Here is a 227,558-nt window from a genome sequence, read left to right on the forward strand (position 1 = left end):
CACAGGATGGCCGCGTCGGCCTGCTGCCAGTCCAGCCGCACGGGGCCAGCGGGCGAGCCCGCCGGGGCAAGGCGAATGTGGCTCACGACGGTGCCGCCTTTCTGCGCCAGCCCGGTCAGGTCAAGCACCGCGGCCGACAGGCCTTCCAGGTGCGCGGCCATCGACACGATGGCGCCGATGGTGATGACGCCGGTGCCGCCCATGCCGGCGACCAGCAGACGATAGGGGTGGTCCAAGGCTGGAAGGGCGGGCTGCGGCAGGCCGGCGATCATGCCCTGCAGGCGTTCCTGGTCGGCCTTGGGCGCCGCGCTCTTTCTAGGCTTGCCGCCCATGACGGACACGAAGCTCGGGCAGAAGCCTTCCGCGCACGAGTAGTCCTTGTTGCAGCTGGACTGGTCGATCGCGCGCTTGCGGCCGTACGGCGTTTCCAGCGGAACGACTGACAGGCAATTCGACTTCACGCCGCAGTCGCCGCAGCCTTCGCACACGGCGCTGTTGATCAGCATGCGGCGCGCCGGGTCCGGGAACTGGTTCTTCTTGCGGCGGCGGCGCTTTTCGGCCGCGCAGGTCTGGTCATGGATCAGGACCGTCACGCCGGGGATCTCGCGCAGCTCGCGCTGCAGCGCGTCCAGCTCGCGGCGGTGGTGGACCTTGATGCCGGGGCCCAGGTCCACGCCCTGGTATTTCTCGGGCTCGTCGGTGGTGACGACGATGCGCGCCACGTTTTCGCCGCGCAGCTGCTGGCAGATCTGGGGCACCGAGATCGGGCCGTCCACCGGTTGCCCGCCGGTCATGGCGACGGCGTCGTTGAACAGGATCTTGTAGGTGATGTTGGCGCGGGCCGCGACGGCCTGGCGGATGGCCAGGTAGCCCGAGTGGTAATACGTGCCTTCGCCCATGTTCTGGAAGATATGCGGCATCTTCGTATAGCGGGACAGGCCGATCCAGTCGACGCCTTCGCCGCCCATCTGCGTGAGGCCGCCGGTGTCGCGGTCCATCCACGCGGCCATGTAGTGGCAGCCCACGCCGGACAGCGCCTGGCTGCCCTCGGGCACCTTGGTCGATGTGCTATGCGGACAGCCCGAACAGAAGTAAGGGCGGCGGCGCATGCCGTCCGCGTCGTTGGATAGCGGCGCCTGGCATTCGAAGGCCGACAGGTCGCGGTTCACGGGCAGCCCCGCGGCGCGCGACAGCCAACCGGCCAGCGGCGCGGCCAGCAGCGACGGGCGCAGCTGGCCGGCGGACGTCACCATCGGCTCGCCGTCCAGCCCCTTCTTGCCCACGACCGTCGGCCGCTCGGGCAGGTTGAACAGCATGTCCTTGATCTGGCTTTCGACCACCGCGCCTTTTTCCTCGATGACGAGGATGTGCGACAGGCCGCGCGCGAAGTCGAGCAACCGGCCTTCGTCCATCGGCCAGGTCAGGCCGGGCTTGTAGATCCGCACCGGCGCATTCGCCGTCACCGTGTCCACGCCCAGCCGCGCCAACGCTTCCATGGTGTCCAGGTGCGCCTTGCCGACCGTGACGATGCCCACCGTCGCCTTGGGCGCCGGACAGGTCAGCTTGTCGATGCTGTGCCGGCGCGCGAAGGCGGCGACGGCCTTCATGCGCTGGTTCATGCGCGTTTCGACCGCCAGCGACAGGAAGTCGCGCGCGGAGTATTCCAGCGATCCGGCCGGCATGTCCGGATCATCGGGCATGTCGTAGGTCTGGATGGCGGCTGGCGTGAACGAGTGGCCGCTTTCGATGGTTTCGGACACGGCCTTGAAGGCGACCCACGTGCCCGCATAACGCGAGAGCGCCCAGCCCCAGAGCGCGAAGGTCTCGTATTCGTCGATGGACGTCGGATGCACGATGGGCATCTGCCAGCCGATCAGCGACGCTTCGCTGGCGTGCGGGATCGAGGACGACACGGCGGTGTGGTCGTCGCCCACCACCACCAGCACACCGCCGTGGCGCGAGGCGCCCGCGGCATTGCCGTGATGCAGCGCGTCGCCGGCGCGGTCCACGCCGGGACCCTTGCCGTACCACATGGCGAACACGCCATCGACATTGCGGTCAGCGCGCACGCCGGCCTGCTGCGTGCCCATGACCGCCGTGGCGGCCATGTCTTCGTTGATGCCCGGCAGGAAGGTGATCTGGTTGGCGTCCAGCGCCTTCTGCGCCTTCCACATTGCCATGTCCACGCCGCCCAGCGGCGATCCGCGGTACCCCGATACGAAGCCGGCGGTGTTCAGGCCGCGTTCGCGGTCCACCCGGCGCTGCGTGAGCATCAGGCGCACCAGGGCCTGCGTCCCGGTCAGGAAGATGCGTCCGGACTCGCGGGTCAGGTTGTCGGCAAGCTGGTAATCAAGGTCCAGCTCGGGTGCGGCGGCGGGGGTACCGTCCATAGTCAATGCTCCTCGTCTTTGGCACCATGATAGGTTCGCGAGGGATCAGGTTTATTGCGTTTTTGGATCGTGCTATCCCTATAATTCGCAATGAACATTTCGTATTTCAAGAAAACCAGGAGACAAACGAATGGACAAGACCGATATCGGCATCCTCAAGGCGCTGCAGGAAGATGGCCGGGCCTCTGCGCAGCAGCTTTCCGAGAAGGTGGGGCTGTCCGCCGCGCCTGTATGGCGGCGCGTGAAGGCGATGGAGGCGAGCGGGGTGATCCAGGGCTACAGCGCCCAGGTCGACCGCAGCAAGGTGGGGCTGGGCTGCATGTTTGCGCAGATCAGCCTGGAGCGGCATTCGGCAAACACGGTCGAGAACTTCGAGCGGTCGGTGCGCGACGCCCCGGAAATCCTGGAGTGTTATGCCGTGACCGGCGATTCGGACTTCCTGTTGAAGATCCTGGTGGAAAGTCCGGAAGCCTACGATCGCTTCCTGCACCGGTTCCTGTTCAACATGCCGGGCATCCGGCAGACGCGCACCATTGTGGCGCTGCGTGAAATCAAGCACGAGCAGCGGCTGCCGCTGTAGAAAGGCGCGCCTTCTCTATATAGATAGAGAGAAAGGGCGCGCCGCAGTGCAAAGGGACAGGTTTATTGGGGCTGGATGCCGGCGATCCGGATCCATTCCTTCCAGCGAGCCGTGTCTTCCTTCACGAACGCGTCAAAGCGCGCCACGTCCATCGCTTCCGGCGTCAATCCCAAGGCGCGCAGCTTGCGCGCCGTGGCGTCGTCCTGCACCGCGGCCTGCAGGTAGGCGTTCATTTTGGCGACGATCTCCGGTGGCGTGCGGGCGGGCGCCGACAGGCCCAGCCAACCCGCCACGACGAAGTCAGGGTAGTAGGTGGCCATGGTCGGCACGCTGGGCCAGGCATCATGCTGCCGGGCGCCGGTCACGGCGATGGGGACGAGGCCCTTGCCGTCGATTTGGCCCATGGCGGTCAGGTAATCCACGAACGCGAAGCCGATCTGCTTGCCGCGCAGGTCGGTGATGATCTGCGTGATGTTCTTGTACGCCGCCCCGGTGATGTTGATGCCGGCCCGCTGCTTGAAGAGTTCGGACGGCACCTGGGAGGACGAACTGTAATAGCCGAAGAAGACGTCGCCCGGATGTTTCTTGGCGTACTCGACCAATTCGGGCACGGTCCGGTACGGGCTGTCCGGCGAGACGACGCCCACCGTGCCGAACGTGCCCAGCATGCCGACCTGCACGAAATCCTTTTGCGCGTCGTACGGCAGCGTCTTGTACAGGAACTGATTGGCCGAATGCGTGGAGTTCGTGGACAAGAGGAACGTGTAGCCGTCGGGCGCGGCGCTTTTGCTGGCGTTGGTGCCCACGATGCCGCCGGCGCCGGGGCGATCCTCCACGATCACTGTCTGCCCGGTCTTCTCGCCCAAGTACTGGGCGAAGGTGCGGGCGGTCAGGTCGGCCGCGCCGCCCGCCGCGGAGGGCACGATGATCGTCACGGGCTTATCGGGCCAGCCGGCGGCGTGCGAGGCCGCGGCCCACAGCAGGCAGGCGCCGGCGAGCGCCGGACGCAGCAAGCGGGAAATGGTCATGTCTCTGTCTCCTGAGTGCGCCTGGGCGCGTCGTTATCGTTGTGGTCGTCGTTGTCTTGCGGGGGCTCAGCCAAATTGCTTGCGATGCCAGTCCAGGATGGCGCCGGCGCTGATCTGCCAATGGTCTGCGTACATCATGCAGTGCGGTTGTCCGGCAAGCAGGGCATGCGAAAAGCCGTAGCGGCGCGCAATGGCTTGATCCTGTCCCGGTGGATGGCGGTCATGCGTGTCCAGGCCCGCTTCCAGGCAGAGGCCGGGCGCGCGGATCGATGCCGCGCCGATGGCCACGCGCAGCAGGTATCGGTCGTTCAGGACCTGGGGGCTTTCCGCGCACAGCCGCCGCGCCACCGCGCGAACGTCCCGGTCCGGCGTGGTCGCCAGAAAACGTGAGCGGATTTCCGCCTCGCCGGGGGCGGTGCGTGGCACGTCCTCGGGCACGGCAGGCAAGGCCAGCGCACCGGGCAGATCGCCTGGCGGCGAGGGCGCCAGCAGCACGACGCCGGCCACGGGCCGCCGGCTGGCGGCCAGCAGCGCCGGCAACGCGCCCATGCTGTGGCCCACGACCACGGTCAGCGCATCCAGCGCATCCAGTGCGCTGACGACGTCCTGGCCCAGGTCCTCAATGGTGACGTTCGGAAATCCGGCGTCTTGCGGCAGGTCGCCGTGGCCGCGCATGTCCAGCGCCGCGCACGCCAGACCGGCCGCTGCGAAGTAATCCAGATAGTGCGCGTAGCACCAGGCGCCGTGGTAAGCGCCCGGCACGAACAACAGGCCGGGCCGGCCGTCTTGTGGGACGGCGCCGATGCGCAGGCGGCCATGCCCCGCATCGCGCACGGGCAGCCGATCGGCCACGCCAAAGTCCAGCGGGTCCGTGGCGGGGGGAGAGATAAGGTTGGCGGTAGGCATATTGCGGCCATCTTAAGAGGCGGCCTATGATCAGAAAACTTTATTTTTCATATGGATTGATAAGTTCTACTAATCCGTCGCCCCATGCGCCCGCTTCCCGATCTCTCCATTTCCCATTACCGGCATTTTTTGCTGGTCGCCGAGCTGGGCAGCTTTCGCGCCGCAGCCGTCCGGGCTTTCCGATCCCAACCCGCGTTGTCCCTGTCGATCCGGGAAATGGAACAACGCCTGGGCCAGCCGCTGTTCGAGCCCGGCAACCGCGGCACCCTGACGCGCTTCGGGCAAGACTGCCTGCCGCTGGCGCGTGAACTGGTTGACCACCACGACCGGGTCGCGGGCGCCTTGTCGGGGCTTGCCAACAATGGCGCCGGCAGCTTGACGATGGCGTCCGTTGCGTCCGCCGCCACGCACTGGCTGCCCGAACTGGTGGCCGCCTACCGGGCGCAGTATCCCGCGGTGTCGCTGCGCCTGTTCGACGACAACTCCGAGGGGGTCGAGCGCATGGTGCTGGCGGGCGAGGTCGAACTGGGCGTGTGCAGCACCGTGTCACGCGACCGCCGCCTGTCGTTCGAACCGCTGATGCGCGACGCCTTTGGCCTGGTCTGCCATCGCGGCCATCCGCTGGCTGGCCGCAAGTCCGTGACGTGGCGCGAAATCGCCGACCTGCCTTTGGTGGGCACCATTGCGCACCGCCAGCTTGCCGGTCATCCGCAAGCGGCGTTCATGCTGGACCGGCAGGTGTTCGTCTCCAACATGATGTCGCTGCTGGCCATGCTGGAGCGCGGCGTGGGCGTGACGGTGCTGGCCCGCCTGGGCGTGCCGCCGGATTCGCCGGGACTGGCGTTTGTGCCCTTGTCGCGGCCACGCATCGAACGCGAGCTGGGCATTGCCCGTCTGGCCGGCAGAAGCCTGTCTCCGGCCGCCGCGCGCATGGAGGAAATGCTGCGCGAGAAGGCGCGTCGCGGGTGAGCCGCTGTCGCTAGAAACCAACGCATTTTTGCGGTTTCCGCGCGGATTCCGGGCGCGTCCGCACCCGCACTGTTGCGCATTTGCACACGGCGCGGATCGTCGTTGATTCTTCCCTAACGCCTATTTAGAGTGCGTGAAGTCCGCTGCGCCTGGGACGGGCCGGTGTGATCGGCGCGGCGCGTCGGCGGACGTCTTGAGGAAGTCATGAGCAGTGTGTTTTTGCGTACGGCAGGCATTGCCTGCGCCATCGTGATCCTGGCCGGTTGCGCCGCCAGGAAGCCAGCCGCCATCACCGAGGCCCAACCCGCCGAACCGCCCAAGCCGGTGGCCTGCACGCCCGCCAAGACCGGCGACCCCATGATCGGCACCTGGTTGTCCAATTCGCGTCCGCGCGATGTGGCGGGCGACATGCAGTCGCTGATCGTGCTGTCCGCCGACGGCACCATGTCCTACGAATCCCTGCTCAAGATCGGCCGCAAGACGCGTCCCGCGCTGCGCGAGACGGGCTGCTGGAGCGTGGCGGACGGCGTCTACACGATGCGCACCACGAAGTCGGCGGGCGAGCCGGTGGATCCCACCGATCCGATCTATCTGAACCGCTACCGCGTCGAGAAGGTCGAGCAGTCCAAGCTGTCGCTGCGCGAACTGAAGTCGGGCGGCATGCTGCTGACCGCGCGCCGCATGCCCGCGGGCTACCGACTGGCCTACTGACCGTTGCGCCGGGCGGACATTTCGCCCTGCGGTCAAGCCAAGCGAGCCAGGCTGCGGTAAGGTGCGGGCTTCGACTTTCGCCCCGCAGCCGGTTTCCCATGCCCGCCCTGTCCTCCGAAGCACGCGCGATCGCGCTGCTCGCGTTGGCCGCCTTCGTCAGCGCCAGCGCTTTCCGAATCTGTGATCCCATGCTGCCGCAACTGGCGGCGGAATTCGGCACCACCACCGGCCAGGCCGCGCGCGCCGTCACGGCCTTTGCCGTGGCCTATGGCGTGCTGCAGATGTTCTTCGGTCCGGTGGGCGACCGCTACGGCAAGTACCGCGTCGTCAGCGTGGCGACCGTGGCGTGCGCGCTGGGCAGCGCCGGCGCCGTCATGGCCGGATCGCTCGACATGCTGGTCTTTTGCCGCGCCTTGTCCGGCGCGGCCGGCGCGGGCATCGTGCCCCTGTCCATGGCGTGGATCGGCGACAACGTTCCCTATGAACGCCGGCAGGCGACGCTGGCGCGCTTTCTGACCGGCACCATCCTCGGCATGTCGGCCGGCCAGCTTGCGGGCGGGCTCTTTGCCGATACCGTCGGCTGGCGCTGGGCCTTTGCCGCGCTCGTGGCGGGATATCTGATCGTGGGGGTGCTGCTGCATCTGGAAGTGCGGCGTCAGCGGGCGGCCGGCTTTGCGCAGGTCGATCCCAGCGCGCCTCGGCAAGGCTTCATTGCGCAGGCGCGGCTGGTGCTGAGCGCACCGTGGGCGCGCGTGGTGTTGGCGACAGTGTTCATCGAAGGCCTGCTGGTGTTCGGCGCGCTGGCCTTTGCTCCCTCGTACCTGCATGAGCGATTCGATATCTCGCTGACGGCCGCGGGCGCGCTGGTCGCCGTGTATGCGGTGGGCGGACTGATCTATACGGTTGTCGCGGGTCGCATCCTGAAACGGCTGGGCGAGCGCGGCCTGGCCGTCGCGGGCGGGCTGGTGCTGGGCGTGGCGTTCCTGTCGTACTGGCTGGGACCGGTCTGGATATGGAGCCTGGCGGCCAGCGTGTTGGCGGGCTTCGGCTATTACCTGCTGCACGCGACGCTGCAGACGAACGCCACGCAGATGGTGCCGTCCGCGCGCGGGACGGCGGTGGCATGGTTTGCCTCGTGCCTCTTCATGGGGCAGGCGGCGGGCGTGGCGCTGGCAGGGGCCGTGGTGGACGAGATCGGCGCGGCCGCGCTGTTCGGCGGTTCGGCCGTGCTGCTGCCGCTGCTGGGGGCGTTCTTTGCCCGGGCGCTGAAGGCGAGGGCCGCGATGCAGCGGGCGTGAACGGCGTTGGCGTCACGCCGGATTGAAAACACAAGGGCGGCAGGCTTATGCAGGTGTCAGACACCCTGCCGAGACTGTCGCGGGTTTGGGGCGTTAGCTCTCGAGGGTGTCAGACACCTGGGCAGCAGGCTTTCGGAGGGTGTCTGACACCCTGGTGAGATGCCCGTGACTTTGCGGCTGCTCATCAAAGGGTGTCTGACACCCGGGTTTAAATCGCCGACAGCCGCTTGAGCACCGTTTCCTTGCCCAACAGCGCCAGCACCGCATCCACCGCAGGCGTCTGCGTCTGGCCGGTGACGGCCACGCGCAGCGGGATGGCCAGTTGCGGCATCTTCAGGCCGCGGTCGGCCAGCACGCCCTTGATGAGCGCGGACAGCGCTTCGCGCGTCCAATCCGCATCCTGGGCGCGCTGCGCGAAGTCGGCCAGCGCTTCGCGGGCGGGGGCGGTCAGGTGCTGCTCGGCCAGGTCGGCCGGCGCGCCCTTGAATTCGCCGCAGAACAGCATGGCGCCGTCGGCCAGCTGCTCCAGCGTCTCGGCGCGGTCCTTCAAGAGACCCATGACGCCCGGCAGATCGATCTTTTCGGGGTAGCCGCCGCGGGCCGCGACGCGCGTGGCCACGCGCTCGGCCAGTTCGGCGTTGTCCATCTGCTTGATGTAGTGGGCGTTGACCCAGTTCAGCTTCTTGGGATCCCACTGCGAGGCGGACTTGGACAGGTGCTTGGTGTCGAACCAGGACACCAGCTGGTCGCGCGAGAAGAGTTCGTCGTCGCCGTGGCTCCAGCCCAAGCGGGCCAGGTAGTTGATCATGGCCTCGGGCAGGTAGCCCTCGTTGTCGTACTCCATGACGTTGACCGCGCCGTGGCGCTTGGACAGCTTTTCGCCGTCCGGGCCCAGGATCATCGGCACGTGGCCGTATTCGGGCAGCGTGGCGCCCAGCGCGCGCAGGATGTTGATCTGGCGGGGCGTGTTGTTGACGTGGTCATCGCCGCGCAGCACGTGCGTGATGCCCATGTCCCAGTCGTCGACCACGACGCAGAAATTGTAGGTAGGCGTGCCGTCGGGGCGCGCGATGATCAGGTCGTCGAGCTCGGTGTTGTCGAAGCTGATCGTGCCCTTGACCATGTCGTTCCAGGACGTGGCGCCGTCCTGGGGATTCTTGAAGCGCACGACCGGCTTGCGGCCTTCGGGGATGGCGGGCAGCGTCTTGCCCGGTTCCGGGCGCCAGGTGCCGTCGTAGCGCGGCTTGTCGCCGCGGGCGCGGGCGGCTTCGCGCATGGCTTCGACTTCCTCGGGCGAGCTGTAGCAGTGGTAGGCAGTGCCGGCGGCCAGCATCTGGGCCACGACTTCGCGGTACCGGTCCATGCGCTGCATCTGGTAGAACGGGCCCTCGTCCGGCTGCATGCCCAGCCATTCCATGCTGTCCAGGATGGCCTGCACGGCTTCCGGCGTGGACCGCTCGACGTCCGTGTCCTCGATGCGCAGCACGAAAGTGCCCTTGTGATGGCGCGCGAAGGCCCAGGAGAACAGCGCGGTGCGCGCGCCGCCCAAATGCAGGAAACCGGTGGGCGAAGGCGCGAAGCGGGTGCGAATGGGAGTAGAGGCGTTGGAAGTCATAGGTGGCAGTGTTAGCGGCTGCGGCGCCACAAAGCGGCGTCGGGCAGTGTCCTCATCAAGCGGACAGCGGGCTTGTCTTGATACGATGAACGCTATTTTAGATTAGTGTGAACAGGCCCTGGCCCGACCTCCCCATGTTGAGACACGCTCTTGCGCCCATGTTCGAACCCGGCTCGCTGGTGATCGTGGCCGACCGGCCGCTGCCCGCGGCAAGTTCCCTGTCTCCCGCCCTGAAGGCGAAGACCACGGTCGTCACGGTCGAACCCGGCGCGGCGCCCGACCTGCCGGACAGGCTGGAAGGCCTGGCTGCGGGCGACCGTCCTGATCTGGCCCTGGTTTGCGTCTCGCCCGCCGTGCTGCCGGAAACCTTGCGCCGGCTGGCGCCGCTGTCGCCCCGCGCGGTCATCCTGCTGCCCCACGAACTGCCCGACCCATACCCGCGCGGCACGCTGGCGCTGTGCCGCGCCTGGGCCGAGGAAAACCACTGCGAACTCCTCGGGCCGCGGTCCTTCGGCGCGCAGCGGCCGCACGCGGGCCTGAATTTCAGCCAGCACCCGGTGCTGGCCCGCGCCGGCCGCGTGGCGCTGGTGGCGCAGTCGCGCTCGATCATGGCCGCCGTCATGGACTGGGCCGAGGACGTGCACATCGGCTTTTCCACCGCCGTGTCGCTGGGCGACGAGGCCGTGGTGGGCCTGCCCAAGCTGCTGGACTACCTGGCCAGCGATCCGCGCACGGACAGCATCGTCCTCTATCTTGAAGACGTCGGACCCGCGCGCGAATTCATGAGCACGCTGCGGGCCGCGGCCAGCATCAAGCCGGTCATCGTGCTCAAGGCAGGGCGCTCGGACGCCGACAGCAGCGATGCGATCTTCGACGCGGCCCTGCGCCGGGCCGGCGCCGTGCGCGTGCGCTATTTCGTGCAGCTGTTCTCGGCCGTGAAGGTGCTGGGCTACACGCGCCGCCCCAAGGGCCGCCGCGTTGCACTGATCTCCAACGGCAGCGGGCCGCCGCAGCTCGCCATGGACTTGATCGGCCCGGACGCCGCCGTGCTGCGCGCGGACCTCGCGCCCGCCACGCAGCGCGCGCTGGCCGACATGCTGGAGCCCGACGCCGCCATCGCCAACCCTGTCATCACCTACCTGCCCATGACGCCCGAGCGCATTCGCGCCATGCTCGACGTTGTCCTGGACGACACGGGCGTGGACGGCGTGCTGGTGCTGCTGGCGCCCGACGCCTTGGCCGACATGCCCGCCGTCGCGCGCGAGCTGGCGCAGATTGCCCCGTCGGCCAAGAAGCCGGTGGTGACCTGTTTCATGGGCGATGCGGGCATGCGGCCCTTGCGGCGCATGCTGGACGATGCCGGCACGTCGGCATTCCGTACGCCCGAATCGGCCGCCGATGCCTTCGGCGTGCTGGCCTCGCACCACTACAACCAGCAGTTGCTGCTGCAGACGCAGCCGCCCGAACCCGCGAGCCACGTGCCCGACCTGACGGCCGCCCGCGAGATCCTTGCGCGAGTGCGCGCCGAATGCCGGCGCGAGCTGAACACGTCTGAGATCCGCACACTGCTGGCGCTGTTCTACGTGCCGCTCAGCGAATTCTCTGCCGATGCGGCGCGCGGCGAAGCGGAATCCCGCCCCATGGCGATCCGGGTGCGGCGCGATCCGAAGTTCGGCCCCGTCATCCGGTTTGGCGCGGGCGGGCCGGACGCGGTGCTATCGCTGGCCGATCGCGGCATGGACCTGCCGCCGCTCAACGGCTACCTGGCGCGCCAGCTCATCGAGCGCAGCCGGCTGTGGCGCCGCGTGCTGGCGCCGCGGGTCGGCCACATGGCTGCCGAGGCGCTGCAGCAGGCGCTGGTGCTGGTGTCCGAGCTGGTGTCCGAACTTCCCGATATCGAAACGCTCGACATCGATCCCCTCTACGCAGGCGAAACCCACCTGCGCGCGGGCGGCCTGAGCATGACGCTGACCGAGACGCCCGGCTGCGCCTCGCCGCAGACCACCGGCTATCCGCACATGGCGATCCACCCGTATCCGGCCCGGCTGGTGCAGGTGCGCCGTTTTGCAGACGGCATTCCGTGGGTGCTGCGCCCCATCCGTCCCGAAGACGGCGAGGCGTTGCAGGAATTCATCCGCGGCCTGTCGGAGCGCTCGCGCTACATGCGGTTCGTGTCGATGATGCGTGAACTGACGCCGCGCATGGTGTCGCGCTACACCCAGGTGGACTACCACCGCGAACTCGCGCTGGTGGCGGCCACGCAAGTGCCCAATCCCGCCAATCGCGGCCATCCGCGCGAGGTGCTGGTGGGCTTTGCGCACTACCTGCGCAATCCCGATGGCCGCGGTGCGGAATACGCGCTGGTGATCGGCGACGACTGGCAGCGGCGCGGGTTGGGGCGTCAGCTCATGACGGCGCTGATCGACGCCGCGCGCGAGCAGGGGCTGGAATACATCGACGGCCTGGTGCTGTCGACGAACCGGCCCATGCTGGCGCTGATGACCAGCCTGGGCTTTACCAACGATCCCGACCCCGAAGACCCGACCATGCGCCGGGTCTGGCTGAACCTGGCTTAAGGCCCGGCGCCGCAGGAACGGTTCAGGCGGTCTTGCGGGACGGCTGCGCGGGCGTCAACCGCGCGGCCGCCTCGTCCACCGACAGCACGTCGCCAAAGAACAGCATCCACCCGTGCAGGGCGTTCTCGTGCTCGGCCGGCGTCACGGCGGCCAGGGCGTCGTCCACCATGATGGTCCGGAAGTCCCGCATCATCGCGTCGCGCGCGGTGGATTCGCAGCAGACGTTGGTGACCGTGCCGGCGATCAGCAGCGTGTCCACGCCCAGGCCGCGCAGCAGCGGCTCCAGCTCCGACGAGCCCGGGGCCATCGCACTATAGAAGCGCTTGACGACCCGCAGGTCGCTGGCCTGCGCATGCAGGTCCGGATGCAGCGCAAAGCCGGGCGAGTCGCGGCGCAGCGTCTCCAGGCGGCGGGCGCTGCGTTCGGGCGTCAGCATCACGCCGTGGTGATGCGACCAGAACACATCCGCGTTGTCCGAGGCCGTCTGCACCCACACCACCACGCCGCCCGCGTCGCGCACCGCGCTGCAAAGGCGGTTGATGGGGCCGATGATTTCCCGCGCCGGGGCGCATTCGCCCTGGTAGCCGGGCAGCAGGAAGTACTGCTGCATGTCGATCACGACCACCGCCGTGCGCGCGGCCGGCAGCTCGTCATACGGATGCAGGCAGCCCTGGCGGGCCACGACGCGATCCTTCACCCATTGGGGGAATTGCATGCTGCCTCCTTAGCCGTAGCGCCGCGCCACGGCGGACTCGACGCGGTAGATGATGAGGTACATGACGCTGGAGATCAGCGCCAGCATCACGATGGCGGTCATGACGATGTTCAGCTTGAACACCTGGCTGCCGTTCATGATGAGAAAGCCCAGCCCCGAATCCGCCGATTGGAATTCGCCCACGATGACACCCACCAGCGCAAGACCGATGTTCATCTTCACGGCCGCGATCAGCGTCGGCACGCTGCCTGGCAGCACGACCTTGGTCAGCACCTGCCAGCGGCTGGCGCCAAAGGTGTGGGCAAGCTTGACCTTGTTCAGGTCGATGCCGCGGAACCCCGCATACACCACCATGATGGTCACGAACACCGCAATGGCGACCGCCATGCCGTACACCGCATAGTCTGACCCCAGCCACAGGTAGAAGATGGGCACGAATGCGATCTTGGGCATGGCGTTGGCTACCACCAGGAAGGGGTCGAGCACCTTGTACAGAAACTCGGACCACCACAGCGCGGCCGCCACCACGATCCCGATGACCATGCTCAGCACAAAGCCCACCAGCGTGGCCGACAGCGTCGTCATGATGTGCTTGCCCAGGCTGCCGTGATTCCACAGTTCGATGAAGGTGGGCCACAGCGCGCTGGGATAGCTGGTGAGCAGCGGATTGACGATGTGCATGCGCGGCAGGATCTCCCATGCGCATAAGAAAACGACCAGGAGCAGCGCCTGGGCCACACGGATGTTTCGGCGGCGCGCGCGGTCGCGGCGCAGGTAGTTCAGGTACTTTTCGCTGGGGCCGGGCACGGCGCGCAGCGGGACGGTATTGGCAATCGGCGCGTTCATGGCTCAGCCCTCCACATGCACGTCCAGCTCGTCCCAGAGCTGTTTGAAGTAGGTGTTGAATTCCGGCCGCGAGCGCGCCTGGAACGGGGTGGGGCGGACCTGGCCGTCGCCGTAGTGGATGCGGTACTGGCTCTTGAGCCGCCCGGGCCGGCGCGACAGCACGATCACCCGATCGGTCATGGCGATGGCTTCGCCGATGTCGTGCGTCACCAGCACCACCGTTTTTCCCTCGCGGCGCAGGATGTCCACGACTTCGTCCGAGATGGCCAGACGGGTCTGCGAGTCCAGCGCCGAGAACGGCTCGTCCAAGAGGATCACGTCGGGCTCGGTGACCAGCGTGCGCGCCAGCGCCGCGCGCTGGCGCATCCCGCCCGAGAGCTGCCGCGGCGTGTGCGACAGGAACGCGCCCAGGCCGCATTTTTCAAGCAGGTGCACGGCGCGCGCCTCGCTGCGCGCGTCGCGCCGCCCCTGAATCTCGGCGCCCAGCATCACGTTGTCCAGGATGGTGCGCCACTCGAACAGGTAGTCCTGCTGCAGCATGTAGCCGATGCGCGCGTTCGGCTTGGTCACAGCCTGCCCGTCGACCAGCACCGCGCCCGAGGTCGGGGGAATCAGGCCTGCGATCAGCGACAGCAAAGTGCTCTTGCCACAGCCGCTTTGGCCGATCAGGCTGACGAACTCGCCCGGCGCCAGGCTGAACGACATGTTGGACAGCGCTTCGGTCTCGCCTTCCGGCGTGAAGTACGACAGACAGACGTCGCGCAGTTCGATCTTGGCCGTGGCGGGCGCCGGCTTGAGGTTGTGGATGGCGGCTCCCATCATTGGACCTTCTTGGCAAAGTCGGCGATCACCACGTCCTCGTACTTCACGCGGGCGCTGTCCTTCATGACCGCGCTGGCGATCAGCATGTCCTGAAGCTGCGTCATCGCCTGCGCCGTCACGAGCGGCGTGGTCTTCCAGATCTGATATTGCTTGTAGCGCTCGATCGCCTCGGTCACCGCGGCCTGATCCATGCCGGGAAAGAAGGTCATGATCTGCGGGGCCAGCGTGGCCGCGGGCGTGCCCTTCACGTATTTCTCGGCGCGCGCCACCACGTCGGTCCAGGCCTGGATGACCTTGGGGTTGTCGCGGATGTACTTGTCGGTGGCGGTGAACACCGTGTAGTCCACCTGGCCCACCTCATGTCCCACGGACGCGACGATGTGCCCCTTGCCGTTGCGCACCAGCTCGCCGGCCTCGGGCTCCAGGAAGATGCCGTATTCGCCCTGGCCCGCCATCCAGGCGCCGGCGCGCGCGGGGATGCCGATGTTGTTGAGCAGCTTCACGTCCTTCTGCGGATCCAGGCCATGCTTGCGCAGCGCGGTTTCCAGGAACACGATGGGATTCGATCCGGGGCGAAAGCCGATGACCTCCTTGCCCTTGAGCATGGACCAGTCGAACTTGTCCACCGGCTTGCGCGCCAGCAGGAAGAAGCCATCGGTGGCGGTCAGGCCGGCGAAGATCTTCGGTTTGACAGGCGATTCGCTGTTCTGCACGTAGATGGACGCCTCGGGCCCGATCAGCACGATGTCCGCGCTGCCCGACAACAGGGCGGTCATGCCCTTGTCGGTGCCTTGCGACGTCTTCATGGATACGTCCAGGCCGGCGTCCTTGAAGTAGCCCTGCGACAGCGCGACGTACTTGGGCACGTACAGGATGGATCGCACCACCTCTTCGTATCGCACCTTCACGGGGGGATTGAGGGCTTCGGCCTGAGCGGCCAAAGGGGCAAGCAGCGCGAGCAGCGCCGCGCCTGCCAGGCGGGGCAAGGGCGAGGTCTTCACGGGACTTTCTCCTGCGTCTTGAATGCCACGCCGACAATCGGCGCGACACGGCCAATGGGATGGATCGACTACAACAACAGGGAAGCCCGAACAGTGCACGCCCGGGCCGGTGAGGCTTGGATCGAATACTATATTCAAGACAAGCAGGCGACAAGCCTTTTGCGATTGGCGTTTTTCTCTATGGACGCGCGTCGTCGCTGCCCCGAAAATTCGAGGCTGGAATACCAGTTGGTATACAGAATAAGATTTCGAGCCGCTGAGGCGGGCTCATTCCATCGTAGGCGGGGACGCGCTTGGCGCCCATCGGCCAGGGACACGGGCCGCGTGCGGCGCCGCCCGCCATCGTCCCTAGTCTGCCCGTCGCATCACACCAGGACTTCGTTCAGGAAGGCCGAAATGTCGGCCACTTCCTCGGCGCAGACCGAGTGCGGCATCGGGTACGTGTGCCAGCGCACGTCGTAACCCAGCCGCTTGAGTTCGGCCAACGACGCTTCGGCACGCGCCAGCGACACGACCGGGTCGTACTGGCCATGGGCCATGAAGATGGGCGTGGCGTCGTTGGCGGGCTGGCGCTCGGCCTCGGCGCTGTCCACCAGCGGCAGATAACCCGACAACGCCATCATGCCCGCCAGCTTTTCTTTCAGCCGCAGGCCGGTGTGCAGGGTCATGGCGCTGCCCTGTGAAAAACCCGCCAGCACGATGTTGGATGTGGGGACGCCACGCGCGTTTTCACGCGCGATCAGCTTGTGGATGGCCGCTTCCGAGGCGCGGATGCCGCGGCCGTCTTCCACCCGCACCAGGTCCATCACCAGGATGTCGTACCAGGACCGCATCGCCATGCCGTTGTTGATCGTCACGCGCTGCACGGGCGCGTTCGGGAACACGAAGCGCACGCCGAGTCCGGCGGGCAACTGCAGCTCCGGCACGATGGGCGCAAAATCGTTGCCGTCGGCGCCCAGTCCGTGCAGCCAGATCACGGCGTGCGTGGGGCTGGGGGCGGTTTCGATCTCGATGCAGTCGAGCAGGTCTGTTGCGGTCATGGATGGGCGGTAGGCGATTAGAGGGTGAGCGTCTTGAGGGCCTGGAACAGCGCGCGGTAATGCTTCTTTTGCGGCTCCTGGCCCTGCAACAGCGAGGCGTTGGCCAGCTTTTCCTTGCGGGCGGCCCGGATCAGCGTGCGCAGTTGCTGCACGTCGGCCTGAGGATTGTTGTTCAGCAGACGCGTGAAGGCGTCGTCGTCATCCAGCAGACGGTCGCGCAGCGTTTCCAGCCGGTGCATGGCGGCCGTTTCCTCGCGGGAGCCGTTCTCCCAGACGTCGAGTTGCTTGCGAATGACGTCAGCCGGCGCGTCGCGCATCAGCTTGCCGACGAAGTGGACCTGGCGCCGCAGGCCTTCGCGGCCGGTGGTGCGTTGCGCCATGCGGATCGCTTCGTACAGGCGCTCTTCGAGCGGCAGCTGCTTCAGACGTTCGGGCGACAGCGCGATCAATTGCTTGCCCAGGTCCAGCAGGGCGTGCATTTCACGCTTGACCTGGGACTTGCTGGGACGGTCGTAGCCGTTCTCGTCGTAACCGTCGTCGACGGAATCTTCTTGGGGATGGGAATTCATGGAAAACTGCGCAATGACAGACTTGGCTATGATAACCGTCTCTGCAAATTGGACTGCAATGGTTAAAACCTCCTCATCCTTGCCGCTGGCGGCGAATCACGCGCGTTTTTCCGAACTTGTCGAGCAAACCCTGGCCTACGCGCGCCAGATCGGCGCTTCCGACGCCGCCGCGGAAGTCTCGGAAAGCCTGGGACTGTCCGTCTCGGTACGCAAGAACGACATCGAAACCGTCGAGCAAACCCGCGACCGGGCGCTGGACCTGACGGTCTACGCCGGCCAAAGCCGCGGTTCGGCCTCGACGTCCGACTTCTCCGAGGCCGCGCTGCGCCAGACGGTCGAAGCCGCCTGGCACATCGCTCGCCACACCGCTGCCGACCCGGCCGCCGGCCTGCCCGACGCCGACCAGCTGGCCACGGAATTCCCCGATCTGGACCTGCATCGCGCCTGGACCGTTTCCACCGAGGAAGCGGCCGAACTGGCGCTGCGCGCCGAGCGCGCCGCCCGCGAGGTCGATTCGCGCATCACCAATACCGACGGCGCCACCGTCGGCACGTACGAAGGCCAGTTCGTGATGGGCAACACGCGCGGCTTTCTGGGCGGCTACCCGTATTCGCGCCACAGCCTGTCCGTGGCGCCCATCGCAGGTCGCGGCAACGGCATGCAGCGCGACTACTGGTATTCGTCCGAACGCGACCCGGCCAAGCTGGCCTCGCCCGAGGCCATCGGCCGCTATGCCGCCGAACGCACGCTGTCGCGCCTGTCGGCCCGCCGCGTGCGCACCGGCAAATTTCCGGTCCTGTTCGAGGCGCCGCTGGCGCTGGGCCTGGTCGGCGCGCTGACGCAGGCCGTCAATGGCGGGGCGCTGTACCGCAAGGCGAGCTTCCTGGTCGATTCGCTGGGCAAGCCGCTCTTTCCCAAGCACATCAACCTGGTCGAGGATCCGCACATCCGCGGCGCCATGGGCAGCTCGCCGTTCGACGACGAGGGCGTGCGCACGCGCCGCCGCAACGTGGTCTCGGCCGGCGTGCTGGAAGGCTATTTCCTGTCGTCCTACACTGCGCGCAAGCTGGGCATGACCACCACCGGCAACGCCGGCGGTTCGCACAACCTGGTCTTCAGCTCCACGCAGACCCAGCGCGGCGACGATTTCGAAGCCATGCTCAAAAAGCTGGGCACGGGCTTTCTCGTCACCGAGCTGATCGGGCAGGGCGTCAACTACGTGACGGGCGATTACTCGCGCGGCGCTTTCGGCTATTGGGTCGAAAACGGCCAGATCCAGCACGCGGTGCAGGAAGTCACCATCGCCGGCAACCTGGCCGACATGTTCCAGCAGATCGTCGCGGTGGGCGCCGACACGATCTCGCGCGGCACCAAGACCACCGGCTCCATCCTCATCGAGCAGATGGCCATTGCCGGCACCTGATCGCGCCCGCCGGCGGCGCGCCGCGCGCCGCCGGCTCCTGTTTTGCCCGCTTTGCAATCCCTTGCCTTTCCGGGATTTCCTCTAGCCGTTCCTGTGTTCGCCAGCGTGTAATATCCGGCGGGTATTGCTCGAAGTCCCGGGTGTTGCTGTATAGGAGCAAAGTGATGCAACGACGTTCATTCCTGAAGCGCGCCAGTCTGGGCGCCGTCGCCGGCGCCGCCGTCAGCTCGCCCGCGTTTGCCCAGGACATGCCCTCGATCAGCTGGCGCCTGTCCTCGGGCTTTCCCAGCGCGCTGGACCTGCGCGTCGGCGCGGCCGAGAGCTTCTGCAAGTTCGTCGCCGAATCCACCGCAGGCAAGTTCAACATCCGCCACTTCCCGGATGGCGAAGTCGTTGCTGCCGCCGACCTGATGGAAGCGGTCTCCACGAAAAAGGTGGAATGCGGCCACGTGTCCTCGCGCCGCTACCACGCCAAGAATCCCGCGCTCAGCTTCGATGCGGCCGTGCCGTTCGGCCTGAACGCGCGCCAGATGAACGCCTGGATGAGCGAGGGCGAGGGCCTGCGCCTGACGCGCGAACTCTTCAAGCCCGAAAAGATCATCAACTTTCCCCTGGGCAATACCGGCGCCCAGATGGGCGGCTGGTATATCAAGGAAATCAAGCGCGAAGGCGACCTGAAAGACCTGAAGATGCGGGTGGACGGCCTGGCGGGGGAGGTGCTGTCCCGGCTTGGCGTGGCGCCCCAGCAGGTCGAGCTCGCCGCCTTGGCGCAAGCCTTTGAAAAAGAGGGGCTGCAGGCGGTGGCCGGGGCGGGCGCCTACGAGGACGCCAAGCTCGGGTTGAATAAAGTAGCTAAGTATTACTACGCACCCGGCTGGTGGGCGGGCGGCGAACAGCTCTCGCTCTACATCAACGACGAAGCCTGGAACCAGTTGCCCAAGCATTATCAATCGGTGGTGCAGTCCGCGGCGCTGGCCGCGCACACCGCGGCGACGGCGCGTTATGACGCGCTCAATCCGCAGGCGCTGGCTCAACTGACGGCCAACGGCGCGCAAGTGCGGGCTTTTCCCCGGTCCATCATGGATGCCGCGTTCGAGGCTTCGCAACAGGTCTACAAGGACTTAAGCGCCAAAGACCCCAGATTCAAGGCATTGCACGATAGTTACATGGGCTTTCGCGACAGCGAGATGCCGTGGTTTCGCCTGACCGAGGGCGCGTTCGGCCAGTATCTGGGCGTGGCGCTGTCGGGCAGGAGTTAGGAGGGAAGCCGGTGCCGAATGGCATTCGGCGAGTTTCAGGGTTTGTGCTAGTAACCACACGTTTTTTACAAAAAAATGGGCGGTTTTGAGGCTTTTGTTGAACGGCATTCGAGTTTCGGCCTGATACAAAGGAGTAATATCCCGGGTCTTGACGCGCATTCATGCGGCCTTTAGGCGGCATCGACGTCAATCCGGCAGGATTACATCAGCCCGGATTACCAATATTCCGAGACAGACTTTAAGGTGGTAACAACCATGCAATCCAAGACCAAAAAGCTGCTGGCCGCGCTGATCGCCGCCGGTATCGTCCCGGCCGCCCACGCAGCCGACATCAAGCTGGGCGTGGCTGAAGCCCTGTCCGGCGGCGCCGCCCAGTACGGCGTGTCGATCCGCAACGGTTTTCAGCTCGCGGCTGACCAAATCAACGCGGCCGGTGGCATCAACGGCAACAAGATCGTGCTGGTGATCGAAGACGAGCAAGGCAAGAAAGAAGAAGCCATCAACGTCTTCAAAAAGCTGATCTTCAAGGACAACGTCCTGATGGTCTTCGGTCCCACCCTGTCGAACTCCGCCCAGGCCGCCGACCCGGTCGCCCAGGCCGCCAAGACGGTCGTCTTTGGCACCTCCAACACCGCCGACGGCATCACCTCCATCGGCAACTACGTGTTCCGCAACTCGGTCACCGAAGCCGACGTGCTGCCCGCCACCATCTCCACCGTCAAGGCCAAGACCGGCCTGAAGAACGTGGCGGTGCTGTACGGCAACGACGACGTCTTCACCAAGAGCGGCTACGACAACTTCAAGAAGGCCCTGGAAGACCAGAAGATCCCGGTCACGACGACCGAAACGTTCGCCAAGGGCGACGTGGACTTCAAGGCCCAGCTCACCAAGATCAAGGGCACCAACCCCGACGCCATCGTGCTGTCCGCACTGCTGGCCGAAGGCGCCCCGATCATGGTCCAGGCCCGCCAGCTCGGCCTGAACGTGCCCGTCATCGGCGGCAACGGCATGAACTCGGTCAAGATTTTCGACCTGGCCCCCGGCGGCGCGTCGAACAATCTGTGGATCGGCAGCCCGTGGTCGATCGAAAACAAGTCCCCCGAGAACACCAAGTTCATCGACGCCTACAAGGCCAAGTTCACGAATGCCCCCGACCAGTTCGCGGCGCAGTCGTATGACGCGATGTACATCGTCGCCCAGGCTCTGAAGAACACCAAGCTCACCGGCGAACTGCCCAAGGATCGCGCTGCCCTGCGCGACGCCCTGCCGTCCGTGACCTGGACCGGCGCCACCGGCCCGTTCAAGTTCCGCCAGGCCAATGATCGCGCCGGCAAGCCCGCCGGTTACGACGCCGACCAGGCACCGATTGTCAGCGTGACCAAGGACGGCAAGTACGTCATCGAGAAGTAAGCAGTACGCATCCCCGCGCGGGGGGATGCGCCTTGCGGATGGCCTCCCGGCCGTCCGCAAGGCGCTTTTTATCGCAGGGCCTCACCAAGTAGAAAGCTTCCCCGGAAGCACACCAGACCTCGCTGTGGGCACGGCGAGGCGGCCCTATCAGATTTGGAAAGTCCCATCATGTTCGAACAACAATTCGTCAATGCCTTGTCGCTGGGCTGTGTGTATGCACTGTTCGCGCTGGGCTTCACGCTGATCTTCGGCGTGCTCGGGGTGATCAACCTGGCGCATGGCGCCGTTTTCATGGTTGGCGCCTACGCAGCATTGGTCGTGGTCGAGCAATTCAGCCTGCCCTTGTGGGCCGCGCTGATGGTTGCGTTCTTCGTCGCCGGCTTTACCGGGGTCATCATCGACTACCTGGTGCTCAAGCCGCTGCGCAAGCGCAACGCACCCCACCTGATTCCCATGATCGCCACCATCGGTGTCGGCATCATCCTGAACAACGGCGCCCAAAGCATCTTTGGCGCCAGCAATCTGCGCTTCCCGCACGGCACCGTGCCCGAGGAAGTCATCGAAGTCGCCGGCCTGCACCTGACCGTCATCGAACTGGGGATCATCTTCCTGTCGTTCGCGCTGATGGCCGTGCTGATGTTCGTGATGCGCCGCACGCAGTTCGGCCGCGCGCTGCGCGCCATCGCCGAATCGCCCAAGGCCGCCTGGCTGCTGGGCATCAACGTCGAAAAGCTGTTCATCACCACCTCGTTCGCCGCGGCCGCCCTGGGCGGCGTGGCCGGCGTGCTGATCGGCCTGTACTCGAACGCGCTGTTCCCGCTGATGGGCCAGCCGATGCTGCACAAGGGCATCGCGGTCATCATCCTGGGCGGCATGGGCGACATCCGCGGCGCCATGCTGGGCGGTCTCTTCCTGGGCTTCGCCGAGGTGCTGTCCGTCGCTTACATCGGCTCCACCATGCGCGACGCGGTGGCTTTCGGCCTGCTGTTCCTGATCCTGCTGGTCCGCCCGCAAGGTCTGTTCGGCAAAGTGGTTCAACGCAAGGCTTAAGGTATGAGCGGATTCGAAAATTTCTGGGCCATCTACGGCAACCTGGTGCTGACGCTTGGCACCAATGCACTCCTGGCCCTCTCCATCTGGCTGACGCTGGCCTGCGGCATGCTTGCCATGGCCAACGCCGCCTTCATGGGCATCGGGGCCTACACGGCCGCGCTGCTCACCATGAATTACGACGCGCCCTTCGCGGTCGCACTGGCGGGCGGCATGGCCGCCCCGGCGCTGGTCGCGGCCCTGATCGGCCTGCCGACGCTGCGGTTGTCGGGGGTCTATCTGGCGATGGCCACGCTGGGCTTCGGTGAAGTGGTCCGCGTGACCATCCTGAACACCGAGTCCATCACCGGCGGCGCGCTGGGCCTGAACGGCATTCCCCAGCTCACGCAGTGGTGGCATGTGCTGCTGGCCGTGATCATCGTGCTGTTCGTGCTGTGGCGCGTGCGGGCCTCCAAGATCGGCCGTTCCTTCGACGCCATCCGGGGCGACGAGACCGCGGCCGGCATGATGGGCATCGACGTGCGCGCCAACAAGATGCTGGCCTTCGTGGCCGGCGCGGTGATCGCCGGTCTTGCCGGCGCGCTGAACGCGCACCTGACGTTCTTCATTGGTCCCAACGAATACGGCTTCGACCGCGGCGTCGAAATCCTGACGATGGCGATCCTGGGCGGCATCGGCGGCCTGGCCGGCCCCGTGCTGGGCAGCTTCATCATTACGACGCTGCCCGAATTGCTGCGCGGATTTGCGGATCTGCGCCTGATCGCGAATGGAGTGATCCTGGTGGTGATTGTGTTGTTCCTGCCGCAAGGCATCTGGGATCCGGCGCGCTTCAAGCGCTGGATGCGTCAAAGCCGCCAGGGAGGAAAGCGCCATGCTTGAGCTCTCCTCCGTCTCCAAGAGCTTTGGCGGCCTGCATGTGCTGCATGACGTCAGCCTGTCGGTGCCCGAAGGCGCCATCTTCGGCCTGATCGGCCCGAACGGCGCCGGCAAGACCACGGTGTTCAACCTGATCACCGGACTGCTCCCGCCGAGCGGCGGCTCCATCACCTTCCAGGGTGAGAGCGTGCTGCGCAAGAAGCCGCACAGCATCACGCGCATGGGCATCGCCCGCACGTTCCAGAACATCCGTCTCTTCAAAGAGATGACGCTGCTGGAAAACGTCGTCGTGGGCGCCTACCGCCACATGAACTACGGTTTCCCCAGCCTGCTGCTGGGCCTGCCGGGTTACCGCGAACACGAGCAGCGCGCCCGCGAACGCGCGCACGAGCTGCTGACGTGGATGCGCCTGGACCACAAGGCCAACGATCTGGCCGACAACCTGTCCTACGGCGAGCAGCGCCGCCTGGAGCTGGCGCGCGCGCTGGCCGCCGAGCCCAAGCTGCTGCTCCTGGACGAGCCCGTCGCCGGCATGAACACCGGCGAACGCGCCGAACTGATGCGCGAGATCCTGGCCATTCGCGACCGCGGCTACACCATCCTCATGATCGAGCACGACATGCGCTTCGTCATGGGCTTGTGCGAACGCATCGCGGTGCTGAACTTCGGCAAGATCATCGCGTGCGGCGGTCCCGAGGACATCCGCAACAACGAACAGGTCATCGAGGCCTACCTGGGCCGCGAAGACGACGAAGACACCGAACAAGCGGAGGCCGCCCAATGAGTCGCCGGGCCGCTCCCAAGACGAATACCGCAGCGCGACGCGCGGAGGCTACACAATGAGCGCCATGCTGGAAGTCCGCGGGCTCGAGGTCAACTACGGCCACATCGAGGCCGTGCGCGGCATCGACCTGGACCTGAACGCCAACGAAATCACCGCCCTGGTCGGCGCCAACGGCGCCGGCAAGTCGACGACGCTGCTTGCGCTGTCGGGCCTGTTGCCCAAGGCGCGCGGCCGCATCCTCTTCGAGGGCGAAGACGTCACCAACCTTGCGCCGAACCAGCTGGTCGCGCGCGGCATCGTGCAGGTGCCCGAAGGCCGGGCCATCCTGACCACCATGACGGTGCTGGAAAACCTGGAACTCGGCGCCTATCGCCGCGGCCTGAAGAACGTCGCGTCCGATCTGGAATACGTGTTCAACCTGTTTCCGCGCCTGAAAGAGCGGATCAGCGGCATGGCCGGCAACCTGTCCGGCGGTGAGCAGCAGATGCTGGCCATCGGCCGGGCCCTGATGGCCAAGCCGCGCCTGCTGCTGCTGGACGAGCCCTCGATGGGCTTGGCGCCGATCGTCGTGCAGGAAATCTTCCGGTCGCTGCGCGCCATCAACGCCGACGGCCTCACGCTGTTCCTCGTCGAACAGAACGTGCGCCAGGCGCTCAAGATTGCCCAGCAAGGCTACGTGCTTGAAAACGGCGCCATGGCGCTGACGGGCACGGGCCGCGAACTGCTCGGCCACCCGCGCGTCCTGGAAGCCTACCTGGGCGCCTGACGGGCAGGGGGCGGCATGCGTCCCCTGATGAATTTTGCGGCGGCCGTCCTGGGATGGCCGCTGCGAATCGCCTGAATTCTGTCCGCTTGCCCATTTTTTGAGCAGCCGTGTTAGAATTTCAGGCTTTCCCTCATTTTGACCTTTGCACGGGCGGATTCATAACGCTTAGGCGGGGGGCGATAAGGGCTGGAATTTGTACCTGAATGGCTGTAACCCGAAGGGCTGCAACCTGAAGGGCTGCAATAGCCAAAGGGCTGCAAATTTCTGCCTAGTCTGGGAAAGAACACTGGCTGGATGTTCCGGCCAGAGCAAATTTTTTATTCTTAGGAACCATCATGAAGACCTTTGTGGCCAAGCCGCATGAAGTCCAACGTGACTGGTTTGTGATCGACGCCAAGGGCAAAGTCCTCGGTCGTGTGGCCAGCGAAGTCGCACGTCGTCTGCGTGGCAAGCACAAACCTGAATTCACGCCTCACGTTGATACCGGTGACTACATCGTCATCATCAACGCGTCCGATATCGTTGTTACCGGCGCCAAGGCGAAAGACAAGAAGTACTTCCGCCACACGACGTACCCGGGCGGTATCCGTGAAACGAACTTCGAGAAAATGCAAGAGCGTTTTCCCGGCCGTGCCATTCAGAAGGCCGTCAAGGGCATGCTGCCCAAGGGTCCTCTGGGCTACGCCATGATCAAGAAGCTGAAGGTCTATGCTGGTGCCGAGCACCCGCACACCGCCCAGCAGCCCAAGACGCTGGATATCTAAGGAAACGCCATGATCGGTAACTGGAATTACGGAACCGGCCGTCGCAAAACTTCGGTGGCTCGCGTTTTCATCAAGAAGGGCACTGGCAAGATCGTCGTCAACGGCAAGCCCGTCGACGAGTTCTTCGCTCGTGAAACCGGCCGCATGGTCGTGCGCCAGCCGCTGGAACTGACCGGCCACCTGGAATCGTTTGACATCAAGGTCAACGTGCACGGCGGCGGCGAAACCGGCCAAGCCGGCGCCATCCGTCACGGCATCACGCGTGCCCTGATCGATTACGACGCCACGCTGAAGCCCTCGCTGTCGCAAGCTGGCTTCGTGACCCGCGATGCCCGTGAAGTCGAACGTAAGAAGGTCGGCTTCCGCAAGGCGCGTCGTCGCAAGCAGTTCAGCAAGCGTTAATGCCCTGCAAAAAGCCCGCTTCGGCGGGCTTTTTGTTTTTGGGCCGGCAATGCAATGTCATCGCTGGCCCTGCGCGAGGAACTCCGCGCCACGCGTTCGGTCGGAAAAAGGTTTGCAGTGGCAATTCCAGCACGCCTGCCGCATTAGCGGGTTTCCCGAGCGATACAATCGTTATTCGTTCTCCGAAGAGCATTCATCATGGCCCAAGCATCGAACACCCGCATCAAGGTTGGTATCGTCGGCGGCACCGGATACACCGGTGTCGAACTGCTGCGCTTGCTGTCGCAGCATCCCAACGTGGAATTGACTGCCATCACGTCCCGCAAGGAAGACGGCCTGCCCGTCGCCGACATGTACCCGAACCTGCGCGGCCGTGTGAAGCTTGCATTCTCGGCCCCGGAAAAGGCTTCGCTGACTGACTGCGACGTCGTCTTCTTCGCCACGCCCCACGGCGTGGCCATGGCGCAGGCGCAAGAGCTCATCGCCGCCGGCACCCGCGTCATCGACCTGGCCGCCGATTTCCGCCTGCAGGACATCCCCACGTTCGAACGCTGGTACAAGATTCCCCACACCTGCCCGGACATCCTGGCCGAGTCGCAATACGGCCTGGTTGAACTGAACCGCGAAGCCATCTCCAAGGCGCGCGTCATCGGCAACCCCGGCTGCTATCCCACCACGGTCCTGCTGGGCCTGGCGCCGCTGCTTGAAGGCGGCAAGGCGCTGGTCGATACGCAAACGCTGATCGCCGACTGCAAGTCGGGTGTGTCCGGCGCCGGCCGCAAGGCAGAGGTGGGCTCGCTGTTTTCGGAAGCGTCCGACAACTTCAAGGCCTACGGCGTGGCCGGCCATCGCCACCACCCCGAAATCACCGCCCAGCTGGAAAAGCTGGCCGGCGGCAAGGTGGGCCTGACGTTCGTGCCGCATCTGGTGCCGATGATCCGCGGCATGTTCTCCACCATTTACGCCCGCATCCAACCCGAGGCGCGCGACACCGACTTCCAAGCCCTGTTCGAAGCGCGCTACGCCGATGAACCGTTCGTGGACGTCATGCCTGCCGGCAGCCATCCCGAAACGCGCTCGGTGCGCGGGTCCAACAACCTGCGCATCGCGCTCAGCCGCCCGGGCAACGGCGACCTGCTGATCGTCATGGTGGTGCAGGACAATCTGGTCAAGGGCGCCGCCGGTCAGGCCGTGCAGAACATGAACCTCATGTTCGGCATCCCCGAAACGATGGGCCTGGACCAGGTCGCCATCCTGCCGTAACGCCAAGGCGGCCCGTTTGTCGGGCCGCCAATATTGCACTTTATGCCCGCAGATCCCGCCGTCCGTTCCCCATCGCGAAGTCACGGCGCAGTCGTGCGCCTGTGCGCGATGCTGCTGCTGGGCGTGCTGGTGGGCGGGATCGCCGGGTTCTTCCACGCGCGCCAGCTCTATCGTCCGCAGGACGCCGTGGTCATCAGCGTCCAGCAGGCCGAGGCGCAGGACGAGGCCATGCGTCAGCAGGCCACGCAACTGCGCTACATTCGCGGCCAGCTCGATAAGGCCGATGGCGAACTCGTCATCGAGCGATCGGCCCGCCAAGAACTCGAAACCCAGCTTCACGCCGCCCAAGCCGAACTCGGCCGCGTGCGTGACCAGCTTGCCTTCTATGAACAGCTGCTGCCGCCCGGCCCTGAGGGCTCGGTGGACATTCGCAGCATGCAGATCGACCGCGAGGGCGGCGGCCTGCGGTACAAGGTCCTGCTGATGCGCAGTGGCCGCAATGGTGGTACGCCCTTTGCGGGCGCGCTGCGCTTTCAGGCCACCGGCGTGCTCAAGGGCGAAACCGTCACGGTGGATCTGGCACCCATGCAGCTCAAGGCCGAGACCGGCCCCGTCACGGCCACCGGAGAAAACCTGACCGCCGCGTCGCTCGCCCTGCAGTTCGACCAGTATCAGCGCAGTCAGGGCATCCTGGCCGTGCCTGACGGATTTGTCCCCGAAAGCGTGACCGTCAGCGTCCTCGAGGGGGAAACCGTCCGCGCTTCGCGCAGTGTCAAGCTTGAACTTTGAGTCTGGTCAAGCCCTGCGCTATAGTGACACCATACGAGCGGCGACGCCGCTCACTGAATTTTGGCCGTACCGGCCAGGAGTGAACCATGAATGCAGTGACCGAAACCGTCGACCTTCAGGCCCCCCCGCCTGTTCCCCTGGTGTTCACCGACTCGGCTGCCGCCAAAGTGAAAGACCTGTTGGCCGAAGAAGGCAACCCCGAACTGAAGCTGCGCGTTTTCGTGCAGGGCGGCGGCTGTTCCGGCTTCCAGTACGGTTTTACGTTTGATGAAGTCGTCAACGAAGACGACACCGTGCTGGACAAGGCCGGCGTGCAATTGCTCGTCGATCCGATGAGCTTCCAGTATCTGGTCGGCGCCGAGATCGACTACAAGGAAGACCTGGAAGGCGCGCAGTTCGTCATCCGCAATCCCAACGCCAGCACCACCTGCGGCTGCGGCTCCTCGTTCTCGGTGTAATCACCCAGGCAGGAAAGACAAAAGCCCTTCGGTTTGCCGGAGGGCTTTTTTTGCATGGGCGCGTGATGGATCGCGCTCAGGCCGGATACAGCGCTCCAAGAATCCTTGCGCCGCGCGCGCCCGTCACACTGGGCAGGCCGGCCGGCTTGCCGGTCATGAACGCGTGCGCCAGCCAGGCGAACGCCAGGGCCTCCACCTGTTGCGCAGGCACGCCCAGGGCGTCGGTCGCGTGGACGGGGCGTTGCAGGCAATACGCCAGTTCCTGCATCAGGCCGGCGTTGTGGGCGCCGCCGCCGCAGACAAAGACTTCTTGCGTGCCCGCTGCCGCCCGGTCGATGGCGTCCGCCACGGTTCTGGCCGTCAGCCGCTGCAGCGTGGCCTGAACGTCCTCCGGCGCGGGCGCGGCGCCGTCGAATTCGGCCAGTCGGGCGTCGAGCCATTGCATGTTGAAAAGGTCGCGGCCCGTGGATTTGGGCGGCGGCAGGCCGAACCACGGCTCGCTGCCGATGAGTTGTTCAAGCAAGGGCGCCAGCGCCTGTCCCGAGGCCGCCCAGCGGCCCCCGGCGTCGTAAGGGCGGTCCAGGTGCCGTTGGCACCAACCGTCCAGCAGCACGTTGGCCGGGCCGGTATCAAAGCCGCGCGCCGGCTGCCCGGGCACGAGCAGCGTCACGTTGGCGATGCCGCCCAGGTTCAGCACGGCGCGCCCGTGGCTGGCGCCGAAGATGGCGGCGTGAAACGGCGGCACCAGCGGTGCGCCCTGGCCGCCAGCGGCAACGTCGCGCGAACGGAAGTCGGCCACGACGGCAATGCCCGTCAGTTCCGCCAGTAGGGCGGGTGCGTTCAGTTGCAGGGTGTACCCAAGGTCCGGGCGGTGACGCACGGTCTGGCCGTGCGCGCCGATGGCGCTGACGTCGCTGGCAGCCACGCCGGCATCCGCAAGCAATGCCGACACGGCTTGGGCATAGACACGCGCCAACGCATTGGCCGCGAGCGCCGCGCGGGCAAGTTCGTCGCCGCCCGATTCGTTCAGCGCCAGCAGCTCGCGCCGCAGATTTTCTGGCATGGGGAGGCTGGCGTTGGCCAGCATCTGGGGCGCCTGGCCGTCGTCCAGGCGGGTCAGCACGCCGTCGATGCCGTCGACGCTGGTGCCGGACATCAGGCCAATGTAGAGCGTGCGGCGGTCCTGCTGGATGGGCTGGGTGGCATTCACGGGCGCCTCCAAAGAAAAAGGCGGCTGGGGCTTGACGCCCCGCCGCCGCACCCGCTGCGCGCGGGCCTGTTTTTGCGGACTTGCCTTAGCGGCTGGCCACGTTGGTCAGCGCGTCGGGCAGCGTCTGCTGGAACTGCGTCAGCAATTGGATCTGCTGCTTGTAGGGGCCAACCGCCTGGTTGAACGCGCGGACTTCCGCGGGTTCGAGGGCGCGGGCCACGGGCAGGTCCACCGACAGCGGGTCGATGGGCTGGTTGTCGACGCGGAATTCGTAGTGCAGGTGCGGACCGGTGGCCCAGCCGGTGGAACCGACGTAGCCCAGCAGTTGGCCCTGCGACACCTTCGAGCCCTTGGTGACGCCTTCGGCGATGCGGCTCTGGTGCGCGTACAGGGTCGAGTACTTGCCGTGGTGCTTGACGATGACCACGTTGCCGTAGCCGTTCTGCCAGCCCGAGAATTCGACCGTGCCGTCCGCGGTGGAGTGGATCGGCGTGCCCGACGGCGCGGCGTAGTCCACGCCCTTGTGTCCCGTCCAGGTCTTGTGGATGGGGTGCATGCGCATGCCGAAGGTCGAGCTGATGCGGCTGAACTTCAGGGCGGTGCGCAGGAAGGCGCCGCGCAGGCTGGTGCCGTCGAAGTCGTAATAGGAGCCGGTCTTTTCGTCGGGGCTGAACCAGACGGCGTTGTAGGTCTTGCCGCCGTTGATGAATTCCAGGGCCAGCACGCGGCCGGCGCCAGCGTAGCGGCCGTCGTGCGAGCGCACTTCGTAGACCACGCGGAATTGATCGCCCTGGCGCAGGTCGCGCAGGAAGTCGATCTTGGCGCTAAGGATGTCGGCCATTTGCATGGTGACCGAGTCGGGAATGCCGGCCGAGTCCGTGGCGCCGAAGAGCGAGGACTTGATGGTGCCGACCGCGACGCGGGTCTGGCGTTCCGTGCTTTCGGTGACTTCCTCGGCCTTGTAGCCGTCGCCGGACGGGGCAACGTGCAGCATGCGCGTCACGACCTGGCCGTCGGTCTCGTTGCCGGGCGTGTGGATGTAGCGCAGCCACACCAGATTGCCCGCTTCGTCCGTGGCGGCTTGCACCGAGCGGCCCGGGTACAGCTTGTAGATGCTGCGGGCGCTGGCGTCGTGGGTCAGGAACGACTGGAGATTGGGGGCGTCGAGTTCCAGGCGCTGCAGCACCGCCGACAGCGTGTCGCCCGGACGGATCCGGGTTTCGCTGATGTAGGGGGCGGCGCTGGGCGTGCTGACTTCGACTTGCTCGGCGGTCAGCGGCAGAATGCTCTGGATGACGCGCGAGGGGGGGAGTTCGGTGCGGTCGGGTTGCTGCACCATGCCGAGAGCGGCGGCGCCTGCGAACAGACCAATTGCGGTGACGAGAAGCGTGCGGCGGAAAAGTCCCGAGCGATGGGGCTTGGGCTCAACGGGCGCAAATACGGCAGCGACTTTGCGCTTGAGGCCACTCGCCAGTTCGTGGAGGCCACGATTCATCGTGAAAATACCCTCTCAGGTGGCTTGAACTCGCAGGGTGCGGTACACGAACGGCCCTCGCGCGCACCGTTTCCGGGGCAAGGGCTGGCGCGGGGGCGCATCTTGTGAACAAGGGATGTAGAGCGAACGCAACTGCGTACATATGGCAGTTGCGTATGATTAGGCCGGTATCCTAGCTGATTCGGCTAGAATTTACGATAGTTTTCGTCACTTTTTACACCTTTTTGTCGGCTGAAGCCGCATTGGCCCCCCTGTCATGTCACCCACTGAAGCCCCCATTACACCTGAAGTCGAAGCCGATCTGCGTATAGCCAAGCGCGGCTGCGATGAGCTGCTGGTCGAAGCCGAATTCGCCCGCAAGCTGGCCAAGAGCCGCGCCACCGGCGTGCCGCTGCGCATCAAGCTTGGCCTGGATCCGACCGCACCGGACATCCACCTGGGCCACACGGTGGTGCTGAACAAGATGCGCCAGCTCCAGGACCTGGGGCACAACGTCATCTTCCTGATCGGCGACTTCACCTCCACCATCGGCGACCCCAGCGGCCGCAACAGCACCCGCCCGCCGCTCACGCGCGAACAGATCGAGGCCAACGCCAAGACCTATTACGCGCAGGCCAGCCTGGTGCTGGATCCGGCCCGCACCGAGATCCGCTACAACTCCGAATGGTGCGACCCGCTCGGCGCCCGCGGCATGATCCAGCTCGCGTCGCGTTACACGGTGGCGCGCATGATGGAGCGTGAAGACTTCACGAAGCGCTTCAAGGGCGGTATCCCGATCTCGGTCCATGAATTCCTGTATCCGCTGATGCAGGGTTACGACTCGGTCGCGCTGAAGTCAGATCTGGAGCTGGGGGGCACCGATCAGAAGTTCAACCTGCTGGTCGGGCGCGAACTGCAAAAAGAGTATGGACAGGAGCCGCAATGCATCCTGACGATGCCGCTGCTGGTCGGGACGGACGGCGTAGAGAAGATGTCCAAGTCCAAGGGCAACTACATCGGCATTTCGGAGTCGCCCGATTCCATGTTCGGCAAGCTGATGTCGATCTCCGACACGCTGATGTGGCGCTACTTCGAACTGCTGTCCTTCCGCTCGCTGGAGGAGATCGCGGCGCTCAAGCAAGAGATCGATGGCGGGCGCAATCCGCGCGATGCCAAGGTGATGCTGGCGCAGGAAATCATCGCGCGCTTTCATTCTGCCAAGGCCGCCGACGATGCGCTGGCCTCGTTTGAGGCGCGTTTCCGCGACGGCGCGATTCCCGACGACATGCCCGAGGTCAATATCGGCGGCGCGCCGGTGGGTATTCTGAAGCTGTTGCGCGAAGCGGGTCTGGTCGCCTCCGGCTCGGAAGCGCAGCGCAACGTCGAGCAGGGCGGGGTGCGCGTCAACGGCGATCGCGTGGAAGACAAATCGTTGCAATTGCCGGCCGGGACTTACGTCGTTCAGGTGGGCAAGCGAAAGTTCGCCCGTGTTAACTTGAACCCGTAATTGCGAAGTTTTGATACGCTGAGGGTACAGACAGGGGCAGAGCGCCTTTGCGGCATTTACAGGAGCACGACATGGAACTTTCGAGTTTGTCATTTTCCGATCACGAGTCGATTCCCGAGCGCTACGCATTCGGCAAGATCGATGCGCAATCGCACGTCGCGCTGGCAGATAACTTCAACCCGCAGTTTTCCTGGGACGACGTCCCCGCGGGCACACAGTCGTTTGCACTGATCTGCCACGATCCGGATGTGCCCTCGCGCCCAGACGACGTCAACCAGGAAGGCCGCGAAGTGCCCGCGGACCTGGCCCGCGTGGATTTCTTCCACTGGGTGCTGGTGGACCTGCCGGCCGACCTGCGCGAGATCGACGAAGGCGCGTTCTCCAACGGCATCACGCCGCGCGGCAAGGGTGGCCCGCTGGCGCCCATGGACGCGCGCCAGGGCATCAACTCCTACTCGTCGTGGTTCGCCAATGACCACGACATGAGCGGCGAGTACTTCGGCTACGACGGTCCGTGCCCGCCCTGGAACGATGCCCTGGTGCATCGCTACATCTTCACCCTGTATGCGTTGGACGTGCCCAGCCTGAACCTGCAGGGCTCGTTCACGGGCGAAGACGCGCTGCGGGCGATCCAGAAGCACGTGCTGGCGAAGGCGTCGCTGACCGGGACCTATACGCTGAACCCCAGGCTCGCGCCCAAGCAAATCGGGGCCACGTCGGCCTGACGCTCAGCCAGATGTACGCAGGGCCGCCCAGTGCGGCCCTTTTTCATGGCGGCAAGGCCGCGGCTCGGGCGGACACCCCGTTGGCCGTGGCGTGAACACCCTTGCATGAAACTTTCTCAAGTCGGCATGAGTGCCGTTTCCGGCCGCGTGGGCAAGCCGTGGTTTTCGCGCCCGTGCGCCGGAATTTGGCGCGGTTCCGGTGGTTTTAAGCGCAAATGATCCCGCGCGACGGGGTAAACTACTCAGCATTCTCCGGGTTTACCCGCCCGACGCCGTTTTCTTATCTGCCGTTTCTTTTCCATTACCGCCTCAGGAAACCCCCGTCATGTTTGACCGCAACCTCACCTTGTCCAAGGCTGACCCGGACGTTTGGGCCGCCATCCAGAAGGAAGACCAGCGCCAAGAGCAGCACATCGAGCTGATCGCTTCGGAGAACTACGCCAGCCCCGCCGTCATGGAAGCGCAGGGCACGCAGCTCACGAACAAGTACGCCGAAGGCTACCCGGGCAAGCGCTACTACGGCGGTTGCGAATACGTGGACGTGGTCGAACAGCTGGCCATCGACCGCCTGAAGCAGATCTTTGGCGCCGAAGCCGCCAACGTGCAGCCCAACTCGGGTTCGCAGGCAAACCAGGGCGTGTACATGGCGGTCCTCAAGCCGGGCGACACCGTGCTGGGCATGAGCCTGGCCGAAGGCGGCCACCTGACGCACGGCGCGTCGGTCAACGCCTCGGGCAAGCTGTACAACTTCATCTCCTATGGCCTGGACGAAAACGAAGTCCTGAACTACGACCAGGTCGAGCAGCTGGCCAAGGAACACAAGCCCAAGCTGATCGTGGCTGGCGCGTCGGCCTACGCCCTGCACATCGATTTCGAACGCATGGCCCGCATCGCCCGTGAAAACGGCGCGCTGTTCATGGTCGACATCGCCCACTACGCCGGCCTGGTTGCTGGCGGCGCCTACCCCAACCCGGTCCCGCACGCCGACTTCGTCACCTCGACCACGCACAAGTCGCTGCGCGGCCCGCGCGGTGGCGTCATCATGATGAAGGCCGAGCACGAGAAGATCATCAACTCGGCGATTTTCCCCGGCATCCAGGGCGGTCCGCTGATGCATGTCATCGCCGGCAAGGCCGTGGCCTTCAAGGAAGCGCTGGAGCCCGGCTTCAAGGACTACGCGCAGCAAGTCGTCAAGAACGCCAAGGTGCTGGCCGACACGCTGGTCAAGCGTGGCCTGCGTATCGTGTCGGGCCGTACCGAGAGCCACGTCATGCTGGTGGACCTGCGTTCCAAGGGCATCACGGGCAAGGAAGCCGAAGCGGTGCTGGGCCAGGCCCACATCACGGTCAACAAGAACGCCATCCCCAACGATCCGGAAAAGCCCTTCGTGACCAGCGGCATCCGCCTGGGTACGCCGGCCATGACGACCCGCGGCTTCACCGAAGCCGATGCCGAGCTGACGGCCAACCTGATCGCCGACGTGCTGGACAACCCGCGCGACGAAGCCAACATCGCCGCCGTGCGCGCCAAGGTCAATGAATTGACCTCGCGCCTGCCGGTTTACGGCAAGAAGTAAGCGGGCGACCCGGGCGCGGCCATGCCGCGAACGGGAATCGGGCAAAGGGACGGTTTCGCAAGACGCCGTCCCTTGTTCTTTTTGGGCATGCAGGCGGCGTCCTGCCTGGCAATCGGCCAGGCGGCCGCGGCAGGGCAGTCGTCCGAATTGACGCTTTGCATCATGCCCGTCGTTACAATATGCTCAATTATTGCCACCAGCGCCTTTAGGGATCACACATGCGGTGTCCATTTTGCGGCAATGCCGAAACGCAGGTTGTCGACAGCCGGGTCTCCGAAGAGGGCGACGCCATCCGCCGTCGCCGCCGCTGCCTGTCCTGTGACAAGCGGTTCACCACCTACGAACGGGTGGAGCTTGCCATGCCGTCGATCGTCAAGCGCAATGGCAGCCGCAGCGAATACGATCCCGTCAAGCTGCGCGCAAGCCTGAGCCTTGCGCTGCGCAAACGCCCCGTCAGCACGGAGGACGTGGATGCCGCCGTCGCCCGGATCGAAGAGCAATTGCTGGCCAGCGGACAGCGCGAGGTGCCGTCCGAACATATCGGCGAGCTCGTCATGAACGAGCTGCGCAAGCTGGACAAGGTGGCCTACGTGCGTTTCGCCTCGGTCTACAAAAGCTTCGAGGACATCGGTGAATTCGTCGAAGCCATCCGCGAGATGCAGGGCCCGCTGCTGCCGGGCAAGTTGCGCAAGGACTAGCCGGGCGCCCCGCGCATCAGGCTGGGCGTCAGCGGCTGGAATTTGCGCCAGACGCGGCGCATGTGCTGCGCCGATCCAAATCCCGACTTCTCCGCCACGCGTTCCAGGTCCAGCCGGGTGTCGCGCAGCAGGTCGCGAGCCAGCGCCACGCGGATCTGATATAGGTAATCCATCGGCGTGCACCCCGCGTGCTCGCGGAACAGGCGCGTCAGGTGCCGCGCACTGGTGTGCGCCTGGTCCGCCAGCGACTGGGCCGACCAGGGGGCGGCGGGATCGCGGATGACGGCATCCTGCACCCGGTGCACGCCCGGATGCATATGGCTGCGATGGTCCAGCCACGGCGACAGGGCCGAGTCCGAGCCGGCGCGGCGCTGGTAGACAACCATGTCGCGCGCCGCCTCGCTGGCCACGCGCGGGCCGCAGTGGCGCGCCACCATGTGCAGCGCCAGATCGATCCCCGCCGTGATGCCCGCGCTGCTGACGAGGTTTCCGTCCTCGACGAAGATGCGGTTGTCCAGTAGGCGGGCGGTGGGATCGAGAGCGGCAAGCTCGTCCAGGCAGGTGTGGTGGGTGGTGCATTCGCGCTGCCGCGTCAGCCCCGCCGCGGCCGCGAACAGCGCGCCCGCGCAGACCGTCATCAAGGTGAAGCCGTCGGCCGGATGCCGGGCAGCCAGCCACGCCACGATGGCGCGCGCGTCCTCATCGTCCAGGCGCGTGTGCTTGCCCACCACGCCCGAGACGATGACCAGCGCGTTTGCCGGCAGCACGGCCGGCAGGGGCTGCAAGCGCGCCAGGTGCAGGCCGGGAATGCCGCTTTCGACGTCGCGGGAGGGGCTGCAGAAATGCTGGGTGAACGTGCCCGGGCACAGTTTGTTGGCCACACGGAAGGCCTCCGCCGGACCGGCGAGGTCCAGGAGGACGATGCCGCGCGGCACCACGAAGTACACCGGAACCATCTGCGCCTCCCGCCTGCGGGTTACACGGCCAGCGCGTCGGCGGCGCGGACGATGCGGGCAAAGCGGCCTTGCAGCACCAGCTCGGTCCGGTCGCGGATCTCGGCCGGCGTGTAGGTCCTGCCCGACGGGCTTTGCATCGCGAAGGTCAGCGTGGCGTCAGTCGGAAAGACCACCTTGAAGCCGGCATCGCTGGCATGGCGCGACGTGGTTTCGCAGCATTGTTCGGTGCGGATACCAGCCACGATGATGCCTTCGATGCCGTGCTTGAGCAGCCAGTCGTGCAACGAGGCGCCGGTTTCATCCTTCGCGTAGAGCGACGAGTGGACCGTCTTGTGGAACACCGCAGTCGGGGCGATGCGCAGTTCCTTCAACGTCTTGACGTGTCCGGAGGCGAGCGAAAAGGGGTTCGCGGGATCATCGGACGGGCTGGTGTGAAACACCTGCAGCACTGGAATGTCCTGGGCCTGGGCGCCATCGATCAGGGCCTGAAGCTGCGAAATGAACGCCGGATACTCCGATTCGTCCCAAAACGGACGTTGGCGGAAAGAGTCTTGTACGTCGATAACGATAAGTGCCTGTTTCATTTCCGGGCCTCCTGGCCATGGATTCAAGGGGTACGGCTGTATTTTTACTCTGAACCGGCTCGGCGGCGAGCGCGATCCGAGACTACGTACGGCCCAAAACGGACATCCGCTTCTTGGCGCGGCGACACGGGGGCAAAGACGGGCGGGACGGCGCCGGCGGACATACAATCGCCGGCATGGACATTTCCCGCGACTCCGACGACCTTTTCTGGATGCGACGCGCGCTGACGCTGGCGCAGACCGTCATGACGACCACCGCGCCCAACCCCCGGGTCGGTTGCGTCATCGTGCGCGACGGCCGCGTGCTGGGCGAGGGCGCGACGCAGCCGCCAGGCGGCCCGCATGCCGAAATCTGCGCGCTGCGCGACGCGCAGTCGCGTGGCGAGTCGGTGGCAGGTTCCACGTTGTACGTCACGCTGGAGCCCTGCAGCCATTTCGGCCGCACGCCGCCTTGCGTGGATGCGGTGCTGGCCGCTCGGCCGGCGCGCGTGGTGGTCGCGATGGGCGATCCGAATCCGCTGGTGAATGGGCAGGGGCTGGCGCGCCTGCGCGACGCCGGCATCGCGGTGACGACGGGCGTATGCCGCGAAGAGGCGCTGGCTGTGAACGCCGGCTTCATCTCGCGCATGAGCCGCGGCCTGCCGTGGGTGTGGATGAAGATGGCGGCGTCGCTGGACGGCCGCAGCGCGCTGCATAACGGCATGTCGCAATGGATCACCGGCCCCGAGGCGCGCGCCGACGGGCACCGCTGGCGCGCGCGCAGTTGTGTCGTCCTGACGGGCATGGGCACAGTGCTCAAGGACGATCCCCAATTGAACGTGCGCGACGTCCAGACGCCGCGCCAGCCGCGCAAGGCCGTCGTGGACGGCCGTTTCGAGATCCCCGAAACCGCGCGGTTGTTCGACGGCGCGCAGGTCATCGTGTTCACCGCGCGCGAGGACGCCGCAAAGGCCGCGCGCCTGGCGGACAAGAACGCGCGTGTCGTGTGCTTGCCCGGGACGGAACCGGGCCGTGTCGATCTGCCCGCGATGATGCGCTGGATGGCTGCCGAGCAGTTCAACGAGGTTCACGTCGAGGCCGGCGCGGGCCTGAGCGGCGCGCTGGTTTCCGCTGGCTGCGTCGACGAACTGCTGCTGTATCTGGCGCCGGTGCTGCTGGGCGACGCGGCGGGCATGGTGCGCCTGCCAATGCTGGAACATCTGGACGCCGCGAGGCGTTATGAATTCACCGATGCCGTGCGCGTGGGTGCGGATCTATGCGTTCGCGCGCGTGTCGCCGGCACGTGGCGCCAATTGATGGAAAGCGTGGCGCTGCCCGCGCTGTCGTAGCAAAACCGCTGCTAGCACTCCGGGCGTTCGGCTGCCAATCCTCGTAGAGCCGCGCGCTGCCTGCGTCTCGGCGGCGCGGGGCTGCCGATGCGACGTGCCGTATTGCATGACCGGCATCGGCATGCGCGGCGTCAATCGTGTTTCGCGTGATTACGCGCACGCGCAATTCGCACAAAATGAATTGCCACGAGACGGTCACAGGCTTAGCATAAGACGCATGACTTGGCGCTACGCGCTCACGGACACCCCGCACAGCCGCCGCGCGCCCTCGTCACCACGGATTCCCGTGCCGCGAATCGGCGCAGTACAACACCGACCGGCACGACACTGAACGAAGACGCAAAGCGCCGTTCAGCACGTTCGCTGCGATCGCATGGCGGACGCTTCGGGTTTATCCCCGGCTCATAAGAATCCATTGGATATCGCTCATTCCGTCATTTCATTGCCGAGCATTTCATGTGCGGCTGCGTCGGGCACGCTATATGCGGCTCTATGCTGAAAACGACTGAGCGAACTTGCTCACCAACGTTGCAATCCCTGACGGAACTTGTATCCGAGGGGTGCAGCCTAAACAGAAAGGGTCCGATCGTGCTTATGGTTGATGTGTGGCGAAAGCAACATAACGACCTGCCGAAAACGCCGACAGCGAAGTTGTTTAGTAATTCGCAGGCGCTGATGCACAATGGGCATGTAGGGACGTATTGAATTTTTCGCGTGTTGTAGGAGGTTTCCGTGCAAAACATCGTCGAAGGCTTCAAGTCGCAGTATGCAAGAGAGCAGGAATCGGAGCTCTCGCTCGAGGAGTATCTGAACCTCGCCAAGCGCGATCCCATGGCCTACGCCAGCCCCGCTGAGCGCATGTTGGCCGCGATCGGCGAACCTGAGATCGTGGATACGCGCAACGACCCACGTCTTTCCCGTTTGTTTTCCAACCGGACCATCCGACGCTATCCGGCGTTCCAGGAGTTCTACGGCATGGAGGACGTGATCGGACAGATCGTCGCGTTCTTCAAGCACGCCGCGCAGGGACTGGAGGAGCGCAAGCAAATCCTCTATCTGCTCGGGCCCGTGGGCGGCGGCAAGTCGTCCATCGCGGAACGGCTCAAGGCGTTGATGGAAAGTTTTCCGATCTACGCCCTGAAGGGATCGCCGGTCAACGAATCGCCGCTCGGATTGTTTCATCCCGAACGGTTCGGCGACATGCTCGAAAAGGAATACGGCATTCCGAAGCGCTACCTGACCGGCATCATGTCGCCGTGGGCAGTCAAGCGCCTGAAGGAATTCGACGGCGACATCTCGAAGTTCCGCGTCGTGCGCCTGAACCCTTCGGTGCTGCGCCAGATTGCCATCGCCAAGACCGAGCCGGGTGACGAGAACAACCAGGACATTTCGTCGCTGGTGGGCAAGGTGGATATCCGCAAGCTCGATCGCCATTCGCAGGACGACCCCGACGCCTACAGTTACTCGGGCGGGTTGTGCCTGGCGAACCAGGGGCTGCTCGAGTTCGTGGAAATGTTCAAGGCGCCGATCAAGATGCTGCATCCGCTGTTGACGGCCACCCAGGAAGGCAACTTCAAGGGCACGGAAGGCTTCTCGGCCATCCCGTTCAACGGCACGATCCTGGCGCACTCGAACGAATCCGAGTGGCAGACCTTCCGCAACAACAAGCACAACGAGGCGTTCCTTGACCGTATCTATATCGTCAAGGTGCCTTACTGCCTGCAGGTTTCTGAAGAGGTCCGCATCTACGAGAAGCTGCTGCATCACAGCTCGCTGTCCGAAGCGCCGTGCGCGCCCGGAACGCTGGACATGATGGCGCAGTTCTCGGTGCTGACGCGCCTGAAGGAGCCCGAGAATTCCAGCATCTATTCCAAGCTGCGGGTCTACGACGGCGAAAGCCTGAAGGATGTCGATCCAAAAGCCAAGGCGCTGCAGGAATACAAGGACTACGCGGGCACCGACGAAGGCATGACCGGGGTCTCAACGCGTTTCGCGTACAAGATCCTGTCCAGCGTCTTCAATTACGACCAGACCGAAGTGGCCGCCAATCCGGTGCACCTGATGTACGTGCTGGAGCAACGCATCGGCCGCGAAGACTATCCCGACGAGATCCGCCGGCGCTACCTGGAGTTCATCAAGGGCTTCCTCGCGCCGCGCTATGCGGAGTTCATCGGCAAGGAGATCCAGACCGCCTACCTGGAGTCCTACTCCGAGTACGGCCAGAACATCTTCGACCGCTACGTGACGTTTGCCGACTGCTGGATCCAGGACGAGGAATTCCGCGATCCTGAAACCGGCGAAAGCTTCGACCGCAGCGCGCTGAACGATGAGCTGGAAAAGATCGAGAAGCCGGCGGGCATCGCCAATCCGAAGGACTTCCGTAACGAGATCGTGAACTTCGTGCTGCGGGCGCGCGCCAACAACAGCGGCCGCAATCCGAACTGGACCAGCTATGAAAAGCTGCGCGAAGTGATCGAGAAGAAGATGTTCTCGAACACGGAAGACCTGCTGCCGGTGATTTCGTTCAACGCCAAGGCCTCGGCCGAGGACAAGTCGAAACACCAGAGCTTCGTCGACCGGATGGTGGAGAAGGGCTACACGGAAAAGCAGGTCAGGCTGCTGTGCGAGTGGTATCTCCGTGTGAGGAAGTCTTCCTGAGCGAGGTGAATCATGAATTCACTGATCGATCGCCGTCTTAACGGTCGCAACAAGAGCGCCGTTAACCGGGAGCGCTTTCTTCGGCGTTACAAGGATCAGATCCGCAAGGCGGTGCACGGGATGATCCGTGACCGCTCGATCCAGGATATGGATCAAGGCGGTGAGATCAACCTGCCCGCCCGCGATATCTCCGAGCCGACGTTCCGGCACGGCGCGGGCGGCGACCGCGAGATGGTGCATCCGGGCAATCGCGAATTCGCCAAGGGCGACACCTTCGACCGGCCGCAGGGCGGGCAGGGCGAAGGCGGGTCCGAGCCGGGTGAAGGCGAGTCGGTGGACCAGTTCACCTTCAGCCTGTCGCGCGCCGAATTCCTGAACCTCTTTTTCGAGGATCTGGAATTGCCGCACCTGGCGCGCAACCAGCTTGGCGAGGTCAGCCAGAAGAAGTGGCAGCGCGCCGGCTACACGACCACGGGCTCGCCCAGCACGCTCAGCATCAGCCGCACGCTGAAGTCGTCGCTGGCGCGGCGCGTGTCGCTCGGTGTGAAGGCGCGCGCCGACCTCGAAGACGCGGAAAAAGCGCTGGAAGAGGCCAAGGCGGCGGGCGCGCCCGCGGCACGCGTGCGCGAACTGGAACAGGACGTCGAGGACTGCCGTGAGCGCCTGGCGCGTGTGCCGTTCCTGGACGACCTGGACCTGCGCTATCGCAATCGCGTGTCGGTCGCCATCCCCATGGCGCGCGCCGTCATGTTCTGCCTGATGGACGTGTCCGGCTCCATGGACGAGGGCAAGAAGGATCTCGCCAAGCGCTTCTTCACGCTGCTTTATCTCTTCCTGTCGCGCAAGTACGAACACGTCGACCTGGTTTTCATCCGTCATACCGACAACGCCGAGGAAGTCGACGAACACACCTTCTTCTACGACCCCAAGAGCGGCGGCACGATCGTGCTGTCGGCGCTGGAGTTGATGCGCGAGATCCTGGAAAAGCGCTACCCGCCGGCCGCATGGAATGTCTATGCGGCGCAGGCCAGCGACGGCGACTCGTTTGGCGCCGACGCGGGCAAGAGCGCGCGATTCCTGGCTGAGCATCTGCTGCCCTCGACGCGCTACTTCGCCTACATTGAAATTCCCGACTCGCAAGAGGCTCGCAAGAGCAGCCTGTGGGCCGAGTACGAACAGAAACTGGAACCGCATTTCGTCATGCGGCGCATCTGCGACCGCGGCGAGATCTTTCCCGTGTTCCACGACCTGTTCAAGAAGGAGACCGCATGAACGCCAACATGGGTGCTCTCGCGGAGCCGGGGTCGGGCGGTGCCGCCGTGCCGATCTCGCAGGGTTCCGAATGGACGTTCGAACTGATCCAGACCTATGACGACGCGATCTCGCAGATCGCCCGCGAATATGGCCTGGACACCTATCCGAACCAGATCGAGGTCATCACCTCGGAACAGATGCTGGATGCCTACGCATCGGCGGGCTTGCCCATCGGCTATCCCCACTGGTCCTACGGCAAGGAATTCATCCGCAACGAGCAGTTCTACCGCCGCGGCATGCAAGGGCTGGCGTACGAAATCGTCATCAATTCCAACCCGTGCATCTCGTACCTCATGGAAGAGAATTCCATGCCGATGCAGGCGCTCGTGATTGCGCACGCCTGCTACGGGCACAATTCCTTCTTCAAGGGCAACTACCTGTTCCGGCAATGGACGGACGCCGATGGCGTGCTGGACTACCTGGTCTTCGCGCGCAAATACGTGATGGACTGCGAAGACCGCTACGGCATCGACGCCGTGGAGTCGCTGCTGGACTCCTGCCATGCGCTGTCGCATCACGGGGTGGACCGCTACAAGCGGCCCGCGCCGGTCTCGTACAAGGAAGAGGCGACCCGCCAGGCCGAGCGCGAAGAACACGCGCGCCTGCAATACAACGACCTGTGGCGCACGCTGCCGCGGATCGAGGCGGACAAGGACACCCGCGTTGCGGCAACCGTGTTTCCGCCCGAGCCCGAGGAAAACCTGCTGTACTTCATCGAGAAGTACTCGCCCAAGCTGGCGCCGTGGCAGAAGGAACTGGTGCGCATCGTGCGCAAGGTCGCGCAGTATTTCTATCCGCAGACCCAGACCAAGGTCATGAACGAAGGCTGGGCTACGTTCTGGCACTACACCATCCTGAACCGCCTGCATGACAAGGGGCTGGTGAACGATGGCTTCATGATGGAGTTCCTGCAAAGTCACACTAACGTCGTCAGCCAGCGCGGCTTTGACGAGCGCGGCTATGGCGGCATCAACCCCTATGCGCTGGGCTTTGCGATGATGTCGGACATCCGCCGCATCTGCGAAGCGCCCACGCCCGAGGATCGCCGGTGGTTCCCGGACATTGCGGGCGGCGACTGGCTGAAGACGCTGGACTTCGCCATGCGCAACTTCAAGGACGAATCCTTCATCTCGCAGTACCTGTCCCCGCGGCTGATCCGCGAGTTCCGCTTCTTCGCCATCTCGGACCATCAGGCCAACCCCAAGCTGGAAGTGGCCGCGATCCACGACGACGAGGGCTACCGCGACATTCGCCGCCTGCTTGCCGCACAGCACAACCGCGACAACCAGGTGCCCGACATCCAGGTCATCCGCTTCAACCGCGACACCGACCGCTCGCTGGTGCTGCGCCACCTGAAAAGCCGCGGCCGGCCGCTGGCGGGCGAAGACGCCGAACAGGTCATGAAGCACCTGGCCCGCCTGTGGGGATTCCGCGTCCGGCTGGAAGAGACCGAACCGGACGGCACGATCAGCTCCTACCGGGAGCAGGACCCGCCGGCGTCGAAGTAATGCCGCTGGCAGGGGAAGGGACGCGCGTAGTGCGTCCCTTTTTGTTTGGCCGCTTGCTGTGTAGCCGCGCATTCTGCTAGAATCGCGGATTCGCATTTTCAGCGGCGCCTTTTAGCAGCACCAAAAGGCCCCTGAAGATGCAGTAGGACAGGTGGCCGAGCGGTTGAAGGCGCACGCCTGGAAAGCGTGTATACGTCAAAAGCGTATCGGGGGTTCGAATCCCCCTCTGTCCGCCAAGAATACCGGCAAGGCCTCACCGGCCAGCCAATAAAAGCCCCGATTTCCCAGAAATCGGGGCTTTTTGCATTTCCGGGAATCGTTACGGTACGCTCGTGCCATGACTTTCGACCCGCCGATTCGATCATCCGCGCCTCGCCTGGATCTCTACAGCCTGCAGGTCTTTGTGGCCGTGGTCGAAGAGGGCAGTATTGCGGCGGCCGCCACGCGTGAGCACATTGCGCCTTCGGCGCTGAGCAAGCGGTTGTCGGAGCTGGAGCGCATCCTGGATGTGGCGCTGATCACGCGGCACGCGCGAGGGGTGGAAGCGACGGGCGCGGGTCACGCGTTGGCGCGGCATGCGCGGGCGCTGCTGCATCAGGCGCGCGGCCTGACGGACGAGATCCGGGACTTTTCGTCGGGCGTGCGCGGGCACGTGCGCATTGCGGCCAACCTGTCGTCCATCACGCAGTTTCTGCCGGAAGATCTGCAGCGCTTTCTGGCGCTGCATCCCGGTGTGCAGATCGATCTTGAGGAAAACGTCAGTTCGGCGGTGACGCGCGCGGTGCAGGAGAACGTGAGCGATATCGGCATCTATACCCAGACCGACGACGACAGCGGGCTGCAGAGTTTTCCGTACCGGCGCGATGTGATGACGCTGGTGGTCAACCGGTCTCATCCGCTTGCCGCGCGCGAGCGCGTGGCGTTTGCCGACACGTTGGAATACGACCATGTCGGCATGCACCGGGGCAGCGCCGCGAACTACCTGTTCACGCGCGAGGCGGCGGCCATCAATCGGACGGTGCGGCTGCGGTTCCAGGTCACCTCGTACGATGCGCTGGTGTCGATGGTGAGCCGGGAGCTGGGCATCGGCATCGTGCCCGTGGAGGCGCTATCCCTCTTCGATTGCGGCGATCTTAGGATTATCCCTTTGACGGACGCATGGGCGCGGCGCCAGCTCAAATTGTGCGTGCGCAGCAATGAACCCCTGTCCGGCGCAGCCCGGCTGCTGATGGAACACCTGCTGCAAGAGGCCGCCGCCTCGGGCGATTGACGCCGGGCCCGCCGCATTCGGCCGGGTATGTTGCGCAGCAAAATCCGGACGGCCAACTCACGCGCCGCCGCGCGCAGCCATCGCGAATGGCGATGCCCCGCTGAAGATTCGCGATTTGTGCCGGGGCGGATGACCTCGGAAGATGACTCATCAAGCCCATGGACCGCCCGCCGCGCGGGCGCGAGGAGACAGAAGTGAGCCTTCCAAGCCGAGTGCAGATCGTGGAGGTGGGACTGCGGGACGGACTGCAAAGCGAGCCCGAGTTTGTGCCCACCGACACCAAGGCTGCCATCCTGAATGAATTGATCGCCGCCGGCGTGCGCCACATCGAGGCGACCTCGTTCGTGTCGCCCCGTGCCGTGCCGCAGATGCGAGACGCCGCGGAATTGCTGGCGCTGGCGGACAAGCAGCCTGGCGTGGTGTTGAGCGCGCTGGCGCCGAACCCGCGCGGCGTGGAACGCGCGCTGGCATCGCGTGCCGATGAAGTCGTGGTGTTCCTGTCGGCTAGCGAAAGCCACAACAGAAAGAACCTGAACCGGTCCGTGGAGCAATCGCTGCGCGATATCGAGGACGTGGCGGCGCTGTTAAAGGGCCATCCCATGCGGCGCAAGGGCGCCATCGCGGTGGCCTTCGGTTGTCCATTCGAAGGCGATATCGATATCGCCACGTTGAAGACCATCGTGGCCGAGTTTGCCCGCCTGGATTTCGACGCCGTCACGCTGGGCGACACGACGGGCATGGCGACGCCGCGGCTGGTTCGCAAGACGGTCGACGCGCTGCGTGCCGCGTTTCCAGCCATGGATTTTTCCCTGCACTTTCACAACACGCGCGGCCTCGGGCTGGTGAATGTGGTCGAGGGGCTGCACGCGGGCATTACGTCCTTTGAATCGTCGCTGGGCGGCTTGGGCGGCTGCCCGTTCGCGCCTGGGGCGACGGGAAATGTCTGCACCGAAGACACGGTCAATCTGCTGCACGAGATGGACATCGAGACGGGCATTGACCTGGCGGCGCTGATCCAGGCGTCGCGGCATCTTGAACAGGTGATGAAGCGCCCGTTGTCCGGCCAGGTGATGAAGGCCGGGCCGCGTCTTGCCTTGCACGATTACGACGGCGCCGTGGCCGCCGTCGGCTGATTTCCGCAACCCTGGATTCACAAGAACCCATGCCTTTATCCGGATTCCGCATTCTGGACCTGACCCGCATCATCTCGGGCCCGTTCTGCACCTCACTTCTCGCCGACATGGGCGCAGAGGTCATCAAGATCGAGACGCCTGGCGAAGGCGACCCGGTGCGCGCCCAGGGCGTGATACGCGATGGCCTGAGCTGGTACTTCGCCAACTACAACCGCAACAAGAAATCCGTCACGCTCGACCTGTACAGCGAGGAAGGCAAGGCCGTGCTGCGGCGCCTGATCGCCGAATGCGATGTGATCGTCGAGAACTACCGCCCGGGCGTCATGCAGAAGATGGGCCTGGGCGACGAGGCGCTCAAGGCGCTCAAGCCCGACATCATTCATTGCAGCATCAACGGCTTTGGCACGACGGGGCCTTATCGCGACCGGCCGGCCTTCGATTTCATCGCGCAGGCGATGAGCGGGTTCATGAGCCTGAATGGCGCGGAAAGCCAGCCGCCCATGCGCGCGGGCCCGCCCATCAGCGATCTGGTGGCCGGCATGAATGGCGCGCTGGGCATCGTGGCGGCGCTGCTGCGCCGCGAGCGCACCGGCCAGGGCGACAGCGTCAGCGTGAGCCTCCTGGGCAGCATGATCGGCCTCTTGAGCTTTCAGGCGTCGAACTATTTTGCCGACGGCCGGCTGCCGGCGCGCACGGGCAACGATCACGGCATCGCGTCGCCCTACGGGCTGTTCGAGACGGCCGACGGGCAGGTCGCCATCGCGCCCAGCAACGACGTCGTTTATCACAAGCTGCTGGACGCGCTGGAGCTGTCCGAGCTGCGCGCCGACCCGCGCTTTGCGACGAACGCGGATCGCATGCGCAACCGTGGCGCGATCACCGAGGCCATCCAGACGCGCACGCGTCAGCACACCAGCGCCCACTGGATCGAACGGCTGAACCGGTTCGGCGTGCCATGCGGCCAGGTGCTGAACCTGCAGGAAGTGTTCGAGGATCCCCAGGTGCAGGACCAGCGCATGGCGATCGACGTTCCGCATGGCGGCCACGGCGATGTGCGTATGCTGGGTTTCCCGATCAAGTTTGCGCAGGCTGAAGCCCGGCCCGTGCAACCGGCGCCCGCGCTGGGCGCCGATACCCGCGATGTGCTGCTGCAGTTCGGTTTTGCGCAGGACGACATTCTTGGATTGCAGGAACGCGGCGTCATCTGAACGCGCCGCGGCAGGACCACCAAGGCGACACCGCCTGCCTATAAAGCAATAACGACGGAGACACATCACATGCTACGCAACCTTCTGCTTTCAGCTTGCGTGCTGGGCGTCGCGGCAGGCGCCCACGCCCAGGAGTCCTACCCGAATCAGCCCATCCGCATCATCGTGCCGTTCACCCCAGGCGGCGGCACGGACTTCCTGTCCCGCACGGTGGCCGCCAAGCTGGGCGAGACCACCAAATGGAACGTGGTGGCCGAGAACCGGCCGGGCGCGGGCGGCACCATCGGCATCGGCGCGGCCGCGCGCGCCAAGCCGGACGGCTACGAGATCGTCATGGGGCAGGTCGACAACCTGGCGGTAGCGCCTTCCATCTACAGCAAGCTTTCATACGACCCGGTCAAGGACTTTGCGCCGATCGGCATCGTGGGCGAAGCGCCGCTGGTCATTGTGGCCGGCAAGTCCAGCCCCTATCAGACCTTGCAGGCGCTGATTGAAGCGGCCCGCAAGGCGCCCGGCGCAGTCAACTACGGGTCGCCCGGCGCCGGCACCATCACGCACCTGGCTGCCGAACTGCTTCAGCAGCGGGCGGACATCAAGCTCGTGCATGTGCCGTACAAGGGGTCGGGGCCGGCCATGGCGGACCTGCTGGGCGGACAGGTGCCGGTGATCTTCACGTCGATCCCGTCGGCAGCGCCGCAGCTCAAGGCCGGCAGCGCCGTCGCGCTGGCCGTGACCTCGCCGCAGCGCAGCCCGGTTCTGCCCGACGTGCCGACGGTGGCGGAACTGGGTTATCCGAACTTCGACGTGCGGGTCTGGTATGGCTTGCTGGCGCCGGCCAAGACGCCCAAGCCCATCATCCAGACGCTGAATACGGAACTGAACAAGGTGCTGGCGTTGCCGGCGATGCAGGAAGCCTTGGCCGCTCAGGGCGCGCAGGCCATGCCCACGACGCCGGAGCAGTTCGCCGCGACCATCAAGCAGGACTACCAGAAGTGGAAGCCTGTGATCGAGGGCGCGAAAGTCAAGCTGGATTGAGCACGATCGGCGACACGTCCAGCACATACATCTGGCGTTCGCCTTCGTGCACGGAGTCGATGCAGACCTGGGTGCCGTCGCGGCTCCAGCGCGGATGCAGGTCGCAGCGGTTTTCCTTGGACAGGTTCGGGTCGGCATAGAAGCTTCCCAGCGCATGCCGGCCGCCCGTTTCCATGTCGTACAGGAACAGGATGCGCTTGTGCGTGGCGCTGTCCGGATAGGTGTCGCTGAGCAGCCAGCGTGTGTCGGCCGGTGAAAACGTCATGTGGCCGTTCTCGGTCAGCACGCCGTCGCCCACGACCTGCACGTGGCCGTCCGGGGCGTCTTCATACAGGTGGTAGTGGATGCTGCCGGCATGCGGGCCCCAGACGATGATCGAGGTGTCGTCGCGCCACAGCGGGTGCGAGATCTGGTATTCGGACTTCTCGTAGTCGAAGGTGCCCACCGCGTTCGGGTCGAAGTCGTCGGCCAGTTGCGGCAGCGGGTGGTCGGAGCATTCCAGGAGGCGCATGTCGCTGCCGTCCGCGTTCATGGTGATGAGGCGATGCAGGAAGCACGTTTCATCCGCGACGCGTTCGGTCCAGCGGTGCAGGAACAGGATGCGCGTGGACGAGGGATTGACCTCTATGTGGCTGACCCAGTGGATGGCCCGGTCCATCGACTCGCGCGGATGGAAGTTGCGCAGGTCGGCGTAGCTGACCAGCAGGCGGTGAGCGCCGGTCTCCAGGTCCATCGCGCGAATGCCGTCATCGGCAGGTGCGAGGGCGACGGGGCCGGGGGCATGTTCGCTGTAGCCGATCGTCTGGTGGGTGATGTAGAGCCGGCGGTAGTCCACGCACAGCGCATAGCGGCTGTTGGGCGCGGCCACGTAGATCGGCAGGGGCAGCACGCGGGTCTGGCCGGTGGCGATGTCGTGGATGGCGCTACGAAAGCCGGGATAGAGGCCGCTGTCGTCCGCGCTGCGGCAGTTGTAGATCAGCTGCGGGCTGGGGGCGCCGTCCAGCCATTGCAACTGGCAGCCCATCTGCCAGTTCCATGCGGTGGTCTCGCCCACCGCGTGATAGCGGTCGCCGTCTTGCAGGTCGAAGTAGCCGACTTCTGCGCGCAATTCGGGCGTCAGGACGGCATCGGCGAAGGCGGTGCGGTTGGCAAGCAGATAGCGCCAGTCGCGGTGCCAGACGGTCTTGTTGTAGTAACCGAAGAAATGGTGGTGCGGCGCGTCGTTCAGACGGCGGCAGGCGATGGGCGTGGCAAACATGCGATTCATGGGTTCAACCCGCGGTGATGTGTTCGGTTTCGATGACCTTGTTCCAGCGGGCGCGCTCGCGTTCGACGAAGTCGCGCGCCGCTGCGGGCGAGTTGCCGACCGGGGTCATGCCCAGGCGTTCCAGGCCGCTGCGAAACGCGGGATCGGCATAGATCCGCTTCAGGTCGGCGCTGATCTTCTCGATCAGCGCATCGGGCACGTCTTTGCTGGCGGCCAGCGTGGTCCATGACGTGACGGTCAGGCCTGGCAGGCCGGCTTCGGCGGCGGTCGGCACGTCGGGCAGAGCGGGCGAGCGGCTGGCGCCCGTGATCGCAAGCGCCTTGAGCTTGTTGGCCTGGATGTAGCCGATGGTGGTGGGCACGTTCTCGAACAATAACTGGATCTGGCCGCCCAGCAGGTCGTTGGTTGCCGCCGAACTGCCGCGATACGGGATGTGCACGATGGGGGCCTGCGCCGACATCTTGTAGAGCTCGCCGACCATGTGCACGGACGATCCGACACCTGCCGAGCCGAAATGCAGGGTGTCGGGCTGTGCCTTGGCCAGCGCGGTGAGCTCGGCCAGGCTGTTGGCCTGCAACGCCGGATTGGCGACCACGACGTGGGGCATCTCCGCCACGATGGTGATCAGCTTCAGGTCCTTGGCGGGCTGGTAGTTCAGCGCCTTGTACACGCCATAGGTCGCGTGCAGGCCAATGGAGCCGAGCAGCAGCGTATAGCCGTCCGGCCCGGAATCCGCCACGAACTTGCCGCCGATGTGGCCGCCGGCGCCTGGACGGTTCTCCACGACCACCGATTGCCCATACAGCTTGCTCAGGTGTTCGGCCAGCAGGCGGCCCTGGATATCGGAACTGCCGCCCGCCGTGAAGGGCACGATGATGCGCACGGGGCGGTCGGGATAGTTGGCCTGGGCCTGCGCGGTGAGCGGCAAGGCGGCACTTGCGAGCGTCAGGCACAGGGCCTGCAGGAGGCGGCGGCGATTCATGGTCATTTCCCCAAACAGTGGATGCGTGGCGGGCACATCTGACGGCGCCCTGGAAAAGCCAGTGTAGGAGCCGCCTAGTATTTGAAAAAATTCTTTTTTGCACATAGGCTATGCAGAATTGCCATACTCTGTGACGCCATGAGCCGACCGCTGAATTTCCGCCAGATCGAAGCCTTCCATGCGGTGATGCTGGCGGGCACCACCACCGGCGCGGCCCAGATGCTGCGCACCACCCAACCTTCGGTCAGCCGGCTGCTGGCGCAGACCCAGCAGGCCACCGGGCTGCGCCTGTTCGACATGGAGCGCGGGCGGCTGCGGCCCACGCGCGAGGCGAAGGATCTCTTCGACACGGTGCAGCGTCATTTCGTGGGCTTGGAACGAATCGAGGATCGGGTCGCGGCCATGCGCCGCAGCGGCAGCGGCGTGCTGCGCCTGGCGTGCACGCCAGCGCTGGGCCTGGGCATGTTGCCCGGCGCGGTGGAGGAATTCGCGCAGCGCTATCCGGATGTCCACATCAACATGCAGACGGTCGGCAGCCAATACTTGCGCGAAGGGCTGCTGCATGGAACCTACGACGTGGTCGTGACCACCGCGCCGCTGGAGGGGACGCAACTCGATTTGCGCACCCTGCACGAAAGCGCCGCCGTGTGTGTGATGCGGCCGGATCACCCGCTGGCCGCGCAGGCGAGCGTCGGCATCATGGATCTGCATGCGCGGCGGCTGCTGGTGCTCAATGCGGACGACGACGTGTACCTGCAGCTTCGCGGTGCGATGCAGGAACACCGGGTCCAGCCTGCGTCCGAAATCGAAACCACCTATTCGTCGACGATCTGCGCGCTGGCCGCGGCGGGCAGCGGACTGGGCATCGTCAATCCGTACATTGCCGGCGTGTTTGCCGGCCAGTTGGCCATCCGGCCGTTCACGCCGCGCCTGCCGGTGCGCGTCAGCATGGCCTACCCGACGCAGACGGCGCCATCGCTGGTGACGGAAGCGTTCGTGGAGATTCTGGCGGGCCGGTGCAGGGGTTTGCCCCAACCGTAATTAAAACCGCCGGCTGGATGCCGGCGGTGGTCGGGTGACGGCTGCGCGTCAGGGCTTGGGCGTGTCGTACGACGTATCCAGCACGTCGTCTTCCGGCGTGATGACGCCGGGCTCGCCGGGTTCGGCAATGGCGCGTCCGCGCCGCGGCATGCCGGCCACGACCTTGCTTTCATCGGGCATGGGCAGGGTTTCGGTGCCCTTGCGCGGGTCGGTGTGAGGCTTTTGTTCGTCAGCGGCCTTGGACGCGGCGTTCGGATCGGGAGAGGTTTTCAACATGGCGATTGCTCCGACTGCGCGCATGCCAGGATGGCGATGCGCCTGGACATGGACCTATCTTAGAACCGCCGCCGCGGGCAGGCTGCGTTCTGGATGTCACGATTGCAAGGGGCTGTTGCAGGACAACGGCCCCCAAACTTGCCACACTGCATCCTTATAATCCTCACCTTCCCGCCGCCTTGCGCGCGCCGACCCCGACACCTCCTTTTCCTCGCCTGCCTTGACCGAATCCGTCGAACGCTCCGTTCATGCTGAACTCGTTGCCGTGCTGGTGGCCGTCACCCACGGCGAGCCGCGCGTGCTGACCACGGACGATGCGCGCGCGTTGCCGGCGGGACCGTTCGAGCTGTCGCATCGCTCGCTGCAGGCCGGTTTGCGCGACTGGGTGGAAGCGCAGACGCACCATCCGCTGGGCTATGTCGAGCAGCTTTATACGTTCGCGGACGGCGACCGCTCCGATGAGTCGGGCGGGCGCGTGATCTCGGTCAGCTATCTGGGCCTGACGCGCGAGGCGGGCGAAACGGGCGTCGCGCAGGTCGGATGGCAGGACTGGTATCGCTATTTTCCGTGGGAGGACCGGCGCGCCGGCACCCCCGCGCTGGTGGACGAGGTGATCGTGCCGCGGCTGTCGGCCTGGTGCGAAGACAGTGCGGATGCCTCGGTCCGCGCGCGCCGCCATCAACGTGCAGCCATTACGTTCGGCCTGGACGGCGCCGCGTGGAACGAAGACATGGTGCTGCAACGCTACGAACTGCTGTTCGAAGCCGGGCTGGTGCCCGAGGCGGCACGGCGCGCCGGGGGCCAGGCCGCAGCGCCGGGGCAGCCGATGCGTCACGACCACCGGCGCATCCTGGCCACCGGCATCGCGCGCTTGCGCGCCAAGATCAAGTACCGGCCCGTGGTGTTCGAGCTGATGCCGGACGAATTCACGCTGCTGCAGTTGCAGATGGCGGTCGAGGCGCTGGCGGGGCGGGGTCTGCACAAGCAGAACTTTCGCCGCTTCATTGAGCAGCAGGACTTGGTGGAAGAGACCGGCGCGATGGCGACCGGGACGGCCGGGCGGCCTGCCAAGCTTTTCCGGTTCCGGCGGGATGTCCTGCTGGAGCGCGCCATTGCAGGCAGCAAGCTGCCCGTCTCGCGTGTCGTTTGACGCTTGACAAGGCTTATACTCATATTTAGCATAAGTGTTGCGCAAATCTCGCGCGCCTTTTTTTACGCTACAAATACTCAAAATGAGCATTAAAGCCGCTGTGCCCGCCGCCGCTGATCGCCTGCCCGTTCCGCCCTTGCCGGACGTCATGCTGGAGCCGCTTGTGCGCGCGGCGCTGCTGGAAGACCTGGGCCGCGCTGGCGACCTGACCACCGACGCCATCGTGCCGGCCGACGCCACCGCCGAAACGCGGCTGGTGGCGCGGCAGGAGGGCGTGCTGGCGGGGCTGGATCTGGCCCGCCTGGCGTTCCGGCTGATGGATCCCAGTCTTGCGTTCACGGTGTCTCACCGCGACGGCACTGATCTGGCGCCGGGGATGGAGATCGCACGCATTCAGGGCAATGCCCGCGCGATGCTCAGCGCGGAGCGGGTCGCGCTCAATTTCTTGTGCCATCTGAGCGGCGTGGCGACCGCCACAGCGTCGATTGCGCGCGCGATTGCGGGTTACGGCGCGCGCGTCACGTGCACGCGCAAGACCATGCCGGGACTGCGGGCGGTGCAGAAATACGCCGTGCGCGTGGGGGGCGGCAGCAATCACCGTCACGGGCTGGACGATGCGGTGTTGATCAAGGACAACCACATCGCGCTGGCCGGCAGCGTGGCGACGGCCGTCGAGCGCGCACGCGCCGGCGTCGGCCACATGGTCAAGATCGAACTGGAGGTCGACACGCTGGAGCAGCTTGAGGTCGCGCTGGCGCTGGGCGTGGACGTGGTGCTGCTGGACAACATGAGCCTGGACGACCTGCGCCGCGCCGTCGCCATGGCGCGGGGCCGCGCCATCACCGAGGCCTCGGGCCGCATCACGCCCGACACCGCGGCGGCCGTGGCCGCCACCGGCGTGGACCAGATTGCCGTGGGCTGGCTGACGCACAGCGCCAAGGTGCTCGACATCGGTCTGGACGCCTGAACTTTTATCGGCCCGCAAAATGAAACGCCTGCTGCTTTCGTCGCTCTCGCTGCTGACCCTGACCCTGAATGCCTGCGGCAATCCGCCGTCGGGCGAAGCGCCGGCAGACGCATCGTATCCATCGCATCCGATCACGATCGTCGTGACGTTTCCGCCGGGCGGCGGCACCGACCTGCTTGCGCGCCGGCTCGGCGCCAGCCTGCAGGAGTCGCTGGGGCAGCCGGTCGTGGTGGAAAACCGGCCGGGCGCAAGCGGGAATATTGGCGCGCGCATCGTGGCCGAAGCGCCGCCCGACGGCTACACGCTGCTGATGGTGAATAGTTCGTTTGCGATCAACCCCGGTGTCTACCGCAACCTGGGCTTCTCGCCGAAGCGGGATTTTGCGGCGGTCATCAACGTGGCCTTCGTGCCTTCGGTGTTCGTCGTGCCGGCCGCCTCGCCCCTGGGCAACCTGGACGACGTGATCGCTGCCGCCGTGCCGGACAAGCCGCTGCCCTTTGCCACATGCGGCAACGGCACGCCGCAACATCTGGCGGGCGAGCTGCTCTCGCGCAAGACGGGCGCGGTGATGCAGCAGGTGCCGTACAAGGGCTGCGGCCCGGCGCTCACGGACGTGACGGCGGGCCAGGTGGGCCTGGGGGTGGTGACGGCATCCAGCGCGGCGCCGCTCATTGCGGCCGGCAAGCTGCGCGCGCTGGCCGTGACCTCGCCGGCGCGTTCGCCGCTGATGCCCACGGTGCCGACGGTAGCCGAGCAGGGCGTGTCCGGCTACGCGCTGGATCAGTGGCATGGCCTCTTGACCCCGGCGGCCACGCCGCCCGCAGTGGTCGACAAGCTGAATGCCGCGGTGGTGAAGATCGTGCGGCGGCCGGACGTGCAGGCCGCGCTGCGCGAACAGGGCTTCACGCCTGCGAGCAGCACGCCGGATGAATTCCAGCGGATGATCGGCGCGGATATCGACCGCTACACGGCGCTGACCGAGGCGATCGGGCTACGGGCGGATTGAGCTGCAACGCCGGCTACAAAGCCGGCGGCGTCGGTCAGGCTGCGGCCTTGGCGTGCTGCTCCAGCTGTTCCTTCAGACCCGGTTCCAGCTTGAGCTGGCGCGCCAGTTCGTCCAGGTAGGCTCGCTCCATGAAGCTTTCCTCGTCCACGACGAGCAGGCTGGCCAAATACATCTCGGCCGCCATTTCTGGCGTCTTGGCCGACTGGGCGATCACGCTGGGATCCAGGGGGCGCGACAGTTCGGCCTCCAGCCAGCGGCGGTCCTGGGCGTCGGACGACAGCTTGGCCAGTTCCGTTTCCAGCAGGGATTTTTCCTCGGGGCCGATGTGGCCGTCGGCCTTGGCGGCGCCGATCATGGCGGTGAGGACCGCATTGCTGTGCTGTTCGGCTTCCGGGGCCGGCAGGCGGTCCAGCGTCTGCGGCGGCGCGGTGGGCGCGCCAGCCTGCTTGCGCTGCCAGTCGCCGTAGGCGCGATAGGCCAGCGCGCCCAGCGCGGCCATGCCGCCGTACATGGCGACCTTGCCGCCGATCTTGCGGGCCTTCTTGCTGCCCATCAAGAGGCCGAGGGCGCCTGCCCCCAGGGCGCCGCCGCCAATGCCCGAAAGCAGGGACGAGCCCTTGCCGCCCGTGGCGTTCTGCACGCGGTTCGTGGTGTCGGAAAGCAGCCCTTGTCCGGACTGCAACAGTTGATCGAGTAATTGCCGGGCGCTCATGCGGCCTCCTGTGAATCTGACGGTCAGGGATATCGGACCGTGGGCGCGGCAGGAAGTTCAGCTTTCCGTCAGGGGGTCATCCGGCCCCGCAAGGGTTCAGCAAGTGCTAAAACCGTCCTGAAGCCGGCCATTCGGCAGTCCCGGCAATCCCAACCAGGAGAATCGACCCATGAGCATCCGCGTGCGCCAGAATGCGCCCCAGTCCCTGCAGTTCACCGCGACGGCCGAAGGCCATGACCTGCCGTTGGACATGCCCAAGCCGCAGGGGGAGGGGCCGGATCCGCATGATTACTTCGATACGGCGCTGGGCGGCTGCAAGGCGATGACCCTGATGGTCTACGCGCAGCGCAAGGAGCTGCCGCTGGAATCGGTGGGGGTGGAAGTGGTGCGCGATGCCAGCGAGGAACGCCGCGGCATCTATCGGCTGACCGCCAAGCTGACGCTGCACGGCGAGCTGTCCGATGCGCAGATCGACGAATTGCTGGCGGTGGCCGAGAAGTGCCCGATCCACAAGCTGATGACGGCGGTGGACGTGCAGGTGTCCACGCTGATCGTGCGGCCGGACTGAGAAACTGCGGAGCAGGCGGCGGGGCCGCCTGTGCAAGGCGGGGCGCCGCGCCCCGCCCAGGGAAGTCTTACTCTTCCATGCCCGGGACGATGGTCGAGAAACCGCCGTCCACGTGGGTGATCTCGCCGGTCACGCCGGCAGCCAGATCCGACAGCATGAAGGCCGCGACATTGCCGACGTCTTCGATGGTGATATTGCGGCGCAGCGGAGCCTGGTTTTCGACGAACTTCAGGATGGCCGAGAAGTCCTTGATGCCGCTGGCGGCCAGGGTCTTGATCGGGCCGGCGGAGATGCCGTTGGCGCGGATGCCGCGCGGGCCCAGCGCCGAGGCCAGGTAGCGCACGCTGGCTTCGAGCGACGCCTTGGCCAGGCCCATCGTGTTGTAGTTCGGGACCACGCGCTCGGCGCCCAGGTAGGTCAGCGTCAGCACCGAGCCGTTGCGGCCTTCCATGAGGGGCAGGGCGGCCTTGGCCATGGCGGCGAAGCTGTAGGCCGAGATGTCGTGCGCGATGCGAAAGCCTTCGCGCGACAGACCATCCAGGAAATTGCCGGCGATGGCTTCGCGAGGCGCAAAACCGATCGAATGGACCAGGCCGTCCAGGCCGTCCCAGTGCTGGGCCAGTTCAGCAAAGGCGCCGTCGATCTGGCTGTCTTCGGCCACGTCGCAGGGCAGCACGATGTTGCTGTTGAATTCGGCGGCAAACTCGCTCACGCGGTCCTTGAAGCGGTCGCCGACGTAAGTGAACGCCAGTTCGGCGCCTTGCTGATGACAGGCGCGCGCGATGCCGTAGGCGATGGAACGATTAGAAAGCACCCCGGTGACCAGGATGCGTTTGCCGGCAAGAAAGCCCATAGATGTGTCCTTTGATTTTTTCCCTTCTGGAGACCGCCTATTTTAGGGAATTTGGCGGACCAGCGGGCGAGCGGCGCGGCCCCCGTGCCGGGGCGCCGCGCCGTGCGTGGCGGCTGTCAGCCGCGCGCGTTCGTGCCGGGCACGCGCAGCTGCGTGCCGATCTTCAGGGCGCTGCCCTTGATGTTGTTGAGCGCGCGCAGCGCGTCGACGGTGGTGCCGTACTGTTTGGCCAGCGAGAACAGGGTGTCGCCCTGGCGGACCTTGTGGCTGCGCACGTTGGGGCGGGCGCTGGAGACGCGCACGGCGGGCGCCTGCGCGGCGCGGCCACGCGGTGCGGCGGCCTTGTTGTCTTGCGGGGCCGAGTCCAGCGCGCCCACCGGGGGCGCCAGCGACGCGATCTGCACGCCGCCCGTGCCGGGGTCGCCCGGCACCAGCAGCGCCTGGCCATTGGCAGCCTTCTGGCGGCGGCTGATGTCGTTGGTTTCGCGCAGGGTGGCTTCGGACACGCCAAACCGCTTGGCGATGGACGCGTAGGATTCGCCGCGGCGCGAGTGGTAGACCTTCCAGGCGGACAGGTCGCCCTTGTAGTTGGTGAGGTTCGCGTTGAAGATCTCGACGCGGTCGGCCGGCAGCAGCAGCGTGGGGCCGTGGTCGCCGCGGATGACCGGGCGGTTGAACGAGGGGTTCAGGGCCTTGAACTCGTCCAGCGGCATTTCAGCCAGCTTGGCGGCGATTTCCAGGTCGATGTCGCTGTTCTTTTGCACCGTCACGAAGTACGGCGTGTTGCCGACGGGCGGCAGCGCCACCGCATAGCGCTGCGGATCGGCAATGATGTTCTTGATGGCCTGCAGCTTGGGCACGTAGTTGCGGGTCTCGTCCGGCATGTTCAGCGACAGGTAGTCGGTGTTCTGGCCGGCGGCCTCGTTCTTGGCCATGGCGCGCTGCACCGAGCCTTCGCCCCAGTTGTACGAGGCCAGGGCGAGGTACCAGTCGCCCTGCATTTCAAACAGCTTTTCCAGGTAGTCCAGCGCCGCGTTGGTCGAGGCGATGGGATCGCGGCGCTCGTCGCGCCACCAGTCCTGCTTCAGGTTGAAGTGCTGGCCGGTGGCCGGCACGAACTGCCACAGGCCCGAGGCCTGCGCGCGCGACAGCGCGGTCGGGTTGTACGCGCTTTCCACGAAGGGCAGCAGCGCCAGCTCGGTCGGCAGGCCGCGGCGGTTGATCTCGTCAACGATGAAGTACAGGTATTTGCCGGCGCGCTCGGCCATGCGCTGCACCGCCTCGGGGTGGGACGCGTAGTAGTCGGTCCACTGCTTGGAGAGGTCGGTGTTCAGGTTGGGGATGGCGAAACCGCGGCGGATGCGGTCCCACGCGTCAGCCGGCGGGTTGGTCAGGTCGATCGTGCGGGAGGTGTCCCGGGCGATGTATCGGCCTTGGGAATTGGTGGTGAGGTTCTTGCTATCGGGGGCTTTGGTTCCTGCGCAACCGGCGAGGACTGCCAGCATGAGCGGCAGAAGGAGTCGGGATAGATTCATCAGGTGGTCACTTGAAATCGTTCTTCCATTCACGAAGGGAGGCAAAGACCTCTACCGGCGTAGTCTGGCTGCGTCCGGCCCAACTTGCTGCGGCCTGGACGACGTCGGGCTGCTTTGTGCGCAAGAACGGATTGGTCGCGCGTTCCTGACCGATGGTCGAAGGAAGCGTGGGGTGTCCTTCCGCGCGTAATTGCTGGGCCCGCAGATGCCACGTTTGCAGGTCGCGGTTGGCCGGTTCGACGGCCAATGCCCAGCGAAGGTTCGCTAGAGTGTACTCGTGTGCGCAAAAAACTTTTGTATCTGGCGGTAAAGCGGAAAATTTTTCCAAGGAATCAAGCATTTGCGCGGGGGGTCCCTCGAAAAGCCGGCCACAGCCCCCCGCGAAAAGCGTGTCGCCACAGAAGAGCGCGTGTTCGACGCCGGCCGCGCGGCCCGCGTACGCGATGTGGCCCGCCGTATGGCCCGGAACGTCCAGCACCGACAGGTCCAGATCCAGTTCCGGCAGCGTCACGCGGTCGCCTTCGGCCAGCCGGACGTCGCAGCGCGGCAGCTTTTCGCGTGCCGGGCCATATACGGTGATGCCCTCGATGCGGGACAATTCCAGCACGCCTCCCACATGGTCGCCGTGGTGGTGCGTGAGTAGAATGGCGCGCAGCTTCAAGCCTTGCTGATCCAGAAACCGCAAGACGGGCCCGGCTTCGCCGGGGTCCACGACCGCCACCTGGCCGTCGCGGACGATCGCCCAGATGTAGTTGTCGGAAAAGGCTGGCAAAGGCAAGACCGCGGCGTTGCGATCGCGGCCGCCTGCGGGGGCGGTCAAGGCTTGCATGGGATTCGAAGGAAAAAACGTGGCAGAAGAAACTCCGCCGATTGTAGAACTGGCCGAATGGTTCCAGACGCCGCCGGGCCAGTACGTGCTGGCCTGGGAGCGCGCCCAGTTCGACGCGGCCGTCGCGGATGTCTTCGGATATTACGCCTGGCAGGTCGGCCTTGCCGACCTGAACCTGTTGGGGGCCAACCGGATGCCGTTCAAGGGCTACGTGGGCACCGAGACCCCGGCACCGGAAAGCCTGCCGGGCTGGCAGTCGCGCGTGGTCGTCGCGCAGCCGGAGGCCCTGCCGTTCGAATCCCAGAGCGTGGACCTCCTGATCCTGCCGCACACCTTTGAACTCACGCCCGAACCCCACAACGTGCTGCGCGAGGTCGAGCGCGTCCTCGTCCCCGAGGGCCGCGTCGTCATTTCGGGGTTCAACCCCTGGAGCATGTGGGGCGCGCGCACCCGCATGCCGGGCATGGAGCCCTGGCTGCCGCAGCCGCCGTCGTCGCAGGTGTCGCTGGCGCGGCTCAAAGACTGGTTCAAGCTGCTGTCGCTGGAGGTCGATGAAAGCCAGTTCGGTTGCTACGCGCCGGCTTGCCGCAGCGAAAAATGGCTTGAGCGCTGGAGCTTCCTGGAATCGGCCGGCGCCCGCTGGTGGAGCCTGGGCGGCGCAGTGTACATGGTCTCGGCGGTCAAGCGCGTGACCGGCATGCGTATCATCGGGCCTGCCTGGAAGACCAAACCCAAGCGCGCCCGCGCGGCCTCGGTTGTGGTCAACCGCCAGGCGGACGATGGCTTTGACCCCTCCTGAGCCGCCGGGCCCGCCTCACATTGCAAGCACAAGGACACGCACGCAGCACCATGCAGGACAACAAAACGAACGACCAGAAAGTGGAAATGTGGACTGACGGCGCCTGCAAGGGCAATCCGGGGCCCGGCGGCTGGGGCGTGCTGATGCGCGCCGGCACGCACGAAAAGACGCTGCATGGCGGCGAGCTCCAGACCACGAACAACCGGATGGAACTGCTGGCGGTCATCGAAGGCCTGCGCGCGCTCAAGCGCCCCTGCGTCGTCACGATCCACACCGACTCGCAATATGTCATGAAGGGCATGACCGAGTGGCTGGCCAACTGGAAACGGCGCGGCTGGATCACCGCCGAGAAAAAGCCCGTCAAGAACGCCGAGCTCTGGCAGGCGCTGGATGAACAGGTGCAGCGCCACACGGTGTCCTGGCGCTGGGTTCGCGGGCACGCGGGCGACCCCGGCAACGAGCGCGCCGACCAGCTGGCCAACATGGGCGTGGACGTCGCGCGCCGCGCGTGAAAGCGCCTGGCCTGGCCGCCTGGCCCGCGGACGGCGTCGGGCGGGCACCGTCATAACGGGCGCTCAACAAATCGGCCCTAAGGTGGCCCAGCGTCCCGCGCGGCATCCGGATATACCCTCGAATTTGCCGTCCAGGGCAGATTAGTTCTTTCATCGCGCTTCAGGATTGTTCCAGTATGTAAATCCGGGTGCTAAAGTGCCAACCCTTCCTCCAGTTCCTGCGGCGACGTCCGAGTGGGGCATGCCCGGTCCGCGCCGCAACACCGCCACTTTCGCGCATGAAAAAAGCTGTACTGCTGGCCGCCGTCGCGGCAGGGTTGGCCGCGGGGGCCGCGCTCGGCGTCTTTGTGCCGCGCTGGCTGGCGCCGGCCGCAACCCCTGCCCAGGCTTCCGCCAAACCTCAATCCGCGCCCGCCGCGCCGGCCCGTGTCGCCGTGGCCGCCGTCCAGGAAGTGCCTTTTGCGCGCGGTCTGTCGGCCGTGGGCAGCCTGCGCTCCGATGAGTCCGTCGTCCTGCGCCCCGAAGTGGCCGGACGCATCCAGGCCATTGATTTCAAGGAAGGCCAGCCCGTCAAGCAGGGCCAGCTTCTCATCCGCCTGGACGACTCCGTGCCGCGCGCTGAATTGGCGCAGGCGCGCGCCAACCTGACGCTGGCGCAAAGCCATTACCGCCGCGCCGTCGAACTGCAGGGCAAGGGCTTCGTCAGCCAGCAGGCGCGCGACGAGTCGGCCAGCACGCTGAAGGTGCAGGAAGCCGCCGTGGCGCTGGCGCAGGCCCGCCTGGACAAGATGACCATTACCGCGCCCTTTGCCGGCATCGTCGGACTGCGCAGCGTGTCCGTGGGCGATTACGTCAACCAGGGGCAGGACCTGGCACCCCTTGAGGCCATCGATCCGCTCAAGGTGGATTTCCGCGTGCCCGAGATGTACTTGAGCAAGGTGCGCGTCGGACAGCAACTGACGCTGCGCATGGATGCGCTGCCCGGCCAGGAGCGGCGCGGACTGGTCTACGCGGTCAGCCCGCTGGTCGACGCGGGCGGCCGGTCCATCCTGCTGCGCGCCACGGTCGCCAATCAGGACGGCGTGCTGCGCCCCGGCATGTTCGCCCGGGTGCAACTGCTCTTTAACGAGGACAAAGCGCTGGTCGCGCCCGAGGCCGCGCTATCGCCGTCGGGCGAAACGCAGTACGTTTACCGGGTCGAGAACGGCGTGGCGCATCGGCGCGAAGTGACCATCGGCGAACGCCGCGAGGGCCGCGTCGAAATCCTGACCGGCGTCGCCCTGAACGACATGCTGGTGGTCTCGGGCCTGCAGCGCGTGACCGATGGCGCGCGCGTGACCATCGTGGGCAACGGCCCATAGCCGGCCCTTCACCTTTTCAGCGATAGCGCCATGCGTATCTCGGAAACCTGTATCAAGCGCCCGGTGTTCGCGTCGGTCCTGTCGCTGATCATCGTGCTGATCGGCCTGATCTCGTATTCGCGCCTGACGGTGCGCGAGTACCCGAAGATCGACGAGCCGATCGTGTCGGTGGACACCACGTACAAGGGCGCCTCGCCGGAGGTGATCGAGTCGCAGGTGACCAAGCCGCTGGAAGACCAGCTGGCCGGCATCGAAGGGGTCAACGTGATGACCTCGCGCAGCCGCTCCGAGCGCAGCCTCATCAACATCAAGTTCAACCTCTCGCGCGACCCCGACGCAGCGGCGGCCGAAGTGCGCGACAAGGTCTCGCGCGCGCGGCGTTTCCTGCCCGACGAGATCGACGAGCCGATCATCGGCAAGGTCGAGGCCGATTCCCAGCCCATCATCTACATCGCCGTGGAGTCGGGATCGTTCTCGGCGATCCAGACCTCCGACTACATCAACCGCTACATCAAGACCCGCCTGTCGGTGCTGCCCGGCGCGGCCGAAGTGCGCGTCTTTGGCGAGCGCCTGCCGTCAATGCGCATCTACGTCGACCGCGACAAGCTGGCGGCGTATGGATTGACGGTACAGGACGTGGAAGCCGCGCTGCGCAGCCAGAACGTGGAAATTCCGGCGGGCCGGATCGAGTCGCGGGCACGGGAATTCTCGGTGGTGTCGGCCACCGACCTGCAGACGCCCGCCCAGTTCGAGGACGTGATCGTCGCCAACGTGAAGGGCTACCCGGTGCGGATGCGCGACGTCGCCAAGGTCGAGATCGCGGCCGCCAACGACCGGATCCTGTCCCGCTTCAACGGCAAGCCCGCCATCAACATCGGCATCACGCGCCAATCCACCGCCAACCCCCTGGAGCTGTCCAAGGCCGCCCGCCAGGAAGTCGAGCGGCTGAACGAGACCCTGCCGGCCGGCATGAAGCTGAACATCGCGTACGACTCGTCGGTGTTCATCGAGCGCTCCATCGATTCCGTGTTCCACACCATCATCGAGGCCATCGTGCTGGTGGTGCTGGTGATCTTCTTTTTCCTGCGCAACCTGCGCGCCAGCATCATTCCCATCGTCACCATCCCGGTGTCGCTGGTGGGTGCCTGCGCGCTGATGTATCTGTTCGGCTTTTCGATCAACACGCTGACGCTGCTTGCCATGGTGCTGGCGATCGGGCTGGTGGTGGACGACGCCATCGTGGTCCTGGAGAACATCTACCGGCACATCGAGGACGGCATGCCGCGCAAGGAAGCCGCGCTGCGCGGCTCGAAGGAGATCGGCTTCGCGGTGGTTGCCATGACCATGACGCTGGTCACCGTGTATGCGCCGCTGGCGTTCGCCACCGGGCGCACCGGGCGGTTGTTCATCGAGTTCGCGCTGGCGCTGGCGGGCGCGGTGCTGGTGTCGGGCTTCGTGGCCCTGACCCTCACGCCCATGATGTGTTCGGTGCTGCTGCGCCACCAGACCCGCCACAACCGCTGGTACAACCTGATCGAGGGTTGGCTGAACGGTCTAAGCAACGGCTATCGCCGCATGCTGGGCGCCTCGCTGCGGCATCGCTGGAGCGTCGTGGTGATCGGGCTGGCCGTGGCGGCAGGCAGCGGCGTGCTGTTCAAGGTGGTCAAGAGTGAACTGGCGCCGGTCGAGGACCGCGGCGTGGTCTTTGGCCTTGTCAGCTCGCCCGAAGGCGCCACGCTGAATTACACCCTGGACAGCATGCTGGGCATCGAAAAATTCTATGCCGACATCCCGGAGGCCAGCGGCAGCCAGGTCACGGTGGGCTTTCCCACGGTCACGGACGGCACTGCGATCCTGCGCCTGAAGCCCTGGGAAGAGCGCGAGCGCAAGCAGCAGGCCATCACGCAGCAGTTGCAGCCGCAGTTCGCCTCGCTGCCCGGCGTGCGCGCCTTCCCGACCAATCCGCCGTCGCTGGGCCAGTCGGCCCGTTCCAAGCCGGTGGAATTCATCATCATGAGCCAGGCCTCATACCAGGAGCTGTCGCGGCTGACCGAGATCTTCCTGGCCGAGCTGCGCAAGTATCCGGGTCTGCTGAACCTGGACACCGACCTGCGCCTGAACACGCCGGAGCTGCGCGTGCGCGTGGACCGCGACAAGATGGCCGACGTGGGCGCCAACGTGGACGTGGTGGGCCGCACGCTCGAATCGATGCTGGGCGGCCGACAGGTCACCCGCTACAAGGACGAGGGCGAGCAGTACGACGTGATCGTGCAGGTGACGCCGCGCGACCGCGCCAATCCCACCGACATCTCCGGCATCTACGTGCGCGCGCGTGACGGCAGCATGGTCCAGCTGGACAACCTGCTGGGTGTGCACGAAGGCGTGTCGCCGCAATCGCTCAACCACTTCAACCGCCTGCGGGCAGTGAAGATCGACGCGGCGGTGGCGCCCGGCTATGCGCTGGGCGAGGTGCTGGACCACATGCACCAGGTGGCACGAGAGGTCTTGCCCAACACGATCATCACGGACCTGGACGGCCAGTCGCGCGAATTCCGCGATTCGTCGGGCAGCATCTACCTGGTCTTTGCGATGGCGCTGGCCTTCATCTACCTGGTGCTCGCCGCGCAGTTCGAAAGCTGGCGCAACCCGTTCATCATCATGCTGTCGGTGCCGCTGTCCATGACGGGCGCCTTGCTTGCCCTGTGGCTGACGGGCGGCACGCTGTCCATCTACAGCCAGATCGGGCTCATCACGCTGGTCGGCTTGATCACCAAGCACGGCATCCTGATCGTGGAGTTCACGAACCAGCTGCGCGACGAGGGCAGGGAACTGTTCGAGGCCGTGGTCGAAGCCAGCGTGCTGCGGCTGCGCCCCATTCTGATGACGACCGGCGCCATGGTGCTAGGTACCGTTCCCCTGGCGCTGTCCACGGGCGCGGGGGCGGAATCGCGCCAGCAGATCGGCTGGGTTCTGGTGGGCGGGCTGTTGCTGGGTACACTACTGACCTTGTTCGTCGTGCCGGTGGCCTACACGCTGATTGCCACCGCACGCAAGAAGCCAGGCACCGCCGGCAGCCAGGCGCATTCCGCGCCCACGCCGCCCGCCTCGCAGCCCCAAGCGTCGGAATAGTTATGCGCCAGATCATCTTTGACACGGAAACCACCGGACTGGACCCTGCACAGGGTCATCGCATCGTCGAAATCGGCTGCGTGGAAATCGTCAACCGCACGCCGACCGGCAACAACCTGCACATCTACCTGAACCCGGACCGCGACAGCGATCCCGAGGCGCTGGCGGTGCACGGGCTGACCACCGAGTTCCTGTCGGACAAGCCGCGCTTTGCCGAAGTCGCGGACGAATTCGTCAAGTTCATCCAGGGCGCCGAACTGATCGCGCACAACGCCGCGTTCGACGTGAAGTTCTTCAACGCCGAACTCGCAAAGATCGGCCGCGGTCCCATCACCGAATTCTGCGAGACCGTCACCGACTCGCTGCTGCACGCCCGGTCGCTGTTCCCGGGCAAGCGCAATTCGCTGGATGCGCTGTGCGACCGCTTCGGCATCTCGAACGCGCACCGCACGCTGCACGGCGCGTTGCTGGACTCGCAGCTTCTGGCTGAAGTCTGGCTGGCGATGACGCGTGGCCAGGATGCGCTGCTGATCGATGTGGACGACAGCGCCGGCGCCAGCGGCGGCGGCATGGTGCTTGCCCGGTTCGACGCCTCGGGTCTGCCGGTCATCACGGCCAGCGCCGAAGAACTTGCCGAACACGAGGCTTACCTTGCCGCACTGGACAAGAGCGTGGGTGGCGAGTGCGTGTGGCGCAAGGTCGATGCGCCCGTTGCGGCAGCCGCATAAGAAGTTATCAGAGGCGACTTGCACACGTTTAAAAATTCGTGCTATTATTTCGCCTCTTTCGGGGTGGTTAGCTCAGTGGTAGAGCACTGCCTTCACACGGCAGGGGTCACTGGTTCGAACCCAGTACTACCCACCAAAGACCTTCCAAGGCGCTTAAGCCTTTGAAGTGCCCCAAAAGACAATGGCCAGTTCGCAGCAGGTTTTTTGCGATGCCGGTCTTGTTCTTCGGGCAGCAAGCAAAAAGCCAACCTTCATCGGTTGGCTTTTTTGTTTTTGATTCATTACTCTTTCTCTGATCTGGCGCAACCCGGCGGTACTGCGGTTGCGCCAAGCCTGTTCCACGCCTGTCTATCATCAATAAATCGGCGATTGACTGCCAAGCAAACAGGAGAAGGCCATGAGTCCGCACACCAATACCATGCTCATCATCATTTGCACGGGCGTGGCGCTCATGTTGATCGGCTTCGGGTTTCGTGACCGCAATCTTGGCATGACCCTGATGGGCCTTGGCCTGGTCACCGCCATCGGCGCGATCATCTACAAGGCCTACATCACCTTTTCTTGAGCCCGCCGCCGGCGGCTTCAGCTTTTTTGCGCCAGCTGCCGGGCCACGCGCGCAAGCAGCGTGTCCAGCTGGTTTGCAAACGCCTTGCGGTCGGACTGGCTGAAGGACGACGGGCCGCCCGTGTCCACGCCGCTGGCGCGCAGTTCCTCCATCATGTCCCGCAGCGCCAGCCGTTCGCGGATTGTCTCCGTCGAATAGCGCTCGCCGCGCGGATTGATCGCCATCGCGCCTTTCTCAAGCACCTGCGCGGCCAGCGGAATGTCGCCGGTGATGACGAGATCGCCCGTTTCCGCCCGCTCCACGATGTGCGCGTCGGCCACGTCAAAGCCGCGCGGCACCTGCACGGCACGGATCAGCGGCGATGGCGGGGTGTAGAGCGCCTGGTTGGCCACCAGCGTCAGCGGCATCTGCCAGCGCTGCGCGGCGCGAAAGAGGATGTCCTTGATGACGGCGGGACAGGCGTCCGCGTCGACCCAGATGTGCATCGCGCTTACGCGCCCAGCGCTTTCTCAAGCGCCTCGGCCACGAGGTCATTGGTCGACACGCCGCGTTCGGCGGCGGCGGCGCGCAGCTTGTCGGCCTGCGCCTGCGACAGCTTCAGAGGGAAGGGGACCAAACCGGCGGCCTGATCCAGCTTGCGCTGTTCGCGACGGTCGGGCATCTGGGACGCGGCGCCGAAGCGGTCCGGCGTGGCCGATTGCTTGAGTTGGCCGGCCAGCTTCAGGGCCTGGTTCTTTTGGAGGTCGAATTTGTTCATCGGATTTCCTGATAGGGAGCGCCATCATAGACGCAACCCGGCTCAGCGCGGTTTGGCGTGCTCCAGTTGGGCGATGCCTTCCTCGGCGCCGTCATGTAGCGGCACGCTCAGGCCAAGCCGGGCGGTGGCCGCAGACACCTGCGAACCCTGTGTCGAACCGGCAGCCAGCAGGTCCTGCCCGGCCTGGTAGACGGCGCGCACCACGACAAGCGCTTCGTCGCGCGTGAGGTCGGTGGTGGTCAGCATCAGCGCCGCCACCCCCACCGTCGGAATGCGCTGTGCCTGATTGGGGTAGGTGCCGGCCGCGATGTCCAGCGGCATCAGCACGCTGTCCCCGGACGTGAGGGTCTTGATGGCGTCCGGGTCCAGCGGCAGCAGCTTGAGCTGCGCCGGAATCAGCGCATCGCGCAGCGGCGTGGCCGGCACGCCGATCACCTGGGCTGCAGCGTCGACCGTGCCAGCATGCAAAAGCGGCAGGGCGGCGACGAAAGGCGAGTCGGACACCTTGTAATCGCGGCCCGCCTGCAGGCCATGCGCCGCCAGCACGGTTTGCAGCGTCTCGCGCACGGCCGATCCTTCCGGCCCCAGCGCGATCGTCTTGCCTTTGAGATCCCGCACGCCGCGCAGCGCGGGGTCGTCACGCACGACGATATGGACCAGTTCCGGGTACAGGCTGCCCAGGGCACGCAGGCCGGGGAAGGGGCCTTGCCCCGCGAAGGGGCCCGCGCCCTCGTAGGCCAGCCGCGCCGTGTCGGCCTGGGCCAGGCCGACCACGGCGTCGCCGCTGCGCAAGAGCGCGATATTGTCGGCCCCGCCGCCGGTGATGAGCGGCGACACCCGGATCTGGCGTTTTCGGGCGACGTCGCTCAGGGCGCGCGCAAACGCCAGGTACTCGCCGCGGTCCGGGCCGCCGGCCAGCGGGTAACCCTGCTGCAGCCGGGACAGGCGCCCGTTGATGCGTGCCACCGAGCGTTCCAGCTCCTGCTGCACGACGTGCTGGGCCGTGCTGGACGCGCTGTAGGTCACCGAATGCGTGATCTGGTCCAGCGTGTCCAGCAACTGGCGCGTGACCGGGGGCGGCGCGCCGGTGTCCAGCGAAGGCGCTTCGGCCGCCTTGAAGCCTGCCGGCGTCACCAGCTTCCACGTGCCGCCTTCTTCGCGGTAGATGGCGCTGGCATGGGCGATGATGCGATCGCCCGCCTTGTTGCCGCCGGACTTCACGCCGCTGATGCTGCGCGGGCCCGCGCCCAGCAGCGTCACCAGCGACGCCGCGCCGGGCTGGTCCCATGCGCCCAGTGAAATGTCGCGGGTCAGTTCCAGGTCGACGTCGTAATACACGACGCGGCGGGTTTCGCCGGCCGGGGCGGTGCTGTCCGTGGCCGAGCCCATGCGCCTGAGATCGCTTATGCGAAACAGGTCCTGTCCGTAGGTGGCCTCCAGGCTGCGCGTGACGTCGGCGCGCAGGGCGTCCACGTCGGGCGCGCGGCCGCAGGCGGCCAGCATCGCGCACAGCAGGACCATCAGTAGTTTCTTGAACATGGCTACATCCCTCCCACGAATGGCAAGGAGATCAGCGAGCTCAGGACGATCACGTTCAGGATGTCCACCAGGAAGGCCCCGGTGACGGGGACCACGATGAATGCTTCCGGCGCCGGGCCGTGGCGGCGCGTGAGGGCCTGCATGTTGGCGATGGCGGTGGCCGTCGCGCCCAGCGCGAAGCCGCAGAACGCGGCGGACATGATCGCCGCCTCGTAGTCCCGCTTGAGCAGCCGGAACACCACCCAGCCGGCGTACATCGCGCACACCAGCGTCTGCACCGCCAGCATCAGCGCCAGCGGGCCGGCAAGGCGCGCGACGCTGGACAGGTCCAGCGTCATCATCGTCATGCCCAGGAACAGCGACAGCGAGATCGTGCCGATGATGTCGGTGGCCCGGTCGTCGAGCCGGATCCCGACCAGCGGACCCGCGTTGCGGATGAGCACGCCGGTGGCCAGGCACCACAGGAAGTTGGGCAGGCTGACGGGCGCGTCTTCAACCAGCGCCGCCAGGACGCCGCCGACCACCAGGCAGACAAACGCCGCGGTCATGGACAGGATGAACGTCCCGGCCGTGGGCGGCTGGTTGTCTTCGTTCAGGTCGGCGGGCTGGTCGCCTTGAGCCGCGGTATGGTCAAGGCTGCCCGACACCTTGTGGCGGCGCATGATCCATTCGGCCACGGGCCCGCCCACGACGCCGCCCAGCACCAGGCCCAGCGTCGCAGCTGTCATGGCCAGCGGCATGACGTCCTGGATGTTGTTGAAGTCAGCAAAGCGTGTCGCGTAGGCCGCGCCGGTGCCATGTCCGCCCACGAGCGTGATCGTGCCGCCCAAGAGTCCCATGAGCGGGTGCATGTCCAGCAGCCAGGCCATGCCCAGGCCGACGGCATTCTGCAAGACGAGAAAGGGGATCAGCGCCAGCAGGAAGGCAATGAGGCGGGGGCCGCCCCGGGCCAGCAGCTTCAAGTTGGCGGTCAGCCCGATGCAGCCAAAGAACAGCAGCAGCAGCGTGGGCTTGATGCTGGTTTCCAGCGAAACGGCGACGCCGCCCCAGGTGGACAGCAGGTAGGCCAGCACGGCGAACAGCAGCCCGCCCACGATGGGGTCCGGAATGCTGTAGCGCGCCAGGACGCCGATGCGCGTGGTCATGACGCGTCCGATGACGAGCACGAGGCAGCAGGCGAGCAGGGATTGGACGGGCGAAAGGGAGATCATATGAACCTTCGCGCCCCGCCGGGGCGCAGCAAGCCAGACTGTTCAAACCGATTTCAAGCCGTTTTCAAACCGCGTTTTCAGACCGTTTTGCCGCCGCATCGTTTGCGGACTGCGGACCTATCTTACGTCCGGCAAAGCGTGGCTGTACACGTTTTGAAAGACGGCTCGATCAGGCGCGTGCGGGGATTGAGGCCGGGAAGGGAAAGGCGCGCGACATGTAACTGGCGCCTGCGCCATAGCCGGCGAGTTTCTCGGCCAGGCCGGGAGGCTGCGGGGCAAGCGGCGCATACCCATGCCGCAGCCAGTAGCCGGCCGCAGACGCCAGGGCCACCAGGCTGGCGCGCGGCAGGCCGTTGTCCACGGCGCGCGCGGCGGCGGCGCCCACCAGCGCCTGGCCCACGCCCAAGCCCTGCGCCGCCGGCACGACCGCGCAGTCATGCAGGAACCAGTGATCGGCCCGCGGCGGCAGCGCGGAAAGCGGCACATCCAGGGCGGGCGGCAGGCCCGCGTCCCAGGGATAGGAAATCAGATAGCCCAGCACCGCGCCGGATCCGCGTGGCGCATCCGGCTGGGCAACCCAGCAATATTGGGGAGCGAGCGCGAGGCGGTTCAGGAAAAAGCCGGCGCTCTCCAGCAGAAACTGCGGATAGGCGAGGGCCTGGGCCTGGAGGATGGCGTCCACATCGCTGGCCAGCATGGGACGGACTTGGTATTGCATGACGTGTCGAAGCCTGAAAACTGCCCGCCATTGTAACGATCGGGGCGCGCCGGCATTTCATGAAAATTCGACGAGCCCCTGCGCATACTGCACCGCATCGTGCCCCGCATTCCGTCCAATCAAAGTCCCATGCACATCCAGTTCCGGTCCGACCCCCCAGCGCCGCAGGTGTTGGGTAAGCCTCTGCCCCTGCGTTCCGTGTGGCCGCCGCAGACGGCCGACGTGCCGTATGACACCCGTGTTACCTGCGTCATTCCGTGCTTGAACGAGTGCGAGAACCTGCGCGTGCTGCTGCCGCTTCTGCGCAACCGGCTGTCGGCGTTGTGCACCAGCTGGGAAATCATCGTAGCCGACGACGGCAGCACCGACGGCACCGAAGCGCTGATGTCGGAATGGACCGAGCACGAGGGCTTTCGCCATGTGCAGCTGTCGCGCAATTTCGGCAAGGAAGCCGCGCTGAGCGCGGGCCTGGAGGCCTCCACCGGCAACGTGGTGATCTGCCTGGACGCCGATCTGCAGCATCCGCCCGCGTTGATCGAGCTGATGCTCGCGCGCTGGTCTGCCGGCGCTGAAATGGTGTACGCCGTGCGGCGCGACCGCGCCGACGAATCCTGGCTCAAGCGCTCGGGCGCGCGCTGGTTCTATCAGTTGCTCAGCAATGCGCGCGGCGTGCAGGTGCCGGCGCACGCCGGCGACTTCCGGCTGATGGACCGCAGCGTGGTCGACGCGCTGATCGCGTTGCCCGAGCGCACCCGCTTCATGAAAGGCCTGTATGCCTGGGTCGGGTTCAAGGGCGAGGCCCTGCCGTACACGCCCGACGAGCGCATGCACGGCACCAGCACCTACAGCGGTCTGCGCCTGTTCCGTCTGGCGCTGGACGGATTGACTGCCTTTACGACCTGGCCGCTGCGCATGGTCAGCCTGGTGGGCGTGGCGTTTGCCGTCCTGGCGCTGGCCTATGCGGGATTCCTGGTGGTGGACTACCTGATGTCCGGCAACGCCGTATCCGGGTGGACGACCATCGTCACGGCGGTGCTGTTCTTTGCCGGCGTCAACCTGATCTCGCTAGGCGTCGTGGGCGAATATGTGGCCCGAATTTTCGACGAAGTGAAGGGCCGACCGCTGTTTGTCGTGCGACGCACCCGAGGCGGTCCCGCCGGCAAGGCGCAGGGCTGATGATGGCCAACCTTAACAAGCCGGCGCGCTCCGAATGGACCCCGCCGGCAGGATGGCTGCTGCTGGCCGCGGGAATCTGGCTGGCCTGGTTGGCGTGGATGCGTCCGCTGACGCTGCCCGACGAAGGGCGCTACGCCGGCGTCGCCTGGGACATGCTGCGCAGTGGCTCGCACGCCGTCCCGCTGCTGGACGGCATGCCGTACTTTCACAAGCCGCCGCTGTATTACTGGCTGACCGAACTGTCGTTTTCCGTGTTCGGCGTGCATCCGTGGGCGGCGCGCTTGCCGTCGTGGCTGGCCGCGTGGAGCGCGGCCGCCGGGTTGTACGTATTCGTGCGCCGGCATCGCGACGCGGCGGCCGCCTCGTTGACGGTACTGGTGCTTTGCACCGTGCCGTTTTTCTACGGCGGCGCGCAGTTTGCCAACCTGGACATGCTGGTCGCCGGTCTCATCACGCTGTGCGTGCTGGCCGCCGCGGAAACCGTGTTGCGCGTCGAGCGTGGCGAACGGTGGCGCGCGATGTCCGTGGCGGCTGGCGCGCTGGCCGCGCTGGCGGTGCTGGCCAAGGGGCTGATCGGCCTAGTGCTGCCCGGCGCCATCCTGTTGCTGTGGCTGGTCTGGGAGCGGCGCTGGCGCGGGCTTAGGGCGCTGGTCTGGCCGCCGGCGCTGCTGGTGTTCCTGGCGGTGGCGGCGCCGTGGTTCGTGCTGATGCAGGTGCGGTTTCCGGGCTTTTATGACTACTTCTTCGTCTACCAGCATTTCCAGCGCTTCGCGGCCGCCGGCTTCAACAATGCCCAGCCGTTCTGGTTCTACCTGCCCGTGCTGGCCGGATTGAGCCTGCCGTGGTCACTATGGGGCGGGGGCATCCTGCGCCGCGCGTTCTGGATCGCGGGGCCGGCGCGCAGCCTGCGGCGCCTGGCCGCGGTGTGGTTCGCCGTGGTGGTGGTGTTTTTTTCGTTGCCGCATTCCAAGCTGATTGGCTATGTGCTGCCTGCGCTGGCGCCGCTCGCGTTTCTGCTGGCGGAGGTCATCCTGGCAGCGTGGCGCAGCGAGAACGGTTTGACGACGCCGCGGCTGGTGCGCATCAGCGCCGCGGTCGCCGCCGGGATCTGCGTCATCGCCGTGGGCATCGCCGCATTCAATGCGAAGGGCAGCGCCGCGCCGCTGGCCCAGGTCGTGCGGCAGGAAGCGCGGCCGGACGATACCTTCGTGTCGCTGCACGCCTATCCCTTCGACCTGGCGCTTTACGCGCGCGCCCCGCGGCCCACCTGGGTCGTGGACGACTGGCTCAATCCCGAGGTGCCGGTGCGCGACAACTGGCGCAAGGAGCTGTATGACGCCGCGAAGTTCGATCCGGTCACCGGCAAACAGGTGCTGATCAGCGCCGAGCAGTTCAACGCCACGCTGTGCGCGGCGCCGGACGGGGCGCGGTTCTGGGTGTGGGGCGGGCATGGCGATGGCGCCATCTACCTGCCGCTGCAAGGGCTGGCGCCCGTCGTGACGAGCGCCCGGCATGCGATGTGGCGAGTCGATGCGGGCGCTGCGCTCAGGCAGCGGGTTTGTGCCGGAACGCCCACAGCCGGCTAGCGATGAAGGTGCCGAACGCCAGGCCGATGAGGATCAGCGCCAGCAACGTGTCGTAAGGTACGTCGGTGGCGTGCAGCAACCAGGCATAGGCAGATTCGTTGATCGCAAAGCCGATCGCTGAAATAAAAAAGAAACGACGGGCCGCTACGGTCCAGGGTATGGGCGAATGTCGAAACGTGAGCCGGTAATGGCCGCTGAAGGACACCATGAAGGCGCTCAGCCAGCCGATCAGGTTGGCCGCCAGCGGCGGTGCGCCGAACGCTTCGACGCAGCCCACGGCAACGGCCCAATGCGTTGCGGCGGCAGCGCAGCCGACGGCGACGAAAAGACTGATCTGCCGGATGAGGGTGCGCATGGGGAATGTGTCGAAGAGCTGAATGGAGAGACGCTGATGAGCAAGCGCGTCGTGGTGTGCGGTGATGATTTTGGCATGAATGCGGAGGTCGATGAGGGCATGATTGCGCTGGCCGGCATGCGGCGGGTCAGCGCGGTCAGCTGCCTCTCGTTGGGCCCCACGTTCGCCGCCAATGCGCCCAGGCTGGCGGCGCAGGATGTGGACATCGGCCTGCATCTGAACTTCTCGGAAACGCTGGGCGCGGATGCCGAACCGTTGCCTTCGCTCGGCGCGTTGATCCTGAAGGCCTATGCGGGCCGGCTCGATGCCGCCTGGATCGATGCGCGGCTTGATGAACAGTTCGACGCTTTCGAAGCCGCGTTCGGCCGCGCGCCGGACTATGTCGACGGGCATCAGCACGTGCATCAATTGCCCGGCATCCGCAAGCGCGTCCTGGCGCGGCTCGCGCAGCGTTACGGAACGCAAAGGCCCTGGTTGCGCCAGACGGCGCCCGGCATGCAATGCGGCATTCCGCTTAAGGAATCATTCAAGGCGCACGTGATCGGCGCGTTGGGCGCGTCGGCGCTGGCGCGTGAGGCGCGTTCAAGCGGCTTGCGGACTAACCGGCGCCTGTTGGGCGTGTATGCGTTCGACGGCGGCCAGCGCCGCTACGCGCAGCTCTTGCAGACCTGGCTGTTCAATGCGCGCGAGGGCGACCTCGTCATGTGCCATCCGGCATTGGGATTTGCTAGAAGCAACGAGCAGGACAGCGCGATGGCGCGCCAGCGCCGTGCCGAATTCGACGTGCTTGCCAGCCCCAAGCTGGGTGACTGGCTGGACGCCAACGGCGTGCGCATCACGCGCCTGGCGTTGACACGCGCCGATCACGAATTGCCGGTAGTGGGACGCGCTATCCCCGCGTGAGGCTTTCCAGCAGCCATGCGCCCGCCGGGCCCAGCGCGCGCCGGGTCGACCAGACCGCATCGACATGGATCCGGCGCGGCCATCCCGGCACCTTCAGTTCCACGAGCTGATCGCCGCCAAAGCGCTGGATCATCCAGCGCGGCAGTTCGGTCCAGCCGAATCCCAGGCTGGCCATTTCCAGCAGCATCAGGTAGCCGGGCGCCGACCACGTCGCATGCGCGGGCGTGGCGTCCTTGTCATCCAGCTCGTACGTGCTCAGGCGCAGTTCGCGTTCGGTCTTCAGGTGGTCGGACGTGACCGACGGCAGGCTGGCCAGCGGATGCGAACGCCCCACGCACAGGACGATTTCCGAGCCCTCGGCCAGGCACGCATGCGCCACGTCCGGCGGGTAGGTTTCCTGCGCGGCCATCAGGCCGACGTGGGCACGGCCCTGCTGCACCAGCGCCACCACGTCCTCGTATTCCGCGATCAGGCATTCGAAGCGCAGGGCCGGGTAGCGCTTGTCGATCTGGCTCAGCATGGTTTCGAACGTGCGCGACTGGAAGGTGTCGGACAGCACGACCGTAAGCCGGGGTTCCAGGCCTTCGGACAACTGGCTGGCGCTGCGGTTCAGCCGGTCGTTGGCGGCCAGCACCTGCATGGCCTGTCCCAGCAGCACCTTGCCCGCGGCGGTCAGCGCGGGCTGGCGCTGGCTGCGATCGAACAGCGTGACGTTCAGATCCACCTCCAGGTTGGCGATGGTTTCGCTGATGGTGGATTGGCTTTTGCCCAGCTTGCGGGCCGCGGCCGAGAAAGAGCCTTCGGCGGCTACCTGGGCGAAGGCAGCCAGGGATTCAAGGGAATGACGCATGGCGGTGACGGGTCGGAGTATCGGATTTTCCGATGGATATGATCTTTATCGTAACGGAATAGGCGTGGAAAATGCCGTCATTCCGAAGCAAAACCGACCGCAGGTGGGTCATGACGCAAGCCAAGAAAACCCTCAAAGAACGATTCCTCCACGCCTTCCTGTTCGAAATCATCGCCATCGGCCTGTGTGCCCCCGTGGCGGCCTGGGCCATGGGCAAATCCCTGTTTGAAATGGGCGTGCTGACCGCGGTGATCGCCTGGATCGCGCTGGTGTGGAACATGATCTACAACGCGGGCTTTGACCGCATCGAAAACCGTTTTGGCTGGACGCGCACTTTTCGGGTGCGCGTGGTGCATGCATTCGGCTTTGAGTTCGGCCTGATCCTCATCGTGATCCCGCTGGCCGCTTGGTGGCTCCGCATCAGCTTGTGGGAAGCCTTCGTGCTGGATATCGCGCTGGTGCTGTTTTATCTGCCCTATGCCTTCTTCTACAACCTGGCCTACGACCGCGCGCGTCCCCGCGTGATCGCCTGGCTGTCGCGCCGCGGCGCTGCTGCCGCCGGGGCATAAAGGCTCAACCCTTCTTGCGCTGGTAGGCCTGGCGGGCGTCCTGCATGAAAGTCTTGACGGCGGTTTCGTACTGCGTGCCGCTGCGGAAGGCGCCCGAATGCGAGGCGCCTTCAATCTTGACCAGCCGCTTCAAATCCGGCGCTACGTTGCGGGCGGCCGCAAAGAGCTCGTCGCTCATGGTGTGCGGCACCACGCGGTCCGCGGTGCCGTGCATGAACAGCATCGGCGTATGCAGTTGGGCCAGCTTGTCCACGGAGGCAAACGGCTGCGTGACCAGCAGGCTGGCGCCGGGCACGTTGCCCCAACGCAGGGTGGCCAGCATCGCGCCGATGCTGGTGAAGCTGGATTCCACGATCAGGCCGGCAAAGTCCGGCTGCTCGGGACGCGAGGCCAGGTCGATGGCGATTGCGCCGCCCAGGCTGTGCCCGTAGACGAAGCGGCGCGCCGGATCGGGCTGCAGCCGCGCCAATTCCTTCAGGCCCGCCATGGCGTCCTGCAGTGCGCTTTCCTCGGACGGCAGACGCGGCGTGGACGCGCCAAAGCCGCGATAGTCGATCGCCAGCATGGAATATCCCATCCGGCTCCAGCCGTCGATACGGAACGCGCTGCCGTTCAGGTTCCAGCGCGCGCCATGCAGATACAGGACGGTGGGGGCGCCCGGCTTGGGGCTTGCCAGATACCAGGCACGCACCTTGTCGCCGTTTTCCAGCGTCAGGTCGTACACCTGCGTCCCGGCGGCAGGGTCCCGCCACCACGATTGCGGCTCGGATTGTGGCGAAAAAATGGTCTGGCGTTGCCAGGAATCCAGTTGCGTGCAACCGACCACGCCGGCGGCGGTGACCACGGCGGCGGCAAACAGTCGGCGGGCAGAGAAGCGGGGCAAGGCGGGCATGAAGGGTCTGACCCGGCAAGTCGGGTTGGGTTCCGGCATCAGCATACTCCGGCGCGGCCGGCTCGGCGCCGTCACGGGGTGCCGGGATGCACCTCGCGCGTCAACGCCAGCCATGCCTGCGCGGCGTAGGACAGGTAGCCGCCGCGGCGCCACACCAGCACCATTTCCCAGTCCGTCCCCGTGTCGCGCAAGGGCGCGCGCGCCACGCCTGCGTGCAGCGCCACGTCTGCCGTGATGCGCGGCAGGAAGGCGACGCCCAGCCCCGCGGCCACCAGCGCCACGATGAAATCGATCTGGCCGCTGCGCGCGGCGATGGCCGGCACGAAGCCCGCCCGCTGACACGCGTCGTGGATGATGCGGTTCAAGGCGAAGCCGCTCTCGAACAGGATGAAGGGCGAGTCGCGCAGGTCGTGCAGCCCCACGGAGGCCGCATGCGCCTGCGGATGGTCGGCGGGCATCAGGGCGACCAGCGGTTCGCGCGCCACCGGCTGCCATTCGAAATGGTCGGGCACAGGCTTGAGCGACCCGGCCAGCTCGATTTCGCCGGCCATCACCATCTCTTCGAGGCGGCGGCTGCCATGTTCCACCAGACTGATCTCGATGCGGGGATAGCGGCTGCGAAAGCGCGCGAACATTGGCGCGAACAAAGAACTGCTGCCCAGCGGCGGCAGACCCAGGCGCAGCACGCCGCGCTTCAAGCCCTTCAGATCGTCCAGCTCGGCCCGCAGATCGTCGCGTTCGGCCAACATGGCGATGGCGCGCCGGTACACGATCTCGCCGGCCGCCGTCAGCCTTAACGGCTGCGCCTGCCGGTCCAGAAGCGGCATGCCCAGTTCATCCTCCAGTTGACGCACGGCCTTGCTGATCGTGGGTTGGGTGGCATGGATGACCTTCGCCGCCTGGGAAAAACCGCCTTGCCGGACGACTTCGACCAGGGCGCGCAACGTACGCAGTTCCATGGTTATGCCTGATTGGAATAGAAGAAATTCATCGAATTCATTTTATCTATGCCTGGCGCAGGCGTACAACGGAACCTTGCCGCTGGATTTCGTCTCATGACCCGCTTTCGCCATTCCATCCTTTTGCGCAGCGCCCTGCGCCGCAGCCGTTTGCTCCAGATCGCGTTGATCGTGCTTTTTTCCTTGGCGGGGCAGGCGGTGGCGCAGGCCTCGGGCCTGCCGGTGCCCGGCGGCGTCATCGGGATGGCGCTGGTGCTCCTGCTGCTGGCGACGCGCCGGTTGCGCGTGCGCAATGTGCAGCGCGGCGCAAGCTGGCTGCTGGGCGAAATGCTGCTCTTCTTCGTGCCGGCGGTCATGTCGCTGCTGGACCACCGTGAATTCCTGGGACTCCTGGGCGTCAAGCTGCTGGCGGTTATCCTGCTGGGCACGGCGCTCGTCATGGCAGGCACGGCGCTGACCATCGATCTTTGCTACCGCTGGATGAACCGCCATGCGGTCTGAATTCAACCTGCTTTTCTGGCCGGCTGCGACGGTCGCCGCCTACGTCTGCGCGCGTCTGTTCTACCGCCGCTACGCCTACTGGTGGACGTCCACGCTGGTCGTTGCGCCCGCGCTCCTGCTGACGCTGGCCATCCTGCTGCATACCGGCTATCGCGAATACATGTCCGGCTCGCACTGGCTGATGGCCATGCTGGGCCCGGTCATCGTGGCGTTCGCCTTGCCGCTGTATCAGCAGCGCGCGCTGATCCGGCGCTACTGGCCGGTGCTGGCCGCCGGGGTGGCGGTGGGCAGCGGCATCGCGGGCGCCAGCGCATGGCTGCTGGGCAGCCTGCTGGATTTGCCGCCGGACCTGCGGCTCAGCTTATTGCCGCGTTCGGTCGCCACGCCGTTTGCCGTGGCGGTGTCGTCCCACGTGGGCGGCGTGCCCGACCTGACGGCCGTTTTCGTCATCGTGACGGGCGTGTTTGGCGCGGCCATCGGCCAGCTCATGTGCAGGTGGCTGCCGCTGCGCTCGGCATTGGCGCGCGGCGCGCTATTCGGCATGGGGGCGCACGGCGCGGGCACGGCCAAGGCCCGCGAGCTGGCCGCCGAAGAGGGCGCGGTCGCGGGCCTGGTGATGGTGATGGCGGGCCTGTTCAACGTGCTGGTCACGCCGGCCGTGGTGGTGGGGCTGCTGGCCTGAACGGCGGGTCAGTGGAGCAGTTCCAGGGCGACGGGATACAGCGAGGCAACCAGCAGCAGGGCCATGCCCACATTGAAGGCGCGGATGGCGGCAGGCCGGTGCAGCACGCGGCGCAGAGCCGTGCCGAAGGTCACCCAGATGCCGATGCTGGGCAGGTTGACGATGCCGCAGACCAGCGTCGCGATCACCAGATTGGCGAAGAAGCCGTTCTGCGGCGTGTAGGTTGCCACCACGCCCACCGCCATCACCCAGGCCTTGGGATTGACCCACTGGAAGGCGGCGGCCTGCAGGAACGTGAACGGCTTGCCGCGCGCCTCACCCTCGTCCAGCGGGCCGGAGTTGGCGATCTTCCACGCCAGATACAGCAGATAGGCCGCGCCGGCGTACTTCAGGACGGTATAGAGGGCGGGCGTCTGCTGAAAGACCGAACCCAGGCCGACGCCCACCAGAAAGATCATCAGCGTGAATCCCAGGTTCACGCCCAGCAGATGCGGCACGCTGCGCCGGAACCCGAAGTTCAACCCCGACGAGGCCAGCATGACGTTATTGGGGCCGGGCGTGATCGAGCTGACCAGCGCAAACAACGCCAGCGGGCCCAGCAGGGAAAGCGAGGCCAGCGGGACGTCGGCCCAATTGGCAGGAAGCAGGTTCATTTCGGGGTCCTCACGATGGCGCGGCGTCCGCCGGCAATAACGGCGATCACGGCGGCGGCAAACACGAACGTCGTCGCCTCCACGGTTTCGCCAAACAGCAAAGCAGCGGCCACGACGGTAAGGAAGGGTTGCAGCAATTGCACTTGTCCGACCCGGGCAATTCCGCCGGCGGCCAGGCCGCGGTACCAGGCGAAAAATCCCAGGAACATCGAGCCGAAGGCCAGGTAGGCGCAGGCAGCGATGACGTCCGAGCTGGGCCAGTGGGGCTGCTGCGCCGCCATCCAGCCGACCGGCAGGGCCACCACGGGTGCGCTGATGGCAAGCGCCCAACATATTGTGCGCCAACCGCCCAGCGTGCGCGAGGCGCGCGCGCCCTCGGCGTAGCCCATGCCGCCCAGCACCACGGCCACCAGCAGCCAAAGGTAGCCCGCAGTCAGCGTGCCTTCGCCCTGGCGCAGCGCATAAGCGGTAACCAGCGCGGCGCCCGCGACGGCCCAGCCCCAGAAGGCGGCCGAAGGCCTTTCACCGCTGCGCAGCGCGGCAAAGGCGGCGGTGGACAGCGGCAGCAGGCCGTTGAATACCGCGCCTTGCGACGAAGGCACCGTCTGCATCGCGATCGACGAGGCCAGCGGCCAGCCCACGACGATGCCCAGCGCCGCCAGGATCACGCCCGGCCATTCCGCGCGATTGGGCCGGCGGCTGCGGGTCAACCACAACAGGGCCACGGCGGGCAGCGCGGCGATCAGCGCGCGGCCCAATCCCACCAGCAGCGGCGCCAGTTCGGCCACCGCCACGCGGGTCATGGGCAGCGTTAGCGAAAACACCAGCACGCCCAGGAAACCGTAGCCGTATCCCTCCCACAGGGATGACGGGGCGGCGGAAGCGGCCGAAGGCGACGGCAAGAGCGCGGGACGGGTCATGACAGCACCAAAAAAGTCTCAATGGCCGCGCCTGCGGTTGCAGGCTTTCGGCATTGCTGTCACTCTACGCACAGCCATCAGTACAGTACCGGTACACAATGGCGTGTCACTTTAATCACTGGCCTGGTCAAATCTCCATGACAGTTGCTCCGTCCTCTCCTTCCATGCCCTGGCAGCCCGTGCGCCAGGCCGATGCCACCCTGGTGGCGCAACTGGCCGATGGCCTGGCCCGCCGCATCGACGAGCAAGGCTTGCGGCCCGGCACGCGCCTGCCGTCCATCCGCAAGATGGCCGAACAGTCGGGCGTCAGCCGATTCACCGTGGTCGAGGCCTACGACCGCCTCGTGGCCCGCGGGCTGGTGCAGTCGCGCCGGGGCGCGGGGTTTTTCGTGAAGGCCCGCAGCGGCCCGCTGACGGCGGTGGCCGCCGCCGCACCCAGCACGCTCGCGCCGCCCGCGCGGGTGGACATCGCCTGGCTGTTGCGCAGCATGTTCCGTGAATCCAACGCGCCGGGCATGCCGGGCGGGGCGGGCCTCCTGCCGGCCGATTGGCTGGATCCCGACATGGTGGCTGGCGCCGTGCGCGCGGTGGGCCGCTCGGTGCGCGCCAACCTCGTCAGCTACGGCAGCCCCCAGGGTTTTGCGCCCCTGCGCCAGCAGATCGCCGCGGTGCTGCAGAACGAGGGCGTGCCGGCCCATCCCGAGCTCAACCTGCTCACGACCAACGGCGTCACCCACGGGCTGGATCTCATCGCGCGCCATCTGGTCAAGCCGGGCGATACCGTCCTGGTCGAGGACCCGGCCTGGTTCGTGATCTTCGGCCGCCTTGCCGCCTTTGGCGCCCGCCTGATTGGCGTGCCGCGCGGCCCCGAAGGCCCGGACCTCGACCTGCTTGAGCAACTGGCCGCGCAGCACAAGCCCAAGCTTTTCATCATCAACGGATCGGTTCACAACCCCACCGGCCACACGCTGTCCGCCGGGGCCGCCTACGGCATCCTGCGCATCGCCGAACGCCACGATTTCATGGTTGTCGAAGACGACACCTACGGCGAGCTGCATCCGGGCGGCGCCATCAAGCTCGCGGCCCTGGATCGGCTGAACCGCGTCATCTTCGTGGGGGGATACTCCAAGATGCTGGCGGCCAGCCTGCGCGTGGGCTATGTGGCGGCCAATGCCGACCTGCTGCAGAAGCTGGCCGACCTGAAGATGCTGGCGGGTCTGACTTCACCCGAACTGGGCGAGCGCGTCGTGCACCGCGTCCTCATGGAAGGGCAGTACCGGCGCCATATCGAACGCGTGCGACAGCGGGTCGACGACGCGCGCCAGCGCTGCATGAAGGGCTTGCTGAAACTGGGCCTGACCATCCCGCACGAGGCGCACGCTGGCATGTTCGTCTGGGCCGATTGCGGCCGGGATTCCGAGGTGCTGGCGCGCGAGGCCGCGGACCGCGGCATGCTGCTCGCGCCGGGGACGCTGTTCTCGCCGACGCAGGCACCGTCGACCATGCTGCGCTTTTCGGTATCGATTGCCGACCACCGGGGCATCTGGGCCGAACTGGAAAAACTGTTCGCGCAAAACGGGTCCTACAATCAATAATTCCGAGCCAGATCGCCCAGTCACCGAAGGAACCGTCATGTCCGCACCCATCAAGCCCCTTACCCAGAACTTTGCCGTCGCCCCGCAACTGGGCCCCGACGACATGGCCGACGTGGCCGCCGCCGGGTACAAGAGCGTCATCATCAACCGCCCCGATTTTGAAGGCGGTCCGGACCAGCCCACCGCCGCCGACGTGTCGCGCGCCGCGCAGGAAGCCGGCCTGCAGATCGAATATCAGCCCGTCGTGGGCAGCGCCATGACGGCCGCCGACGTCGCCCGCTTTGCGGAACTGCTGCGCACCCTGCCGAGCCCGGTCCTGGCATACTGCCGCACCGGCACCCGCTGCACCAACCTGTTTGCGGCTGCCCAGCAGTTGGGATAAACCCCGCCTTGACCCTCGTCAAGGCCGCCAGTTCGGCTGATGTCGGCCCGGCGGCTTTCCGGTAGCATAAAGATTCCTCCAACACAGGAGCAGGCAAGATGTTCAAGAAGATCCTGATTCCCACCGACGGTTCCCCGCTCTCGGCGCAAGCCGCCAACGCAGGTATCTGCTTCGCGCGCGAAGTCGGCGCCGAAGTCGTCGCCCTCTACGTGACGCAGCCCTTCGCGGCCACCATCGGTTTTGACGGCATGGCCGCGGCCTACGCCATCACCGACGAAGACTACGAAAAGGCCTCCGCCGAGCAAGCCGACAAGTACCTCAAGCAGATCAGCGACCGTGCCGATACCGCTGGCGTCAAGGTCGAAGCGCGCGCCGTGTCCAACTTCAACGTGGCTGACGGCATCGTTCAGGCCGCCACCGATGCGGGCTGCGATCTGATCTTCATCGGCAGCCACGGCCGCAGCGGCCTGTCGCGCCTGCTGCTGGGCAGCGTTACCGCCAAGGTGCTCTCGCTGGCCACCACTGCCGTGCTGGTCTATCGCGTCAAGGAAGACAAGAAGTAATTGCGCGCCACCGCATGCGCCAAAGCCCCTCTGCCAGAGGGGCTTTTTCATGCCCGGCGCATGCGCTTATACGTTGGTATGGCGGGGCCAAACTCATGGACCCGCCAAACTCGTGTCAGCGGGCCGATTCAGGCTTGTATCTTGCCGCACGGCGCGTAATATTTACGCATCTTCATCCAACCGTAGGAAGAGGCCATGACCCGCAAGACGCGCATCGAGCTTTATCGCAATATCGGCATCAGCGCCCATATTGACGCAGGCAAAACGACGACCACCGAGCGCATCCTCTTCTACACCGGCATCACCCACAAGATCGGCGAGGTCCATGACGGCGCGGCGGTGATGGACTGGATGGAGCAGGAGCAGGAACGCGGCATCACCATCACATCGGCCGCCACCACCGCCTTCTGGAAGGGCATGGCGGGCAACTATCCCGAGCACCGCATCAACATCATCGACACGCCGGGCCACGTCGACTTCACCATCGAGGTCGAACGCTCCATGCGCGTGCTGGACGGCGCCGTCATGGTCTATGACGCCGTGGGCGGCGTGCAGCCGCAGTCCGAGACCGTCTGGCGCCAGGCCAACAAATACAAGGTGCCGCGGCTTGCCTTCGTCAACAAGATGGATCGCGTCGGCGCGGACTTCCTGCGCGTGCAACGCCAGATCGCCGAGCGCCTGAAGGGCGACGCCGTGCCCATCCAGTTGCCGGTGGGCGCCGAAGACCACTTCGAGGGCGTGATCGATCTGGTCAAGATGAAGGCCATCATCTGGGACGACGCCAGCCAGGGCGTGAAGTTCCAGTACGTGGACATCCCCGCGGCGATGCAGGACCAGGCGCAGGAATGGCACGAGAAGATGGTCGAAAAGGCCGCCGAAGCCAACGAAACCCTGCTCGAAAAATACCTGTCCGGCGAGCCGCTGACCGAAGCGGAAATCAAGGAAGGCCTGCGCGCCCGCACGATCGCCAACGAGATCGTGCCGATGCTGTGCGGCAGCGCCTTCAAGAATAAGGGCGTGCAGGCGATGCTGGATGCGGTCATCGACTACATGCCCTCGCCGGTGGATGTGCCCGCCATCAAGGGCCATGACCAGCGCGACCATGAAATCGAGCGTCATCCGACCGACAACGAGCCGTTCTCCGCGCTTGCCTTCAAGATCATGACCGATCCCTTCGTCGGGCAGCTCGTGTTCTTCCGCGTGTATTCGGGCGTGGTGAAGTCGGGCGACTCGGTCTACAACCCCATCAAGGAAAAGAAAGAACGCCTGGGCCGCATTCTGCAGATGCACGCCAACGAACGGCGCGAGATCACCGAAGTCTATGCGGGCGACATCGCCGCGGCCGTCGGCATCAAAGACGTCACCACCGGCGACACGCTGACAGATCCCTCGCACATCATCATCCTCGAACGCATGGTGTTCCCCGAGCCCGTCATTTCGCAGGCCGTGGAACCCAAGACCAAGGCCGACCAGGAAAAGATGGGCATCGCGCTGGGCCGCCTGGCGCAGGAAGATCCGTCATTCCGCGTGCGCACCGACGAAGAATCCGGGCAGACCATCATTTCCGGCATGGGCGAGCTGCACCTGGAAATCCTGGTCGATCGCATGAAGCGCGAATTCAACGTGGAAGCCACGGTGGGCAAGCCGCAGGTGGCGTACCGCGAGACCATCCGCAAGACCTGCAACGAGGTCGAAGGCAAGTTCGTCAAGCAGTCGGGGGGCCGCGGCCAGTACGGCCACGTGGTGCTCAAGCTCGAGCCGCAAGAGGCGGGCAAGGGCTACGAATTCGTCGACGCGATCAAGGGCGGCGTGGTGCCGCGCGAATTCATCCCGGCGGTGGACAAGGGCATTCGCGAGGCCCTCAATGCGGGCGTGCTGGCCGGGTATCCGGTTGTGGACGTGAAGGTGACGTTGTTCTTCGGGTCGTACCACGACGTCGACTCGAACGAAAACGCGTTCAAGATGGCCGGCTCGATGGCGTTCAAGGAAGGCATGCGGCGCGCCGATCCCGTGCTGCTGGAACCCATGATGCAGGTCGAGGTCGAGACGCCCGAAGACTTCACCGGCAACGTCATGGGCGATCTGTCGTCGCGCCGCGGCATGGTGCAGGGCATGGAAGACATCGCGGGCGGCGGCGGCAAGGTCGTGCGCGCCGAGGTGCCCTTGGCCGAGATGTTTGGCTACTCCACGTCGCTGCGCTCGCTGACACAGGGCCGCGCCACCTACACGATGGAGTTCAAGCACTACGCCGAAGCGCCCCGCCAAGTGGCGCAGGAAGTCATGGCGGCGCAGGGCGCGGGCCGCTGACGGTCGTGCCGTGCCCTCAGGCGGCGGCTGCGGCCGCCGCCGGGCGCAGCCGCGACGAGGCCAGCTTCACGCCCAGCAGGATCATGGCAAAGCCGTAGGCATGAAAGAGCTGCGGCGCCTCGCCCAGCAGCGGCCAGGCCAGCAGCGCCGCGTAGACCGGCACCAGGAACATCGACAGGCCCGCGGTTGCGGGCCCGGCCACGCTGATAAGCCGGCCATAGACGTAATAGGCGCCCAGGCTCGGCACCACCGCCAGGAACAGCAGCACCGCCGCCAGGCGCGGGTCCGTCCACGCAGGCGCCATGCCGGCTGCCGCTTCAATGCCGGCAAAGGGCGCCAGCGCCACCGCGCCGCCCAGCATCATCGTCGCGAGCCGCGCGCTGTCGGACACCGCGGGTAGCGTCAGCCGCTTTTGCAGCACCGTGTACAACGCCCACCCGGTGGCGGCCAGCAGCACCCACAGATCTCCTTGTCCGAACGCCAGCCGCGCCAGCGCGTGGGCGTCGCCGCGCGTCAGCACCACCAGCACGCCGGTCAACGCCAGCGCCAGGCCGGCCGCGCGGGGCGCTGACAGCGGCTTGCGCCAGAACACCGCTTCCAGCAGCGTCACCAGCAGCGGGCTGCACGAAAAGATCAGCGCAATGTTGGTGGCGCTGGTGGTCTGCGCACCGATGTACTGCGGCGCCACCGCCACGCCCATGCCCAGCACGGCCAGCGGTAACAGCGCCGGCAGGCCGCGCCACAAGGCCCGGCGATGGGCACGCAAGGCGGGGGCGGCAAAGGGCAACAGGATCAGCAGGGCAATCAGCCAGCGGCCGAAGGCGAGAAAGACGGGGGGAAGGTTGGCGTCGTGCGCCCAGCGGGCCGCAACCATGTTTGAGGCGAAGAGCGCGGGGGCGACGAAAAGCATGACGGCGCCGGATAGGCCGAGACCGGATTTCGCGGGTGCTGCTGCGTGAGGCATGATTTCCAGCCGCGCGGATCGGCGCGCGGGCTTGCTGCGTGAAAACTGCCGGCGCACCTGCCGGGTTGTGCCGCAGCGTGAGCGCCGAATCGGGACGCGCGGGATAGGTGCGCGCCTTGAGGAAAGTCTACGGCGTCATGCGCAAAATAGGTTTCTTGATTCGCGCCGGTTTGCGACGCTTTGAAGAATCTAATTTCTGTAAAATCCGTTGCCATAGGGATTCTTCCTTCAATAATCCGTCAACCATGCCCACATTGCCCAAACTCGATGACACCGACCGCAAGATCCTGCGCGCCCTGCGCGCGGATGGCCGGCTGACGAACCTGAAGCTGGCCGAAACGGTCGGCCTGTCGCCCACGCCCTGCTGGAACCGCGTCAAGGCGCTGGAAGAGGCGGGGGTAATCGAAGGTTATGCGGCCTTGCTGAACCAGAAGGCGCTGGGGCTGCCGGACACGGTAATGATCGAAGTCACGCTTGAGCACCACGACGACGACACGCTGGCGCGCTTTGGCGAGGAAATCAGCCGCCTGCCCGAAGTGGTCGAGGCGTTTCTGGTCACGGGCGAATACGACTACCTGATCAAGGTTGCCGTGGCGGGCACGGAAGGCTACGAAGAATTCCTGCGCAAGCGGCTGTACAAGTTGCGCGGCGTGCGGCACAGCCGTTCCACGTTTGTGCTGCGGCGCCTGAAGCACACGCCGTCGGTCGAGCCCTGACCGCGCGGATCAACCGCCGATGAATTCCTGGATGGCGCCATTGAAGGCGCGGGGGTTGCCCAGGTTCATGCCGTGCGAAGAGCCCACGATGTCGATGCGGCGGGATTGCGGCAGCCATTGCGCCAGCGCATCGAGCACCGCGGGATAGGGCGCCGGGCTCAGTGCGCCGCCGATCAGCAGCACCGGCATCGTCACGCCGCCGATCTGCTCGGGCGTCAGGGTATCCGGCCGTTCGTCCACCTGACCGAAGAGCGTGCCCACGTTGTCCCGCACCATCTCCTTGAACCACGGCACCATGCGCTGCCAGGTGTTGGGGCCGGTCACCGTGTCCACGAACAGCGCCAACCCTTCCTCGATGTCGCCTTGCCGGATCAGCGTCAGGGCGCGTTGGCGAAAGCCTCCGCGTTCGTCGGCGCACCCGGGCAACTGCAGGCCGGGATCCGCCAGCGTAAGACTGCGCAGCGATTGCGGCTGACGCAGGGCGGCTTCCAATGCGACGCGCCCGCCGCGAGAGTGGCCCACCAGATGAGCCGGGCCGCCAGCAACCGTGTCGATGAATTCCAGCACGTCGCTGGCATGCTGCTCGACCGAAAAGCCGCCGCCTTCGCCGTCCCAGGTCTCGGGCCAATAGCGGCGCAGGCACACGGCCAGCACCCGGAACGAACGCCCCAGCGGCGCCATCTGCGACTTCCAGTAGCGGCTGTCGGACAGGGAGCCGTGCACCAGCACCAGCGGCGTGCCGCTGCCGTACTCGGTGTAGGACATGGCATAACCGCCGATGGGCGCGGTCTGCAAGGGCAAAACGGGTTCGGAACGCATGGGGATCGGGACGTGTAGCCAGGTCCGCATTCTAGCCCGGCATCGGCGCGCGGCTGTCGGGCCGGACGCTGATACACTCGTCTGCGGCCCGCCGGCGCCGTCCGCGCGCGGGCCAGTTTTCTTGAACGGAGTTTTCAACGATGTCGCCAGAATCCATCGCCGCCTTGCCGGAATCCGCTCAGCGCGTTGCGCGTCTGCTCGTGGAATTGGGGCATGACAAACCCGTGGTGGTGCTGCCTCAGACGGGCAAGACTTCGGCCGAGGCGGCCGCGGGGCTGGGCTGCGAAGTCGCCCAGATCGCCAAGTCCATCATCTTCCGGCGCGCCACCGACAACGCGCCGGTGCTCGTCATCGCCAGCGGCGCCAACCGTGTGGACGAAGCCAAGGTCGCGGCGCAGGTCGGCGAACTGGCCAAGGCCGATGCGCGCTTCGTGCGCGACATGACCGGTTATGCCATCGGCGGCGTCTGCCCCATCGGCCACGCCGTCAAGCCGGTCATGCTGCTGGACGCGGACCTCTTCAATTACGAAAGTCTGTGGGCCGCCGCCGGCCATCCGCACACCGTATTCAACCTGACGCCGGCCCAGCTGGCGGACATGACGGGCGCGCCCGTCGCGGACGTGGCGCAGCGCGTCTGAGCTTGCCCGTGCCGGGCTGCGCGGTTCAGCCCGGTTGCGCCTGCAAACCGTCGATCAGCACCTGCCGGCGGCCTTTCGAGCACGCCTCCACGCGCGCCTGCACGCCATAGACGGCAGCCAGCGCGTCGGGCGTGATGACGTCGGCCGGGGTTCCGGCGGCGTGCAGCCGCCCTTCATGAATCATCATGGCCTGGTCCGCATGCTGAAGCGCCACGTTCAGGTCGTGCAGCACGATGAGGCTGATCAGGCCATGCTCGCGGGTTTCCTGCTGCAGCAGGCGCATGACGTGGAATTGGTAGTTCAGATCCAGGGCCGATAGCGGCTCGTCCAGCAGCAGCACGCGCGGGTGGCGGATCAGCGCCTGCGCCAGCCCCACCAATTGCTTTTGTCCGCCAGACAGCGCGTCCAGATAGTGAAGGGCCAGATGCGCGATGCCCAGCCGCGCCAGCAGCTGGTCAATGGCTTGAAGGTCCACGGGGCGCGCCGCCGCGCCGCTGGCGCGGGCGGCGACCAGCACGGACTCGAATACGCGCAGGTGCACGGCCGCGGGCAGGCTTTGAGGCAGGTACACGACGTGACGCGCGCGCTCGGCGTGGTCCAGGCGCGTGAGGTCCAGCCCGTCCAGCGCCGCGCTGCCCGCGCGGGGGCGCACCAGGCCGGCCAGCGCCTTGAGCAACGTGGACTTGCCGCTGCCGTTCGGACCCAGCAGCGCCGTCACTTCGCCCGCGGCAAGCGCGGGGATCGTCAGGTCGTGCAGCACATCTTCGCGCCCGTAACCGGCCGAAAGCGCCTGGACCGCCAGGCCGGCGGGGTGTGGGGCGGAAGCGGGCCTTGTCATGGCAATTGCCTGCGCAGCACGACGGAAACGAAGAAGGGAATGCCCACCAACGCGGTCACGATGCCCACGGGCACCACCACGCCCGGTAGGAGATTCTTGGATGCGATCGACGCCAGCGACAGGATCACCGCGCCCACCAGGGCGCTGCCCGGCAGATAGAAGCGGTGGTCTTCGCCGAAGAGTCGGCGCGCGATGTGCGGCGCCACCAGTCCGATGAACCCGATCGTCCCGACAAAGGCGACCGCCAGCGCGGACAGCAGGCTCACGCGCGCCAACGCCGCAACGCGCACGCGGCGCACATCCACGCCAAAGCTGGCGGCGCGGTCCTCGCCCAGCCGCAGCGCGGTCAGCTTCCAGGATTGCCGCATGCCCAGCGGCAAGGCCACCGCGAACGCCAGCGCCAGCACGCCCACGGTCGTCCAGCTGGAACGCGCCAGGCTGCCCATCGTCCAGAACACCAGGTTCTGCAAGGCTTCGGCGCTGGCGGTGAATTGCACCAGCGACACCAGCGCATTGAAGGTGAACACCATCGCGATGCCGAACAGCACGACGCCCGATGTGTTCATGCCGCCCCAGCGGGCCACCGCATCCAGCAGCAGCGCCGCCAGCAGGGCGAACAGAAAGGCGTTGGCGGCAATCAGCCAGCCGGCGGGCACGCCCGGCAGACCGAACTGGAGCACGATCGCCAGCGAGGCGCCAAAGGCCGCCGCCGACGACACGCCCAGGGTGAACGGGCTGGCAAGGGGATTGTTCAGGATGGTCTGCATCTCGGCGCCCGCCAGGCCGAGCGCCATGCCCACCAGCGCCGCCATCAGGGCCGACGGCAGCCGGATATCCCAGACGATCACGCGATAGGTCGGATCAGCATCAGCGGGCGCGGCAAGCGTCTGCCAGAGCGCGCGCCAGGGCAGGCCGGACGGGCCCACGGTGAAGTCGATCAGCAGCGCAAACAGAATCGCCGCCAGCAGCAGGGCAATCAGCCCCGCCCGGCGGCGAAGAATCTGGCGGTAAGCGCCTGCCGCGCTGGCGGCGTGCGGCATTACTGCAGCAGTTGCAGCCGGCTCTTGGCCGTGGTGGCGGCCGGCGTGGTGGGGTAGTCGCGCACGATGCGTTGCAAGGTGGCCTTGGCGCCGGCGCGGTTGTTCAGTTCGATCTGGCTGCCCGCGATGATCAGCAGGGCATCCGGCGCGCGGGCGTTGTCCGGCGACTTCTGCACCATGGCGTTCAGCTGCTCGATGGTGCCCTTGAAGTCCTTGAGCGCATAGCGGCTGCTGCCTTGGTAGAACTGGGCGCTGGGCGCGAGCTGGCTGTTGGGGTAGAGCGCGGTGAAGGCGGCCAGCGATTCGGCGGCTTCCTTGTATTGGCCCTTGCGGAACAGGTCCATCGCGCCGTCATAGGCGGTCTGTTCCTGGGGATCGCCGGCAGAGGCGCCCGGGGGATTTGCGCTACCCGGCGCGGCGCCGCCCGGCTTGGCGCTCGGTTGCTGGCGCGACACCAGTTCGAGCTGGTCGCGCAGCTGGGCAATTTCCTGCTGCAGGGATTGAATCTGGTCGGCCAATTGCAGCTTGGCGCGCTGGCTTTGCTCGTTCTGCTGCTGCACCTGCTGGCGCAAATCCAGGATGGCCTTGCGGGCTTCATCGTCGGAAAAAGCGTGAGCGGGGGCCGTGAGGGCGGCTAGCGCCAGGCCAGTGGCCACAATCAGGGGACGCAGGGACAGAACTTGATCGCGCATGAATATTCCCGGGGATAAAAACAAACGTCGGGACGGCCGGCTGGCCGTCCCGACGCGAGGTAGGGCTCCAGACTAAGCGAAAAGCTTAACGCAGATAATTGATATCGGCGCGGCGGTTTTCGGCAAAGTCGGCTTCAGTCGTACCCGTCGAGCGCGGCTTTTCCTTGCCGAAGCTGATGGTTTCGATCTGGTTGTCGCTGACGCCCAGCAGGGTCATCATGCGACGCACGGCGTCGGCACGACGCTGGCCGAGGGCCAGGTTGTACTCAGCACCGCCGCGTTCGTCGGTGTTGCCTTCGATCTTGACCTTTTGCTGTTGGTGCGAGGCCAGGTACTTGGCATGGGTTTCGACCAGGCCACGGTATTGGTCCGACACGGTGTAGCTGTCGAAATCAAAGTACACCGAGCGCTGTTGCGCCAGGATGCTTTGGGGGTTGAAAGGATCAAGGATTTGGCCAGAGGCCGAAGATCCTTGGCCAGCGCCTCCACCCTGACCCGCTTTATCGTCGAGAGGGACGGAGCTGCAAGCTGCCAGGGCGGCAGCCAGAGCGGCGATGGTTAGGCTTTTGGCAATGCGCGACTTCATGATAGTTCCTTTGCAAAGAGAGTCACACGTGTTATCGGGTAAATGGGCCCCAAGTCGGTTCACGTATTTCCCCGTTCAGTACCGAAAGCGTCTGTCGTACGCGTCCATCGCTCGAGACACCTGCAAGCACGCTACGGCCATTCTGGATGGCTGCGTAGAGCACTTGCATGCCGTTTGGCGCAAAGCTGGGCGACTGATCGTCACGACCATCAGTCAGCAAGGCTTCGGCGCCAGTGGACAGGTTCAAGGATGCGATTCGAAACGCGCCGTCTCGTCTTGCAACGTACAGCAGCGTCGATCCGTCGGGGGAAATTCGGGGTGATATGTTGTAACCACCATTAAACGTGAGACGGCGGGCTTCGCCGCCTGTCGAGCCGGTCTGATAGATTTGCGGCCCGCCGCTGCGGTCACTCGTAAAGATAATGGAAGCACCGTCAGGCGTAAAGCTCGGCTCGGTGTCAATCCCGGGAGAACGCGTAACTCGGGTCGGATTCGAGCCATCGGCCGCATTAACGACGTAAATTTGCGACAAACCGTCACGCGTCAGGGCGACCGCGAGCTTGCTGCCGTCAGGCGACCAACCCGGGGCGCTGTTGTTGCCCTTGAAGTTGGCGACCGGTGCACGCGCGCTGGTGGCCAGCGTGTGCACATAGACGACGGGCTTGCCGGACTCGAAGCTCACGTAAGCAAGCTTGCTGCCATCGGGCGACCAGGACGGCGAAATGATCGGCTCGCGCGAGCGCAGGGCGACCTGGGGATTCTGGCCGTCGGCGTCAGCCACCTGCAGTTCGTAGGTGGAACCCTTCTTCAGCACGTACGCGATACGCGTCGAGAACACGCCGCGAACGCCGGTGATCTTTTCGTAGATGCGGTCGGCAATCTGGTGGGCCACGCGGCGCAGTTCCTGCTCGGTGCCCGAGAAGGCCACGCCGTCCAGCTGCGACTTCTTGACCGTGTCGGCCAGGCGGTAGCGCACGTCGTAGCGGCCATCGGCGCCACGCGTGATGCTGCCGTAGGCGATGAAGTCCGCACCCTTGCCGCGCCAGTCGTCGTGGGCGATCGGGGAATCCACGTTCAGGCCGGAGCCCGCGGCGTTGATCAGGCGGAACTGGCCGGTGCGGGTCAGGTCGGCGCGAATGACTTCGGCCAGTGCGCGGCCGTGGGTGTCATCGACCGCGAAGTCGGCGATGGCCACGGGGTATTGCGTGGCGCCGGTGCCGGAGATGTCGACACGCAGCTGCGCGTGGGCGGGCTTCATGGCCATCAGGCAGGCAAGCGCCACCATCAGCAATCCGATTCCATACGCTCTCCAGAGCGCGAGAGTGGGTACTCGTCGACTATAAGCGGGAGTCATGTTCGTCAATCTCCTGTCAGTCATACATTCTGTAGACAACATCAATAATGGGTTCGTAGCGGCCCGTCGAGGGCTTCGGGAACGGGTTGCAACGGCGGATGCCGGTTTCGACCGCGCGGTCAAAGCCCGGGTTGCCAGAAGAACTGGTCAACGTAACGCCATTCACCTTCCCGTCAGAACCTAACTGTACCCGGTATTGCGCGGTCGGATTTCCCGAGCCGCTGCGGGGCGGAGGCGGATACGCCACCCCGGGCTGCACGCAGGCCCGGACCTTGGCGCCGTAGCCGCTGTCGCGTCCGCCGCCCGCCTGGTTGCGGTCGGCGGTGCCGCCCGGAATGCCGGCGGCGCCCAGGGCGTCGTTGCGGAACGCGTCCTTCAACGCCTTGTCGGCGGCGGCCTTCTTGGCAGCGGCGGCCTTCTCGGCGGCAGCCTTTTCCGCAGCCGCCTTCTCGGCCGCAGCCTTCTCGGCAGCGGCTTTCTCGGCGGCAGCCTTTTCAGCTGCTGCCTTCTTGGCGGCTTCTTCCTTGGCCTTCTTCTCGGCGGCGGCCTTTTCGGCGGCAGCCTTCTCGGCGGCCTTTTCAGCAGCCGCCTTTTCGGCGGCAGCCTTCTCCGCCGCGGCCTTCTGGGCGGCAGCCTTCTCGGCAGCGGCCTTTTCAGCAGCGGCCTTCTCGGCGGCCTGGCGTTCCTGCTCCAGGCGCTTCTTTTCCTTCAGCTCGGCCTGCTTGCGCTCTTCTTCCAGGCGCGCCTTTTCCTTGGCGGCCTCGGCGGCTTCGCGGGCCTTCTCTTCCTGCTCGCGCTTTTTCTTCGCCTCCTGGATGGCGATCTCGGGATCGACTTCCTCGGTCTTGGCCTGGACCTGCGGTTGGGGCTCAGGCGGCGGCGGAGGAGGCGGGGGCGGGGGCGGCGGCTCCGGCGTCTTTTCAGGCTCCGGCTCGGGCTGCGGCTTGGGTTGGGGTTTGGGCGGTTCGGGCTGCGGCGTGGGCGGCGGCGAGACGGGCGAATTGCCGTCTGCCCAGAGTTCCACCTGGACGGGGCCAGGGTTCTCGGTATGCCAGTTCACGCCAAAGATCAGGGCAACCAGCAGCAGCAGGTGCACCGCCACAGCCAGAATCAGCGAATTCCGGTTGTCGTTGTTGGGCGGGGTGGCCGGCGGGCCGCTGCGGTGTCGAATTATGGGTGGCGTCATGTGCGGTGCATGCCGGCCGGGCCGGCGGATGGCGGCGCGTTAGCGTTTCTTGGCGGGTGCGGGCTGTTGGGCGCCTGCGGCGGACTGGTCCACCAGCAGACCCAGGCGGGTGATGCCGTTGGTGCGCAGCTCGTCCATGACCTTCACAACCGTCTCGTAGGGCACCTTGCCGTCGGCGGCGATGACCACCGGCGTTTCCGCGGTAATGCGCGAACGCACTTGCGCCACCAGTTCGGTGCGCGCGATGTCCTGCATGGTGGCGCCGGCTTCGCGCATGCGCAGCGCGATCTTGCCGTCTTCCGAAATCTGGACTTCCAGCGGCTTGACGGGCACGTCGGAGGCGGCGCCCACCGACGGCAGTTGGATCAGCCCGGGCGTGATGAGGGGCGCGGTCACCATGAAGATGACCAGCAGCACCAGCATCACGTCGATGTACGGCACCACGTTGATGTCGGCCTTCATGCGGCGGCCGGACCTGCCGCGCGAGCTTACCGAGGGCATTAGCGCACCTGCCGTTGCAGAATGTTCAGGAATTCATCGACGAAGCTGTCAAAGCGGATCGAGATGCGGTCGATGTCATTCGTGAAACGGTTGTAGGCAACCACGGCAGGAATGGCGGCGAACAGGCCGATGGCGGTGGCGATCAGCGCCTCGGCAATGCCGGGAGCCACCGAGGCCAGCGTGGCCTGCTGCATGTTCGACAGGCCGATGAAGGCGTGCATGATGCCCCAGACCGTGCCCAGGAGACCGATGTACGGGGACACCGAACCGGCGGAGGCCAGGAAGTTCAGGTGCGATTCCAGCGCGTCCATTTCGCGCTGGTAGGCAGCGCGCATGGCGCGGCGCGGGCCATCCAGCACTGCCGTGGCGTCGCCGCTGGCATTGCCGCGGCGGGCCTTCAGGAATTCGGTCATGCCGGCATCGAAGATGCGGGCGAGGGCGCCTTGCTCGTCGCGGCGCGAGGCCACGGCCTGCTGCAGCATCGACAGGTCGCCGCCCGACCAGAAGTCGTCTTCGAAGCGGCGCGTCTGGTCATGGGCCCGCTTGATGGCCATGCGCTTGGCGAAGATGTAGGTCCAGGACATGATCGAGATGCCCAACAGCATCAGCATGATCAGCTGGACCGGCACGCTGGCGTGCGAAATCAGCGAAAGCAACGACATGTCGTTGGTGACTTGCATGGTTATTCCTGAATGAATTCCAGTTTTGCGCGAATGTCGGCCGGCAATTCTGCCGGCCGCATGTGAACGGCATCGACGCAACAGACTTGGATGTTGCCTTCGGCAAGCAGTTCCCCGTTGCGCTCCGCGCGCTGCGCGAAGTGTATCGAAGCGCGGCCCAGTTTGGTGACTCGGCTGCGTATGGTAAGCAAATCGTCCAGTCTGGCCGGTTTGCGGTAGGACATGTCCAGGGCGCGGACAACGAACAGCCGTTGCTCGCTGGCGGCCAACCCGGATTGGTTGACGCCCAGATCGCGCAGCCATTCGGTGCGTGCCCGCTCCAGGAATTTCAAGTAGTTAGCGTAGAAGACCACCCCGCCGGCATCCGTGTCTTCGTAGTAGACGCGGACTTGCAGGGTGGATTCGGCGGACTTCTGATCGGTCACGATGCTCAGGAAATGATGGTGCGGGTCGGGACGCGGTAAGTCCGTAGCAGCTACAGGGTTAAAGCGTGTCGAGCTTCGTCAGCACCGCTTCCAGCGCGGACTCTACCGGAATCTTGGCCGCTTCGGTTTCCCGACGGGCCTGCAATTCCACCACACCGTCGTTCAGACCGCGTTCTCCAACTGTTACACGCAGCGGCGCACCGATCAGTTCCCACTCGGCAAACATGACGCCGGGGCGCGCATCGCGGTCGTCCAGCATGACGTCCACGCCGCGCGCGAGCAAGGATTCATAGAGCTTTTGCGCGGTGTCACGCACCGTTTCACTTTTGCCCCAGCCCACGGGGCAGATGACCACTTCGAAGGGGGCGAGCGCGCGGGGCCAGATGATGCCGCGGGCGTCGTGGTTCTGCTCGATGGCGGCGCCCACGATGCGGGTCACGCCGATGCCGTAGCAGCCCATTTCCAGGACGGCCGGCTTGCCGGTTTCGTCCAGGAAGGTGGCCTTCAGGGCTTCGGAGTACTTCTTGCCCAGATAGAAGACGTGGCCCACTTCGATGCCGCGCTGGATCGACAGCGTGCCCTTGCCATCCGGCGAGGGGTCGCCCGCCACGACATTGCGCAGGTCGGCCACCAGTTCAGGCTCGGGCAGGTCGCGGCCCCAGTTCACGCCCTGGATGTGGAAGTCTTCGCGGTTGGCGCCGCAGACGAAATCGGCCATGTTGGCGACGGTGCGGTCGGCAATCACGTGGACCGGCTTGGCCGTCTTGACCGGGCCAAGGTAGCCGGGCTTGCAGCCGAAGTACTCGACGATCTCGGCTTCGGTGGCGAACCGGAAGCCCGCCAGGCCCGGCAGCTTGCCCGCCTTGATCTCGTTCAGTTCGTGGTCGCCGCGCAGGAGCAGCAGCCAGACGTCGACCTTGCCCTTTTCGCCGTCGGTGGCCAGGACGATCGACTTGATCGTGCGCTCCAGGGGAATGCCCAGCAGCTTGGCCACGTCCTCGCATTTGGCGGCGCCGGGCGTTGCGACGTCCGCCATCGCCTGGGCGGCGGCGGCACGGGTGGCATACAGGCTGGGCGCTTCCGCCAGTTCGATGTTGGCCGCGTAGTCCGATTCCGCGTTGTAGACCAGCAGGTCTTCGCCCGTGTCGGCGATCACCTGGAATTCATGGCTGCGCGTGCCGCCGATGGAGCCCGTGTCGGCCGCCACCGCGCGGAATTCCAGGCCCAGGCGGCCAAAGATGCGCATGTAGGCAGCAAACATGGTGTCGTAGCTGCGCTGGGCGCCGGCTTCGTCGCGGTCGAAGGAGTAGGCGTCCTTCATCGTGAATTCGCGGCCGCGCATCAGGCCGAAGCGGGGACGGCGCTCGTCCCGGAACTTGGTCTGAATGTGATAGAAGTTCAGCGGCAGCTGGCGGTAGCTGTGGATTTCATTGCGGGCGATGTCCGTGATGACTTCCTCGGACGTCGGCTGCAGCACGAAATCGCGCTGGTGCCGGTCCTTGATGCGCAGCAGTTCCGCGCCGTACTGCTCCCAGCGGCCGGATTCCTGCCAGAGCTCGGCCGGCTGCACCACGGGCATCAGCAACTCGATGGCGCCCGCCGCGTTCATTTCTTCGCGGATGATCGCCTCGACCTTGCGGATGACCTTCAGGCCCAGCGGCATGTAGGTGTAGATGCCGCCCGCGAGTTTGCGGATCATCCCGGCGCGGGTCATCAGCTGATGGCTGGCGACTTCCGCTTCGGAAGGGGCTTCTTTGAGGGTGTTGAGATGGTAGTTGGATGCGCGCATGTTTAAAGGTGGCAGCAGATACGTATAATCGACCGTAATTGTATTGAATTCGGTGGGGGTGGCCCATGCTTGACCGCGAAGGCTACCGCCCCAATGTCGGCATCATTCTCGTCAACACTAGAAACGAGGTCTTTTGGGGCAAGCGTATCAGGGAACATGCATGGCAGTTCCCTCAGGGCGGCATCAAGTATGGCGAAAGCCCGGTGCAGGCCATGTATCGCGAACTCCATGAAGAGGTGGGCCTGAAGCCCGAGCATGTCCGTATTTTGGGGCGTACACGCGATTGGTTACGTTATAACGTGCCCGATCACTTTGTCCGGCGTGAGTGGCGCGGCCACTATAAAGGACAAAAACAGATTTGGTTCTTGTTGCGCCTGGTGGGACGTGACAGTGATGTGTGCTTGCGCGCGACGCAGCATCCGGAATTCGACGCCTGGCGCTGGAGCCAGTACTGGGTTCCGCTGGATGCCGTCATCGAGTTCAAGCGAGACGTCTATACCCAGGCGTTGAACGAGTTGTCGGCTATCCTCTTTCGGCGCCATCACGAAACCCGCTACCTGCGCCAGCGTGTGCATGGTCAGCGGGCTGCAGAGAATTTGCCCGAAGGAACGGACGGTCATGCGCATATTGTTGGTTGAAGACGAACGGGACATGGCGTCCTGGCTGATGCGCGCGCTCGCCCAAAGCGGGTTCGTACCCGATCACGCGGCGGATGCGCGCACGGCCGAAGCCTTCATGGCGGGCACGGAATACGATGCCATCGTCATGGATTTGCGCCTGCCCGACAAGCATGGGCTCGTCGTCCTGCGCGAAATGCGCAACCGCGACGACCGCACCCCCGTCCTCCTGCTGACCGCGCAGGGCGCGCTGCAGGATCGCGTCCGCGGCCTGAACCTGGGCGCGGACGACTTCCTGACCAAGCCCTTCGCACTGGAAGAACTGGAAGCCCGCCTGACGGCGCTCGTGCGCCGTAGCCGTGGCCGCCAGCACCCGCGCCTGCAGTGCGGTTCGCTGTCCTACGACAGCGAAAGCCGTGCCTTCACGCTGGACGGGTCGCTGCTGTTCCTGACCCCGCGCGAACACGCCGCCCTGGCGGCGCTCCTGACGCGTAGCGGCTACCCGGTGGACAAGTCGCAATTGTTCGGCAAGGTCTTCACCCACGACAGCGAAGCCAATCCGGACGCCATCGAAGTCGTGCTGCACCGCCTGCGCAAGAAGCTGGCCGGCAGCGACGTGCGCATCGTGACCGTGCGCGGGCTGGGCTACATGCTCGAAAGCGTGGCCAGCGAGTCCGCGGAACCCTAAGTGAGCCTGCGGATTCCCGGTTTGCCGCGCGTCGGCATCCGCGCGCTTCTCATCATCCTGCTCTTGCCCGGCGTGGTGGTGCTGCTGGTCATCGACAGCCTGAACGACTACCGCACCCTTTCCGAAATCACCAACGAGGCCTACGACAGCGCCTTGGTGGAGCCGGCGCGGGTGCTTGAAAGCAGCCTGGAATTCACGCCCGACGGCAACCTGCAGGTGGCCACGCCGCTGTATGCGCAGGTCATGCTCGAATCCCGGGCGGGCCTGCGCAAGTATTTCCGCATCGAGGAAATCGATCCTCCATTGCCCGACGGGTCGCCCGTGCCTCAGACGCAGGGCAAGACGCTGCTCGGCATGCCGGAAATGCCGCGTCCGCCTTCCTGGCCCCGCTCGAACGGCCAACCCATCTTCTACGACGGCGTGTATCGCAACGACCCCGTGCGGGTCGTGTCCGTCGTGCGCGATCTCTATTACCAGGGCCAGCACCGCCAGGTGCTGGTGGTCGTGGCCGAAAGCACTGGCAAGCGCATCGAGGCCGAGAACAGCGCGCGGCGCCAGGAGATCCTGCGCGATTCGCGGATGCTGGCGCTGGTCGTGCTGCTGGTGTGGTGGGGCGTGTCCTGGGCGCTGAAGCCGCTACGCCGGCTGCAGTCCGACATCCGCAGCCGCCGCCCCGACGACCTGACGCCGCTGGACGCCTCGCGCGTGCCCAGTGAAGTCGCTCCACTGGTGGAGGCCGTCAATCACCATATCGCCCGTTACCGGCGGGTGCTGGACGAGCAATCCAGCTTCCTTGCCGACGCCTCGCACCAGTTGCGCACGCCGCTTGCCATCATGCTGACGCAGGCCCAATACACGCTGCGCGAACGCGACCCGGCACGCGTGCGCGAAGGGCTGCGCGCCATCGTCGACCAGTTGGGCCGCACGCGCCGGCTGACCGAGCAGTTGCTGTCGCTGGCGCACGCCAACCAGGCCGGCCAGACCCCGCGCCAGTTGCTTGACATGAACGCCGTGTCGCGCGAAGTCGTGTTGCAGTACCTGCCGCTCGCGCACGAAAAACAGCAGGACCTGGGTTGGGTGCAGGCCGATGCCGAAGACGGCCAGGACACGCCGGTGCCGGTGTCGGGCAACGAAGCCGAGCTGCACGAAGCGCTGTCCAACCTTGTGCACAACGCCATCCATTACGCCCCGGCGGGCGCGCGCATCACGGTGTCCGTGTGCCGCGCCGACAACCGCGTCGAGGTTGCCGTGTCCGACAACGGCCCCGGCCTGGATCCGGTCATGCGCACGCGCGCCTTCACGCGATTCGAGCGCGTGGGCACCGACAAGCCCATGACTTCCTCCGGTTCCGGCTTGGGTTTGGGCATTGCGCGCGCCTATGCGCGCCGCAACGAGGGCGATATCGAACTGCGCGACGGCGAGCCCAACGACCAGGGCGGCGTTGGCCTTGCGTCGGTGCTGTGGCTGCCGCTGGCGCCCACCGTATCGCAGTATCCGAGGCCCGCAGAGGTCCAGCTCAAGGGCGATCAATAGCGCCCGTTTCTTCACTGTCCGCTACTTTCTTGCGCCTGGCGCGCCTGCCGATCAGGGATAACCCCCGGATTCAGGAATGCGACAGCGCATAGAAAGCGGATTAGCAGCTTCCTTCCGTAATCTGCGATCCGGCCTGTCGTCAGGGGCCGGGCGCTGCCCGCTTCGAGCAGCGCATGAAAGGCTGGCGCTGTCCGGCACAAGGAAGGAGGACGGAAGTGAAAAAGACAATCAACAGAAAGGACTATTACGGCGGTGCGCTGATGGTCCTGATCGGTCTGGCCGCGATCTACGGCGGCACGGACTATCACATCGGCTCGCTCAGCCACATGGGTCCGGGATTCTTTCCCGCGGCGCTGGGCGGCCTGCTGGCGCTCACGGGCCTGCTGATCGCGATGTCGGCGCGCTCGGCCGAACCTTCGGCTCCCGCGCCCGCTGAAGGCCATCCCACCGGCATGCCGGACATCCGCGGCAGTGTCTGCATCCTGCTCGGCATCCTGGCCTTCCTGCTGCTGGGCCATTACGGCGGCCTGTTGCCCGCCACATTCGCCATCGTCTTCATCTCCGCGCTGGGCGACCGCACCAACACGATCAAGCAGGCCGTCCTGCTGTCGATCGCCATGTCCGCGATCGCGGTCGTCGTTTTCTGGTGGGCGCTGCAACTGCAGCTTCCGCTGTTCCGTTGGGGTTGAAGCGCCATGATTTCTCAAGCTTTGGTAGACCTTTGGTACGGCTTCGGCGTCGCGTTCCAATGGCACAACCTGATGTGGTCGTTCTTCGGCGTGCTGGTGGGCAACCTCATCGGCGTGCTGCCCGGCATGGGTGCGCTGTCCGCGATCTCGATCCTCTTGCCGCTCACCTACGTCATGCAGCCCGTGCCCGCCATCCTGATGCTGGCCGGCATTTTCTATGGCTCGCAATACGGCGGCGCCATCGGCGCGATCCTGCTCAACCTGCCTTCGCATCCGCCGCACGCGGTTACCTGCCTGGACGGTTATCCACTGACCAAACAGGGCAAGGGCGGAACAGCGCTCGGCATCACGATGATCTGCTCGTTCTTCGCGGCATCGGTCGGCATCATCGTCATGATCTTTGCCTCGCCGCTGTTGGTTGAAGTCGCGTTCAAGTTCGGCCCGACCGAGATCTTCTCGATCATGCTGCTGGGCCTCTTGGCAGGCGCCACGATGTCGCGCGGCTCGCCGCTCAAGGGCGTGGCGATGACGCTGTTCGGCCTGATGTGCGGCGTGGTGGGCACCGACGTGAACACGGGCACCATCCGGTTTTCGTTCGGCTTGCTCGACCTGTCCGACGGCCTGGAACTGGTCGCGATCTCGATGGGTCTGTTCGGCGTTGCCGACTTCCTGATGAGCGTGAACCGCATGACCATCATCGGCAGCGGCGCCAAGCTGCGCCTGCGCGACATGCGGCCCAGCAAGCAGGAACTGAAGACCGCCTTCTGGCCCATGGTGCGCGGCACGGCCGTCGGCACGCTGTTCGGCGCCATGCCCGGTACCGGCCCGACGATCACCACGTTCGTTGCTTACGCGCTGGAACGCAAGATCTCCAAGACGCCCGAGAAGTTCGGCACCGGCATGATCGCCGGCGTGGCTTCGCCGGAAGCGTCGTCGCACTCGAAGACGCAGGTCGACTTCATCCCGACGATGAGCCTGGGCATTCCCGGCGACGCGGTGATGGCGCTGATTCTGGGCGCGCTGCTGATTCAGGGCATCCAGCCCGGCCCGCAGCTCATCACCGAGCATCCGGACATCTTCTGGGGTCTGATCGCCAGCTTCTGGGTGGGCAACGTGCTGCTCATGGTGCTGAACGTGCCGCTCATCGGCGTGTGGGTCAAGCTGCTGCAGGTGCCTTACCGCTACCTCTTCCCGTCGGCGCTGTTCTTCATCGCAGTGGGCGTGTACAGCACGCAGAACAGTCTCTTCCAGATCTGGGAAGTGCTGGCGTTCGGCGTGATTGGCGCGGTGCTCATGACGCTGGAATTCTCGGTCGCGCCCATCCTGCTGGGCTTCGTGCTCGGCCCCATGGTCGAAGAGAACTTCCGCCGCGCGCTGCTGCTCTCGCGCGGTGACCTGGCCGTGTTCGTCGAACGTCCGATCAGCGCATGGTTCATCGGCGCGAGCGCATTGCTGATTACGCTGCAGGTCTGGGCCTTCCTGCGCCGCAACAAGCACAAGAACAAGCCCGAAATGCCGCAGACGGCCTGATCCCCGGCCTCGGCCTCCGTCACACGCGGCCCGGCTTAGGCCGGGCCATTCTGCTTGTGCAGGCCCGGCTTACGCCGGGCCGTTTTACTTGTGCAGGCCCGGCTCACGCCGGGCCGTTTGATTTGTGCGGCGGCATCCCTCATGCTTGGGGTTTTCATCGCCTGCCCGCTGCCACCATGCACATTCTCTTTGCTTGTCCCCATCACGATCCCGACGCCTGGGTGCCTCGCCTCGAGGCCGCGATGCCCGGCTGCCGTATTTCGGTCTGGAACCCGGACGGTCCGCCTTCTGGCGCCGAAGTCGCGTTGGTCTGGCGTCCGCCCGTCCAGCTCTTCCAGCACGAAACCGGTTTGAAGACGCTCTTCAATCTGGGCGCGGGCGTCGATGCCTTGTTGAAGATGCCCGAGATTCCCGATCACGTGCGCATCGTGCGCCTCGAAGACGCCGGCATGGCGGTGCAGATGGCCGAATACGCGCTGTATGCATTGCTGCGCGTCTCGCGCGATTTCGAAGCCTTCGACCAGGCGCAGGCACGGCAGCATTGGGACACCCGCGAAGGCACCCGGCAAGCCGACTGGCCCGTGGGGGTTCTGGGGCTGGGACAGGTCGGCGCGCGCGTGGCGCAAACGCTGGCCGAGTTCGGCTACCCCGTCGCGGGCTGGTCGCGGTCGCCGCGCCAGATTCCCGGTGTCGAATCCTTCGCAGGCGAAGCCGCCTTGCCCGAATTCCTTGGCCGCACGCGCTTTCTGGTCAATGTGCTGCCGCTCACTCCCGACACGCAAGGCATCCTGAATCGCGAAACCCTGTCGCGGCTGCTGCCCGGCGCGCATCTGGTCAACGTCGGACGCGGCGAGCATCTGGTCGAGGACGATCTGGTGCAGATGCTTGAAGAGGGCGAGATCGCGGGCGCCACGCTCGACGTCTTTCACACCGAACCGCTGCCCAAGGATCACCCGTTCTGGCACGACCCGCGGGTCCACGTCACGCCCCATATCGCGGCGCGCACGCTGCGCGACGAAAGCATCGCGCAGATCGCGGGCAAAGTTGCGCAACTGAAGCGCGGCGAAGCCATCACCGGCGTGGTGGAACGCTCGCGCGGCTACTGAGGCGCGGGAGACGCGGCTTTATCCAGACGCTCGTACATCGAGGGCAGGCGCTGCGACAGGAAGTCCAGCAGCGTTCGCACGGCGGGCATCATGCCCCGCCGTGACGGATAGATGCAGTGCACGATGCCCTCGGGCGACTGCCATTGCGGCAGCACCGGCACTAGCTGCCCGCGGCGCAGTTCCTCCTGCGTGGCAATCGACGGCAGCAGGGCAATGCCGCGTCCGCGCACGGCCGCTTCCGTCAGCACGATGAAATCGTTGCATGACAACTGCGGCTTCAGTTCGATGTGCACCTCTTCGCCCTTGTCGTTGCGCAGGGGCCAGCGCACTTCATTTTGCGGATCGCTGAAGCTCAGCGTGACGTGCGACGCCAGATCCTGCGGCGTGTCGGGCGCGCCGTGACGTTGCAGATAGCCGGGGCTGGCCACCAGCGTGCCGCGCGCCGTGCCCAGATGCCGCACGACCAGTTCCGCGTCCGTGTCCAGCTTCGTGCGGACCCGCAGCGCCAGATCCACGCCCTCGCGGATCAGGTCCACGCGCCGGTTGGTGACCAGCAATTGCACCGAGATCGCCGGCCACGCATCCAGGAATTCCGGCAGCAGCGGCGCCAGCACGTCCTGCGCGATCGACACCGGGCAACTCACGATGACCGGACCGGTGGGCTCGGCCTGCAACTGCCGCATGGCGTCGTCCGCAGCCCGAGCCGAGGCGGCCATCTCGCGGCAGTAATGCAGATAGCGTTCGCCGGCGGACGTCAGCCGCAGCCGGCGGGTGGTGCGCTGCAAGAGACGCACGCCCAGGCTTTCTTCCAGGTGTGAAATTCGGCGGGAGAGACGGGATTTCGGGATGTCCAGCGCGCGCGCCGCCGCGCTGAAGCCTCCTTGCTCGACGACTTGCGAAAAGTAGTAGAGGTCATTGAGATCTTGCATGATTGTTCTATGTTTGGAACGAACAGTTCATCATACCCGTATTTATGTATTCAATTGGTCCATCTACAGTGACGCCATGCACAACGGATCTGCCAACGCCGCCCAAGCGGCAAGGCCCCGCCCGATCATCCTGACGGGTGCGGCGCTGACAGATCCAGCCCCCCGCCCGGGGGAACCCACTGGAGATACTGCAATGAAGACCCTGGTCATCCTTTCCTCGATTCTCGGCGAACGTTCCAACAGCAAGCAATTGGCCGATCACCTGATTGCCCGCGTCAAGGCTGCCAACCCGGCTTCGGCCATCAAGGTCCGCGACATCGGCGCGCAACCCATTCCTTACTTCGATGGCAACACCGCCGGCGCCCTGTTCACGCCCGCCGAGTCCCGCACCGTCGAGCAGCAGCGGCTGGTCGAGCTGAGCGACTCGCTCATTGCTGAACTGATGGACGCCGATCGCATCGTGTTCGCCGTGCCCGTGTACAACTTCAACCTGCCGGCGCAATTCAAGTCCTATCTGGACCACCTGGCGCGCGCCGGGGTCACGTTCCGTTATACGCCGGAAGGCGTGCCCGAGGGGCTCGTCAAGGGTAAGCAGGTGGTCGTGCTGACCGCGCGTGGCGGCAAGGCCGAGGGCACGCCCTCGGACACGATGACGCCGTATCTGCGCCAGATGCTGGCCTTCCTGGGCATGACTGACGTGACCTTCATTGCCGCCGAAGGCATGGCGATGGGCGAAGTGGCCGCGCTGGAAGGGCTGGCCCTGGCCAAGCAACGCATCGATGCGCTGCTGCCGGCCGCCGGCCAAGCCTCGCTTGCCGCCTGACCGCGCGCACCGGGCATGAAAAAAGGCGAGCCGCGAGGCTCGCCTTTTTCGTAGGCGCGAAAAACCAGATCTTCAGTCGCGCAGCCGCTTGATGAGGCTGGACGTGTCCCAGCGGCCGCCGCCCAGCTTCTGGACGTCGCCGTAGAACTGGTCCACCAGCGCGGTCAAGGGCAGGCGCGCGCCGTTGTTGCGCGCTTCTGCCAGCACCAGGCCTAGGTCCTTGCGCATCCAGTCCACCGCAAAGCCGAAGTCGAACTTGTCGTCGACCATGGTCCCGCCGCGGTTCTCCATCTGCCAGCTCTGCGCCGCGCCCTTGCTGATCACGTCCAGCACCTGCTTCATGTCCAGGTCTGCCGCCTGGCCGAACGCGATCGCCTCCGACAGGCCCTGCACGATGCCGGCGATGCAGATCTGGTTGACCATCTTGGCAAGTTGGCCGGCGCCCGGGGGGCCGACCAGCGTGACCGCGCGGCCAAAGCACTGGGCCACCGGCTTGACCGCGTCGAACACCGCCTGCTCTCCGCCGCACATGACCGTCAGCACGCCGTTGACGGCGCCCGCCTGGCCGCCCGACACGGGGGCGTCGATGAAGTTCAGGCCTAGTTCCTTGGCGTGCGCATGGAGTTCACGCGCCACGTCGGCGGAAGCGGTCGTATGGTCGACGAACACGGCGCCGGGCGCCATGCCCGCAAACGCGCCGTCCGGGCCCAGCACGACGCTGCGCAGGTCGTCATCGTTGCCCACGCAGGCAAAGACGATCTGTGCGCCGGCAACGGCTTCGCGCGGCGTGGCGGCGCTATGGCCGCCAAACTCGGCAACCCAGGCCTGCGCCTTGGCGGGCGTGCGGTTGTAGACGGTGACGTCGTGCCCGGCGCGGGCCAGGTGACCGGCCATGGGCAAGCCCATCACGCCCAATCCGAGGAAAGCGACTTTCTGGGCTACGGCTGCGTCGTAGCTCTTGGTACCGATCGTTGCCATGCAGTGGACTCCGCTGAATAAGGGTAGGTCTGTTTCAGGACACTAACCTTAACGCAATCAAAAGCCGGCGGCGAGTCCATCTCGGCGGCTGTCGCTGGCGCTGACGTAGCCATCGACGGCCGGATCGCCCAGCCGCCAGATGAACTGGCCCGATCCAAAGTCCATGTAGGGATCTTCCATGCCCTGCAGCACATGGCCGCGCTCGCGCAGCCCCTGGGCCACGGCGGGCGAGACCGTCGCCTCCAGGTCCACCTCAAGGCCGCGGTTCCACTTCCAGCGCGGCGCGTCGCACGCGGCCTGCGGCTGCTGGCCGTAGTCCAGCATGCGCACCAGCGCCTGCATCTGGCCCTGCGGCTGCATGTTGCCGCCCATGACGCCAAAGCTCATCACCGGGGCGCCGTCACGCATCAGGAAACCCGGAATGATCGTGTGAAACGGCCGCTTCCCGCCCGCCACCACATTCGCATGATCGGGATCGGTGCTGAAGCCGTACCCGCGGTTCTGCAGGCTGACGCCGGTGCCTGGCGCCACGACGCCAGACCCAAACCCCATGTAGTTCGACTGGATGAAGCTGACCATCATCCCGTTGCGGTCGGCGGCGGTCAGGTAGACCGTGCCGCCTTGCGGCGCGTGGCCGGTGGCGAAGGTTTGCGCCGACCGCGGATCGATCAGGCGCGCGCGTTCGGCCAGGTAGTCCGCGCGTAGCATCTGCTCGGGCGCGACCTGCATGTGGCGCGCATCGGCCACGTGCGCATAGACGTCGGCAAAGGCGAGCTTCATCGCCTCGATCAGCAAGTGCTGCGTCTCGGGATGATCGATCGGGCGCGCGGCCAGATCGAAATTCTGCAGGATGCCCAGCGCGATCAGCGCGGCGATGCCTTGGCCATTGGGCGGAATCTGGTGCAGCGTATGGCCGCGGTACGACTGGCTGATCGGGGTCACCCATTCGGGCGCGAATTCGCGCAGATCCTTTAGCGTCAGGGCTGCTTCGTGCGCCTGCGCGTGCGCCACCAGCTTGTGGGCGGTCTCGCCTTCGTAGAAGTCGCGTCCGCTGGTCGCGGCGATGCGCTTGAGCGTGGCTGCCGCGCCTTGCAGCACGAAGTGTTCGCCAATGTGCGGCGCGCGCCCGCGCGGCAGGAAATGATCGGCAAAGCCCGGCTGCGGCTGCAGCACATCGGCTTGCGCGGCCCACTTCTGGTGCACCATCGGCGTGATCGCGAAACCCCGTTCGGCGTATTCGATGGCGGGCGCCAGGATATCGGCGAAAGACAGGCGGCCCAGCTTCTCATGCAAGGCGCCCCAGCCGGCCACGCAACCCGGCACGGTCACGCTGTCCCAGCCGCGGGCGGGGATCGCGCCTTGGTGCTTGCGCCGGAAGTAGTCCACGTTCCAGGCCGCCGGCGCCGGTCCGGATGCGTTCAGGCCATGCAGCTTCGCCCCATCCCAGACGATCGCAAAGCAGTCCGAGCCCAGCCCGTTGCTTACTGGCTCGGTCAATGCAAGGGTAGAGGCCGCGGCGATGGCCGCGTCCACCGCATTGCCGCCTTGCGCCAGGATCCGCAACCCTGCCTGAGCGGCCAAGGGGTGGGACGTGGCGACGACATTGCGGGCGAAGACAGGCGTCCGGGTGGTCGTGTAGGGATTCTTCCAGTCGAAATTCATGTCCGAATCATCGCGTGGGGTAAACCCGTAGCTTAACGTAGACGAATCCGTCTCTGTACGATTGGTTGCGTGGCGTAATTATTTGTATTTTTCAGCGCGGCGAGCGCCCAAAGAAAAACCCCCGGGACAGGCCCGGGGGTTTTGAAGGCTGGGGCGCCGCATCAAGGGCGGCGCGCTGGGCCTTAGTCTTCTTCGACGAAGGTCTCTTCGCGCTTCTTGCGGATGGCCGGCAGGGCCACCAGGATCACCAGGAACACGGCGACGGCCAGCAGGGTAGCGGACAGCGGACGCGTCACGAAGGTGGAGAAGTCGCCGCGCGACAGCAGCAGGGCACGGCGGAAGTTCTCTTCCATCATGGGGCCCAGCACCAGGCCCAGCAGCAGCGGGGCGCCTTCGCACTTCAGCTTCGACCACACATACCCGATGATGCCGAAGATGGCTGTGGTGAAGATGTCGAACGGGTTGTAGTTAAGCGAGTACACACCGATCGTGCAGAACACTAGAATCGCCGGGAACAGGATGCGGTAGGGCACCTTCAGCAGCTTGACCCACAGGCCGATCAGCGGCAGGTTCAGCACCACCAGCATCAGGTTGCCGATCCACATCGAGGCGATCAGGCCCCAGAACAGCTCCGGGTGGCTCGACATGACTTGCGGGCCGGGCTGGATGTTGTGGATGGTCATGGCGCCCACCATCAGCGCCATCACGGCGTTGCCGGGGATACCAAGCGTCAGCAGCGGGATGAACGAAGTCTGGGCTGCGGCGTTGTTCGCCGATTCCGGGCCCGCCAGGCCGGCCGGGTGGCCCTTGCCGAAGCGTTCCGGATTCTTCGAGATCTTCTTTTCCAGCGTGTACGACGCGAACGACGACAGCACCGCGCCACCGCCCGGCAGGATGCCCAGGGCCGAACCCAGCGCCGTGCCGCGCAGCACGGCCGGGGCGGCTTCCTTGAATTCCTGCTTGTTCGGATACAGCGTGCCGATCTTGTCGGTGATGTCGACGCGGTTTTCCTTCTGCTCGAGGTTGGTCATGATTTCGGCAAAGCCGAACACACCCATGGCCACGATGGCGAAGTCGATGCCGTCCTGCAGTTCCGGCACGCCGAAGTCGAAGCGGGCAACGCCCGAGTTGACGTCGGTGCCGACCATGCCGAGCAGCAGGCCCAGGATGATCATCGCGATGGCCTTGGGCAGCGAACCCGAAGCCAGCACCACGGCGCCGACCAGGCCCAGACACATCAGCGAGAAGTACTCGGCGGGGCCGAACTTGAACGCGACTTCAGCCAGCGGGGGCGCAAAGGCAGCCAGCAGCAGCGTGGCAACGCAACCGGCAAAGAACGAGCCCAGTGCGGCGATTGCCAGCGCAGCGCCCGCCCGGCCGTTGCGGGCCATCTGGTGACCGTCCAGCACGGTAACCACCGCAGACGTTTCCCCTGGCAGCGCCACAAGAATGGCCGTCGTGGATCCGCCGTATTGGGCGCCGTAGTAAATACCCGCCAGCATGATCAGGCCGGCCACCGGGGGCAGCACGTACGTGATCGGCAGCAGCATGGCGATGGTCGGGACGGGGCCGATGCCCGGAAGCACGCCGATCAGCGTACCCAGGATGCAGCCCAGCAGTGCGTACATCAGGTTCTCGGGCGTGAACGCCACCGAGAAACCCATCATGAGGTTGTCAAACAATTCCATGGCCGATTGCTCCTCAGTTCATGCCCAGAAACGACGGCCACAGCGGGAAAATCAGCCCCAGCCCCTTGATGAATGCCAGGTAGGTGAACAGCACCAGGAAGATGCCGTTGGCAACGGCGACCTTCAGGTTGAATTCATGGCTGGCAAGGCTGCTGACGACCACCAGCACGAACACCGAGATGTAGACGCCCAGAAATTTGAGGATCACGCCATACAGAATAACCGAGCCCACCACCAGGAAGACGATGCGCCAGTCGAACTTGTCGACATGCGTTTCATGGGCTTTCTTGGACAGCGAGCCAAGCAGCACGATGGCGCCGAGCAGTGCAAGAACAATGCCCAGCCAGAAAGGAAAGTATCCGGGTCCCATTCGGGCAGCAGTACCCATTTGGTAGCTGCTGGCCTGCCAGGCGAATCCCAGCCCAAGGGCGATAAACATCACCCCCGACCAGAAGTCCTGTCGATTGCGTAGCTGCATGATTGGTTGGCTCCTGTTTACAGCATGTAGATAAAAGAGGTTTGTAGCCGGATGGGACACCCGCCGAAAGGCGAGTGACAGGCACAAAAAAGGCACTTCGGGGTGCCATTAATTATTCTGAAAGCGACGACGTGGTTTCTTGAAAGGCCGAATGGTAATGGACGCCTGCCACGCTGCAAACCCTGTAAGGTCGGTGAAAGCCTGGGGTTTTCCCTAGAATTGGGGAACTCCCGATCCCCGTTTGTAACGCGGTCGAAAGTTTGAGGGCTTTTTGAAAGCTAAGTGAAAGTTTATAGAAAGAATCGCGAAAGCCGGATCGGCCGGATGCGGCAATTTCGGGGGATGGGACTTTTCATGGCAGGCAAGAGCCGGTAACCTTCGCGCGCCAAACCCAACCGTATTTCCTACTGAATATTGCCGGGTTTCTCACCTTGCGTGAAGAGGCCCGGTCCATCCCAGGATGGTTTACGATAGCGCCCATGCTGCAAGATCTAGACCAACTCGCCGCCCGAATCGGGCAACTGGTGCAACGCACCCGCCAACTCCACGCCGAGCGTGACGCGTTGCGTCTACGCGTGAACGAATTCGAAGCCGAGCAGCGCGTGCTCAAGCAGCGCGCCGCTGACCGCGAAGCCGAAGTCGTCACGCTGCAAAGCAAGCTTCAAGATAACGACGGCGCCGTCTCGGCCATGCTAGAAGAAGCCAAGCGGGCGGAAGCCGCGCTGCGCGAACAACTCGCGCGCGAGACCGCCGAGCGCCACGCGCTCGAGTCGCGGTTCGCCGCACGCGAAAGCGAACTGCAGGGTAGCCTGCAATCGCGCGACACAGAACTACAGCGCTTGCGCGTGGCCGCCGCGTCGGCCCGCGAGCGCATCGACGCCGTCCTGGCCCGGTTGCCGGGTGCGCCGTCCGGAGAGCAACACTAATGGAACGTGTAGACGTATCGATCCTCGGCCGCGAGTACTCGCTTGCTTGCTCCGCCGAAGAAAAGCCCACCCTGCTGGCCGCAGTGCGCCACGTCGATCAGCTCATGCTGCGCATCCAGGGCACGGGCAAGGTTTCCAGCAATGAACGCATCGCCGTGATGGCCGCATTGCAGGTCGCCGGCGAGTTGCTTGCAATGAAAGCGCCCGATGGTCCGCTGGGCGGTTTGGCGGTCGGCGACTTCAAGCGTAGAATTGAGGACATGAACGCAGTACTCGATGACGCCTTGTCGGGTCAGGAAAAACTGCTCTAACGTTCATAAGCAGCATTCAAGATTTTTCAGTTTGTCCCTGCCGTGTTCGTGACTAGGCCATACATTCTCTGAACCTATGTCTTTTTGGCATATTGGTTGCGGGAGTGCAGAGCTGGAGTGATTGTCTCTTGCAGACGAACCCGATGCTCTTCGGAACGCGACCACCTTGAACCTCAGGGTTCGAGATGCCGGCCTTGACGGCACAGGCGGGGCATCTATCCCAGCGGGCCTGCCATTAGCGCAGGTCCGCGTCGGGTGCCTCTCGGCAAATCCCCTTCGTCCTCCCTCCTAGGACCAGTCCATGTTCAAACACCCCGTTTTTTCGCTCACCAAGCTTGGTGCGGCGTGCGCAGCCGTGGCCGCCATCGCTGTGGCTCAACCCGTTTTCGCGCAGACGCAGGCGCCTGCCGCAACGGCCGCCGCCGAGCCCGCCGCAAACCGCTCGCCCGAATTGACCTTGCAAGCCATGGCGTCTTCCGAGGTCAAGCAGGACACGGTCCGCATTGCGCTGTCCGCCGAAGTTGAAGCGCCGGACCAGCCGGCCGCTGGCCAGAAGCTGACCGCCGCGCTCGAAGACGCCGTCAAGCGTGCGCGCGACACGAAGGACGTGGAAGTGCGCACCAGCAGCTTCAATGTCTGGCCCAACATGAACAACAAGGGAAAGATCGCCTCGTGGCGCGGCCAGGGCGAAATCGTGCTGGAGTCCAAGGGCTTCGCGGCTGCCGCCGCGCTGGCTTCCAAGCTGTCCGACAAGACCGCCATTTCCAACATCAGCTTCTCGCTGTCGCCGGCCGCCCGTGAAGCCGAAGAGCGCAAGCTGCTGAAAGAAGCCGCGCAGGCCTTCAAGGATCGCGCACTGGCCGCGGCCAATGCCTTCGGCTTTTCCGGCTACCGCTTGTCCAAGATTGAACTCGGCGGTTCCGGCGGCCCCGTGCCGGTTCAACGCATGGTCGGCGCGGCAATGGCCAAGGGCGGTTCGTTCAGCAGCGCCGACGTCAGCGTTCCCCTTGAAGCAGGGAACGTGACGGTCAGCGTCGCGGTCAACGGGACGATCGTTTTGCAGTAAGACTGAACATGATGGCGCCCAGAGCGACCATCGGCAGGGACAGCCACTGTCCCATGCTCAACCCACCCGCGAGCAGACCCAGGAAGTTGTCCGGCTCGCGCGTGAATTCCACCAGGAAGCGGAACGTTCCATAGCCCATCAGGAACAATCCGCTGACCTGACCCAGCGGCCGCGGCTTGCTCGAAAACCACCACAGCAGCGCAAACAGCACGATGCCTTCCAGGCCCAGCTCATAGAGCTGCGACGGATGGCGCGGCAGTCCGTCGCCGCTGTCGGGGAACACCATGGCCCATGGCACGTCGGTGGGGCGGCCCCACAGTTCGCCATTGATGAAATTGCCCAGCCGGCCAAAGCCCAGTCCCAGCGGAATCAGCGGCGCGATGAAATCGCTGATCGCAAAGAACGGCAGGCCCTTCTTGCGCGCGAACAGCAGCATCACCAGGATCACGCCGATCAGGCCGCCGTGGAAAGACATGCCGCCTTGCCACAGATACAGCACTTCAAGCGGATGCGACAGGTAATAGCCTGGCTTGTAGAACAGCACGTATCCCAGCCTGCCCCCCAGCACCACGCCCAGCACGCTATAGAAGATCAGGTCTTCCAGGTCCCGCACGTTCAGGGACGTGGTGTGCCCGCTCTTGATGCGCTGGCGGCCCAGCAAATACACGAGCGCGAAGCCCGCCAGGTACATCAGCCCATACCAATGAATGGCTAGCGGCCCGATCTGCAGGGCGATGGGGTCGATTTTTGGATATTCCAGCATGTTCTGCCCGACACAATAAAGTTGAATGATAATAACCGGCGAGCACTGAAGATTCGCATGCCAAGCGAGCCAGCTTCCCCGGGTGCGTTCGCCATGTCCGCGCCCCGACGGCCGACAGGAGACACTGACCATGCCGCACAATGAACGTTCCCGCCATATCACCCAAGGCGTCGCGCGCGCGCCCAATCGCGCCATGTACTACGCGCTGGGCTACAAAGAGGCCGATTTCGAGAACCCCATGATCGGCGTGGCCAACGGCCATTCGACGATCACGCCCTGTAATAGCGGCTTGCAGCGGTTGGCCGACGCCGCCATCGACGCGATCCGCGCCTCGCGCGCCAATCCCCAGGTGTTCGGCACGCCCACCATCTCCGATGGCATGTCCATGGGCACCGAAGGCATGAAATACTCGCTGGTGTCGCGCGAGGTCATCGCCGACTGCATCGAAACCGCCGCGCAGGGCCAATGGATGGACGGCGTCGTCGTCATCGGCGGATGCGACAAGAACATGCCTGGCGGCATGATCGCCCTGGCGCGCACCAACGTGCCCGGCATCTATGTCTACGGCGGAACCATCAAGCCAGGCCGCTACAAGGGCAACGACCTCACCATTGTGTCCGTGTTCGAGGCCGTCGGCGAATACACCATGGGCCGCATGCCCGAAGAGGACTTCAAGCAGATCGAGAAATGCGCGATTCCCGGCTCGGGCTCTTGCGGCGGCATGTACACCGCCAATACGATGAGCTCGGCATTCGAAGCCATGGGCATGAGTCTGCCGTATTCCAGCACGATGGCCAACGAAGACGAGGAAAAGGTCACTTCGGCCGCCGAGTCCGCGCGTGTGCTCGTCGACGCGGTCAAGCGCAACCTGCGCCCGCGCGACATCATCACCCGCGAATCCATCGAGAACGCCGTCTCCGTCATCATGGCCACGGGCGGATCGACCAACGCAGTGCTGCACTTCCTGGCCATCGCGCACGCCGCCGAAGTGCCGTGGACCATCGACGATTTCGAACGCATTCGCCGGCGCGTCCCGGTGCTGTGCGACCTGAAGCCGTCAGGCAAGTACGTGGCGACCGACCTGCATCGCGCCGGCGGCATTCCCCAGGTCATGAAACTCCTGCTCAATGCAGGCTTGCTGCATGGCGATTGCATCACCATCAGTGGCAAGACCATCGCTGAAACGCTCGCGGATGTGCCTGACGCGCCCCGCGCGGACCAGGATGTCATCATGCCCATCGATCGCGCGCTCTATCCGCAGGGCCACCTGGCGATCCTGAAGGGAAATCTGTCGCCCGAAGGGTGCGTCGCCAAGATCACCGGCCTGAAGAACCCCGTCATCACGGGCCCCGCGCGCGTGTTCGACTCGGAAGACGATGCCATGACCGCCATCATGGCCCAGCAGATCCGCGACGGCGACGTTGTAGTGATCCGCTACGAAGGCCCGAAGGGCGGCCCGGGCATGCGCGAAATGCTCGCGCCCACCTCGGCGCTTGTGGGGCAAGGACTGGGCGAAACCGTCGGACTCATCACCGATGGACGTTTTTCCGGGGGCACCTGGGGCATGGTCGTGGGGCACGTCGCGCCAGAAGCATATGTAGGCGGTCCCATCGCGCTGATCCAGGAAGGCGATTCGGTTACCATCGATGCCCACAAGCTGCTGCTGCAGCTCAACATCAGCGACGAAGAAATGGCGGCTCGTCGTCAGGCCTGGGTCCAGCCCAAGCCGCGTTATACACGCGGTGTGCTTGCCAAGTTCGGCAAGCTCGCCAGCACCGCCAGCCGTGGGGCAGTAACCGATGCTTTTGAAGATTAGTCTGTTGTTGGCCGCGGCCGGCGTCCTGAACGCTGGCGCGGCGCATGCGCAAACCACTGGCCTGGACCTGGCCAAGAGCAAGGCCTGCATGGCCTGTCATCAGGTGGAAGCCAAGCGGGTCGGGCCGCCCTTGATGAGCGTGGCGCAGCGATACGCGGGGCAGGGCGACGCCATGGTCGATTACCTGGCGGGCAAGATCCGTAGCGGTGGTCGCGGCGCCTGGGGCGCGGTGCCCATGCCCGCTCAGACTCATGTATCGCCCGAAGACGCACGCGCCTTGTCCGAATGGATCTTGTCGCTGGCGCCGGCAAAGCAGTAGTCTTATTTTCATGCCCCGGTATCGAGCCGGGGGCGCGGGCCGCACGCAGCGGCCGCCTAATGCAAAGGAATCGTCATGGCAGAACAACCATCACCGGGCAATGAAGTCGCCGTTCTTGGCGGCGGTTGCTTCTGGTGCGTCGAAGCAGTGTTTGCCGACCTGCGCGGAGTTAAAAGCGTGTTGCCGGGCTACAGCGGCGGACACGTCGACAATCCCAGCTACGAACAGGTCTGCGGCAAGGACACCGGCCACATCGAAGTCGCCCGCATCGAGTTCGATCCCGCCGAACTCTCGTACAGCGATCTGCTGCGCGTCTTTTTCGCCACCCACGATCCCACCACGCCGGGGCGCCAGGGCAACGACATTGGCCCGCAGTACGAATCGGCCATTTTCTGGCAGAACGAAACGCAGCGCGAGCAGGCCCAGGCCGTCATCGCCGAGGTCGAGGCGCAAAAAGTCTACGATGCGCCCATCGTCACCAAGCTGCTGGCGCCGGCGCATTTCTGGCAGGCCGAGGACTATCACAGCAATTATTTCGCCCTGCATCCCGAGCAAGGCTATTGCCAGTTCGTGATCGCACCCAAGGTCGCCAAGTTCCGCAAGCAATTCCAGGATCGCCTGAAGCGCTAAGCGGCGGCAATCACTTCGCCTGACTGAAGCCCCGTACGGCGGACACGCGTTGCGCCGACCGCTGCGGGGCCTTTTTTCATGCGGGTCTTTCCCTGCGCGGTGCTTTTCTTGATGCGGCGCGTGTCCGCTCGACGCGCGCTCAATGAAAAACCCCGCCACTCAGCGGGGTTTGAACAGGCTATGTCGACGCACGCCAGGCGCTTGTCTTCAAGCGTTATTCCACGGTCTTCAAAACACCGCGGCGCATCTGGTCCAGCTCGATCGATTCGAACAGGGCCTTGAAGTTGCCCTCGCCAAAGCCGTCATTGCCCTTGCGCTGAATGATCTCGAAAAAGATCGGGCCGATCTGGTTTTCGGTAAAGATCTGCAGCAGCAGTCCGCCACCCGGCGCGCCGTCCAGCAAGATGCGGTTCTTCTGCAGGCGCGCCACGTCCTCGCCGTGGTTCGGCAGGCGCCGATCCAGCAGTTCGTAGTAGGTCTCCGGCGTGTCCAGGAACACGACGCCGGTCTTGCGCAGCGCTTCCACCGTGGCATAAATGTCATCGGTCGCCATGGCGATATGCTGAATGCCCTCGCCGCGGTACAGATCCAGGTACTCCTGAATCTGGCCCTTCTCGTCGGTGCCTTCCTCGTTGATGGGAATGCGGATATTGCCGCAAGGCGAGGTCATCGCCTTGGACTTCACGCCCGTCACCTTGCCCTCGATGTCGAAGTACCGCACTTCGCGGAAGTTGAACAGGCGCTCGTAGAACTCCGACCACTCGGCCATGCGGCCCTTGTGCACGTTGTGCGTCAGGTGGTCCACCAACGTCAGACCCGCGCCGCGCCAGTTGACGTCGGTCTGCGCGTTGGCCGGATCCAGCGGGATGAAGTCCACGTCATAGATGCTGATGTCGCCAATGCCGCCGTGGCCTTCCTTGCCGGCCCAGCGGTCCACCAGATAGATCAGCGAATCGCCGATGCCCTTGATCGCGGGGATGTTCAGTTCCATCGGGCCGCTATGGGAGTCGAAACCCCAGGCGCCCAGTTCCAGCGCGCGCTTGTAGGCGGCATTGGCGTCCTGCACGCGAAAGCCAATCGCACAGATCGAAGGGCCATGCAAACGGGCAAAGCGCTGGGCAAAGGAATCGGGCTCGGCGTTGATCAGGAAGTTCACGCCGCCTTGACGGTACAGCGTCACGTCCTTGTGGCGATGCTTGGCAATGGCCTTGAATCCCAGCAGTTCAAACACCTTGCGCAGCGCGGCGGGGTCCGGCGCGGCATATTCAATGAACTCGAACCCGGCGGTGCCCATCGGGTTGTCCCAGGGTTGGAAAGCGCTGCTCATAAGTCTGCTCCCTTGCATGTTTTAAGTGGACGACTTGTTCGTCAAGTCTAGACGCAGATTGTAGGTAGGAAGGGTGGGCAGACAATTGCAAACATGGCGCAAAAGCCGATAGTTTGAGCAATAATATTGCCCAATATTGTGAACAAGGGGTTGAAAATGTCTGCAATTGAGCTCGATAGGACAGATCTAAGGATTCTTGCCGAGCTGCAGCGGGACGGGCGCCTCAGCAACCAGGAACTGGCGGACCGCGTCTCCCTGTCTCCCAGCCCCTGCTTGCGCCGGGTGCGGCGCCTGGAAGAGCAGGGCTTCATTAAGAAATACGTGGCGCTCATCGATGCCGCAAAGGTCGGGCTGGGGCTGCTCGCTTATGTGAACATCCGCCTGAATAAGCACAGCGGCTCCAGTCACGCGCCCATGAGCGACTTCGCGCGCGAGGTCCAGCTGTGGCCGGAGGTCGTCGAGTGCTACGCCATGTCGGGCGACATGGACTACCTGATGCGCATCCAGGTCGCCGACCTGGCGCATTTCTCCCGTTTCGCCATGGACACGCTCATGCGCCACCCTGCAGTCGTGGATATGCGCTCGTTCTTCGCCCTGCAGCAGATCAAGGAAACGACGGAGCTTCGTATATAGATAGCGCGGCGCGGTGCTCCTGCCGGCCCTGGCCGTTGAAGCGGCGGGATGTTGCATGCCAGTCGGTCGGCACCGCTCGCTCCGGTCTTGCCCAGCCTAGAAGGGCGGCTTGTGATCGCACCGGCTCGCAACTGCGTATATATATATATATAGAGGAGCCTGGAGTCACCTCCCTATATATAGGGGAGCAAAGGAGTGCGGCCCCCCAGGCTGATCTCGGTGCGTCCCCTAAAAGAATCATATTTCTGCAAAATGGGTGTCATGCTGGCCACACACGCAGAATTTCTGTGCTATAGTCTCGCTCCTTCGCTGCTCACACAGTTTCGAACAGCGAAGCCAAGCAAGTGCAACAGGTCAGCCCAAGGGCAGGTCTGCCGCAAAGGCAGCTGGAAACGGCGCCAAGCGGTTATTGCAAAGATCGACGCAAATCAGGCAGAAGCCAGTTGCAAGATCTGCAAAAATTGTGCTATAGTCTTAGGCTCGGCTGGTGATGACGAATCAGGGTTTACCCTGAAACTAAATTTCAGCCACCTGTGCGGTGACCAGCCTTCGGATTTCCGAAGCCGCTTGCAAAGCAAGCGGGGTTGCAAGATAGGATGCAAATCAGGCAGAAGCCGGTTGCACAATCTGCAAAAGCTGTGTTATAGTAGAGGGCTTGGCGGTTGCCGAAAAATTAGGGTTTACCCTGACGTTTCGATGGTCGCTAAGCGCTGAGAAATCAGCGCCGTGATTTGAAGTTTTAGCAGTGCCGCTCTTTAACAACTAAACAACCGATAAGTGTGGGCGCTTGATGCGAGTGCAGCGATTGGGTTTCGGCCTTATCGCAAGCACAAGAAATCAAGTGCTCACTAGAAGTGAAGTATCTTAGACGTCAAGTTTAAGAACATACCTCACTTCCTTTGAGTAGCGACGTATGACCTGGTTTGGATTTATTCAGACCAAGAATACGAAACAAATACAGAGATTAAACTGAAGAGTTTGATCCTGGCTCAGATTGAACGCTAGCGGGATGCCTTACACATGCAAGTCGAACGGCAGCACGGACTTCGGTCTGGTGGCGAGTGGCGAACGGGTGAGTAATGTATCGGAACGTGCCTAGTAGCGGGGGATAACTACGCGAAAGCGTAGCTAATACCGCATACGCCCTACGGGGGAAAGCAGGGGATCGCAAGACCTTGCACTATTAGAGCGGCCGATATCGGATTAGCTAGTTGGTGGGGTAACGGCTCACCAAGGCGACGATCCGTAGCTGGTTTGAGAGGACGACCAGCCACACTGGGACTGAGACACGGCCCAGACTCCTACGGGAGGCAGCAGTGGGGAATTTTGGACAATGGGGGAAACCCTGATCCAGCCATCCCGCGTGTGCGATGAAGGCCTTCGGGTTGTAAAGCACTTTTGGCAGGAAAGAAACGTTCCGGGTTAATACCCCGGGAAACTGACGGTACCTGCAGAATAAGCACCGGCTAACTACGTGCCAGCAGCCGCGGTAATACGTAGGGTGCAAGCGTTAATCGGAATTACTGGGCGTAAAGCGTGCGCAGGCGGTTCGGAAAGAAAGATGTGAAATCCCAGAGCTTAACTTTGGAACTGCATTTTTAACTACCGAGCTAGAGTGTGTCAGAGGGAGGTGGAATTCCGCGTGTAGCAGTGAAATGCGTAGATATGCGGAGGAACACCGATGGCGAAGGCAGCCTCCTGGGATAACACTGACGCTCATGCACGAAAGCGTGGGGAGCAAACAGGATTAGATACCCTGGTAGTCCACGCCCTAAACGATGTCAACTAGCTGTTGGGGCCTTCGGGCCTTGGTAGCGCAGCTAACGCGTGAAGTTGACCGCCTGGGGAGTACGGTCGCAAGATTAAAACTCAAAGGAATTGACGGGGACCCGCACAAGCGGTGGATGATGTGGATTAATTCGATGCAACGCGAAAAACCTTACCTACCCTTGACATGTCTGGAATGCCGAAGAGATTTGGTAGTGCTCGCAAGAGAACCGGAACACAGGTGCTGCATGGCTGTCGTCAGCTCGTGTCGTGAGATGTTGGGTTAAGTCCCGCAACGAGCGCAACCCTTGTCATTAGTTGCTACGAAAGGGCACTCTAATGAGACTGCCGGTGACAAACCGGAGGAAGGTGGGGATGACGTCAAGTCCTCATGGCCCTTATGGGTAGGGCTTCACACGTCATACAATGGTCGGGACAGAGGGTCGCCAACCCGCGAGGGGGAGCCAATCCCAGAAACCCGATCGTAGTCCGGATCGCAGTCTGCAACTCGACTGCGTGAAGTCGGAATCGCTAGTAATCGCGGATCAGCATGTCGCGGTGAATACGTTCCCGGGTCTTGTACACACCGCCCGTCACACCATGGGAGTGGGTTTTACCAGAAGTAGTTAGCCTAACCGTAAGGAGGGCGATTACCACGGTAGGATTCATGACTGGGGTGAAGTCGTAACAAGGTAGCCGTATCGGAAGGTGCGGCTGGATCACCTCCTTTCAGAGCTTACGTGCTCGTGTTAAGCGTCCACTCTTATCGGTTGTTTGTTGTAGCTGGCGTCAAGGTTTGGCGCAGCGTAGAAACTAACTGATAGCGCTGCTTGCAGCGCTATCAGTTGGGTTTTACCCAACAGCTACATTTGTTCTTTAACAATCTGGAAGAAGCACAACGAAAATGTGTTCATCAAGTAATCAGCGTTGCTGATGAAGATGGGCACGGGTTGTGATTGCATTATTTTTTGTTCCAAGTTCTCAAGACTGAGGTGATAAGCCTCAGACTGCTTTGAAACTTATGAACGGCACAAACGCTAATACTCAGGTCCTATAGCCTACAGCGTTATAGGATCAAGCGACTAAGTGCATATGGTGGATGCCTTGGCGATCACAGGCGATGAAGGACGTAGTAGCCTGCGAAAAGCTGCGGGGAGCTGGCAAACAAGCTTTGATCCGCAGATGTCCGAATGGGGAAACCCACTGCAGCAATGCAGTATCCCTAGCTGAATACATAGGCTAGTGGAAGCGAACCGGGTGAACTGAAACATCTCAGTAGCTCGAGGAAAAGAAATCAACCGAGATTCCGAAAGTAGTGGCGAGCGAAATCGGATGAGCCTTTACGTTTTAGCGCGCAGGATAGTCGAACGGAATGGAAAGTCCGGCCGTAGCAGGTGATAGCCCTGTAGACGAAATTCTGTGTGTGGAACTAAGCGTAAGACAAGTAGGGCGGGACACGTGAAATCCTGTTTGAAGATGGGGGGACCATCCTCCAAGGCTAAATACTCGTGATCGACCGATAGTGAACCAGTACCGTGAGGGAAAGGCGAAAAGAACCCCGGAAGGGGAGTGAAATAGATCCTGAAACCGTATGCATACAAACAGTAGGAGCCTCCTTGTGGGGTGACTGCGTACCTTTTGTATAATGGGTCAGCGACTTACATTCAGTGGCAAGGTTAACCGAATAGGGAAGCCGTAGCGAAAGCGAGTCCGAATAGGGCGATTTAGTCGCTGGGTGTAGACCCGAAACCAGATGATCTATCCATGGCCAGGTTGAAGGCACGGTAACACGTGCTGGAGGACCGAACCCACTAATGTTGAAAAATTAGGGGATGAGCTGTGGATAGGGGTGAAAGGCTAAACAAATCTGGAAATAGCTGGTTCTCTCCGAAAACTATTTAGGTAGTGCCTCAAGTATTACTGCGGGGGGTAGAGCACTGTTATAGCTAGGGGGTCATGGCGACTTACCAAACTATGGCAAACTCCGAATACCCGCAAGTACAGCTTGGGAGACAGAGCACCGGGTGCTAACGTCCGGACTCAAGAGGGAAACAACCCAGACCGCCAGCTAAGGTCCCGAATTATCGCTAAGTGGGAAACGAAGTGGGAAGGCATAGACAGTCAGGAGGTTGGCTTAGAAGCAGCCATCCTTTAAAGAAAGCGTAATAGCTCACTGATCGAGTCGTCCTGCGCGGAAGATGTAACGGGGCTAAGCGATAAACCGAAGCTGCGGGTGTGCACTTTTAGTGCACGCGGTAGGAGAGCGTTCTGTAAGCCTGCGAAGGTGGCTTGTAAAGGCTGCTGGAGGTATCAGAAGTGCGAATGCTGACATGAGTAGCGATAAAGGGGGTGAAAAGCCCCCTCGCCGTAAGTCCAAGGTTTCCTGCGCAACGTTCATCGGCGCAGGGTGAGTCGGCCCCTAAGGCGAGGCAGAGATGCGTAGCTGATGGGAAGCTGGTTAATATTCCAGCACCGTCGTACAGTGCGATGGGGGGACGGATCGCGGAAAATCATCAGGGTGTTGGATGTCCCTGTTGCTGCATCGAAGATGGCGCTTAGGCAAATCCGGGCGCGTAAATCAAGGGTGTGGCACGAGCGAGCATTGCTTGCGAAGTGATCGGAAGTGGTTCCAAGAAAAGCCTCTAAGCTTCAGCTGTACGAGACCGTACCGCAAACCGACACAGGTGGACGGGATGAATATTCCAAGGCGCTTGAGAGAACTCAGGAGAAGGAACTCGGCAAATTGATACCGTAACTTCGGGAGAAGGTATACCCCGGTAGTGTGAAGCGCCTGCGCGCTTAGCATGATGGGGTCGCAGAGAATCGGTGGCTGCGACTGTTTATTAAAAACACAGCACTCTGCAAAGACGAAAGTCGACGTATAGGGTGTGACGCCTGCCCGGTGCCGGAAGGTTAAGTGATGGGGTGCAAGCTCTTGATCGAAGCCCCGGTAAACGGCGGCCGTAACTATAACGGTCCTAAGGTAGCGAAATTCCTTGTCGGGTAAGTTCCGACCTGCACGAATGGCGTAACGATGGCCACACTGTCTCCTCCTGAGACTCAGCGAAGTTGAAGTGTTTGTGATGATGCAATCTACCCGCGGCTAGACGGAAAGACCCCATGAACCTTTACTGTAGCTTTGCATTGGACTGTGAACCGGCCTGTGTAGGATAGGTGGGAGGCTTTGAAGCGTGGTCGCTAGATCACGTGGAGCCATCCTTGAAATACCACCCTGGTTTGTTTGCGGTTCTAACCTTGGTCCGTTATCCGGATCGGGGACAGTGCATGGTGGGCAGTTTGACTGGGGCGGTCTCCTCCCAAAGTGTAACGGAGGAGTTCGAAGGTACGCTAGGTACGGTCGGAAATCGTGCTGATAGTGCAATGGCATAAGCGTGCTTGACTGTGAGACTGACAAGTCGAACAGGTGCGAAAGCAGGACATAGTGATCCGGTGGTTCTGAATGGAAGGGCCATCGCTCAACGGATAAAAGGTACTCTGGGGATAACAGGCTGATACCGCCCAAGAGTTCATATCGACGGCGGTGTTTGGCACCTCGATGTCGGCTCATCTCATCCTGGGGCTGTAGCCGGTCCCAAGGGTATGGCTGTTCGCCATTTAAAGAGGTACGTGAGCTGGGTTTAAAACGTCGTGAGACAGTTTGGTCCCTATCTGCCGTGGGCGTTGGATACTTGACGGAGCCTGCTCCTAGTACGAGAGGACCGGAGTGGACGTACCTCTGGTGTACCGGTTGTCATGCCAATGGCATTGCCGGGTAGCTAAGTACGGAAGAGATAACCGCTGAAGGCATCTAAGCGGGAAACTCGTCTGAAGATTAGGTATCCCGGGGACTTGATCCCCCTGAAGGGTCGTTCGAGACCAGGACGTTGATAGGTCGGGTGTGGAAGCGCAGTAATGCGTTAAGCTAACCGATACTAATTGCCCGTGAGGCTTGATCCTATAACACTGATGGTTATTGACCTGGTGATATAGCGTTCCAAGTGTCGTTCAATACAAAATACTGGCTGCACCGTCAGCAGCCAGCCAACACAATTACACCCCACCGTGCGCTGATCATCGAGCCCCAGGCTCTGATCGCCACGCGTTGCGCTTCTTCCAAGATTGGAGCTGTTGCCTAACCCGCAACTGCTCAACCAGTTACGCCTGACGACCATAGCAAGGTGGTCCCACTCCTTCCCATCCCGAACAGGACAGTGAAACGCCTTTGCGCCGATGATAGTGGACGGACGTCTGTGAAAGTAGGTCATCGTCAGGCTTTTATTGCGCAAACCCCCACAGGTAAGCCTGTGGGGGTTTGTTTTTAGTGAGAACCTATGTTCCATGCCGCCGAAGGAGATTCTCCAGCTCGGCGGCGATGCAGGACGGAGTGCAAATTAGGCAGAAGCCGGTTGCAATCGCTGCAAAAATGGTGATATAGTTACGGGCTTGGCTGCTACCGAAAGATCAGGGTTTATCCTGACATTTCGATAGCTGCTAGGGCAGGACGAAAGTCCTGGCGAGACCTGAAGAAGTCGCCGCAAGTAAGTGACGCAACGGCGTAAAGCAAAAGCGAAGCTGACTTGACAAGCGATAAAAACTGCTTCATAATCTCGTTTCTCTGCTGCAACGACAGCGACGACGCAAAAGCGAAGTTAGCCGAAGTTGAGGGCAGAAACCAGTAGTACGGAATTTAGCAGTACCGCTCTTTAACAACTAAACAACCGATAAGTGTGGGCGCTTGATGCGAGTGCAGCGATTAGGTTTCGGCCTTATCGCAAGCACAAGAAATCAAGTGCTCACTAGAAGTGAAGTACCTTAGACGTCAAGTTTAAGAACATACCTCACTTCCTTTGAGTAGCGACGTATGACCTGGTTTGGATTTATTCAGACCAAGAATACGAAACAAATACAGAGATTAAACTGAAGAGTTTGATCCTGGCTCAGATTGAACGCTAGCGGGATGCCTTACACATGCAAGTCGAACGGCAGCACGGACTTCGGTCTGGTGGCGAGTGGCGAACGGGTGAGTAATGTATCGGAACGTGCCTAGTAGCGGGGGATAACTACGCGAAAGCGTAGCTAATACCGCATACGCCCTACGGGGGAAAGCAGGGGATCGCAAGACCTTGCACTATTAGAGCGGCCGATATCGGATTAGCTAGTTGGTGGGGTAACGGCTCACCAAGGCGACGATCCGTAGCTGGTTTGAGAGGACGACCAGCCACACTGGGACTGAGACACGGCCCAGACTCCTACGGGAGGCAGCAGTGGGGAATTTTGGACAATGGGGGAAACCCTGATCCAGCCATCCCGCGTGTGCGATGAAGGCCTTCGGGTTGTAAAGCACTTTTGGCAGGAAAGAAACGTTCCGGGTTAATACCCCGGGAAACTGACGGTACCTGCAGAATAAGCACCGGCTAACTACGTGCCAGCAGCCGCGGTAATACGTAGGGTGCAAGCGTTAATCGGAATTACTGGGCGTAAAGCGTGCGCAGGCGGTTCGGAAAGAAAGATGTGAAATCCCAGAGCTTAACTTTGGAACTGCATTTTTAACTACCGAGCTAGAGTGTGTCAGAGGGAGGTGGAATTCCGCGTGTAGCAGTGAAATGCGTAGATATGCGGAGGAACACCGATGGCGAAGGCAGCCTCCTGGGATAACACTGACGCTCATGCACGAAAGCGTGGGGAGCAAACAGGATTAGATACCCTGGTAGTCCACGCCCTAAACGATGTCAACTAGCTGTTGGGGCCTTCGGGCCTTGGTAGCGCAGCTAACGCGTGAAGTTGACCGCCTGGGGAGTACGGTCGCAAGATTAAAACTCAAAGGAATTGACGGGGACCCGCACAAGCGGTGGATGATGTGGATTAATTCGATGCAACGCGAAAAACCTTACCTACCCTTGACATGTCTGGAATGCCGAAGAGATTTGGTAGTGCTCGCAAGAGAACCGGAACACAGGTGCTGCATGGCTGTCGTCAGCTCGTGTCGTGAGATGTTGGGTTAAGTCCCGCAACGAGCGCAACCCTTGTCATTAGTTGCTACGAAAGGGCACTCTAATGAGACTGCCGGTGACAAACCGGAGGAAGGTGGGGATGACGTCAAGTCCTCATGGCCCTTATGGGTAGGGCTTCACACGTCATACAATGGTCGGGACAGAGGGTCGCCAACCCGCGAGGGGGAGCCAATCCCAGAAACCCGATCGTAGTCCGGATCGCAGTCTGCAACTCGACTGCGTGAAGTCGGAATCGCTAGTAATCGCGGATCAGCATGTCGCGGTGAATACGTTCCCGGGTCTTGTACACACCGCCCGTCACACCATGGGAGTGGGTTTTACCAGAAGTAGTTAGCCTAACCGTAAGGAGGGCGATTACCACGGTAGGATTCATGACTGGGGTGAAGTCGTAACAAGGTAGCCGTATCGGAAGGTGCGGCTGGATCACCTCCTTTCAGAGCTTACGTGCTCGTGTTAAGCGTCCACTCTTATCGGTTGTTTGATATAGCTGGGATCAGTTGTAGGCTTGGGTCGAGGGAATCTTCCCTAGGTCTTCAGCTTCCTGACTACTGATCCGAGAAGGTTTTGGGTCTGTAGCTCAGTCGGTTAGAGCACCGTCTTGATAAGGCGGGGGTCGTTGGTTCGAATCCAACCAGACCCACCAGGTATTTCGCGGCAAGCGAAATATGGGGGTGTAGCTCAGCTGGGAGAGCGCCTGCTTTGCAAGCAGGATGTCATCGGTTCGATCCCGTTCACCTCCACCATTGATTCTCATTGATCGCCGGTGGCGATGTAGAGGCCAACTCATAGTGTCGTCAGTCACGACGTTATGAGTTGGGTTTTACCCAACAGCTATATTTGTTCTTTAACAATCTGGAAGAAGCACAACGAAAATGTGTTCATCAAGTAATCAGCGTTGCTGATGAAGATGGGCACGGGTTGTGATTGCATTATTTTTTGTTCCAAGTTCTCAAGACTGAGGTGATAAGCCTCAGACTGCTTTGAAACTTATGAACGGCACAAACGCTAATACTCAGGTCCTATAGCCTACAGCGTTATAGGATCAAGCGACTAAGTGCATATGGTGGATGCCTTGGCGATCACAGGCGATGAAGGACGTAGTAGCCTGCGAAAAGCTGCGGGGAGCTGGCAAACAAGCTTTGATCCGCAGATGTCCGAATGGGGAAACCCACTGCAGCAATGCAGTATCCCTAGCTGAATACATAGGCTAGTGGAAGCGAACCGGGTGAACTGAAACATCTCAGTAGCTCGAGGAAAAGAAATCAACCGAGATTCCGAAAGTAGTGGCGAGCGAAATCGGATGAGCCTTTACGTTTTAGCGCGCAGGATAGTCGAACGGAATGGAAAGTCCGGCCGTAGCAGGTGATAGCCCTGTAGACGAAATTCTGTGTGTGGAACTAAGCGTAAGACAAGTAGGGCGGGACACGTGAAATCCTGTTTGAAGATGGGGGGACCATCCTCCAAGGCTAAATACTCGTGATCGACCGATAGTGAACCAGTACCGTGAGGGAAAGGCGAAAAGAACCCCGGAAGGGGAGTGAAATAGATCCTGAAACCGTATGCATACAAACAGTAGGAGCCTCCTTGTGGGGTGACTGCGTACCTTTTGTATAATGGGTCAGCGACTTACATTCAGTGGCAAGGTTAACCGAATAGGGAAGCCGTAGCGAAAGCGAGTCCGAATAGGGCGATTTAGTCGCTGGGTGTAGACCCGAAACCAGATGATCTATCCATGGCCAGGTTGAAGGCACGGTAACACGTGCTGGAGGACCGAACCCACTAATGTTGAAAAATTAGGGGATGAGCTGTGGATAGGGGTGAAAGGCTAAACAAATCTGGAAATAGCTGGTTCTCTCCGAAAACTATTTAGGTAGTGCCTCAAGTATTACTGCGGGGGGTAGAGCACTGTTATAGCTAGGGGGTCATGGCGACTTACCAAACTATGGCAAACTCCGAATACCCGCAAGTACAGCTTGGGAGACAGAGCACCGGGTGCTAACGTCCGGACTCAAGAGGGAAACAACCCAGACCGCCAGCTAAGGTCCCGAATTATCGCTAAGTGGGAAACGAAGTGGGAAGGCATAGACAGTCAGGAGGTTGGCTTAGAAGCAGCCATCCTTTAAAGAAAGCGTAATAGCTCACTGATCGAGTCGTCCTGCGCGGAAGATGTAACGGGGCTAAGCGATAAACCGAAGCTGCGGGTGTGCACTTTTAGTGCACGCGGTAGGAGAGCGTTCTGTAAGCCTGCGAAGGTGGCTTGTAAAGGCTGCTGGAGGTATCAGAAGTGCGAATGCTGACATGAGTAGCGATAAAGGGGGTGAAAAGCCCCCTCGCCGTAAGTCCAAGGTTTCCTGCGCAACGTTCATCGGCGCAGGGTGAGTCGGCCCCTAAGGCGAGGCAGAGATGCGTAGCTGATGGGAAGCTGGTTAATATTCCAGCACCGTCGTACAGTGCGATGGGGGGACGGATCGCGGAAAATCATCAGGGTGTTGGATGTCCCTGTTGCTGCATCGAAGATGGCGCTTAGGCAAATCCGGGCGCGTAAATCAAGGGTGTGGCACGAGCGAGCATTGCTTGCGAAGTGATCGGAAGTGGTTCCAAGAAAAGCCTCTAAGCTTCAGCTGTACGAGACCGTACCGCAAACCGACACAGGTGGACGGGATGAATATTCCAAGGCGCTTGAGAGAACTCAGGAGAAGGAACTCGGCAAATTGATACCGTAACTTCGGGAGAAGGTATACCCCGGTAGTGTGAAGCGCCTGCGCGCTTAGCATGATGGGGTCGCAGAGAATCGGTGGCTGCGACTGTTTATTAAAAACACAGCACTCTGCAAAGACGAAAGTCGACGTATAGGGTGTGACGCCTGCCCGGTGCCGGAAGGTTAAGTGATGGGGTGCAAGCTCTTGATCGAAGCCCCGGTAAACGGCGGCCGTAACTATAACGGTCCTAAGGTAGCGAAATTCCTTGTCGGGTAAGTTCCGACCTGCACGAATGGCGTAACGATGGCCACACTGTCTCCTCCTGAGACTCAGCGAAGTTGAAGTGTTTGTGATGATGCAATCTACCCGCGGCTAGACGGAAAGACCCCATGAACCTTTACTGTAGCTTTGCATTGGACTGTGAACCGGCCTGTGTAGGATAGGTGGGAGGCTTTGAAGCGTGGTCGCTAGATCACGTGGAGCCATCCTTGAAATACCACCCTGGTTTGTTTGCGGTTCTAACCTTGGTCCGTTATCCGGATCGGGGACAGTGCATGGTGGGCAGTTTGACTGGGGCGGTCTCCTCCCAAAGTGTAACGGAGGAGTTCGAAGGTACGCTAGGTACGGTCGGAAATCGTGCTGATAGTGCAATGGCATAAGCGTGCTTGACTGTGAGACTGACAAGTCGAACAGGTGCGAAAGCAGGACATAGTGATCCGGTGGTTCTGAATGGAAGGGCCATCGCTCAACGGATAAAAGGTACTCTGGGGATAACAGGCTGATACCGCCCAAGAGTTCATATCGACGGCGGTGTTTGGCACCTCGATGTCGGCTCATCTCATCCTGGGGCTGTAGCCGGTCCCAAGGGTATGGCTGTTCGCCATTTAAAGAGGTACGTGAGCTGGGTTTAAAACGTCGTGAGACAGTTTGGTCCCTATCTGCCGTGGGCGTTGGATACTTGACGGAGCCTGCTCCTAGTACGAGAGGACCGGAGTGGACGTACCTCTGGTGTACCGGTTGTCATGCCAATGGCATTGCCGGGTAGCTAAGTACGGAAGAGATAACCGCTGAAGGCATCTAAGCGGGAAACTCGTCTGAAGATTAGGTATCCCGGGGACTTGATCCCCCTGAAGGGTCGTTCGAGACCAGGACGTTGATAGGTCGGGTGTGGAAGCGCAGTAATGCGTTAAGCTAACCGATACTAATTGCCCGTGAGGCTTGATCCTATAACACTGATGGTTATTGACCTGGTGATATAGCGTTCCAAGTGTCGTTCAATACAAAATACTGGCTGCACCGTCAGCAGCCAGCCAACACAATTACACCCCACCGTGCGCTGATCATCGAGCCCCAGGCTCTGATCGCCACGCGTTGCGCTTCTTCCAAGATTGGAGCTGTTGCCTAACCCGCAACTGCTCAACCAGTTACGCCTGACGACCATAGCAAGGTGGTCCCACTCCTTCCCATCCCGAACAGGACAGTGAAACGCCTTTGCGCCGATGATAGTGGACGGACGTCTGTGAAAGTAGGTCATCGTCAGGCTTTTATTGCTCAAAACCCCGCAGGTATCCCCTGCGGGGTTTTGTCTTTAGTGAGAGCCCTGCCGGTTGCGGCAAGAGGTGGGTTGCGGCGAGAGCTGCGAACCTTTTAGTACAAGCGGGCGTCAGGTTCGCGTTGCAGTACCCCAGATTCGAACGGTTGACCGTTGTGTCAACTGCTCAAGCAGTTACGCTTGACGACCATAGCAAGGTGGTCCCACTCCTTCCCATCCCGAACAGGACAGTGAAACGCCTTTGCGCCGATGATAGTGGACGGACGTCTGTGAAAGTAGGTCATCGTCAAGCTCTTATCCTCAAAGCCCCACCGGTATCCGGTGGGGCTTTGTCTTTGGCGCTCCAGTCGGCCTGCGAGCCGCGCCAATGTTGGATGTGCACAAATAACAACGGCCGTGGGTGGGGTGGCTTTGTGCGGTAAGATTGTTCGAGTCAATTCGTTGGAGCGTTATCGTGAGTGAACCCCAGACCCCCGTGCCCGGTACGACATTGGACCTTCGCACGTTGACCCACGTGGCCTATGGCTTGTATGCCTTGGGCTTTCTGACGAGTGGATTTCTGGGCATCGCCACGATTGCGGCTGTGGTGCTCATGTATCTCAAGCGATCGGACGCCGCAGGCACCGTGTACGCCGCTCATTTTGACTGGCTTCTGCGCACGTTCTGGTGGGCGTTGCTGTGGCTGGCCATCAGCGGGATCGCGACCCTCATCTTCATCGGATGGATTGGCGTGGCCGCAACCATCGTGTGGGTGCTCTATCGCCTGATTCGTGGCTGGCTGTCGTTGCTGGAAGGTGGCGCGCCCACGTCTTACGCGTGAGTACTGGTAGTACCGCTGGAAAGGCCGGCAGCGATGCCGGCCTTTTTGCATGGCATGAGCGTGTGGGGTGATGCCCACCAGCTGCCCACCTTCAGGGTGCGATCAGCGGCAAGGCTGTGGATACGTCGTTGAGGTGTCGTTGAGGTGTCGTTGAGGTGTCGTTGAGGTGTCGTTGCCGTGAGTGCGTCGAGCTTCGATGTGACGCGGTGTCAAGCTGCGGTGCGGGATAGCTGCGGGCGCCGGCGTGACACGATGGCTGGCGGTGCGCCAGCGCGGCTTGGCCTTGCGGTCGGCGAGGGCGCCGTGTAGCGCGTTCAGCGGCGCCTCGTGTGTCTGTCGGCGTGCGGCATGAGCGCAGTTGGTGACGCGGGTAAGGAAGCGCGGCGTGCAGGCATGCAGCGGCACGTCAGACCAGGCGAACTGGCTTTTCAATTCAAGCGGGAATATCCACGAACGTGGCGATGAGGCACTGCGAGGGGGGCTTGCTTGGTGGCGTTGAGCTCGCCCGGCCTGAAGCCAGGGCGTCGCGACAATCCAAAGGCAGGGACGTACGCCGTACGCCCTTTGCCTGCTTACTTCAGATGTGCGTTGACCAGTTTGGTCAGTTCGAACATCGTGACCTGATCCTTGCCGAAGATCGGGCGCAGCTTGGCATCGGCGTTGATGTTGCGCTTGTTGCTGGCATCTTGCAGGTTGTGCTTCTTGATGTATTCCCAGATCTTCTTGGTGACCTCGGTACGCGGCACGGCTTCCGAGCCGATGACAGCGGCCAATTCGGCGCTGGGGGTCAGCGGCTTCATGAATGCAGCGTTCGGCTTGCGCGCGGTCGCGGGTTTGGAGGTTGTGGCCATAATGCGGCGCTCCTTCTCTGGCTGTTGGAAAAATTGTCCTGCGGCCGGAGCATAACGTGTCTCTCCAGTAAAGACAAAGGCATTTATCCTCTGTAGCAACTAAAATGCACCGACCGTCCCCTCTATCACGTCATTCTGTAACGTCCTATGTACGCACGTTCTCCGTTGGAATCGATTCGGCTTTTTCATGACGAATTGACGGCGCTTCGGCGCGATTTGCATGCTCATCCGGAATTGGGTTTTGAAGAAGTCCGCACGTCGGGCATCGTCGCCGGTGCGCTGGAAGCGTTGGGCATCGAGGTGCACCGCGGGATCGGCAAGACCGGTGTGGTGGGCGTGATCCGTGGCAAACGGTGCGACAGCGGCCGCATGATCGGATTGCGCGCCGACATGGACGCGTTGCCCATGACCGAGGACAACACGTTCGGGCACAAGTCGACCAAGCCGGGACTCATGCACGGCTGCGGTCACGACGGCCATACGGCGGTGTTGATCGGCGCGGCCAAGTACCTGGCGCAGACGCGCAATTTTGATGGCACGGCCGTGTTGATCTTTCAACCAGCGGAAGAAGGGCGCGGCGGGGCACGCGCCATGCTTGAGGACGGCCTGTTTGACACCTTTCCGTGCGATGCAATCTACGCCTTGCACAACTGGCCGGGCCTGAAACCGGGCACCATCGGCATCAACCCGGGGCCGATGATGGCGGCTGCCGATCGCTTCGAGATCCTGATCACAGGTCGAGGCGGACACGGGGCGCATCCTTATCAGACGATCGATCCGGTGACCATCGCGGGTCAGATCATCACGGCGTTGCAGACGATCGTGTCGCGCAACGTGAACCCGCTGGATTCGGCGGTGCTGTCGATCGGTTCGGTGCAAGCCGGCCACCCCGGCGCGATGAGCGTGATTCCGCGCGAAGCGCGGATGGTGGGCACGGTGCGGACATTCCGCAAGTCGGTCCAGGAAATGGTCGAGACGCGCATGCGGGAGCTAGTGAGCGCAATTGCCGGTGCGTTCGGCGGCACCGCCGAAGTGGTCTACGAGCGCATCTACCCCGCGACCCTGAACACTCCTCAGCACGCCAATTTGGTGGCCGACATCGCAACCGAGATGATCGGCAAGGAAAACGTGGTGCGCGATTTGGTACCCTCGATGGGTTCCGAAGACTTTTCGTTCATGTTGCAGGCCAAGCCGGGCGCCTATTTCCGTCTTGGCCAGGGCGGGGCCGATTCCGGCTGCTTGCTGCACAACCCGCATTTCGATTTCAACGATGCCGTCATTCCCCTGGGCAGCGCGATGTTCTGCGCACTGGCCGAACGGGGCATGCCTCTGGCAGATTAAGAAGCCTTCCATGTCTACTCAAAGCACGACTCAACTCACCATCACCCGTCCCGACGACTGGCATCTGCATTTGCGCGACGGCGCGGCGCTTGAAGCGGTGGTTGCCGATACGGCGCGCCAGTTTGCCCGCGCCATCATCATGCCTAACCTGAAGCCACCGGTCACGACGACGGAGCAGGCGTTGGCCTATCGCGACCGCATTCTGGAAGCGCTTGCGAAGACGGGCGTCAACCCGGATTCGTTCACGCCCTTGATGACGCTTTACCTGACTGACAACACGCCGGCCGAAGAGATCGTGCGCGCGCATGCATCGGGCCACGTCTATGCGGTCAAGCTGTATCCCGCGGGCGCCACGACCAACTCGGACGCGGGCGTGACCGATTTGCTGGGCAAGTGCACCAAGGCGCTGGAAGCCTTGCAGAAGTGTGGGATGCCGTTGCTCGTGCATGGGGAAGTGACGGATCCGTCGATTGACGTCTTCGACCGCGAGGCCATTTTTGTCGAGCGCGTGATGAAGCCGTTGCGGCGCGCGTTTCCGGCATTGAAGGTGGTGTTCGAGCACATCACGACGAAGGAAGGCGCCGAGTACGTGCGCGATGCGGAAGGTCCGATTGCCGCGACGATCACGCCGCAGCATATGCTTTACAACCGCAATGCGATCTTCCAGGGCGGCGTGCGGCCTCATTGGTATTGCCTGCCGATTCTCAAGCGCGAGACGCACCGTCTTGCGCTGGTCGAGGCAGCCACCAGCGGCAGTCCGCGCTTTTTCTTGGGAACGGATAGCGCGCCGCACGCGCGTGGTCTGAAGGAACATGCCTGCGGCTGCGCGGGTTGCTACACCGCGCTGCATGCAATGGAGCTGTATGCCACCGCGTTCGAGGCGGCAGGCAAGCTCGACAAGCTGGAAGGGTTTGCCAGCTTCCACGGCCCGGATTTCTATGGTCTGCCTCGCAACACCGGCACGTTGACGCTGTCGCGTGAAACTTACCAGGTGCCTCAGGAACTGGCGTTCGGCAATACGACGCTCGTCCCGCTTGCCGCCGGCGAAGCGCTGGAGTGGCGCGCCCACGTTTGAGGGCCTTGCGGCTGGAGCCGACGTGAAAAGGGGTGAGCGGCTTGCCGTTCACCCCTTTTTTTGGGCCGCCGAGCGGCCCATCTCTATATAGCAGTGCTGTCAGAGTGTGCCGTCGCGCCGCGCTTCGAGCAGTTCCCAGCGTGCGAATTTCTCTTCGAGTTCGGCTTCCAGTTTGGCCAGTTCGCCGTTGATGCGCTCGACCTCGTCCGGCGCGTCGCGATAGAGACTGCCGTCTGCCAGCTTGCCCGCCAGTTCCGCCTGCTTGGCCTCGAGCGCGGCGATCGCGTCAGGCAGGCCTTCGAGTTCGCGCAGGTCCCAGGCGTTGATCTTGCCCGCCTTCGCAGGCTTGGGGCGCGCGGCCTTCGCACGAGCGGCATTGTCGTCGGCGGACTTGGCAGTCTTGTCGGCGTCGGTCTGCGGCGTGGCGGGCGCGGGGCGCTGTGAAACCCACTCGTCGTAACCGCCCACGTAATCGCGCCAGTGGCCGTCGCCTTCGTAGGCGATGGTCTGAGTCACCACGTTGTTGAGGAAGGCGCGGTCATGGCTGACCAGCAGCACGGTGCCGGCATATTCCTGCAGCAGCTCTTCCAGCAGTTCCAGCGTTTCGATGTCCAGGTCGTTGGTGGGCTCGTCCAGCACCAGCACGTTGGCGGGGCGCGCAAAGAGCCGCGCCAGCAACAGGCGCGCGCGTTCGCCGCCCGACAGGCTGCGCACGGGCGAGCCAGCGCGTGCCGGCGAAAACAGGAAATCGCCCAGATAGGTCATCACGTGCTTGCGCACCCCGCCGATCTCGACCCATTCGCTACCCGGACTGATGATGTCGACGAGCGAGGCGTTTTCGTCCAGCTGCGCACGCATCTGATCGAAGTAGGCGACCGCGACGTTGGTGCCCAGGCGGGTCGCGCCGGAGTCGGGTTGCAGTTCGCCCAGAATGAGTTTGAGCAAAGTGGTCTTGCCTGCGCCATTGGGTCCGATGATGCCAATGCGGTCGCCGCGCAGCAGGGTTGTGGAATAGTCGTCGACCACGATCTTGTCGCCGAACCGCTTGCTGACGTGCTCGAGTTCCGCCACGAGCTTGCCGGACCGTTGGCCTTCGGCCAGCGCCAGCGATACGTTGCCAACGCGCTCGCGGCGTTCGGCGCGCTGCACACGTAGGCTTTCCAGGCGGCGCACTCGGCCTTCATTGCGCGTGCGGCGCGCTTCCACGCCCTTGCGGATCCAGACTTCTTCCTGTGCCAGCAGTTTGTCGAAACGCGCCTGCTCCAGCCGCTCGGACTCCAGCCACTGCGCCTTGCGCTCCTGCCATTGCGAGAAATTGCCGGGAAAGCTCAAGAGACGGCCGCGGTCGAGTTCGACAATGCGGGTGGTGACGGCATCCAGGAAGCGGCGGTCGTGGGTGATGATGACCGCGGCGCCTTTCCAGGCGCGCAGCATGTCTTCGAGCCAGGCAATGCCTTCGAAGTCCAGATGGTTGGTGGGTTCGTCGAGCAGCAGCAGATCCGGTTCGTCGATCAAGGCGCGGGCGAGGGCGACGCGCTTGCGGGTGCCGCCGGACAATCCCGCGATCTGCGCATCGGCGGGCAGGCCCAGCTTTTCGATGACGGCGCGCGCGCGCGAGGGGCGCTGCCAGTCTTCGTGGTCGCCGTCCGTGTTGCACACGACATCGAACACCGTGGCATTGTCGTCGAGCTCGGGCTCTTGTTCGACGGTGGCCACGCGCAGGCTGGAGCTGCGGGCGATGGCGCCGTCGTCTGGCTGCGTGCGGCCGTCGAGCAGCCTGAGGAGCGAGGACTTCCCTGCGCCATTGCGGCCGATGAGGCCGATGCGTTCGCCGGACTGGATGGCGAAGTCGGCATGGTCGAGCAGCGGATGGTGCCCATACGCGAGCTGGACGTCGGTCAGGGTGATGAGAGTTTCGAGGGCCATGTGGTTGTTGGTGTCTGCGGCAGCTAAGCGGATCAGCGCGTATTGTCGCAGGAACGCGAGGCCCCGGTCTTGCTGCCGCCGGGCGCCCCGGGGGACAGAGCGGGCGCCTGTAATAGAATACGTGCTGCAAGACGGGTTGGACGATCGCGGTGGGTGCGAGCTCATCGAGGAAGGTCCGGACTCCATAGGGCAGGGTAACGGCTAACGGCCGTCCGGTCGCGCTCTCGGGCACGGCTGAGGAATAGGACCACAGAGACGAGACTGCGGCGCGGGCGCGCTTTGCGCGCACTGATACGGCCATCTCCGTATTGCGCCGACCGGCAACGGGCGGCGGCATCGCAGGGTGAAACGCGGCAACCTCTATCCGGAGCAACATCAAATAGGCATGCGTGCGGCCTCACGGCCGTGACGGGCGGCTCCGTCCGAGCATGCGGGTAGATGGCTACAGCGGCTCAGCAATGATCCGCGCAGAGGAATGATCGTCCGCCAGGGCAACCTGGCGTACAGAATCCGGCCTATAGACCCGTCTTGCATTGAATTCTGCCGGCGCGCGCGGATCTGGACGAGGCCGCGCGGCCGTCTGGCGTCCCCCGCGCCAGTTTATTTTCACTTCCAGGGTCGCCTGTCCGGCGGGAAGCCTCGCCAACTGGAAGGATCGACCGGGCGGCAGACGGTAACTTGACCCCATTAGCCGCTACTTCTGAAGTAGGACTTTTAGAGTATGTCGCAACCTCCTGATTTATTGGGAGGTTTTTCTTTTTGCGTATTTACAAGTTGATCTAAGTCCTTGTTGTGATTGAAAAAATTGCAACCACGCGCTTGACCGCCCCTGTGCCCATACCGTAGAGTGGGAAATAGTAGGAAATTGTGCAATTAAGTGGGGTAAAAGTGGTGTTTCAGGGAAGCAGCGCGCTCACGCTGGATGCCAAGGGACGGATCTCGATTCCGACCCGGCATCGTGACGCGCTCATGTCGCAGGCCGAAGGCCGGCTGACCCTGACCCGCCACCCCGACGGCTGCCTGCTGGTGTACCCGCGGCCCGAGTGGGAAAAGAAGCGCGAGCAGATCGCGGCTTTTCCCATGACGGCCCGCGCGCTGCAGCGGCTGTTGCTGGGCAACGCTCAGGACGTGGAACTGGACGGCTCCGGCCGGGTCCTGATCGCTCCTGAACTGCGCAACGCTTCCGGTATGACGCGCGATGTGATGCTGCTCGGTCTGGGCTCTCACTTCGAGCTGTGGGACGCCGCTACCCTGGCCAGCCGTGAGGCTGAAGACTTGGCCAAGGGTATGCCGGACGTGTTGAACCAGTTTTCGTTCTGAAAGAGTTATGGAATTCGAACATCGGCCCGTCCTCCTGGCGCCGACGGTGGACGCGCTTTTGCTGCCCGGTTTCGGCGGCAAGGGCGCGGCACGGTCGCAGCCGCAGGGTGGGCAGGATGTGGCTACGCGAATCGAAAGTGGCGTCTTTGTCGACGGCACGTTCGGACGGGGTGGCCACAGCCGAGAATTGCTTGGCCGGCTGGGCAAGCAAGCCCGGCTGATCGTGTTTGACAAGGACCCGCAGGCCATCGCGGTTGCCACCGCCCTGGCGGCCGAGGATGCGCGGGTCACGGTAGTGCATGGGGGCTTTGCCACCATGGCTGAAGAATTGGAGCAGCGCGGCATCGGCAAGGTCGATGGCGTGATGCTGGATCTGGGCGTTTCGTCGCCTCAGATCGACGATGCCGAGCGCGGCTTCTCGTTCATGCGAGACGGCCCGCTCGATATGCGGATGGACACCACTCGTGGTCCCACGGTGGCGGATTGGCTGGCGCAAGCCAGTGTGGATGAGATGCGGGAGGTCATAGCGGATTATGGCGAAGAACGGTTTGCTTTTCAGGTTGCAAAGGCGATTGCTGCTCGCCGCGCAACAAGGCCGCTGCGCACCACGCTCGAGCTTGCCGAGTGCGTCGCCAGCGCCGTCCGCACGCGCGAAAAGGGGCAACATCCGGCCACACGCACCTTTCAAGCTTTACGGATTTACATCAATCGGGAACTCGAAGAGCTCGCGCGCACCCTCGCGTCAGCTTTAGACCTGCTTGCCCCAGGGGGGAGGTTGGCGGTGATCAGCTTTCATTCGCTTGAAGACCGCATGGTCAAGCAGTGCATCGCGGCGGCGGCTCGTCCGGCTGCGGCGCATGCACGCCTGCCCCTGCGCGAAAGCGAAATGCCCCAGCCTGTCGTCCGTTCCCTTGGCAAGGTCGTGGCCGAAGACGATGAAGTCTCGTCCAACGCCCGTGCCCGTTCGGCCATCCTGCGCGTGGCCGAGCGCACCGAAACACCGCTGCCCCCCGAGGGCGGCTTTGCATTTGTGAAGATCGGCTCGCTGCCCGGCAGCGACCTCGCCCCGCCGCCCCGTCGCGGCGGTAAGGGAGGGCGCCGCTGATGGGTCGCGTCAACCTGATCGTTGCGGCTTTGCTGATGCTGTCGGCCATTTCCCTGGTCACCAGCCGGTATCAGTCGCGCCAGCTCTTCGTGGAGTTGGGGCGCGATCAGGCGCATGCGCGCGACCTCGAAACCAATTGGCGGCGCCTGCAGCTCGAGCGCGCCGAGCTGGCCCGCAATGCGCGGGTCGACGCCATTGCGCGTGACGGCCTGAAGATGATTCCCATCGTGCCGGATAGCACCCTCTATATGAACCAGGCGCCCGTGCCCGCGGCCGCCGGAGGCTCGCAATGAAGCGCGTGCCCTTCTTCGACAACCCCGTGCTGCGCGGGCAGCTGCCCACGTGGCGCGCCCGCCTGGTCCTGATCCTGCTGTTTGGCGGGTTCACCGTGCTGGCCGGCCGTGCGCTGTTCCTGCAGGGATTGTCGACGGAGTTCCTGCAGCAGCAGGGCGAGCGCCGCTACGAGCGCACACTGACATTGGCCGCGACGCGCGGCAAGATCATGGACCGCAACGGCGCGGTGCTGGCATCCAGCGTGCCCGCGCGCGCCATCTGGGCCATTCCCGAAGACGCGAAGCAGGCCACGCCCGCGCAGGTCGACGCGCTGGCCAAGCTGCTGGAGACGCCTGTCGGCGACCTGCGCCGCCGCTTCGTCGACGAGGACAAGAACTTCGTGTACCTGAAGCGCCAGGTCTCGATGGACGTGGCCGACAAGATCAAGCAGCTGGGCATGCCCGGCGTGCACCAGCAGCCCGAAACGCGCCGCTACTACCCGGATGGCGATGTGATGGCCCACGTGGTGGGCTTCAACAGCGTCGAGGATCAGGGCCAGGAAGGCGTCGAGCTGACGTTCAATCAGCAGTTGTCGGGCCGCCCGGGAAGCCGCCGCGTCATCAAGGACCGGCTGGGACGCGTCATCGAAGACGTGCAGGCCGTCACGTTGCCGGTGGACGGCCGCGACCTGCGCCTGTCCATCGACACGCGCCTGCAGTACCTGGTGTTCAAGGAACTGAAGGACGCCATGGACAAGCACCGCGCAAAGGGTGCGACGGCCGTGGTCGTTGATGTACGCACGGGCGAGATCCTGGCGCTGGCCAACGTGCCGACCTTCGATCCGAACAACCGCGAAACCTTCCACGGCGCCAACTTGCGCAACCAGGCGATCACGGACACGTTCGAGCCGGGCTCCATCATGAAGCCGTTCACCGCCGCGCTGGCGCTGGACCTTGGGCGCATCAGCACGTCGACGCAATTCGAGACGGGCAACGGCCGCTTCACGTATCAGGGCAGCACCATCAGTGACGTGAGCCGCAACGGCACGCTGGACGTGGCGGGCGTGCTGCGCAAGTCCAGCAACATCGGCATGACGATGATCTCCGAGAAGCTGGAATCCCGCGAAATGTGGGACCGCTTCACCGAATTGGGCCTCGGTCAGGCGCCGCAGGTGGGATTTCCCGGCGCCGCGCCGGGCCGTCTGCGTCCGTGGGAACGCTGGCGCCTGATTGAAAAGGCCACCATGGCCTACGGCTACGGCTTGTCCGTGTCGCTGCTGCAGGTGGCCCGCGCCTATACCGTTTTTGCCCGCAACGGCGACATGGTGTCGCTGACCCTGGTCAAGCGCGACAGCGATCCGACGAGCGTGAAAATCTACTCCCCCAAAACGACGGCGCTGGTGCGCGCCATGCTTGAGGCGGCCACGGGCCCCGACGGCACGAAAGCCGCGCAGGTGCAGGGTTACCGCGTGGCCGGCAAGAGCGGCACCGCGCGCAAGATCGTGGACGGTAAATACAGCACGCAACGTTACCGCAGCTCGTACGTGGGCTTTGCTCCGGTGTCGGATCCCAAAATCGTGGTGGCTGTGTCCATCGACGAACCGACAATCGGCGGCTATTACGGCGGCGCCATTGCCGCGCCCGTGTTCTCCCATATCGTGGGGGGGAGCCTGAGGTTGATGGGGGTGCGGCCAGACGCACCGTTTGAATCCACGATTGTTGCTGGTATCAAGGAGCCAGGCAGATGAGCGCCAACGGCTTCCACTCTTCCCCTGCCGCCACGGTTGCCGAGACCGTGGCGTGGTTGCATGAGCGCGTGTCGCTGACCGCGCATCTGAAACTGGACTCGCGCGACATCGAGCCCGGCGACGTGTTCGTCGCCTGCCCGGGCCTTTCCAGCGACGGCCGTCGCTATATAGACAAGGCGTTGGCGCTGGGCGCCAGCGCGGTGCTGTTTGAAGCGCCGGCCACCGATGCCGTTCAGGCCGCGTCGGCCGGCACGCCCATGCTTGCCGTGACGGGCCTGCGCTCGTTGCTGGGCGAGCTGGGCGACACCTGGTATGGGCGTCCGTCGGCCGCGCTGGCGGTGGTTGCCGTGACGGGCACCAACGGCAAGACCTCTTCGGTGCAATGGATTGCGCATGCCCTGAGCCGCAACGAGAAGGCGTGCGGCACGATCGGCACGCTGGGCGCCGTGCTGCCCGACGGGCAGACGCTGGGTGGCAGCCTGACGACGCCCGACGTGCTGACGGTGCATCGCACGCTGGCCGCGATGCGCGACGCTGGCGCGAAAGCCGTGGCCATGGAGGCCTCGTCGATCGGCATCGAACAAGGCCGCATGGACGGCGTGCGCGTTGCGCTGGCCGCCTTCACGAATCTGACGCGCGACCATCTGGACTACCACGTCACGATGGAGCGTTACGAAGCGGCCAAGGCGCGCCTTTTCAGCTGGCCGGGTCTGACTGCGGCAGTAATCAATGCCGACGATGAGGCGGGACGGCGGATGCTCGCTGCCTTGCCGGAAGGCGTCTCGCCGATGGGCTACAGCCTGAGCGACGATCCCGCAATCCCCGCCGCGATGCGTGCGCGCGATCTGCAGGCGACGTCGCAGGGCCAGATTTTTACGCTGGTGTCGCCGCATGGCGAGGCGCAGATCGTGACGCGCCTGCTGGGGGCGCACAACGTTTCGAACCTGCTGCTGGTGGCGGGCGTGCTGTACAAGCTGGGCCTGCCGTTCGCGCAGATTGCGCGCGAGCTGGCCGCGACGGACCCGGTCGATGGCCGTCTGCAGACCGTGGAACCCGCTGTCAGCCTGCCGGCGCATGCGGCCCGCGGTCCGCTGGTGGTGGTGGACTACGCCCACACGCCTGACGCGCTCTCGCGCGCGTTGCTGGCATTGCGCGCTGTCGCCACAGCGCGTTCTGGCCGCCTGGTGTGCCTGTTTGGTTGCGGCGGCGAGCGCGATCCGGGCAAGCGTCCCGTCATGGGCGCGATCGCCGCGGAGCTGGCGGATCACGTTGTTGTCTCCAGCGACAATCCGCGCACCGAGTCGCCCGAGGCAATCGTTCAGCAAATCCTGGCCGGCATTCCCGAGGCGGTGCGTCCCGACGTGGAAGTCGACCGCGCGCGCGCCATCCTGCAGACGATCTGGGCGGCTTCGCCCGAAGATGTGGTGCTGCTGGCGGGCAAGGGACACGAAACCTACCAGGACATCGGCGGTGAAAAGCTGCCGTTCGACGACCGCGAGTGGGCGCGCGTGGCGCTGCTGTTGCAGCAGACGCCGGGCGTGTCCACAGACACGCGCCGCATTGGCGAAGGCGAGCTCTTCGTCGCGCTGGTTGGTGAGAACTTCGACGCGCACGACTATCTGGACCAGGCAGCCTCGCGCGGCGCCTGCGCGGCGCTCGTTGCGCATCGGGTCGCCGATGCCGGGCTGACGCAGCTAGTCGTGGGCGATACGCGCGTTGCGCTGACGCGCATTGGCGCCGCCTGGCGCTCGCGTTTTTCGCTGCCCGTGGTGGCGGTGGCCGGCAGCAATGGCAAGACGACCACCAAGGAAATGATCTCCGCGATGCTCGCCGAATGGCAGGGCGAAGCGGGGCGCCTGGCCACGGCCGGCAATCTGAACAACGATATCGGCGTGCCGCTGACGTTGCTGCGCCTGCGCCCCGAGCATCGCGCCGCCGTGTTCGAACTGGGCATGAACCATCCGGGCGAGATCGCGCAGTTGGCCGCCATTGCCGCGCCGACCGTGGCGCTGGTCACCAATGCGCAGCGCGAACATCAGGAATTCATGCACACCGTCGAGGCGGTTGCGCACGAGAACGGCGCCGCGATCACCGCGCTGCCGGCGGATGGAGTCGCGGTGTATCCCGGAGATGAACCGTACTCGGCCATCTGGGACGCGCTGGCCGCGCCGCGCCGCGTACTGCGGTTCGGGCTGCAGCCGGGGTTGGATGTCTATGCCGAGCAGATCATCGCGGAAGTGGACGCCACGCGCTGCCGTGTCGTGACGCCGGTCGGCGTTGCCGATCTGACGCTGCCGGTGGCGGGGCTGCACAACCTGCGCAACGCGCTGGCGGCCATCGCCAGCGCGATCGCCGCGGGTGCGCCGCTGGAGACCGCGGTGCGGGCGCTGGCCGGATTCAGCCCCGTGGCCGGCCGCATGCAGCACAAGCGAATGAGTGACGGAACGCTGCTCATCGATGACACCTACAATGCCAACCCCGACTCGGTTCGCGCAGCCATCGATGTAGTTGCGCGCATTGCCGGCACGCGCGTCCTGGTGCTGGGCGACATGGGCGAAGTCGGGGACAACGGCCCCGCCATGCACGTCGAGGTGGGCAATTACGCGCGCGAGCATGGGCTCGACGCATTCATCACGCTAGGCGAAGCCAGCCGGGCGGCCGCCGCCGCATTCGGCCCTGGCGCGCACGCCTGCGCATCGGTAGACGAAGTCGTTGCCGCCTTGCGCGGCTTGCGCCCGTCCTGCGTATTGGTAAAAGGATCGCGCTTTATGCGCATGGAGCGGGTAGTGACGGCTTTTTCTTTGAATGAAGGTTCGGCAGCCTCGGGGCAGGGAGAGCAGCATGCTGCTTGAGATCGCCCGTCTGCTTTCTGACGATGTGCGCGCGCTGGGGGTGTTTGAATACATCACCCTGCGCGCCGTGCTGGCGTGCGCGACGGCGCTGGTGATCGGCCTGGTGGCCGGGCCGCGCGTGATCCGCAAGCTGACCGAAATGAAGATCGGCCAGGCCGTGCGCACCTACGGTCCCGAATCCCATCTGGTCAAGACTGGCACGCCCACGATGGGCGGTGTCTTGATCCTGATTTCCATCGCCATCAGCACCTTGCTGTGGGCAGACTGGACGAACCGCTTCGTGTGGGTCGTTCTGCTGGTGACCTTCGGGTTTGGCTGGATCGGCTGGCGCGACGACTACCGCAAGGTGGTCTATCGCGATCCCGAAGGGATGCCGGCGCGGCAAAAATTCTTCTGGCAAGCCACCATCGGCATGGTGGCTGCGGTGTATCTGGCCTTCGCGGTGTCCGCGCCTGCCAACACGGAACTGTGGCCCCTTTTCAAGGCATGGGTGGGCAGCGGCTTCACGATGTCCCTGCCGACGCGCGCCGACCTGATCGTGCCGTTCTTCAAGACGGTGAGCTATCCGCTGGGCGTGCTCGGTTTTGTGGCGCTGACGTGGGCCGTGATCGTCGGCACCAGCAACGCCGTGAACCTTACCGATGGCCTGGATGGCCTGGCGATCATGCCGACCGTGATGGTCGGTAGCGCGCTGGGCATCTTCGCGTACGTGGTCGGCCGCGTCGACTATTCGAAGTACTTGCTGTTTCCGTACATCCCCGGCGCATCGGAACTGATGGTGCTGTGCGCGGCGATCGGGGGCGCGGGGCTCGCATTTTTATGGTTCAACGCGTATCCGGCGCAAGTGTTCATGGGCGACGTCGGCGCGCTGGCGCTGGGCGGCGCGTTGGGCACGATTGCCGTCATCGTGCGCCAGGAGATCGTGCTGTTCATCATGGGCGGCGTGTTCGTGGTCGAGACCCTTTCGGTGATGATCCAGGTGACCTGGTTCAAGTACACGAAGCGACGTTATGGAACAGGTCGACGCATTTTCCGCATGGCCCCGTTGCATCATCACTTTGAAGTGGGCGGCTGGAAGGAAACCCAGGTGGTCGTGCGTTTCTGGATCATCAGCATGATGCTGGTGCTGATTGGCCTCTCCACGCTGAAGTTGCGATGAACATGATGGAAACCCCCCGCGTAGATGCGCCGCTCGTTCTGATCCTTGGATTGGGCGAGACGGGTGTCGCCGCCGCACGCTGGTGCGCCCGTCAGGGCGCCCGCCTGCGCGTGGCCGACACGCGCGCGGAACCGGGAGGTCTTGCCGCGCTGCGCGAGTCGCTGGCGCAAAACGAAGTGGAATACCGCCTGGGTTGCGACGCGTCGTTCGCAACTGATCTGCTGGACGGCGTGTCGCAGGTTGTGCTGAGCCCCGGCCTGGCGCCTGCCCAGGCGCCGGCCGCCGACCTGCTGCGCGAGGCCGAAGCCCGCGGCATCGAAGTCGTCGGTGAAATCGAACTCTTCGCCCGCGCGCTGGCGGATCTGGCCACGGCCCGCGAATACCGTCCGCGGCTGCTGGCCGTGACGGGCACCAACGGCAAGACCACCGTTACCGCGCTGACCCGGCAACTGGTCGAAGCCAGCGGCCTGACGGTGGTGGCCGCCGGCAACATCAGCCCCGCGGCGCTGGCCGCGCTGATGGACGCACTGGACACGGACACGCTGCCGCAGGTTTGGGTGCTGGAACTGTCCAGCTTCCAGCTCGAAACCACGCGCACGCTGATGGCCGATGCGGCCGTCGTGCTGAACGTGACCCAGGATCACCTTGATTGGCACGGCGGCATGCAGGCGTACGCCCAGGCCAAGGCGCGCTTGTTGAAGATGGCGCGCGTGGCCATCGTCAACCGCGACGACCCGCTTACCGTGGAGATGGTGTCCGCGCTGAACGCCATGCACGTGCGCAGCTTCGGCCGCGATGTGCCGGAACTGGTCGGCGACATGGGCCTGGAACTGGGGCAGGGCGTGGCATGGCTGACGGCCTGCGAACCCAACGATTTCGACGAACCGGCGCCGCCCACGCGGCGCAAGAAGGATGCGCCCGAGCCCGTGCGCGCCAAGGGCCGCATGAGCCGCCTGATGCCCGTGGACGCCTTGCGAATCCGCGGCATCCACAACGCGTTGAACGCGCTGGCCGCCTTGCAGCTTGCCCGCTGCCTGGACCTGGGCTGGGGCGCCATGCTGCGCGCGTTGCGCGACTACGCGGGCGAGCCGCATCGCGCCGCCTTCGTGCGCACGATCGGCGGCGTGGATTACATCAATGACAGCAAGGGCACCAACGTGGGCGCCACCGTGGCCGCGCTGGAAGGCCTGGGTCAGCCTGTGGTGCTGATCGCCGGCGGCCAGGGCAAGGGGCAGGATTTCTCGCCGCTGATTCCTGGAGTGTCGCGTCATGCGCGCGCGGTGATGCTGATCGGCCTGGACGGCCCCGAGATCGGACGTGTGCTGGAGCCGACCGGCGTCAAGTGCATCACCGTCGAAACGCTGCGCGACGCCGTGCGCGGCGCGGCCGAACTGGCTCAGCCCGGCGACGCGGTGCTGCTGTCGCCGGCCTGCGCCAGCCTGGACATGTTCCGCAATTACCCGCATCGCGGGCAAGTGTTCGTGGAAGAGGTCGAAGACCTGGCCCGCGACCGTGGGGAGGTGGCATGATCCGCAACGCCGCTTCCTGGGCGAAATCCATGGCGCGCGACGCCGAGGGCGCACAATGAGCCTGATCGCCGACCTCACCGCCAGCGTCAACGCCGTACGGCCCGGCCGTACCCGCATGCGCAACTTCGACATGCCGCTCGTGATCGCGGCTTCGACGTTGCTGCTGCTCGGCCTGCTGATGGTGTATTCGGCGTCGATCGCGCTGGCCGACGGACCGCGCTATGCGTCCTATGGCCGCTACTACTTCGTGATCCGCCACGGCCTGTTCGTAAGCGCGGGGCTGGTCGGCGCCGCCGTGGTGCTGTCGATCCCCATCCGCGTCTGGCAGCGCCTGGCCGTGCCGCTTTTCGTGGTGACGATGGTGCTGCTGGTGGCCGTGCTGATCCCGGGGATCGGCCGCGAGGTCAACGGCGCGCACCGCTGGATTCCGCTGGGTCCGTTGAACTTCCAGCCGTCCGAACTGATGAAGCTTGCAGCCTTGCTGTACGCGGCGGATTACACCGTGCGCAAGCAGGAGCACATGCAGGCCTTTGCCCGCGGCTTCCTGCCGATGGCGTTTGCGCTGGCCGGCGTGGGCATGCTGCTGCTGCTCGAGCCCGACCTGGGCGCCTTCATGGTGATCGTGGCCATTGCCATCGGCATCCTCTTCCTGGGCGGCATCAACGGCAAGTATTTCAGCAGCCTGCTCGCCGTGCTGGTGGGCACGTTCCTGATGCTGATCTGGCTGTCGCCATGGCGCCGTGCGCGTCTGTTCGCGTACCTGGATCCCTGGAACGAAGACAACGCCTACGGCAGCGCCTATCAGTTGTCGCATTCGCTGATTGCGCTGGGCCGCGGTGAATGGCTTGGCGTGGGCCTGGGCGCCAGCGTCGAGAAGCTGCATTACCTGCCCGAAGCGCACACCGACTTCCTGATGGCCGTGGTGGGCGAGGAGCTGGGATTTGCTGGCGTGATGCTGGTGATCACGCTGTTTGCCATCATTGTCTACCGAGGTTTCGACATCGGCCGGCAGGCCATCGCCATGGAGCGCACGTTCGCCGGCCTGGTTGCGCACGGCGTGGCCATGTGGTTTGGCGTGCAATCGTTCATCAACATGGGCGTGTGCCTGGGCCTGCTGCCCACCAAGGGTCTGACGCTGCCGCTGATGAGCTACGGTGGTTCGGGCGTGGTGATGAATCTGTGCGCGCTGGCCATGCTGATCCGGGTCGACGTGGAAAATCGCATCATGATGCGCGGAGGACGGGTATGACCGCCGCGCGCACCATCCTCATCATGGCCGGTGGCACCGGCGGCCACATCATGCCCGGTCTGGCCGTGGCTGACGTGCTGCGCGAACGCGGCTGGCGCGTGCTGTGGCTGGGCAATCCCGAAAAGATGGAAGGCCGTCTCGTGCCGCCGCGCGGCATCGAACTGGTGCCGCTGCGTTTCCAGGGCGTGCGCGGCAAGGGCGCGTCCGCGCTGCTCAAGCTGCCGTTCCTGTTGCTGCGCGCATTTGCGCAGGCGTGGTCGCGGCTGTCCGACGTGCGTCCCGACGTGGTGCTGGGCATGGGCGGCTACGTGGCGTTCCCGGGCGGCGTGATCGCTGCGCTGCGCGGCACGCCGCTGGTCGTGCACGAACAGAACGCCGTCGCGGGCACCGCGAACAAATGCCTGGCCAAGATGTCGCGCCGCGTGTTGAGCGGTTTTCCCGGTGTGCTGCCCAAGGGTGAAGCCATGGGCAACCCGGTGCGTGCCGACCTGTGCGCCTTGCCCGACCCCGCCGAACGCTATGCCGGCCGCACCGGCCCGCTGCGCGTGCTGGTGGTGGGCGGCAGCCTGGGAGCGCAAGCCTTGAACACCACCGTGCCGCAGGCGCTTGCGCGTCTGCCGCTCGAGCGCCGGCCGACGATCGTCCATCAGGCCGGCGAACAACATTTGCCGGCGCTTCAGCAGGCCTACGCCCAAGCGGGTGTTCAGGCCGACTGCCGCGCCTTCATCGACGACATGGCGGGCGCCATGGCCGACGCCGACCTGCTGATCTGCCGCGCGGGCGCCATGACGGTGTCCGAAGTGGCGGCTGCCGGCGTTGCGGCGCTGTTCGTGCCGTTCCCCCACGCGATCGATGACCACCAGACCGCCAACGCGCGCTTCCTGAGCGACGCGCAGGCCGCGTGGCTGCAGCCGCAAACCGCCATGACGCCCGAGTGGCTGGCGGACTGGCTGAGCCAGCGCACCCGACAAGAACTCGAGGCTGTCGCCGTCCGGGCCCGCGCGCATGCGCGTCCCGACGCGGCCGCCCATATCGCCGACGTCTGTGAACAAGCAGCGGGGCGTTCATCATGAAACACAGAATTCAACATATCCATTTTGTAGGCATCGGCGGTTCGGGCATGAGCGGCATCGCCGAAGTGCTGCTGAACCTGGGCTACGACATCAGCGGATCCGACTTGAACGAGTCGGCGGTGACGCGCCGCCTGGCCGGCCTGGGCGTGAAGATCGCGATCGGCCATGCCGCCAGCAACGTCACGGGCGCCAGCGCCATCGTCACGTCCACCGCGGTGGCGGGCGACAACCCCGAAGTGATCGCGGCGCGCGCCGCGCGCATCCCGGTGGTGCCGCGCGCCATCATGCTGGCCGAACTGATGCGCCTGAAGCGCGGCATCGCCGTGGCGGGCACGCACGGCAAGACCACCACGACCAGCCTGGTCGCCAGCGTGCTGGCGGCGGGCGACCTGGATCCCACGTTCGTGATCGGCGGCCGGCTGAATTCGGCGGGCGCCAACGCGCGTCTGGGGCAGGGCGACTACATCGTGGTCGAGGCCGACGAATCGGACGCCTCGTTCCTGAACCTGTTGCCGGTGATGGCCATCGTGACCAATATCGATGCCGATCACATGGACACGTACGGCCACGACGTGGCGCGCCTGAAGAGCGCCTTCATCGAATTCACGCAGCGCCTGCCGTTCTACGGCAGCGCCGTGCTGTGCTCGGACGACGCCAACGTGCGCGAGATCATGCCATTCGTGTCGCGTCCCATCACGACCTACGGCCTGAACGAGGACGCCCAGGTGCGCGCCTATGAAGTGCAGGCTGACGGCACGCGCATGCGCTTTAACGTGCAACGCACCCATCGCGACACGCTGCTGCCGCCGCTGAATGTGGAACTGAACTTGCCCGGCCTGCACAACGTGCGCAATGCGCTGGCCGCGATCGCCGTGGCGACCGAGCTGGGCGTATCCGACGCGGCCATCTGCGAGGCGCTGGGTTCGTTCAAGGGCGTGGGACGCCGCTTTACGCAGACGGGTGAATTCGCGGTGCCCGCCAACCACGGGGGCGGCACCTTCACGGTGATCGACGACTACGGTCACCATCCCGTCGAGATGTCCGCGACGCTGGCCGCGGCGCGCGGCGCCTGGCCCGACCGCCGTATCGTGCTGGCCTTCCAGCCGCACCGGTACACGCGGACGCGCGATTGCTTCGAGGATTTCGTGCGGGTGCTGGGCACGGCCGACGCGGTGTTGCTGACCGAGGTCTACGCCGCGGGCGAGCCGCCGCTGGTCGCGGCCGACGGACGCGCCCTGTCGCGTGCGTTGCGCGTGGCGGGCAAGGTCGAGCCGGTGTTCGTTGAAGATGTGGCCGATCTGCCGCAGGCGGTCGTGGATTTTGTGCGCGATGGCGACGTCGTCATCGTGATGGGGGCGGGTTCGATCAGCAAGGTCCCCGCCCAGGTGGGAGAGCTGGCATGAGCAAGCAATTCGGCAAGGTAGGTGTGTTGTACGGCGGCCGGTCCGCCGAGCGCGAAGTCTCGCTCATGTCGGGCAAGGGCGTGCAGGAAGCCTTGCGCAGCGCCGGCGTGGACGCGCACCTGTTCGACACCGGCGAGCGCAGCCTTGCCGAGCTGGCGGCCGAAGGCTTTGATCGCGTGTTCATCGCATTGCACGGCCGCTACGGCGAAGACGGCACGCTTCAGGGCGCGCTGGAACTGCTGGGCATCCCCTATACCGGCAGCGGCCCGATGGCATCGGCGCTGGCCATGGACAAGACCATGACCAAGCGCATCTGGTTGCAGCATGGCCTGCCCACGCCCGACTTTGAAGTGCTCGACGCCGATACCGATCTGCGCCTGGTTCCGGACCGCCTGCAGTTGCCGCTGATCATCAAGCCGCCGCACGAGGGCTCGACCGTGGGTATCACCAAGGTCGTCGGTTACTCGGACATGAAAGAAGCCTACGCCGCTGCCGCGCGCTACGACAGCGAGGTCCTGGCCGAACAGTTCATCACCGGACGCGAACTGACCGTGGCGATCGTCGGATCCGGCAAGGCCGCGCGCGCGCTGCCGGTGATCGAGATCGCCGCGCCCGGCGGCAACTACGACTACGAACACAAGTACTTCTCCGACGACACGCAGTACTTCTGCCCGGCCGCTTTGCCCGCGGACGTGGCTGAAGAAGTCGCTCGGATTGCCGTAAAGGCCTATCAGGCGCTGGGCTGCGAAGGCTGGGGCCGCGCGGATTTCATCCTCGACGGCGACAACCGCCCCTGGCTGCTTGAAATGAATACTTCGCCCGGCATGACCGGCCACTCCCTGGTGCCCATGGCCGCGAAGGCCGTGGGGATCAGCTATGCAGAATTGTGCGTGGCCATCCTGTCCGAGGCTTCGTGCAAGGTGCACGGCCACGCCCGCAACGCTTGACCTGGATATTCCGTGTGGAACGACGCTCGTACTACCAACCTGATCGCCAACACGCTAGCCGTGCTGGCGGTTGCCGCCATGCTCATCGCGGGCGTGGTGTGGGTGGCGCAGCGTCCGTACTTCACGTTGACGGCGATCGAGCTGGAATCGATGCCGGACACCGATCTGCACTATGTGTCGACGGGCGCGGTGCGTTCGGCGATCGCCGGGCGCGTGAAGGGCAATTTCTTCACGGTGGACCTGGACGACGCACGCGAGATCTTCGAATCGGTGCCGTGGGTCCGGCATGCCACCGTGCGGCGGATCTGGCCCAACGTGCTGCGTGTGCGCATCGAAGAGCAGCAGCCGCTGGCGCTGTGGAACGAAAACCAGATGATCAACACCTGGGGCGAGGCGTTCACGGCCAACACGGGCGAGGTGGACGACGACACGGTGCTGCCGCAGTTCTCCGGGCCGGATGGCACGGAAGCGCTTGTGGTGCAGCGCTACGCCGAGCTGGCGCGCTGGTTCGCGCCGCTGGACATGCATGTGGAACAGTTGGAACTGAGCCCGCGCTATGCCTGGCGTGTGGTGTTGTCCAACGGCATGCTGCTGGACCTGGGCCGCGATCCGGGCGCCGACGCGCCGGACCCGCACGGCCTGCCCGGCGCCTTGCCGTTCGCGGCTCGTATTCAACGCTTTGTGCAGGCGTGGCCCACCGTGGCGGGGCGCCTGGAAGGGCGCACCGTCACGCAGGCCGACCTGCGCTATCCGAATGGTTTCGCCCTGGCGCTGGCCCCGTTGCCCGCGTCGGAAACCAAATCCAAATCCACACCGAAACCTCCCAAGAAACGCTAACGCCATGACCCGTGACATCAAGGACCTTATCGTCGCCCTCGATATCGGCACCAGCAAGGTGGTGGCTGTGGTGGCTGAAATCCTGCCTGAAGGCCGTTTCGAGGTGCTAGGCCTGGGCCAGCACGAATCGCGCGGCATGCGTAAGGGCGTGGTCGTCAACATCGAGACCACTGTGAATTCCATTCAGCGCGCGCTTGAAGAAGCCGAGCTGATGGCAGATTGCAAGATTCGAGACGTCTACACCGGCATCGCCGGCAGCCATATCCGCAGCTTCAATTCCAGCGGCATGGTCGCCGTCAAGGACAAGGAAGTCACCGCCACCGACGTCGCCCGCGTCATCGAGACCGCCAAGGCGGTGAACATCCCGACGGACCAGCAGGTGCTGCACGTGCTGACGCAGGAGTTCATCGTCGACGGCCAGGAAGACATCCGCGAGCCCATCGGCATGAGCGGCCTGCGCCTGGAAGTGCGCGTGCACATCGTGACCGGCGCGGTCAGCGCCGCGCAGAACATCGTCAAGTGCGTGCGCCGCTGCGGCCTCGAGGTGCAGGATCTGATCCTGCAACCGCTTGCATCCAGCCTGGCCGTCCTGACGGCGGACGAAAAGGAGCTGGGCGTCGTCCTCGTCGATATCGGCGGCGGCACGACCGACGTCGCCATCTTCACCGGCGGTGCGATCCGCCATACCGCCGTGCTGCCGATCGCCGGCGATCAGATCACCAACGACATTGCGGCGATGCTGCGCACGCCCACGCCCGATGCCGAAGAAATCAAGCTGCGCTATGGCGTCGCCAAGCAGGTGCTGGCCAGCCCGGACGAGTCCGTGGAAGTGCCGGGCCTGGGCGATCGCGGCCCGCGCCAGGTCAAGCGCCAGGCGCTGGGCGCGGTGATCGAGCCGCGCGTGGAAGAACTGTTCACCCTGGTGCAGCAGGTGGTGCGCGATTCCGGCTACGAGGACCTGCTGGCTTCCGGCGTGGTCCTGACCGGCGGATCCGCGCAGCTGCCCGGCATGATCGAACTGGCCGAGGACGTGTTCCTCAAGCCGGTTCGCGTGGCGGTGCCCGAGTACGAAGGCAGCCTTGCCGACGTGATGCGCAATCCGCGCTTCTCGACGGTGATGGGGCTGCTGCAGGAAGCGCGCATGCAGCGTGTGCGTGGCCGCAAGGTGGCCGCGCAGACGGGCAATTTCAAGAGTCTGCTTGCGCGCATGAAGGAGTGGTTCATGAATTAAAGGGTGCAGGTTGGGGCCTGCTCCTTGGTGCGAACCGCGGCGGTCTAGCGGGGAGCGCCAGAAAGAGGAGGCGTCTCAAACCCGTGGCGGGCCTATGTAGCCGGCGTCGGCTTTGAGGCGATTCACAAAAGATAGGTTGTCGGGGAATTTTTGTGATTTGCAAATTCGGACTTGTGAGGGAGTCATCATGATGAACTTTGAGATGCTTGAGAACAACACCAAAGGGACCGTAATCAAGGTCGTTGGTGTGGGCGGTGCGGGCGGCAATGCCGTCGCGCACATGATTCGCAGCGGTGTGCACGGGGTGGATTTCATCTGCGCCAACACCGATGCGCAAGCGCTGGCGGCAACCAATGCGCCGGTGCAGATTCGTCTGGGCCGTACCGGCCTGGGCGCGGGCGCCAAGCCCGAGCAGGGACGCGCGTCGGCGGAAACCGCGCGTGAGGAAATCCGTGCCGCGCTGAACGGCGCGCACATGGTCTTCATCACCGCGGGCATGGGCGGCGGCACCGGTACCGGTGCAGGTCCGGTCGTGGCCGAGGTGGCGAAGGAACTGGGCATCCTGACCGTTGGCGTGGTCACGAAGCCTTTCTCCTTTGAAGGCAACAAGCGCCTGAAGATGGCCGAGGACGGTATCTCGGAACTGGCCAAGCACGTGCATTCGCTCATCGTGGTGCTCAACGAGAACCTCTATGAACTGATGGACGAGGACGCGACGCAGGAAGACTGCTTCCGTTCGGCCGACGACATCCTGCACAACGCGTGCGCGGGTATCGCCGAAATCATCAACGTCGAAGGCAACGTCAACGTCGACTTCGAAGACGTGAAGACGATCATGGGCGAGCAGGGTCAGGCCATGATGGGCACGGCGTCGGCATCGGGCGCTGACCGCGCACGTGTGGCCGCCGAGCACGCCATTGCTTGCCCGCTGCTGGAAGGCGTGGATCTGAACGGCGCGCGTGGCGTGCTGGTCAACATCACCGCCAGCCGCTCGCTGAAGATGCGCGAAACGCGCGAAATCATGGAAACGATCCGCAGCTACGCTTCGGACGACGCGACCGTGATCTTCGGCACCGCCTACGACGAGTCCATGGGCGAAAACCTGCGCGTGACGGTGGTTGCAACCGGCCTGGGCCGTGCGCAAGCCCGTCCGCAACTGGTGCAGAACACCGCTGAAGTGCTGCGCACCGGCACCGACAACATGCCCATGGGCACGATGCCGGCCGGTCAAGGTGGTGACTACCGCAATCTGGACATGCCGTCGGTCATGCGCAATCCGCGCAGCCAGGCGTCGGCCCAGGTGCGCGCGTTGGAAAGCTCGGGAATGGATCATTTCGACATCCCGGCCTTCCTGCGCAAGCAGGCGGACTGAACCTAGAGCCGGTCAACGGCTCTAACTGCACTCCCTCATCTCCGGTTCGCCCGTCCCCACAGGCGAACCGGAGGCAGAGCGGTCCGTGTTTCCCTTGCACGATAAATAAGGGACGGAGGTATACATCGGTCTGAGCGCCCAGTTTGGATGGCGGCACGGATCGGACAGCGTTACAATACTTCGGTTACGCCGGCAATACGTACTTATCTTGCCGGCTTCCGGGTTCAAAATTCCAAGTCTCATGTTCCGACAGCGCAGCATTCAGAATCTCGTCCGCACGACAGGCGTCGGCGTCCACTCCGGACGGCGGGTGGAGCTCACCCTGCGTCCGGCACAGCCCAACACCGGCATCGTCTTTCACCGTGTGGATCTGCCGCAGGTCGTCGACCTGCCCGCGCAAGCCACGGGCGTGGGCGATACCCGCATGGCTTCCGTGCTGCAGCAGGGCAATGTCCGCGTGTCGACGGTGGAACATCTCATGTCGGCGCTGGCCGGCCTGGGCATCGACAACCTGCACGTCGACCTCACTGCCGAAGAAGTCCCGATCATGGACGGCAGCGCGGCGACGTTTGTGTATTTGCTGCGCTCGGCGGGCATCGTCGAGCAGAACGCGCCCAAGCAATTCATCCGCGTCCTGAAGCCGGTAGAAGTGCGCGAAGGTGAAGGCCGCAACGAGAAGTGGGCGCGCCTCGAACCCCATGAGGGATACGCGCTGGCCTTCTCGATCGACTTCCGCCATCCCGCCATCGACTCGACGGCGAACTTTGCGGAAATCGACTTCGCCACGCACTCGTACGTGCGTGAGATCGCGCGGGCGCGCACCTTTGGTTTCGTGAATGAAGTCGAGGCCTTGCGGTCGATGGGCCTGGCCCGCGGCGGCAGCCTGGACAACGCCATCGTCATGGACGAGTACCGCGTGTTGAACAGCGACGGGCTGCGTTACGACGATGAATTCGTCAAGCACAAGATCCTGGACGCCATCGGCGACCTGTATCTGCTTGGCAAGCCGCTGGTGGCGCGCTATGTGGCGTGCAAGTCGGGCCACGGCCTGAATAACCAGCTGGCCCGCGCGCTGCTCGAGCAGCGCGACGCCTGGGAAATCGTCACGTACGAATCGCAGGCAGAAGCGCCGCAGGCGTTTCGCCACGAATGGAAGCTGGCCTGACGCCAGCTTGCCCTTGAACCCGCGCCCGGGGGCCTGACCCCGACTCCGCGCGGGTTTCTGTTTGGATTCCTGCTTAAGGACGGCACTGGCCGTCATCCCCTGGCGCGATAGTCGCAAACCGGTAGCAGACCATGTGGCCATTGGTCTGAAAAGTTGGTTTCGTGACGTTTCCAGCCCTGCCAGTTGCCGGACAAAGCCGGTCGGCTCAGCTACTCTTGTGGTGCTTCAAGAGCTTGGCGACGGCGTCGGCCAGAGGACCCGGCCGCAGATTGCCGTGTAGCGTTTCGAACGCGCCCAGGGCTTTGTCGCCCAGGGGTTGCGCCTCTTTGGGAGGGCGCGGCTGACGGGAGCCAGGCTTGGGCAAACCCGCTTGTACCTTGATGGCAATTTCGTTAAGGTTCCAGCCTTGATCGGCCAGCGACCGCGCAATGCGCGGCGCCAATTGACGCATCTTGGCCGCGTGCGCGGCCGTGGGCACCACCAGGTGCAGGCACAGGTTTTCCAGCTTGGCAACCTGGCACACGGCACCCAGCGGAGCGGGCAACACCGCCGCCACCGCATACTGAATTTGCAGATGCTTGCGGGCAGTCGCCAACACGCCGGCGCCCCGCATGTCATGACCCAGCCATCCCAGGGCGGTATTTTCTACGCGCCGGCTGGAACTGGAACGTTGACGGTATGAAGCGGGTCTATTCATGCCGGCTTTAAAAGAATTAGGAAGCAAACCTTGAAGATCGTGATTATGCACGCCCGCGAAGGGCAGGACGGGCATTTCACCCTGGGCGGCGCGCGACTGGCGTTGTTTCTGGGGGGCGCCTTGATTACCGCGGCCATTTTTGGCGCCGCGCTTCAACGATACATCACTCCCATCCTTCCCGCCGTGCACACGATGGGTTGGCCGTTGTCCGAACAGCCCGGGCGCGACGCCGATTTCCTGCGTGAAAACATGAACTTGCTGGCTTCGAAGGTGGGGGCGCTGCAGGCCAAGCTGGTCAGCATCGACGGCTTGGGCCAGCGCGTGGCCAAGGTGGCGGGTGTGGCCTACACCGACCCGGAACTGGCCCAGCAGCTTGCGTCGGCCCCGCCCGAAGCGCCGGCCCACCCGGAGGCCACGCAGGTCATGGACGACCTGTTCACCGACCATCCGCCGCCCACCGCGGCGTCGGCCGAGGCGCTGGGCCGGCAGCTTGACGAGATCCAGGCGCGGCTCTCGCAGCAAACCGACAACCTGAAGCTGCTGGATGCCGCGCTCACCAAGCGCTCGGCGGATCAGGCGCGCATGCCGACCGCCATGCCCATCACCGATTACCCTTATCTGACCTCTTCGTATGGCTGGCGCCGCAACCCGGTGACGGGCCGGTCGGCCATGCACGAAGGGCTGGACTTCGCCGCGCCCTCGGGCACGCCGATCCTGGCCGCCTCGGGGGGCGTTGTCCTTGAGGCCAAATGGGCGCCCGGCTTTGGCAACATGGTCGAGATCGATCACGGCGACGGCCTGATCACCCGCTACGCGCATGCGTCTTCGCTGCTGGTCAAGCAAGGCGATCTGGTCGAACGCGGCCAGCAGGTCGCTCGTGTGGGAAGCTCCGGCCGCTCCACCGGTCCGCATCTGCATTTCGAGGTCCGCCTTGCCGGACAGCCGCTGGATCCGCGCCTGTTCCTCGGTCCCCAGCAACAGCCCGCGCCGCCCGCCGTCGCGCAAGCCGCCGCGCCGTGAACCCACGGCGGGTTGGCCGGTCAAACCGGCCAACAGTGATACCCTGGTCATAGGTCCAGGCTATTACGCTTCAGGTGCGTTAAACTGGATCGTTTCCCGGCGGACTCCCGCTCAACCAATAACATCAAGTCACGGGTGATGCCACGCACGCTTTGGCGGTGCGGCATGGCTTGTGCGGCCGACAATACGCATGGTTTCTCTGCTCAAAAAACTCATAGGTAGCCGCAACGATCGGCTGCTTAAGCAGTATCGCAAGCTGGTAACCCAGATCAATGGGCTCGAACCCAAGATCGCCGCGCTCTCCGACGCGGAACTGGCGGCCAAGACCGACGAATTCCGTTCCCGCCACGCCCAGGGCACGTCCCTGGACGATCTGCTTCCCGAAGCTTTCGCCGTGGTGCGCGAATCGGGCAAGCGGGTCTTCGGCATGCGGCACTTCGACGTGCAGATGCTGGGCGGTATCGCCCTGCACAACGGCAAGATTGCCGAAATGCGCACGGGCGAAGGCAAGACGCTCATGGCGACGCTGCCCGTCTACCTGAACGCGATCGCCGGCAAGGGCGTGCACGTGGTCACGGTGAACGACTACCTGGCCCGCCGCGACGCCGAATGGATGGGCCGGTTGTACCGCTTCCTGGGCATGTCCACGGGCGTGGTCGTGCCGCAGCAGCCGAACGAAGAAAAGAAGGCCGCGTACGCCGCCGACATCACGTACGGCACCAATAACGAATTTGGCTTCGACTACCTGCGCGACAACATGGAATTCCGTGTTGAGGACCGCCGCCAGCGCGCGCTGTTCTACGCGATCGTCGACGAAGTGGACTCGATCCTGATCGACGAGGCCCGCACGCCGCTGATCATCTCGGGTCAGGCCGAAGACCACACCGAACTCTACGTCCGCATGAACGCGGTGCCGCCGCTGCTCAAGCGCATGGCGCACGAGCCCAAGCCGCAGGAGCCGGAACCCGAAGGCGATTACTGGGTCGACGAAAAGAGCCAGCAGGTCTACCTGTCGGAAGCCGGCCACGAACACGCCGAAGGCATTCTTGCCCGCCTGGGCATCCTGCCCGAAGGCGAATCGCTGTACGACCCGCGTCACATCGCGTTGATGCACCACCTGATGGTGGCATTGCGCGCCAACACCCTGTTCTTCCGCGACCAGCAGTACGTCGTGCAAGACGGTGAAGTGGTGATCGTGGACGAATTCACGGGCCGCCTGATGGTCGGCCGCCGCTGGTCCGACGGCCTGCACCAGGCCGTCGAGGCCAAGGAAGGCGTGAAGATCCAGCACGAAAACCAGACGCTGGCGTCGATCACGTTCCAGAACTACTTCCGCATGTACGAAAAGCTGTCCGGGATGACCGGCACGGCCGACACGGAAGCGTACGAATTCCAGGAAATCTACGGGCTTGAAACGGTCATCATCCCGACCAACAAGCCCATGGTCCGCAAGGACCAGAACGACCAGGTCTTCAAGACCGACGGCGAAAAGTACAACGCCATCCTCGAAGACATCCGTGACTGCCACGAGCGTGGCCAGCCCGTGCTGGTGGGCACGACCAGCATCGAGAACTCCGAGCTGCTGTCCGGCCTTCTGAAGAAAGCCAAGCTGCCGCACGAGGTCCTGAACGCCAAGCAACACGCCCGCGAAGCCGAGATCGTGGCCGAAGCCGGCAAGCCGGGCCACATCACCATCGCCACCAACATGGCCGGCCGCGGCACCGACATCGTGCTGGGCGGCAGCGTTGACAAGCAGGTCGACCTGATCCGCGCCGACGAATCGCTGTCCGAAGCCGAGAAGACCGCGCGCATCGACAAGATCCGCGCGGAATGGAAGCCGCTGAACGAGCAGGTCAAGGCGGCAGGCGGCCTGCGCATCATCGGTACCGAGCGCCATGAATCGCGCCGTATCGACAACCAGTTGCGTGGCCGCGCCGGTCGCCAGGGCGATCCGGGTTCGTCGCGCTTCTACCTGTCGCTGGAAGATTCGCTCATGCGCATCTTCGCGGGCGATCGCGTGCGCGCCATCATGGAACGCCTGAAGTTGCCCGAGGGCGAGCCCATCGAGGCCGGCATGGTCACGCGCTCGATCGAGACCGCGCAGCGCAAGGTGGAAGGCCGCAACTTCGACATCCGCAAGCAATTGCTGGAATACGACGACGTCGCCAACGACCAGCGCAAGGTGCTGTACTCGCAGCGCAACGACGTGCTGGAAGCCGCCAGCGTCGGCGCCACCGTGCACAGCCTGCGCGACGCCGCGGTGACCGACCTGTTCAACACGTACGTGCCGCCGGAATCGGTGGAAGAACAGTGGGACATCCCCGCGCTGCAAAATGCGCTGGAAGGCGACTGGCACCTGCATCTGCCGCTGACGGAAATGCTGGAAAAGGAACCCAACCTGAACGACGAGGAACTGCGCGAACGCGTGGTGGCCGCGGCGCGCGATGCGTACCAGGCCAAGGTCGACCAGGTGGGCGAAGAATCGTGGTCGCAGTTCGAGCGTTCGATCATGCTGCAGGCGATCGACACGCACTGGCGCGAGCACCTGTCCGCGCTGGACTACCTGCGCCAGGGCATTCACCTGCGCGGCTATGCGCAGAAGAATCCCAAGCAGGAATACAAGCGCGAAGCCTTCGAACTGTTCTCGGGCATGCTGGACCGCGTGCGCGACGATGTGGTCAAGGTGCTGATGACGGTGCGCGTGCAGTCGTCCGAGCAGGTCGAGCAGGCCGAAGCCGAAGCGGCGCAACCGCACGTGCAGAACGTGCAGTACCACCACTCGGACTACGACGAGGCGCTGGCGTCCGACGCGCGGGAATCGGGCGCTCAGCCCGCGCGCAACGCCATGCCCAAGGTCGGCCGCAACGATCCGTGCCCGTGCGGCAGCGGCAAGAAGTACAAGCAGTGCCACGGTAAGCTGGTCTGATAAAAGGGGTTAGCCTGCATGCTGCATTCCGTCGGCCGCACTGAATTCGACCACGCCGTCGTCATGGTGCGCGACCGGCTGGATGCGCTGGCGCCCCATTACGAACGGCAGGGCTTTCATCTTAGCGACAAGGCCGTGCACAACCTGGGGTCGTGCAACCGCCTGATCGTGCTGGAAGGCACGTACGTCGAATTGCTGGGGTGGCCGCCCGGCGCGCAGCCTGCGCGCAAGGAAATCGCCGATTCGCCCTTTGGCCTGGAAGCGCTGGTATTTCGCACCTATGACGCCGAGGCCACCTATACGCGGTTGCGTGAGGCCGGCTTTGCCGTAAACCCCGTGCAGGAGCTGACCCGTCCGGCCATGCTGGACGGCCAGGAAGTTCAGGCCCGATTCCATACCGTGCGCTTTGCCGAGCAACCCTTGCCCGGCATCCGCATGTATTTCTGCCGTCACCTGACGCCCGAGTGCGTCTGGTCGCCGGCATTGATGGCGCATCCCAACGGGGCCCGCAGCCTGCATCGTATCGACGCGCGCGCGGCGGACGCCCGCGGCGTGGCCGAGCGCCTGGCGCTGGTGGCCGGGGTGACGGCCGAAGCCGCCACCGGCGGTTGGGACGTGCCGCTGGCGAACCTGCGCATTCATGTCAAGCAGGACGATGCGGCGCAGTCGCCCGTCTTGTCCACCCTGACCCTCGAAAACCGCGACGGCGCGCATTACACCCTGGATACGGGCTTATAAGCCCCCCGTGTACAGCCTGCCCCGTCGATCGGCCCGCCGCTTTCCGGCGGGCTTTTTCATGCCTGTCGTTCCCCTGGTCTCCGCGCAGTGAGACGGCGCAGGCCTTGCGCGCTTGGGGCAAACCCGGGTTGCCGCATAAAGTGTATGCACTTTAGTATGCACTTCATCCCGACTGGAAATTTGCCCACGCGATCCGGTATGACGCTCTCCCAACCCTCGACGCGACCCGCTCCCCGCGCCGCCCGCACGTCGGCCGGACAGGCCGAACTGTATGGCGCCGTCAAGGCGATGGCGGTGCGTTTCGAATTCAAGCCGGGCGAACGCATCAACGAGGTTGAACTGGCGCGCCGCCTGAACGTCAGCCGCACGCCGCTGCGCGAAGTGCTGAACCAGCTGATGGTCGAGGGCTTCCTGACGCGGTCGGTCAACCGCGGGTTCATCGCGCGGCTGCTGGATGCCAAGCAGATTCACAGCCTTTACGAATATCGCGCGGTGCTGGAAGCCGGCATCGTGCGCGCCGCGTGCGAACGCGCCACCGACGAAGAACTGGCCAGCCTGCGCGCCTTCGTCGAGCGTTCGCGCGACGAACCCGAAGACAGCGATGCCGCCAGGCTGCTGGAACTGGATGAAGCCTTTCATCTGGCGCTGGCGCGCTACTCGCGCAACGAGGAATTCGTGCGCGCGCTGGAAAGCGTCAATGCGCGCATTCATTTCGTGCGCTGGATCGACATGCAGCAGGGCCGCCGCAGCCACACGCAGGGCGAGCACCTGCGGATCGTGGATGCGCTGGAGCGGCGCGACCTCGACGCGTTGCCCGCCCTCATCAGCGCGCACATCGGCCGGCGGCTGGACCAGATCACCGACGTCATTCGCACGGGTTTTTCTACCATTTACATGCGGGACCAGGCCGAACCCGCCAAGGCAGTGCCGGCCAACACCACAACAGCAGGGGAAAACTGATGAATAAAACGATCAAGCGGACGCTGGCGGCGTTATGCACGCTGGCCGCGGCAGGGGGCGCTTTTGTCGCCGCGCCGGTGATGGCCGAGGAACGGCCGCTGATACTCGTCGTGCCGTATCCGCCGGGCGGCAGCACTGACATCCTGGCGCGGATCCTGCAGCCGCGCCTGTCGCAGCAGATGGGCGGCCGCGCGGTGGTCGTCGAAAACCGTCCGGGCGCAGCCAGCCAGATCGCCACCGCATTCGTGGCGCGGGCCGAGCCGGACGGCAACACGCTGCTGGTCAGCTTTGACAACCACGGCATCAATCCAGCCGTGAAGCCCAAGCTGCCCTATGACACGTTCAAGGATTTTGTCGCCATCGGGCAGACGGTGCGCTTTCCGCTCGTGATCGGCGCAAACCCGAGCGTGCCCGGGGACAACTTGAAGGAATTCCTGGCGGCGGCCGCCAAGCAGCCGCCCAACAAGTTCAACTACGCTTCCACGGGCGTCGGTTCGCTGAACCACCTGGCGCCGGAAGAGCTCAAGCGGTTGTCCAAGGTCGAGCTGTTGCACGTACCGTACGGCGGCGGCGGACCGGCCATCCAGGCCGTGGTCGGGGGCCAGGCCAACATGACGTGGCTGAGCTTTGCGGCGCTGCGCGGCCAGATCCAGGCCGGCAAGATCAAGCCGCTGGCGGTTGCCGGCGAGAAGCGCTTGCCCGAACTGCCCAATGTGCCGACCGTGGCCGAATCGGGCTTTCCGGGCTTTGTCGCCTATTCGTGGAGCGGCATGTTCGCGCCCAAGGGCACGCCGCCGGCCACCGTCAAGAAGCTGACGGCTGATTTCCAGGCGGTGCTGGCCGATCCCGAGATCAAGAAGAAGATCACGGAAGCGGGCTTTGAGATCGTGGCCTCCGATGGCCCGGCGCTGGATGCGTACGTGAAGTCGGAATACGACCGCTGGAGCGCCTTCATCAAGAGCAGCAACATCAATCTGGATAACTGAACGGCGTCGGTCCGGCGCGGCGGCAATGCCGCCGCTGCGGGCCGGCTCCTGAATTACGTGGAGATGACATGGAACACATGAACGGCGCCGAAGCGATGGTGCGGATGCTGCAACACAACGGCGTCAAACACATTTTCGGCCTGTGCGGCGACACCACGCTGCCGCTGTATGACGCGCTGTACCGCCTGGATCACGGCATGCAGCACATCCTGACGCGCGATGAGCGCAGCGCCGGCTACATGGCGGATGCCTATGCCCGCGTGACGGGCAAGGTCGGCGTGTGCGAAGGCCCCAGCGGCGGCGGCGCGACCTATCTGCTGCCGGGCCTGGTCGAAGCCAACGAATCGTCGATTCCCGTGCTGGGCATCACGTCGGACGTGGCTGTCGGTTCGCGCGGCAAGTACCCGCTGACCGAACTGGACCAGGAGGCGCTGTACCGCCCGCTGACCAAGTGGAACCGCACGATCGATCGCGCGGACCAGATTCCGGGCATGGTGCGCGCGGCCTTCCGCGCCATGACGACCGGCAAGCCCGGCTCGGCGCACCTGTGCTTTCCCTATGACGTGATGAAGCAGCAGGTCGATGCGTCCGATGTCTGGGCCCAGCCCGAGCACGGCAGCTTCCCGGCCATGCGCTTTGCGCCGGACCCCGCCGACGTGGCCCGCGCGGCGCAGCGGCTGGTGGCCGCGCGTTCGCCGGTCATCATCTGCGGTGGCGGCGTGGTCATCGCCGGCGCCAGCGGCGCGCTGCAAGAATTGGCCGAGTCCCTGAAGGCCGCGGTCTGCGTGACGGTGAGCGGGCAGGGCAGCCTGGCCGACACCCATCCGCTGAACGCGGGTGTGGTGGGCTCGAACGGCGGCGTGATGGCGACGCGCGATGTGGTGGCGGCCGCCGACGTGGTGCTCTTCGTGGGCTGCCGCGCGGGGTCGACCTCGACCGAGCACTGGCGTTTCCCGAATCGCGATGTGCCGATCCTGCACATCGACATCGACCCGATGGTGATCGGCGCCAACTACCTGACCGAAGTCGGCCTGGTGGGCGACGCCAAGCTGGCGCTCGAGGCGCTGTCCGCCGAAGTGCAGGCGCGCATCAAGCACCGGCCCTCCGATGCGGCCGACGGCGCCGTGCTGGCCGGCCGCGCGAAGGCCGCGCGCCGCGCGCAGCTTGAACCGCTGGCCGCCAGCCTGGATGCGCCGATTCTGCCCGAGCGTGTGGTGCAGTCGCTGAACCGCCTGCTGCCCGACGACGCGGTGGTGTGCGCGGATCCCGGCACGCCGTGCCCGTATTTTTCGGCGTACTACGATGTCTCGCGGCCCGGCCGCCACTTCATCACCAACCGCGCCCACGGCGCGCTGGGCTTTTCGATGTCGGCGGCGCTGGGCGCCTGGGTCGGCCGCCCGCAGTCCAAGTGCGTGTCGGTGATGGGCGACGGCAGCTTCGGCTTCACGGTGGGCGAGCTGGAAACCATCGTGCGCCACAAGGCGCCGCTCTTGATGGTGGTGTTCTCGAACTCGGTTTATGGCTGGATCAAGGCCAGCCAGAAGGCCGGTTACGACAAGCGCTACTACAGCGTGGACTTCAACCGCACCGACCATGCCCGCATTGCCGAAGCCTACGGCGTGAAGGCATGGCGGGTCGAGGATCCGTCCAAGCTGGACGCCGCGATCAAGGCCGCCATGGAGCACGATGGCCCCGCGCTGATCGACGTGGTGACGCAGCCGCTGCAAGACGCCGCGGCGCCCGTGAGCCAATGGATGGGCTGATGCGCTAGCCGCATTCGCTGCATTGCCGATGGGGCCCTTCGCGGGGCCCCATTTTTCTTGGCCGGCCGGATTAGAAAAAAATTCCACGCCGGCGGGCGCGCTCCTATACTGGACCGCTTCGGAGCGGCGGGCCGCGGGCGCCCGGCGCCGTCAACGCGACAGCAGAAGGGGCGGGCATGGACCTGGGGATCAGCGGCAGGAAGGCACTGGTGTTTGGCGGCAGCCGCGGCATGGGACGCGCCTGCGCCTTGCAGCTTGCGCGCGAGGGCGTGGCGGTGACCATCGCCGCGCGCAATCCGAAGACGCTGGAGGAGGCTGCGGCCGAGATATCGCGTGAAACCGGCGTCGGCGTGGGCTGGGTGTCCGCCGACCTGACGCTCCCCCAGGGGCGCGACGCGGCAATCGCCGCCTGTCCGCATCCCGACATCCTGATCAACAACGCCGACGGCCCGCTGCCGGGCGACTTCCGGGACTGGTCCCGCGACGACTGGATCGCCGCGCTGGACGCCATGATGCTGGGACCGATCGACATGATCCGCCGCGTGGTGGACGGCATGGTCGAGCGGCGCTTTGGCCGGATCGTCAATATTGTGTCGCGCAGCGTGAAGGCGCCGCACGCCGAGCTGGGCCTGTCCAATGGCGCGCGCTCGGGGCTGATCGGCTTCGTGGGCGGCCTGGCACGCCAGACCGTGCGCCACAACGTCACGATCAACAACCTCTTGCCTGGCGCCTTTGCCACCGATGCGCAGATCCGGCATATCCAGGGCATGGTGGAGCAGGGCGGCAAGACATTCGAACAACTGTGGGACGAGCGGGCGCGCAGCAATCCCGCCGGCCGGTACGGCCAGCCCGAGGAACTGGGCGCGCTGTGCGCGTACGTCTGCTCGGCCCACGCCGGCTACATGACGGCGCAGAATCTGCTGATCGACGGGGGCGGTTACCCCGGGACCTACTGATGGCATCAAAAACATCCATGGATCAGACGGACCTCAAGATACTCGCGTTGCTGCAAAAGGACGCCACCTGTTCGGTCGCCGAAGTGGCCGAGCAAGTGAACCTTTCCGTGACGCCGTGCTGGCGCCGCATCCAGAAGCTGAAGGATGACGGCGTCATCGCGCGCAATGCCATCCTGCTGGACCCGCGCGCGCTGGGTTTGAACCTGACGGTGTTCGTGTCCATCCGCACCAGCCAGCACAACGAGAAGTGGACGCAAAGCCTGATCAACGCGGTGATGGCGTTGCCCAACGTCGTCGAATTTCACCGCATGGCGGGTGACGTCGACTATCTGCTGAAGGTGGTGGTCGAGGACATGGCGGCCTATGACCGCTTCTACCGCCGGCTGATCGGGGCAGTGGACCTGCTGGACGTCAGCGCCAGCTTCTCGATGGAAGTCATCAAAAGCACCACGGAATTGCCCCTGAACGCCGTGTAGGCGCGCGGCGCGCAAATTTTTTTCTGCCGCGCGCGCTGCCGCGGATGCAAATTTCTTTCTGCGCGTTGCACAGGCCCAATCTGGCAATGCTTTTGCGTGAGGGGCGGCGTAGGATATCGCTCACTCCTGTCTTGGAGTGATTTGGGATATCAGAGGACCCTATGTCGTTGGCAGTGCCCGCCGGCTGCGCCGGATTGCAGAAAACGCGGCAAGCAGCATCGGTGGATGACCTGCTGGCCGGCTGGAACGGCGTCGACGACCTGTGGGTGTTTGCCTACGGTTCCCTGATATGGCACCCCGGCTTTGCCTGGCGCGAACGGCGCTTGGCCACGGTGCGGGGCTATCATCGCTCGCTCTGCCTGTGGTCGCATGACCACCGCGGATCGCCGGACAATCCGGGGCTCGTGTTCGGCCTGGACCGTGGCGGCTGTTGCCGGGGCGTCGCGTTTCAGATCGCGGCCAGCGACGTGCCGCAAGTCTTTCAGGCCTTATGGCGGCGCGAGATGGTCACCGGCGCCTACGCCCCGCGCTGGCTCACCTGCCACACGGACGATGCGCCCGTGCGCGGACTGGTGTTCCTGTTGAACCGGGCTTGCCGCGAGTACGCGGCTGACCTGTGCGACGACCGCCTGCTGGCGTCCGTGCGCAATGCGGTCGGGCATTCCGGGCCTTGTCTGGACTATGTGGTGGAAACGGCGCGTGCGTTGCGCGCGCACGGCATCGACGACTGGCGCCTTGGAGACCTGGTGCGCAAGTTGGGCCACGCGTTCTGAAGCGGTCAGAATTGCCAGCGGCCGAACACGAACAGCACATTGCCCGCGCCGCTTGAGCCCGGGATGTACGTGGCGTAAAGCATGGCGTCCTTGTAGCCCGCGCTGACCAGCGGCAGGATGCCGGGAAATGGCACGTAGCTCATGATGTCGTGGCGCGCGGTGAGGAACACCGTGTAGCCCGCGCCAAGCCGGAAGTTGTCGCTGACCTGGCCGATTTTCAGAAAGCCGTAGCCGGCAATGGGCTGCACCTTCGAATGCGAGTCCAGAAACGCCATCGCGTACAGTCCCTGCCAATCGCCATCCTCATCGTAGATGCTGCGACCGTAGCCGCCGCCCCAGGCCAGTTCTCGGAAGCTGTCGATCTTTTCGGCGCTGTACTTGGCGCGGTTGTGCCAGGCGTAGCCACTGACATAGAGGTCATTGCCGCCTTCGGTCCAGATCTGGTCGATGCGGTTGCACGCGGACTTGGCCCATGAGGGCATGTCTTCGCAAGCGTGGGCGGTAACGGTGAAGACGGACAACAGCAGGCAAAACAGCGCGGCTCGGAGTCTGGTGGTCATGGCGGCCCCAGGGAAAAGATGACAGTTCCGTTACTGTAACGGAGGGCATGTCGTCTTCCCTGTCAGTGGGCTGTCATCCCCGCGCATTCGGGGGTATTGCCGCCGATCCGGCGGCGTGTCGTGGCGGGGGCGCTACAACAGAAAGATGGTGGCCAGGCCCAGGAAAATGAAGAAACCCAGCGAATCGGTGGCGAAGGTGAGCAGCACCGACGAGCCCATCGCCGGGTCCTTGCCGAATCGTGCGCGCACCATGGGCACCAGCACGCCGACCGATGCGCCGACCAGCATGTTGCAGATCATGGCGGCCATCATCACCAGCGCGATGGACACGGAGTGCGAGATCACCCATGCGAACAGGGCGGCCACCACGCTGCCGCACAGTCCCACCAGCAGCGTCACGAAGAGCTCGCGCTTGACGAGCTGCCACAGGTTGCGGCCCGTGATGCGGCCCATGGCCAGCGCCCGGATGATGAGCGTCATGGTCTGGTTGCCGGAGTTGCCGCCGATGCCCGCCACGATCGACATCAGGAAGGCCAGGATGACGATCTGGCTGACCGTGCCCTCGAACTGCGATGCCACGAACGACGCCGTGGCGGCGGTACAGAGATTGAAGAGCAGCCACGGCGCACGGTTGCGCAGCGCGGTGGTGACGGGGGCGAAGATGTCTTCTTCCTGCAGACCGGCGCGCGACAGCGCCTGCTCTTGCGAGTCTTCGCGCATCACGTCCACCACGTCGGCGATGGTGACGCGGCCGATGAGCCGGCCCTGGTCGTCCATCACGGGGGCGGACACCAGGTCATAACGTTCGAAGGCGCCGGCAGCGTCGGCGTCGGAATCCAGCGGGTTCAGCGTCAGGAAGTCGGAATTCATGACTGCCCGCACTTCGGTTTCGGGCTCGCTGACCAACAGGCGCGACAGCGGCAGGATGCCCTGCAGCTTGTCCTGGCGGTCAACGACGAAGATCTGGTCGGTGTGGTCGGGCAGTTCGTGCAGTCGGCGCAGGTAACGCAGCACGACCTCGAGCGTGACGTCCTCGCGCACGCGCACCATCTCGAAATCCATGATGGCGCCGACGCTGTCTTCCGGATAGCCCATGGCTTCCAGGAGCTGTGCGCGTTCTTCCTCGGTCAGACCCTTTTGCACTTCCGCCACCACGTCGGGCGGCAGGTCGGGCGCCAGGTCGGCGAGCTCGTCCGCGTCCATGCTTTCGGTCGCGGCGACGAGGTCCTGGCGGTCCATCGCCTCGATCAGCGATTCGCGGACCCAGTCTTCGACTTCGAGCAGGACGTCCGCGTCGTGCTCAGGGCTGACCAGCTTCCAGATCGCCTGGCGCTCGTCCTTGGGCAGCGATTCGAGGATGAAGGCGATGTCGGCGGGGTGCAGGCCGTCGACAAGCGTTTTCAACTCGGCTTCGTGCTGGCGGTGCACCAGGTCTTCGACCAGGGGCGCCTTGGCGTCGCCTTCTTCCTGGCGGTGAACCAGTTCTTCGACGAGGTGCTGGCGCCGCAAGCGCTCCTGGACTTCCGCGAGGGCGGTCTGGGCGTCTTCCGGGTCGAGGCGGCGGGGCGTCGCGGGCGGTTTCTGCGCGGCGGCGGACTGCGTCATGCGTTACGGCTCAAAGTGTGGGGAGAGGGCGGCTGCGCCGCGCTTCGTCGGTGGCGACGTAGGTCAGCGTGGCCTCGGTGACCTTGACGACTTCGGCGTCCAGGCGCTGGCGTTCCGCGTAGACCTCGACAGATACCGTGATGGACGTGGTGCCGGTCTTGACGATGGCGGCGTAGAAGCTGAGCAGGTCGCCCACGAACACGGGCTCTTTGAACTGGAAGGCATTGACCGCCACGGTGGCCACGCGGCCGGCGGCACGGCGGGCGGCAGGGATGGACCCTGCGATGTCTACCTGGGACATGATCCAGCCGCCAAAAACGTCCCCGTGGATGTTCGCGTCGGCCGGCATCGGCATGACGCGCAACACCGCGTCGCGATGGGCTGGCAGAGTCGTAAACGGGGTTTTGGTGCTGGAGGTCATGCGGCCGACTCCAATGCTAGAGAACCAGCCGATTATGCAGGAAAAACGCGACGGCGGCGTGCGCGTTGACGCCCGCCGCCGTCGCCTTGCGTGGTCATCAGGTCGCCAGCTTGACGATCCCGTAGCCGCCAACCAACAACCAGACGTAAAGGATGAAGCCCAGGGCCATGACACGCGGGCCGGCCTTGCGGATCTGGGCGAAGCGGGTTTCGATGCCCAGCGCGGTCATGGCCATGGTCAGCGCGAAGACGTCGAGCCGGCGGATGGCGGCGACGATATCCGCGGGAATGATGTTCAGGGAATTGACGATGGCCAGCGCCAGGAAGCCCACGGCGAACCAGGGGATGGGCAGCTTTTGACCTTTGCCCTGGCCGCCGCCCGCGTGCGAGGCGGCGCTGCGCAGGTACATGCCCAGGATCAGCAGCACGGGCACGAGCAGCGCCACGCGGGTCATCTTGACGATGGTGGCGACTTCCGTGGTGGCGGGGTCGATGTTGCTGGCCGCGCCAACCACCTGCGCCACCTCGTGGACGGTGCCGCCAATATAGATGCCGAGCGCCTGGGTATCGAAGTTCAGCCAGCCCGCGTGATAGAAGACCGGGTAGAGGAACATCGACAGCGTGCCAAACAGCACCACGGTCGCCACGGCCACCGCGCTCTTGTGGGGGGCGGCGCGCAGCGTCGGTTCGAAGGCCAGCACCGCGGCCGCGCCGCAGATGGCGCTGCCGGCGGCGGTCAGCATGGCCGTGTCGCGATCCAGGCCCAGGAGCCGTTGGCCGACCACGGTGCCGATCAGCAGCGTGCCCACCACCACGGCCACCGAGACCGCCAGGCCCGGCATGCCCACGGCGGCAATCTGCTGGATGCTGATGTTCAGTCCGTAGAAGGCAACCGCAATGCGCAGCAGGCGGCGCGCCGTGAAGTTCACACCCACGCCCCAGTCTGCGGGCATGGTGCCGCGCAGGAAGTTGCCGTACAGCATGCCGACAACGATGCCCACGACCAGCGGCGAGAAGCCTAGTTGGCGGATGAAGGGAAGATCGGCCAGTTGCATCACTGCGCCGGCCATCAAGCCCACGAACAACACGCCATTGAGCTTGTCGCGCCAGGGCGTGGCCGCGGCAGCGGGCGCAGCCGGGGCGGCGGCGGGGGTGGTGGGAAGCGGAACGGCGGTGGTGGTGGAGGTATTCATTACTGGCCCTTTGGGCATAACTACATAACTAGACGAAATATTAGATCCGGCCGTATTATTTGAAAAATCTTCAATCTAAATATTGAATATCAGAAAATCTGATATCAGGTCGCTCATGACGCCGGATCAATTGCTTACGTTCGCCGCGGTCGCCGATACCGGCAATATCAGCCGCACCGCCCAGGCGCTGCATTTGTCGCAGCCGGCGGTCTCGGGCCAGCTGCGCGCCTTGCAGGAGTGGTTTGGCGAGCCCCTCTACCGCCGCAGCGGCCACGGCATCGCGCTGACCGAAGCCGGCGAACGCCTTGCCGAGCAGGCGCGTCAGCTGAGGCAGGTGTACCGGCAGGCGCAGGCCGTGCGGGAATCGTGGCGCGGACTGGAAACCGGCGCGCTGCGGCTGGGCGCCAGCACCACGCCGGCCAGCTATCTGCTGCCCCGTCTGGTTGCGGACTTTCGCCACGACTTTCCCGCCGTGAGCCTGCACCTGTCGGATGGCAACACGCGCGAGATCGTCGAGCGCCTGCCCGCGCTGGATCTGGCGTTCATAGAAGGGGATGTGCCCGCCGGATTGCCTGCCGATACCGCGGTGCATGCGTGGCGCCAGGACGAAGTGGTGGCAATCGTGCGGGCCGATCATGCCCTGGCGCACAAGGGCGCCGTGACGCTACGGGATCTGGCGGCCTCGCCGCTGGTGATGCGTGAACCGGGTTCCGGCGTGCGCCGGCTGGTGGAACGGGCCTTCAGCGATGGCGGGTTGGCCCCGTCTGTCGGCCTGGAGCTGGCCGGGGTGGAAGGCGTGAAGCAGGCCGTGCGGGCAGGGTTGGGCGTGGGTTTCGTGTCGGTGATGTCGATGCGGCACGAAGACGGCGCACTGGCGGCGCTGCGGCTGTTGCCCAAACCGCTCACGCGGACGCTGAGCATCCTGGTGCCGCACGCCGATGCCGCCGCCCGCGCCGCCGAGCGCTTCCTGGCGATGTGCCTGGCGGTCGGCGGGCAGGATGGCTAGGCCGGTCTCAGGCCTTGGCCAGCCGCTTGAGCGCGAGCTGCACCCAGTACGTGCCGCCCAGCGGCAGCAGATCGTCGTTGAAGTCGTAGCTGCCGTTGTGCAGCATGCAGGGCCCCAGGCCGTGGCCGCTGTCGCGGTGCTCGCCGGTGCCGTTGCCGATCCAGACGTAGCAGCCCGGTAGTTCCTGCAGCATGAACGCGAAGTCCTCGGCGCCCATGGTCGGCTGCACATTCGCGTTGACGTTGGCGTCGCCGACGATGTCGCGGAGCACGTCGGCGCAGAACGCCGCTTCCTCGGGGTGGTTGATGGTGGGCGGATAGTTGCGCTGGAAGGTGAACTCGACCTCGCAGTCCATCGCCGCGCTGGTGTGGCGCGCGATTTCTTCCATACGGCGTTCGATCAGGTCCAGCACGTCCAGCGTGAAGGTGCGCACCGTGCCGCGCAATTCGGCATGGTTGGGCACCACGTTGTCGGCGCTGCCCGCATGGATCTGCGTGATGCTGAGCACGGCCGCGTCCAGCGGATTGCGGTTGCGCGTGACGATGGTCTGCAGCGATTGCGCCATCTGCACCGCCGCCATGACCGGGTCGATGCCCAGGTGCGGCATGCCCGCGTGCGTGCCCTTGCCCTTGATGACGATCGAGAATTCGTTGCTGGAGGCCATGATGGGGCCGGGCGTCAGGCCGAACTGGCCGGGCTTCATGCCGGGCCAGTTGTGCATGCCGAACACCGCTTCCATCGGGAATCGGGTGAACAGGCCGTCGTCGATCATGCGCTTGGCGCCGCCGCCGCCTTCTTCGGCGGGCTGGAAGATCACATAGACCGTGCCCGCGAAATCGCGGTGCTCGGCCAGGTATTGCGACGCGGCCAGCAGCATGGCGGTGTGGCCGTCGTGGCCGCACGCGTGCATCTTGCCGTCGTTCTTGCTGGCGTGCGCAAATGTGTTGGCTTCCTGCATGGGCAGCGCGTCCATGTCGGCGCGCAGGCCCACCGCGCGATCGCCGGGCTGGTTGCCGCGGATGATGCCCACGACGCCGGTGCCGCCCAATCCGCGATGGATTTCGATGCCCCATTCCTCGAGCTTGGCCGCCACCACATCGGCGGTGCGGAACTCTTCGAAGGCCAGTTCGGGATGCGCGTGGATGTCGCGTCGGATCTTGGAAATATCCTGGTGCCAGGCAACGATGGGTTCAAGGAGTTTCATGAGCGAACTCGGGGGAAATAGGGGGAACGGACAAAGGGTATCATCATTCAAAAATCAATTTAATGGAGACAAATACCATGACGCGTCCGTGGCTTGCTCAGTATCCCCAAGGCGTTCCTGCGGAGATCTCCACCGAGGAATACTCCTCGCTGACCGACTTGCTGGACCGGGCCTGCAAGCGGTACGCGACGCGCATCGCCTGCACGGCGATGGGCAGCGACATCACCTATGCGCAGCTGGACGGGCACGCGCGCGCGTTCGCGGCCTGGCTGCAAGGGTTGAATCTTGAAAAGGGCGCGCGGGTCGCGCTGATGATGCCCAACGTGCCGGCCTATCTGGTGTGCATGCTGGGATCGCTGCGCGCGGGCATGACGCTGGTGAACGTCAATCCGCTCTACACCGCCGATGAATTGCAGCGCCAGTTGCTGGACAGCGGCGCGTCCGTCATCGTCATCCTGGAAAACTTTGCGCATACCCTGCAGCAGGTCGCCGATCGCGGCGAACTCAAGCACATCGTCGTGACGGGGCCCGGCGATCTGCTTGGCGGCCTGAAGGCGCCGCTGGTCAACCTGGCCGCGCGCTACATCAAGAAGATCGTGCCGCCGTGGCAAATCGACGGCGCGCTGGCGCTGCCCAAGCTGCTGCACGAGGGTGCGCACCTGCCTTTCAATCCGCCGGCCATCTCGATGGACGACGTGGCGGTGCTGCAGTACACGGGCGGCACCACCGGCGTGCCCAAGGGCGCCATGCTGTCGCACCGCAACCTGGTGGCCAACGTGCTGCAGACCGAGGCGGTCGCGCAGCCGGTCGTGCACGACATGGCGGACCAGCAGCTCACCATCATCAGCGCGCTGCCGCTCTATCACGTGTTCGCCATGACGGTGTGCGGTCTTTACGCCCTGCACGCGGGCATGCGCAACGTGCTCATCATCAATCCGCGCGACCAGCCTTCGCTCATCAATGCGTGGCGCAAGACGCCGGTGAATGTGTTTCCCGGCGTCAATACGCTGTTCAACGCGCTGGCGCACAACGAGGACTTTGCGCGCCTGGACTTCTCCGGCCTGCGGCTGACGCTGGGCGGCGGGATGGCCGTGCAGCAGCAGGTGGCCGAGCGCTGGCTGAAGATCACGGGCCGGCCGCTGATCGAGGGCTACGGCCTGTCCGAGACGTCGCCGGTGGCGACGGTCAATCCCACCAATGCCACCGCGTATTCGGGTTCCATCGGGCTGCCGCTGCCGTCGACGGACGTCGCGATCCTGGACGATGCGGGCAACGAGGTGCCGCTCGGAGAACGTGGCGAGGTCGGGATTCGCGGGCCGCAGGTCATGCTGGGGTACTGGCGCAAGCCCGACGAGACGCGTAATTCGATGACGGCCGATGGGTTCTTTCGGACCGGCGACATCGGCATCATGGACGAGCAGGGCTACACCCGCATCGTGGACCGCAAGAAGGACATGATCGCGGTGTCCGGCTTCAAGGTCTATCCGAACGAGGTCGAGGCCGCGGTCGCGCAGCATCCGGGCGTGCTGGAATGCGCCGCGATCGGCGTGCCGGACGAGCACTCCGGCGAGGCGGTCAAGGTGTTTGTCGTGAAGAAAGACCCGTCGCTGACCGAAGTCCAGGTGCAGCAATGGTGCAAGGACAAGCTGACGGGCTACAAGCGGCCGCGCTTCGTTGAATTCCGCGACGAGCTGCCCAAGAGCAACGTGGGCAAGATCCTGCGCCGCGAACTGCGGCCTGACGCGCAGGCCGCGGCGCCCGCGAAGACGTCCGCCTAGCGGGCGCCTCAGCCTTGCTTGTTCAGGTGAGGCGCAATCATTTCGTGCAGCGCGCGTTCGATGGCGGGATTGCCCGCCACGACGCGCCCGCCGATCGGCCAGGGATCCTGCTTGTGCATGTCGGTGCACACGCCGCCCGCCTCGCGCAGGATCAGCGTGCCCGCGGCCACGTCCCAGGGCGCCAGGCCCATTTCCCAATAGCCGTCGTACCGGCCGCAGGCAGTCCAGGCCAAATCGAGCGCGGCGGCGCCCATGCGGCGCACGCCGCGCGCGCGGTTGATGGCGTCGTGCAGCATCGGCATGTATTGCGCGGCGAACGAAAAATCGCGGAACGGAAAGCCCGTGGCCAGCACGGCGTCTTCGATCGTCTGCGTGCGCGAGCACGAGATGCGGCGGCCGTTGAGCCACGCGCCCACGCCGTACACGCCCGTGAAGAGCTCTTCGCGGCTGGGGTCGTAGACCACGCCGATGACCGGCGTGTCTTCGGCCAGCGTTTCGTTGGCGGACATCGAGGTGCCGGCATGCGCGATCAGGGCGATCGAGACGGCGTAATGCGGGATGTCGTGCAGGAAGTTGGTGGTGCCGTCGAGCGGGTCGATGTACCAGGTGGCCACACCTTGCGCCTTGCCGCCCGTTTCCTCGGCGACGATGCCGAACTTGGGGGTGCGGGCCTTCAATTCCTGGATGATCGCGGCCTCCGCCTCGCGGTCCGCCTGGGACACGAGGTCGTTGCGGGCCTTGCGATCGATCACGAGATCGGCGCGGTGGTGCGCGTAGGATTGCAGGATGGCTGCGCCAGCATGAGCTGCCGTGACGGCCGCGTCGATCGCGGCGCACAGGTCGATGGGCGATGCCAGCGATTGGGGCTGATCGTAGGTATCCATTGGCCCAGTGTAAGCCCACCAATGCGGCAAACCTGTAGCAAACGGACTAATCCTTTCGCCGCGTGGTGCGCATCCAACGCGAACGGCCATGTGGCCGGATAATTCGCGCTTCATCATGTTTGTATCTTTGGGCTGAATGTCTGTGACTTATGTTCCGCTGGTCCCCGCAACGGGGGATGTCGATGCCGACGGCAGGCTGGTCAGCTCCTTTTATGGGGACGTCTACCACTCCCCGTCCGGGGCGATGGGCCAGGCCGAGCACGTTTTCCTGCGGGGCAACGGACTGCCGGAGCGCTGGCGGGGGCGCGCGGCGTTCACCGTCTGCGAGACGGGATTCGGGCTGGGGCTGAACTTCCTGGCGTTGTGGAAGGCCTGGCGCGACGACCCGCATCGGCCGGCGGCGCTGCATGTCGTCTCGATGGAAGCGCACCCCTTTTCGGGGGACGACATGGCCGCCTTGCTGGCGCGCCATGCGCCCGAGCCGCTGGCCGGCATGGCGCGCGCGCTGACCGCGCAATGGCCGGCGCTGCTGCCGGGGTTGCACCGGCTGGAATTCGAGAACGGCGCCGTCACGCTGACACTGGGCTTTGGCGACGCGCAGACGCTGGCCCTCCGGCTAGGCGCGCGGGTGGACGCATTTTTCCTGGATGGCTTTGCACCCGAGCGCAATCCGCAGATGTGGGCGGCGCCGCTGCTGCGCGCCCTGGCCGATCTGGCGGCGCCAGACGCCACGGTCGCCACCTGGGCGTGCACCGGCGAACTGCGCCGCAATCTGACCGACGCCGGCTTTGACGTGCGGCGCGCGCCCGGTTACGGGGGCAAATGGCATATGACGGTGGGGCAGGTCCGCCAGGCAGGAAGCGCCGCGCAGCCCGCGGCGGTCTCGTCGGGGCAGCATGCCGTGATCGTGGGCGCCGGCCTGGCGGGCGCGGGAATCGCCCACGCGCTGGCGCTGCGCGGGTGGCGCGTCACCGTGCTGGACGCGGGGCGCGCGCTGGGCGCGCCGGCCCATGCCGGCCACTTGGCCGCCGCGCTGACGCCGGTGGTGGCGCGCGACGACAATGCGCGGGCGCGGCTGTCGCGGGCGGGCAGCGAAAGGGCGCTGGCGCGCTGGCAGGGGCTGCCAGGGGGCGCGGCGCCCCGGGTCTGCGGCACCGTCCAGGTCGAGCGCGACGCCGGCCGGTCGGCGGCGCTGGCGGGCACCCTGGAAGCGCTGGCATTTCCGGCGGACTGGGTGCGCCAGGTGACGCGGGAAGAGGCTGGCGCATTGGCCGGATTGCCCGTGGCGCGAGGCGGCGTGTTCTTTTCACAAGGCATGCTGGTGCAGCCCGGGCTGCTGATCGAGGCGCTGCTGGCCGCGGCCGGGGCGGCGGTGATTGCCGGGCGGGCCGACCGCGTGTCGCCTGCAGGACAGGGGTGGCGGGTGCTGGACGCCTCGGGGACGGAACTGGCCCGGGCAGACACCGTGATCCTGGCCAATGCCGCCGGTTCACGCGAGGTCCTGGCGGCCAGCGGTTTGCTGGACCCGCTGCCCCGCGTCGCCCAGATGCACGCGCTGGCCGGCGAGGTGACGCTGATCCCCGCGGCGGCCCTGGACGGCGGCCCGCGCTGCATCGTCGGCGGCGAAGGCTATCTTCTGCCGGATATTGGCGTGGGCTGCGTGGTCGGCAGCACCTATGTCCATGGCGCCGCCGAGGCCTCAGTGGGCGCAGAAGGGCAGCGTGTCACATTGGGCAAGGCGGCGGGGCTTCTTGCCGGCCACTTCCCGGCATTCGACGCGCTGGTTCCGGGCGATCTGCCCGGCTGGGCCGGGTGGCGCGCCGTCCTGCCGGGCCGTCTGCCGGCCGTCGGCGAGCTGCCCCACGCACCGGGTCTATGGCTGGCCGCCGGCTACGCGTCGCGCGGATTGTCGTGGTCGGCGCTGATGGGGGACCTGATCGCGGCGCGTTTGATGGGCGAACCGCTGCCGCTGGAGACCGATCTGCCCCAACTTGTTTCACCACGATGAAAAAAAATTAATGCGCCCGGGGCGGCACGCCCGGCTGGCGTAGAATTGTAAGAATTGCCGGAATTTGGCGCCAATAGGCCGCATTTCACCTTTCGGGCCGGCAATTCGGCGACTCGGCGGCATCTGCGCGCCTGACGCAGGCCAAGGGCTTCATGCCCCTTTTTTGGATGAAATAACCGTCCAAAAGAGGGATCGAGTTTATTTCAAAGCTCAAATCCGTCAAAATAGCGTCTTTTGATGGTTTTTGGCTTAAGCCGGGGGATGCTCTGTGCCGCCCAAGTTCGACTTTGCCCATACTACCCAGCTCGATAATGCCGAGCTGCTGACGTCCCGCCCCAGTCGCATCGATTTCGACGCGGGCGATGGGTTGCATCTGGTAGTCGAGGCGCATGCGCCTGGAGTTTTTCGCCTGCGCTGCGGCGAGGCGAACCACTTCAATGATGACAAGCCGGGCGCGCGTGCGCGCGCCGTGGCCGAAATGCTGCTCGCGCGCCAGGAGGCGGTGGGCGAAGCGACCATCGCGCCTCGCGATGGCGGGGACGGCTGGCGGATCACCCAGGGCGACGTGGCCCTGGAGATCCAGGCCAATCCTGTTCGCATCGCCCTGTACCGCAACGAAGACCGCGTCTTCGAATCCGAGGTTTCCGCGCATACGCCCGCATTCGGGCACAACGCGCTGGACCAGGCCGATGACGCCGTGTGGACGGCCGGTTTCACGTTGGCCGCCGACGAGCGTGTCTACGGTCTGGGCGAAACCCCGGGGGATCTGAACCGCCGCGAGGAATCGGTGGTTTCCGACGACCCGGAGCACCGCGCGCTGCCGCTGGCCTGGAGTCCCCGAGGCTGGGGCGTCTATGCCAATACGATGCGCCGCGTGGAACATTCGGTGGGCGTCGCGCCGGCGGACTCGGCCTATGTGCTGACCGTCGATGACGCGGTGCTGGACTTGTTCCTGTTCGCCGGCGAACCCGCCGAAATCCTGAATCAATACACCGCGCTGACCGGCCGCGCCGGCCAGCCCGTCCTGTGGGCAATGGGCGCGTGGCTGCAGCAGGCCGCGGGCGAAATGCCCACGCAGACGGTTGCCCTGGTGGCGCGCATGCGCGAAAACCAGATTCCGGTGGATGCCGTGACGCTGGCCCAGCCAATCGCGTGGGGCTTCCAGGCGGACAAGACGGTTTTTGAATGGGATGCCCAACGCTTTCCCGACGCCAAGCAGATGCTGGCGCTCTTTCACAAACACAATGTGCATGTGGCGGCCTCCGGCTTTCCGGGCGTCATCAAGACCAGTCCGCTCTTTGAAGAGCTGGAAGACCGCGGCTGGCTGCTGACCAAGGACGACGGCGCTGCCCAGGTGTTCGACGGCAACGCAGCGACGTCCGGCCAGCCCTACGGCCTGCTGGACCTGACCTATCGCGACATCTACAACCTGTGGGTCGAGCGCCACCGCCAATTGGTGGAAGACGGTCTGGATGCGCCCGCCTGCGACGCGCAGATCGCCATCCCGGATGGCGTGACCGCCCGCAACGGCGAGACCGGCCCGGCCCTGCGCACGATGTATCCCCTGCTGGTGCGCCGCGCGCTGTTCGACGCGGTGGCCGGATTGAAGGTGCCGCCCGAAGGCGTCGTGCCCAGCGCGGATCTCTTCCCGGCGGCCCAGCGCCTGCCGTGGCAGGTGGGTCCGCAGGTCGACAACACCTGGGAAGGCCTGCGGCACACGCTGCGCACGTCCCTGTCGATCGGTTCCAGCGGCGTGCCCGTCCAGGTGCACAACATTGGTTCGGCCGCGCGCGACCGCGCCGGCATGACGCCCGAGCTTTACCTGCGCTGGCTGACCGCCGGCGTGTTCTCGGCCAATTTCGCCTTCCAGGGCGTGGAAGGGCTGATGCCCTGGGATTTCGGCGACGAAACCCTGTCCCACGCCAAGACCTGGATGCAGTGGCGCTACCGCCTGGTGCCCTATGTGCTGGGCGCCATCGAGGACTCGGCCCGCACCGGCCTGCCGGTGCAACGCTCCATGGCGCTGTCGTTCCCGAACGATCCGCACGCCCACGAATGGGATCTGCAATACCTGCTGGGTCCGGCCCTGCTGGTGGCGCCGGTCACCGAACCGGGCAATCAGGTGCGCGTGTACCTGCCCAAGGGCGAGGCGTGGTGGGATCTGAACACCGGCCATCGCTACGAGGGCGGCACCACCTGGACCATCGATTGCGAGCTTGGCCAGTTCCCGGTGTTCGGCCGCGAAGGTCACATGCTCTGTCTCGGTCCCGCCGCGCAGCATACGGGCGAGTTCAACTCGGCCCGCATCCTGGACGAGGTCTGGATGTTCGGCATGCCGGTGCATAACCCGGTCGTCATGCGCAACAAGATCCGCGTGATGCAGATGCAGGGTTCGAGCTACATCAAGGGGCTGGAAGGGCTGCGGATCTCGCCGTCCGAAGGCCTGGAAGTGAAGCGCCGCGGCGCGGAAGTCCGCATCTCGCGCGCACGCTGAACCCGGGTCGGCCGCAAGCCGGCCGCCGAAAAGAAAGGGCAGTCAGGAAGGCTTTCCTTCCCGGCTGCCCTTTGTGTCTTTGCCGGATCGCCATTGTCGAGGCGTTTGCGCGGCTTTCCAGAAGCCTCGCGTCCCCGGGCCGGCAGTTGATATTACTTGTAGTTATTAAAAATGGAAAAAACGGTCGTTCTCTTTAGAAGAGAAAAGATACAAAATCGCTTGCCATGATTCACATCGAGAACCTATCCAAGACCTACGCCACGCCGCATGGGGAATTCCAGGCGCTGCGAGGCATCAACCTGCACATCGAGCAGGGCGAGGTCTTTGGCATCATCGGTCCCAGCGGGGCCGGTAAAAGCACGCTGGTCCAGTGCATCAACCTGCTGGAACGTCCCAACCAGGGCAACATCTCCATCGGCGGTCAGGCGCTGACCGGCCTGACCGAAGCGCAGTTGCGTGAACAGCGCCGCCGCATCGGCATGGTGTTCCAGGGATTCAACCTGCTGTCGCGGCGCACGGTGTACGGCAACGTCGCCCTCCCGCTGGAAATCGCGGGCGTGTCCAAAGCTGAAATTCCGGCGCGCGTGGAGCGTCTGCTGGCGCTGGTCGGGCTGGAACACCTGCGCGACCGTTATCCCAGCCAGATCAGTGGCGGCCAGAAGCAGCGCGTCGGCATCGCCCGCGCGCTGGCCAACAATCCGGACGTGCTGCTGAGCGACGAAGCCACGTCGGCGTTGGACCCCGAAACCACGCACAACATCCTGGCGCTGCTGCGCGACATCAACCGCAAGACCGGCGTGACTGTGGTCATGATCACGCACCAGATGGAAGTCGTGCGCGAGGTCTGCGATCGCGTGGCCGTGCTGTCGCAGGGCGAGGTCGTTGAAATCGGCAGCACCCGCGAGGTCTTTGCCCAACCCCGCCATGAAGTGACCCGCAACATGGTGTCGGCCGCCACCGCCTCGGAACTGACCGACGCCACGCTGGCCGCCGTCAAGGAACGCATCCAGGCGCTGGCCGCCGCCAAACCCGGCCAGACCGTGCGCCTGTTGCGCCTGTCGCTGACCGGCACCGACGCATCGGGCGCCTTCCTGTCCGACCTGACCCGGCAATTCGGCCTGGACGTCGGGCTGGTGCAGGCCCGCGTCGAAGACATCCAGGGGGTGGCCGTGGGCACGATGTTTGTGCTGGCCCAAGGCACGCCCGCTGCGCTCAAGGACGGGATTGCCGCCTTGAACGCCCGTGACATTACCGTTGAAGAAATAGCTCATGAGTCCGCAACTGATCGACCTGCTTATTACGTCGCTGCTTGACACCCTGCTGATGGTGGGCGTGGCCAGCGCCATCGCGGTGATCATCGGCATTCCGCTTGGCGTCACGCTGACGGTGACCGCGCGCGGCAACATGCTTGAAAACCAGCCCGTGAACCACGTGCTGGGGGCCATCATCAACGCGACCCGTTCGGTGCCGTTTGTGATCCTGATGGTCGCGATCATCCCGTTCACGCGATTGGTGGCGCAGACGTCCATCGGCACCACCGCCGCCATCGTGCCTTTGTCGGTGGCCGCCATTCCCTTCATGGCGCGCATCGCGGAAAACGCCATGCGCGAGGTCGATCCGGGCCTCATCACCGCGGCGCGCGCCATGGGCGCATCGCCGATGCAGATCATCATGAAGGTGCTGCTGCCCGAAGCCCTGCCGGGCCTCATCGCCGCCACCATCGTCACCGTGGTCAGCCTGATCGGTTATTCGGCCATGGCCGGCGCCATCGGCGGCGGCGGGCTGGGCGACCTGGCGATCCGCTATGGCTACCAGCGCTTCCAGTCCGACGTCATGGCCGCGGTCGTGATCGTGCTGATCGTTCTGGTTCAAGCCATCCAGAGCCTGGGCGACCGCTTCGTGCGCCGCATGTCGCATCGCTGATCTTCTTCGTTTTTTCCTACTTCCGTCATATCGGGATATCGCAACATGAGCATCAAGGTTTTGAAGTCGCTGGCCGCGTTCGCTTTGGGCGCCGCCGTATTCGCCCAGCCCGCGCTGGCTCAGGACAAGCCGCTGAAGGTCGGTGTCACCGCCGGCCCGCACGCCCAGATCTTTGATGTGGTCAAGGCCGAAGCCGCCAAGCAGGGCCTGAACCTGCAAGTCATCGAGTTCTCGGACTACGTGCAGCCGAACGTGGCGCTGGCCGCCGGCGACCTGGACCTGAACAGCTACCAGCACCAGCCCTACCTGGACAACGCCAACGCGGACCGCGGCTACAAGCTGGTCAGCATCGCCAAGACCGTGATCTTCCCGATCGGCATCTACAGCAAGAAGATCAAGTCGCTGTCCGAACTGAAGGAAGGCGCCCGCATCGCGCTGCCGAACGACCCGACCAACGGCGGCCGCGCGCTGCTGCTGCTGCAGGCCAATGGCCTGATCAAGCTGCGTCCGGAAGCGGGCCTGAAGGCCACGCCGATCGACGTGGTCGAGAACCCCAAGAAGCTGCGCTTCATCGAACTGGACGCCGCCCAACTGCCGCGCTCGCTGGATGACACCGACGCTTCGGCCGTGAACACCAACTTCGCGCTGGAAGCCGGACTGAATCCGACCAAGGACGCCATCGCCCAGGAATCGCCCGACTCGCCGTACGCCAACGTGCTGGTCGTGCGTGAAAAGGACAAGGACCGTCCCGAGTTCGCCAAGCTGGTCTCCATCTATCACAGCCCGGCAGTGAAGCAGTTCATCGAAACCAAGTTCAAGGGCGCGGTGGTGGCTGCCTGGTAATCCAGCACGCCGCACGACCCGCAAACGGCCGCCGCGAGCGGCCGTTTGCTTGCCTGGCATCGCTGGCAGGATGGCACGCTGTCATTTTTTGACAAGCCCTTCGAAATCCGCCATAATTTCGGGCTTCGGTCGGGTTGTTAGCTCAGTCGGTAGAGCAGCGGACTTTTAATCCGTTGGTCGCGAGTTCGAGTCTCGCACAACCCACCACCCCAATTCGCGCAAGCATCAAGTCGAACGCCGCTATTTCGTTAGCGGCGTTTTTCGTTGGTGCCACATCTTTGTGCCAAATACAAAACGCCGCTATCGACATAGCGGCGTTTTGCTTTGCCTGGCATTCGTGTACGTCTTAGTACCGCCAGGTCATATGGACGGAACCGGCGTTTTCCCGGTTGCCGCCGCCGAACTGGCCGGTGTAGTTCAGGCCGATGGTTGCGTTGCGCGTGAGCGCGGTTTCGACGCCGAGCTCGGCCAGCGCGGCATCGCGCGCGATGGGAGCGCCGGCCACGGTGAAAGCCTGGCCGCCATCGAAGGACATGGTGCTTTCGGGCTGCACGTCGCCAAAGGCGTGGCGCCAGCCCAAGGTGGCCTGCACGCGTCCTTCGGTCTGGCCAACCGTGAAGTTCATCAGCCCGCGTAAGCCCAGCGTGGAGGTGGTTTGCTTGTTGCTGTCGCTCTGCCCGTTCAAGGCGGCCGATCCGCCGGACTCCGAGAAACTGCGGTTGCGCGTATCGCTCCAGGACAGCCCGGCGAAGGGCTCGATGCTGACGCGCTCGGACATGGGCAGGGCGTAGCCGAGTTCGGCGAACAACTGGGTGGTGCTTGCGCCATAGTCGGCAGTCAGCGTCTGGGACACGCCGGAGACGCTGGCGCGGCGTTCGGTGGAGATGTCGTGCCAGGTGTAGGCCGTGCCGGCCATCACGTTCAGCTTGCCGGGGCCGACCTCGAACACCTTGCCGCCAAACACCGCCGCGCTGTAGCCGGCAATGTCGGCCTGCGACGAACGGTCGTCCACGCGAATCTTGCTGTCGGTGAAGCCCAGGGCGCCGCCCAGGCGCCAGCCGCCGCCCAAGGCGTGGTCGACGCCGGCGAAGACGCCGCCGGTGTTTTGGCGCACTTGCGCCGAGTCGCCGTTGCCCTTCCAGGTCTGCCAGTTGCCGATGACTTCGGCCCAGGCGGGCTGCGCATTGGAGGAAGGCAGGGCGGACGCGGACGGGGTGCCGCCAAGTTGCGCGGTCGGCGCGCCTGCCCGCATGCCGGCGCCCAGGTTGGCGCGCAGGTAGGCGAGGGGCACCGCGCGTACCGAGTTGTTGAGACCGGTCAGGGTGGAGGTGACGCTGGCGTGCGCTTCTCCGGACAGGCTGTTGAAGGCCTCGGCCGTGGCGCCTTCGGGCAGCGTCAGGATGTATTCGTGCAGCGGGTTGCCGGCGGGCAGGCTGTCCAGGGCGTTGGCCACGGCGCGCTGGTTGCCGGTTTGCGCCGCGTCGGCGAAGGCGATCGGGCGAGTTGGCGTTTCAGGAACGCTGGGGGTGACCGGCGTGACCGGGGTAACCGGAGTCACCGGGGTCTCCGGGGTGACCGGGGTTTCCGGGGTCACGGGCACCTGCTTGCGGCCAAGCTGCATCACGACGTTCTGGCCGTCATAACGCAGGGCCGGATCCAGAAAGGCGTAGTTGGACGAGACGCTGTTGAACTGCCCGTTGACCGTGCCCGCGCTGAGGATGGCGTATTCGCGCCGGGTCTGGAACCCGCCGTCCGGCCCGACATGCACCGCCGAACCCGCCAGGTTTGCCGTGCCGCTGACAACGACACGGCTGCTTGCAGACGATTGGGAATCGGCCGTCACCTGATAGACCGAACCTGGCGAGAACGTCAGGTCGCCCGCGACGTTCAGGGTGGTGCCGGCCGCGCCAGGGGCCAGCGTGGCGCCGTTTTGCAGTGTGGTCGTGCCGACCGTTCCCGAGCCGCGCAGGGATGCGCCGCTGGCGACATTCAGGGTACCGCCCAGGGCGCCGTTGACCGTCAGGGCGCCGCCCAGCAGATTGGTATGGCCGCTGAAGGCACTGGAATCGCCGGTCAAGGTGGTCGATCCGGCCAGCATGTCGATGGTGCCCTTGCCCGGCGACAGAGAACTGATGCCGGGGGCGAAGACGTAGTTCGAACTGGTGTGGTTGAAGACCAGCTTGCCGGTCCCGTCGCCAAAGCGCACGCCAAGCGCGGCCTGCATGACGCCCGGCGCGGCAGCGGCATCGCTGGCGGCGGCGCCGATATTCAAGGTGCCCACCGATCCCGCCGCATCGGCGATTCGGACGCGGTTGGCGGTTTCAAGGGTGGCGCCGTTGGACAAGGTGGCGGCGCCCGTGCCTTGATAGCCGACGAGGAAGGCGCTGGAGGTCCTGAGCCGGGTCTGCGGGCCGTCCGCGACGAGGGTGCCTTCGCTGCCTGCGCTGAAGCCGGCGACCACCTGGTAGGCATCGATCATCGCACCGTCCGTCGCGGCCAGGTGGCCCCTCGAACCCGCATACATGCCCAGCGCAATGTAGCTGGTCAGCGAGGAGAGCTGGCTGCCGGCGCCGGAAACCAGCAGTTTGCCGTCGCCGCCCGCGTACATGCCCACATAGGTCTGGGCGCCGGAAGTGGCCGTGGCCCCGCCCTTGATGTCCAGCGTGCCGGTGCTGCGCGAGCCGATCGACATGCTTCTGACTGTCTGCATCGACGAGTCAGCGCCCGTGATTTCGATCGTGCCCGTCGAACCCGCCGAGTTGGCCACCAGCAGGCCGGTAAGTTGAACCGTGCCCTTGTCGGAGATCGTGACGACGCCGGTGCCATTGTCACCTGCGGTGATTTGCCCGGCGTTCAGGGAGCTGCCCAGGCCAGAAATATTCAGGGTGCCGAGAGAGCCGGTGTGCGAACCCAGCGTGACGGCCGTCGATGCGATGGCTTTGGCGCCGCGGGTCACGTTCAGCGTGCCCGTGCCATAGAAGCCGACGCTGAAGGCCTCTGCGGTCCACTGAGAGCCCGCGCCATTGATGGTGGCCGTGCCGGACTGAAGTTCGGACGTGCCGGGCGTGAAACCATTCGTGGAGTTGCCGATGATGGCCGAACCGCTGGTCAAACGGCTGCCATGTTCCACGTTGAGCGAAGGACCGCCAATCGCGCCAAGAAAGATGACGCCCGCCTGGTTGCTGCCGCTGGCGATAACCGGCGCGTACGGCGTAACGCTATTGATGAACAGATAACCGGTCGAGCCCGGAAGCGATGCCGACGACCAGTTTTGCACGTCTTGCCAGTCTGCGCTCTGCGTGCCGTTCCAGGTGATGCTTTGCGCAATCGCAGGCGCGGCGCCCAAGGTCAGCATGCCGGACCCGGACAGGCCAAGCGCTTGCAAGGCAATGACAATCGCCCTTTTTTTCAGTTTTTGTTGAGGCATTTCGCGTTTCAGAAGTGAATTGAGCTGAGGCGGAATGGCGCAAATCCTGAAAAAGCCATGGCGCACGTGAAGGGAAAGCGGGGATGCGAGGGATGCTGCGGCGTCGATGCTTGGGAAGCCTGCGCGTTGGGGCGCGCGCAATCGATCTTACGGTTTGCTGAAAAATGCCAAAGCCCAAAAAAACACTGGTGTTGACGGCTATTTTTCTCATTATGGTGCGACCCCAATTTTGATGCCGAAGGCTTGGTCTTCCGTTTTCCAGGCGCATCGCGTATAACTTCCGAACGATATGTGCAGCGCAACATGGCGCATGTCGCAGTCACACCGATCGCAAGCTCACCCCCAGCCTCCCGCAAGGAGTTCCGCCGTGGCCCGATCCAAAGCGTCAGCGACTGCCCGCGATCCCGTCTTGATCGATCTTGCGCTGCAGGGGGGAGGCGCGCACGGCGCCTTCACCTGGGGCGTGCTGGACCGGCTGCTTGAAGAACCCTGGCTAGGCATCGACGGCATCTCCGGCACCTCGGCCGGCGCCATGAATGCGGCCGTGCTGGTGCTGGGACATGCGCGCGGGGGCGCGCAGGGCGCCCGCGCCGCGCTCGAGGACTTCTGGCGTCGCGTGTCCGACGCGGCCCGTTTCAGTCCCTTTCGCCGCAGCCCGCTCGACATCCTGATGGGCTCGTGGTCGCTGGACAATTCCCCCATGTTCATCGCCTTCGACATGGCGTCGCGGGTGTTCTCTCCCTATGACCTCAGCGCGTCCGGGGCCAATCCCCTGGCCGCCATCCTGCGGGAGGTCATTGATTTCGACGAACTGGCGCGCGCGCCCATCCATCTGTTCATCACCGCGACGAACGCGCGCACGGGCCGGGGCCGGGTGTTCAAGAATGCCGAGGTCAATGCCGACGTGCTGCTGGCGTCGGCCTGCCTGCCCACGCTGTTCCGCGCCGTGATGATCGACGGCGATCCGTATTGGGACGGCGGCTACAGCGGCAATCCGACCATCACGCCGCTGGTGCGGGACTGCCAGTCGCACGACACCATCCTGGTGCAGATCAATCCGGTGGAGCGGGCCGGGTTGCCCAGCAGCGCCCGCGAGATCATGAACCGCCTGAACGAAGTCACCTTCAACGCATCGCTCCTGAAGGAGCTGCGCATGATCGCGCTGCTGCGCCAGGTGGCCGACCCCGGCAATGGCGAGGGCAGGATGTGGGCGCAGATGCGGATACACCGGATCTCGTCCGACCTCATGGTGGAGCTGGGGTATTCGTCCAAGCTCAACGCCGAATGGCCGTTCCTGTGCATGCTGCGCGACGAGGGCAGAAAGGCGGCCGAGCGTTTCCTGGCCGAACACGGCGACGACCTGGGCAAACGGTCGTCACTGGATATCGACGAATTGCTGGGCGAGGTCTGATCATGGGACTGTTCGGTATTCTGCTGGCGCTGGTCCTGCTGATCGGGCTGGCCTATCGCGGCTGGAGCATTCTGCTGCTGGCGCCGGCCGCGGCCATGGTGACGGCTGCCGCGGCGGGGGAACCGCTGCTGGCCCATTGGACGCAGACCTTCATGGGCGGCGCGGCCGGGTTCGTCGCCCAGTTCTTTCCCTTGTTCCTTCTGGGGGCGCTGTTCGGCAAGCTCATGGCCGACAGCGGCTCGGTCACGGCGATTGCCGACGCCATGACGCGCAAGCTGGGCGCGCGGCGCGCCATCCTGGCCGTGGTGCTGGCCGGCGCCATCGTGACGTACGGCGGCGTCAGCCTGTTCGTGGCGTTTTTTGTGCTGGCGCCCATGGCGCATGCGCTGTTCCGGTCGGCCGGCATTCCGGTGCGCCTGATGCCGGCGGCGATCCTGCTTGGCACGTCAACCTTCACGATGTCCGCGTTGCCGGGCACGCCAGCCGTGCAGAACGCCATTCCCATGCCGTTTTTTGCGACCACGCCGTTCGCCGCGCCGGGGCTGGGCATCGTTGCCAGCGCAATCATGTTGGGCTTCGGGCTGTGGTGGTTGAGCCGCGCCGAAGCCGCCGCGCGGCGGGCGGGTGAAGGTTACGTCGCGCCCGCGGGCATGGCCAGCGAGGTGGCCGACGACGTGCTGGTGCGCGAGCGCGCCACCGTCGCGCGCGAGTTCGACCCGGCCGAAATGCAACATGGCCAGCGCAGCCCGGACGCGCCCTCGGCGCTGGTGGCGGCGACGCCGCTGGTCGTGGTGATCCTGGTCAATCTGCTGATGACGCTGATCGTCCTGCCGCGCATGGACACCGCGTGGCTTGCCGAGGCGCGCTGGGGCGGCACCAGCCTGGCCGCGGTGGGCGGCGTCTGGTCGGTGATCACCGCGTTGCTGGCCGCGATCGTGGTGCTGGTGGTGTTGAACTTCCGGCGCCTGCCGTCGCTGCGCGACACGATGGACGCCGGCGTGAACGCGTCCGCGCTGCCGCTCCTGAGCGTCGCGAGCCTGGTGGGATTCGGCGCAGTGGTCGCCTCGCTGCCCTCGTTTGCGGCGGTGCGCGACTGGGTGCTGTCGATCGAGGGCGGGCCGCTGGTGTCGCTGGCCGTGGCCACCAACGTGCTGGCGGCGTTGACCGGGTCGGCGTCGGGCGGCCTGACCATCGCCCTGCAATCGCTGGCCGGCACCTACATGGAGCTGGCGCAAACCCTGGGCATCGATCCGGCGCTGATGCACCGCGTGTCGGTGATCGGCGCGGGCACGCTGGACAGCTTGCCGCACAACGGCGCCGTGGTGACCTTGCTGGCGGTGTGCGGGTCGAACCACCGGGATGGCTACATGAATATCGTCGTGGTGGGCATCGTGGGACCCATCATCGGGCTGGCGGCGGTCATCGCGCTGGGCAGCGCGGTGGGATCGTTCTGACGCGTCGCCCGTCAGGACAGCGTGCGCGCGGGCAGCGCCGCCGACAGGTCGTTCAGGCTCAGGCCGCAGCACCGCGCCCGCTCGGCCAGCGTTTCGCTCTGCGCCAGGGCGCGGCTGCTTTCCTCCAGCAGCACGTCCAGCTGCTCTTGCGGCGTGGCGGCCATCGCCCATGCCCGGTCCGCAAAGCGCACGGCAAACTGGTCCACGCACGATTTGCAGATGGCCGCGCCGTTCTGCTCGAGCAGCGGCGCGCCCTGCGCGAGCGTCGATTGGCAAAACTGACAGGCGAGGGCGTGGTTCATGCGTCGGGCGGCGGGACGAGAGTTGGCAAAAACGGCCACGGAAACGACGGGGCCTGTCATTGAACAACGGCCGCGCACGCCCAGTCTTAAATCGCAGGGCTTGGCGCCTTAATCGACATTGAAGCCGCCCGGCCCCGCGTGCCCAAGCAACTCCCGGGCGCATTGGACCGCTTCTCCCGGTGTCGCGACCGCCAGGAACGGCAGGCCGAAGGCGCGAGCCATCTTGTCGCCGCGCTTGCGCAGCTTGTCCAGCGCCTGGGCATCGCGTTCGACGGCGATGAACGCCCGGCATCGCGCCCGCAGGCGCGGCATGTTGGCGGTCTGCCATTCGATCATGGCCCTGCGGTCCTCGTGCGCGGCCTCATGGCGCGTGTCGGGCACCACCATGACAAAGGTGCGCGGGTTCTCCACCAGCAGCTCCATTTCCCGGATCCACGTGGCCGAATAGCCGAGCGGCGCGCCGCCGTGCCGGGCCGTCACGATGGGAAACTGCGACAGGTCGTGAAAGAAGAATTGGTCGGGGTTCATTCGAAGGCTCCGTGGGGCAGGACAGGGTCGTCCTTGGCGCAGCCGCAGCTGCCGTAAAGCACGAGACTGTAGGAATCCAGTTCAAAGCCGCAGCGCCGCGCGATCTTCCTGACCCGCTGCGCCGTGGCGGGATCGCTGGACTCCCGGATCTGGCCGCACCGCGTGCAGACCAGGTGGTCGTGATGCCCCTTGTCGTTCAGTTCGAACACGTTGGTGTGCGAATCGAGCTGGGTGCGTTTGAGCAGGCCGGCGTGCTCCAGTTGCGTGATCACCCGGTACACCGTGGCCAGGCCGATATTGCTGTGGTCCGAGATGAGTCGGCGGTAGATGTCCGCGGCGCTCATGTGCGCGTCGGCATGGCGGTAGAAGATGTCCAGGATCTTCAGACGCGGAAAGGTGGCTTTGATGCCGGCGTCGCGCAGCCGTGTGTGGTCCATGAAATGTCTCCATTCAGTGGGCGGATATCCCAATGATGAGAATGATGTACATTTTCAAATGGACCCGCTAACGGGAACCCGTCAACCTGTACCTCAAACCTGCCAACCATGCGTGAAGCGGCTGCCTCTCCCCCTCTGCCCGACGTCCTGCTGACGCCGTACAGCCTGCGCCGGCGCCGGGAATCCAAGGGCATTTCGGTGCCCGCGCACGTCCACGCCGAGGGCATGCTGGTGCTGGTGCACGAGGGACTTGTCATGGTGCAGTCGGGCGACCGCGTGTTGACGGTGCTGCCCGGCAGCCTGGGCTGGATTCCGCCCGGCGTGCGTCATGGCGCGCGCTGGTTTGGCGAGGCGCGGGGCTCGTTCCTGCACGTGCACCCCGACGGGTGCGCTCGCTTGCCGCCGCATTGCCGGGCGTGGCCGTCCTCGCGGCTGATCGAGGCGCTGGTCGAGCGCTTCATCGAAGGCACGTCGCGGGAGACCCCGGCGGCCTATCAGGCGCAACTCTTTGACGTGCTGCTGGAAGAGCTGAGACAGCGCAGCGCCGAGGCGACTGTGCCGCTGCCGATGCCGGCCGACCCGCGCCTGCAGGATCTGGCCAACACATTGCTGGATACGCCGGACGACACGGCCGGCATCGACGAATGGGCGCAGCGGTTGAACATGTCTTCGCGCACCCTGATGCGGCGTTTTCGCCAGGAAACCGGCGTGACGTTGGGGCAGTGGCGTCAGCAGGCCAGGCTGCTGCGGGCGCTGGAGATGCTGTTTCGCGGCGGATCCGTCACGCAGGCGGCGTTGTCGGTGGGCTACGAAAGCACCAGCGCATTCATCGGCAGCTTTCGCACGGCCTTCGGCATGACGCCCACGCGCTATCTGGCGGGGCGCGCCTAGGAAATGACCGCGAAGGGTTCGCCGCGGCGCGCGTCAGGCGGCCGCGGGCTGGTCCGGATGCAGCGGGCCCTGCGGGTCGTTCTCGGCGTCGGGACGGGGCGGCACGGGTGCCAGACCCAATCCCAGTCGCAGGCGCTGGCAATCCGGATTGGGCGATCCGTCCGGCATCCAGATGTCGAAGTCGCGGCACGGCGTGGGCCGGTTGTCGTAGATGTCGCAGTGAATGCCGGGCTTGCCGAGTTCTCCGCGCAGCGAGATGCAGCGCCCGCCGCCCATCTCAGTGCCCTTCATGCAGGCGCGCAGGGGGCTCATCTGGGTGACGAGTTCCAGTGGCACCTGGCCGCCGTTTTCACCGGCCAGTTCACCGACGTAAAAGGACACGCGAAAGTGCGCGCAACATGCGCCGCAGTCCAGGCAGGGATTGGCGGACGGGTCGTCGCCGGCCAGCACGGCAGGCGACACGAAGGTAACGAGCGAAGTCAGTGGCAGGGACATGGGGCAAGGTCCGAAATGGCCTGTCCGGCTCCCCGTCTTGGCGCATGCCGGGCCTGCGATGCGCCGGCCCGCCGCGCTGATCCGACGGTGCGCGCGGCACAGGCCGGCGCCGAATCAAGGCCGGAAATATTATCTGGATTTGCGTTGCGGCCGCTACGACTTTTTTCAGGGACGTTGCTGGAGTAGCATCGGTAGCCCGTCAGCCGTAAGGAGCGATCCCTTGTCCGCCAAAACCGATTTTCCAGATGGCCTTGCCCGTTGCGGCTGGGTGGACACGTCCGCCGAATACATGGCCTATCACGACACCGAATGGGGCCACCCCGAAGGCGACGATCGCGCGCTGTTCGAACAGCTTTGCCTTGAAGGTTTCCAGTCCGGGCTCAGCTGGCGCACCATCCTGAACAAGCGCGAGGCCTTCCGCCGCGGCTTCGCCAACTTCGACCCGGCCAGGCTTGCCAACTTTGGCGAACACGAAGTCCAGACGCTCTTGGCCGATCCGGGCATCGTGCGCCATCGCGGCAAGATCGAAGCCATGATCAACAACGCGGCGCGCGCGCTGGAAATGATCGACCGCGAAGGGTCCCTTGCCGCGTATTTCTGGCGCTTCGAAGCGCCGCCCTCCAAGGTATCCACCTACGGCGCCTCGACGTCCGAACAGTCCGAAGCCCTGTCCAAGTCGCTCAAGAAACTGGGCTGGAAGTTCGTGGGGCCGACCACGGTGTACGCCTTCATGCAGTCCGTGGGCATGGTCAACGACCACAGCCCCGGCTGCCATTGCCATGCGCTCGTCGAAAAGAAGCGCAAGGCGTTTGTTCGGCCGGGTGGCCGGTCAGCCTAGGGCGCGGTCTGCACCGGCGCCTGTGTGGGCAAGCTGTAGCGCCCCTCGCGGTAAGCCCAGCTTGGCCACAACGCGTGGGCCAGCGCCTCGGTTGCCAGTTCGGCGTTCAGCGGCGCGGGCGCGTAGTCCTCGGGCGCCGTGTAGCGGTACTGCACCGGGGGCTTGTTGGGCGCCAGCACCAGCAGGTCGTCTCCCTTCAGATACCCATAGGTGCTGTCGTACTGCATGATGGCGCGTCCGGGCGTGCTGCGCGTCAGGTCGTGGCCGATCATCGGATGCTCGGTATCCACGCCAATCAGCGACAGCAGGGTGGGCGGCAGGTCGATCTGGCTGATGATGCGGTCGTCGCGCCGCGCCTCGATGCCGGCGCCCAGGATCACGGCAGGAATGTGGAAGTGGCGTACCGGCACCAGGCTGGCGCCGAACACGCGCGAGTCATGGTCGGCCGCCACCAGGAAGACCGTGTTTTCCCAATACGGAGACGCCTTGGCGCGTTCGAAGAACCGGCCCAACGCCCAGTCGGCGTAGCGCACCGTGTTCTCGACGGTGGCGGGATTGCCGTCGGTTTCGATGCGGCCCGCCGGGTACTCCCAAGGCGTATGGTTGGACACGCTGAACGCCAGCGTGAAGGTCGGCTGGTCGCCGTCTTCGCGCAGCAGGCGGTCAAGCTGGTTGAACATGTCCTCGTCCGACGCGCCCCACGTGCCGACGAACGCGGGGTCCACGAAATCGGGCCGGTCGACGATCTGCTTGAAGCCGTTGCCCAGGAAGAAGCCCTTCATGTTGTCGAAGTGCGACTCGCCGCCATAGATGAACCGCGAGTGATAACCGTGGCGCCCCAGCAGGTCGGCCAGCGAAAAGAACCCGCGCTGCGAGCGTGGCAGTTTCAGCACTGCTTGCGCGGGGGTGGGCAGGAACCCGGTGGTGACGGCTTCCAGTCCGCGCACCGAGCGCGTGCCGGTGGCGTAAGCGCGCGTAAACGTCCAAGCCTCGCGCGCCAGCGCGTCCAGCTCCGGCGTCAGATTGGCGCCGCCCAAGGCCGCGCTGTACTGCGCGCCCAGGCTTTCTTCAAGGATGATGACCAGATTGAGCGGGCGATGCGTCTTGCGCGTGGCCGGCTGGCGATGCAGGCTGGGGTAATCGGGATTCGGCGGCGGATACGGCAGCCCGGACTTCGCCAGCACCAGGGCGTGCATCTCGTCGTCGTCCATGCCGCCATATACGGCGGAGGCCGACTTCTCGTTCTTCATGCTGTAGACCGCATAGAACACGTTGTACAGCGAGTTCAACGCCAGGGTGTTGAGCATGCCGTCGGAGCTGTAGGCCACCGAGGACGGGTTAATGGGACGGTGGCCCAGCGTGCCGCGGATGGCCAGGATCACCACCGCCAGGATCGCCACGCTGGCTAGCGGCATCTGCCACCACGTCAGCGGCGCATCCGGACGCGCGTGGCCCAGCAGCGCCCAAGCGCCCCAGCCAATCACCGCCAGCGCGCCCAGTCCGCCCAGCAGGGCGCCCTTGTAGCCGCGCCACAGCATCCCCGAGACTTCGCGCGGGTGCTTCAGGTATTCGACGAACAGGCGGTTGGGGCGGGAGTCGTATTCGATGATGAAGGGCGGCGTCGCCACTTCCAGGAACGCCAGCAGGACGAACGCCACGATGTACCAGACAGCGGTGATGTCCGCCGCCACCGGGATGTGGCCGAATAGCGGCGACAGCACGGCCGGCAGCGCTGCCAGCACCGCGATCTGATGCGCATCGATGCGCAGTCCCCGCAGCAGCAAAGGCGCCAGGCCGCCTGCATTGCGCACGCGCTGCCACTGCCAAAGCGCCAGAGCCAGGCGGCTGAGCGTCAGCAGCGCGAAGGCCGCCAACACGAATATCAAAGTCGAGTGCCGCATCGGGCCTCCAGGTTGTCCTGCACTTGCGCCCGGTCAGGGCGGATTTGGTCATTTGGCATTGGAACCGCGCCGGCGTCAAAAATTCGGCAACCGGGCCGGATACGGTTACTACGACCCGGCCGCAGTCGTCTCTTTTTGTAACGGCGCGCACCTTGCACGGGCACGCCGCTTGCTGCGCAGCGGTGCGGACGTTCGCGCCGTTGGCATGCCTGCATCGCGAGTTCGCCCGGAAAAATCCGCACACATTATGGCGTCGTTCCGTCCGACCGTCGCTGCCGGCCGCGATACCCTGGGGTAGTGATCCGGCCAGCGCAGTTCGGCCGGGCAGCAAAGCCAAGGATAGTAACCATGACGCGAACAAGAAAAATAGCGATCGGGATTGTAGGGGGCATTGCCCTGCTGGTGGCGGTAATGGTGATTGTGATCGCCACGTTCGACTGGAACCGCGCCAAGCCCATGATCAACGAACGGGCCACGGCGGCCATGGGCCGCCCGTTTGCCATCAACGGCGACCTGAGCGTGCGCTGGCAGCGCGAGGCGGGAGAGGGCGGCTGGCGCAGCTGGGTGCCGTGGCCGCGTGTGGTCGCCAACGACATCACCATCGCCAATACCGAATGGGGCAAGGCGCCGCACTTCGCCACCCTCAAGCGCGCGGAGTTCAGCCTGTCCCCCTTGCCGCTGCTGGCCCAGCACCTCGTCATCCGTCATATTCAGCTGACCGAGCCCGCGGCTGACCTGGAAAGGCTGGAAGACGGCCGCGCCAATTGGGTCTTCACGCTGCCGGAGTCCGGCGAGCCGTCCCCGTGGGTGCTGGACATCAATGAGATTGGCTTTGACAAGGGGCGGGTGGGCTATGACGACGAAGTCATGAAGGCCGACCTGACTGTGCTGGTCGATCCGCTGGGCAAACCCGTGCCATTCGCGGACGTGGCCGGTAAATCCTTCGTGCCCGAGGACGGTTCGGCCGGCGCGCCGCGCGACTACGTGTTCGGATGGAAGGTCGACGGCAAGTACAAGGGGCTGTCCACCAAGGGCGAGGGCAAGGTCGGCGGCATGCTGGCCTTGCAGGATCCCAAGCAGCCGTTCCCCTTGCAGGCCGACGTGGCCATCGGCGGCACGCGCGCCTCGATCGCGGGCACCCTGACCGATCCCGTGCATCTGGGTGCGCTGGACCTGCACCTGAAACTGTCCGGCTCGTCCATGGCGCAGCTGTATCCGTTGACGGGCGTCACGCTGCCGGACACGCCGCCCTACAGCACCGACGGTCACTTGGTGGCCAAGCTGCAGAACCCCGGCGGGGCGGTGTTCGACTACAAGAATTTCAACGGCAAGGTCGGCGACAGCGATCTGCATGGCGACATCAGGTTCGCGCTGGGTGCGCCCCGTCCCAAGCTGACGGGCAAGCTGTCGTCCAAGCTGCTGCAAATGGCGGACCTGGGCCCGCTGATCGGCGTGCCGTCGGGCGGCGGTCCGAAGGCCGACACGGACAAATCCAAGGACGCGCCCGCCAAGCCCAAGGGCGGCAAGGTTCTGCCCACGCAGGAGTTCCGCACCGACCGCTGGCGCGACATGGATGCGGACGTGTCGCTGGACGCGGCGCGCATCGTCCACGACAGCAAACTGCCGCTGTCCGATCTGTCGGTCCACGTCATCCTGCAGGACGGCAAGCTCACGCTTGATCCGCTGCGCTTCGGCATGGCCGGCGGGACGATGAATACGACGGCGCGACTGGACGGCTCGAAAGCGCCGCTTACCGGCCGCATCGACATGCACGCGCGCCGGTTGCAGCTCAAGCAGCTGTTTCCGTCTGCCGAAGCCATGCAGAAAACGCTGGGCGAGCTCAACGGCGATCTGGCGATCAGCGGCACTGGCAACTCCGTGGCGGCCCTGCTGGGCACGTCGACGGGCGACGTCAAGATGCTGGTCAACGACGGCGTCATCAGCCGCAGCCTGATGGAGCTGGCGGGACTGAACGTCGCCAACTATGTGGTCTCCAAACTGTTCGGCGACGATGAAGTGAAGATCAACTGTGGCGCGGCCGACCTGGAGCTGAAACGGGGCGTGATGACGCCGCGCGTCTTTGTGTTCGACACCGACAACGCGTTGATCACCATCACCGGCTCGGCCAGCTTCAAGGACGAAACCCTGGATCTGGATATCGACCCGGACAGCAAGGGCTTTCGCATCTTCTCCTTGCGCTCGCCGTTGTACGTGCGCGGGACGTTCGGTTCGCCCGACGTGGGCGTGCACGTCGCGCCGTTGGCGGCGCGCGGCGCGGGCATGGTGGCGCTGGGCGTGCTGCTGACGCCGGCGGCCGGGCTGCTGGCGCTGATCGCGCCTAGCGCGAATGACGACAATGCTTGCGGACCGTTGCTGGAGCAGATGCGCAAGCCGCCCAAGGCGCCTGCGCCGGCCAAGAAGTAAATAGGCAAGAAGGCCGGCACATTGCCGGCCTTCTCACTGTCATCGGCGTGCGACGCTAACGCTCAGGGCATCGTCCGGAATCCCTCCGGCGTGGTGTCGTCGGCCGCACAGACCCTGTCGCGGCCGTGATTCTTGGCGTAATAGAGCGCCTGGTCCGCGCGCTCGAACACGGCTTCCAGTGTCGGGCCCTGGTCCGGGTAATGCGCCACACCCACGGAGATCGTGATGGAAGCGGGCAGGGGCGAGCCTTCCGTGAAGGCCAGGCGCGCGCGCAGGCGCTGCGCGATCCCGATGGCCGCCGCCATGCTGGCGCCCGGCAGCAGCATGACGAATTCCTCGCCGCCCGGCCGCGTCAGCACGTCGCCGCTGCGCGATCCCTCGCGCATGACGCCGGCCAATGCCTGCAAGGCCTGATCGCCCGCCGCGTGGCCGTAGCGATCGTTGATGCGCTTGAAGTGATCGACGTCGATCGCCACGATGGCCACCGGCGTACCCTCGGCGCCCAACAGCGCCAGCGCCTCGTCCATGCCGCGGCGGTTCAGAAGGCCCGTCAGCGTGTCGGTCGTGCTCTCCTGGCGCAGGTCGCTGAGCTTGTGGTGCATCGACGCCAGCCCCGTCAGCAGCGCGCGCCGCAACTGCGCGGCCTCGAAATACCATGAACGCACGGCGCGGATCCGATCCGCGGAATCCGGGTCCTGCATGCGCTTGGCAATACTTGCCATCTGCCCCAACGGGCGTGCGATCCAACGCGACAGCAGCCATATCAGAACGACCGATAGCATCAGCAGCGGCAGGGTGTTGCGGACCGTGGCCATCAGCAGGTCGGCCAGCGGGCGCAGCGTGCTGTCCACCGGCCGCTGCGCGATGATGCTCCAGCCGGTGCTGGGAACCGGCGCAAAACCGGCCAGCATGTCGCGGCCATCGCTGTCGATGAAGCGCTGTTCCCCCGTTTCGCCGCGCCGTGCCGCGGCAAAGGTGTCGTTGTCGGGGGCGGGCTTGCCCAGCCGCGCGCGGTCCGGGTGGTAGATCAGCGTGCCGTTGCGGTCGATGACATAGAGAAATGAACCATCGCGGTAGAAATGCTCGTCCAGCAAGCGGTCCAGCACGTTGTCTTCGTGCAGGTAGAGCGACCCCGCGATGAATCCGAGGTAGCGGTAGTCGCGCGAAAAAATCGGATGGGTATAGAGGATCTGCCAGCGCCCGTTGCTGGCCTTGAAAGGCTCGCTGATCGTGGGCTGGCGGACGGCGAGCGCCTGCTTGACCGCATCGCTGACCAGCTGGTGTCCCAGCAATTGCGGATACGACGGTGACACGGCCAGCACCTTGCCTTGCGGCGACGCCACGAAACTTGAATTGAAGTGGCCCATCTGCTGTTCCAGCCGCCGCGTCTCCGCCGCCATGCGCTCGGGGTGGCTTTCCATGTCGGCCAATTCGTCGGCGCTGTAGGAAAGGTAGCGGTGAATGTCGTTCAGCAGCGCATTGGTGGTCAGCGCCAGCTTGGACGCATAGATGCGATTCGTGTCCATCGCATTGCGCAAGAGCAGATCGCGCTGCACCAGATAACTGGCATGCAAGCCGCCCGCAAGCACCACAAGGACCGACAGCAGGCTGATCCACAGGATGAGACGCCGCAGGTCGACACGAAACATGACGGCATCCGTCAGCTGCGGGCGCGGCCCGGCGGATCGCCGGAAGGCGGCGACGCGTCGCAGGCAAGCGCGTCCCAGGCGCGCATCGCCTGCCGGGCCACCGCCTGCAATGTCTTGCGGCTGGCGCCGTCGCGCGCCTGGATCGACATGCCATGCAGCACCGTCGTGTAGAACGCGGCCAACCCCTTCAAGTCAGTCCCGGTGGGCAGTTCACCCTGCGCGGCGCCCGCGGTCAGGCGGGCAAGGATGCGGCTTTGCATCTCGCGCCGGTTGTCCCCCAGAAAATGCCCCACGCTGGCCTGGTTGTCGCAACCGGCCGGTGCGCCCAGCACGATCATGCAGCCGGGAGGCAGGCCCGGCGCCGTGAAGCGCTCGGCCGAGGCAAGCAGCATGGCCTCGATGGCGTCACGCGCGGTCGGCGCCGCCAGCAGCGCGCGCCGCGCCGAACCGCCTTCCGTGTCGCGATACAACTGGACGGCTTCCCGGAAAAGGCCTTCCTTGGAACCGAAGGCGCCATAGAGACTGGGCGAGTTGATGCCCATCGCTTCCGTCAGATCGGTCAGCGATGCCCCTTCATATCCCTTCGACCAGAACACTTCCATGGCCTTTTGCAAGGCTTGGTCCCGGTCGAAGTTGCGCGGGCGCCCTCGTTCAGCCATGCCGGGGATTTTACCCGTGCCGACTATTTTGTGTTGATCGATAAAAAATTCATTGACCGGCCATCACGCGCCCGGCGATGATATTTGTACCGATCACTACAAAACGAGGTTTGACCATGCAGAACTTGAACGGCAAAGTGGCGTTCGTCACCGGCGGCAGCCGCGGCATCGGCGCCGCCATCGTGCGCCGGCTTGCGGCCGACGGCGCAGACGTGGCCTTCACGTACGTCAGCGCGTCGTCGGCCGGGCCCGCGGAGGCGCTGGTGCAGGAACTGAAGGCGCAGGGCCGCCGCGCCGCGGCGATCCAGGCGGATTCCGCCGACGCCGCCGCGGTCAGGCGCGCCGTGGAAACCGCCATCCGCGAACTCGGACCGGTGGATGTGCTGGTCAACAACGCCGGCATCTTCCTGGCCGGGCACATCGCGGACAACACGTTGGACGACTACGAGCGGATGATGGACATCAACGTGCGCGCGCCCTTCGTCGCCATCCAGGCGGTTCAGGCCGCCATGCCCGATGGCGGACGCATCATCAACATCGGCAGTTGCCTGGCAGCGCGCGCCGGCCGGGCAGGCGTCGCGCTGTACGCGGCCAGCAAATCCGCGCTGGTGGGCCTGACGCAAGGCCTGGCCCGCGACCTGGGTCCGCGCGGCATCACCGCAAACGTCGTGCACCCCGGTCCCATCGACACCGACATGAACCCGGCCGACGGCGACCGCGCCGCCGACATGGTGGCGGTGCTGTCCTTGCCCCACTACGGTCAAGCCGGTGACATCGCGGGGATGGTCGCATTTTTGGCAGGACCCGAAGGCCGCTACATCACGGGCGCGAGCCTCGCGGTGGACGGCGGCTACACGGCTTGATGCGGTTCGTCGAAACTTTTTCGCCACCCGACTTGCACAAATAAAAAAAGCCCCATATAATCTTTCTTCTTCGCAGCACACACATAACGAAACGCTACGGCGCACCGCGCGGCAGCAGATCAAAGTGAGTGACTCGCAGGGCTGTTAGCTCAGTTGGTAGAGCAGCGGACTCTTAATCCGTAGGTCGAGTGTTCGAGCCACTCACAGCCCACCAGAATTCTCTAGTAGTATCAAGCGCTTAGCCCACCGGAAACGGTGGGCTTTTTGCTTTCTGGGAATTTTGACCGCACTTCTAACGCACTCCGGTGTTTTGGCGGACTCTGGCAGCGACCTTCAAGCGCTGTTACAGAAAAAATTTCTGCCTCCATTTGCTGGCAGTTTTCGGCAAATCGGAGCCCGCGAAGCAAGGGCCCTCCCGCGTTGGCGCTTATACCTCAATCCTCAAATTGTGAGATAAGCAGCATGGCTAACATTCAGAAGCGCGGTGAGTTCCAGTACCAGGCAGACATTCGTCGTAAAGGCTTCCCGCGGCAGACCCAGACGTTCTTGACCAAAGACGACGCCGAACGGTGGGTGCGACAGCACGAGGGGCAAATGGACGAGGGGAAATTCAGAGATCTCCGCCCCGTCGCGAAACTGACCCTCGGCGATGCCTTGGACCGCTACATGGACGAAGGCGTCCCGACCAAGGCCGTAGGTGGGCAGCGCAATGAGCGCAATCGAATTCGACTGCTGAAGAATCATCCGCTGGCCAAGCGTGAGCTGAGCACTCTTTAGTCCTCTGACTTTGCCAAGTACCGCAATGAGCGAACCGCGCAAGTAGGCAGTGCTAACACGGTGCGGCTGGAGTTGGCGCTGCTCTCGCATCTGTACACGATTGGCAAGAAGGAGTGGAACTGGCCACTCGACAATCCCTTGAAGGACGTGAGGCGACCGTCTGCGCCGGAGGGCCGTGAGCGTCGGCTTCGTGGGGATGAAGAGGCCCGGCTCCTCTCGAGAGTCAGCGACGAGCGCGTTCGGCAACCAGTCTGGCTGGAAGCATGCATTCGACTCTCGCTCGCCACGGGTTTGCGTGCCGGTGAACTCCTGACTCTCGAGTGGTCACAGGTTGATCTGAAAGGCAGCGTCAGGAACCTGACAAAGGCGCGCAACGGCAGCAAGCGGTCAGTGGGCTTGAACCTCGAGGCTGTACGCGTCCTTCAGAGCCTTCCTCGTTCGACCGAGAAGGTCGTCAAGGGCTATCACGAGACCGGCAAGCTGGATTGCGATTTCAAGGTTGCTTGCGTTGCGGCTGGCTTGGTCGACTTGCACTTTCACGATCTTCGTCACGGAGCGGCGACTCGCTTGGCTCCGCACATGATGCCTCCGGAGCTGGCCAAGATTATGGGCTGGAAGACCTTGCAGATGGTCATGCGCTATTACAACCCTTCGCCTAGCGAATTGGCTTCAAGGATGAGGGCTGTGGAGGCTGCGCGCAGTGGGGGGAGTATTGAGCCAGAGGCCTCGTCGGCCAAACATGTCATCGTCGTCGCTTCTTCCTGCGATTCCTAGGACGGTTCGTTCGCACTGCTCGACCTGAGGCGAGCGGTAGCGGAATTCTATGTGTCGAGTAGAACGTGTGTGGCCAAAGCCCCAGCACTGAATCTCAGCTTGCGTCGTTGATCCAAATTGACGAGCGTATAACCTGCTGTGTACGCAGAGAGTAGGTTGGTATCAACGCTCAAAACGATGCGTGTGGATGACCCATTGGCGGCTTCATCGAGGTTGACCAGGTTGCTCTCCCATCTGAATCCGCTGTCGTGCACGACGCTCACACGCGCAGCGGCCAAACCTTGCAAACTCGTCCGCAGGGCCTGACAGTTCTTTCTGTGGCAGGTCTTATCCAGCCGCTTCAGTAAGGCGTTGGCAGAAACGTCAATCGGAATGCGAGATGCATTTGGTTGTCGGGTGGCCAGGAATGCAGTTCTGAGCAGCTCCATCCACAAGGTCGCTTCAGCTTGAGTTAGCTAACTGCATGCCGCCTTGCTGAAAGATCTGATAGCCACGGACCGATTGCAGGAGTGAGTTCTCGGTGAACTCTCGCCGATTCTTCAAATTCGCAGGCTGGCTTGCAAATATCGCTGAACGAGCCAGAACGTTTGGGATCGCAGCCCGAACATTTCCTGGTGTCAAGTGTGGAGTTAGCCAAACATCCTGCGCCCGGGGGTGATCGGGTTGATTACTCATGACTCGCGCAAAAAGTTTTATTGATTATGTATAGCTTCGCAAGGGGGGCATGCCGCTTGTCTGACTTACGGAAATCCGAGTTTTTTCGACTGGGAGTAGCAACGAGGAAGTTTCTAGTGGGGATCGGACTGGCTCCGATGCGGGTCAGCATGCCTACGGGCGGAGGCAAGGGCGGAGGGAAGCAGAATTCCTAAGCAGGGGGCCAGGTTGCGTTAATCGAGCGGGACTGCCCGATCTGCACGGAAAATCTCCTTGTAACTCAGGCCTGTTTTCGAGAACCAGGCGCCGTTCTGGGTACTCCTAACTAAAGGAGTTCTTTAACTAAAAGATCCATCTCCCCTGGATGGTCGATTCGCGTCATGCGAGTGGTGATCTGTCGTGAAAAGATAGCTTGCTAGGTTTCGAGATGGGATGCTCGCACCTCTGGTTAGCCGTGCGAAAACACTGGCTTACCAGATGAAGTGAGGGGGGGGCAGTCTACTGAGGTCGGGCGTCGCTGACTATGCGGCCTAGCGCGTGTTTGATAAACTTGCCTATCGCTGAATTCGACGATAAGTCCGCCCGGGGTGACATTATGGGCGAGGCTTGGGGGCAGAACTGGAGTCACTTAGCATCGCTGTCCAGTTGAGCGGGGTGCCTCAAACTGAGGCGCAATTCGCAAATTGCATTTTGCGGGCTCCGTTCCGATGGCTTTCTTTTGGGCCCACGCAATGCGTGGGCTTTGCTTTTGGATTCTATGGGGTTTCCGAAGATTTCAACGGACCGGTTTTTTCACGCTGCACCTCGATAGTGCTTGGGAGTGTCATAAATTTTGTGTTTGGGGCCTAACATGTTGCTCAAGGAGCATGTATGGCTACCAAGAAAAAGACACCGCTGAGGGAACTGCCGGCGATTCCCGCAGAGTTGGTTGATCAATTCGTCAAAGGCCCTATGACCGCCGAGGCGGTGCAGGACCTGTCGATGGCGTTCAAGAAGGCGCTGATCGAACGGGCCCTGGGAGCGGAATTGGGCCACCACCTGGGCTATCCGGCGGGCGGCGAGCGCCCCGAGCAGGCCACCAATCAACGCAACGGCAAGAGTTCCAAGACAGTCCTGACCGATGACGGGCCGCTGCGGGTGGAGATCCCACGCGACCGCGATGGCAGCTTCGCCCCGATCCTGATCCCCAAGCACGAGCGCCGCTTTACCGGGTTCGACGACAAGATCATCGCCATGTACGCCCGCGGCATGACGGTGCGCGAGATCCAAGGGTTTCTGCTCGAGCAGTACGGCACGGAAGTCTCGCCGGAGTTCGTCAGCTCGGTGACCGACGCGGTGATGGACGAGGTCACGGCCTGGCAAACGCGGCCTCTGGAGACGATGTATCCGGTGGTGTTCTTCGACGCGCTGCGGGTCAAGATCCGCGAGGACGGCGTGGTGCGCAACAAGGCCGTTTACTTGGCGCTGGCGGTGTTGCCAGACGGCACGCGCGACATCCTGGGCCTGTGGATCGAGCAGACCGAAGGCGCCAAGTTCTGGATGAAGGTGTTCAACGAGCTCAAGACCCGCGGCACGCAGGACATCCTGATCGCTGTCACTGACGGTCTGAAAGGCATGGAGCAGGCGCTGAACGCGGTGTTCCCGGCCACGACGCTGCAGACTTGCATCGTGCACCTGATCCGCTCCAGCCTGGAATACGCCAGCTGGAAGGAGCGCCGGACGGTGGCTGCGGCGCTAAGGCCGATCTACACGGCGGCGACCGTGGAGGCAGCGCTGGCCGCGCTCGTGCAGTTCGAGCAAGGCCCTTGGGGCCAACGCTACGCGCCGATCGTTGATGCATGGCGCCGGGCCTGGGACCGTGTGATCCCGTTCTTTACGTTCCCACCGGCGATCCGCAAGGTGATTTACACCACCAATGCGATCGAGAGCATTAATGCCCAACTGCGCCGCGCGGTGAAAACGCGAGGTCACTTCCCAAGCGACGAAGCGGCCACCAAGCTACTGTGGCTGGTCTTGCGCAACATCACCGGAGCCTGGGGCAGCGCCACGCACGACTGGAAGGCCGCTATGAACCAGTTCGCCGTGATTTATGCAGAACGCTTCACCGACCCGTATCGCTGAGATAGCATCCATAAGCCTGATAGAAACAACTATCAGGCTTCTAACGCCTCAAACACAAAAATACTGACACTCCCTAGTGCTTGGTTAAACCGACGAATGACTGCCGCACCGTACGTTAACAATCCAGCGCCATTGCGCCAAAATCCATGAGCCGTTTTAATCCGAATCATCCGAATGCAGCGCAGGTATTTCAGGCTGCACAGGATTTCAAACAGCAATGCCTGATCAATCAGCAATCGCTCTTTCTACCTGACCAGGAGATCTGGACAGTGCCCCATTTCCAGAGTCTGACCACGAACTTCGTGGACCAGCCGGATACGGGAGACGGCACGTTCTATCAAAAGCTCGAATTGCAGTTGGCCACATGCACGGCCTTAGACATCGCGCTGATGACCGAGATATTCTGGATTGTCCAGCTTCCCGCGACGAATCTGCGACCGCAAAAAAAAATGAAGCGGCTTGAAGGGATATGGAATATCAAGCCTGCAGCGCCCTTTCCCTTTCAGTCAAGTTTTCTTGATAAGCCGGTGCTTTCGGGGCTAGGGAGCGCGGGCCCCGGATACAACCAGTACCTTCCATCCGAGATGGCGTTCGCAGTTCAGGCCTTCGCCGCACTCGTCGCCATGGCGCCGTCCACGCGCACGGCACTATTGAATGGCAGCGGATCCGACTTCGCGGACTGGCTACATTCCATTCCGTCAGGTAAGGGCAGACAGCTTTATCACACGCTGTGTCACGTGCTGTTTCCAGACTCGTTCGAGCGGATGTTCAGTCAGAACAACAAGAACAAGGTGATGCGGGCGCACAAGATCTGGACAAAGGCGATGGTTGGCAATCGCCCGTTGCAAGATGCTGCGCTGCTGGATTTGCGCAGCAAGCTGGAGATCCAGTTCCCCGGCGCAGTTGACTACTACAGCGAGCCGATAGGTACGCTTTTGAAGAGGAAGCCTGAAGGCGAAGACGAGCCTGAAGGCGACGATGAGGAAAGCGATAGCACTCCGCCACCTCTTCGAGTTTCTGACAATGTAATCTTCTATGGGCCGCCCGGAACCGGAAAGACATACCAGATGCAGGAGCGCATGCGCGAAGCTTTCGAAGCAGGTGAGGACTTCACGTTCGTATCGTTCCACCCGAGTTACTCATATGAAGAGTTCGTCGGCGGATTGAGGCCGACCGCCGCACCGGACGGCAACGGGATCGCCGTGACCTATGAAAAAGGCCCGTTCCGGAAGCTCTGCGAACAGGCGCACGCGGATCCGAGCCGACGCTTCACACTCTTCATTGACGAGATCAACCGCGCGAACGTGGCCAAGGTCTTCGGCGAACTCATCACGTTGATTGAACCGTCCAAGCGCGCGAGGGCGGGAAGTGAACCGAACGAAGGCAATGGGACTTGGGTTAGGCTGCCGGGCTCAAGGGACGAAGATTTCGGCGTGCCCGACAACCTCGACATCGTTGCATCCATGAACACGGCGGATCGATCCGTAGCCACGATGGACGTTGCGTTGCGGAGACGCTTTCGTTTCGTGGAGTGCCCGCCGCAGCCCGAACTCATCAGCAATTCTCCAGCCCTCGGCCTGATCGATCTCCGCAAGCTTATGACGCGGCTTAACGACCGGCTAGAGTTCATGCTCGACCGCAACCATGCTATCGGTCACGCGACGTTCATGTCCATCGACGGCTTGCCTGAATTGCGGAGGCGGCTCGCCGAGCGCGTTATTCCGCAGTTGCAGGAATATTTTTTCGACGACATGGAAAAGGTGCGCCTGGCATTGACGGGACGTGACACGTCGAGCGTTTTCTTCCTCGCGCGAAAGCTCACGTCGGCCATGCTCTTTCCAGGCGGCGCGCATCTCGTCGGGAGCGCGCCGCGCGTGTCGCTTTCTGTGGGCAATCCGTCCTCGTGGACCGAGGCGGATATCGTCAAGTTGTACGACGACGGCACGGCGATCGCGCCGGATATGCCAGACGAATCGGCAACATTCTGACGCAAGACCAGGACCAGCATGCAAGTCCTACGCACCGTGACGGCGGTCGAGTACGCGCTTATCCCCGTGATGGAAGATGCTGCGTCCGCCGCCGCGAATGATCGATCGACGTCCGTCGCCGCGTATCTCACTTCGCACGAGGCCGAAGCACTGCTCAAGATCAACGATCAGCGCCCTGGGTTCTGTCAGCGGGCCGTGGGCGGCGTTAAGCTCGCACAGCATTGCGGCATCGTCAGGGTCGCGTCGTGTGTACTAGAGATCTTGCCCAAGGTCGGCATCTCGACCCACGGCGACGACGCATCGCGAGGGCGCGCTGCGCTGCTGTCCATGCTACGTCACGCGGGAAAGCTGAAGGTTTCGGCGATGGGCAGCGCGCAGCAGGGCGCGGTGTGTGCGCCGCTGCTAGAAATATTCATTCAGGAGTTTTTGCTCTGCGTGCTCGCAGTCGCACAGTCGGGACTCGTCAGCCGCTATGTTCCAGAATCAGGAGACCTTACCGTGGTGAGGGGGCACTTTCACGCGGAAGGACAATTACGGCACAACCTTGCGCGACCTCACCTACTTCATTGTGAGTATGACGAATTCACTGTCGACAATCAGTACAACCGCATCATTCGTGCGGCGCTCGATGCATGTCGCCATTGGGCAAAGCTCGCGTGGACGAAGCGGCTGTGGTTCGAATTGCACTCCCGCCTGACGGGTGTCGCGCAGATTCGTCTGACGTCCACAGATGTGCGGCGGCTGCGCTACGACCGCCAGACCTTGCGTTATCGTGCCGTCATGCAATGGTGCGAATGGCTGCTTGAGCTGGCGAGCCCGGACCTACGTGCCGGAAGCGCGGCTGCGCCCGCGCTGCTCTTCGACATGAACAAGCTTTTCGAAGACTATGTGTGCCACCGAGAAGAGTTGAAGGAGGCGGAGACGGCAAGCATCGTCATTCGTCAGGGTCCTCAACTCGCGCTCATCAAGCAAGACGGGCAGCCCCTCTTCACACTCAAGCCGGATGTAACCGTCTGGAAGAAGATTTCCGCAGACGCGCCTTTCTCGCTCGACCGGATCGTCGATGCGAAATGGAAGTCACTTAATCCCAGCTTCGACGACTGGGGTATCGATGAAGCGGACGTATATCAGTTGCTCGCGTATTCGAAGCGGTATCGTTGCACGCGCCTTGAACTCGTCTATCCTCGGCCCGTCGACCTGCCTGAAGTATGCGCGCCGCCGGTTTTCCGCATCGACGACGGCGAAACCGGCCGCGTCACTACGATCAAGATTTCGATGGCACCGCTTATGTGAAATGAAGTTGAGGTTTTGCGCCGACGCAAGGATACTTTGGATGCGCGAGTGCAATCCTGTCAGTAAAGCGTGTTTAGCGGCCCGTCCCACTTTGCATGTCGACGGCGACGAATGAATCGGTTTGCGCGCCACTTCATCAGTCGCTGTGCATGGACATTCACTGGTCGGAGAAACTGATTCCTTAAAGGGTTAACGAACTTGCCCAAAAAGAGTCTCTGATCGCTAGCTTTCGACCAGAGCCTTCACGCTGATTGGTTGTATACCTGACCCGCTCCCCGTGGTTAGTACGAAATCGATGTGGAGCCCGTTCACAAAGAAACGATTTACGGAAGAACAGCATCGGGGTGCTGAAGGAGGCCGAGGCAGGGGCCAAGGTGGCCGAACTGTGCCGCAAGCACGGGATCTCGGAGGCCACTTACTACAACTGGAAGGCGAAGTTCGGCGGTATGACCGTCTCGGAGGCCCAGCGACTGAAGGAGCTGGAGCAAGAGAACAACAAGCTCAAGACGCTGTTGGCTGAATCGATGCTGGACAAGGCGGTGTTTCAGGACCTTTTGAGCCGAAAGTAGCAAGCCCGCAGGCCAAACGCGAAGCGGTCAAAAGGTTGATGGCCGAGCGCGGCATCGGTGTCATCCGGGCCTGCGGGCTGATAGGCATTTCCCAATCGCTATTCGCTTATGAAAGCAAGCGTACGGGCGATGTGGCATTGACCGAGCGCATGAAGGAGATGGCGGCGCTCAAGCGACGCTACGGCTATCGGCGCATCCATATTCTGCTGCGTCGTGAAGGCTGGCAGACGAATCACAAGCGGGTCTGGCGGCTTTACAGCCAAGCCGGCTTGAGCGTTCGTAAGCGTCGCCGCAAGCGCATCGCTCCCGCAGAACGGGTAGTTCGTCCCGTTGCGGCGGCGCCGAATCAGAGCTGGTCGATGGACTTCGTGTCCGACGGTCTGGCCTATGGCCGCAGGTTCCGGTGCTTGAACATCGTCGATGACTACACGCGCGAGTGTCTTGCCATCGAGATCGATACATCACTGCCGGGATTGCGGGTGGCGCAGGTGCTGCAACGGCTTGCGGAACTGCGTGGGTTGCCCAAATCCATCACCGTGGACAACGGCCCGGAATTTGCCGGCAGGGCCTTGGATGCTTGGGCCTATCAGGTCGGCGTGAAGCTGTCGTTCATCAGACCAGGCAAGCCCGTGGAGAATGCATACATCGAGAGCTTCAACGGAAAACTCCGCGATGAATGCCTGAATGAGCATTGGTTCATGTCGCTGCGCCAAGCCAAATCCTCGGTCGAAGACTGGCGCGTCGAGTACAACACCGAACGCCCGCATAGCGCGCTGGGATACTTAACGCCGGAGCAGTTTGTTCGGGCGCATCGGCAACAACGATTTTTACCCCTGGACTCTATGTCGGTGCCGTACTAAGTCTGGGGGCAGGTTACCGTCCTCAAATCGGTCAGGCAAAGGATGCTGCCACCCCAGCAGCCATGTTGGCGGCGAACACCCTGAGGGCGCCCGTCTTGGAAATCAAACGGCTCTCGATCTGGATGCCCACGATCTGGACCGCATCGACCACAGCCTTTTCAAAGACCGTGCAGGTGCCCACAGGCTGAGGAGCGTCGCCAGGCTGTGCCGGATATACCAGTGCTACCAAGTTGCATCCGGAGGCCTTCGAGAAGGCCAAAGCCTCGTAGATGTCTGCCTCACTAATGCGAAGTTGCCCCTTCTCCACGTGGCCCTTGTACTTGGCATCCAGCAGCATCCTTGGGCGTGTGCCTTCGGGCTCAATCACGCAGTCTGGATATACCGAAAGCTTGCTCACAGTGCCCGTGTTGATCTTGGTCTTGGTGCCCAAGGGGTAGCCTCGTTGAGGCACTACGGCCTTACGGCCAAAGCCCAAGCGTGAAGCGACCGTCAGAAGGTCTTCCCACACCCGCCAGGTATGGACCAAGTAGCCTGGAGCATGCGCCTGCCCCTGCTTGTAGTTGAGGCCCAAACCTCCAAGCACATCAATGGATAGCTCGTGCAGTGGCTTCCACGCACTGTGTCGTGCGGGGATAGGTTTGCGACGATTGGCAGGCGCGTTTTGAGGCAAGAGGTCTTCAATCAATCTCACCAAGGATCCCGCAGCCGATGGATCACTCACCTCAGGCAGGAGCACTTTGGCCGCAGCCACGATGTCCGCGTTCCAAACGTTCCTGCGATCAAAGCGAATGAGATCTTGTTCAAAGCCATCGGGCGACGGAAAGATGAGATCCACCGGATCGGGGTCCCCATCAATAAAAAAATCTGTTTCACGTACCCTCCGGTAGCTGCGTAGTGGGCGGCGTTTTCGGGCCTCGTACATGCTGGTGATGGAGCGCGCCACCAATGTCGAGAGGTCCCGAGGTGTGCCTCCTGAGGCAGACAAGCGCTCAGAGGTCAAGAGCCGTCCATGACGCGATAGCGTGGAGATAAAAAAGAAGTCCTCGCGCCAGGCGGCGTCGGTGTCATCAAGCCCCAAGAACTTGGGCGCAACTTCCAGTTCCAGTGAAGGAGCCAAGCGAATGAGGCCCGCAAAGTCGAAGGCCCGTGCGCCTATGGCATCCACACTGATGGGGTTGTAGTTGAGCCGAAGGCTCGACGCAGCACGATTCCCAGCCTCCCTCAACAGGCTGTTGGCCTTTGTGCGATCTATCCCAATGGCCTCGGCGATCGCACGGCTCAGGTCAACCGGTGCTCCGTATTCAACGAGGGACAGCCGTGTTCGGGTGTGCGCCACGCGCTACCCCCTGGGGTTGGCAAATGCCCGAAGGGCTGCGTAGATGTCGCCCTCAGCAAAATTCGTAGGGCCTTCCAGACGAAACCTCAGGTCATCCGCGAAGGTCGTCTCGGTGAGCTTGAAGGGATTGAAGGCCGGGCCATCGAGTGCATTGAGGACTGCGGCGATTCCTCGAGTGTCTCCGAAGAATACCTCTTCCACATGTGCCCGCACCTTGGCCCAACCCACACATAGGGCGCCCAACGCTTCGGGAAGTGCTAGGGTCTGGGGCTTCAGACCGGACATGAGCACGCCATGCCCGATCTGAAACTCGGGGCCACGCCCCAACGCAATCTGTGCATTGACAGCCACCCATGCACGAACCGACGCCTCCAATGCATCGCTGACATTGGTAGGCGTATCAGGCAACGCGTTTGCACTCTTGTCACCCAGGCCGTAGAAGGTTCGCAACGCCGCTTCATCGGGCTCCAAACGCAGGGGCTCCCAACGGCGCAAGAAGGCCACATCCAAAGGCTCCACTGACGCATCGGCCTGATTCATGGCGGCCAGCATGTAGAGGTCATGAGGCAACGCGTACTCGATCACATCGCCAGTGGCAGGATCAAGCATTTCAAAGTACTGCGTCTCCGCATGTTTGGCACCATCGGAGGCCAGACGTTTATCGGACTCGATGGCCACGATAGAACCACCGAATACCTGCACCGCGGGGCCTCGGTTGATCTCATCGATGATCAACAGTGCGGCCCCATTGGCACTCTTTGCGTGCTCACTGGCGCGGTACAGCGTGCCTTTCACGATGGCGAAGTCTGGGTCTCCTGCCGCCTTGTTGACTGCCGGCGTGATGCCCGAAACGAAGTCGCGGTACTTGGAGTTTTGGTGGAAGACCGTCCGAAAGACTTTGCGGTCAATCTTCGTGGGTGCAGGGATGTCTTTGACGGCCCCAGGAGCAGGTGGGATGGGGATGCCACCCATGGGATTGAGCTGCGGTGGACCACCAGCGGGAGCAAGTCCAAAGGCCGTTTCAAAGGCCAGAGCAACCTCAGCCAGAAGCTTCGATTTGCCCGTACCGGGGGCGCCAGACACCAGCACGTTGCGTGAACGCGCGAGCAGCTTTAGCGCGTGTTTGCACTCTTCACTTGCCATCGCAGTGCTTGCCCCCGTTGGTAAAATCTCGGTAGCCGATCACTGCGCGATTGACCGCACGTTTAGCATCCAAACAGGCCACCAATGCGTCAGCTACCACGGGGTCCCACTTGCCCCTGATGCGCAGGGGCTGTTCCTCTACGTAGTAGGGCCACACCGATCCATCGTTCAACTGGATCAGTAGGAGCAAAACGCGGTTGCCCTGGCCACCCTTGGGAACGAGGCTGGTGTCAAAACAGCCGTACTCATGCACTCGTGCGATGCGGCCTTCGGACCGGCGGGCATCAGTCGGAGGCTCAAAGAAGGAGTCTTTGCGTACAAGCTGACCGTTCGCGTCGTGCCAGAAGAACTCCCCCTGAAATACGTCTATTTCCTCGACCACTCCATCGCGTTTGCGATTTTCCTTGGCCTTCTTGGGAAACATCTGCGTGATGACAGGCAGCAGTTTTTTAAATGAGCCAAATCGAAAATCGCGGGCACCACCGCCCGTGTCCGAATCGTTGGACTGGGCGAGAATTTTCCTCAGGTCCCCTGCGACGATTTCCTTGTACAGAATTCGGGCAACTTGCCCCGCTCCACTAACCATGACTTTGGGCTCCTTCTTTTTCGATTTCTTCGCCTCCGAGGGCGAGCTCTGAGGGCACATAAGGCATTGCCCCCAACGCACGTGCCTCCACCGCACGGCGCGACCAAACTGTAGACCGACTTCCTGTGCGTTTTGCCACAGCGGCCAAAACACAATCTCGGGTAATCGTGGACTTGGCCTCTCCGGGCAGTCCCAATTGACCTCGATCCAAAATCGGGAAGTCTTGGAGCACCAACTCCATGTCCTTTAAATCGAGCCCGTAGGCCACGGCCACTTCGGCATCAATTTCCCCCCGAAGCTGCGCCATGCGCTCGTAGGTTTCACGGGTAGCCCCAGCGCCATCGAGTGTACGCAGCTCACGCGCAGCGCTCACCAGCTTCTTCCACGGCAAGCCCTCTTTGGCCAGCTTTGGCAAGGGCACGCTTTGCAGCAGGAAGTAGTTCACCGTGGTGGTGAGCACGCGCCGAAGCATCCAGTCGAAAGTAAAGCTGTTGGCGATGGACACCCACACCAGCAGCCGCTCTTCCGAGGGGTCATCGGGGAAAAGGATCGTGGGCACTTTGTTGCCACAGACCACCCCAGCCGGAATCAACGAGGCCATGAGCGCGCGCTCATTAGTCTGGCCTGCAATATCGCAAAAGCCCACGCGCAGCACGTCCGCACGGTGCTGGTTGGCACGGGGCATGTCGCTGGGACGAATCCAAAATTGGGGGGCGAGGCGCGAGCCTCCGATGGGAAAAGCCTCCCACAATGCGCTGCGGCCTGTGCCAGACACGTGTCCTTTCACACCAAAGCGATGTGCCTGCACCATGCGACCTTCCACCAAGGGCAGTGCACCTGGCGTGGCACGACTCAGGAACTTCGGACGTTCCTTGGTCATATCGACTTCACGGCAGAACTTCGGAGTCCAGCCACAGCCCGGCTCCTCCCACGACACCCCTGCTTCTGCAATCTTCGAGAAGAGCTTCCACTCGGCAAGGCTACGAACCTCAGGTAGGCTCAAATCGTCTCGGACTGCTGCCAGCGCTGCACGCCCAATGGTGGCCGCGCCTGTCGTCTCCAACCCCGTAGGAGTGCCCCGCTCGTGCAAGAGGCTGATGGGCTCACGCTTGCTCTTTTCAGAGCCAGCCTTCGTGAGGGCCACAGCCAGAAATTTAAAGCGGGTGTCGATGGCAAAGAACCGTGCACGGTTATCGATGATCGAGAGCGACACGCCTTGGCTCGCGTCAAAAATCTTCTGCCGCATGGCCTGAGTGCCTTGCGAACGAATGAGGCCACCCGGGATCAGTGCTGCGACAACGCCCTGTCCTTTGCACAGCTCAAAGAAGAGGTCTGTGAACGCGATGTAGAGGTCTGGCTCCCCATTGCCCAAGTCGGGGTAGCGAGCCAAGAGGCGCCGAGAGTAGCTGGCTACCTCGTCGCGCTGCCGGGAAAAGCGCTCTTCATCGAGCCCGTGAATCTGTGCCCCGTAGTGGCGCTTAGCGCCCGAGGACTTCAAGAACTCGTGCCGCGAGAGCTTGACCTTTTCCCATGGTGGGTTCCCGATCACCGCATCAAACCCCTTTGGGGCCATCGCGGTCCAGACCCTGCGATCTGCCATCAAGCTATCGCCGCAGTACCAACGCTGGCGCATGGCTTTGAGAGCCGATATATCGTCGGTAAAGGAGGCCAGCGCCAGCAGTGTTGCACGCAAAGAATTGGCCGAGAGGTCTGCGGCACACACGCCATGAGCCAGCCAATGCGCGGTCTTGGCACGGTCCATTCCACACACCGCGTGGGTCAGTGCTGCAAGCAAGATCCCCGCACCACTGGCTGGATCAATCACCCGGCTTTTATGGGTGAGCTTTGGGGCTGCAAGCTGTGCCAAGCGTGTCGCTAGGCGAAAGTCTGTGTGGTACGCACCCGTACTCTTTCGGTCCTGTTCATGTAGGGCTTCACGTGCCAAGGCACTCAGCGCCAAGGCAGGATGAATCGGTGAGCGATCAATAGTACTGGCCACAGGAACGGCCAGCTCCAACAGCTCTGCTGCTGGGCGCTTGCTCTTGACTTCAAACGCCTCGTGAAAAGCCGCCAGGTCAAACCCACCAAAGCGCGCTGATGCCGCCTCCAACACTTGGAGACGGAGCTCAAAACTCGCTGGCCCATGCCCCCCTCCCACTGCGCGCGTGAGTGCCGCTTCTGCTGGGGAAAGGTACTCCGCCTCAATGGGGCGCGGTGCACTCATGCATAGCTCTCCACGAGGAAGGGTTTGGTCGCCTTGACGGTCTGGGGTTGTTTGAGAAGCTGTGCCTCGGGGCGCTCCACGACCACCAAGAATTCGTTCACATCAGACGCTGTGCTGCTGGCGACCTTGTTGGGTCGATAGCGGCCAATGGCTCCCAGCTGGTGCATCGTCGACTTACCAATCTTCGAGAGCTCGGCCTTCATATCCTGCATGCAGATGTGCCCTTCGCTGCTGTAGGAGAGCAGGACTTTTCGTGCCTTCAAACCACTCACCAGACGCGAGAGCGTTTTGAGTGCTCGGGTCTTGTAGCAGAAGTCCGAAGCAAGGCCCTTCCATGGGCGCAGGCCAGCAACGCCTTCCACTTCGGGCTCATCCCCCAAGGCCACGGTTTCGAGGATGTGGTAGTAGCTCGCGTATTGGCGTTTGGTGTAAGGAGGGTCCAGATAAACCAAGTCCTCTACGGCATTGGGCACGTCAAACACATCGCCAACGGTGGCTTCCACGAGCACACCATTGGCTTTGAGCTCGCGGCAACGCATGGCAATCTTGTCTTGCGATTGGTTAGTCCACTTGGACAGGAAGCAGCCAAACGTGCCCGCAATGTTGGCAACACGATTGAGCGCGCCGAAGAGGTCTGCAATGAGCAGGCGCTCTTCCACTTCATCAATGGTTCCGGCCTCCACCCATTCACGAATCAATGCGCGCATCGCGTCGATGCGCGCTGCGTTCTCCTGGGTGAAGTAGCGCCGTTCAAGGCCACACGTGTCCACCGACGCAGGGCTGTATTCGCGCCACATGAAACCGTGTTTGGGCTTTGCGGCATTGAGTTTGGCGATGGCCTTGGCATAGCCACCGAGCTTCTTAAAAGCCGCTTGCTCTATGCTAATGAGGCGCGCGCCTGCGGAAATCACCGCAGAGTGCAAGCTATCGTTGATTCGCACGTTCCAGCCCAAGTCAGCAGCCGCCTCAGCCACCACCCCGGTGCCACAGAAGGCATCCACAAAGAAGGCATCCTGTTTCGGGCGCCCCATGTGGACCGAGATCTGGTCAATGAGTCTGGACTTTGAGCCAATGTAGCGGAAGGTCATGCTGGCGCTCCCACGTGCGCCCTTCGGTCAGCACGCGCGCGCTTGTGACCAGAAGGGGGCGCTTTTTGGCCAGGGGGCACGATGCTCTTGCGGTCGCAGTAGTCCCCCAGCAGCACTTCGAGCATGTTCACCATGCTGCGTTGTTCGTGGTCTGCGGCCTCTTTGAGCAGCTGCTTGAAGGTCGGGGAGACCCGCAGGTTTAGGGTCTCGCTTTTGGTGTCAGTGAATCGCATGGTGTGCCCCGCAAGTGTCTGTGCAATTGCGTTAGTGTATAGACATCCAGCACTTCGTCGCGCCCAAGGAATCAACAAAAACACCAATGTGCTCGAATATTTTCAAACTGTTTCTTTTATTGTAACCGATGATGTAGTGCTGCTCCCTTGAAGTCAGAGTCGCTAAACAACTGAGGTTTAGTTTGAGAACGTTGATGTCGACGGGTATGAAGTCGAGGGGCAATTCATCAGCAGCGCAGTCCCTACTGCGTGCGTTTTGCTCTGTCTAGAATCTGCGATGTCGGAGGTCGGCCCCGATTGGATCGTTCGCCGCAGGTACAACGAGTACGGCTCATACTTTGCTTGAAAGACGGCAGCACGATGAGTTTCAGGCCAGTAGAGGTGAACGCCTCCGAATCTCGTCGCTGTTGGTCGGACGGCCACGTCGGCGTGGAGGGTCCGCTTGATGAGCATGCCCGGGTTCGCGTAAATGATCCGCTAGGTGGACTCCACTACCATCCCGTTGCGCTTCAAGCCAGTTCTGGACGTCCGCCAGGAAGAAGCGCAACTGACGTCCCAGCTTGATGCATGGTGGTAGCGACTCTCCACGAGTACGGCGGTTATAGAGCGTCTGCACAGAAAGTCCCAGTGCGGCGGCCAGTTGCTCAGGCGTGAAAAGGGGTTCCATCGGGATATCCGGAGGCACTGGCACATGCCAGCCCAGAGTATAAGAACGTGGGCTACCCATACCGGACTCGTAGTACCAAAAACGTTTGTACGGGAGACTCCAGTAGCTCGTACAATCCGCGTCGGCGCCATCGAAATTGACCGCACTTTTAACGCACTGACCGCAGTAAAGTGCCTTATGTCGCGGTAAGTGCCGGTAAGCTAAGCTCATGATTTTTATAGATATTCATGCTGGTCTGGCCCTTGCAAAACACCCCTAAAACGGACTCTTAATCCGTAGGTCGAGTGTTCGAGCCACTCACAGCCCACCAGAATTCTTTGGCCGTACATCAAAAAGCCCACCGGTTTCGGTGGGCTTTTTGCATTGCTTCGCAATTATTGGCCTGGTGCGCGCAACCCTTACGCCAATATCCGCAACGCCGTCTCGATCCCAAACGCCTGCGCAAACTGCTGCGCCGGTAGCGGCCTGCCGAACAGATACCCTTGTCCCTCTTCGCAATGCTCGGCCAGCAGCCATTCGCGTTGCGCATCCGTTTCGATGCCTTCGGCGATGGTGTTCAGGTCAAAACTGCGCGCCACGTCCACGATGGCGCGGATCACGGTGGCGTCGCGGTGCGAGTCCAGCATGCCGCTGACAAACGAGCGGTCGATCTTGATGCGCGTGATGGGATGGGTCTTCAGCAGGCTCAGCGACGCATACCCCGTGCCGAAGTCATCGAACGAGATGCCCACGCCTTGCGCGCGCAGGCGCTGCAGCATTTCCAGCACCGCGGCGTCGTGGTTCAGCACGATGTTTTCGGTGATTTCCAGTTCCAGCGCCTCGGGCGGCAGGCCGTGCCGGTCGAGCGTCTGCGCGACCTCGGCCGCCAGGTCTCCTTCGCGGAACTGCGCGCCGAAAAGGTTTACGGCGATGCGGAAGTCGTGCAAGCCGCTGCGGCGCCAGAACGCGGCTTGGCCGCACGCTTCGTTCAACACCCATGAGCCCACGGTGGCCGCCAGCGGTCCGCTCTCCAAGGAGGGAAGAAAGACCGCCGGCGCCAGCAGGCCCAGTTGGGGATGACGCCATCGCAGCAGCGCTTCGGCGCCGGTCAGCGCCCCGGTGGCCAGGTGGATCTGCGGCTGGTAGAAGAGCAGGAATTCGCCTTTGGCGACCGCGCGGTGCAGCTCCATGCCATACAGGCGGCGTGCGACGGCTTCCAGGCGCAGGTTGGGGGCGAAGACGGAGACGCGGCCGCGGCCGCCCGCCTTGGCCTTGACCAGGGCGAGATCGGCGTTGCCGACGAGCTCGAGCGCTTCGTGGGCGTGCAGCGGCGCAATGGCCATGCCGCAGCTTGCTGTGAGCCGAAGCTCCTGCCCGCCGATGTGGAAGGGTTCGGCAATCCGCGCGAGGGCCAGTTGCGCCAATTCCGTCGCTTGCGTCAGGTCGCCGACGTCTTGCTGCAGGATGGCGAATTCGTCGCTGCCCAGGCGGGCGACGGTGTCGCAGGGATCCGCCGTCGCCTCCAGGCGCGCCGCAAGTTCGCGCAGGAAGGCGTCGCCGATCGCGTGGCCCAGGGTGTCGTTGATGTCCTTGAAGCCATCCAGATCCAGCATCAGGATGGCGGCGGGAGACGGGCGCGCCAGGACTTCTTCCACGCGCCGATAGAAGACGCCGCGGTTGGCCAGGCCGGTCAGCGGATCGAAGCCGGTGAATTTGCGTGCGTCCTCATCATGCCGCATGGGCGAGGAGTCCGCGCCGGCACGCGGTGCGGCCAGATGCGTCTGCCGCTCGACCGAGGCCAGATCGCTTATTTTTCGGGCGCGTTCGGCGTTGACCTCGACACGCCGAAGCTCCAGGCGGTCGGAGGCCATTCGGGCCAGTTCGCGCAGCCGGTCCTTGTCTTCGTCGCTGAAGTCGGTGTGCGGTTGCGTGTCGATGACGCACAGCGCGCCCAGCGGATGGCCTTCGGGGGAATTCAATGGCACGCCGGCATAGAACCGGATGCTTGCCGCCCCGCAGACGAGGGGGTTGTCGTGAAAGCGATCGTCCAGCCGGGCATCCGGCACGACCATGACGTCGTCCTGCAAGACTGCGTGGGCACAAAAGGAGACGTCGCGGCGCATGTCCGTCTCTTCGAAGCCCGTGCTGGCCGCAAAGAAGACGTGATCGCTGCCGATCATGTTGATGGCCGACACCGGCATGTTGAACATGCGCGACGCAATGTGAACGACCGGATCAAGACTGGGGAGCGCGCGCCGCGCATCCAGCCCATATTCCGACAGGGCGCGCAGTCTTTCGGTCTCGCTTGGCAAAGGCGGGGGGCATTTCATCTACAGCCTCCTTTTATTTCTCCTTGTCCTGCGCCGTTCTGGATTTCCCGGCGTTGCTTGGCCGGGCCGCGCAACGTATCACCGTCCTGGCCGGTGGCCTGTTTGGGCGCGCGGGAGGCGCCGAAGAACCAGTATCGAAGTGTGACGTGATCATCAAAGATTCGCCGACACACCTGTAACTGAATATTCCGTTTTCGAATTTAGCGCAGCTTTCTTCCGTTTGCCAGCGCGCGGCGGGACGCGATTGCGCGATCACTCGGGGCGCCAGGGTCGCGCGCGCGAGCCCGCGCGGTACGTGCAAAACGAGTCAAAACCATTACCCGCCGGCCGAAAACAATCATTTTTTTGCGTGAAAGGTTTTCAGCTTGCATTCATCGTTGCGTCATGCGCGGCACACAGAATGCGGGCCTCGAACAGCTTCCACGGGAAAAAGGAAATGAAGTTCTGGAATCGGAATGTGCTCGCCTGCGCCGTCATGAGTGCGATGACGCTGATTGCGGGGTGTGGCGGCGACAATGGCAGCGATGACGAAACGCCGCCGGTCATCGAGGAGCCGCCCGCGCAGGCCCGGCCGCTGGAACTGACGATCCTTCACATCAATGACCACCATTCCACGCTGGACGGCAAGGACAAGACGCTGAATTTGAAGAATGCAGCCGGGGTCGATACCGACGTGACCGTGTCGGCCGCGGGCATGCCGCGCGTGAAAGCCGCCATCGACCAACTGGCCGCGAATTCGCCGAACGTGCTGAAGCTGCATGCGGGCGATGCGCAGACCGGGACGCTGTATTTCAACCGCGCCGGCGCGCCGGGCGAGGCCGATGCCGCGCTGATGAACACGGTCTGCTTCGATGCCATGGCGGTGGGCAACCATGAATTCGACAAGGGCGACGACGGGCTGAAGCGCTTTGTGGACTTCTTGCATGCCGGCGCGTGCCAGACGCCCGTCCTGAGTGCGAACGTCGCGTTTGGCGCCAGTTCGCCGCTGCAGGGCACCGATCTGATCAAGCCTGCCATTGTCGTCGAGCGCGACGCCCAGAAGATCGGCATCGTCGGCCTGACCATCGCCAGCAAGACCAAAGAATCGTCGAGCCCCAATGCGGACACGACGTTCACCGACGAAGCCGTGGCTGCGCAGGGGCAGATTGACGCGCTGCGCGCCGATGGCGTCAACAAGATCATCCTGCTCAGCCACATCGGCTACGGCTATGACAAGGAAGTGATTGCCAAGCTGAGCGGTGTGGACGTGGTGGTGGGCGGCGATTCGCACACGCTGCTGGGTCCCGACTCGATGAAGACGATGGCCGTGGGCACGCCGGGCGGCGCCTATCCGACCCGTCTGGCCGACAAGGACGGCAAACCCGTCTGCCTGGTGCAGGCATGGGAATACTCGCAAGTCGTGGGTGAACTGAAGGTCAGCTTCGACGCCAACGGCGACGTGACGAACTGCGCCGGCACGCCCCACGTGCTGATCGACACCGACTACCGCGTCAAGTCGGGCAGTGCCCTGGTTGCGGCCTCCGACGCCGACCGCGCCGCCTTCAAGGCCGAGGTTGCGGCCAGCGGTTTCCTGCGTGAGCAGACGCTGGACGCTGCGGCGTTGTCAGTGCTGAAACCCTTCAAGGACAAGATCGACATCTTCAGCAAGACCAACGTTGCGCAGGTGCCGCTGGAGCTGTGCTTTCGCCGCATTCCGGGCCCCACGCCCGCCAGCAATGCAGCCAGTCCGGCTTGCGAAAGCGAAGGCAACGTCGCCCTGCGCGGCGGCGACATCCAGCAACTGGTGGCGCAAGCGTATCTTGATGTGGCCAACGCCGAATACGGCGGCGCCGACATGACGCTCCAAAGCGGCGGCGGTGTGCGACGCGCCCTGAATGGCACCGTGACGGCGGCCGACGTGATCGCCGTCGTGCCGTTCGGCAACATGCTGTGGCGCCTGGACCTGACCGCCAATGAGGTCCGGTCCATGGTCGAGGACGGTCTGGACGCGACGTACAAGCCGGGCGGCAAGGACGGTCCTTATCCCTACGCGGCAGGCCTGCGCTGGGACGTGACGGCCTCCAACGCGAAGGGCAGCCGCGCCAGCAACTTTCAGTACCTGGATCAGGCAACCGGCACGTGGCTGCCGCTGGACAATGCGCGCACCTATCGCCTCTTCGTGCTGAGCTTCAATGCGACGGGCGGTGATGGTTACGCCACCCTGGCCAACGTGCCGTCCGAGCGCCGTTCCGACATCGGTGTGCTGGACGCCGACGTGTTCCAGGCCTACATCGACATGCAGACCAAGGACGCGGGCACCGGACTGCCGATCCTGAACCGCATCGACAACGACCGCTACAGCACGCATAACTGGCAGCCGTGATCGTGGGCCGCGCGCCAGGGGGTCGGCCTGGCGCGCGGCCGGCTAGAAAACGTCGATCATTTGGCAGCGTTGGCGAACACCACACTCAGCGAATGCGCCGACGTTACCCGTAGCTGCACATCGCTGGCCGGACGCGTCGCCCATCCTGCGGCGCGGACCAGCCCGGACAGCAGGCCGAAAGCCGGCGCGGCCACGTTCAGCAGGTCGTCCACGCCTGGCGGCGGATTGAGCGGCGCCTGGATGACCTCGCAGCTCAGGCCGCTTTCGGTCAACAGGGCCTTAAGGCGCGCTAGCGTCGGATTCAGGGCCTCGACGTTTTCCAGATGGAAGTCCTGCCGGTTGCTGCAAAGTCCGGCAAGCTGTTCGGCGCTGGTTCTATCTAGAAAGTAAGTGCGTGCCACGGTCATGGGAGCCTCCGCTGATAGCGGCATCATATCGCTCGGCGTGCGTACAAAATGTTGCCCGACGCCCCGCAGCCCCTTGCTAGCATGATCCTCGCCGGAATGAACCGGTATCTGGATGGACAGTGGAGGTTGCCATGAACTCAAGAACAATCAACCGGATCGCCGTGCTTGCGACCGCGGGCGTGCTGCTGGCCGGTTGCGCGACGCAACAGCAAACGAATACTGCTGTCGGTACGGGCGCGGGCGCGGCGTTGGGCGCTGGCATTGGCGCGCTGATCGGGCACGGCAAGGGCGCGGCGATCGGCGCGGGCATCGGTGCGGTGGCGGGCGGCCTGGTGGGCTACAACTGGAAGGTGGTCAAGGAGGACGTGCAAAGTTCCGGCGCCTCATCGCTGGGCATCGACGTCGTGGAGATGCCCGACGGCAGCCTGAAGGTCAATATTCCCAGCGGCGTGTCGTTCGATACGGACAAGACGCAGCTCAAGCCGGCGTTGCTGCCGGTGCTCGATAGCGTGGCGCGGTCGCTGAACCAGCATCCCGAGCTGCGGGCCAAGGTGGTCGGCCATACCGACAGCACGGGTTCGCTTGCGCATAACCAGACGCTGTCGGTGAACCGCGCCAGGAGCGTGACCGATTACCTGGCCAAGCAGGGTGTGGCGGGCACGCGTCTGTCCGTGGAAGGCCGCGGTCCGAACGATCCGATCGGCGACAATGCGACGGCCGAAGGGCGCGCGCTGAACCGGCGCGTGGAAATCTACCTGTACGCGGTCCGGCAGTAAGCACGGGCGCGTTCCTTGCTGTCAGGCGGCTGGCGCGATGCGCGGCCGCCTTTTCTTTCCGGAGTCTGTCATGAGCGATTTTCCTCCCGCCTGCATCGGTACCGATACCGCGGTTGCCGCGCTCACCGGCTGGCAGGCCGTGGCCATGCGCGATGCCATCGAAAAGCGCTATCGCTTTCCCAACTTCAACGCCGCGTTCGGCTTCATGGCGCGGGTGGCGATGTTCGCGGAAAAGCTGAACCATCATCCCGAGTGGACCAACGTCTACAACCGCGTGGACGTGACGCTGACCACGCATGACGCGGGCGGTGTGACCGAGCTGGATGTGCGGATGGCGCAGTTCATGGATGAGGCGGCCGAACACGCGGGCGCGACGGCGCCCAAAGCGCAACCCTGACCTTGGCGGCTGGCGGAGTGGTCGGGCCGAGCGGCCCGCTGCTCAGTCCGCCGTGTCGCCGGCCTCGGTTTGCAGGTGGCCGATCAGGCGGTCGAGCATGTCGCCGAATTGCTGCTGTTCATCGGCGGTCAGGCAGCCGAAGATTTCGTCGTTGCGGCGCGCAATGAGGTCGACGATGCGGCGGTACTGCGTCAGGCCGTCGGCGGTCGGCGCCAGCACCACGCCGCGTCCGTCGGACGCGGAGACCGTCTTTTCGACAAGCCCGCGATCCACCAGCGCCTGCGCCGAGCGGCTGGCCTGGCCCTTGTTCAGGTTGGCGGCGCGCGCCAGGTCGTTGACCGACAGCGGTGCAAACCGGCCAATGGCGGCGAGGCACCGCGCCTCGCCAAGCGGAATGTCGCAGTCCTTGAGATAGGCCCGATTCGTGTCGCGGTCCGTGATCTTGTTGAGCACGTGAAGGCGATAGGTGAGGAATCGTTCCAGGGCGGGCGTTTTCACGTCGGACGGGCGGGATCGGCGCCCGCGCAGGATGAGGCCGGATAGTTTGCCACACCGCCGTCATCCAGGCTGGCGGCTTCGGCCTGCGCCAGCAGCGACAGGGCTTCTTCGGCCGACGGCAGGCGGCTGAGCAGCGACAAGCCGAGTATCGACAGAAAAAGCGGCGCGCGCGATTCGCCGACGCGCGTGAGCGTCTGTGCCATGCGGGTGTAGACCTGGTCCAGGGCTTCGGGATTCATGCGTGGCCTTTCGAGGTGGCGGTGGAAGTGAGCGAGGGGTAGTAGGGCGCCAACGCGGCGCGCAGGTCGGCGGCGGCAGGCGCAACCCAGCGTCCCAGCACATAGCCGTCGGGGCGCAGCAGGTAGACGGCGCCGGCCTGGTGGCCGTAACGCAAGGCGAGCTGGCCGTGCGGGTCGGCCAGGCCGCCGGGGCCGGCACGCAACACCTGTAGTGGTCGCGGCGCGTCCTGCGTGGCCGCGGCCAGCGCATCCAGCGCGGCCGACACTGCCGGGTCGGGCGAAATGGCCAGCGCCACGAAGCCCGCGCCGAAATGGGCGGTCAGGTATTGCGGCGCGTCGCCATCCTGCAGCAGCACGTCGGGCGCGGGTTGGCCCGGCGCGGCCGCCGGGCCGGCCTCGGGGGCGCGGTCCTCGCGGTTCAAGGGCGAGGTGTCGTACGAGATGGGCGCGGACTGGCGGGGATTGATGAGCGAGCGCACGCCGTCGTCCACCAGCGCGAGGCGCAGCGCGGCCTCGCGCATGAGCCGGAAGCCGAAGTCCGGCGGCGCCATGAATTCCGTGCTCTTGGCGCCGTAGGCCAGATTCTGGCGCGTGGCATGGACGCGCTCGATGCTGTAACTGTCCAGCAGGGCGTCGGGCGACTGGCCCTTCAGCACCCAGGCAAGTTTCCAGGCCAGGTTGCCGGCGTCGTCCAGCCCGGAATTCAGGCCGCGCACGCCGAAGATCGGCACGAGGTGGCCCGCGTCGCCCGCGAACAGCACGCGGCCGTGGCGGTAGCGATCCAGCGTCAGGCACTTGGCGTTGTAGATCGAGATCCAGAGCGGCTTCCAGGGCGCGGTCTCGCCGATCATGTCCAGGTGGCTCTGCACGCGCGGCAGCACGTTTTCCGGCTTGACGGCTTCGTCGGGGTCTTCGTCGTCGCGGATCTGGTAGTCGACGCGCCACACGTTGCCGGGCTGGCGATGCATCAGCAGCGTGGATCCCGGATTGGAGGGCGGATCGAACCACGCAAGGCGTTCGACGGGCCGTTGCGATTCCTGTTCGATGTCGACGATGACGTAGCGCCCCTCGTACTGCATGCCTTCCAGCTTCAAGCCCATCGCGTCGCGCACGGTGCTGCGGCCGCCGTCGCAGGCGACGAGCCAATCGGCGCGCACCGTCTGGCGGGCGCCGTCCGCCTCAACCTCGACCGATACGCCGTCCGGACCGGGCTGCACGGCCGTGACGCGTGCCGACCGGGCAAGCGTGGCGAGGCCGGGATGGCGACGCATGGCCTGGTGCGCGAATTCCTCCACGTAGTACTGCTGGATGTTCACCATCGGGGCGTACCGCTGCAGGGGATCGTGCGGCATCTGGAAGTGCAGGACTTCGCGGTCGCGGTAGTAGCTTCGCCCGCCCGTCCAGGCCAGACCCGTGTCGATCAGCGGCCGGTCGGCGCCGATCCAGCCCAGGATCTCCTGCGACCGGCGCGACATGCAGATGGCGCGGCTGCCGCTGCAATAGCCTTCATCGGCCTCAACGGTGAGGGAGGCGATGCCGTACTCGGCGAGCAGGGCGGCCAGGGTCAGACCGACCGGACCGCCGCCGGCGATCAGGACGGGAACGTGCGAGGGGAGCGTCATGCTGTCTCCAGAATTTGGTTGTTTGCGCAACTATATGCTCGGCATGTTGCGCGCGCAACTAATTTTTGAAGGCGATAAAAAACCCGCCGAGGGGCGGGTTTGGGGGCCGGTTCAGGCCGATTGGCGGCCATCAGTGGCGTGTGTCAGTTGCGTACGTTGTAGATCCGCATCGCCTGCTGCTTCTGATTGGCGTCCAGCACGCGCAGCACCACGACCTTGGCGGTGAAACCGTCGGGCAGCTTGAGCTGGCCCAGCGCGTAGTCGTAGCGGTCGACCGTCAGCGCGGGGCCTTCCGGCGTCACGGTGGCGGAGCGGCCGTTGGGGTAGGAGCCTTCGATGGCGAAGGTCAGCGTGCCCTTGAAGGGCGCGCCCGTGCGTTCTTCGCGCATCACCAGCACTTGGTAGTCGAGCAGGCCGGGGGCGCGCTTGAAGGTGGCCGAGCGGATGCCGAGGTTGCCGCCGCGGGGGTCGGGCGGCATGGCGTCCTGGAACAGCACCAGTTCCTTGTTCAGGGTTTCGATCTTGGCGCGGCTTTCCGCCAGGTCGGTGGTCAGCTTTTCGTGACCGGCCTTGTTGGCGTCGCGCTGCTGGGTAGCTTCTTCAAGCTGGGTCTGCAGGCGCTGGCGCTCCATGTTGGAGGCGCTGAGCTCGCTGTGCAGCTGTTCGGATTGTTCGACGGTCAGGCGTTGCGGACCGTAGTTGGTTTGCAGGAAGAGCACGCCGCCCGCGCCAAGCGCAATGCCAACCAGCAGCAGAACGAGCCAGCGCGGCATGCGGCGCGTGCGTTGTCCCGGTTGGTATACGGAGGGCTTGAACGTGGCCCGTTGCGATCTTCCAAACATCCCCATTCCTAGAAAACTTCCTGTGTATGTGCTCGTGGGCAGGCGCGCGCGCATGCCAAAGCGTCAGAGAATACCCCGTTAGCCGGGGGCGTTGCGTGCGCGGACAAGCCTCGTTGCGCACGTTGATATTGTGAAATATGTGAGCGTCACGCGGCCGCGCTGGCCAGTTCCGCGTCCAGGTCGGCGAGCCGTTGCGGGGTGCCGACGTCGGTCCAGCGGCCGGCATGCCGCGCGCCGCGCACCTGGTTTTGGCCCATCGCCTGCCGCAGCAGCGGCGCCAGCGGCGCGGCCTGGCCGCGCGGGACGTCCGCGAACAACGAAGGATGGTAGACGCCGACGCCTGCAAAGGTCAAACGGGGCTCGCCCTGCGCCAGCACGCGCCCCTCGGCCGTCAGGACGAAGTCGCCGGCAGGATGGTGCGCGGGATTGTCCACCAGAAGCAGCCATGCGCCGCCCTGCGTCACGAGGCCGGCGGCGTCGTGCGCGTCGGCCGGATTCCAGTCGCACCAGATGTCGCCATTGACGACAAGGAACGGGTCGTCGCCCAGAAGGGGGAGCGCCTGGGCGATGCCGCCCGCGGTCTCCAGCGCGGCGGCTTCGGCCGAATAGCTGATGCGCACGCCGTGCGCGGCGCCGTCGCCCAACGCGCGTTCGATTTCGTGGCCGAGCCAGGCGTGATTGATGACGACGTCGCGGATGCCGGCCGCGGCCAGGCGCGCCAGATGCCAGACAATCAGCGGCTTGCCGCCGACCGGCAGCATGGGCTTGGGCAGGCGGTCGGTCAGCGGGCGCATGCGTTCGCCGCGGCCCGCGGCAAGAATCATGGCGCGCATCAGAACGTGTACCCGACGCTGACCTGGCGGTCGTCCAGGCGGTCCAGCAGGCGCAGCAGCGGCGTGAAGACGCCATAGCGCTGCGCCACCTGGCGGACGTAGCCGTTCACGCGTGGAATGTGCGCCAGGTAGTGGGCCTTGCCATCGCGATGGTTCAGGCGGGCAAAGACGCCCAGGATCCGCAGGTTGCGCTGCAGGCCCATCCATTCATACGCGCGGTGGAATTCGGCGAAATCGGCGTCGACCGGCAGGCCGGCCGCACGCGCCATTTCCCAGTAGCGGATCGCCCAGTCGAGCTGTTGCGGTTCTTCCCAGGTGGTGCGGGCGTCCGTCACCAGCGACGCCAGGTCGTAGGTGATGGGACCGGCCAGCGCATCCTGGAAGTCGATGACGCCCGGGTTGGGGCCGTATTGCGGCTGGTCGCAGACCATGAGGTTGGGCGAATGGAAATCGCGGTGCACCAGTACCTGCGGCTGCCCGGCGTTGCTGGCCGACAGCAGGGCGAAGATCTTTTCCATCGCATTGGCGGTCT

General features: G+C 64.4%; 198 protein-coding genes, 6 tRNA genes, 7 rRNA genes, 2 other RNA genes and 1 pseudogene (2 of these 214 only partly in view). 130 read left to right on the forward strand and 84 right to left on the reverse strand.

What is annotated here, in order from left to right; genetic code table 11:
• Nucleotides 1-2,390, reverse strand: partial view of an indolepyruvate ferredoxin oxidoreductase family protein gene (locus H4P35_RS02800; protein ID WP_226847999.1) — the 5' portion only. It extends 1,117 nt beyond the left edge of the window; 2,390 of the gene's 3,507 nt are visible here — the first part of the coding sequence; the start codon lies at nt 2,388-2,390; the stop codon falls past the left edge of the window.
• A 130-nt stretch (nt 2,391-2,520) separates the two neighbouring features.
• Between H4P35_RS02800 and H4P35_RS02805 the strand changes: the two genes are divergently transcribed.
• Nucleotides 2,521-2,970, forward strand: a complete 450-nt coding sequence (locus tag H4P35_RS02805) for an Lrp/AsnC family transcriptional regulator (protein ID WP_008159001.1) — start codon at nt 2,521-2,523, stop codon at nt 2,968-2,970.
• A gap of 62 nt (nt 2,971-3,032) precedes the next feature.
• On the opposite strand, the gene H4P35_RS02810 is transcribed toward H4P35_RS02805, so the two are convergent.
• Together H4P35_RS02810 and H4P35_RS02815 are read right to left on the reverse strand one after the other, a co-directional pair.
• Entirely contained in the window at nt 3,033-3,998 is a 966-nt protein-coding gene (locus tag H4P35_RS02810) for a tripartite tricarboxylate transporter substrate binding protein (protein WP_226848001.1), read from the reverse strand.
• 66 nt (nt 3,999-4,064) lie between these two features.
• Entirely contained in the window at nt 4,065-4,904 is an 840-nt protein-coding gene (locus H4P35_RS02815) for an alpha/beta hydrolase (RefSeq protein ID WP_226848003.1), read from the reverse strand.
• Nucleotides 4,905-4,988: 84 nt separating this feature from the next.
• Here H4P35_RS02815 and H4P35_RS02820 point away from each other — a divergent pair, with 84 nt between their 5' ends.
• From H4P35_RS02820 to H4P35_RS02830, 3 genes are all read left to right on the forward strand, one after another.
• Nucleotides 4,989-5,873 carry a LysR family transcriptional regulator gene (locus H4P35_RS02820; RefSeq protein ID WP_056327821.1) on the forward strand — a complete coding sequence of 295 codons (885 nt, stop codon included), beginning with the start codon at nt 4,989-4,991 and terminating at the stop codon, nt 5,871-5,873.
• Between the two features lie 204 nt (nt 5,874-6,077).
• On the forward strand, nt 6,078-6,584 hold the full coding sequence (locus H4P35_RS02825; protein WP_056327822.1) for a hypothetical protein: 507 nt from the start codon (nt 6,078-6,080) through the stop codon (nt 6,582-6,584).
• Between the two features lie 98 nt (nt 6,585-6,682).
• Complete coding sequence (locus H4P35_RS02830) at nt 6,683-7,882, forward strand: MFS transporter (RefSeq protein ID WP_180100359.1); 1,200 nt, start codon at nt 6,683-6,685, stop codon at nt 7,880-7,882.
• Nucleotides 7,883-8,090: 208 nt separating this feature from the next.
• Here H4P35_RS02830 and gltX read toward each other — a convergent pair whose 3' ends face one another.
• The gene (gene gltX, locus H4P35_RS02835; RefSeq protein WP_226848005.1) at nt 8,091-9,497 is read right to left on the reverse strand and encodes a glutamate--tRNA ligase; all 1,407 of its coding nucleotides are present in this window, start codon (nt 9,495-9,497) and stop codon (nt 8,091-8,093) included.
• Nucleotides 9,498-9,631: 134 nt separating this feature from the next.
• Between gltX and H4P35_RS02840 the strand changes: the two genes are divergently transcribed.
• Complete coding sequence (locus tag H4P35_RS02840) at nt 9,632-12,073, forward strand: GNAT family N-acetyltransferase (RefSeq protein ID WP_226848007.1); 2,442 nt, start codon at nt 9,632-9,634, stop codon at nt 12,071-12,073.
• A gap of 22 nt (nt 12,074-12,095) precedes the next feature.
• On the opposite strand, the gene H4P35_RS02845 is transcribed toward H4P35_RS02840, so the two are convergent.
• From H4P35_RS02845 to yjgA, 6 genes are all read right to left on the reverse strand, one after another.
• Nucleotides 12,096-12,788, reverse strand: a complete 693-nt coding sequence (locus H4P35_RS02845; RefSeq protein ID WP_128829903.1) for an isochorismatase family cysteine hydrolase — start codon at nt 12,786-12,788, stop codon at nt 12,096-12,098.
• Between the two features lie 9 nt (nt 12,789-12,797).
• Nucleotides 12,798-13,634, reverse strand: coding sequence for an ABC transporter permease (locus tag H4P35_RS02850; RefSeq protein WP_056327827.1), 837 nt, complete (start codon nt 13,632-13,634; stop codon nt 12,798-12,800).
• A gap of 3 nt (nt 13,635-13,637) precedes the next feature.
• Nucleotides 13,638-14,453: an ABC transporter ATP-binding protein gene (locus H4P35_RS02855; protein ID WP_226849431.1), complete on the reverse strand. Its 816-nt coding sequence runs from the start codon at nt 14,451-14,453 to the stop codon at nt 13,638-13,640.
• Nucleotides 14,453-15,457: an ABC transporter substrate-binding protein gene (locus tag H4P35_RS02860; RefSeq protein ID WP_370638950.1), complete on the reverse strand. Its 1,005-nt coding sequence runs from the start codon at nt 15,455-15,457 to the stop codon at nt 14,453-14,455. Before H4P35_RS02860 ends, H4P35_RS02855 begins: the two co-directional genes overlap by 1 nt.
• 365 nt (nt 15,458-15,822) lie before the next feature.
• The gene (locus H4P35_RS02865) at nt 15,823-16,497 is read right to left on the reverse strand and encodes an alpha/beta hydrolase (RefSeq protein WP_226848008.1); all 675 of its coding nucleotides are present in this window, start codon (nt 16,495-16,497) and stop codon (nt 15,823-15,825) included.
• Between the two features lie 17 nt (nt 16,498-16,514).
• Nucleotides 16,515-17,066 carry a ribosome biogenesis factor YjgA gene (gene yjgA, locus H4P35_RS02870; RefSeq protein ID WP_056327830.1) on the reverse strand — a complete coding sequence of 184 codons (552 nt, stop codon included), beginning with the start codon at nt 17,064-17,066 and terminating at the stop codon, nt 16,515-16,517.
• Between the two features lie 58 nt (nt 17,067-17,124).
• Between yjgA and pmbA the strand changes: the two genes are divergently transcribed.
• The 12 genes from pmbA (at nt 17,125) to erpA (ending at nt 28,310) form a co-directional block, all read left to right on the forward strand.
• Entirely contained in the window at nt 17,125-18,489 is a 1,365-nt protein-coding gene (gene pmbA, locus H4P35_RS02875) for a metalloprotease PmbA (RefSeq protein ID WP_056327831.1), read from the forward strand.
• Between the two features lie 164 nt (nt 18,490-18,653).
• Nucleotides 18,654-19,748, forward strand: a complete 1,095-nt coding sequence (locus H4P35_RS02880; RefSeq protein WP_226848013.1) for a TRAP transporter substrate-binding protein — start codon at nt 18,654-18,656, stop codon at nt 19,746-19,748.
• A 255-nt stretch (nt 19,749-20,003) separates the two neighbouring features.
• Entirely contained in the window at nt 20,004-21,158 is a 1,155-nt protein-coding gene (locus H4P35_RS02885; RefSeq protein WP_056327833.1) for an ABC transporter substrate-binding protein, read from the forward strand.
• A gap of 168 nt (nt 21,159-21,326) precedes the next feature.
• A complete protein-coding gene (locus H4P35_RS02890) occupies nt 21,327-22,208 on the forward strand; it encodes a branched-chain amino acid ABC transporter permease (protein ID WP_056327834.1) in 882 nt (293 codons plus the stop codon).
• A 3-nt stretch (nt 22,209-22,211) separates the two neighbouring features.
• On the forward strand, nt 22,212-23,087 hold the full coding sequence (locus tag H4P35_RS02895) for a branched-chain amino acid ABC transporter permease (RefSeq protein WP_056327835.1): 876 nt from the start codon (nt 22,212-22,214) through the stop codon (nt 23,085-23,087).
• Entirely contained in the window at nt 23,080-23,868 is a 789-nt protein-coding gene (locus tag H4P35_RS02900; protein ID WP_226848015.1) for an ABC transporter ATP-binding protein, read from the forward strand. Before H4P35_RS02895 ends, H4P35_RS02900 begins: the two co-directional genes overlap by 8 nt.
• 55 nt (nt 23,869-23,923) lie before the next feature.
• On the forward strand, nt 23,924-24,634 hold the full coding sequence (locus H4P35_RS02905; RefSeq protein ID WP_056327837.1) for an ABC transporter ATP-binding protein: 711 nt from the start codon (nt 23,924-23,926) through the stop codon (nt 24,632-24,634).
• Nucleotides 24,635-24,969: 335 nt separating this feature from the next.
• Complete coding sequence (gene rplM / locus H4P35_RS02910) at nt 24,970-25,398, forward strand: 50S ribosomal protein L13 (protein ID WP_008163100.1); 429 nt, start codon at nt 24,970-24,972, stop codon at nt 25,396-25,398.
• Between the two features lie 9 nt (nt 25,399-25,407).
• On the forward strand, nt 25,408-25,800 hold the full coding sequence (gene rpsI / locus H4P35_RS02915) for a 30S ribosomal protein S9 (protein ID WP_008163098.1): 393 nt from the start codon (nt 25,408-25,410) through the stop codon (nt 25,798-25,800).
• A 198-nt stretch (nt 25,801-25,998) separates the two neighbouring features.
• A complete protein-coding gene (argC, locus tag H4P35_RS02920) occupies nt 25,999-27,063 on the forward strand; it encodes an N-acetyl-gamma-glutamyl-phosphate reductase (protein ID WP_056327838.1) in 1,065 nt (354 codons plus the stop codon).
• Between the two features lie 42 nt (nt 27,064-27,105).
• The gene (locus H4P35_RS02925; RefSeq protein ID WP_370638951.1) at nt 27,106-27,852 is read left to right on the forward strand and encodes a DUF6776 family protein; all 747 of its coding nucleotides are present in this window, start codon (nt 27,106-27,108) and stop codon (nt 27,850-27,852) included.
• An 86-nt stretch (nt 27,853-27,938) separates the two neighbouring features.
• Complete coding sequence (gene erpA, locus H4P35_RS02930; RefSeq protein WP_056327840.1) at nt 27,939-28,310, forward strand: iron-sulfur cluster insertion protein ErpA; 372 nt, start codon at nt 27,939-27,941, stop codon at nt 28,308-28,310.
• A gap of 76 nt (nt 28,311-28,386) precedes the next feature.
• On the opposite strand, the gene H4P35_RS02935 is transcribed toward erpA, so the two are convergent.
• Together H4P35_RS02935 and H4P35_RS02940 are read right to left on the reverse strand one after the other, a co-directional pair.
• Nucleotides 28,387-29,466, reverse strand: a complete 1,080-nt coding sequence (locus H4P35_RS02935) for an anhydro-N-acetylmuramic acid kinase (protein WP_255616284.1) — start codon at nt 29,464-29,466, stop codon at nt 28,387-28,389.
• Between the two features lie 139 nt (nt 29,467-29,605).
• Nucleotides 29,606-31,015 carry a peptidoglycan DD-metalloendopeptidase family protein gene (locus tag H4P35_RS02940; protein ID WP_056327841.1) on the reverse strand — a complete coding sequence of 470 codons (1,410 nt, stop codon included), beginning with the start codon at nt 31,013-31,015 and terminating at the stop codon, nt 29,606-29,608.
• A gap of 256 nt (nt 31,016-31,271) precedes the next feature.
• On the opposite strand from H4P35_RS02940, the gene tyrS reads away from it, so the two are divergent.
• The 4 genes from tyrS (at nt 31,272) to nrdR (ending at nt 35,500) form a co-directional block, all read left to right on the forward strand.
• Nucleotides 31,272-32,501, forward strand: coding sequence for a tyrosine--tRNA ligase (gene tyrS, locus H4P35_RS02945; RefSeq protein WP_152383345.1), 1,230 nt, complete (start codon nt 31,272-31,274; stop codon nt 32,499-32,501).
• 71 nt (nt 32,502-32,572) lie between these two features.
• Nucleotides 32,573-33,226, forward strand: coding sequence for a YbhB/YbcL family Raf kinase inhibitor-like protein (locus H4P35_RS02950; protein WP_056327843.1), 654 nt, complete (start codon nt 32,573-32,575; stop codon nt 33,224-33,226).
• Between the two features lie 325 nt (nt 33,227-33,551).
• The gene (gene glyA, locus H4P35_RS02955) at nt 33,552-34,802 is read left to right on the forward strand and encodes a serine hydroxymethyltransferase (protein WP_056327844.1); all 1,251 of its coding nucleotides are present in this window, start codon (nt 33,552-33,554) and stop codon (nt 34,800-34,802) included.
• 218 nt (nt 34,803-35,020) lie between these two features.
• The gene (nrdR, locus tag H4P35_RS02960) at nt 35,021-35,500 is read left to right on the forward strand and encodes a transcriptional regulator NrdR (protein ID WP_056327845.1); all 480 of its coding nucleotides are present in this window, start codon (nt 35,021-35,023) and stop codon (nt 35,498-35,500) included.
• Here the strand turns inward: nrdR and H4P35_RS02965 are convergent.
• Both H4P35_RS02965 and H4P35_RS02970 read right to left on the reverse strand, forming a co-directional pair.
• Nucleotides 35,497-36,456 carry a GlxA family transcriptional regulator gene (locus H4P35_RS02965; protein WP_226848018.1) on the reverse strand — a complete coding sequence of 320 codons (960 nt, stop codon included), beginning with the start codon at nt 36,454-36,456 and terminating at the stop codon, nt 35,497-35,499. The genes nrdR and H4P35_RS02965 overlap by 4 nt on opposite strands.
• A gap of 20 nt (nt 36,457-36,476) precedes the next feature.
• Nucleotides 36,477-37,040 (reverse strand): cysteine hydrolase family protein, encoded by a 564-nt coding sequence (locus tag H4P35_RS02970; protein ID WP_226848020.1) that lies wholly within the window; start codon nt 37,038-37,040, stop codon nt 36,477-36,479.
• A 212-nt stretch (nt 37,041-37,252) separates the two neighbouring features.
• Between H4P35_RS02970 and ribD the strand changes: the two genes are divergently transcribed.
• The 9 genes from ribD (at nt 37,253) to H4P35_RS03015 (ending at nt 48,494) form a co-directional block, all read left to right on the forward strand.
• Nucleotides 37,253-38,368: a bifunctional diaminohydroxyphosphoribosylaminopyrimidine deaminase/5-amino-6-(5-phosphoribosylamino)uracil reductase RibD gene (ribD, locus tag H4P35_RS02975; RefSeq protein ID WP_370638970.1), complete on the forward strand. Its 1,116-nt coding sequence runs from the start codon at nt 37,253-37,255 to the stop codon at nt 38,366-38,368.
• Between the two features lie 741 nt (nt 38,369-39,109).
• A complete protein-coding gene (locus tag H4P35_RS02980) occupies nt 39,110-41,026 on the forward strand; it encodes a PrkA family serine protein kinase (RefSeq protein ID WP_370458365.1) in 1,917 nt (638 codons plus the stop codon).
• A gap of 12 nt (nt 41,027-41,038) precedes the next feature.
• Complete coding sequence (locus H4P35_RS02985; RefSeq protein WP_063951964.1) at nt 41,039-42,298, forward strand: YeaH/YhbH family protein; 1,260 nt, start codon at nt 41,039-41,041, stop codon at nt 42,296-42,298.
• The gene (locus tag H4P35_RS02990) at nt 42,295-43,848 is read left to right on the forward strand and encodes a SpoVR family protein (protein ID WP_175157337.1); all 1,554 of its coding nucleotides are present in this window, start codon (nt 42,295-42,297) and stop codon (nt 43,846-43,848) included. Before H4P35_RS02985 ends, H4P35_RS02990 begins: the two co-directional genes overlap by 4 nt.
• 145 nt (nt 43,849-43,993) lie before the next feature.
• A tRNA-Ser gene (locus H4P35_RS02995) sits at nt 43,994-44,084 on the forward strand.
• 101 nt (nt 44,085-44,185) lie between these two features.
• Nucleotides 44,186-45,118 carry a LysR family transcriptional regulator gene (locus tag H4P35_RS03000; protein WP_226848024.1) on the forward strand — a complete coding sequence of 311 codons (933 nt, stop codon included), beginning with the start codon at nt 44,186-44,188 and terminating at the stop codon, nt 45,116-45,118.
• 194 nt (nt 45,119-45,312) lie between these two features.
• Nucleotides 45,313-46,251, forward strand: coding sequence for a hydroxymethylglutaryl-CoA lyase (locus H4P35_RS03005; RefSeq protein WP_226848026.1), 939 nt, complete (start codon nt 45,313-45,315; stop codon nt 46,249-46,251).
• Between the two features lie 29 nt (nt 46,252-46,280).
• Nucleotides 46,281-47,459, forward strand: a complete 1,179-nt coding sequence (locus H4P35_RS03010) for a CaiB/BaiF CoA-transferase family protein (protein ID WP_180100349.1) — start codon at nt 46,281-46,283, stop codon at nt 47,457-47,459.
• A 69-nt stretch (nt 47,460-47,528) separates the two neighbouring features.
• Nucleotides 47,529-48,494, forward strand: a complete 966-nt coding sequence (locus H4P35_RS03015) for a tripartite tricarboxylate transporter substrate binding protein (RefSeq protein ID WP_152383351.1) — start codon at nt 47,529-47,531, stop codon at nt 48,492-48,494.
• On the opposite strand, the gene H4P35_RS03020 is transcribed toward H4P35_RS03015, so the two are convergent.
• Together H4P35_RS03020 and H4P35_RS03025 are read right to left on the reverse strand one after the other, a co-directional pair.
• Nucleotides 48,481-49,761 (reverse strand): hypothetical protein, encoded by a 1,281-nt coding sequence (locus H4P35_RS03020; protein WP_226848028.1) that lies wholly within the window; start codon nt 49,759-49,761, stop codon nt 48,481-48,483. The genes H4P35_RS03015 and H4P35_RS03020 overlap by 14 nt on opposite strands.
• Nucleotides 49,762-49,765: 4 nt before the next feature.
• Nucleotides 49,766-50,743 (reverse strand): tripartite tricarboxylate transporter substrate binding protein, encoded by a 978-nt coding sequence (locus tag H4P35_RS03025; protein WP_226848030.1) that lies wholly within the window; start codon nt 50,741-50,743, stop codon nt 49,766-49,768.
• A 138-nt stretch (nt 50,744-50,881) separates the two neighbouring features.
• On the opposite strand from H4P35_RS03025, the gene H4P35_RS03030 reads away from it, so the two are divergent.
• A complete protein-coding gene (locus H4P35_RS03030) occupies nt 50,882-51,784 on the forward strand; it encodes a LysR substrate-binding domain-containing protein (RefSeq protein ID WP_152383354.1) in 903 nt (300 codons plus the stop codon).
• 48 nt (nt 51,785-51,832) lie between these two features.
• On the opposite strand, the gene H4P35_RS03035 is transcribed toward H4P35_RS03030, so the two are convergent.
• Nucleotides 51,833-52,060 (reverse strand): hypothetical protein, encoded by a 228-nt coding sequence (locus tag H4P35_RS03035; RefSeq protein ID WP_056327865.1) that lies wholly within the window; start codon nt 52,058-52,060, stop codon nt 51,833-51,835.
• A gap of 220 nt (nt 52,061-52,280) precedes the next feature.
• Here H4P35_RS03035 and H4P35_RS03040 point away from each other — a divergent pair, with 220 nt between their 5' ends.
• The 3 genes from H4P35_RS03040 to H4P35_RS03050 all read left to right on the forward strand — a co-directional run bounded on the left by H4P35_RS03040 (nt 52,281) and on the right by H4P35_RS03050 (nt 55,183).
• Nucleotides 52,281-53,210, forward strand: a complete 930-nt coding sequence (locus H4P35_RS03040; protein ID WP_226848032.1) for a hypothetical protein — start codon at nt 52,281-52,283, stop codon at nt 53,208-53,210.
• Nucleotides 53,211-53,292: 82 nt separating this feature from the next.
• Complete coding sequence (nadC, locus tag H4P35_RS03045) at nt 53,293-54,177, forward strand: carboxylating nicotinate-nucleotide diphosphorylase (protein ID WP_062838512.1); 885 nt, start codon at nt 53,293-53,295, stop codon at nt 54,175-54,177.
• A 19-nt stretch (nt 54,178-54,196) separates the two neighbouring features.
• A complete protein-coding gene (locus H4P35_RS03050; RefSeq protein WP_226848034.1) occupies nt 54,197-55,183 on the forward strand; it encodes a tripartite tricarboxylate transporter substrate binding protein in 987 nt (328 codons plus the stop codon).
• 34 nt (nt 55,184-55,217) lie between these two features.
• Here H4P35_RS03050 and H4P35_RS03055 read toward each other — a convergent pair whose 3' ends face one another.
• A complete protein-coding gene (locus H4P35_RS03055) occupies nt 55,218-55,895 on the reverse strand; it encodes a tellurite resistance TerB family protein (protein WP_226848036.1) in 678 nt (225 codons plus the stop codon).
• Between the two features lie 169 nt (nt 55,896-56,064).
• On the opposite strand from H4P35_RS03055, the gene H4P35_RS03060 reads away from it, so the two are divergent.
• Nucleotides 56,065-56,463 (forward strand): OsmC family protein, encoded by a 399-nt coding sequence (locus H4P35_RS03060; protein ID WP_226848038.1) that lies wholly within the window; start codon nt 56,065-56,067, stop codon nt 56,461-56,463.
• A 67-nt stretch (nt 56,464-56,530) separates the two neighbouring features.
• On the opposite strand, the gene fabI is transcribed toward H4P35_RS03060, so the two are convergent.
• The 3 genes from fabI to gloB form a co-directional block, all read right to left on the reverse strand.
• Nucleotides 56,531-57,316, reverse strand: a complete 786-nt coding sequence (fabI, locus tag H4P35_RS03065) for an enoyl-ACP reductase FabI (protein WP_062838515.1) — start codon at nt 57,314-57,316, stop codon at nt 56,531-56,533.
• 116 nt (nt 57,317-57,432) lie between these two features.
• Entirely contained in the window at nt 57,433-58,851 is a 1,419-nt protein-coding gene (locus tag H4P35_RS03070; RefSeq protein WP_152383359.1) for a transglycosylase SLT domain-containing protein, read from the reverse strand.
• 7 nt (nt 58,852-58,858) lie between these two features.
• Nucleotides 58,859-59,680: a hydroxyacylglutathione hydrolase gene (gene gloB, locus H4P35_RS03075; RefSeq protein WP_226848040.1), complete on the reverse strand. Its 822-nt coding sequence runs from the start codon at nt 59,678-59,680 to the stop codon at nt 58,859-58,861.
• A gap of 19 nt (nt 59,681-59,699) precedes the next feature.
• Here gloB and H4P35_RS03080 point away from each other — a divergent pair, with 19 nt between their 5' ends.
• From H4P35_RS03080 to H4P35_RS03105, 6 genes are all read left to right on the forward strand, one after another.
• Nucleotides 59,700-60,479 carry a class I SAM-dependent methyltransferase gene (locus H4P35_RS03080; protein ID WP_056327932.1) on the forward strand — a complete coding sequence of 260 codons (780 nt, stop codon included), beginning with the start codon at nt 59,700-59,702 and terminating at the stop codon, nt 60,477-60,479.
• 50 nt (nt 60,480-60,529) lie between these two features.
• Nucleotides 60,530-60,991, forward strand: coding sequence for a ribonuclease HI (gene rnhA, locus H4P35_RS03085; protein ID WP_056327874.1), 462 nt, complete (start codon nt 60,530-60,532; stop codon nt 60,989-60,991).
• A 278-nt stretch (nt 60,992-61,269) separates the two neighbouring features.
• Nucleotides 61,270-62,352 (forward strand): efflux RND transporter periplasmic adaptor subunit, encoded by a 1,083-nt coding sequence (locus H4P35_RS03090; protein WP_062838518.1) that lies wholly within the window; start codon nt 61,270-61,272, stop codon nt 62,350-62,352.
• Between the two features lie 30 nt (nt 62,353-62,382).
• Nucleotides 62,383-65,481 (forward strand): efflux RND transporter permease subunit, encoded by a 3,099-nt coding sequence (locus H4P35_RS03095; RefSeq protein ID WP_226848042.1) that lies wholly within the window; start codon nt 62,383-62,385, stop codon nt 65,479-65,481.
• A gap of 2 nt (nt 65,482-65,483) precedes the next feature.
• Nucleotides 65,484-66,209, forward strand: coding sequence for a DNA polymerase III subunit epsilon (gene dnaQ, locus H4P35_RS03100; protein WP_056327877.1), 726 nt, complete (start codon nt 65,484-65,486; stop codon nt 66,207-66,209).
• 61 nt (nt 66,210-66,270) lie between these two features.
• A tRNA-Val gene (locus H4P35_RS03105) sits at nt 66,271-66,345 on the forward strand.
• On the opposite strand, the gene H4P35_RS03110 is transcribed toward H4P35_RS03105, so the two are convergent.
• Nucleotides 66,316-66,540 carry a hypothetical protein gene (locus H4P35_RS03110; RefSeq protein ID WP_226848044.1) on the reverse strand — a complete coding sequence of 75 codons (225 nt, stop codon included), beginning with the start codon at nt 66,538-66,540 and terminating at the stop codon, nt 66,316-66,318. The genes H4P35_RS03105 and H4P35_RS03110 overlap by 30 nt on opposite strands.
• 66 nt (nt 66,541-66,606) lie before the next feature.
• On the opposite strand from H4P35_RS03110, the gene H4P35_RS03115 reads away from it, so the two are divergent.
• Complete coding sequence (locus tag H4P35_RS03115; protein ID WP_167427935.1) at nt 66,607-66,774, forward strand: hypothetical protein; 168 nt, start codon at nt 66,607-66,609, stop codon at nt 66,772-66,774.
• 17 nt (nt 66,775-66,791) lie between these two features.
• Here H4P35_RS03115 and H4P35_RS03120 read toward each other — a convergent pair whose 3' ends face one another.
• The 5 genes from H4P35_RS03120 to H4P35_RS03140 all read right to left on the reverse strand — a co-directional run bounded on the left by H4P35_RS03120 (nt 66,792) and on the right by H4P35_RS03140 (nt 70,978).
• Nucleotides 66,792-67,259, reverse strand: coding sequence for a YaiI/YqxD family protein (locus tag H4P35_RS03120; RefSeq protein ID WP_226848046.1), 468 nt, complete (start codon nt 67,257-67,259; stop codon nt 66,792-66,794).
• 5 nt (nt 67,260-67,264) lie between these two features.
• Complete coding sequence (locus tag H4P35_RS03125; protein WP_056327879.1) at nt 67,265-67,531, reverse strand: hypothetical protein; 267 nt, start codon at nt 67,529-67,531, stop codon at nt 67,265-67,267.
• A gap of 42 nt (nt 67,532-67,573) precedes the next feature.
• Complete coding sequence (locus H4P35_RS03130; RefSeq protein WP_180100339.1) at nt 67,574-69,070, reverse strand: TAXI family TRAP transporter solute-binding subunit; 1,497 nt, start codon at nt 69,068-69,070, stop codon at nt 67,574-67,576.
• A gap of 2 nt (nt 69,071-69,072) precedes the next feature.
• Nucleotides 69,073-70,281 carry a sodium/glutamate symporter gene (gene gltS / locus H4P35_RS03135; protein ID WP_056327881.1) on the reverse strand — a complete coding sequence of 403 codons (1,209 nt, stop codon included), beginning with the start codon at nt 70,279-70,281 and terminating at the stop codon, nt 69,073-69,075.
• Nucleotides 70,282-70,450: 169 nt separating this feature from the next.
• Entirely contained in the window at nt 70,451-70,978 is a 528-nt protein-coding gene (locus H4P35_RS03140) for a GNAT family N-acetyltransferase (RefSeq protein WP_226849434.1), read from the reverse strand.
• A gap of 150 nt (nt 70,979-71,128) precedes the next feature.
• On the opposite strand from H4P35_RS03140, the gene H4P35_RS03145 reads away from it, so the two are divergent.
• Both H4P35_RS03145 and H4P35_RS03150 read left to right on the forward strand, forming a co-directional pair.
• A complete protein-coding gene (locus tag H4P35_RS03145; protein ID WP_056327883.1) occupies nt 71,129-72,175 on the forward strand; it encodes a glycosyltransferase family 2 protein in 1,047 nt (348 codons plus the stop codon).
• Nucleotides 72,176-72,177: 2 nt separating this feature from the next.
• Nucleotides 72,178-73,761 carry an ArnT family glycosyltransferase gene (locus tag H4P35_RS03150; protein ID WP_370638971.1) on the forward strand — a complete coding sequence of 528 codons (1,584 nt, stop codon included), beginning with the start codon at nt 72,178-72,180 and terminating at the stop codon, nt 73,759-73,761.
• Here H4P35_RS03150 and H4P35_RS03155 read toward each other — a convergent pair.
• On the reverse strand, nt 73,721-74,116 hold the full coding sequence (locus tag H4P35_RS03155) for a GtrA family protein (RefSeq protein WP_226848048.1): 396 nt from the start codon (nt 74,114-74,116) through the stop codon (nt 73,721-73,723). The two genes, H4P35_RS03150 and H4P35_RS03155, sit on opposite strands and share 41 nt — an antisense overlap.
• A 36-nt stretch (nt 74,117-74,152) precedes the next feature.
• Here H4P35_RS03155 and H4P35_RS03160 point away from each other — a divergent pair, with 36 nt between their 5' ends.
• Nucleotides 74,153-75,019 (forward strand): ChbG/HpnK family deacetylase, encoded by an 867-nt coding sequence (locus tag H4P35_RS03160; protein ID WP_226848050.1) that lies wholly within the window; start codon nt 74,153-74,155, stop codon nt 75,017-75,019.
• Here H4P35_RS03160 and H4P35_RS03165 read toward each other — a convergent pair.
• Nucleotides 75,006-75,869: a LysR family transcriptional regulator gene (locus H4P35_RS03165; RefSeq protein WP_142051236.1), complete on the reverse strand. Its 864-nt coding sequence runs from the start codon at nt 75,867-75,869 to the stop codon at nt 75,006-75,008. The two genes, H4P35_RS03160 and H4P35_RS03165, sit on opposite strands and share 14 nt — an antisense overlap.
• A 110-nt stretch (nt 75,870-75,979) precedes the next feature.
• Between H4P35_RS03165 and H4P35_RS03170 the strand changes: the two genes are divergently transcribed.
• Entirely contained in the window at nt 75,980-76,438 is a 459-nt protein-coding gene (locus H4P35_RS03170; protein ID WP_226848052.1) for a multidrug/biocide efflux PACE transporter, read from the forward strand.
• Nucleotides 76,439-76,442: 4 nt separating this feature from the next.
• Here the strand turns inward: H4P35_RS03170 and H4P35_RS03175 are convergent, their stop codons facing one another.
• Both H4P35_RS03175 and H4P35_RS03180 read right to left on the reverse strand, forming a co-directional pair.
• Nucleotides 76,443-77,330 carry an alpha/beta hydrolase gene (locus H4P35_RS03175; protein WP_217618912.1) on the reverse strand — a complete coding sequence of 296 codons (888 nt, stop codon included), beginning with the start codon at nt 77,328-77,330 and terminating at the stop codon, nt 76,443-76,445.
• A gap of 71 nt (nt 77,331-77,401) precedes the next feature.
• Nucleotides 77,402-78,289 carry a LysR family transcriptional regulator gene (locus tag H4P35_RS03180; RefSeq protein ID WP_226848054.1) on the reverse strand — a complete coding sequence of 296 codons (888 nt, stop codon included), beginning with the start codon at nt 78,287-78,289 and terminating at the stop codon, nt 77,402-77,404.
• Nucleotides 78,290-78,385: 96 nt separating this feature from the next.
• On the opposite strand from H4P35_RS03180, the gene H4P35_RS03185 reads away from it, so the two are divergent.
• Together H4P35_RS03185 and H4P35_RS03190 are read left to right on the forward strand one after the other, a co-directional pair.
• Complete coding sequence (locus tag H4P35_RS03185) at nt 78,386-78,790, forward strand: CidA/LrgA family protein (protein WP_180100334.1); 405 nt, start codon at nt 78,386-78,388, stop codon at nt 78,788-78,790.
• A complete protein-coding gene (locus H4P35_RS03190) occupies nt 78,780-79,472 on the forward strand; it encodes an LrgB family protein (RefSeq protein ID WP_226848056.1) in 693 nt (230 codons plus the stop codon). Before H4P35_RS03185 ends, H4P35_RS03190 begins: the two co-directional genes overlap by 11 nt.
• An 8-nt stretch (nt 79,473-79,480) precedes the next feature.
• On the opposite strand, the gene H4P35_RS03195 is transcribed toward H4P35_RS03190, so the two are convergent.
• Together H4P35_RS03195 and H4P35_RS03200 are read right to left on the reverse strand one after the other, a co-directional pair.
• Nucleotides 79,481-80,125, reverse strand: coding sequence for a LysE family translocator (locus H4P35_RS03195; RefSeq protein ID WP_062838525.1), 645 nt, complete (start codon nt 80,123-80,125; stop codon nt 79,481-79,483).
• Entirely contained in the window at nt 80,122-81,045 is a 924-nt protein-coding gene (locus H4P35_RS03200) for a DMT family transporter (RefSeq protein ID WP_226848059.1), read from the reverse strand. The genes H4P35_RS03195 and H4P35_RS03200 overlap by 4 nt, the downstream gene beginning before the upstream one ends.
• A 179-nt stretch (nt 81,046-81,224) precedes the next feature.
• Between H4P35_RS03200 and H4P35_RS03205 the strand changes: the two genes are divergently transcribed.
• The 4 genes from H4P35_RS03205 to fusA all read left to right on the forward strand — a co-directional run bounded on the left by H4P35_RS03205 (nt 81,225) and on the right by fusA (nt 85,892).
• The gene (locus H4P35_RS03205) at nt 81,225-82,640 is read left to right on the forward strand and encodes a PLP-dependent aminotransferase family protein (RefSeq protein WP_370638972.1); all 1,416 of its coding nucleotides are present in this window, start codon (nt 81,225-81,227) and stop codon (nt 82,638-82,640) included.
• A 37-nt stretch (nt 82,641-82,677) separates the two neighbouring features.
• The gene (locus H4P35_RS03210; RefSeq protein ID WP_226848067.1) at nt 82,678-83,022 is read left to right on the forward strand and encodes a TIGR01244 family sulfur transferase; all 345 of its coding nucleotides are present in this window, start codon (nt 82,678-82,680) and stop codon (nt 83,020-83,022) included.
• 98 nt (nt 83,023-83,120) lie between these two features.
• Nucleotides 83,121-83,585: a universal stress protein gene (locus H4P35_RS03215; RefSeq protein ID WP_056327894.1), complete on the forward strand. Its 465-nt coding sequence runs from the start codon at nt 83,121-83,123 to the stop codon at nt 83,583-83,585.
• A gap of 195 nt (nt 83,586-83,780) precedes the next feature.
• Complete coding sequence (gene fusA / locus H4P35_RS03220; RefSeq protein ID WP_056327895.1) at nt 83,781-85,892, forward strand: elongation factor G; 2,112 nt, start codon at nt 83,781-83,783, stop codon at nt 85,890-85,892.
• Nucleotides 85,893-85,908: 16 nt separating this feature from the next.
• On the opposite strand, the gene H4P35_RS03225 is transcribed toward fusA, so the two are convergent.
• A complete protein-coding gene (locus H4P35_RS03225; RefSeq protein WP_255616262.1) occupies nt 85,909-86,802 on the reverse strand; it encodes a DMT family transporter in 894 nt (297 codons plus the stop codon).
• A gap of 299 nt (nt 86,803-87,101) precedes the next feature.
• Between H4P35_RS03225 and H4P35_RS03230 the strand changes: the two genes are divergently transcribed.
• Nucleotides 87,102-87,572, forward strand: coding sequence for an Lrp/AsnC family transcriptional regulator (locus tag H4P35_RS03230; RefSeq protein WP_056327897.1), 471 nt, complete (start codon nt 87,102-87,104; stop codon nt 87,570-87,572).
• A gap of 9 nt (nt 87,573-87,581) precedes the next feature.
• Here H4P35_RS03230 and H4P35_RS03235 read toward each other — a convergent pair whose 3' ends face one another.
• Nucleotides 87,582-88,391 (reverse strand): alpha/beta fold hydrolase, encoded by an 810-nt coding sequence (locus H4P35_RS03235; protein WP_226848070.1) that lies wholly within the window; start codon nt 88,389-88,391, stop codon nt 87,582-87,584.
• A gap of 140 nt (nt 88,392-88,531) precedes the next feature.
• Between H4P35_RS03235 and H4P35_RS03240 the strand changes: the two genes are divergently transcribed.
• Nucleotides 88,532-89,029 carry a YbaK/EbsC family protein gene (locus H4P35_RS03240; RefSeq protein ID WP_226848072.1) on the forward strand — a complete coding sequence of 166 codons (498 nt, stop codon included), beginning with the start codon at nt 88,532-88,534 and terminating at the stop codon, nt 89,027-89,029.
• A gap of 25 nt (nt 89,030-89,054) precedes the next feature.
• Here H4P35_RS03240 and H4P35_RS03245 read toward each other — a convergent pair whose 3' ends face one another.
• The 10 genes from H4P35_RS03245 to H4P35_RS03290 form a co-directional block, all read right to left on the reverse strand.
• Nucleotides 89,055-89,867: an ABC transporter ATP-binding protein gene (locus H4P35_RS03245; protein WP_226848073.1), complete on the reverse strand. Its 813-nt coding sequence runs from the start codon at nt 89,865-89,867 to the stop codon at nt 89,055-89,057.
• Nucleotides 89,864-90,907 (reverse strand): iron ABC transporter permease, encoded by a 1,044-nt coding sequence (locus H4P35_RS03250; RefSeq protein ID WP_226848075.1) that lies wholly within the window; start codon nt 90,905-90,907, stop codon nt 89,864-89,866. Before H4P35_RS03250 ends, H4P35_RS03245 begins: the two co-directional genes overlap by 4 nt.
• On the reverse strand, nt 90,907-91,599 hold the full coding sequence (gene ybgF, locus H4P35_RS03255) for a tol-pal system protein YbgF (RefSeq protein ID WP_056327902.1): 693 nt from the start codon (nt 91,597-91,599) through the stop codon (nt 90,907-90,909). Before ybgF ends, H4P35_RS03250 begins: the two co-directional genes overlap by 1 nt.
• 85 nt (nt 91,600-91,684) lie before the next feature.
• Nucleotides 91,685-92,185, reverse strand: a complete 501-nt coding sequence (gene pal, locus H4P35_RS03260) for a peptidoglycan-associated lipoprotein Pal (RefSeq protein ID WP_056327903.1) — start codon at nt 92,183-92,185, stop codon at nt 91,685-91,687.
• A gap of 31 nt (nt 92,186-92,216) precedes the next feature.
• Nucleotides 92,217-93,539 carry a Tol-Pal system beta propeller repeat protein TolB gene (tolB, locus tag H4P35_RS03265; protein WP_056327904.1) on the reverse strand — a complete coding sequence of 441 codons (1,323 nt, stop codon included), beginning with the start codon at nt 93,537-93,539 and terminating at the stop codon, nt 92,217-92,219.
• A 16-nt stretch (nt 93,540-93,555) separates the two neighbouring features.
• Nucleotides 93,556-94,725, reverse strand: a complete 1,170-nt coding sequence (tolA, locus tag H4P35_RS03270) for a cell envelope integrity protein TolA (RefSeq protein ID WP_142051226.1) — start codon at nt 94,723-94,725, stop codon at nt 93,556-93,558.
• A 39-nt stretch (nt 94,726-94,764) separates the two neighbouring features.
• A complete protein-coding gene (tolR, locus tag H4P35_RS03275) occupies nt 94,765-95,226 on the reverse strand; it encodes a protein TolR (protein WP_056327906.1) in 462 nt (153 codons plus the stop codon).
• Nucleotides 95,226-95,906 carry a protein TolQ gene (tolQ, locus tag H4P35_RS03280; RefSeq protein WP_056327907.1) on the reverse strand — a complete coding sequence of 227 codons (681 nt, stop codon included), beginning with the start codon at nt 95,904-95,906 and terminating at the stop codon, nt 95,226-95,228. Before tolQ ends, tolR begins: the two co-directional genes overlap by 1 nt.
• Before the next feature lie 2 nt (nt 95,907-95,908).
• The gene (gene ybgC / locus H4P35_RS03285) at nt 95,909-96,331 is read right to left on the reverse strand and encodes a tol-pal system-associated acyl-CoA thioesterase (protein WP_056327936.1); all 423 of its coding nucleotides are present in this window, start codon (nt 96,329-96,331) and stop codon (nt 95,909-95,911) included.
• 58 nt (nt 96,332-96,389) lie between these two features.
• Nucleotides 96,390-98,120, reverse strand: a complete 1,731-nt coding sequence (locus H4P35_RS03290; protein WP_152383380.1) for a proline--tRNA ligase — start codon at nt 98,118-98,120, stop codon at nt 96,390-96,392.
• A 65-nt stretch (nt 98,121-98,185) separates the two neighbouring features.
• Here H4P35_RS03290 and H4P35_RS03295 point away from each other — a divergent pair, with 65 nt between their 5' ends.
• From H4P35_RS03295 to H4P35_RS03320, 6 genes are all read left to right on the forward strand, one after another.
• Entirely contained in the window at nt 98,186-98,758 is a 573-nt protein-coding gene (locus H4P35_RS03295; RefSeq protein ID WP_056327909.1) for an RNA pyrophosphohydrolase, read from the forward strand.
• Nucleotides 98,739-99,425, forward strand: a complete 687-nt coding sequence (locus H4P35_RS03300; protein WP_056327910.1) for a response regulator — start codon at nt 98,739-98,741, stop codon at nt 99,423-99,425. The genes H4P35_RS03295 and H4P35_RS03300 overlap by 20 nt, the downstream gene beginning before the upstream one ends.
• Nucleotides 99,426-100,958 carry a sensor histidine kinase gene (locus tag H4P35_RS03305; RefSeq protein WP_226848077.1) on the forward strand — a complete coding sequence of 511 codons (1,533 nt, stop codon included), beginning with the start codon at nt 99,426-99,428 and terminating at the stop codon, nt 100,956-100,958.
• A 260-nt stretch (nt 100,959-101,218) separates the two neighbouring features.
• A complete protein-coding gene (locus H4P35_RS03310; protein WP_056327938.1) occupies nt 101,219-101,647 on the forward strand; it encodes a tripartite tricarboxylate transporter TctB family protein in 429 nt (142 codons plus the stop codon).
• A gap of 6 nt (nt 101,648-101,653) precedes the next feature.
• Nucleotides 101,654-103,177, forward strand: a complete 1,524-nt coding sequence (locus H4P35_RS03315; RefSeq protein ID WP_226848083.1) for a tripartite tricarboxylate transporter permease — start codon at nt 101,654-101,656, stop codon at nt 103,175-103,177.
• A 176-nt stretch (nt 103,178-103,353) separates the two neighbouring features.
• Nucleotides 103,354-104,283, forward strand: a complete 930-nt coding sequence (locus H4P35_RS03320) for a glyoxylate/hydroxypyruvate reductase A (RefSeq protein ID WP_056327912.1) — start codon at nt 103,354-103,356, stop codon at nt 104,281-104,283.
• Here H4P35_RS03320 and H4P35_RS03325 read toward each other — a convergent pair.
• Nucleotides 104,277-105,212 carry a LysR family transcriptional regulator gene (locus tag H4P35_RS03325; protein WP_056327913.1) on the reverse strand — a complete coding sequence of 312 codons (936 nt, stop codon included), beginning with the start codon at nt 105,210-105,212 and terminating at the stop codon, nt 104,277-104,279. The two genes, H4P35_RS03320 and H4P35_RS03325, sit on opposite strands and share 7 nt — an antisense overlap.
• Before the next feature lie 193 nt (nt 105,213-105,405).
• Between H4P35_RS03325 and H4P35_RS03330 the strand changes: the two genes are divergently transcribed.
• Entirely contained in the window at nt 105,406-106,035 is a 630-nt protein-coding gene (locus tag H4P35_RS03330; protein ID WP_128829944.1) for an FMN-dependent NADH-azoreductase, read from the forward strand.
• Between the two features lie 72 nt (nt 106,036-106,107).
• On the opposite strand, the gene H4P35_RS03335 is transcribed toward H4P35_RS03330, so the two are convergent.
• The 4 genes from H4P35_RS03335 to H4P35_RS03350 all read right to left on the reverse strand — a co-directional run bounded on the left by H4P35_RS03335 (nt 106,108) and on the right by H4P35_RS03350 (nt 110,841).
• Complete coding sequence (locus H4P35_RS03335; RefSeq protein WP_062840955.1) at nt 106,108-107,013, reverse strand: NAD(P)-dependent oxidoreductase; 906 nt, start codon at nt 107,011-107,013, stop codon at nt 106,108-106,110.
• Between the two features lie 57 nt (nt 107,014-107,070).
• The gene (locus tag H4P35_RS03340) at nt 107,071-108,675 is read right to left on the reverse strand and encodes a gamma-glutamyltransferase family protein (protein WP_226848084.1); all 1,605 of its coding nucleotides are present in this window, start codon (nt 108,673-108,675) and stop codon (nt 107,071-107,073) included.
• Between the two features lie 182 nt (nt 108,676-108,857).
• On the reverse strand, nt 108,858-110,363 hold the full coding sequence (locus H4P35_RS03345; protein ID WP_062840953.1) for a tripartite tricarboxylate transporter permease: 1,506 nt from the start codon (nt 110,361-110,363) through the stop codon (nt 108,858-108,860).
• Nucleotides 110,364-110,376: 13 nt separating this feature from the next.
• A complete protein-coding gene (locus H4P35_RS03350) occupies nt 110,377-110,841 on the reverse strand; it encodes a tripartite tricarboxylate transporter TctB family protein (RefSeq protein ID WP_062840952.1) in 465 nt (154 codons plus the stop codon).
• Nucleotides 110,842-111,320: 479 nt separating this feature from the next.
• Between H4P35_RS03350 and H4P35_RS03355 the strand changes: the two genes are divergently transcribed.
• From H4P35_RS03355 to H4P35_RS03370, 4 genes are all read left to right on the forward strand, one after another.
• Complete coding sequence (locus H4P35_RS03355; RefSeq protein ID WP_056327919.1) at nt 111,321-111,767, forward strand: hypothetical protein; 447 nt, start codon at nt 111,321-111,323, stop codon at nt 111,765-111,767.
• Nucleotides 111,767-112,078, forward strand: a complete 312-nt coding sequence (locus tag H4P35_RS03360) for a cell division protein ZapA (RefSeq protein ID WP_056327920.1) — start codon at nt 111,767-111,769, stop codon at nt 112,076-112,078. The genes H4P35_RS03355 and H4P35_RS03360 overlap by 1 nt, the downstream gene beginning before the upstream one ends.
• Nucleotides 112,079-112,109: 31 nt before the next feature.
• A non-coding RNA gene (gene ssrS / locus H4P35_RS03365) (6S RNA) lies at nt 112,110-112,295 on the forward strand.
• A gap of 84 nt (nt 112,296-112,379) precedes the next feature.
• Nucleotides 112,380-113,144, forward strand: a complete 765-nt coding sequence (locus H4P35_RS03370; RefSeq protein ID WP_226848090.1) for an SIMPL domain-containing protein — start codon at nt 112,380-112,382, stop codon at nt 113,142-113,144.
• Here H4P35_RS03370 and lgt read toward each other — a convergent pair.
• Nucleotides 113,119-113,907, reverse strand: a complete 789-nt coding sequence (lgt, locus tag H4P35_RS03375) for a prolipoprotein diacylglyceryl transferase (RefSeq protein WP_180100319.1) — start codon at nt 113,905-113,907, stop codon at nt 113,119-113,121. The genes H4P35_RS03370 and lgt overlap by 26 nt on opposite strands.
• 130 nt (nt 113,908-114,037) lie before the next feature.
• Here lgt and ilvD point away from each other — a divergent pair, with 130 nt between their 5' ends.
• The 3 genes from ilvD (at nt 114,038) to msrA (ending at nt 116,672) form a co-directional block, all read left to right on the forward strand.
• Nucleotides 114,038-115,723 carry a dihydroxy-acid dehydratase gene (gene ilvD / locus H4P35_RS03380; RefSeq protein ID WP_056327923.1) on the forward strand — a complete coding sequence of 562 codons (1,686 nt, stop codon included), beginning with the start codon at nt 114,038-114,040 and terminating at the stop codon, nt 115,721-115,723.
• Nucleotides 115,707-116,042, forward strand: a complete 336-nt coding sequence (locus H4P35_RS03385) for a c-type cytochrome (protein ID WP_062840949.1) — start codon at nt 115,707-115,709, stop codon at nt 116,040-116,042. Before ilvD ends, H4P35_RS03385 begins: the two co-directional genes overlap by 17 nt.
• Nucleotides 116,043-116,117: 75 nt before the next feature.
• The gene (gene msrA / locus H4P35_RS03390) at nt 116,118-116,672 is read left to right on the forward strand and encodes a peptide-methionine (S)-S-oxide reductase MsrA (RefSeq protein ID WP_226848092.1); all 555 of its coding nucleotides are present in this window, start codon (nt 116,118-116,120) and stop codon (nt 116,670-116,672) included.
• A gap of 214 nt (nt 116,673-116,886) precedes the next feature.
• Here msrA and hppD read toward each other — a convergent pair whose 3' ends face one another.
• Nucleotides 116,887-117,999, reverse strand: coding sequence for a 4-hydroxyphenylpyruvate dioxygenase (hppD, locus tag H4P35_RS03395; protein WP_062840947.1), 1,113 nt, complete (start codon nt 117,997-117,999; stop codon nt 116,887-116,889).
• A 156-nt stretch (nt 118,000-118,155) separates the two neighbouring features.
• Between hppD and H4P35_RS03400 the strand changes: the two genes are divergently transcribed.
• The 11 genes from H4P35_RS03400 (at nt 118,156) to H4P35_RS03450 (ending at nt 131,481) form a co-directional block, all read left to right on the forward strand.
• Nucleotides 118,156-118,632 carry an Lrp/AsnC family transcriptional regulator gene (locus H4P35_RS03400; protein ID WP_226848094.1) on the forward strand — a complete coding sequence of 159 codons (477 nt, stop codon included), beginning with the start codon at nt 118,156-118,158 and terminating at the stop codon, nt 118,630-118,632.
• A gap of 966 nt (nt 118,633-119,598) precedes the next feature.
• Nucleotides 119,599-121,129: ribosomal RNA gene (locus H4P35_RS03405) — 16S ribosomal RNA — on the forward strand.
• A gap of 342 nt (nt 121,130-121,471) precedes the next feature.
• Nucleotides 121,472-124,356 (forward strand): 23S ribosomal RNA (locus H4P35_RS03410).
• A 203-nt stretch (nt 124,357-124,559) separates the two neighbouring features.
• Nucleotides 124,560-124,672: ribosomal RNA gene (gene rrf / locus H4P35_RS03415) — 5S ribosomal RNA — on the forward strand.
• A 641-nt stretch (nt 124,673-125,313) separates the two neighbouring features.
• Nucleotides 125,314-126,844: ribosomal RNA gene (locus H4P35_RS03420) — 16S ribosomal RNA — on the forward strand.
• A gap of 132 nt (nt 126,845-126,976) precedes the next feature.
• Nucleotides 126,977-127,053, forward strand: a tRNA-Ile gene (locus H4P35_RS03425).
• Between the two features lie 24 nt (nt 127,054-127,077).
• Nucleotides 127,078-127,153: transfer RNA gene (locus tag H4P35_RS03430), tRNA-Ala, on the forward strand.
• 297 nt (nt 127,154-127,450) lie between these two features.
• Nucleotides 127,451-130,335, forward strand: a 23S ribosomal RNA gene (locus H4P35_RS03435).
• A gap of 203 nt (nt 130,336-130,538) precedes the next feature.
• Nucleotides 130,539-130,651, forward strand: a 5S ribosomal RNA gene (rrf, locus tag H4P35_RS03440).
• Between the two features lie 189 nt (nt 130,652-130,840).
• Nucleotides 130,841-130,953, forward strand: a 5S ribosomal RNA gene (rrf, locus tag H4P35_RS03445).
• Together the 16S, 23S and 5S rRNA genes with 2 tRNA genes alongside form the textbook arrangement of a ribosomal RNA operon.
• Nucleotides 130,954-131,115: 162 nt before the next feature.
• A complete protein-coding gene (locus H4P35_RS03450; protein ID WP_056320734.1) occupies nt 131,116-131,481 on the forward strand; it encodes a hypothetical protein in 366 nt (121 codons plus the stop codon).
• Nucleotides 131,482-132,053: 572 nt separating this feature from the next.
• Here the strand turns inward: H4P35_RS03450 and H4P35_RS03455 are convergent.
• Nucleotides 132,054-132,332, reverse strand: a complete 279-nt coding sequence (locus tag H4P35_RS03455) for an SWIB/MDM2 domain-containing protein (RefSeq protein ID WP_006217453.1) — start codon at nt 132,330-132,332, stop codon at nt 132,054-132,056.
• A 147-nt stretch (nt 132,333-132,479) separates the two neighbouring features.
• Here H4P35_RS03455 and H4P35_RS03460 point away from each other — a divergent pair, with 147 nt between their 5' ends.
• Both H4P35_RS03460 and pyrC read left to right on the forward strand, forming a co-directional pair.
• Nucleotides 132,480-133,673, forward strand: a complete 1,194-nt coding sequence (locus H4P35_RS03460; protein ID WP_056569330.1) for a M20 aminoacylase family protein — start codon at nt 132,480-132,482, stop codon at nt 133,671-133,673.
• On the forward strand, nt 133,669-134,748 hold the full coding sequence (gene pyrC, locus H4P35_RS03465; RefSeq protein WP_152385416.1) for a dihydroorotase: 1,080 nt from the start codon (nt 133,669-133,671) through the stop codon (nt 134,746-134,748). Before H4P35_RS03460 ends, pyrC begins: the two co-directional genes overlap by 5 nt.
• A gap of 99 nt (nt 134,749-134,847) precedes the next feature.
• On the opposite strand, the gene H4P35_RS03470 is transcribed toward pyrC, so the two are convergent.
• Complete coding sequence (locus H4P35_RS03470; protein WP_217618975.1) at nt 134,848-136,674, reverse strand: ATP-binding cassette domain-containing protein; 1,827 nt, start codon at nt 136,672-136,674, stop codon at nt 134,848-134,850.
• Nucleotides 136,675-136,802: 128 nt separating this feature from the next.
• On the opposite strand from H4P35_RS03470, the gene rnpB reads away from it, so the two are divergent.
• The 16 genes from rnpB to lpxC all read left to right on the forward strand — a co-directional run bounded on the left by rnpB (nt 136,803) and on the right by lpxC (nt 155,936).
• Nucleotides 136,803-137,208: RNase P RNA component class A (rnpB, locus tag H4P35_RS03475), an RNA gene on the forward strand.
• Between the two features lie 357 nt (nt 137,209-137,565).
• Nucleotides 137,566-137,994 (forward strand): division/cell wall cluster transcriptional repressor MraZ, encoded by a 429-nt coding sequence (mraZ, locus tag H4P35_RS03480; RefSeq protein WP_056322651.1) that lies wholly within the window; start codon nt 137,566-137,568, stop codon nt 137,992-137,994.
• A gap of 7 nt (nt 137,995-138,001) precedes the next feature.
• Nucleotides 138,002-139,099 carry a 16S rRNA (cytosine(1402)-N(4))-methyltransferase RsmH gene (rsmH, locus tag H4P35_RS03485; RefSeq protein WP_226848102.1) on the forward strand — a complete coding sequence of 366 codons (1,098 nt, stop codon included), beginning with the start codon at nt 138,002-138,004 and terminating at the stop codon, nt 139,097-139,099.
• Nucleotides 139,099-139,392, forward strand: coding sequence for a cell division protein FtsL (gene ftsL, locus H4P35_RS03490; RefSeq protein WP_226848104.1), 294 nt, complete (start codon nt 139,099-139,101; stop codon nt 139,390-139,392). The genes rsmH and ftsL overlap by 1 nt, the downstream gene beginning before the upstream one ends.
• Nucleotides 139,389-141,119, forward strand: a complete 1,731-nt coding sequence (locus H4P35_RS03495; protein ID WP_226848106.1) for a penicillin-binding protein 2 — start codon at nt 139,389-139,391, stop codon at nt 141,117-141,119. The genes ftsL and H4P35_RS03495 overlap by 4 nt, the downstream gene beginning before the upstream one ends.
• A complete protein-coding gene (gene murF / locus H4P35_RS03500; protein WP_226848108.1) occupies nt 141,116-143,971 on the forward strand; it encodes a bifunctional UDP-N-acetylmuramoyl-L-alanyl-D-glutamate--2,6-diaminopimelate ligase MurE/UDP-N-acetylmuramoyl-tripeptide--D-alanyl-D-alanine ligase MurF in 2,856 nt (951 codons plus the stop codon). The genes H4P35_RS03495 and murF overlap by 4 nt, the downstream gene beginning before the upstream one ends.
• Nucleotides 143,961-145,130 carry a phospho-N-acetylmuramoyl-pentapeptide-transferase gene (mraY, locus tag H4P35_RS03505; protein WP_056320752.1) on the forward strand — a complete coding sequence of 390 codons (1,170 nt, stop codon included), beginning with the start codon at nt 143,961-143,963 and terminating at the stop codon, nt 145,128-145,130. Before murF ends, mraY begins: the two co-directional genes overlap by 11 nt.
• Nucleotides 145,127-146,659, forward strand: coding sequence for a UDP-N-acetylmuramoyl-L-alanine--D-glutamate ligase (murD, locus tag H4P35_RS03510; protein WP_175157272.1), 1,533 nt, complete (start codon nt 145,127-145,129; stop codon nt 146,657-146,659). Before mraY ends, murD begins: the two co-directional genes overlap by 4 nt.
• A 55-nt stretch (nt 146,660-146,714) precedes the next feature.
• Entirely contained in the window at nt 146,715-147,908 is a 1,194-nt protein-coding gene (gene ftsW / locus H4P35_RS03515; RefSeq protein WP_056320760.1) for a putative lipid II flippase FtsW, read from the forward strand.
• Nucleotides 147,905-148,981 (forward strand): undecaprenyldiphospho-muramoylpentapeptide beta-N-acetylglucosaminyltransferase, encoded by a 1,077-nt coding sequence (gene murG / locus H4P35_RS03520; protein ID WP_062841643.1) that lies wholly within the window; start codon nt 147,905-147,907, stop codon nt 148,979-148,981. Before ftsW ends, murG begins: the two co-directional genes overlap by 4 nt.
• Nucleotides 148,978-150,384 (forward strand): UDP-N-acetylmuramate--L-alanine ligase, encoded by a 1,407-nt coding sequence (gene murC, locus H4P35_RS03525; RefSeq protein ID WP_056320766.1) that lies wholly within the window; start codon nt 148,978-148,980, stop codon nt 150,382-150,384. Before murG ends, murC begins: the two co-directional genes overlap by 4 nt.
• On the forward strand, nt 150,381-151,331 hold the full coding sequence (locus tag H4P35_RS03530) for a D-alanine--D-alanine ligase (protein WP_056320769.1): 951 nt from the start codon (nt 150,381-150,383) through the stop codon (nt 151,329-151,331). Before murC ends, H4P35_RS03530 begins: the two co-directional genes overlap by 4 nt.
• 12 nt (nt 151,332-151,343) lie before the next feature.
• On the forward strand, nt 151,344-152,168 hold the full coding sequence (locus tag H4P35_RS03535) for a cell division protein FtsQ/DivIB (RefSeq protein ID WP_056320771.1): 825 nt from the start codon (nt 151,344-151,346) through the stop codon (nt 152,166-152,168).
• Nucleotides 152,169-152,172: 4 nt separating this feature from the next.
• Nucleotides 152,173-153,399, forward strand: a complete 1,227-nt coding sequence (gene ftsA, locus H4P35_RS03540; protein ID WP_006217473.1) for a cell division protein FtsA — start codon at nt 152,173-152,175, stop codon at nt 153,397-153,399.
• Nucleotides 153,400-153,586: 187 nt separating this feature from the next.
• The gene (ftsZ, locus tag H4P35_RS03545) at nt 153,587-154,771 is read left to right on the forward strand and encodes a cell division protein FtsZ (RefSeq protein WP_056320774.1); all 1,185 of its coding nucleotides are present in this window, start codon (nt 153,587-153,589) and stop codon (nt 154,769-154,771) included.
• Nucleotides 154,772-155,012: 241 nt separating this feature from the next.
• Nucleotides 155,013-155,936 carry a UDP-3-O-acyl-N-acetylglucosamine deacetylase gene (gene lpxC / locus H4P35_RS03550; protein WP_056320776.1) on the forward strand — a complete coding sequence of 308 codons (924 nt, stop codon included), beginning with the start codon at nt 155,013-155,015 and terminating at the stop codon, nt 155,934-155,936.
• A 205-nt stretch (nt 155,937-156,141) separates the two neighbouring features.
• Here lpxC and H4P35_RS03555 read toward each other — a convergent pair whose 3' ends face one another.
• Nucleotides 156,142-156,549: a DciA family protein gene (locus H4P35_RS03555; protein ID WP_081101088.1), complete on the reverse strand. Its 408-nt coding sequence runs from the start codon at nt 156,547-156,549 to the stop codon at nt 156,142-156,144.
• Between the two features lie 129 nt (nt 156,550-156,678).
• Between H4P35_RS03555 and H4P35_RS03560 the strand changes: the two genes are divergently transcribed.
• The 9 genes from H4P35_RS03560 (at nt 156,679) to H4P35_RS03600 (ending at nt 167,231) form a co-directional block, all read left to right on the forward strand.
• Nucleotides 156,679-157,653: a M23 family metallopeptidase gene (locus H4P35_RS03560; RefSeq protein WP_062841683.1), complete on the forward strand. Its 975-nt coding sequence runs from the start codon at nt 156,679-156,681 to the stop codon at nt 157,651-157,653.
• A gap of 190 nt (nt 157,654-157,843) precedes the next feature.
• Nucleotides 157,844-160,579: a preprotein translocase subunit SecA gene (gene secA / locus H4P35_RS03565; RefSeq protein WP_226848110.1), complete on the forward strand. Its 2,736-nt coding sequence runs from the start codon at nt 157,844-157,846 to the stop codon at nt 160,577-160,579.
• An 18-nt stretch (nt 160,580-160,597) separates the two neighbouring features.
• Complete coding sequence (locus H4P35_RS03570; RefSeq protein WP_226848117.1) at nt 160,598-161,317, forward strand: VOC family protein; 720 nt, start codon at nt 160,598-160,600, stop codon at nt 161,315-161,317.
• 198 nt (nt 161,318-161,515) lie between these two features.
• Complete coding sequence (locus tag H4P35_RS03575) at nt 161,516-162,277, forward strand: GntR family transcriptional regulator (RefSeq protein ID WP_056320787.1); 762 nt, start codon at nt 161,516-161,518, stop codon at nt 162,275-162,277.
• Nucleotides 162,277-163,263, forward strand: a complete 987-nt coding sequence (locus H4P35_RS03580; protein WP_370638952.1) for a tripartite tricarboxylate transporter substrate binding protein — start codon at nt 162,277-162,279, stop codon at nt 163,261-163,263. Before H4P35_RS03575 ends, H4P35_RS03580 begins: the two co-directional genes overlap by 1 nt.
• Before the next feature lie 68 nt (nt 163,264-163,331).
• Complete coding sequence (locus H4P35_RS03585) at nt 163,332-165,026, forward strand: thiamine pyrophosphate-binding protein (protein ID WP_056320792.1); 1,695 nt, start codon at nt 163,332-163,334, stop codon at nt 165,024-165,026.
• A gap of 176 nt (nt 165,027-165,202) precedes the next feature.
• Nucleotides 165,203-165,982, forward strand: coding sequence for an SDR family oxidoreductase (locus H4P35_RS03590; RefSeq protein WP_175157265.1), 780 nt, complete (start codon nt 165,203-165,205; stop codon nt 165,980-165,982).
• 17 nt (nt 165,983-165,999) lie between these two features.
• A complete protein-coding gene (locus tag H4P35_RS03595) occupies nt 166,000-166,458 on the forward strand; it encodes an Lrp/AsnC family transcriptional regulator (protein ID WP_056320797.1) in 459 nt (152 codons plus the stop codon).
• Nucleotides 166,459-166,619: 161 nt separating this feature from the next.
• Complete coding sequence (locus H4P35_RS03600; protein WP_226848119.1) at nt 166,620-167,231, forward strand: gamma-glutamylcyclotransferase; 612 nt, start codon at nt 166,620-166,622, stop codon at nt 167,229-167,231.
• Nucleotides 167,232-167,236: 5 nt separating this feature from the next.
• On the opposite strand, the gene pagP is transcribed toward H4P35_RS03600, so the two are convergent.
• The 4 genes from pagP to H4P35_RS03620 form a co-directional block, all read right to left on the reverse strand.
• Nucleotides 167,237-167,791, reverse strand: coding sequence for a lipid IV(A) palmitoyltransferase PagP (gene pagP / locus H4P35_RS03605; protein WP_152383395.1), 555 nt, complete (start codon nt 167,789-167,791; stop codon nt 167,237-167,239).
• Between the two features lie 132 nt (nt 167,792-167,923).
• Nucleotides 167,924-169,396 carry a magnesium transporter gene (gene mgtE, locus H4P35_RS03610; RefSeq protein WP_062841653.1) on the reverse strand — a complete coding sequence of 491 codons (1,473 nt, stop codon included), beginning with the start codon at nt 169,394-169,396 and terminating at the stop codon, nt 167,924-167,926.
• Between the two features lie 10 nt (nt 169,397-169,406).
• The gene (locus H4P35_RS03615; RefSeq protein WP_056320808.1) at nt 169,407-169,817 is read right to left on the reverse strand and encodes an acyl-CoA thioesterase; all 411 of its coding nucleotides are present in this window, start codon (nt 169,815-169,817) and stop codon (nt 169,407-169,409) included.
• Nucleotides 169,818-169,914: 97 nt separating this feature from the next.
• Complete coding sequence (locus H4P35_RS03620) at nt 169,915-171,009, reverse strand: YeiH family protein (protein ID WP_226848121.1); 1,095 nt, start codon at nt 171,007-171,009, stop codon at nt 169,915-169,917.
• A 115-nt stretch (nt 171,010-171,124) separates the two neighbouring features.
• Between H4P35_RS03620 and H4P35_RS03625 the strand changes: the two genes are divergently transcribed.
• Nucleotides 171,125-172,015 carry a LysR family transcriptional regulator gene (locus H4P35_RS03625; RefSeq protein WP_152383396.1) on the forward strand — a complete coding sequence of 297 codons (891 nt, stop codon included), beginning with the start codon at nt 171,125-171,127 and terminating at the stop codon, nt 172,013-172,015.
• A gap of 7 nt (nt 172,016-172,022) precedes the next feature.
• Here the strand turns inward: H4P35_RS03625 and H4P35_RS03630 are convergent, their stop codons facing one another.
• On the reverse strand, nt 172,023-173,219 hold the full coding sequence (locus H4P35_RS03630; RefSeq protein WP_056320815.1) for a M20 aminoacylase family protein: 1,197 nt from the start codon (nt 173,217-173,219) through the stop codon (nt 172,023-172,025).
• A 77-nt stretch (nt 173,220-173,296) separates the two neighbouring features.
• On the opposite strand from H4P35_RS03630, the gene H4P35_RS03635 reads away from it, so the two are divergent.
• A complete protein-coding gene (locus tag H4P35_RS03635) occupies nt 173,297-174,997 on the forward strand; it encodes an AMP-binding protein (protein WP_226848123.1) in 1,701 nt (566 codons plus the stop codon).
• An 8-nt stretch (nt 174,998-175,005) separates the two neighbouring features.
• Here H4P35_RS03635 and H4P35_RS03640 read toward each other — a convergent pair whose 3' ends face one another.
• Complete coding sequence (locus tag H4P35_RS03640) at nt 175,006-175,881, reverse strand: inositol monophosphatase family protein (protein WP_142051180.1); 876 nt, start codon at nt 175,879-175,881, stop codon at nt 175,006-175,008.
• Between the two features lie 136 nt (nt 175,882-176,017).
• Between H4P35_RS03640 and mnmD the strand changes: the two genes are divergently transcribed.
• The 6 genes from mnmD (at nt 176,018) to H4P35_RS03670 (ending at nt 183,356) form a co-directional block, all read left to right on the forward strand.
• The gene (gene mnmD, locus H4P35_RS03645; protein WP_226848125.1) at nt 176,018-177,889 is read left to right on the forward strand and encodes a tRNA (5-methylaminomethyl-2-thiouridine)(34)-methyltransferase MnmD; all 1,872 of its coding nucleotides are present in this window, start codon (nt 176,018-176,020) and stop codon (nt 177,887-177,889) included.
• A gap of 268 nt (nt 177,890-178,157) precedes the next feature.
• Nucleotides 178,158-180,383 carry a TIM-barrel domain-containing protein gene (locus H4P35_RS03650; RefSeq protein ID WP_056320825.1) on the forward strand — a complete coding sequence of 742 codons (2,226 nt, stop codon included), beginning with the start codon at nt 178,158-178,160 and terminating at the stop codon, nt 180,381-180,383.
• Between the two features lie 224 nt (nt 180,384-180,607).
• Nucleotides 180,608-181,696, forward strand: coding sequence for a methionine ABC transporter ATP-binding protein (locus H4P35_RS03655; RefSeq protein WP_062841658.1), 1,089 nt, complete (start codon nt 180,608-180,610; stop codon nt 181,694-181,696).
• Nucleotides 181,653-182,306, forward strand: coding sequence for a methionine ABC transporter permease (locus H4P35_RS03660; RefSeq protein ID WP_062841659.1), 654 nt, complete (start codon nt 181,653-181,655; stop codon nt 182,304-182,306). The genes H4P35_RS03655 and H4P35_RS03660 overlap by 44 nt, the downstream gene beginning before the upstream one ends.
• Nucleotides 182,307-182,351: 45 nt before the next feature.
• Entirely contained in the window at nt 182,352-183,149 is a 798-nt protein-coding gene (locus H4P35_RS03665) for a MetQ/NlpA family ABC transporter substrate-binding protein (protein WP_056320831.1), read from the forward strand.
• Nucleotides 183,150-183,280: 131 nt separating this feature from the next.
• Nucleotides 183,281-183,356 (forward strand) — tRNA-Lys (locus H4P35_RS03670).
• A 139-nt stretch (nt 183,357-183,495) separates the two neighbouring features.
• On the opposite strand, the gene H4P35_RS03675 is transcribed toward H4P35_RS03670, so the two are convergent.
• Nucleotides 183,496-186,576, reverse strand: coding sequence for an autotransporter outer membrane beta-barrel domain-containing protein (locus H4P35_RS03675; protein ID WP_226848127.1), 3,081 nt, complete (start codon nt 186,574-186,576; stop codon nt 183,496-183,498).
• 424 nt (nt 186,577-187,000) lie between these two features.
• Here H4P35_RS03675 and H4P35_RS03680 point away from each other — a divergent pair, with 424 nt between their 5' ends.
• Nucleotides 187,001-187,987 carry a patatin-like phospholipase family protein gene (locus H4P35_RS03680; RefSeq protein ID WP_254636986.1) on the forward strand — a complete coding sequence of 329 codons (987 nt, stop codon included), beginning with the start codon at nt 187,001-187,003 and terminating at the stop codon, nt 187,985-187,987.
• A 2-nt stretch (nt 187,988-187,989) separates the two neighbouring features.
• The gene (locus H4P35_RS03685; protein WP_226848131.1) at nt 187,990-189,441 is read left to right on the forward strand and encodes a GntP family permease; all 1,452 of its coding nucleotides are present in this window, start codon (nt 187,990-187,992) and stop codon (nt 189,439-189,441) included.
• A gap of 11 nt (nt 189,442-189,452) precedes the next feature.
• Here H4P35_RS03685 and H4P35_RS03690 read toward each other — a convergent pair whose 3' ends face one another.
• From H4P35_RS03690 to H4P35_RS03700, 3 genes are all read right to left on the reverse strand, one after another.
• Nucleotides 189,453-189,743 (reverse strand): ClpX C4-type zinc finger protein, encoded by a 291-nt coding sequence (locus H4P35_RS03690; protein WP_056320842.1) that lies wholly within the window; start codon nt 189,741-189,743, stop codon nt 189,453-189,455.
• 108 nt (nt 189,744-189,851) lie between these two features.
• Complete coding sequence (locus H4P35_RS03695) at nt 189,852-190,271, reverse strand: hypothetical protein (RefSeq protein WP_226848133.1); 420 nt, start codon at nt 190,269-190,271, stop codon at nt 189,852-189,854.
• Nucleotides 190,268-190,708, reverse strand: a complete 441-nt coding sequence (locus H4P35_RS03700; protein WP_180100803.1) for a transcriptional repressor — start codon at nt 190,706-190,708, stop codon at nt 190,268-190,270. Before H4P35_RS03700 ends, H4P35_RS03695 begins: the two co-directional genes overlap by 4 nt.
• 108 nt (nt 190,709-190,816) lie before the next feature.
• Here H4P35_RS03700 and H4P35_RS03705 point away from each other — a divergent pair, with 108 nt between their 5' ends.
• Nucleotides 190,817-191,599, forward strand: a complete 783-nt coding sequence (locus H4P35_RS03705) for an AraC family transcriptional regulator (protein WP_226848135.1) — start codon at nt 190,817-190,819, stop codon at nt 191,597-191,599.
• A 33-nt stretch (nt 191,600-191,632) separates the two neighbouring features.
• Here the strand turns inward: H4P35_RS03705 and H4P35_RS03710 are convergent, their stop codons facing one another.
• Nucleotides 191,633-192,094, reverse strand: coding sequence for a YkgJ family cysteine cluster protein (locus H4P35_RS03710; protein ID WP_056320849.1), 462 nt, complete (start codon nt 192,092-192,094; stop codon nt 191,633-191,635).
• A 220-nt stretch (nt 192,095-192,314) separates the two neighbouring features.
• Here H4P35_RS03710 and H4P35_RS03715 point away from each other — a divergent pair, with 220 nt between their 5' ends.
• The gene (locus tag H4P35_RS03715) at nt 192,315-192,932 is read left to right on the forward strand and encodes a DNA-3-methyladenine glycosylase I (RefSeq protein ID WP_226848137.1); all 618 of its coding nucleotides are present in this window, start codon (nt 192,315-192,317) and stop codon (nt 192,930-192,932) included.
• On the opposite strand, the gene H4P35_RS03720 is transcribed toward H4P35_RS03715, so the two are convergent.
• A complete protein-coding gene (locus H4P35_RS03720; RefSeq protein ID WP_226848139.1) occupies nt 192,929-194,833 on the reverse strand; it encodes an LTA synthase family protein in 1,905 nt (634 codons plus the stop codon). The genes H4P35_RS03715 and H4P35_RS03720 overlap by 4 nt on opposite strands.
• A 348-nt stretch (nt 194,834-195,181) precedes the next feature.
• On the opposite strand from H4P35_RS03720, the gene H4P35_RS03725 reads away from it, so the two are divergent.
• Nucleotides 195,182-197,257: an AsmA family protein gene (locus H4P35_RS03725; RefSeq protein WP_226848141.1), complete on the forward strand. Its 2,076-nt coding sequence runs from the start codon at nt 195,182-195,184 to the stop codon at nt 197,255-197,257.
• Nucleotides 197,258-197,319: 62 nt separating this feature from the next.
• On the opposite strand, the gene H4P35_RS03730 is transcribed toward H4P35_RS03725, so the two are convergent.
• Together H4P35_RS03730 and H4P35_RS03735 are read right to left on the reverse strand one after the other, a co-directional pair.
• Complete coding sequence (locus tag H4P35_RS03730) at nt 197,320-198,906, reverse strand: diguanylate cyclase (RefSeq protein ID WP_226848143.1); 1,587 nt, start codon at nt 198,904-198,906, stop codon at nt 197,320-197,322.
• An 11-nt stretch (nt 198,907-198,917) separates the two neighbouring features.
• Nucleotides 198,918-199,565: a TetR/AcrR family transcriptional regulator gene (locus tag H4P35_RS03735; RefSeq protein WP_226848145.1), complete on the reverse strand. Its 648-nt coding sequence runs from the start codon at nt 199,563-199,565 to the stop codon at nt 198,918-198,920.
• Between the two features lie 116 nt (nt 199,566-199,681).
• Here H4P35_RS03735 and H4P35_RS03740 point away from each other — a divergent pair, with 116 nt between their 5' ends.
• The 8 genes and pseudogenes from H4P35_RS03740 (at nt 199,682) to H4P35_RS03775 (ending at nt 209,464) form a co-directional block, all read left to right on the forward strand.
• Nucleotides 199,682-200,428, forward strand: coding sequence for an SDR family oxidoreductase (locus tag H4P35_RS03740; RefSeq protein WP_226848146.1), 747 nt, complete (start codon nt 199,682-199,684; stop codon nt 200,426-200,428).
• A 138-nt stretch (nt 200,429-200,566) separates the two neighbouring features.
• A tRNA-Lys gene (locus H4P35_RS03745) sits at nt 200,567-200,642 on the forward strand.
• A gap of 248 nt (nt 200,643-200,890) precedes the next feature.
• Nucleotides 200,891-201,205, forward strand: a complete 315-nt coding sequence (locus H4P35_RS03750) for a hypothetical protein (RefSeq protein ID WP_226848148.1) — start codon at nt 200,891-200,893, stop codon at nt 201,203-201,205.
• Nucleotides 201,206-201,277: 72 nt separating this feature from the next.
• Nucleotides 201,278-201,979 carry a site-specific integrase gene (locus tag H4P35_RS03755; RefSeq protein WP_226848150.1) on the forward strand — a complete coding sequence of 234 codons (702 nt, stop codon included), beginning with the start codon at nt 201,278-201,280 and terminating at the stop codon, nt 201,977-201,979.
• Between the two features lie 1,524 nt (nt 201,980-203,503).
• Entirely contained in the window at nt 203,504-204,754 is a 1,251-nt protein-coding gene (locus H4P35_RS03760; RefSeq protein WP_226846268.1) for an IS256 family transposase, read from the forward strand.
• A gap of 146 nt (nt 204,755-204,900) precedes the next feature.
• Nucleotides 204,901-206,742, forward strand: a complete 1,842-nt coding sequence (locus H4P35_RS03765; RefSeq protein ID WP_226848152.1) for an McrB family protein — start codon at nt 204,901-204,903, stop codon at nt 206,740-206,742.
• An 18-nt stretch (nt 206,743-206,760) separates the two neighbouring features.
• Entirely contained in the window at nt 206,761-208,035 is a 1,275-nt protein-coding gene (locus tag H4P35_RS03770) for an McrC family protein (RefSeq protein WP_226848154.1), read from the forward strand.
• A 295-nt stretch (nt 208,036-208,330) separates the two neighbouring features.
• Nucleotides 208,331-209,464: pseudogene (locus H4P35_RS03775) on the forward strand (IS3 family transposase).
• Nucleotides 209,465-209,495: 31 nt separating this feature from the next.
• On the opposite strand, the gene H4P35_RS03780 reads toward H4P35_RS03775, so the two are convergent.
• The 8 genes from H4P35_RS03780 to H4P35_RS03815 form a co-directional block, all read right to left on the reverse strand.
• Entirely contained in the window at nt 209,496-210,800 is a 1,305-nt protein-coding gene (locus tag H4P35_RS03780; RefSeq protein ID WP_226848156.1) for an McrC family protein, read from the reverse strand.
• Nucleotides 210,801-210,803: 3 nt separating this feature from the next.
• Complete coding sequence (locus tag H4P35_RS03785; protein WP_226848158.1) at nt 210,804-211,943, reverse strand: AAA family ATPase; 1,140 nt, start codon at nt 211,941-211,943, stop codon at nt 210,804-210,806.
• A complete protein-coding gene (locus H4P35_RS03790; RefSeq protein WP_226848160.1) occupies nt 211,933-212,529 on the reverse strand; it encodes a hypothetical protein in 597 nt (198 codons plus the stop codon). The genes H4P35_RS03785 and H4P35_RS03790 overlap by 11 nt, the downstream gene beginning before the upstream one ends.
• Complete coding sequence (locus H4P35_RS03795) at nt 212,522-214,753, reverse strand: N-6 DNA methylase (RefSeq protein WP_226848162.1); 2,232 nt, start codon at nt 214,751-214,753, stop codon at nt 212,522-212,524. The genes H4P35_RS03790 and H4P35_RS03795 overlap by 8 nt, the downstream gene beginning before the upstream one ends.
• A complete protein-coding gene (locus tag H4P35_RS03800; protein ID WP_226848164.1) occupies nt 214,750-215,841 on the reverse strand; it encodes a DNA adenine methylase in 1,092 nt (363 codons plus the stop codon). Before H4P35_RS03800 ends, H4P35_RS03795 begins: the two co-directional genes overlap by 4 nt.
• Nucleotides 215,838-216,074 carry a hypothetical protein gene (locus tag H4P35_RS03805; RefSeq protein ID WP_226848166.1) on the reverse strand — a complete coding sequence of 79 codons (237 nt, stop codon included), beginning with the start codon at nt 216,072-216,074 and terminating at the stop codon, nt 215,838-215,840. Before H4P35_RS03805 ends, H4P35_RS03800 begins: the two co-directional genes overlap by 4 nt.
• Before the next feature lie 367 nt (nt 216,075-216,441).
• Complete coding sequence (locus H4P35_RS27250; protein ID WP_370638953.1) at nt 216,442-216,951, reverse strand: helix-turn-helix transcriptional regulator; 510 nt, start codon at nt 216,949-216,951, stop codon at nt 216,442-216,444.
• A gap of 188 nt (nt 216,952-217,139) precedes the next feature.
• Nucleotides 217,140-219,050, reverse strand: a complete 1,911-nt coding sequence (locus H4P35_RS03815; protein WP_226848170.1) for a bifunctional diguanylate cyclase/phosphodiesterase — start codon at nt 219,048-219,050, stop codon at nt 217,140-217,142.
• Between the two features lie 436 nt (nt 219,051-219,486).
• Between H4P35_RS03815 and H4P35_RS03820 the strand changes: the two genes are divergently transcribed.
• The gene (locus tag H4P35_RS03820; RefSeq protein ID WP_226848172.1) at nt 219,487-221,412 is read left to right on the forward strand and encodes a bifunctional UDP-sugar hydrolase/5'-nucleotidase; all 1,926 of its coding nucleotides are present in this window, start codon (nt 219,487-219,489) and stop codon (nt 221,410-221,412) included.
• 56 nt (nt 221,413-221,468) lie between these two features.
• Here the strand turns inward: H4P35_RS03820 and H4P35_RS03825 are convergent, their stop codons facing one another.
• A complete protein-coding gene (locus H4P35_RS03825; protein WP_226848174.1) occupies nt 221,469-221,819 on the reverse strand; it encodes a hypothetical protein in 351 nt (116 codons plus the stop codon).
• A gap of 131 nt (nt 221,820-221,950) precedes the next feature.
• Between H4P35_RS03825 and H4P35_RS03830 the strand changes: the two genes are divergently transcribed.
• The gene (locus tag H4P35_RS03830) at nt 221,951-222,595 is read left to right on the forward strand and encodes an OmpA family protein (protein ID WP_062841671.1); all 645 of its coding nucleotides are present in this window, start codon (nt 221,951-221,953) and stop codon (nt 222,593-222,595) included.
• 70 nt (nt 222,596-222,665) lie between these two features.
• Nucleotides 222,666-222,992 carry a 4a-hydroxytetrahydrobiopterin dehydratase gene (locus H4P35_RS03835; protein ID WP_062841672.1) on the forward strand — a complete coding sequence of 109 codons (327 nt, stop codon included), beginning with the start codon at nt 222,666-222,668 and terminating at the stop codon, nt 222,990-222,992.
• A gap of 42 nt (nt 222,993-223,034) precedes the next feature.
• Here the strand turns inward: H4P35_RS03835 and H4P35_RS03840 are convergent, their stop codons facing one another.
• The 6 genes from H4P35_RS03840 to H4P35_RS03865 form a co-directional block, all read right to left on the reverse strand.
• A complete protein-coding gene (locus H4P35_RS03840) occupies nt 223,035-223,490 on the reverse strand; it encodes a MarR family winged helix-turn-helix transcriptional regulator (RefSeq protein WP_142050890.1) in 456 nt (151 codons plus the stop codon).
• Nucleotides 223,487-223,729 (reverse strand): hypothetical protein, encoded by a 243-nt coding sequence (locus tag H4P35_RS03845; protein WP_152383484.1) that lies wholly within the window; start codon nt 223,727-223,729, stop codon nt 223,487-223,489. The genes H4P35_RS03840 and H4P35_RS03845 overlap by 4 nt, the downstream gene beginning before the upstream one ends.
• Nucleotides 223,726-225,351 carry an FAD-dependent monooxygenase gene (locus H4P35_RS03850; RefSeq protein ID WP_226848176.1) on the reverse strand — a complete coding sequence of 542 codons (1,626 nt, stop codon included), beginning with the start codon at nt 225,349-225,351 and terminating at the stop codon, nt 223,726-223,728. Before H4P35_RS03850 ends, H4P35_RS03845 begins: the two co-directional genes overlap by 4 nt.
• Nucleotides 225,352-225,494: 143 nt before the next feature.
• Nucleotides 225,495-226,193, reverse strand: coding sequence for a DUF6776 family protein (locus H4P35_RS03855; protein ID WP_056320887.1), 699 nt, complete (start codon nt 226,191-226,193; stop codon nt 225,495-225,497).
• A gap of 146 nt (nt 226,194-226,339) precedes the next feature.
• Entirely contained in the window at nt 226,340-227,026 is a 687-nt protein-coding gene (gene murU / locus H4P35_RS03860) for an N-acetylmuramate alpha-1-phosphate uridylyltransferase MurU (RefSeq protein WP_226848178.1), read from the reverse strand.
• On the reverse strand, nt 227,026-227,558 hold the 3' portion of the coding sequence (locus H4P35_RS03865; RefSeq protein ID WP_226848180.1) for an aminoglycoside phosphotransferase family protein. Its footprint extends 508 nt past the window's final position; only the last 533 of its 1,041 coding nucleotides appear in the window; its start codon lies beyond the right edge, outside the window — the gene reads right to left on this strand; it ends in the stop codon at nt 227,026-227,028. The genes murU and H4P35_RS03865 overlap by 1 nt, the downstream gene beginning before the upstream one ends.

This window comes from Achromobacter sp. 77, assembly GCF_020541125.1.
GTDB classification, from domain to species: domain Bacteria; phylum Pseudomonadota; class Gammaproteobacteria; order Burkholderiales; family Burkholderiaceae_B; genus Achromobacter; species Achromobacter mucicolens.

Excerpts from the sequence above, each read along its gene's own strand:
- dnaQ (WP_056327877.1), top strand. The coding sequence starts at position 65,484 with ATGCGCCAGATCATCTTTGACACGGAAACCACCGGACTGGACCCTGCA.
- H4P35_RS03340 (WP_226848084.1), bottom strand. The coding sequence starts at position 108,675 with ATGAATTTCGACTGGAAGAATCCCTACACGACCACCCGGACGCCTGTC.
- H4P35_RS03620 (WP_226848121.1), bottom strand. The coding sequence starts at position 171,009 with ATGAATACCTCCACCACCACCGCCGTTCCGCTTCCCACCACCCCCGCC.
- H4P35_RS03760 (WP_226846268.1), top strand. The coding sequence starts at position 203,504 with ATGGCTACCAAGAAAAAGACACCGCTGAGGGAACTGCCGGCGATTCCC.
- H4P35_RS03055 (WP_226848036.1), bottom strand. The coding sequence starts at position 55,895 with ATGAGCGCCCGGCAATTACTCGATCAACTGTTGCAGTCCGGACAAGGG.
- H4P35_RS03615 (WP_056320808.1), bottom strand. The coding sequence starts at position 169,817 with ATGACCTCCAGCACCAAAACCCCGTTTACGACTCTGCCAGCCCATCGC.
- H4P35_RS02810 (WP_226848001.1), bottom strand. The coding sequence starts at position 3,998 with ATGACCATTTCCCGCTTGCTGCGTCCGGCGCTCGCCGGCGCCTGCCTG.
- H4P35_RS03035 (WP_056327865.1), bottom strand. The coding sequence starts at position 52,060 with ATGTTGAAAACCTCTCCCGATCCGAACGCCGCGTCCAAGGCCGCTGAC.
- mgtE (WP_062841653.1), bottom strand. The coding sequence starts at position 169,396 with ATGACGCAGTCCGCCGCCGCGCAGAAACCGCCCGCGACGCCCCGCCGC.
- H4P35_RS03765 (WP_226848152.1), top strand. The coding sequence starts at position 204,901 with ATGAGCCGTTTTAATCCGAATCATCCGAATGCAGCGCAGGTATTTCAG.
- H4P35_RS03635 (WP_226848123.1), top strand. The coding sequence starts at position 173,297 with ATGACGCGTCCGTGGCTTGCTCAGTATCCCCAAGGCGTTCCTGCGGAG.
- H4P35_RS03210 (WP_226848067.1), top strand. The coding sequence starts at position 82,678 with ATGTCCGCACCCATCAAGCCCCTTACCCAGAACTTTGCCGTCGCCCCG.
- mnmD (WP_226848125.1), top strand. The coding sequence starts at position 176,018 with ATGTCTGTGACTTATGTTCCGCTGGTCCCCGCAACGGGGGATGTCGAT.
- gltS (WP_056327881.1), bottom strand. The coding sequence starts at position 70,281 with ATGATCTCCCTTTCGCCCGTCCAATCCCTGCTCGCCTGCTGCCTCGTG.
- H4P35_RS02845 (WP_128829903.1), bottom strand. The coding sequence starts at position 12,788 with ATGCAATTCCCCCAATGGGTGAAGGATCGCGTCGTGGCCCGCCAGGGC.
- H4P35_RS03060 (WP_226848038.1), top strand. The coding sequence starts at position 56,065 with ATGAGCATCCGCGTGCGCCAGAATGCGCCCCAGTCCCTGCAGTTCACC.
- H4P35_RS27250 (WP_370638953.1), bottom strand. The coding sequence starts at position 216,951 with ATGAGCTTAGCTTACCGGCACTTACCGCGACATAAGGCACTTTACTGC.
- murG (WP_062841643.1), top strand. The coding sequence starts at position 147,905 with ATGACCGCCGCGCGCACCATCCTCATCATGGCCGGTGGCACCGGCGGC.
- H4P35_RS02895 (WP_056327835.1), top strand. The coding sequence starts at position 22,212 with ATGAGCGGATTCGAAAATTTCTGGGCCATCTACGGCAACCTGGTGCTG.
- H4P35_RS02840 (WP_226848007.1), top strand. The coding sequence starts at position 9,632 with ATGTTGAGACACGCTCTTGCGCCCATGTTCGAACCCGGCTCGCTGGTG.
- H4P35_RS02805 (WP_008159001.1), top strand. The coding sequence starts at position 2,521 with ATGGACAAGACCGATATCGGCATCCTCAAGGCGCTGCAGGAAGATGGC.
- H4P35_RS03345 (WP_062840953.1), bottom strand. The coding sequence starts at position 110,363 with ATGGAATTGTTTGACAACCTCATGATGGGTTTCTCGGTGGCGTTCACG.
- H4P35_RS03790 (WP_226848160.1), bottom strand. The coding sequence starts at position 212,529 with ATGGTTAGTGGAGCGGGGCAAGTTGCCCGAATTCTGTACAAGGAAATC.
- H4P35_RS02850 (WP_056327827.1), bottom strand. The coding sequence starts at position 13,634 with ATGAACGCGCCGATTGCCAATACCGTCCCGCTGCGCGCCGTGCCCGGC.
- rsmH (WP_226848102.1), top strand. The coding sequence starts at position 138,002 with ATGGAATTCGAACATCGGCCCGTCCTCCTGGCGCCGACGGTGGACGCG.
- H4P35_RS03360 (WP_056327920.1), top strand. The coding sequence starts at position 111,767 with ATGGAACGTGTAGACGTATCGATCCTCGGCCGCGAGTACTCGCTTGCT.
- H4P35_RS03295 (WP_056327909.1), top strand. The coding sequence starts at position 98,186 with ATGCTTGACCGCGAAGGCTACCGCCCCAATGTCGGCATCATTCTCGTC.
- hppD (WP_062840947.1), bottom strand. The coding sequence starts at position 117,999 with ATGAGCAGCGCTTTCCAACCCTGGGACAACCCGATGGGCACCGCCGGG.
- H4P35_RS03725 (WP_226848141.1), top strand. The coding sequence starts at position 195,182 with ATGACGCGAACAAGAAAAATAGCGATCGGGATTGTAGGGGGCATTGCC.
- H4P35_RS03020 (WP_226848028.1), bottom strand. The coding sequence starts at position 49,761 with ATGAATCGCATGTTTGCCACGCCCATCGCCTGCCGCCGTCTGAACGAC.
- yjgA (WP_056327830.1), bottom strand. The coding sequence starts at position 17,066 with ATGAATTCCCATCCCCAAGAAGATTCCGTCGACGACGGTTACGACGAG.
- H4P35_RS03740 (WP_226848146.1), top strand. The coding sequence starts at position 199,682 with ATGCAGAACTTGAACGGCAAAGTGGCGTTCGTCACCGGCGGCAGCCGC.
- H4P35_RS03130 (WP_180100339.1), bottom strand. The coding sequence starts at position 69,070 with ATGTTCAAGAAACTACTGATGGTCCTGCTGTGCGCGATGCTGGCCGCC.
- H4P35_RS03815 (WP_226848170.1), bottom strand. The coding sequence starts at position 219,050 with ATGAAATGCCCCCCGCCTTTGCCAAGCGAGACCGAAAGACTGCGCGCC.
- H4P35_RS03835 (WP_062841672.1), top strand. The coding sequence starts at position 222,666 with ATGAGCGATTTTCCTCCCGCCTGCATCGGTACCGATACCGCGGTTGCC.
- mraY (WP_056320752.1), top strand. The coding sequence starts at position 143,961 with ATGCTGCTTGAGATCGCCCGTCTGCTTTCTGACGATGTGCGCGCGCTG.
- H4P35_RS03770 (WP_226848154.1), top strand. The coding sequence starts at position 206,761 with ATGCAAGTCCTACGCACCGTGACGGCGGTCGAGTACGCGCTTATCCCC.
- H4P35_RS02815 (WP_226848003.1), bottom strand. The coding sequence starts at position 4,904 with ATGCCTACCGCCAACCTTATCTCTCCCCCCGCCACGGACCCGCTGGAC.
- H4P35_RS03070 (WP_152383359.1), bottom strand. The coding sequence starts at position 58,851 with ATGAATCTATCCCGACTCCTTCTGCCGCTCATGCTGGCAGTCCTCGCC.
- H4P35_RS03685 (WP_226848131.1), top strand. The coding sequence starts at position 187,990 with ATGGGACTGTTCGGTATTCTGCTGGCGCTGGTCCTGCTGATCGGGCTG.
- H4P35_RS03190 (WP_226848056.1), top strand. The coding sequence starts at position 78,780 with ATGCGGTCTGAATTCAACCTGCTTTTCTGGCCGGCTGCGACGGTCGCC.
- H4P35_RS03145 (WP_056327883.1), top strand. The coding sequence starts at position 71,129 with ATGCACATCCAGTTCCGGTCCGACCCCCCAGCGCCGCAGGTGTTGGGT.
- H4P35_RS03710 (WP_056320849.1), bottom strand. The coding sequence starts at position 192,094 with ATGTCCCTGCCACTGACTTCGCTCGTTACCTTCGTGTCGCCTGCCGTG.
- H4P35_RS03580 (WP_370638952.1), top strand. The coding sequence starts at position 162,277 with ATGAATAAAACGATCAAGCGGACGCTGGCGGCGTTATGCACGCTGGCC.
- H4P35_RS02935 (WP_255616284.1), bottom strand. The coding sequence starts at position 29,466 with ATGTCCGGCACCAGCGTCGACGGCATCGACGGCGTGCTGACCCGCCTG.
- rpsI (WP_008163098.1), top strand. The coding sequence starts at position 25,408 with ATGATCGGTAACTGGAATTACGGAACCGGCCGTCGCAAAACTTCGGTG.
- H4P35_RS03335 (WP_062840955.1), bottom strand. The coding sequence starts at position 107,013 with ATGGCAACGATCGGTACCAAGAGCTACGACGCAGCCGTAGCCCAGAAA.
- tolR (WP_056327906.1), bottom strand. The coding sequence starts at position 95,226 with ATGCCCTCGGTAAGCTCGCGCGGCAGGTCCGGCCGCCGCATGAAGGCC.
- H4P35_RS03855 (WP_056320887.1), bottom strand. The coding sequence starts at position 226,193 with ATGTTTGGAAGATCGCAACGGGCCACGTTCAAGCCCTCCGTATACCAA.
- H4P35_RS03235 (WP_226848070.1), bottom strand. The coding sequence starts at position 88,391 with ATGCGTTCCGAACCCGTTTTGCCCTTGCAGACCGCGCCCATCGGCGGT.
- H4P35_RS03400 (WP_226848094.1), top strand. The coding sequence starts at position 118,156 with ATGTCTGCAATTGAGCTCGATAGGACAGATCTAAGGATTCTTGCCGAG.
- fusA (WP_056327895.1), top strand. The coding sequence starts at position 83,781 with ATGACCCGCAAGACGCGCATCGAGCTTTATCGCAATATCGGCATCAGC.
- H4P35_RS03690 (WP_056320842.1), bottom strand. The coding sequence starts at position 189,743 with ATGAACCACGCCCTCGCCTGTCAGTTTTGCCAATCGACGCTCGCGCAG.
- H4P35_RS03165 (WP_142051236.1), bottom strand. The coding sequence starts at position 75,869 with ATGCGTCATTCCCTTGAATCCCTGGCTGCCTTCGCCCAGGTAGCCGCC.
- H4P35_RS03660 (WP_062841659.1), top strand. The coding sequence starts at position 181,653 with ATGAGTCCGCAACTGATCGACCTGCTTATTACGTCGCTGCTTGACACC.
- secA (WP_226848110.1), top strand. The coding sequence starts at position 157,844 with ATGGTTTCTCTGCTCAAAAAACTCATAGGTAGCCGCAACGATCGGCTG.
- glyA (WP_056327844.1), top strand. The coding sequence starts at position 33,552 with ATGTTTGACCGCAACCTCACCTTGTCCAAGGCTGACCCGGACGTTTGG.
- H4P35_RS02890 (WP_056327834.1), top strand. The coding sequence starts at position 21,327 with ATGTTCGAACAACAATTCGTCAATGCCTTGTCGCTGGGCTGTGTGTAT.
- H4P35_RS03225 (WP_255616262.1), bottom strand. The coding sequence starts at position 86,802 with ATGCTTTTCGTCGCCCCCGCGCTCTTCGCCTCAAACATGGTTGCGGCC.
- H4P35_RS03705 (WP_226848135.1), top strand. The coding sequence starts at position 190,817 with ATGCGTGAAGCGGCTGCCTCTCCCCCTCTGCCCGACGTCCTGCTGACG.
- H4P35_RS03385 (WP_062840949.1), top strand. The coding sequence starts at position 115,707 with ATGCTTTTGAAGATTAGTCTGTTGTTGGCCGCGGCCGGCGTCCTGAAC.
- H4P35_RS03120 (WP_226848046.1), bottom strand. The coding sequence starts at position 67,259 with ATGCACATCTGGGTCGACGCGGACGCCTGTCCCGCCGTCATCAAGGAC.
- H4P35_RS03600 (WP_226848119.1), top strand. The coding sequence starts at position 166,620 with ATGTCGTTGGCAGTGCCCGCCGGCTGCGCCGGATTGCAGAAAACGCGG.
- H4P35_RS02885 (WP_056327833.1), top strand. The coding sequence starts at position 20,004 with ATGCAATCCAAGACCAAAAAGCTGCTGGCCGCGCTGATCGCCGCCGGT.
- H4P35_RS03695 (WP_226848133.1), bottom strand. The coding sequence starts at position 190,271 with ATGAACCCCGACCAATTCTTCTTTCACGACCTGTCGCAGTTTCCCATC.
- pal (WP_056327903.1), bottom strand. The coding sequence starts at position 92,185 with ATGAAGTCGCGCATTGCCAAAAGCCTAACCATCGCCGCTCTGGCTGCC.
- H4P35_RS03455 (WP_006217453.1), bottom strand. The coding sequence starts at position 132,332 with ATGGCCACAACCTCCAAACCCGCGACCGCGCGCAAGCCGAACGCTGCA.
- tolA (WP_142051226.1), bottom strand. The coding sequence starts at position 94,725 with ATGACGCCACCCATAATTCGACACCGCAGCGGCCCGCCGGCCACCCCG.
- ilvD (WP_056327923.1), top strand. The coding sequence starts at position 114,038 with ATGCCGCACAATGAACGTTCCCGCCATATCACCCAAGGCGTCGCGCGC.
- H4P35_RS03845 (WP_152383484.1), bottom strand. The coding sequence starts at position 223,729 with ATGAATCCCGAAGCCCTGGACCAGGTCTACACCCGCATGGCACAGACG.
- H4P35_RS03300 (WP_056327910.1), top strand. The coding sequence starts at position 98,739 with ATGCGCATATTGTTGGTTGAAGACGAACGGGACATGGCGTCCTGGCTG.
- H4P35_RS03195 (WP_062838525.1), bottom strand. The coding sequence starts at position 80,125 with ATGAACCTGCTTCCTGCCAATTGGGCCGACGTCCCGCTGGCCTCGCTT.
- H4P35_RS03140 (WP_226849434.1), bottom strand. The coding sequence starts at position 70,978 with ATGCTGGCCAGCGATGTGGACGCCATCCTCCAGGCCCAGGCCCTCGCC.
- murC (WP_056320766.1), top strand. The coding sequence starts at position 148,978 with ATGAAACACAGAATTCAACATATCCATTTTGTAGGCATCGGCGGTTCG.
- H4P35_RS03175 (WP_217618912.1), bottom strand. The coding sequence starts at position 77,330 with ATGCCCGCCTTGCCCCGCTTCTCTGCCCGCCGACTGTTTGCCGCCGCC.
- H4P35_RS02855 (WP_226849431.1), bottom strand. The coding sequence starts at position 14,453 with ATGGGAGCCGCCATCCACAACCTCAAGCCGGCGCCCGCCACGGCCAAG.
- H4P35_RS02880 (WP_226848013.1), top strand. The coding sequence starts at position 18,654 with ATGCAACGACGTTCATTCCTGAAGCGCGCCAGTCTGGGCGCCGTCGCC.
- H4P35_RS03470 (WP_217618975.1), bottom strand. The coding sequence starts at position 136,674 with ATGGCCCTCGAAACTCTCATCACCCTGACCGACGTCCAGCTCGCGTAT.
- H4P35_RS03590 (WP_175157265.1), top strand. The coding sequence starts at position 165,203 with ATGGACCTGGGGATCAGCGGCAGGAAGGCACTGGTGTTTGGCGGCAGC.
- H4P35_RS03850 (WP_226848176.1), bottom strand. The coding sequence starts at position 225,351 with ATGACGCTCCCCTCGCACGTTCCCGTCCTGATCGCCGGCGGCGGTCCG.
- H4P35_RS03000 (WP_226848024.1), top strand. The coding sequence starts at position 44,186 with ATGACTTTCGACCCGCCGATTCGATCATCCGCGCCTCGCCTGGATCTC.
- gltX (WP_226848005.1), bottom strand. The coding sequence starts at position 9,497 with ATGACTTCCAACGCCTCTACTCCCATTCGCACCCGCTTCGCGCCTTCG.
- H4P35_RS03095 (WP_226848042.1), top strand. The coding sequence starts at position 62,383 with ATGCGTATCTCGGAAACCTGTATCAAGCGCCCGGTGTTCGCGTCGGTC.
- pagP (WP_152383395.1), bottom strand. The coding sequence starts at position 167,791 with ATGACCACCAGACTCCGAGCCGCGCTGTTTTGCCTGCTGTTGTCCGTC.
- tyrS (WP_152383345.1), top strand. The coding sequence starts at position 31,272 with ATGTCACCCACTGAAGCCCCCATTACACCTGAAGTCGAAGCCGATCTG.
- H4P35_RS03575 (WP_056320787.1), top strand. The coding sequence starts at position 161,516 with ATGACGCTCTCCCAACCCTCGACGCGACCCGCTCCCCGCGCCGCCCGC.
- lpxC (WP_056320776.1), top strand. The coding sequence starts at position 155,013 with ATGTTCCGACAGCGCAGCATTCAGAATCTCGTCCGCACGACAGGCGTC.
- H4P35_RS03185 (WP_180100334.1), top strand. The coding sequence starts at position 78,386 with ATGACCCGCTTTCGCCATTCCATCCTTTTGCGCAGCGCCCTGCGCCGC.
- H4P35_RS03560 (WP_062841683.1), top strand. The coding sequence starts at position 156,679 with ATGCACGCCCGCGAAGGGCAGGACGGGCATTTCACCCTGGGCGGCGCG.
- H4P35_RS03325 (WP_056327913.1), bottom strand. The coding sequence starts at position 105,212 with ATGCAAGATCTCAATGACCTCTACTACTTTTCGCAAGTCGTCGAGCAA.
- H4P35_RS03665 (WP_056320831.1), top strand. The coding sequence starts at position 182,352 with ATGAGCATCAAGGTTTTGAAGTCGCTGGCCGCGTTCGCTTTGGGCGCC.
- argC (WP_056327838.1), top strand. The coding sequence starts at position 25,999 with ATGGCCCAAGCATCGAACACCCGCATCAAGGTTGGTATCGTCGGCGGC.
- H4P35_RS03090 (WP_062838518.1), top strand. The coding sequence starts at position 61,270 with ATGAAAAAAGCTGTACTGCTGGCCGCCGTCGCGGCAGGGTTGGCCGCG.
- H4P35_RS02950 (WP_056327843.1), top strand. The coding sequence starts at position 32,573 with ATGGAACTTTCGAGTTTGTCATTTTCCGATCACGAGTCGATTCCCGAG.
- ftsA (WP_006217473.1), top strand. The coding sequence starts at position 152,173 with ATGACCCGTGACATCAAGGACCTTATCGTCGCCCTCGATATCGGCACC.
- H4P35_RS02940 (WP_056327841.1), bottom strand. The coding sequence starts at position 31,015 with ATGAATCGTGGCCTCCACGAACTGGCGAGTGGCCTCAAGCGCAAAGTC.
- H4P35_RS03350 (WP_062840952.1), bottom strand. The coding sequence starts at position 110,841 with ATGCAGCTACGCAATCGACAGGACTTCTGGTCGGGGGTGATGTTTATC.
- H4P35_RS03240 (WP_226848072.1), top strand. The coding sequence starts at position 88,532 with ATGTCGCCAGAATCCATCGCCGCCTTGCCGGAATCCGCTCAGCGCGTT.
- ftsW (WP_056320760.1), top strand. The coding sequence starts at position 146,715 with ATGAGCCTGATCGCCGACCTCACCGCCAGCGTCAACGCCGTACGGCCC.
- H4P35_RS03310 (WP_056327938.1), top strand. The coding sequence starts at position 101,219 with ATGGTCCTGATCGGTCTGGCCGCGATCTACGGCGGCACGGACTATCAC.
- H4P35_RS03495 (WP_226848106.1), top strand. The coding sequence starts at position 139,389 with ATGAAGCGCGTGCCCTTCTTCGACAACCCCGTGCTGCGCGGGCAGCTG.
- H4P35_RS03795 (WP_226848162.1), bottom strand. The coding sequence starts at position 214,753 with ATGAGTGCACCGCGCCCCATTGAGGCGGAGTACCTTTCCCCAGCAGAA.
- H4P35_RS03170 (WP_226848052.1), top strand. The coding sequence starts at position 75,980 with ATGACGCAAGCCAAGAAAACCCTCAAAGAACGATTCCTCCACGCCTTC.
- H4P35_RS03655 (WP_062841658.1), top strand. The coding sequence starts at position 180,608 with ATGATTCACATCGAGAACCTATCCAAGACCTACGCCACGCCGCATGGG.
- tolQ (WP_056327907.1), bottom strand. The coding sequence starts at position 95,906 with ATGCAAGTCACCAACGACATGTCGTTGCTTTCGCTGATTTCGCACGCC.
- ribD (WP_370638970.1), top strand. The coding sequence starts at position 37,253 with ATGCGACGCGCGCTGACGCTGGCGCAGACCGTCATGACGACCACCGCG.
- H4P35_RS03820 (WP_226848172.1), top strand. The coding sequence starts at position 219,487 with ATGAAGTTCTGGAATCGGAATGTGCTCGCCTGCGCCGTCATGAGTGCG.
- lgt (WP_180100319.1), bottom strand. The coding sequence starts at position 113,907 with ATGCTGGAATATCCAAAAATCGACCCCATCGCCCTGCAGATCGGGCCG.
- ftsL (WP_226848104.1), top strand. The coding sequence starts at position 139,099 with ATGGGTCGCGTCAACCTGATCGTTGCGGCTTTGCTGATGCTGTCGGCC.
- H4P35_RS03245 (WP_226848073.1), bottom strand. The coding sequence starts at position 89,867 with ATGACAAGGCCCGCTTCCGCCCCACACCCCGCCGGCCTGGCGGTCCAG.
- H4P35_RS03830 (WP_062841671.1), top strand. The coding sequence starts at position 221,951 with ATGAACTCAAGAACAATCAACCGGATCGCCGTGCTTGCGACCGCGGGC.
- H4P35_RS03370 (WP_226848090.1), top strand. The coding sequence starts at position 112,380 with ATGTTCAAACACCCCGTTTTTTCGCTCACCAAGCTTGGTGCGGCGTGC.
- H4P35_RS03460 (WP_056569330.1), top strand. The coding sequence starts at position 132,480 with ATGTACGCACGTTCTCCGTTGGAATCGATTCGGCTTTTTCATGACGAA.
- H4P35_RS03355 (WP_056327919.1), top strand. The coding sequence starts at position 111,321 with ATGCTGCAAGATCTAGACCAACTCGCCGCCCGAATCGGGCAACTGGTG.
- H4P35_RS03330 (WP_128829944.1), top strand. The coding sequence starts at position 105,406 with ATGAAGACCCTGGTCATCCTTTCCTCGATTCTCGGCGAACGTTCCAAC.
- H4P35_RS03150 (WP_370638971.1), top strand. The coding sequence starts at position 72,178 with ATGGCCAACCTTAACAAGCCGGCGCGCTCCGAATGGACCCCGCCGGCA.
- H4P35_RS03585 (WP_056320792.1), top strand. The coding sequence starts at position 163,332 with ATGGAACACATGAACGGCGCCGAAGCGATGGTGCGGATGCTGCAACAC.
- H4P35_RS02905 (WP_056327837.1), top strand. The coding sequence starts at position 23,924 with ATGAGCGCCATGCTGGAAGTCCGCGGGCTCGAGGTCAACTACGGCCAC.
- H4P35_RS02985 (WP_063951964.1), top strand. The coding sequence starts at position 41,039 with ATGAATTCACTGATCGATCGCCGTCTTAACGGTCGCAACAAGAGCGCC.
- H4P35_RS03640 (WP_142051180.1), bottom strand. The coding sequence starts at position 175,881 with ATGGATACCTACGATCAGCCCCAATCGCTGGCATCGCCCATCGACCTG.
- H4P35_RS03735 (WP_226848145.1), bottom strand. The coding sequence starts at position 199,565 with ATGGCTGAACGAGGGCGCCCGCGCAACTTCGACCGGGACCAAGCCTTG.
- H4P35_RS03570 (WP_226848117.1), top strand. The coding sequence starts at position 160,598 with ATGCTGCATTCCGTCGGCCGCACTGAATTCGACCACGCCGTCGTCATG.
- H4P35_RS03050 (WP_226848034.1), top strand. The coding sequence starts at position 54,197 with ATGAAACGCCTGCTGCTTTCGTCGCTCTCGCTGCTGACCCTGACCCTG.
- murU (WP_226848178.1), bottom strand. The coding sequence starts at position 227,026 with ATGCGCGCCATGATTCTTGCCGCGGGCCGCGGCGAACGCATGCGCCCG.
- H4P35_RS03595 (WP_056320797.1), top strand. The coding sequence starts at position 166,000 with ATGGATCAGACGGACCTCAAGATACTCGCGTTGCTGCAAAAGGACGCC.
- H4P35_RS03720 (WP_226848139.1), bottom strand. The coding sequence starts at position 194,833 with ATGCGGCACTCGACTTTGATATTCGTGTTGGCGGCCTTCGCGCTGCTG.
- H4P35_RS03825 (WP_226848174.1), bottom strand. The coding sequence starts at position 221,819 with ATGACCGTGGCACGCACTTACTTTCTAGATAGAACCAGCGCCGAACAG.
- nadC (WP_062838512.1), top strand. The coding sequence starts at position 53,293 with ATGAGCATTAAAGCCGCTGTGCCCGCCGCCGCTGATCGCCTGCCCGTT.
- H4P35_RS03320 (WP_056327912.1), top strand. The coding sequence starts at position 103,354 with ATGCACATTCTCTTTGCTTGTCCCCATCACGATCCCGACGCCTGGGTG.
- gloB (WP_226848040.1), bottom strand. The coding sequence starts at position 59,680 with ATGCAAGCCTTGACCGCCCCCGCAGGCGGCCGCGATCGCAACGCCGCG.
- H4P35_RS03160 (WP_226848050.1), top strand. The coding sequence starts at position 74,153 with ATGAGCAAGCGCGTCGTGGTGTGCGGTGATGATTTTGGCATGAATGCG.
- tolB (WP_056327904.1), bottom strand. The coding sequence starts at position 93,539 with ATGACTCCCGCTTATAGTCGACGAGTACCCACTCTCGCGCTCTGGAGA.
- H4P35_RS03625 (WP_152383396.1), top strand. The coding sequence starts at position 171,125 with ATGACGCCGGATCAATTGCTTACGTTCGCCGCGGTCGCCGATACCGGC.
- pmbA (WP_056327831.1), top strand. The coding sequence starts at position 17,125 with ATGGTTAAAACCTCCTCATCCTTGCCGCTGGCGGCGAATCACGCGCGT.
- H4P35_RS03555 (WP_081101088.1), bottom strand. The coding sequence starts at position 156,549 with ATGCGGGGCGCCGGCGTGTTGGCGACTGCCCGCAAGCATCTGCAAATT.
- H4P35_RS03180 (WP_226848054.1), bottom strand. The coding sequence starts at position 78,289 with ATGGAACTGCGTACGTTGCGCGCCCTGGTCGAAGTCGTCCGGCAAGGC.
- H4P35_RS03290 (WP_152383380.1), bottom strand. The coding sequence starts at position 98,120 with ATGCGCGCATCCAACTACCATCTCAACACCCTCAAAGAAGCCCCTTCC.
- H4P35_RS02990 (WP_175157337.1), top strand. The coding sequence starts at position 42,295 with ATGAACGCCAACATGGGTGCTCTCGCGGAGCCGGGGTCGGGCGGTGCC.
- H4P35_RS03315 (WP_226848083.1), top strand. The coding sequence starts at position 101,654 with ATGATTTCTCAAGCTTTGGTAGACCTTTGGTACGGCTTCGGCGTCGCG.
- H4P35_RS02820 (WP_056327821.1), top strand. The coding sequence starts at position 4,989 with ATGCGCCCGCTTCCCGATCTCTCCATTTCCCATTACCGGCATTTTTTG.
- H4P35_RS03700 (WP_180100803.1), bottom strand. The coding sequence starts at position 190,708 with ATGGACCACACACGGCTGCGCGACGCCGGCATCAAAGCCACCTTTCCG.
- H4P35_RS03010 (WP_180100349.1), top strand. The coding sequence starts at position 46,281 with ATGCCTTTATCCGGATTCCGCATTCTGGACCTGACCCGCATCATCTCG.
- H4P35_RS03200 (WP_226848059.1), bottom strand. The coding sequence starts at position 81,045 with ATGACCCGTCCCGCGCTCTTGCCGTCGCCTTCGGCCGCTTCCGCCGCC.
- H4P35_RS02865 (WP_226848008.1), bottom strand. The coding sequence starts at position 16,497 with ATGACCGCAACAGACCTGCTCGACTGCATCGAGATCGAAACCGCCCCC.
- H4P35_RS02970 (WP_226848020.1), bottom strand. The coding sequence starts at position 37,040 with ATGAAACAGGCACTTATCGTTATCGACGTACAAGACTCTTTCCGCCAA.
- murD (WP_175157272.1), top strand. The coding sequence starts at position 145,127 with ATGAACATGATGGAAACCCCCCGCGTAGATGCGCCGCTCGTTCTGATC.
- H4P35_RS03800 (WP_226848164.1), bottom strand. The coding sequence starts at position 215,841 with ATGACCTTCCGCTACATTGGCTCAAAGTCCAGACTCATTGACCAGATC.
- H4P35_RS02925 (WP_370638951.1), top strand. The coding sequence starts at position 27,106 with ATGCCCGCAGATCCCGCCGTCCGTTCCCCATCGCGAAGTCACGGCGCA.
- ybgF (WP_056327902.1), bottom strand. The coding sequence starts at position 91,599 with ATGCGCGATCAAGTTCTGTCCCTGCGTCCCCTGATTGTGGCCACTGGC.
- msrA (WP_226848092.1), top strand. The coding sequence starts at position 116,118 with ATGGCAGAACAACCATCACCGGGCAATGAAGTCGCCGTTCTTGGCGGC.
- H4P35_RS02825 (WP_056327822.1), top strand. The coding sequence starts at position 6,078 with ATGAGCAGTGTGTTTTTGCGTACGGCAGGCATTGCCTGCGCCATCGTG.
- murF (WP_226848108.1), top strand. The coding sequence starts at position 141,116 with ATGAGCGCCAACGGCTTCCACTCTTCCCCTGCCGCCACGGTTGCCGAG.
- H4P35_RS03250 (WP_226848075.1), bottom strand. The coding sequence starts at position 90,907 with ATGCCGCACGCCGCCAGCGCGGCAGGCGCTTACCGCCAGATTCTTCGC.
- H4P35_RS03530 (WP_056320769.1), top strand. The coding sequence starts at position 150,381 with ATGAGCAAGCAATTCGGCAAGGTAGGTGTGTTGTACGGCGGCCGGTCC.
- H4P35_RS03215 (WP_056327894.1), top strand. The coding sequence starts at position 83,121 with ATGTTCAAGAAGATCCTGATTCCCACCGACGGTTCCCCGCTCTCGGCG.
- rplM (WP_008163100.1), top strand. The coding sequence starts at position 24,970 with ATGAAGACCTTTGTGGCCAAGCCGCATGAAGTCCAACGTGACTGGTTT.
- nrdR (WP_056327845.1), top strand. The coding sequence starts at position 35,021 with ATGCGGTGTCCATTTTGCGGCAATGCCGAAACGCAGGTTGTCGACAGC.
- H4P35_RS03730 (WP_226848143.1), bottom strand. The coding sequence starts at position 198,906 with ATGTTTCGTGTCGACCTGCGGCGTCTCATCCTGTGGATCAGCCTGCTG.
- H4P35_RS02965 (WP_226848018.1), bottom strand. The coding sequence starts at position 36,456 with ATGGTTCCGGTGTACTTCGTGGTGCCGCGCGGCATCGTCCTCCTGGAC.
- H4P35_RS03125 (WP_056327879.1), bottom strand. The coding sequence starts at position 67,531 with ATGAACAAATTCGACCTCCAAAAGAACCAGGCCCTGAAGCTGGCCGGC.
- H4P35_RS03115 (WP_167427935.1), top strand. The coding sequence starts at position 66,607 with ATGAGTCCGCACACCAATACCATGCTCATCATCATTTGCACGGGCGTG.
- erpA (WP_056327840.1), top strand. The coding sequence starts at position 27,939 with ATGAATGCAGTGACCGAAACCGTCGACCTTCAGGCCCCCCCGCCTGTT.
- H4P35_RS03015 (WP_152383351.1), top strand. The coding sequence starts at position 47,529 with ATGCTACGCAACCTTCTGCTTTCAGCTTGCGTGCTGGGCGTCGCGGCA.
- H4P35_RS02830 (WP_180100359.1), top strand. The coding sequence starts at position 6,683 with ATGCCCGCCCTGTCCTCCGAAGCACGCGCGATCGCGCTGCTCGCGTTG.
- H4P35_RS03230 (WP_056327897.1), top strand. The coding sequence starts at position 87,102 with ATGCCCACATTGCCCAAACTCGATGACACCGACCGCAAGATCCTGCGC.
- H4P35_RS03155 (WP_226848048.1), bottom strand. The coding sequence starts at position 74,116 with ATGCGCACCCTCATCCGGCAGATCAGTCTTTTCGTCGCCGTCGGCTGC.
- fabI (WP_062838515.1), bottom strand. The coding sequence starts at position 57,316 with ATGGGCTTTCTTGCCGGCAAACGCATCCTGGTCACCGGGGTGCTTTCT.
- rnhA (WP_056327874.1), top strand. The coding sequence starts at position 60,530 with ATGCAGGACAACAAAACGAACGACCAGAAAGTGGAAATGTGGACTGAC.
- H4P35_RS03025 (WP_226848030.1), bottom strand. The coding sequence starts at position 50,743 with ATGAATCGCCGCCGCCTCCTGCAGGCCCTGTGCCTGACGCTCGCAAGT.
- H4P35_RS03630 (WP_056320815.1), bottom strand. The coding sequence starts at position 173,219 with ATGAAACTCCTTGAACCCATCGTTGCCTGGCACCAGGATATTTCCAAG.
- H4P35_RS02900 (WP_226848015.1), top strand. The coding sequence starts at position 23,080 with ATGCTTGAGCTCTCCTCCGTCTCCAAGAGCTTTGGCGGCCTGCATGTG.
- H4P35_RS03785 (WP_226848158.1), bottom strand. The coding sequence starts at position 211,943 with ATGGCAAGTGAAGAGTGCAAACACGCGCTAAAGCTGCTCGCGCGTTCA.
- H4P35_RS03030 (WP_152383354.1), top strand. The coding sequence starts at position 50,882 with ATGAGCCGACCGCTGAATTTCCGCCAGATCGAAGCCTTCCATGCGGTG.
- H4P35_RS03750 (WP_226848148.1), top strand. The coding sequence starts at position 200,891 with ATGGCTAACATTCAGAAGCGCGGTGAGTTCCAGTACCAGGCAGACATT.
- H4P35_RS03805 (WP_226848166.1), bottom strand. The coding sequence starts at position 216,074 with ATGCGATTCACTGACACCAAAAGCGAGACCCTAAACCTGCGGGTCTCC.
- ftsZ (WP_056320774.1), top strand. The coding sequence starts at position 153,587 with ATGATGAACTTTGAGATGCTTGAGAACAACACCAAAGGGACCGTAATC.
- H4P35_RS03675 (WP_226848127.1), bottom strand. The coding sequence starts at position 186,576 with ATGCCTCAACAAAAACTGAAAAAAAGGGCGATTGTCATTGCCTTGCAA.